The organism is Reichenbachiella agariperforans (genome assembly GCF_900142205.1).
Lineage (GTDB): Bacteria > Bacteroidota > Bacteroidia > Cytophagales > Cyclobacteriaceae > Reichenbachiella > Reichenbachiella agariperforans.
In genome coordinates this window covers 50,889-281,574 of the sequence record NZ_FRAA01000001.1, presented here as the reverse complement: position 1 = coordinate 281,574, position 230,686 = coordinate 50,889, and the positions used below count along the sequence as shown (strand labels likewise).

167 protein-coding genes and 1 pseudogene are annotated in these 230,686 nt (G+C 43.0%); 93 read left to right on the top strand and 75 right to left on the bottom strand.

Annotated features, from left to right (window positions below; all coding sequences use genetic code 11):
- Positions 1-82: 82 nt before the first annotated feature.
- The gene (locus BUB99_RS01025) at positions 83-1,621 is read right to left on the bottom strand and encodes a sensor histidine kinase (protein WP_170863703.1); all 1,539 of its coding nucleotides are present in this window, start codon (positions 1,619-1,621) and stop codon (positions 83-85) included.
- Positions 1,622-1,966: 345 nt separating this feature from the next.
- Between BUB99_RS01025 and BUB99_RS01020 the strand changes: the two genes are divergently transcribed.
- From BUB99_RS01020 to BUB99_RS01010, 3 genes are all read left to right on the top strand, one after another.
- The gene (locus tag BUB99_RS01020; protein WP_073118629.1) at positions 1,967-3,727 is read left to right on the top strand and encodes a DEAD/DEAH box helicase; all 1,761 of its coding nucleotides are present in this window, start codon (positions 1,967-1,969) and stop codon (positions 3,725-3,727) included.
- Between the two features lie 350 nt (positions 3,728-4,077).
- The gene (locus BUB99_RS01015) at positions 4,078-4,611 is read left to right on the top strand and encodes a hypothetical protein (protein ID WP_073118628.1); all 534 of its coding nucleotides are present in this window, start codon (positions 4,078-4,080) and stop codon (positions 4,609-4,611) included.
- Positions 4,612-4,695: 84 nt separating this feature from the next.
- Entirely contained in the window at positions 4,696-6,450 is a 1,755-nt protein-coding gene (locus BUB99_RS01010; RefSeq protein WP_073118627.1) for a toll/interleukin-1 receptor domain-containing protein, read from the top strand.
- Here the strand turns inward: BUB99_RS01010 and BUB99_RS01005 are convergent.
- The 6 genes and pseudogenes from BUB99_RS01005 to BUB99_RS00980 all read right to left on the bottom strand — a co-directional run bounded on the left by BUB99_RS01005 (position 6,444) and on the right by BUB99_RS00980 (position 18,050).
- Complete coding sequence (locus tag BUB99_RS01005) at positions 6,444-8,744, bottom strand: patatin-like phospholipase family protein (protein ID WP_084190269.1); 2,301 nt, start codon at positions 8,742-8,744, stop codon at positions 6,444-6,446. The genes BUB99_RS01010 and BUB99_RS01005 overlap by 7 nt on opposite strands.
- Positions 8,745-9,163: 419 nt before the next feature.
- Entirely contained in the window at positions 9,164-10,372 is a 1,209-nt protein-coding gene (locus BUB99_RS01000) for an efflux RND transporter periplasmic adaptor subunit (protein WP_073118626.1), read from the bottom strand.
- Positions 10,373-10,382: 10 nt separating this feature from the next.
- Positions 10,383-14,808 (bottom strand): annotated as a pseudogene (locus tag BUB99_RS00995) (CusA/CzcA family heavy metal efflux RND transporter).
- A gap of 300 nt (positions 14,809-15,108) precedes the next feature.
- Positions 15,109-15,501 carry a hypothetical protein gene (locus tag BUB99_RS00990; protein WP_073118624.1) on the bottom strand — a complete coding sequence of 131 codons (393 nt, stop codon included), beginning with the start codon at positions 15,499-15,501 and terminating at the stop codon, positions 15,109-15,111.
- A gap of 71 nt (positions 15,502-15,572) precedes the next feature.
- Positions 15,573-16,262: a potassium channel family protein gene (locus tag BUB99_RS00985; protein ID WP_073118622.1), complete on the bottom strand. Its 690-nt coding sequence runs from the start codon at positions 16,260-16,262 to the stop codon at positions 15,573-15,575.
- A gap of 12 nt (positions 16,263-16,274) precedes the next feature.
- A complete protein-coding gene (locus tag BUB99_RS00980; RefSeq protein ID WP_073118620.1) occupies positions 16,275-18,050 on the bottom strand; it encodes a TrkH family potassium uptake protein in 1,776 nt (591 codons plus the stop codon).
- Positions 18,051-18,329: 279 nt separating this feature from the next.
- On the opposite strand from BUB99_RS00980, the gene BUB99_RS00975 reads away from it, so the two are divergent.
- The 3 genes from BUB99_RS00975 to BUB99_RS00965 all read left to right on the top strand — a co-directional run bounded on the left by BUB99_RS00975 (position 18,330) and on the right by BUB99_RS00965 (position 21,693).
- A complete protein-coding gene (locus BUB99_RS00975; protein WP_073120497.1) occupies positions 18,330-19,523 on the top strand; it encodes an oxygenase MpaB family protein in 1,194 nt (397 codons plus the stop codon).
- A gap of 43 nt (positions 19,524-19,566) precedes the next feature.
- Complete coding sequence (locus BUB99_RS00970) at positions 19,567-20,256, top strand: DUF6989 domain-containing protein (RefSeq protein ID WP_139280839.1); 690 nt, start codon at positions 19,567-19,569, stop codon at positions 20,254-20,256.
- A 90-nt stretch (positions 20,257-20,346) separates the two neighbouring features.
- On the top strand, positions 20,347-21,693 hold the full coding sequence (locus BUB99_RS00965; RefSeq protein ID WP_073120495.1) for a sensor histidine kinase: 1,347 nt from the start codon (positions 20,347-20,349) through the stop codon (positions 21,691-21,693).
- Between the two features lie 16 nt (positions 21,694-21,709).
- On the opposite strand, the gene BUB99_RS00960 is transcribed toward BUB99_RS00965, so the two are convergent.
- The 3 genes from BUB99_RS00960 to BUB99_RS00950 are packed head-to-tail and all read right to left on the bottom strand — an operon-like array spanning position 21,710 to position 24,016.
- Positions 21,710-22,222 (bottom strand): hypothetical protein, encoded by a 513-nt coding sequence (locus BUB99_RS00960; protein WP_073120493.1) that lies wholly within the window; start codon positions 22,220-22,222, stop codon positions 21,710-21,712.
- A 10-nt stretch (positions 22,223-22,232) separates the two neighbouring features.
- Positions 22,233-23,390, bottom strand: a complete 1,158-nt coding sequence (locus BUB99_RS00955; RefSeq protein ID WP_073118616.1) for a DUF3667 domain-containing protein — start codon at positions 23,388-23,390, stop codon at positions 22,233-22,235.
- A gap of 11 nt (positions 23,391-23,401) precedes the next feature.
- Positions 23,402-24,016: a beta/alpha barrel domain-containing protein gene (locus tag BUB99_RS00950; protein WP_073118614.1), complete on the bottom strand. Its 615-nt coding sequence runs from the start codon at positions 24,014-24,016 to the stop codon at positions 23,402-23,404.
- A 115-nt stretch (positions 24,017-24,131) separates the two neighbouring features.
- On the opposite strand from BUB99_RS00950, the gene BUB99_RS00945 reads away from it, so the two are divergent.
- Positions 24,132-24,449 (top strand): thioredoxin family protein, encoded by a 318-nt coding sequence (locus BUB99_RS00945; RefSeq protein ID WP_073118612.1) that lies wholly within the window; start codon positions 24,132-24,134, stop codon positions 24,447-24,449.
- Positions 24,450-24,682: 233 nt separating this feature from the next.
- On the opposite strand, the gene BUB99_RS00940 is transcribed toward BUB99_RS00945, so the two are convergent.
- Positions 24,683-25,288 (bottom strand): SRPBCC family protein, encoded by a 606-nt coding sequence (locus BUB99_RS00940; RefSeq protein ID WP_073118611.1) that lies wholly within the window; start codon positions 25,286-25,288, stop codon positions 24,683-24,685.
- Between the two features lie 111 nt (positions 25,289-25,399).
- Between BUB99_RS00940 and BUB99_RS00935 the strand changes: the two genes are divergently transcribed.
- The 4 genes from BUB99_RS00935 to BUB99_RS00920 all read left to right on the top strand — a co-directional run bounded on the left by BUB99_RS00935 (position 25,400) and on the right by BUB99_RS00920 (position 28,435).
- Positions 25,400-25,786: an RDD family protein gene (locus BUB99_RS00935; protein WP_073118609.1), complete on the top strand. Its 387-nt coding sequence runs from the start codon at positions 25,400-25,402 to the stop codon at positions 25,784-25,786.
- A 122-nt stretch (positions 25,787-25,908) separates the two neighbouring features.
- Positions 25,909-26,490, top strand: a complete 582-nt coding sequence (locus BUB99_RS00930) for a YqhA family protein (protein ID WP_073118607.1) — start codon at positions 25,909-25,911, stop codon at positions 26,488-26,490.
- 54 nt (positions 26,491-26,544) lie between these two features.
- Complete coding sequence (locus tag BUB99_RS00925) at positions 26,545-27,087, top strand: NUDIX domain-containing protein (protein WP_073120491.1); 543 nt, start codon at positions 26,545-26,547, stop codon at positions 27,085-27,087.
- A 7-nt stretch (positions 27,088-27,094) separates the two neighbouring features.
- Positions 27,095-28,435, top strand: coding sequence for an MATE family efflux transporter (locus BUB99_RS00920; RefSeq protein WP_073118605.1), 1,341 nt, complete (start codon positions 27,095-27,097; stop codon positions 28,433-28,435).
- Here the strand turns inward: BUB99_RS00920 and BUB99_RS00915 are convergent.
- From BUB99_RS00915 to BUB99_RS00895, 5 genes are all read right to left on the bottom strand, one after another.
- Positions 28,429-29,109, bottom strand: coding sequence for a methyltransferase domain-containing protein (locus BUB99_RS00915; protein WP_073118603.1), 681 nt, complete (start codon positions 29,107-29,109; stop codon positions 28,429-28,431). The genes BUB99_RS00920 and BUB99_RS00915 overlap by 7 nt on opposite strands.
- The gene (ffh, locus tag BUB99_RS00910) at positions 29,110-30,438 is read right to left on the bottom strand and encodes a signal recognition particle protein (RefSeq protein ID WP_073118601.1); all 1,329 of its coding nucleotides are present in this window, start codon (positions 30,436-30,438) and stop codon (positions 29,110-29,112) included. It abuts the gene before it with no gap.
- 103 nt (positions 30,439-30,541) lie between these two features.
- The gene (locus BUB99_RS00905) at positions 30,542-30,850 is read right to left on the bottom strand and encodes a phosphoribosylpyrophosphate synthetase (protein WP_073118599.1); all 309 of its coding nucleotides are present in this window, start codon (positions 30,848-30,850) and stop codon (positions 30,542-30,544) included.
- Between the two features lie 119 nt (positions 30,851-30,969).
- Entirely contained in the window at positions 30,970-36,009 is a 5,040-nt protein-coding gene (gene porU2, locus BUB99_RS00900; protein WP_084190266.1) for a putative type IX secretion system sortase PorU2, read from the bottom strand.
- Complete coding sequence (locus tag BUB99_RS00895; protein WP_073118595.1) at positions 35,996-37,072, bottom strand: putative type IX sorting system protein PorV2; 1,077 nt, start codon at positions 37,070-37,072, stop codon at positions 35,996-35,998. Before BUB99_RS00895 ends, porU2 begins: the two co-directional genes overlap by 14 nt.
- A gap of 358 nt (positions 37,073-37,430) precedes the next feature.
- On the opposite strand from BUB99_RS00895, the gene BUB99_RS00890 reads away from it, so the two are divergent.
- The 5 genes from BUB99_RS00890 (at position 37,431) to BUB99_RS00870 (ending at position 42,784) form a co-directional block, all read left to right on the top strand.
- Complete coding sequence (locus tag BUB99_RS00890) at positions 37,431-37,763, top strand: PadR family transcriptional regulator (protein ID WP_073118593.1); 333 nt, start codon at positions 37,431-37,433, stop codon at positions 37,761-37,763.
- A gap of 60 nt (positions 37,764-37,823) precedes the next feature.
- Entirely contained in the window at positions 37,824-40,331 is a 2,508-nt protein-coding gene (locus tag BUB99_RS00885) for a GIN domain-containing protein (protein ID WP_170863700.1), read from the top strand.
- A gap of 122 nt (positions 40,332-40,453) precedes the next feature.
- On the top strand, positions 40,454-41,038 hold the full coding sequence (locus BUB99_RS00880) for an RNA polymerase sigma factor (protein WP_073120489.1): 585 nt from the start codon (positions 40,454-40,456) through the stop codon (positions 41,036-41,038).
- Complete coding sequence (locus BUB99_RS00875; RefSeq protein WP_073118589.1) at positions 41,028-41,696, top strand: hypothetical protein; 669 nt, start codon at positions 41,028-41,030, stop codon at positions 41,694-41,696. The genes BUB99_RS00880 and BUB99_RS00875 overlap by 11 nt, the downstream gene beginning before the upstream one ends.
- 8 nt (positions 41,697-41,704) lie before the next feature.
- Positions 41,705-42,784, top strand: a complete 1,080-nt coding sequence (locus tag BUB99_RS00870; RefSeq protein WP_139280838.1) for a hypothetical protein — start codon at positions 41,705-41,707, stop codon at positions 42,782-42,784.
- A gap of 56 nt (positions 42,785-42,840) precedes the next feature.
- Here the strand turns inward: BUB99_RS00870 and BUB99_RS00865 are convergent, their stop codons facing one another.
- Complete coding sequence (locus BUB99_RS00865; RefSeq protein ID WP_073118585.1) at positions 42,841-43,554, bottom strand: pirin family protein; 714 nt, start codon at positions 43,552-43,554, stop codon at positions 42,841-42,843.
- A 177-nt stretch (positions 43,555-43,731) separates the two neighbouring features.
- On the opposite strand from BUB99_RS00865, the gene BUB99_RS00860 reads away from it, so the two are divergent.
- Together BUB99_RS00860 and BUB99_RS00855 are read left to right on the top strand one after the other, a co-directional pair.
- Entirely contained in the window at positions 43,732-44,265 is a 534-nt protein-coding gene (locus BUB99_RS00860) for a GNAT family N-acetyltransferase (protein ID WP_073118583.1), read from the top strand.
- A gap of 6 nt (positions 44,266-44,271) precedes the next feature.
- Positions 44,272-45,399 (top strand): hypothetical protein, encoded by a 1,128-nt coding sequence (locus BUB99_RS00855; RefSeq protein ID WP_139280836.1) that lies wholly within the window; start codon positions 44,272-44,274, stop codon positions 45,397-45,399.
- Between the two features lies 1 nt (position 45,400).
- Here BUB99_RS00855 and BUB99_RS00850 read toward each other — a convergent pair whose 3' ends face one another.
- The 4 genes from BUB99_RS00850 to modA form a co-directional block, all read right to left on the bottom strand.
- Complete coding sequence (locus BUB99_RS00850; protein ID WP_073118579.1) at positions 45,401-46,012, bottom strand: ATP-binding cassette domain-containing protein; 612 nt, start codon at positions 46,010-46,012, stop codon at positions 45,401-45,403.
- Positions 46,006-46,683, bottom strand: coding sequence for a molybdate ABC transporter permease subunit (gene modB / locus BUB99_RS00845; RefSeq protein WP_073118578.1), 678 nt, complete (start codon positions 46,681-46,683; stop codon positions 46,006-46,008). Before modB ends, BUB99_RS00850 begins: the two co-directional genes overlap by 7 nt.
- 90 nt (positions 46,684-46,773) lie before the next feature.
- Positions 46,774-56,265 (bottom strand): T9SS type A sorting domain-containing protein, encoded by a 9,492-nt coding sequence (locus BUB99_RS00840; RefSeq protein ID WP_221407474.1) that lies wholly within the window; start codon positions 56,263-56,265, stop codon positions 46,774-46,776.
- 481 nt (positions 56,266-56,746) lie between these two features.
- Positions 56,747-57,478 carry a molybdate ABC transporter substrate-binding protein gene (gene modA, locus BUB99_RS00835; protein ID WP_170863699.1) on the bottom strand — a complete coding sequence of 244 codons (732 nt, stop codon included), beginning with the start codon at positions 57,476-57,478 and terminating at the stop codon, positions 56,747-56,749.
- Between the two features lie 187 nt (positions 57,479-57,665).
- Here modA and BUB99_RS00830 point away from each other — a divergent pair, with 187 nt between their 5' ends.
- Entirely contained in the window at positions 57,666-58,046 is a 381-nt protein-coding gene (locus BUB99_RS00830) for a DUF423 domain-containing protein (protein WP_073118573.1), read from the top strand.
- Between the two features lie 40 nt (positions 58,047-58,086).
- Here BUB99_RS00830 and gyrB read toward each other — a convergent pair whose 3' ends face one another.
- Positions 58,087-60,045, bottom strand: a complete 1,959-nt coding sequence (gyrB, locus tag BUB99_RS00825; RefSeq protein ID WP_073118571.1) for a DNA topoisomerase (ATP-hydrolyzing) subunit B — start codon at positions 60,043-60,045, stop codon at positions 58,087-58,089.
- Positions 60,046-60,193: 148 nt separating this feature from the next.
- On the opposite strand from gyrB, the gene murB reads away from it, so the two are divergent.
- Together murB and BUB99_RS00815 are read left to right on the top strand one after the other, a co-directional pair.
- Positions 60,194-61,210, top strand: a complete 1,017-nt coding sequence (gene murB / locus BUB99_RS00820) for a UDP-N-acetylmuramate dehydrogenase (RefSeq protein WP_073118569.1) — start codon at positions 60,194-60,196, stop codon at positions 61,208-61,210.
- 378 nt (positions 61,211-61,588) lie between these two features.
- Complete coding sequence (locus BUB99_RS00815) at positions 61,589-62,500, top strand: hypothetical protein (RefSeq protein ID WP_139280835.1); 912 nt, start codon at positions 61,589-61,591, stop codon at positions 62,498-62,500.
- 454 nt (positions 62,501-62,954) lie between these two features.
- On the opposite strand, the gene BUB99_RS00810 is transcribed toward BUB99_RS00815, so the two are convergent.
- From BUB99_RS00810 to BUB99_RS00785, 6 genes are all read right to left on the bottom strand, one after another.
- A complete protein-coding gene (locus BUB99_RS00810; RefSeq protein WP_073118565.1) occupies positions 62,955-63,572 on the bottom strand; it encodes a class I SAM-dependent methyltransferase in 618 nt (205 codons plus the stop codon).
- A gap of 78 nt (positions 63,573-63,650) precedes the next feature.
- The gene (locus BUB99_RS00805; RefSeq protein ID WP_073118563.1) at positions 63,651-64,145 is read right to left on the bottom strand and encodes a YehS family protein; all 495 of its coding nucleotides are present in this window, start codon (positions 64,143-64,145) and stop codon (positions 63,651-63,653) included.
- A 21-nt stretch (positions 64,146-64,166) separates the two neighbouring features.
- Positions 64,167-65,963 (bottom strand): hypothetical protein, encoded by a 1,797-nt coding sequence (locus tag BUB99_RS00800; protein WP_073118561.1) that lies wholly within the window; start codon positions 65,961-65,963, stop codon positions 64,167-64,169.
- A gap of 225 nt (positions 65,964-66,188) precedes the next feature.
- The gene (locus tag BUB99_RS00795; RefSeq protein WP_073118559.1) at positions 66,189-68,204 is read right to left on the bottom strand and encodes an OmpA family protein; all 2,016 of its coding nucleotides are present in this window, start codon (positions 68,202-68,204) and stop codon (positions 66,189-66,191) included.
- Positions 68,205-68,207: 3 nt separating this feature from the next.
- On the bottom strand, positions 68,208-69,164 hold the full coding sequence (locus tag BUB99_RS00790; RefSeq protein WP_073118557.1) for a PorP/SprF family type IX secretion system membrane protein: 957 nt from the start codon (positions 69,162-69,164) through the stop codon (positions 68,208-68,210).
- The gene (locus BUB99_RS00785) at positions 69,164-85,057 is read right to left on the bottom strand and encodes a PKD domain-containing protein (RefSeq protein WP_073118555.1); all 15,894 of its coding nucleotides are present in this window, start codon (positions 85,055-85,057) and stop codon (positions 69,164-69,166) included. The genes BUB99_RS00790 and BUB99_RS00785 overlap by 1 nt, the downstream gene beginning before the upstream one ends.
- A 433-nt stretch (positions 85,058-85,490) precedes the next feature.
- Between BUB99_RS00785 and BUB99_RS00780 the strand changes: the two genes are divergently transcribed.
- Complete coding sequence (locus BUB99_RS00780) at positions 85,491-86,069, top strand: hypothetical protein (protein WP_139280834.1); 579 nt, start codon at positions 85,491-85,493, stop codon at positions 86,067-86,069.
- A 96-nt stretch (positions 86,070-86,165) separates the two neighbouring features.
- On the opposite strand, the gene BUB99_RS00775 is transcribed toward BUB99_RS00780, so the two are convergent.
- Positions 86,166-86,525, bottom strand: coding sequence for a hypothetical protein (locus BUB99_RS00775; RefSeq protein ID WP_073118551.1), 360 nt, complete (start codon positions 86,523-86,525; stop codon positions 86,166-86,168).
- 218 nt (positions 86,526-86,743) lie between these two features.
- Between BUB99_RS00775 and BUB99_RS00770 the strand changes: the two genes are divergently transcribed.
- The 3 genes from BUB99_RS00770 to BUB99_RS00760 all read left to right on the top strand — a co-directional run bounded on the left by BUB99_RS00770 (position 86,744) and on the right by BUB99_RS00760 (position 90,920).
- Positions 86,744-88,687, top strand: coding sequence for an OmpA family protein (locus tag BUB99_RS00770; RefSeq protein WP_073118549.1), 1,944 nt, complete (start codon positions 86,744-86,746; stop codon positions 88,685-88,687).
- Between the two features lie 288 nt (positions 88,688-88,975).
- Positions 88,976-89,242, top strand: coding sequence for a hypothetical protein (locus tag BUB99_RS00765; RefSeq protein ID WP_073118547.1), 267 nt, complete (start codon positions 88,976-88,978; stop codon positions 89,240-89,242).
- Between the two features lie 79 nt (positions 89,243-89,321).
- The gene (locus BUB99_RS00760) at positions 89,322-90,920 is read left to right on the top strand and encodes a SulP family inorganic anion transporter (protein ID WP_073118543.1); all 1,599 of its coding nucleotides are present in this window, start codon (positions 89,322-89,324) and stop codon (positions 90,918-90,920) included.
- A gap of 86 nt (positions 90,921-91,006) precedes the next feature.
- Here the strand turns inward: BUB99_RS00760 and BUB99_RS00755 are convergent, their stop codons facing one another.
- The 4 genes from BUB99_RS00755 to BUB99_RS00740 form a co-directional block, all read right to left on the bottom strand.
- Positions 91,007-92,005, bottom strand: coding sequence for a hypothetical protein (locus BUB99_RS00755; RefSeq protein WP_073118540.1), 999 nt, complete (start codon positions 92,003-92,005; stop codon positions 91,007-91,009).
- Positions 91,993-94,512: a TonB-dependent receptor gene (locus BUB99_RS00750; protein WP_170863698.1), complete on the bottom strand. Its 2,520-nt coding sequence runs from the start codon at positions 94,510-94,512 to the stop codon at positions 91,993-91,995. The genes BUB99_RS00755 and BUB99_RS00750 overlap by 13 nt, the downstream gene beginning before the upstream one ends.
- A 7-nt stretch (positions 94,513-94,519) precedes the next feature.
- Positions 94,520-95,389 (bottom strand): hypothetical protein, encoded by an 870-nt coding sequence (locus BUB99_RS00745; protein WP_073118535.1) that lies wholly within the window; start codon positions 95,387-95,389, stop codon positions 94,520-94,522.
- Positions 95,390-95,707: 318 nt separating this feature from the next.
- Positions 95,708-97,810 (bottom strand): methyl-accepting chemotaxis protein, encoded by a 2,103-nt coding sequence (locus tag BUB99_RS00740; protein WP_073118532.1) that lies wholly within the window; start codon positions 97,808-97,810, stop codon positions 95,708-95,710.
- A 205-nt stretch (positions 97,811-98,015) separates the two neighbouring features.
- On the opposite strand from BUB99_RS00740, the gene BUB99_RS00735 reads away from it, so the two are divergent.
- Genes BUB99_RS00735 through BUB99_RS00725 form a run of 3 tightly spaced genes read left to right on the top strand, consistent with a single transcriptional unit; the run spans position 98,016 to position 101,667 of the window.
- A complete protein-coding gene (locus BUB99_RS00735; protein WP_073118529.1) occupies positions 98,016-98,435 on the top strand; it encodes a Fur family transcriptional regulator in 420 nt (139 codons plus the stop codon).
- Between the two features lie 10 nt (positions 98,436-98,445).
- Positions 98,446-100,818: a TonB-dependent receptor gene (locus tag BUB99_RS00730; RefSeq protein ID WP_170863697.1), complete on the top strand. Its 2,373-nt coding sequence runs from the start codon at positions 98,446-98,448 to the stop codon at positions 100,816-100,818.
- Positions 100,819-100,839: 21 nt separating this feature from the next.
- Positions 100,840-101,667 carry a DUF4625 domain-containing protein gene (locus BUB99_RS00725; RefSeq protein WP_073118525.1) on the top strand — a complete coding sequence of 276 codons (828 nt, stop codon included), beginning with the start codon at positions 100,840-100,842 and terminating at the stop codon, positions 101,665-101,667.
- 104 nt (positions 101,668-101,771) lie between these two features.
- Here the strand turns inward: BUB99_RS00725 and BUB99_RS00720 are convergent, their stop codons facing one another.
- Positions 101,772-102,485 (bottom strand): SDR family oxidoreductase, encoded by a 714-nt coding sequence (locus tag BUB99_RS00720; RefSeq protein ID WP_073118522.1) that lies wholly within the window; start codon positions 102,483-102,485, stop codon positions 101,772-101,774.
- 199 nt (positions 102,486-102,684) lie between these two features.
- On the opposite strand from BUB99_RS00720, the gene BUB99_RS00715 reads away from it, so the two are divergent.
- The 10 genes from BUB99_RS00715 (at position 102,685) to BUB99_RS00675 (ending at position 109,595) form a co-directional block, all read left to right on the top strand.
- On the top strand, positions 102,685-103,086 hold the full coding sequence (locus BUB99_RS00715) for a group III truncated hemoglobin (protein ID WP_073118519.1): 402 nt from the start codon (positions 102,685-102,687) through the stop codon (positions 103,084-103,086).
- 2 nt (positions 103,087-103,088) lie between these two features.
- Entirely contained in the window at positions 103,089-103,409 is a 321-nt protein-coding gene (locus tag BUB99_RS00710) for a cupin domain-containing protein (RefSeq protein WP_073118516.1), read from the top strand.
- A 266-nt stretch (positions 103,410-103,675) separates the two neighbouring features.
- On the top strand, positions 103,676-105,073 hold the full coding sequence (leuC, locus tag BUB99_RS00705; RefSeq protein ID WP_073118514.1) for a 3-isopropylmalate dehydratase large subunit: 1,398 nt from the start codon (positions 103,676-103,678) through the stop codon (positions 105,071-105,073).
- Between the two features lie 47 nt (positions 105,074-105,120).
- Positions 105,121-105,276 carry a four helix bundle protein gene (locus BUB99_RS20575; protein WP_245816769.1) on the top strand — a complete coding sequence of 52 codons (156 nt, stop codon included), beginning with the start codon at positions 105,121-105,123 and terminating at the stop codon, positions 105,274-105,276.
- Positions 105,277-105,316: 40 nt separating this feature from the next.
- Positions 105,317-105,472, top strand: a complete 156-nt coding sequence (locus BUB99_RS20570) for a four helix bundle protein (RefSeq protein WP_245816768.1) — start codon at positions 105,317-105,319, stop codon at positions 105,470-105,472.
- Positions 105,473-105,524: 52 nt separating this feature from the next.
- Positions 105,525-106,121: a 3-isopropylmalate dehydratase small subunit gene (leuD, locus tag BUB99_RS00695; RefSeq protein ID WP_073118511.1), complete on the top strand. Its 597-nt coding sequence runs from the start codon at positions 105,525-105,527 to the stop codon at positions 106,119-106,121.
- A gap of 113 nt (positions 106,122-106,234) precedes the next feature.
- Positions 106,235-107,755, top strand: a complete 1,521-nt coding sequence (locus BUB99_RS00690; RefSeq protein WP_073118508.1) for an alpha-isopropylmalate synthase regulatory domain-containing protein — start codon at positions 106,235-106,237, stop codon at positions 107,753-107,755.
- A 56-nt stretch (positions 107,756-107,811) separates the two neighbouring features.
- Positions 107,812-108,867 (top strand): 3-isopropylmalate dehydrogenase, encoded by a 1,056-nt coding sequence (leuB, locus tag BUB99_RS00685; RefSeq protein WP_073118504.1) that lies wholly within the window; start codon positions 107,812-107,814, stop codon positions 108,865-108,867.
- A 277-nt stretch (positions 108,868-109,144) separates the two neighbouring features.
- Entirely contained in the window at positions 109,145-109,357 is a 213-nt protein-coding gene (locus tag BUB99_RS00680; RefSeq protein WP_073118502.1) for a cold-shock protein, read from the top strand.
- A gap of 43 nt (positions 109,358-109,400) precedes the next feature.
- The gene (locus BUB99_RS00675) at positions 109,401-109,595 is read left to right on the top strand and encodes a cold-shock protein (RefSeq protein ID WP_073118500.1); all 195 of its coding nucleotides are present in this window, start codon (positions 109,401-109,403) and stop codon (positions 109,593-109,595) included.
- A 285-nt stretch (positions 109,596-109,880) separates the two neighbouring features.
- Here the strand turns inward: BUB99_RS00675 and BUB99_RS00670 are convergent, their stop codons facing one another.
- Positions 109,881-110,567: a YggS family pyridoxal phosphate-dependent enzyme gene (locus BUB99_RS00670; RefSeq protein WP_073118498.1), complete on the bottom strand. Its 687-nt coding sequence runs from the start codon at positions 110,565-110,567 to the stop codon at positions 109,881-109,883.
- Between the two features lie 125 nt (positions 110,568-110,692).
- On the opposite strand from BUB99_RS00670, the gene BUB99_RS00665 reads away from it, so the two are divergent.
- Positions 110,693-112,240, top strand: a complete 1,548-nt coding sequence (locus BUB99_RS00665; RefSeq protein ID WP_073118496.1) for a GH3 family domain-containing protein — start codon at positions 110,693-110,695, stop codon at positions 112,238-112,240.
- 22 nt (positions 112,241-112,262) lie between these two features.
- Complete coding sequence (locus BUB99_RS00660) at positions 112,263-112,889, top strand: LysE family translocator (RefSeq protein ID WP_073118494.1); 627 nt, start codon at positions 112,263-112,265, stop codon at positions 112,887-112,889.
- A gap of 19 nt (positions 112,890-112,908) precedes the next feature.
- On the opposite strand, the gene uvrB is transcribed toward BUB99_RS00660, so the two are convergent.
- The 6 genes from uvrB to BUB99_RS00630 form a co-directional block, all read right to left on the bottom strand.
- A complete protein-coding gene (uvrB, locus tag BUB99_RS00655) occupies positions 112,909-114,936 on the bottom strand; it encodes an excinuclease ABC subunit UvrB (RefSeq protein ID WP_073118492.1) in 2,028 nt (675 codons plus the stop codon).
- A 389-nt stretch (positions 114,937-115,325) separates the two neighbouring features.
- Positions 115,326-115,556 carry a hypothetical protein gene (locus BUB99_RS00650; protein WP_221407473.1) on the bottom strand — a complete coding sequence of 77 codons (231 nt, stop codon included), beginning with the start codon at positions 115,554-115,556 and terminating at the stop codon, positions 115,326-115,328.
- A 44-nt stretch (positions 115,557-115,600) separates the two neighbouring features.
- Positions 115,601-116,887, bottom strand: coding sequence for a response regulator (locus BUB99_RS00645; protein ID WP_073118488.1), 1,287 nt, complete (start codon positions 116,885-116,887; stop codon positions 115,601-115,603).
- A gap of 17 nt (positions 116,888-116,904) precedes the next feature.
- Entirely contained in the window at positions 116,905-118,806 is a 1,902-nt protein-coding gene (locus BUB99_RS00640) for an ATP-binding protein (RefSeq protein WP_073118486.1), read from the bottom strand.
- Between the two features lie 36 nt (positions 118,807-118,842).
- Positions 118,843-119,388, bottom strand: a complete 546-nt coding sequence (locus tag BUB99_RS00635; protein ID WP_073118484.1) for a hypothetical protein — start codon at positions 119,386-119,388, stop codon at positions 118,843-118,845.
- A gap of 21 nt (positions 119,389-119,409) precedes the next feature.
- Positions 119,410-119,982, bottom strand: a complete 573-nt coding sequence (locus tag BUB99_RS00630; protein ID WP_073118482.1) for a SiaB family protein kinase — start codon at positions 119,980-119,982, stop codon at positions 119,410-119,412.
- A 482-nt stretch (positions 119,983-120,464) separates the two neighbouring features.
- Here BUB99_RS00630 and BUB99_RS00625 point away from each other — a divergent pair, with 482 nt between their 5' ends.
- Both BUB99_RS00625 and thrS read left to right on the top strand, forming a co-directional pair.
- A complete protein-coding gene (locus BUB99_RS00625; protein ID WP_084190262.1) occupies positions 120,465-121,559 on the top strand; it encodes a tetratricopeptide repeat protein in 1,095 nt (364 codons plus the stop codon).
- Positions 121,559-123,496, top strand: coding sequence for a threonine--tRNA ligase (thrS, locus tag BUB99_RS00620; RefSeq protein ID WP_073118478.1), 1,938 nt, complete (start codon positions 121,559-121,561; stop codon positions 123,494-123,496). Before BUB99_RS00625 ends, thrS begins: the two co-directional genes overlap by 1 nt.
- Before the next feature lie 118 nt (positions 123,497-123,614).
- On the opposite strand, the gene BUB99_RS00615 is transcribed toward thrS, so the two are convergent.
- Positions 123,615-124,553, bottom strand: coding sequence for an FKBP-type peptidyl-prolyl cis-trans isomerase (locus tag BUB99_RS00615; protein WP_073118476.1), 939 nt, complete (start codon positions 124,551-124,553; stop codon positions 123,615-123,617).
- 201 nt (positions 124,554-124,754) lie between these two features.
- Here BUB99_RS00615 and BUB99_RS00610 point away from each other — a divergent pair, with 201 nt between their 5' ends.
- Complete coding sequence (locus BUB99_RS00610) at positions 124,755-125,540, top strand: PKD domain-containing protein (RefSeq protein WP_073118474.1); 786 nt, start codon at positions 124,755-124,757, stop codon at positions 125,538-125,540.
- Between the two features lie 163 nt (positions 125,541-125,703).
- Positions 125,704-127,059: a tRNA uridine-5-carboxymethylaminomethyl(34) synthesis GTPase MnmE gene (gene mnmE, locus BUB99_RS00605; RefSeq protein WP_245816767.1), complete on the top strand. Its 1,356-nt coding sequence runs from the start codon at positions 125,704-125,706 to the stop codon at positions 127,057-127,059.
- Between the two features lie 58 nt (positions 127,060-127,117).
- On the opposite strand, the gene BUB99_RS00600 is transcribed toward mnmE, so the two are convergent.
- Both BUB99_RS00600 and BUB99_RS00595 read right to left on the bottom strand, forming a co-directional pair.
- A complete protein-coding gene (locus BUB99_RS00600; RefSeq protein WP_084190260.1) occupies positions 127,118-127,846 on the bottom strand; it encodes a LytR/AlgR family response regulator transcription factor in 729 nt (242 codons plus the stop codon).
- A complete protein-coding gene (locus BUB99_RS00595) occupies positions 127,843-128,886 on the bottom strand; it encodes a sensor histidine kinase (protein ID WP_073118470.1) in 1,044 nt (347 codons plus the stop codon). The genes BUB99_RS00600 and BUB99_RS00595 overlap by 4 nt, the downstream gene beginning before the upstream one ends.
- Positions 128,887-129,094: 208 nt before the next feature.
- Between BUB99_RS00595 and BUB99_RS00590 the strand changes: the two genes are divergently transcribed.
- The 9 genes from BUB99_RS00590 to BUB99_RS00550 all read left to right on the top strand — a co-directional run bounded on the left by BUB99_RS00590 (position 129,095) and on the right by BUB99_RS00550 (position 142,332).
- Complete coding sequence (locus tag BUB99_RS00590; RefSeq protein WP_073118468.1) at positions 129,095-129,451, top strand: hypothetical protein; 357 nt, start codon at positions 129,095-129,097, stop codon at positions 129,449-129,451.
- Positions 129,452-129,475: 24 nt separating this feature from the next.
- A complete protein-coding gene (locus BUB99_RS00585) occupies positions 129,476-131,824 on the top strand; it encodes an ABC transporter substrate binding protein (protein WP_073118466.1) in 2,349 nt (782 codons plus the stop codon).
- The gene (locus tag BUB99_RS00580; RefSeq protein ID WP_073118464.1) at positions 131,824-132,918 is read left to right on the top strand and encodes an efflux RND transporter periplasmic adaptor subunit; all 1,095 of its coding nucleotides are present in this window, start codon (positions 131,824-131,826) and stop codon (positions 132,916-132,918) included. The genes BUB99_RS00585 and BUB99_RS00580 overlap by 1 nt, the downstream gene beginning before the upstream one ends.
- Position 132,919: 1 nt before the next feature.
- The gene (locus BUB99_RS00575; RefSeq protein WP_073118462.1) at positions 132,920-136,000 is read left to right on the top strand and encodes an efflux RND transporter permease subunit; all 3,081 of its coding nucleotides are present in this window, start codon (positions 132,920-132,922) and stop codon (positions 135,998-136,000) included.
- A gap of 74 nt (positions 136,001-136,074) precedes the next feature.
- Positions 136,075-136,917, top strand: coding sequence for a DUF6268 family outer membrane beta-barrel protein (locus BUB99_RS00570; RefSeq protein WP_073118461.1), 843 nt, complete (start codon positions 136,075-136,077; stop codon positions 136,915-136,917).
- A 456-nt stretch (positions 136,918-137,373) separates the two neighbouring features.
- Positions 137,374-137,625: a helix-turn-helix domain-containing protein gene (locus BUB99_RS00565; RefSeq protein ID WP_245816766.1), complete on the top strand. Its 252-nt coding sequence runs from the start codon at positions 137,374-137,376 to the stop codon at positions 137,623-137,625.
- 617 nt (positions 137,626-138,242) lie between these two features.
- Entirely contained in the window at positions 138,243-140,276 is a 2,034-nt protein-coding gene (locus BUB99_RS00560) for a DUF2264 domain-containing protein (RefSeq protein WP_073118459.1), read from the top strand.
- Between the two features lie 977 nt (positions 140,277-141,253).
- A complete protein-coding gene (locus BUB99_RS00555) occupies positions 141,254-141,667 on the top strand; it encodes an HU family DNA-binding protein (RefSeq protein ID WP_073118457.1) in 414 nt (137 codons plus the stop codon).
- An 89-nt stretch (positions 141,668-141,756) separates the two neighbouring features.
- Positions 141,757-142,332, top strand: coding sequence for a C40 family peptidase (locus BUB99_RS00550; protein ID WP_073118455.1), 576 nt, complete (start codon positions 141,757-141,759; stop codon positions 142,330-142,332).
- A gap of 33 nt (positions 142,333-142,365) precedes the next feature.
- Here the strand turns inward: BUB99_RS00550 and BUB99_RS00545 are convergent, their stop codons facing one another.
- From BUB99_RS00545 to BUB99_RS00495, 10 genes are all read right to left on the bottom strand, one after another.
- On the bottom strand, positions 142,366-143,070 hold the full coding sequence (locus BUB99_RS00545) for a sulfite exporter TauE/SafE family protein (RefSeq protein ID WP_073118454.1): 705 nt from the start codon (positions 143,068-143,070) through the stop codon (positions 142,366-142,368).
- A gap of 1 nt (position 143,071) precedes the next feature.
- A complete protein-coding gene (locus BUB99_RS00540; RefSeq protein ID WP_073118452.1) occupies positions 143,072-143,500 on the bottom strand; it encodes a FixH family protein in 429 nt (142 codons plus the stop codon).
- Positions 143,501-143,505: 5 nt separating this feature from the next.
- A complete protein-coding gene (gene ccoG, locus BUB99_RS00535; protein ID WP_073118451.1) occupies positions 143,506-144,924 on the bottom strand; it encodes a cytochrome c oxidase accessory protein CcoG in 1,419 nt (472 codons plus the stop codon).
- A 4-nt stretch (positions 144,925-144,928) separates the two neighbouring features.
- Complete coding sequence (locus BUB99_RS00530; RefSeq protein ID WP_139280833.1) at positions 144,929-145,936, bottom strand: cbb3-type cytochrome c oxidase N-terminal domain-containing protein; 1,008 nt, start codon at positions 145,934-145,936, stop codon at positions 144,929-144,931.
- Positions 145,937-146,122: 186 nt separating this feature from the next.
- Positions 146,123-148,240: a cytochrome-c oxidase, cbb3-type subunit I gene (gene ccoN, locus BUB99_RS00520; RefSeq protein ID WP_073118447.1), complete on the bottom strand. Its 2,118-nt coding sequence runs from the start codon at positions 148,238-148,240 to the stop codon at positions 146,123-146,125.
- 232 nt (positions 148,241-148,472) lie between these two features.
- On the bottom strand, positions 148,473-149,312 hold the full coding sequence (locus BUB99_RS00515; RefSeq protein WP_073120481.1) for a universal stress protein: 840 nt from the start codon (positions 149,310-149,312) through the stop codon (positions 148,473-148,475).
- Between the two features lie 117 nt (positions 149,313-149,429).
- A complete protein-coding gene (gene hemN, locus BUB99_RS00510; protein WP_073118445.1) occupies positions 149,430-150,800 on the bottom strand; it encodes an oxygen-independent coproporphyrinogen III oxidase in 1,371 nt (456 codons plus the stop codon).
- A 66-nt stretch (positions 150,801-150,866) separates the two neighbouring features.
- Positions 150,867-151,022, bottom strand: coding sequence for a cbb3-type cytochrome oxidase assembly protein CcoS (gene ccoS / locus BUB99_RS00505; protein ID WP_073118443.1), 156 nt, complete (start codon positions 151,020-151,022; stop codon positions 150,867-150,869).
- Positions 151,019-153,394 carry a heavy metal translocating P-type ATPase gene (locus tag BUB99_RS00500; protein WP_073118441.1) on the bottom strand — a complete coding sequence of 792 codons (2,376 nt, stop codon included), beginning with the start codon at positions 153,392-153,394 and terminating at the stop codon, positions 151,019-151,021. Before BUB99_RS00500 ends, ccoS begins: the two co-directional genes overlap by 4 nt.
- Positions 153,395-153,410: 16 nt before the next feature.
- Positions 153,411-154,046 (bottom strand): universal stress protein, encoded by a 636-nt coding sequence (locus tag BUB99_RS00495; protein WP_073118439.1) that lies wholly within the window; start codon positions 154,044-154,046, stop codon positions 153,411-153,413.
- Between the two features lie 140 nt (positions 154,047-154,186).
- On the opposite strand from BUB99_RS00495, the gene BUB99_RS00490 reads away from it, so the two are divergent.
- The 8 genes from BUB99_RS00490 (at position 154,187) to moeB (ending at position 161,396) form a co-directional block, all read left to right on the top strand.
- Entirely contained in the window at positions 154,187-155,425 is a 1,239-nt protein-coding gene (locus BUB99_RS00490) for a sensor histidine kinase (RefSeq protein WP_084190256.1), read from the top strand.
- A gap of 4 nt (positions 155,426-155,429) precedes the next feature.
- On the top strand, positions 155,430-156,491 hold the full coding sequence (locus tag BUB99_RS00485) for a response regulator (RefSeq protein WP_073118436.1): 1,062 nt from the start codon (positions 155,430-155,432) through the stop codon (positions 156,489-156,491).
- A 1-nt stretch (position 156,492) separates the two neighbouring features.
- Positions 156,493-156,945: a thioredoxin-dependent thiol peroxidase gene (gene bcp / locus BUB99_RS00480; RefSeq protein WP_073118434.1), complete on the top strand. Its 453-nt coding sequence runs from the start codon at positions 156,493-156,495 to the stop codon at positions 156,943-156,945.
- A gap of 111 nt (positions 156,946-157,056) precedes the next feature.
- On the top strand, positions 157,057-158,250 hold the full coding sequence (gene lhgO, locus BUB99_RS00475; protein WP_073118432.1) for an L-2-hydroxyglutarate oxidase: 1,194 nt from the start codon (positions 157,057-157,059) through the stop codon (positions 158,248-158,250).
- A gap of 369 nt (positions 158,251-158,619) precedes the next feature.
- Positions 158,620-159,549 (top strand): PLP-dependent cysteine synthase family protein, encoded by a 930-nt coding sequence (locus tag BUB99_RS00470; RefSeq protein ID WP_073118430.1) that lies wholly within the window; start codon positions 158,620-158,622, stop codon positions 159,547-159,549.
- Positions 159,549-159,974, top strand: coding sequence for a M67 family metallopeptidase (locus BUB99_RS00465; protein ID WP_073118428.1), 426 nt, complete (start codon positions 159,549-159,551; stop codon positions 159,972-159,974). The genes BUB99_RS00470 and BUB99_RS00465 overlap by 1 nt, the downstream gene beginning before the upstream one ends.
- 4 nt (positions 159,975-159,978) lie before the next feature.
- Positions 159,979-160,257 (top strand): MoaD/ThiS family protein, encoded by a 279-nt coding sequence (locus BUB99_RS00460; RefSeq protein WP_073118426.1) that lies wholly within the window; start codon positions 159,979-159,981, stop codon positions 160,255-160,257.
- A 2-nt stretch (positions 160,258-160,259) separates the two neighbouring features.
- Complete coding sequence (moeB, locus tag BUB99_RS00455) at positions 160,260-161,396, top strand: molybdopterin-synthase adenylyltransferase MoeB (RefSeq protein WP_073118424.1); 1,137 nt, start codon at positions 160,260-160,262, stop codon at positions 161,394-161,396.
- A gap of 268 nt (positions 161,397-161,664) precedes the next feature.
- Here the strand turns inward: moeB and BUB99_RS00450 are convergent, their stop codons facing one another.
- From BUB99_RS00450 to BUB99_RS00430, 5 genes are all read right to left on the bottom strand, one after another.
- Positions 161,665-162,939 carry a M28 family metallopeptidase gene (locus BUB99_RS00450; RefSeq protein ID WP_073118422.1) on the bottom strand — a complete coding sequence of 425 codons (1,275 nt, stop codon included), beginning with the start codon at positions 162,937-162,939 and terminating at the stop codon, positions 161,665-161,667.
- A 106-nt stretch (positions 162,940-163,045) separates the two neighbouring features.
- The gene (locus tag BUB99_RS00445) at positions 163,046-163,633 is read right to left on the bottom strand and encodes a hypothetical protein (RefSeq protein WP_073118420.1); all 588 of its coding nucleotides are present in this window, start codon (positions 163,631-163,633) and stop codon (positions 163,046-163,048) included.
- Between the two features lie 254 nt (positions 163,634-163,887).
- Positions 163,888-164,661, bottom strand: a complete 774-nt coding sequence (locus tag BUB99_RS00440; protein WP_073118419.1) for a hypothetical protein — start codon at positions 164,659-164,661, stop codon at positions 163,888-163,890.
- A gap of 6 nt (positions 164,662-164,667) precedes the next feature.
- A complete protein-coding gene (locus tag BUB99_RS00435; RefSeq protein ID WP_073118417.1) occupies positions 164,668-165,288 on the bottom strand; it encodes a DUF6436 domain-containing protein in 621 nt (206 codons plus the stop codon).
- A gap of 231 nt (positions 165,289-165,519) precedes the next feature.
- Positions 165,520-166,035 (bottom strand): hypothetical protein, encoded by a 516-nt coding sequence (locus BUB99_RS00430; RefSeq protein ID WP_073118415.1) that lies wholly within the window; start codon positions 166,033-166,035, stop codon positions 165,520-165,522.
- Between the two features lie 551 nt (positions 166,036-166,586).
- On the opposite strand from BUB99_RS00430, the gene BUB99_RS00425 reads away from it, so the two are divergent.
- Positions 166,587-167,228, top strand: a complete 642-nt coding sequence (locus tag BUB99_RS00425) for a peroxiredoxin (RefSeq protein ID WP_073118413.1) — start codon at positions 166,587-166,589, stop codon at positions 167,226-167,228.
- A gap of 56 nt (positions 167,229-167,284) precedes the next feature.
- Here BUB99_RS00425 and BUB99_RS00420 read toward each other — a convergent pair whose 3' ends face one another.
- Together BUB99_RS00420 and BUB99_RS00415 are read right to left on the bottom strand one after the other, a co-directional pair.
- Positions 167,285-169,291 carry a dipeptidyl-peptidase 3 family protein gene (locus tag BUB99_RS00420; protein WP_073118411.1) on the bottom strand — a complete coding sequence of 669 codons (2,007 nt, stop codon included), beginning with the start codon at positions 169,289-169,291 and terminating at the stop codon, positions 167,285-167,287.
- 78 nt (positions 169,292-169,369) lie between these two features.
- Entirely contained in the window at positions 169,370-169,993 is a 624-nt protein-coding gene (locus tag BUB99_RS00415; RefSeq protein ID WP_073118410.1) for a deoxynucleoside kinase, read from the bottom strand.
- A 142-nt stretch (positions 169,994-170,135) separates the two neighbouring features.
- Here BUB99_RS00415 and BUB99_RS00410 point away from each other — a divergent pair, with 142 nt between their 5' ends.
- The 16 genes from BUB99_RS00410 (at position 170,136) to lepB (ending at position 185,742) form a co-directional block, all read left to right on the top strand.
- Positions 170,136-170,774 carry an O-methyltransferase gene (locus tag BUB99_RS00410; RefSeq protein WP_073120479.1) on the top strand — a complete coding sequence of 213 codons (639 nt, stop codon included), beginning with the start codon at positions 170,136-170,138 and terminating at the stop codon, positions 170,772-170,774.
- Positions 170,775-170,857: 83 nt separating this feature from the next.
- The gene (locus BUB99_RS00405; RefSeq protein ID WP_170863695.1) at positions 170,858-172,705 is read left to right on the top strand and encodes a LysM peptidoglycan-binding domain-containing protein; all 1,848 of its coding nucleotides are present in this window, start codon (positions 170,858-170,860) and stop codon (positions 172,703-172,705) included.
- A 3-nt stretch (positions 172,706-172,708) separates the two neighbouring features.
- Positions 172,709-173,107 carry a response regulator gene (locus tag BUB99_RS00400; RefSeq protein WP_073118406.1) on the top strand — a complete coding sequence of 133 codons (399 nt, stop codon included), beginning with the start codon at positions 172,709-172,711 and terminating at the stop codon, positions 173,105-173,107.
- A 279-nt stretch (positions 173,108-173,386) separates the two neighbouring features.
- The gene (locus BUB99_RS00395; RefSeq protein ID WP_073118404.1) at positions 173,387-173,713 is read left to right on the top strand and encodes a hypothetical protein; all 327 of its coding nucleotides are present in this window, start codon (positions 173,387-173,389) and stop codon (positions 173,711-173,713) included.
- Between the two features lie 105 nt (positions 173,714-173,818).
- The gene (locus BUB99_RS00390) at positions 173,819-174,040 is read left to right on the top strand and encodes a hypothetical protein (protein ID WP_073118402.1); all 222 of its coding nucleotides are present in this window, start codon (positions 173,819-173,821) and stop codon (positions 174,038-174,040) included.
- Positions 174,041-174,084: 44 nt separating this feature from the next.
- Entirely contained in the window at positions 174,085-174,462 is a 378-nt protein-coding gene (locus BUB99_RS00385) for a hypothetical protein (RefSeq protein WP_139280832.1), read from the top strand.
- A complete protein-coding gene (locus tag BUB99_RS00380; RefSeq protein ID WP_073118398.1) occupies positions 174,459-175,892 on the top strand; it encodes a sodium:solute symporter family protein in 1,434 nt (477 codons plus the stop codon). The genes BUB99_RS00385 and BUB99_RS00380 overlap by 4 nt, the downstream gene beginning before the upstream one ends.
- 126 nt (positions 175,893-176,018) lie before the next feature.
- Positions 176,019-177,107, top strand: a complete 1,089-nt coding sequence (locus BUB99_RS00375) for an aspartate/ornithine carbamoyltransferase family protein (RefSeq protein WP_073118396.1) — start codon at positions 176,019-176,021, stop codon at positions 177,105-177,107.
- A 1-nt stretch (position 177,108) separates the two neighbouring features.
- Positions 177,109-179,091: an asparagine synthase (glutamine-hydrolyzing) gene (gene asnB, locus BUB99_RS00370; protein WP_073118394.1), complete on the top strand. Its 1,983-nt coding sequence runs from the start codon at positions 177,109-177,111 to the stop codon at positions 179,089-179,091.
- An 84-nt stretch (positions 179,092-179,175) separates the two neighbouring features.
- On the top strand, positions 179,176-180,420 hold the full coding sequence (locus BUB99_RS00365) for a Zn-dependent hydrolase (protein ID WP_221407472.1): 1,245 nt from the start codon (positions 179,176-179,178) through the stop codon (positions 180,418-180,420).
- A 54-nt stretch (positions 180,421-180,474) separates the two neighbouring features.
- Positions 180,475-181,257: a cysteine hydrolase family protein gene (locus BUB99_RS00360; protein WP_073118393.1), complete on the top strand. Its 783-nt coding sequence runs from the start codon at positions 180,475-180,477 to the stop codon at positions 181,255-181,257.
- Between the two features lie 338 nt (positions 181,258-181,595).
- The gene (locus BUB99_RS00355) at positions 181,596-182,381 is read left to right on the top strand and encodes a ParA family protein (RefSeq protein ID WP_073118391.1); all 786 of its coding nucleotides are present in this window, start codon (positions 181,596-181,598) and stop codon (positions 182,379-182,381) included.
- A 20-nt stretch (positions 182,382-182,401) separates the two neighbouring features.
- The gene (locus tag BUB99_RS00350; RefSeq protein ID WP_073118389.1) at positions 182,402-183,331 is read left to right on the top strand and encodes a ParB/RepB/Spo0J family partition protein; all 930 of its coding nucleotides are present in this window, start codon (positions 182,402-182,404) and stop codon (positions 183,329-183,331) included.
- A 40-nt stretch (positions 183,332-183,371) separates the two neighbouring features.
- Positions 183,372-183,920 (top strand): DUF5683 domain-containing protein, encoded by a 549-nt coding sequence (locus tag BUB99_RS00345; RefSeq protein ID WP_084190254.1) that lies wholly within the window; start codon positions 183,372-183,374, stop codon positions 183,918-183,920.
- Complete coding sequence (gene dapB / locus BUB99_RS00340) at positions 183,917-184,630, top strand: 4-hydroxy-tetrahydrodipicolinate reductase (protein WP_073118387.1); 714 nt, start codon at positions 183,917-183,919, stop codon at positions 184,628-184,630. The genes BUB99_RS00345 and dapB overlap by 4 nt, the downstream gene beginning before the upstream one ends.
- 20 nt (positions 184,631-184,650) lie before the next feature.
- Entirely contained in the window at positions 184,651-185,742 is a 1,092-nt protein-coding gene (gene lepB, locus BUB99_RS00335) for a signal peptidase I (RefSeq protein WP_073118385.1), read from the top strand.
- A 28-nt stretch (positions 185,743-185,770) separates the two neighbouring features.
- Here the strand turns inward: lepB and ung are convergent, their stop codons facing one another.
- Positions 185,771-186,433, bottom strand: coding sequence for a uracil-DNA glycosylase (gene ung, locus BUB99_RS00330; RefSeq protein WP_073118383.1), 663 nt, complete (start codon positions 186,431-186,433; stop codon positions 185,771-185,773).
- Between the two features lie 83 nt (positions 186,434-186,516).
- Here ung and apaG point away from each other — a divergent pair, with 83 nt between their 5' ends.
- The 3 genes from apaG to BUB99_RS00315 all read left to right on the top strand — a co-directional run bounded on the left by apaG (position 186,517) and on the right by BUB99_RS00315 (position 188,736).
- Positions 186,517-186,903 (top strand): Co2+/Mg2+ efflux protein ApaG, encoded by a 387-nt coding sequence (apaG, locus tag BUB99_RS00325; RefSeq protein WP_073120474.1) that lies wholly within the window; start codon positions 186,517-186,519, stop codon positions 186,901-186,903.
- 15 nt (positions 186,904-186,918) lie between these two features.
- Complete coding sequence (locus tag BUB99_RS00320) at positions 186,919-187,707, top strand: O-methyltransferase (RefSeq protein ID WP_084190253.1); 789 nt, start codon at positions 186,919-186,921, stop codon at positions 187,705-187,707.
- A 105-nt stretch (positions 187,708-187,812) separates the two neighbouring features.
- Positions 187,813-188,736: a coiled-coil domain-containing protein gene (locus tag BUB99_RS00315; protein ID WP_073118379.1), complete on the top strand. Its 924-nt coding sequence runs from the start codon at positions 187,813-187,815 to the stop codon at positions 188,734-188,736.
- Here BUB99_RS00315 and BUB99_RS00310 read toward each other — a convergent pair.
- A complete protein-coding gene (locus tag BUB99_RS00310) occupies positions 188,729-189,154 on the bottom strand; it encodes a hypothetical protein (protein ID WP_073118378.1) in 426 nt (141 codons plus the stop codon). The two genes, BUB99_RS00315 and BUB99_RS00310, sit on opposite strands and share 8 nt — an antisense overlap.
- A 100-nt stretch (positions 189,155-189,254) precedes the next feature.
- Here BUB99_RS00310 and BUB99_RS00305 point away from each other — a divergent pair, with 100 nt between their 5' ends.
- Positions 189,255-189,716, top strand: a complete 462-nt coding sequence (locus tag BUB99_RS00305; protein WP_073118376.1) for a MarR family winged helix-turn-helix transcriptional regulator — start codon at positions 189,255-189,257, stop codon at positions 189,714-189,716.
- Here BUB99_RS00305 and BUB99_RS00300 read toward each other — a convergent pair whose 3' ends face one another.
- The 3 genes from BUB99_RS00300 to serA form a co-directional block, all read right to left on the bottom strand.
- Positions 189,717-190,637, bottom strand: a complete 921-nt coding sequence (locus BUB99_RS00300) for a universal stress protein (protein ID WP_073118374.1) — start codon at positions 190,635-190,637, stop codon at positions 189,717-189,719. It abuts the gene before it with no gap.
- Between the two features lie 53 nt (positions 190,638-190,690).
- Positions 190,691-191,773, bottom strand: a complete 1,083-nt coding sequence (locus tag BUB99_RS00295) for an aminotransferase class V-fold PLP-dependent enzyme (RefSeq protein ID WP_073118372.1) — start codon at positions 191,771-191,773, stop codon at positions 190,691-190,693.
- A 291-nt stretch (positions 191,774-192,064) separates the two neighbouring features.
- Complete coding sequence (gene serA, locus BUB99_RS00290; RefSeq protein WP_073118370.1) at positions 192,065-193,963, bottom strand: phosphoglycerate dehydrogenase; 1,899 nt, start codon at positions 193,961-193,963, stop codon at positions 192,065-192,067.
- Positions 193,964-194,391: 428 nt separating this feature from the next.
- On the opposite strand from serA, the gene BUB99_RS00285 reads away from it, so the two are divergent.
- Together BUB99_RS00285 and BUB99_RS00280 are read left to right on the top strand one after the other, a co-directional pair.
- Positions 194,392-195,642, top strand: a complete 1,251-nt coding sequence (locus BUB99_RS00285) for a cation:proton antiporter (RefSeq protein WP_073118368.1) — start codon at positions 194,392-194,394, stop codon at positions 195,640-195,642.
- Positions 195,643-195,694: 52 nt separating this feature from the next.
- Positions 195,695-196,330 (top strand): GOLPH3/VPS74 family protein, encoded by a 636-nt coding sequence (locus tag BUB99_RS00280; RefSeq protein ID WP_073118367.1) that lies wholly within the window; start codon positions 195,695-195,697, stop codon positions 196,328-196,330.
- A gap of 39 nt (positions 196,331-196,369) precedes the next feature.
- Here the strand turns inward: BUB99_RS00280 and BUB99_RS00275 are convergent, their stop codons facing one another.
- The 3 genes from BUB99_RS00275 to BUB99_RS00265 form a co-directional block, all read right to left on the bottom strand.
- Complete coding sequence (locus BUB99_RS00275; protein ID WP_073118366.1) at positions 196,370-196,789, bottom strand: hypothetical protein; 420 nt, start codon at positions 196,787-196,789, stop codon at positions 196,370-196,372.
- Position 196,790: 1 nt separating this feature from the next.
- Positions 196,791-197,870, bottom strand: a complete 1,080-nt coding sequence (locus tag BUB99_RS00270) for a potassium channel family protein (protein WP_073118364.1) — start codon at positions 197,868-197,870, stop codon at positions 196,791-196,793.
- Between the two features lie 128 nt (positions 197,871-197,998).
- The gene (locus tag BUB99_RS00265) at positions 197,999-200,650 is read right to left on the bottom strand and encodes a hybrid sensor histidine kinase/response regulator transcription factor (RefSeq protein WP_139280831.1); all 2,652 of its coding nucleotides are present in this window, start codon (positions 200,648-200,650) and stop codon (positions 197,999-198,001) included.
- Positions 200,651-201,252: 602 nt separating this feature from the next.
- Here BUB99_RS00265 and BUB99_RS00255 point away from each other — a divergent pair.
- The 3 genes from BUB99_RS00255 to BUB99_RS00245 all read left to right on the top strand — a co-directional run bounded on the left by BUB99_RS00255 (position 201,253) and on the right by BUB99_RS00245 (position 203,837).
- Positions 201,253-202,650, top strand: a complete 1,398-nt coding sequence (locus BUB99_RS00255; protein WP_084190252.1) for a thioredoxin-like domain-containing protein — start codon at positions 201,253-201,255, stop codon at positions 202,648-202,650.
- A 91-nt stretch (positions 202,651-202,741) separates the two neighbouring features.
- Positions 202,742-203,215: a hypothetical protein gene (locus BUB99_RS00250; protein ID WP_073118359.1), complete on the top strand. Its 474-nt coding sequence runs from the start codon at positions 202,742-202,744 to the stop codon at positions 203,213-203,215.
- 58 nt (positions 203,216-203,273) lie between these two features.
- Positions 203,274-203,837 carry a rhomboid family intramembrane serine protease gene (locus tag BUB99_RS00245; RefSeq protein WP_245816765.1) on the top strand — a complete coding sequence of 188 codons (564 nt, stop codon included), beginning with the start codon at positions 203,274-203,276 and terminating at the stop codon, positions 203,835-203,837.
- 5 nt (positions 203,838-203,842) lie between these two features.
- Here the strand turns inward: BUB99_RS00245 and BUB99_RS00240 are convergent, their stop codons facing one another.
- The 6 genes from BUB99_RS00240 to BUB99_RS00215 all read right to left on the bottom strand — a co-directional run bounded on the left by BUB99_RS00240 (position 203,843) and on the right by BUB99_RS00215 (position 209,335).
- The gene (locus tag BUB99_RS00240) at positions 203,843-204,667 is read right to left on the bottom strand and encodes an alpha/beta hydrolase (protein ID WP_084190251.1); all 825 of its coding nucleotides are present in this window, start codon (positions 204,665-204,667) and stop codon (positions 203,843-203,845) included.
- 107 nt (positions 204,668-204,774) lie between these two features.
- A complete protein-coding gene (locus tag BUB99_RS00235; protein ID WP_073118354.1) occupies positions 204,775-205,659 on the bottom strand; it encodes a metal ABC transporter permease in 885 nt (294 codons plus the stop codon).
- A complete protein-coding gene (locus tag BUB99_RS00230; protein ID WP_073118352.1) occupies positions 205,659-206,966 on the bottom strand; it encodes a metal ABC transporter permease in 1,308 nt (435 codons plus the stop codon). The genes BUB99_RS00235 and BUB99_RS00230 overlap by 1 nt, the downstream gene beginning before the upstream one ends.
- Positions 206,966-207,757: a metal ABC transporter ATP-binding protein gene (locus BUB99_RS00225; protein WP_073118350.1), complete on the bottom strand. Its 792-nt coding sequence runs from the start codon at positions 207,755-207,757 to the stop codon at positions 206,966-206,968. Before BUB99_RS00225 ends, BUB99_RS00230 begins: the two co-directional genes overlap by 1 nt.
- On the bottom strand, positions 207,757-208,677 hold the full coding sequence (locus BUB99_RS00220) for a metal ABC transporter solute-binding protein, Zn/Mn family (protein WP_073118348.1): 921 nt from the start codon (positions 208,675-208,677) through the stop codon (positions 207,757-207,759). Before BUB99_RS00220 ends, BUB99_RS00225 begins: the two co-directional genes overlap by 1 nt.
- 1 nt (position 208,678) lies before the next feature.
- Positions 208,679-209,335, bottom strand: coding sequence for a metal-dependent transcriptional regulator (locus BUB99_RS00215; protein WP_073118346.1), 657 nt, complete (start codon positions 209,333-209,335; stop codon positions 208,679-208,681).
- Between the two features lie 302 nt (positions 209,336-209,637).
- Here BUB99_RS00215 and BUB99_RS00210 point away from each other — a divergent pair, with 302 nt between their 5' ends.
- From BUB99_RS00210 to BUB99_RS00185, 6 genes are all read left to right on the top strand, one after another.
- The gene (locus tag BUB99_RS00210; RefSeq protein ID WP_073118344.1) at positions 209,638-212,583 is read left to right on the top strand and encodes a helix-turn-helix domain-containing protein; all 2,946 of its coding nucleotides are present in this window, start codon (positions 209,638-209,640) and stop codon (positions 212,581-212,583) included.
- On the top strand, positions 212,583-213,572 hold the full coding sequence (locus BUB99_RS00205; RefSeq protein ID WP_245816764.1) for a mechanosensitive ion channel family protein: 990 nt from the start codon (positions 212,583-212,585) through the stop codon (positions 213,570-213,572). The genes BUB99_RS00210 and BUB99_RS00205 overlap by 1 nt, the downstream gene beginning before the upstream one ends.
- Positions 213,573-214,091: 519 nt before the next feature.
- The gene (locus BUB99_RS00200) at positions 214,092-214,868 is read left to right on the top strand and encodes a rhamnogalacturonan acetylesterase (RefSeq protein ID WP_221407471.1); all 777 of its coding nucleotides are present in this window, start codon (positions 214,092-214,094) and stop codon (positions 214,866-214,868) included.
- A 295-nt stretch (positions 214,869-215,163) separates the two neighbouring features.
- Positions 215,164-225,615, top strand: coding sequence for a S8 family serine peptidase (locus tag BUB99_RS00195; RefSeq protein WP_084190250.1), 10,452 nt, complete (start codon positions 215,164-215,166; stop codon positions 225,613-225,615).
- Positions 225,616-225,883: 268 nt separating this feature from the next.
- Positions 225,884-227,476 carry a 7TM diverse intracellular signaling domain-containing protein gene (locus BUB99_RS00190; RefSeq protein WP_170863694.1) on the top strand — a complete coding sequence of 531 codons (1,593 nt, stop codon included), beginning with the start codon at positions 225,884-225,886 and terminating at the stop codon, positions 227,474-227,476.
- A gap of 151 nt (positions 227,477-227,627) precedes the next feature.
- Positions 227,628-230,686 (top strand): beta strand repeat-containing protein (locus BUB99_RS00185; RefSeq protein ID WP_170863693.1); only part of this gene is annotated, 3,059 nt, incomplete at its 3' end.

Genomic DNA, 230,686 nt, shown 5'->3' with positions numbered 1-230,686 from the left:
ACGCAAAAATGCTGGGTTTAATCTGTATTGCCTCCTGATTATTAGAAACTTAAATGATGATAGCTGACTAAAGGTCAAATAGTTAATCTGTGTCGGATTTTTTAAACTGCTCGTTGATGATGTAGTCTATGTCTTTTCGGGTAAGGTTGCTGCCGTCTTCGAGGGTTGCACTGATTTTTCGAACGATCTCATCCAAGTTTTTTGTAGATTGATAGAGGGCATGTATAAGCTCAGGGTCTTTAGAAAAGGCGGGGTTTAATTTGATGAGATTAGATAGCCCCAGTATGTTGGACAGTGGAGCGCGGAGCATATGAGAGTTGACAAAGGCATACTCTTTTAGTTGATTATTTTGAGTAATTAATTCTTGTGTTCGTTGTGTGACGGTAGACTCTAAGGAACCATTCGTTTCGATTAGTTTTTGGTTCAGGGTGTGTAGCTCTTTGTTCATACTAGAGATTTCATCCCGTTGCTCATGTAATGCTATGTTTTGTGTTTTGAGCTGATTCATGAGTTGAAGTATTTGCTCGTTTTTGTATTGAGTTGATAAATAATCCCCGAGTGATTGTACGATCAGGGCATCTTCTGCACTCCAATTTCTTACATACTTTTTGTTTTCACAGCAGATCACACCTATGACCGATCTGTCCTCATAGATCGGGCAGTCTAGCATGGATTTTATATTGTGAGGTTTGAGGTACCCTTTGGTTAACTCAGATGTGTCTTCATGGGTTTGTGCTAGTGGGGCTGTGATGAATGGCTTATGCTCTAGTGCATAAAAGTATTTTGGAGAGTCAATGACAGCTAAACTGACTTCTTCTCGATACACTTTTCCATTGTCTAATAGAAACTGCCTTTGAAGCTTTGTTTTGTCTAGATTATAGAACCAAATACTTACTCGACTCAAATTCAATAATCGGTTAAGCACTTGACAAACTTCTTCGATCATAACGGTGTTGCCCTTTTTTTCTAAGTTTTTTCTTGTCAAATCCATCATCGCTGCGTGATAGTCCTCCAAAATAGTAGTCTTAGCTTGAAGATTATTTTTGAGAGCTATGAGCTCTTCATTTTTTTCGACGGAGGATTTATACGCATAACCTAACAAATTGTATAGCACATATATGGAGATTAATAGTCCAGAGAAAAATATGATTCCTCCAATAGTAGTGGGTATGATATACACCTCTATGGCATAAGCCTCACCTGCGATCCAATGGATATAAAATGAGTTGCCAACATAACTCAAGAATACGATAACAACCCATAATTGTGAGGCACGAATACCTTGTGCAATAAGCGCTACCAAAGGAACAAAACACATCCAAAACACAATTGTGTTATAAGAAGCAGGATAATTAAAAAATGTAAGCTCGATCATCACCAGTATAAGAAATGGCGTCAAGGCTCTAGTTGACTTGATTTGCTCATCACTACGATAGCCATGTATTGTAGCGCTACAGCATAGGACAAAGTAACCTGAGTAGAGCCATAGTGGCCCTGATTTAAGATCGACGAAAATATCTGTGAGCAACAATAAAAATGCAATGGCTGTATGACCAAGTAGGAGGGAACGGTATACCGCTTTTGACTGTATTTTATAGTCGGTTAAATGTAACCCTCTCATTTCCATCTGGTTTTGTTTTTTCTCGAATCAACAACAATACTGAACGTTTAATCTACCAAAAAAACACGAAACAAAATCAGAGTGAAACTAATTATGTGATAAATATCGGTGTTCTATAAATAATAGGTTATCAATAAAATAACTTGCCTCTATTGAAGTTTTTTATCGTTGATTTATTCCACTTTTGGGATGCTCATAGAATACCCTCTTCTTATTCGAAGAGCTGTACAGGTTCATGAGATTTTATGAATGGGGTTCAGTGACAGAGAGTTGTATATAACTAGCAGATAGTTAGATTACTAGCGCTATGTTTTGTACCTTTGCGCCTCATTTAACAAATACATATTGAATACTTTCAAGGAATTAGGTCTTGATGAAAAAATTCTTCAAGCACTAACTGAATTAGGAATTAGCACTCCTACCGAGATTCAGCAAGAAGCCATCCCATTTTTACTTTCATCACAGGCGGATTTTATAGGTCTGGCACAGACAGGTACAGGTAAAACTGCTGCCTTTGGACTGCCATTATTAGAATTGACAGAGGAGGATACCAACGTTTGTCAGGGTATCGTTTTGTCTCCAACAAGAGAACTAGCACAGCAAATCGCAGAAGGACTCAAGTCTTTCGCAAAATATAGCAAGAAACTGAAGGTAGCGTGTGTCTATGGTGGCGCACCTATCATGAATCAAATCAAGGAACTTAAGAGCAAACCACAGATTGTGGTAGCGACTCCAGGTCGCTTGGTAGACTTGATCAATAGAAAAGTACTGGACGTAAAGCACCTCCGCTACCTCGTATTGGATGAGGCAGATGAGATGCTCAACATGGGGTTCAAAGAGGAACTTGATGTGATCCTCAAATCAACGCCAGACGAGAAGACGACTTGGTTGTTTTCGGCTACTATGCCCAAAGCCATTCGCACGATGGTCAAAAACTACATGCACGAGCCACATGAGATATCAGTAAAGAGTGGTGTAGAGGTAAATAAAAATATCGAGCACCAGTATATGGTGGTAAGACAGTCCGATAAAGTCGAAGCAATCAAAAGATTGGTAGACATGGAACCGGATATCTTTGGTGTATTGTTTTGTAGGACTAAAATTGATACCCAAAAAATGGCTGATGAACTGAGTAGAGTGGGCTATAGGGCAGAAGCATTGCACGGAGATCTAAGTCAGAACCAGCGCGACATGGTGATGAAGAAGTTCAAAGAGCGCAGAGTAAAACTTTTGATCGCAACAGATGTAGCGGCGAGAGGGATAGATGTGAATGATGTCACGCACGTGATTCATCACAAACTACCAGACGAAACAGAGTTTTATACACACAGGAGTGGTCGTACAGCGAGAGCAGGCAAGAAGGGGATATCTATTGCCATCGTATCTAAAGGAGAAAAGCGCAGACTTGATCAGATTCAGAAATCCCTAGGCATTGAATTCGAAAGAGTTATGGTGCCTTCAGGTAGTGAGATCGCTAACATGCGCGTAGATTTATGGGCGCAAAAGCTCGTGGAACAAAATGTAGACCATACGGTCACCGAAGAACTCAAGGCAATTGTAAACAAGAATTTAGAGGGACTATCTAAAGAGGACTTGATCGACAAATTGTTGACGATGGAGTTGAAAAACATGCATCTCAACGACAACAGTGATCTCAATGACATGAGTGTTTCTAAGTCGGACGATAGAGGAGAAAGCACGGGTGGTAGAGCTAGATCAGGTTTCAACAACTTTACGATTAACATTGGTAAGATTGACAATATCGGTAAAATGGATATCATGAACATCATCATCGAGGTGACGGGCATGCAAAAAGGTGAGGTTGGAAACATCGATCTTCAGAAGAAAAAGACAATCGTAGAAATTGGAAAATCAGAGTCTTCTAGCTTTACAGATAAGTTTAAGGGTTTTGAGTTTGACGACAGAGCCATTAGTGTGACTGAAGGAGGAGTCGCTGAGTCTAGCGGTCAACGCAGACGTCCAGGAGGTGGTAGACGTGACTTCCGTGGTGGCGGAGGTGGATTCAAAGGCGGTGGAGGCCATTCTCGTGGTGGGCACGGTGGTGGTGGATCCCGTGGCAGAGGCAGTAGAGAACGCCGTAAATAAGGTTCTAAGATTGATGAAATTGAAAAGCTTGAGTAACACTCAAGCTTTTTTTATGTCTCTTGAGTGTTGAAATCTACTATGTGTTCAATTTCAGGTTGTTAAGCGTATTACTGTGCTATTACTAGGTACAAAATACTTGTCTTAGAGAGATTACCGGATGCAAAATGTATGGGATGTCCCTTTCTTGATTTTAGTAATATTGAATAGTGCCTTTGTTTCTTACTCTGAATCAATTTAAGTTTATCCTAAAATAGAAACAAACAAACCTGATAAGAAGCTAACATGCATTAAATCAATGAGTTTTGTTGAAGAAACCATTGCGTAGATTTTAACTTACTACTATAACTAATATGAAGAAAACCATACTAACTCTACTTGCTATTACACTTTGGACGGGCCTAGTACAGGCACAAAACAATATCGTAGCTACGGTCGATAGCCTCACCATCATTTGGGACAAGGAAGCCATTGTTTTAGAAACTTATGAAGGCATGCGTGAATACTGTCACAATGGTCAGCACCGTCGTAACACCATCAAACTAGTCAAAACCATACATCACTATGATTCGGTACTACACAAGACCGTTCGTGACAAATATGATGCTAACCAAGATGATGAAGCGAAAGCGACATTGTCAGATATCGAAAAACTGGAAAAAGACTACACAACGAAGGAGTTTTTGGCTTTCATCCATGAAGAGTGTGCAGAGTTCAATGAGATAGAAAAGAACTACGGAAGAGCCAAAGGAAAGACTTACAAAAAGGAAGTTGAAAAAATGGAGAAACAATTGGTGAAGTACGTGGAACAAATCACTTATCAGATCGACATCATCGACGAACATATACATCACCTCAAAGCACTAGAGGAGGTTACACTCGATTAGTGAGTGGTATATATCTAATATTAGCTTTGGGGTATTTTCGGAGTTATTTAATGCCCCTTTGGGAGTAAAGTCTAGCAGCACATCATGAGTGATATATTTATCAGCTATTCGCGTGAAGATAAGTTACTGGCACGCCGACTAGGGCAGGCGATTCGTTCTGTGGGTTGGTCAGTGTGGTATGAGCAAGTCATGGATGGTGAGAGTCGAGACGAAGCACGAAAGTACGCCAAAGCGCAAATAGTGATCTGGTCGGAAGCCTCTGTGTCTGATGACGTTGTTCATCGAGAGGTGCAAGAAGCCTATGATCGTAAGCAACTGCTAGCCGTGGCATTTGATGCTACAACACCGCCTGATTCCTTGATTACAAGGCATTTGTTTCATTTAGGTGATTGGACAGATGACAATGATAAGGCATTTCAAATACTCGTTCGTGAATTAGAGGAACTGGCAGGACCACCGCGTAAAACCATTCGGTGGAAATCTTATTTGATAGCTGCTGCGAGTATCATTGGTTTGGCTCTACTGATCACAGGCGTGGTTCTTGTCAAACGAATGAATGACGAAAACATGGCTGATCATTTGGCTTGGCAGCAGGCATACCGTAAGCACAGCTACGAGCATTTTCTTCAATATAAAAAAGACTACCCACAGGGACTACACAAAATAGAAGCGGCACACTTTATCGATAGTCTCAGTGATCAGCTGATGTGGGATAGTGTACGTGTGCAACGTGATGCCGCTATGGTCATGATCTATTTAAATGCGCACCCAACTGGGCAATATGTCAAACAGGCTCAGCAGATTCAAGATAGCGTCAAAGATGAGCAAGCTTGGAAGAAAGCGACTACAGACGGCTCTTTGGTGGGTTACAAAGTGTATTACGAACTGTATCCTAATGGACTTTACCAGTCTGAAGTCCTACAACGTATCGACGCAATCGAGAACCCCAAAGTCGCACCTACGGTTAGACGAAAGACACCACATCTAGTACACAAATACAGTACACCTAAGGAGGTCGAATGTGTGGCAGTATCACCTGATGGACGAAAAATAATGACTCGTGCTTGGCAAACAAGTGCTTGGCTATGGGATATAAATGGAGAGGTGATCCATGAGTTCAAAGGGCACGACGACTGGATTACCTGCGTGGCGATAGCTCCCAACAACCGCCATTTTCTCACTGGATCGTGGGACAAGACTGCCAAACTTTGGGATCTGAATGGCAAAGTACTCAGTGAATTCAAAGGGCATACCGATCATGTGAGTACCGCAGCCTTTTCCCCAGACGGTACGATGATTGCTACAGGGTCATTCGATTATAAAATCCGATTATTTGATATCAAAGGGAAATTGCTGCAAGTATTTGAGGGGCATAGGGGGGTAATTACCTCACTGGCCTTTTCACCCAAAGGAGATCGTATCATCTCCGGATCAGCGGATCAATCTGCTAAGCTCTGGGACTTGACAGGGCATGAAAAACTATCTTTGGATTCGCATATCAACTGGGTTACGGATGTGGCGTTCTCACCGAATGGTAAATTCGTTGCGACAAGTTCCAGAGACAAAACAGTGCGTGTGTGGAGGCTGTCTGATCAAAAACATGTAAAATACAAGGGACACGAATCAGCAGTGAATACGGTTTCATTTTCCCCGGATGGGAAACACATCATCACAGGTTCATCTGATCAGACTGTCAGGATATGGTCTCTTGAAGGACAGCAAGAACATATCGTCAAGGAACTCGGTAATATTAACGATGTGAGTTTCGTAAACAACAGTGACCACTTTATTGTAGGGTCTAGTGCCAACAATGCCAGTCTGTGGGAGATTAGCTATTGATGATGGTTATTACCTCCTTGGCTCAGCCTATCTACCAGATCATGAATCGTAGATTGCTTGCTTTTAGACTGTACGTTTCGGATCAAGGATTTCTTTTCCTTTTCGGTCAGGTGCCAGTTGAGTGAGGGACGTTTGGCTTTGGTCGAGTCCTTTGTAGACACGCCTTTGTGATCATTTTCTTCTCTATAGTCCTCGTACATATCATACTCTAGTACGAATTGATGAATGCTGTCAGGATACCATGATTTCATGTATTCTAGTTTGTAGGCATTGTTGACGTCCTGAAAGTTCGCCAAGTTGTTGTAGACACTGCTGATGGGGTTACTGACCTTGTCAAAGATGGATTGATGAGACTGTGGTTCGATGACTTGCACACGCTTGGTATCCCTGATGGTAATCAATACCACGGATGAAGTGTTCTCCGCCAACCAATCTTTGAAGGCATAGATGAAACGCACCGCATCCGTCACGCCAAAGTTGTCCGTGACACCCGCATCCATGACTTTGATAGTAGGATCGGAGGGGAGAGAGATGCTGGGGGTGATGTAAGGGAACGATGCATTCATGCGCAGTGCACTCGTATATCGGATGTCTTTAGCACCCTGATTCTGGAAGAAGCGCTGAAAATCTATCACATCTATGATCGGTTCGTTGATGCCTGTTTTGCGCCTCGGGCTGGTGTTCATAAAGGCGGTGTTGAAATCTGAGATGTATAGTTTTCGCCCATCGTTCATGACCGTAGAACCGAATAGTATCATGGGGATTTTGGCTTGAGCTTCTAGTGCGCCATAGTCGCTAAGTTTTTTATCCATCACGAAATTCGTATTGGTATGGAGCTGTTGCTCAAAAGCGAAACCTCTGTCCTTAGAATATATGTGTCCAGCATACGCAAATCGAGGATTGTGGAGAAAAAGGTCATTGACGACCAAGTTGAAAATCATAGGGTTGAGGTTGTCACGGGCGATCTGATCCAGATAGATGTCGCTGTTGGGATCTGAGATGAGACCTAGTTGACGCTGATAAGAGAGCTCTCGGTAGAAAGATGCACCCACCATACCGCCTGATGCACCCGTGATCAGTACGGTCTGATCCATGAGGGGCTTTTTCATCCGCTGGTCGATCTGCCCTAGTACTGCATGTGCCCATAGTGCAGACCGCGAACCACCACCGCTCACGCATACGAACACCGCAACCGGGTCGTCTGTTTTTTGTTTCTGCTTCCATTGATTCAATACCTGAATCATTTTACGCTTGTCGTGCGCGATGATGCTGTCGGTAGATTGTTGGTAAAGATTAGAGATGGTGTAGTTCGCAGGCACCGTGTCATAGTTGAGCCCAAACGCTTCATGATAGTCTAGAATGATCCCTGTAGTAAAGAGAATGTTAAATATGATATATACCCCGAAAAATGCAGCTACGAGCCACTCTTTAGTCCAGTAGGCGAGTGCACCCACTGCCATGGTGATCATCCCGAAGAGTACCATCAGACTAGCTGCAGCTGGCAATTGAAAAATACTATAATCTATACCACGTCCCATCAGAAGAATAAGGCCCGTCAGGATGACTACCAATATAACTGAGTTGAGGTGGTTTTGATCAAACACCCGAGTGATGATCTTTTTGTTGGGGAATTGATACAGCTCCTTGGTATCGTGTATCCTGAGGTTTAGCCCGATGAAGGAGGTGACTTTGCGCTTTTTTCGGTTGGATAGTCGGTCGAGTATATTGATACGGCTCAGCTTGATTAGCTTCAGCCTTGCATTTAGCTTTCGAGTGATGTAGGCGTAGATGTTCTTATTGGTCAGCCTAAAGTACCCATAGAGTAGCGCAGTGATGAGAATCAACCCTAGATAGAATCCCGCCAAAAAGGTGAAAATGGTAAACCCTGTATTGTGTTCGTCTTTTGACTGAAAAATACAGATCGCAACCGTGTACAGTGTCAAAATACAGAGTGGAATGACACTGTTGTTGACTGAAAAATTGCTAAAGGGTTTTTTGAGCAAACCGACAAAACGGTACTTGTTGGCATGAAGAATATAGCCTGTAATGTGAAAAGAAACTGTCAATATGCCAAACCCAATACCAACGATGAAGAAACTCCAAAAACTGACTTCATGGAGGTATTCAGGGTCTAAAAAAACATAGGGAATGCCCATGACATTGCCAGAGGAGCCTGTGATAAATAGAAATAACAGTACCCATGCAATGAGGAGAATTTGATGCGATTTGAAATATTGGGCAAATAGTTGGACGGGAAATGAAAAAATGAAATTGTCAAGCATGCTCCGTTTCATAGAATTTCCCCTCTGTTTATTAGGTTAATTTGGATGATGGTAATCCTTATTTAATTTAGAAATACCTGTTTGATATTTGGTCACGATACCACATTTTTTTCATCAAGTGGGAATAGAAATAACACTCACGTCACATACATACTTTAATAGCCTCTTCAGTTGTACAGTTTTTAAGGCTTTATCTACTTTTCGTTCTAACTCAGGGTATTTTGTAATCTTCCCTAACAACATGAATAATGCTTTCTTCATCCCGAATGATGCATAGCTTCATCGGAGTTAATAGCCTGTCTGATTCGGTAGATCGGAAAAAAGAAGAATAGTTAGTAGGTTTGGGTTTTCTTTGGAACTGAGCGTCAGATACTATTTACCTATTACCTATTCTTCTTTTAATATTTAACTACTGAATTGCATAATTCAGGTTAATGGTGATGTCCAGACTCAGTATTTTTCGATTTGGCCAGTAAGGTGAAGGCTCCCTGCTTAACTAACGTTAGCGCACTGATCTCTTGGGTATCATCTATCAGTGTCACATGGCTATAGCCATCTTCTGTTTCGCCTTTTTCGATCTCTAGCATCTCATACTGGTGGACTGTTTGCCCATTCTCTTGCTTTTCGCCGAGTGCTGCAAAGACGAAGTATTGGCCACCAAAGCGTACAATCGCTTCTTCAGGCAAAGCCCACACTTCATGCATAGCCGTCTCGATACGCGCGGAGATATACATGCCAGGCACGAGACCTGACTGATCCACAGTGTCGGTATCGTGGTACTGGAGGTGCCCATGTACGGTGACGGAGCGATTTTCTCGGACACTCGTCCCCACGAGGAAGACCTCTGCTTCGCGCCAATTGGTGGGGTCATTACTGAGTGCAAAACGGATACGCTGTCCTGTTTTGATTTTGGGAATGTCATTTTCGTAGACGGTGAGCTCGACGTGCAGATCGTCAGAGTTGGTGATGTCCATGATCACGTCCTGCGGACCGATGTATTTGCCTACATTGGTGTAGACCTCTCGTATAGATCCACTGACAGGCGCATAGAGGTTCACGGCCTCAGAGATTTTACCGCCTTCTACTTTCTTAGGGTTGATGCCTATCATTTTCAATCTAGCTTCCATGGTTTTAAGCTTTGCCTCGTTGGCGAGGTATAGGCTTTTGGCTTGCTGATAGCTTTTGGCGGATGCCACTTTCTCGTTGTAGAGATGCTCTTGGCGTTTGTATTCTTCGTCGAGGTACGCACGATTGGCCAGGCTTTCCAGATATTCCTGCTGAAACTGGATGAACTCTGGGTTCTCTATGGATACCAAAAACTGTCCTTTCTTGACGGCAGTACCCGGTAGCATGTCGGTGTATTTGACGAAACCGCCATAGGGCATATTGATCGAGATATTGGACTGTGGGGGTACATCGATGATTCCATTGACTTTTAGTTCCGAACCGATGTTGCGCTTTTCGATTTTTCCCGTGACGATATGGGCACGTTCGAACTGCGCTGTGGTGAGCTCTATGGCTTCTTCGTGTTCATCATGTCCATGTTCCTCTTCCTGAGAATTCGGTACAGTGCAGCCATATTGTAGGGCTGGTAGGAGGAAGAGTATGGCGGATATTGTTTTTATGAATGTGTTTTTCATGATCTGTATGTTATTGTACGCCTGAGATCCATTCGATTTGAATCAAGGTCTGGTTGAATAGATTCAGCGTTTCTAGATAATTAAACTTGATATTGAGGGCGGTATTGAGGCCCTGTATGTACTCGATGTAGCCTATGCTGCCACTCTCGAATCCTTTTTGGGCTTGCGCCAAAATAAGATCAGACTGCGGTAGTGCGTTCTGACCATAGTAGTCGAGACTAGCGCGGTACTTTTGGTACTGCTGTAGGAGTGCTTCCAGCTGTCCTTGCAGCGCATGGGTCTGTGCCTCTAGCTGGGCAGCAGTAGTCTGTTGCTTCATTTCGGCTGCTTTGACCTGCGCGATTTGGGATTTAGAACTGAATATAGGGATGGCCAAACCTACACTGAACCCATCGAAGCGATCACTCGCTGTATAGTTGGTCTGACCACCCTGCAACGTGCGCCCCGTACCTATCAGTGACTGATTGAAATAGCCCAGTGTGATATCAGGCAGCAGTTGTGCTTTCTGCACGGACTTCTCACGGGCAGCGATTTGCATCTGCTGCTTGAACCAGGCGAGGGTAGGGTTCTGTGTGATGTCGCTGGACTCGGGTGTGATCTTGTTTGCGCGACGTTCTAACTTGCCCAGCGGCTGTATAGTAGCATCCTGTATATTGAGCAGTGTCCGGAGTTGGGTCTGCAAAATCGAAATATCCGATTGGTTCTGGTCTATCATGACATGGATCTCCGCTACTTGGGATTCGGCGGTAGCTTTTTCGAGCAGGTTGCTTTCTCCCGTTTCGTAGCGTAGTGTAGCAGCGTGTACATAGCGCTGATAGATGCTGTCTTGCTGATGCAGTAGTTCCGCTTTGCTCATCGCCAGCCACAGTGCATACCAATTGGACTTGACCTGCTGTATTAGCTCGTTTTGCGTAGCGATACGCATCTGTTCGCGTCCCTCTACCTGCGCCTTGGCCAACTTATTTTGGTGCGCATATACACTCGGGAATTCTATCCGCTGACTCACGTTGAACTGATTGTCATCGCTTTGGATGCTGTTGTACTGTCCATGGGTCCACGATACCTCTGTTTTGGGTATATCCCAACTGCTATTTTGTAAAGCCCGCTGTTGTTCGATCTGTAGATCAGCAGCTTTGAGCGTAGGGTTGTTGGCTATGGCGGTTTGTACCGCTTCGTCTAGCTGATGGTAGGTGTTCGCCTCCGTTGTCTGCGCCCAGGTCACGGTTTGGCTCATCCATAGTGTAATGACAATCAGTACAGTATGTGCGCTAGGGATAAGAATCCGTTTTATATCTTTTTCTTTATGCATCATGCTCAGATTTAGAATTCAAAGTTTTGCGTTCGAAGTAGTAGTAGAGTATCGGCAGCACCACGAGTGTCAATAGTGTAGCAGTGATGAGACCACCGATAACTACCGTAGCGAGAGGCTTTTGCACCTCAGCCCCTGAGGACTGGGATAGTGCCATCGGCAGGAAGCCGAGTGACGCCACTGCTGCAGTCAGTAGGACTGGGCGTAGACGGACTTTTGTCCCTCGATACACCCGCTCAAAGAGGTCTATAACTCCCCTGTTTTTCAATTGATTAAACTCAGCGATGAGAACAATCCCATTGAGTACTGCCACACCGAATAGTGCAATAAAACCCACGCCGGCAGAGATACTAAAAGGCATATCTCTTAGATATAGCGCGAATATCCCTCCAATAGCCGATAGTGGAATGGCTGTGAAAATCAGCAAGCCTTGTTTGACCGATCGGAAGGTGAAGTATAACAGGACAAAAATGAGCAGTAGTGCAAGAGGTACAGCTACGAGAAGTCGCTGGCGTGCCTCTACCAAGTTCTCGAACTGTCCCCCATAGGTGACAGTATAACCTGGCGCAAGGACGATCTGTTCTTCGATTTTTTGTTTGATCTCTGTCACGATACTTTCCACGTCACGGTTTCGGACGTTGAATGCGACGATGATCCTCCGTCGGGTGTTGTCTCGCTGTATCTGGTAGGGGCCATCTTGGATCGATACGTTGGCGACTTGCCGCAGTGGGATTTGATGCCCATCGTTGCGAGAGATGTAGAGGTTTTGGACATCTTGCAAATCCTCACGGTTAGTTTTGTCTAGTCGTACTACCAGCTCGAACCGTTTCTCTCCCTCATACACCATACCAGCCCCTGCACCTGCAAAGGCCGCCTGCACGGTTCGGTTGACCTCCTGAATGCTCATGCCATATTTGGCCAGCTGATCTCGTTTGTAATCAATGACGATTTGAGGAACACCTGTGACTTCTTCTATGTACAAATCTACCGCACCTTCTACCTCTGTAGCCAGCTGACCGATCTGGTTAGCATAGTCAGAGAGGTCATCGAGATTTTCGCCGTAGATTTTGATCGCGACATCTTGACGTACACCTGTCATTAGTTCATTGAACCGCATCTGTATGGGTTGCTGAAAACCAAAGTTGACACCCGGGATTACCTCTAGCGCTTCAGACATGAGGTTGGCGAGCTCTTCGCGGTTGTCCGCTGAGACCCATTCACTTTTGTCCTTGAGTATTATCATCAGATCGGCAGCTTCTACAGGCATAGGGTCTGTAGGGATTTCTCCTGCGCCGATTTTAGCGACCACTTGTTCTACTTCGGGGAACTGATCTAATAGGATCGTCTCGGCCTGAGTCGTGGCATCTATGGTGTTCTGTAGCGAACTTCCCGTGACGACCCGAGTCTCGACTGCAAAATCCCCTTCTTCTAGGGTAGGGATGAATTCTCCTCCCATTCGGGAAAAAGTAAATAAAGCAACCAGAAATAGCACCAGTGTCATACTGAGGATAATGATTCGATGCGTCATGCACCATCGAATCATGGGATCGTATAGGTTTTGAATCTTCTCAATGATCTTATCGGAGATGTTGCGTTTGTGACGGGTGTCTTTGTTGAGGAAGAGGGCAGACGCCATCGGTACATAGGTGAGCGAAAGGATGAAGGCACCTAAGATGGCAAAACTGACTGTCTGTGCCATGGGACCAAACATTTTGCCTTCTGTACCGACTAGTGCGAGTATGGGCAGATATACGATCAGAATAATGATCTCACCGAAAGCGGCCGAACTTCTGATTTTGCTGGCGGACTGGTAGACCTCTTCGTCCATTTCCTTTTGCGTCAAGCGGCGAGACCATTTGAGGAGACCCAAATGATGCAGTGTTGCCTCTACGATGATGACTGCTCCATCTACGATCAGCCCAAAATCTATCGCCCCCAGACTCATCAGGTTGCCTGATACGCCAAAGACATGCATCATGCTAAAAGCGAATAGCAAAGCCAGCGGTATGACCGATGCGACTATGAGTCCCGCACGTAGGTTTCCGAGTAAAAGTAGTAATACGAAAATGACAATGAGGGCACCCTCTGTTAAGTTTTTGGTGACGGTACCGATGGCATTTTCTACTAGTTTGGTTCGATCCAAGAAAGGTTCGATGGTGACGCCTTCGGGTAGTGATTTTCGGATTTGATTGATCTTTGTTTTGACGTTTTTGATCACCTCTGCTGAGTTTTCGCCTTTGAGCATCATGACGATGGCACTGACGACTTCTCCTTTACCGTTTCGGGTGGTAGCGCCGTAGCGTACGGCACTGCCTAACTGTGCCGTACCGACATCTCTGATCAGTACAGGGATGCCGTCAGCATTGTTCTTGATGAGGATGTTGTTGATGTCTTCTAAGCTACCGACCAGCCCTTCGCTTCGGATAAAAAGTGCTTTATTGTTCTTCTCGATATATGCCCCGCCTGTATTTTCGTTGTTGGCAGATAGTGCCTCGAATATTTCTCCCACTGATACCTTCATGGCATGAAGGCGATCTGGGTCTATGGCGATTTCATATTGTTTGAGGTAGCCACCGAAACTGCTGACATCTGCTACACCTGGTGTGCCCAACAACTGCCGGCGTATGATCCAGTCTTGGATACTGCGAAGTTCGCGTGCATCATATTGGTTTTCATAGCCTGGTGCTGTACCTACGACATATTGGTAGATTTCGCCTAGTCCCGTGGTGATAGGACCGAGGTGCGGTCTGCCGACCCCTGGCGGGATTTGCGACTCCACTTCGGACATGCGTTCGCTGACCTGTTGTCTTGCCCAGTAGACGTCTATGTCTTCTTTGAACACGATGGTCACTACAGACAGTCCAAAACGTGAGAAAGAGCGTATCTCCTCGATCTCGGGAATAGTCGCCATGGTAATTTCAATCGGAAAGGTGATCAAACGCTCCACTTCCTCTGCGGCGAGGGAAGGGGATGCGGTGATGACCTGTACTTGGTTATTGGTGATGTCGGGGACTGCGTCTATCGGTAACTGGCTGAGCGAGTAGCCCCCCCAGATGACCAGGCCTAGCGTCAGTAGCCCTATGATCAGCTTGTTGTCGATCGAAAATCGAATGATTTTATCAAGCATATTGATTCATGTTTATTCCGAGATGAATGTGAATCCACCCGGATTTTTTTAAGAAATATGTTATGGAGCAATAGCCCAGTGACCGGTGGAATACAGTATGTATATATGTATGCCCAAAAGGTCAAATATAACTATTGATGATTGAGGTGATAGAGTTTCTCTATTCAGCTCAAGGTGTGATGCTGTGGATAAAGTATAAGGAGACTAACAGGTACGTGATAGTACCATGGAAAAAGCCATAGTCTTGTCCCATGAGCTGCACGGTGGCTTCATGTCAAAATCAAATCACACAGCGTTTGCTTAGCCGAGCTTAGGTGGTTGAAAGGGTGCTTCGCTGTATTCAGAAGCGATATTTTGATCGTAGGAAGTGTATTGTGTGCGTTCAATAGCACTCAGCTCGCTAATGCTAAACTGCTGCTCGATGGTGCAGAACAGTGGAGCGTGTTGACATTGGTGCTGCCCATGAAAGGGAAGGTCATTGTCCTGTGCTTCATCGTGATGTCCTTCTTCCTCGTCGCTGAGGTAGTCTTCGATCAGAAATGCTACAAAGGAATCTCCGTCATAGGCTTTGTGTTCTTGATAGTGACTGATGAGTGCTGGTAATTTTTCCAACTCACAGCATATATCCATATTGGGCACGAGTGCCTGTGTAATGAATATGAAGGTGAGTAGTATACCAATCGGGTTTCTCATAGGTAGCACAAAGCTAGTTAAAATTCTGGATGGACCTTTTGCTATGCCAAGATTCATTGTCAATTGATAGGTTACTCTCCATCCTCTAGTAGTTTTCGGATGTCGGACATATTGCCATATAGTACGAGTATGTCATGTTTGTTTAGGATGGTATTGGCGTTAGCGACCTTGTTGATCTCTCCAGTTTTTTTAATACTTCCTAAGTCATTTTTCTCTTCTGTCACACGCATAGTGGTCAGTACGACTACATTGTACTTTTCTTGTAGGTTGAGTTCTTGAAGGCTTTTGCTAACATACTGAGTAGGTACAGTTGCCTCAATGATGTTGTGATCCCCTGTGAGCTGAAACGAATCTACAACTCCCGTAATGTTCAGTTTTTTGGACCACCGGTTGGCTGTTTCTTCTTCAGGGTGTACAATCTCATCCACACCCATGGCTTCTAGTACTGTCTCGTGTAGCAGAGAGACTGCACGGCTAATGAGGCGTTTGGCTTTCATTTTCTTCATTAGTGCAGTCGTCATGATGTTGGCTCCTTCATTTTCTCCGATGCATACGATGACGACATCAGTGTCTGCGAGCGGTAGATTGGTGACGGCTTGTGGGTCAGTACTATCCAGGCAGATGGTGTGGGTGATCGCTTCGCGCAGTGCATCGACCTTGCTCATGATATTGTCCACACCGATGACTTCATTGCCTGATTCGGTGAGTTTTTTGGCTAGGGATGCCCCAAATACGCCTAAACCGATAATTACATATTTCATAATTGGTGTTGATTAGTTGATCAGAATTTCCTCTGTAGGATAGCGGTAGTTCAAATGTTTGATTTTTCTCATGATAGCGATGAGTAGCGTCAGCATACTGACTCTGCCGATGAACATCGTCGCGATCAGCACAAATTTACTTGCCGTAGACAAACTCGCCGTGATTCCAAGACTAAGGCCGACTGTACTATAGGCTGAGAAACACTCAAACCCGAGTCCTAGCAAATGCTGGTCGGGATCAAAAGCAGCCATTAGTACGATGGCTGTACCTATCACGACTAGTGAGAGAGAGATCAGGGCAAATGCTCTACGTACCGAAATCTCCGCGATCTCTCGGTTGAATAGTTCAATTCTGTTTTTTCCTTTGGCTATACTTAGGTAGTTGAGTGTAGCGATGGCGATGGTACTGGTTTTGATGCCGCCACCAGTAGAGCCAGGTGATGCACCTATCCACATCAGCATGAAGGTAAATAAGATCGTGGAGAAGTGCATGGCGGTCATGTCTACGGAGTTGAAACCTGCCGTTCGTGGTGTCACTGCGCCAAAGAATGCAGTGACTAATTTTCCCAGCCCTTGGTGTTCCTTCAGCGTGTTGTTGTATTCAAATCCATAGAAAACAATCGTACCCGTCACGATTAGCAATAAGGTCGTGATGACAACTATTCGTGTATTGAGATTGATCATCCATGGATTAAAGATCATTTTTTCTTTATCTCCTAGATGCATTAGGCGATGGATGACTAGATGCTTGAGGTATTTATACAGGTTGAATATAATGGGAAAACCAATTCCACCTAGAATGAACAACATGGCAATAGACAGATGCATAGGGTAGTTGTATCGATAGTCTATGTCGTAGAGGCTACTGGCTAGTGTAGAGAACCCCGCATTGCAGAAGGCTGATATAGAGTGAAAAACCGAGAAGAAAATCTGCTGTGATAGTGAAGGGATCACTGTACTATCCAAACTGATGAAAATAAACACTGCACCAAGTAGTTCGATAAGGACGGTGATGAGAATAATTTTTTTCAAGGTGTTAAATACCTCAGCGATTTTCTCCGAATTGGTCATGTCTCGAAGTAGGAGTTGGGTTTCGTAACTAGAGCTGCCTCTAAAGAAGTAACTGAAGTAACTCGTGAATGTCATGATACCCAGCCCGCCGATCTGTATCAGGCCGATGATGACGAACTGTCCAAAATGCGTGAAATAGCTTCCCGTATCTACAACAATCAGGCCTGTCACACAGACTGCACTGGTAGCAGTGAACAGTGCATCGATAACGGATATGCCATCATGGGTAGCGTTGGGCAACAAGAGCATAACCATCCCCAGCAGTACAATTACCACGAAACTGATGATAAATAACTGCGCTGGGTTGAAGTGTTGTACCTTGAAATCAATTCTCAGGGCGGAAAACTCTCGAACTAGGGATACCAAAATAGAGAGTACAAACCATTCTACGGTATTGAGACCTATCATGTGTAAACCCAAAAGAAAGTTGGCTAAGATGGTAAGCAAGAAAACTATGAGAACTCCGTCATAAGGCCATACTTTGGCTGGAGGTCGATCAGTAGCTGAGATATAGCGATAGACCATAGATGCTACTGTTATTATTAGTGTAAAGGTATAGAACCACAATAAATCCGCAGCGATCTCGGAGGATTGGTCAAACCCAAAATCAAATATCAAAAGGACTGTGGCAATCAGGGATAGGATGAATGGAACTCGCTTTACTAAGCGAGAACGAGTTGCCCGTGGTGAACCAAAATTTTGATTGTTGAACTTCAATAGGGGGAGTTAAAATGTCTGGAATAAATATCCAACAAAAACCCCAGTACTAAAAGGGATACGCAAAAAATGCTAGTGTATTTTCTGAATGAAAAGAGTTTGCCCCGGTTTCGTTTGAAGTCTCTATTGGGAGTGAAGCTGTGTTTATACCTGATCAAGGATTTAGTATAAGTATTGGAGGAAAACTAAAATAACTAAGAAACAGAGGGGGATAAACTTGTATCTCAAAACCATTCGAGATTATATTCACGGGTTGGGAGTTAGACTAATATGAATGATATGGCATTTGACTTGTCGTGTTTGGACACGGATAGCTTAGAGGGATTTAGGTCTCATACGGATCCTCTAGCAGACAATACGGTACGAGAGATTATAGATTCTGGGTATGAAGCTCAGATCAATCAGATATTTGCGTTGCTTGTGCAGAATGACAGTTTTGATGCGCATACCTTTTGTGATTTGGATGGGGATCTGGCAGATACTTTGACTCGTTATTTTGAAAAGAGTAGTGTTTTGCCCGAATGGGCAGATATGCAACAGGTCCTGATCGGAGAGGAGCTATTCGCTACTTACGGCCCGGAGGTGTTCATGTTGCTCAATGTGAGCTCTCTGCCGATGTGCTATACTTGTGCCAATGGTGCGCAAGTACTCTTCGATACGGGGAGACTGCTCACGCACAACGGAGATGTAGATCCGCTAGCCAGACGACTGATGGAGACGGCTCAGATGGTGGTCAATGTGCTTTCGCCTGGTGGGCTGTTGCCTGATGGCAAAGGACTAGTGACCATACAAAAGGTAAGACTGATTCATGCAGCGATTCGCTATTTCATTAAGAGACGCGGTTGGGATGCCGAAACTTTGGGCGAGCCTATCAATCAAGAAGATCTAGCAGGAACGCTCATGTCCTTTGGACCTGTGATATTGTCTGGACTCAAACACCTCAATGCAGACCTAACACCCATCCAGTGTAATGCCTATATGCATACTTGGAAGGTCGTAGGATACCTGATGGGTATAGACGAGCAGTTACTGCCCGATACCTACGAACAGGGATTTGGGTTGGCGACTAAGATACTTGAACATCAGGCCTGTGAGTCCGAAGCGGGCAAAGCTCTTAACAATGCCTGCACCTTGTTCATGCACGAAATGATCCCGATGAAACTCTTCGATGATGTACCTGCGTATCTGACCGAATATTTTCTGGCAGATTTCTCCAAAGCATCGGGGATTGATCTAGGAGAGTGTATCGGAGTAAAAAATGAAATTGATCTCCGTGACAAACTGGTACTCAGACTGACGCAGTTCATTGTAGGGCATTTGAGCAATGTCGCTAACATAGAGGTCGTCCAACGTATATCTGCTCCTTTTAATAGGTTACTATTGGAGGGGATTATCAAGTATTATAACAAGGGAAAGAAGGTTCATTTTTTCATCCCACCGAGTCTTAAGAAAAACTGGAAACTTGAAGACTAAAATAGACCTAACCAAAACAACTAATTAATTTAACTGACTAAGAATGAGTACTAACATGAAAGCAAACAACTATCCGGGCTTAGATGCTAAGACTACTTTTTTGATTATTTCATCCTCGATCATTTTACTTGTATGGTCTTATGGGAGTTCGTGGGTGGATTTGGGTCCTGTGACGGCTAGTATTATCACCTATGGTCTCTACATGTTCTACTGGGGCTATACGTTGCTCACCAAAAACTACCTCATCAAGAGGTTGATTATACTAGGAACCATCGCTGGGGTATTGGAACTGGTGACGGATGATTATTTGGTACATACGATTCACAGTTTGGTGTATCCTAAGGGAGAGTGGATGATATGGAGTTCGCCGGCCTACATGCCTTTTGCTTGGGCAAATGTATTGGTACAACTGAGTTTTATTGGTGTGTTACTCACACAGAAATATAATATATGGATAGCGTCTATTGTACTCTGTATCGCTGGAGGAATGTACATTCCGCTATATGAGCACCTCGCTAGCGGCGCAGGATGGTGGTGGTATAATAACAATACGGCCATGATTCTTAATGCTCCGATCTATGTGATTGTTTGCGAGGCACTGATTTCACTTTCACTTCCCTTGATCGTCTGGTATGCAGAGCAGCACATATTGAGAAGGACGGTATATCTGGGGATAGGATTGGGTGTTTGGATATACGTGAGTGCTATTGTTTCTTACATGATAGCCAGGTAGTTAGCCAGTTTGTCCTTGGATTGTATTCCAAAAGCAGCTTTTAGATTAATAATTATGGATATATTCGGGACGAGAAAACTAAATAAAGTAATGAAGATCGAATCAGCAATTGATTTCTTCATCCATCCTGTACATTTTGAGAATCCTAACGTTTTGCGAAGAGCTCGCCTGTTTGTGCGCGCCTGTTTGTTGACGAGTTTTTTTTCGTCTTCGTATATCTGGATGAGTGTCATCTTTGGTTATGAGCGTGGTGTCTACTTGATGTTGTTCAATGTCATTGGTTTTTTGTTACTGCCCTTGTACGCTAAAACCAAGGTGTCTATCGTATTATTAGGTAATGTTTATGTACTTATTGGTGCAGTAGCTATTGTGATTCTAACCTACTATTCTGGTGGTGTTTGGTCAGCGATATATCCATGGATCATATCCATACCTGTATTGGCTCTTTTAGTAGTCAACAAGTCCTCAGGGATTATATGGGGTGCAATATCGTTTCTAGCCATGCTTTGGTTTGGCTATAAGGCTTATATAGGAGTGGAACTGCCCGTAGAATACAATCCAGAACTCCGTGTAGAGTGGTATATCTCTGTTCTTCCAGGTTTATTATTGATCGTACTATTCATTGCATTTGTGTTTGAATCTATCCAAGCCAAGGCGCTGGAAGTACTAGAACGAAACAATAAGGAGCTTAAAGAACAGAAGGAAACTATTTTGCTACAATCGATTGAATTGGAAAAAGTGGTCGGAGAGAAGGATAATATCATTCGTGTACTAGCGCATGATCTAAAAAGTCCATTGTCAAACATTCAGAGTCTGGCCAAGTTTATCAATCAAGACATAGACCTTGAACAGAAAAAGCTGTTTGTACAGCTCATAGAGCGGTCATCTGTCAACGCACAAAACCTTGTAAACCGTGTCTTAGAGATGGACGCAGCGGGTCAAAGTGATTTGAATATTCAATTGGTACCTGTCAATACAGTATCGATTATCCGTAATATTATTCAACCAATCAAGGAAGGGGCTAAGGCCAAGAACATCGTGTTGTTATTTGAAGACCATACGGAGAACGCTTTATGTGATTTGGATGAAATTTATTTGACGCTAATATTGGAGAATTTGATTTCTAATGCGATTAAGTTCTCTCCTGAGAACAAGAAAATACATGTGGTATCTACCAACGAAGACAATATGTTGGTAATCAGTGTGATCGATGAAGGGCCAGGGATTGTTGAAGAGGATGTGAATATGCTTTTTAAAAAATTCACCAAGCTAAGGTCAAGACCTACGGCTGGAGAGAGTTCGGCTGGTCTAGGTCTGTCACTGGTGAAACGCTACGTAGAGATGATGGGCGGACGTGTGTGGTATGAAGACGCCAAGACAGGCGGAGCTAACTTTAGAGTTGCTTTTCAGTTGTCACCGTCAAAGGTGATAGATTAATTTTTGGCTACATGTTTTACTGACTGATTAATTTTAGGACTTTTTTTCCTCTCGATTGAATGGCTGCCGAGCCGAACCGCATCAAATCCTCAACAACCAAACGCAATTCGTTTTTGAGATCAGGATATATCACACACAGATTAGCCAAGACCGTCATCGCAAAAGCATGTACGGCGATGGCTTGTTTTTGATCCGTGAGGTAGTGAAAACAGTGATCTACAAGTTTTCCTTGATATTCCTCTGGGATGTCTTGAAACTGTAAAATCCGGAGTGTGTTTCGTTTGACTGCATCTATAGGAGACTTATCTAGGTGATCGATAAAGGTACCCAGATAGGGAAGTATCAGGTTAGAATCCATATCGTTGAGAGTAGATAGTACCCAGGCTGCATTTTGACATGCTCTAGCATTCTTGCCCAGAAAATGCTTAGTCAACGTAGACATTTGATCTGGATGAACCAAGATGTACTGTGCGATCTCCTTACCTGTAGATTTATTAAAGCGAGCTTGAAATAACTGATTTATATCCATGGACATTCATTTAGATATTGAATACGGTCAAGAGTAGCTCCGTTAGACTCGCGAAGACCAGAATGAATAAGTATATGAGTCCAATTGATAGATACTTGATCAGTGTACGTATCCATCCTTCTGCATAGACTTTCCTAAAAGATAGTGTAGCATAGATTGTCACCAGAATGAAACAGATTGGCCATATTTTAGCATAGGACAACTGTAAAGAGTCATGGTTTAGTACCAAAATAGCTCCAATGCCAAAGACGAAATAGGTAAAGCTATGTAAGTGGATCAAATGAATCAAATGTGAAAAATAGTAGATGTCTTTTTTGAGGTAAAACAACTTTAGTATTAAGGCCAATAGGGGAAGTAAGACCATCATCATGATGGGGAGGTTTTGCAAGATTTGATTCATAAGTATGTCCTTAGGCATCTGATCCGTTTTGATAGCCTGTAGTACAAGTTTTCTCTCAAATGCTGATAACCCATGGGTATCTAGCGAGTCCATGATTTGTAAGGCAGAGAGGTTGCGATCTTTTCGTAGCGAAATGTAGATTTGTCCATTGGAGGCGGAGAGAAAGTCGTCTGGTACACTGATATCTTTTGGGTTCAGAGTGGTGTCTTGCGCCATCATGTGTGCAATAGAATCTTTTCTGGCATGCTCTATCGAATCCCATTTGATACTAATGATCTGACTAAGATCCATCGATACTGAGTCTATCGTGGTTTGATTGGTTTCGTCTAGTCGTTTTTGTGCCTTGGAGATGAATCCACGTCCCATCATACTAAACACAAAGAAAAACAACAAACTCACGATCAGATAAAGCCGAATCGGATTGATGTAGGCTGCTCGTTTGCCTTCTGTATAGTAGTTGGTAAGTGCGCCAGGGTTGAAGAAAAAGGGAAGTAGACTATGGCCAAATCGAGAATCAAACGAAAAATAATTGTGTAGGAAGTCTGTGATGATCCTCCAAAACGAGAGTTTGCTATGGTTGTTTTCCTGACCACAGCGAGGGCAGTAGTTGGTCTCAATATCAAATGCCAACTGGCAGTTGAGACACTGAGTGGCGGGGTGTCTTTTGCGCTTGAGTGATGGCAAGGACACGTTTAGTTTTTGCACCTCTTGAAAAGCAGATTTGGATCTGCCGATGAGGTGTTTGATGTGCTTGTTCTTGCCTGCCACAGTTTATATTGTTAATCTTCGATTTCCAATACCTCCAAAATATCCGCTAGTTCATCATAGTCTTTGAAACCTGGCTTTTCTTCATGGCTTCCAGAGAGAGCTATGCCATGATAGAATGCCGGTTTGGCCAAAACATTGTCTGCTGTGACGTCAAAGGCTTTGAGGGTAGGGATGGTCAGCTCTAGTTCTGATATGGCTTGATCTATATCCAAGTATAAAGACTCATCTTGACAATCGATGAGTAAGTAGGCAATGTCCTCAGAAAGACCATCTGCTTCGGAAGTAAAGGCTGTTAGATCATTAGCATCGTCGATATGAATTTTTAAGATGACTTTGGTATCCGTGGCGAGCGCTTGTGCGACTTCTACCGAGTTGACCTGTAGGTAGCCTGTGCCTATATTTTGATGTGTTTCACGAATCTGAGCCAAAGGTAGGTTGCCATATTCCATCACTAAGTCTACACCCGCGACCCAGCCCATGATTTCTTGTGCGGTTTCTAATGCTACAGGGTTATCATTTTGAGGATCCAAATTGAAACCGATCATGTCCACACCAAAACCCGCACAGTAGCGTGCATCACTGAGATTAGATATATTTCCTACCTTAACAAAGCTTTTCAAATTCATATCAATACTGTCAATTGGACAATCAAATTATTTTATGCAAATCAAAACCATTCGCTGGAACATTGCCGTAAAATTGCAATGAAATTAATAATTGAAATACGAAACAATAATAGACATGGAAGTAATAGAAGTAACAGATCAGGAATTAGCACAACAACTCGCATCGAATCCTAAAGTTGTGATCAAGTACTATGCGGATTGGTGTGGCTCTTGTAAGCTTTTCAACCCAAAGTACAAAAGATTAGCCAAAGACGAGAGGTTCCAAGATGTGACATTCTTGAATATCAATGCAGAGAACAACCCTGACGCAAGAGCAAAAGGAAGTGTAGCCAACCTACCGTCTTTCGCGATCGTAGAGAACGGTGAGTTCAAAGAGACCGTAGCGACTAGCAAAGAGGATGCAGTAGTTGCTTTGATAGAAAAATTGAAATAAGTATGCAGCTTTTAGTAAGCAAACAGTCAGTTGGGCAATATGATATCGCTCAACTGACTGATGCAGAGGTGATATTGCTCAACTGACTGATGCAGGGGTGATATTGCTATGAAAGACAGGACTTAGCCTGTTGGATTTACATTGCTGCGAAGATCATTTATAGGTTTGACGAATAGGTTCAAACCTTTGGACTTTTAGCGCAGAAATTTAGTGTTAAGAAAAATCTATTGGTTCTACTCATTGACTGTCATAGAATCCATTTCGGTTTGCATCTCCATGTCCGATTCTTCATTGATGTCTGGCATGTTTTCTACCATAGTTTTGAGATCTTGTAGTCCTTGCTCATAGTATGGGCCGAGCATGCCATCCATCATTAGAGTCATGTAGTGGTAGAAAGGGTTTACTCCAACATCTCCTTCGTAGTTCCATTCTACCTGGCTTTGTCCGCCTGATTCTACTATGATAAATGAGGCATAGCTTGGTTTTTCAAATCCTTCAAATGTCATTTCATATTTAACAAGCGTAGGTTTGTTGCTTTCTATGATTTTTTGTGAGCCATTACCTATTTCTGGGTTGTTGCTGGTCCAACTCATTTTTGCTCCGATACCACTTTCAGGGCCTTCGAAAGTATAAACGGTACTGTCTGGATCGATTTTGTACCATGGAGACCATTCCTGAGAGACTTTCAGATTGTTGACGACTTCATATATTTGTGAGGCAGGCGCATCTATGTTGGTTTTTCTAGAGATGGCCATTTCGCTAGGGAGTAGCCAACCGACAAGAGCGACAAGTAGCAATAGTATCACTACCGTTTGAATGAGGATTTTTACGATTTTCATGCTTTGTTCAGTTTGTTTATAGGAAAGATAGAGAATAAGCAGACTCTATTCAAGTAAATTTGTCTCTCTAGTATTGGGTTAAACCTTGTTTTTGAATCTCTAATTAATTCTATGCCAAACCTTTCAGCTAATTTTTCTCAGAGACTATTCGCTTATAATATTGACCTTACCGTGTTAGTGTTGCTACTATGGCCGATGTCTTTGTGGATCGCTAATAATACTATTTTCTATTGGAGTTCTTTTGGGGTGATCTGTCTATACCATGCGGTCATGGAGAGCAGTGTATGGCAAGGGACGTTAGGCAAACGCTACAGTAAACTAATCGTAGAGACTGATTCTGAGGAACGGTTAAACCTTTTTCAAGCGATTTATAGGGTATTGATGAAGTTCCTGTCACTTGCTTTGTTATTTGGAGGTTTCTTTATGATCTATTTCCGAAAGGATAAAAAAGGACTACATGATTTGATTGTTGGGACAAAAGTGGTTTGTAGAGACTAGTATTTTGTTCTGGGATGGGGAATTGAAATCTAAGATAAATTAAGTCCGTCTTTTGTTGAAAAAGGGAAATTAGTCTTTATTTTAGCCTTATATTGAAAACAGATAATCAACAATAAGAAACTATGGCACGAAAGATTAAAGCTTTTGGTTGGTTCGAAAACACATTTGAAGGGATTATATTTTGGAGTAGATGGGTGCAAGCCCCGCTTTATGGTGGTCTGATCATCGGTGCAGTACTTTACCTTTTTACTTTTTTTACAGAACTCGCTCACTTGTATCATCAGGTATTAGGAGGGGAAACAGAGACTAAAGTAATGCTGAGCGTATTAAGTTTGGTAGATATCTCAATGGTGATGAATTTGGTTATCATGGTTTCAATTGGTGGATACTCGATCTTTACAAGTAAGATCGATGTGGAAATGCATGAGGATAAACCGCTCTGGCTGGAAGGTCTCGATGCAGGTATGTTGAAGATTAAATTAGCTACTTCGTTGGCTTCTATTTCTGGAGTTCAGCTTTTGAAGAAGTTTGTGGATTATAGGGATATTGCAGCAGTAGAAGGTAATGAAGGTATATATGTGGAGATTGTGATTCACATGGTTTTTATCGCTTCAGCCTTATTGCTTTCTGTGACAGAAAAGACCATCCACTCATATGCACACCCAGCGCCTGGAGATGCTCACGGAGATACGGAACAACACTGATAGTAAAAATATTTTAATTCAAAAGGCGCTTAAAAGGCGCCTTTTTTTATGACTATGAAAAATCCCTGGACAACATTAAGTGAAAAGGAGGTCTATAACAATCCTTGGATCACTGTAGAAGAGCATCAAGTTTTGAACCCCAATGGTGGAGAAGGAATTTATGGTAAAGTACATTTTAAAAATCGTGCCATAGCCATCGTGCCAATTGATGATGAGGGGAATACATGGCTGGTAGGACAGTATAGATATACATTGGATGAATACTCTTGGGAGATCCCAATGGGGGGAGGGCCTTTGGATGAGGGTGTTTTAGATAGTGCCAAGCGTGAGCTTAAGGAAGAAACAGGTTTGACAGCTAGTGATTGGCAGAGCATATCTCGAATTCATACCTCCAATTCTGTGACAGACGAGGAGGGGTTTATATTTCTTGCCAGAGGGTTGGAGTTAGGCGAAACAGCTTTTGATGATACGGAAGACTTAGCGATTAAGAAGGTGTCATTGGCTGAGGCAGTCGGTATGGTGATGTCAGGTGAGATTACGGACAGCCTCAGTATGGCAGGGTTACTGAAAGTCCACATGATATTAAACTCACGATGAGAAGCCAATGACCCTAAAAGAACACTATCAGAAGAATTTTTCTCTAGCATACCCCGTAGTACTAAGTCAGCTCGGACACATCATGGTCTCCGTAGCGGATAGTGTGATGGTGGGGCAGCTGGGAGCTGTACCCTTGGCGTCAGTGTCGTTGGCAATTAGTGTCTTTACGTTATTCATGCTTTTCGGGATAGGTGCATCTTACGGTATGACTCCTTTGGTGGCGACAGCAGATGGAGCGAATGACAAGCGAGCTGCGAGCGGCTATTTGAAAAACGGCTTGGTCGTGAGTGTGTTCATAGGAGTGGTTTTGGTACTACTCTGTTTAGGAGCTGTGATCATTTTTCCCTATCTGGGGCAAGAAGAGGGGGTGTTGGAAGGAGCTATTCCATTTTTTAAAGTACTTGCATTGGGGCTATTGCCTTTGATGCTCTTTCAAGCATTTCGACAATTCGCAGAGGGACTTTCCATGACCAAGCAAGCGATGTATATCTCTGTCGCTAGTAACGTACTCAACGTACTGCTCAACTGGGTATTGATTTTCGGACACTGGGGCTTTGAACCTATGGGGATGCTGGGAGCGGCTGTATCCACATTGATTTCACGCGTGATCATGGTGTTTGCGATGGGAGGTTTTGTGCTGTTGTATCCAAAGTTCGTTCGTTATAGAGCGGTGTATGGTCAGGTGACTATAGCGTGGGATACTATCAAGAAAATTCTAAAGATAGGCGTGCCAACAGGTCTGCAATTTGTGTTTGAGATCGGGGCATTTAGCGCCTCGGTGATTATGATTGGGTGGTTAGGGGCGATTCCCTTGGCGGCTCATCAGATAGCGATGAATTTGTCAGCGATCACCTATATGACTGCTACAGGTATAGCAGCAGCAGCCTCTATTCGTGTAGGGAATCAGTTGGGGAGAAAGGATTATCTTAACCTTCGTACTGCTGGTGTGACGTGTTTTGTGATGACGATAGTACTGATGGCTGTCTATTCGTTCACTTTCGTGGTGGGTAGATTTGCATTGCCGGAGTTGTATGTTGATAACGAAAAAGTAATCGCTTTGGCTTCTGGGTTACTCGTGGTGGTAGCGTTCTATCAGATATCAGACGGGATACAAACAGTGGGCTTGGGTGTGCTTCGTGGTTTAGGAGATGTGAAAATACCCACTATTGTTACGCTGATTGCTTACTGGGGGATTGCCATTCCGTTTGGATATGTATGTGCTTTTGTCCTGGGGATGAAAAGTACTGGAGTGTGGGTCGGGTTATCCGTAGGGCTGGCTTTGGCGGCAGTGGCACATGTGATGCGCTTTAGAAAGTTGACCAAAAGACTAACGGATCAGACTCAGTAAATCCTAGCGAGGTACTGATCATTTTCGTCTGTCAATAGTATTTCTATTTCCATCCCGAGAGAAGCTACCACCTCTTTGAATTTCTCTTGATCTACATATACCCAATCAAACCAATCGCCTAATTTTCCATCGTACTCATATTGGTAGCGGATATTACCATAGTACCCTTCAGGTTTAGGCAAGCCATCTTCATATAGATAGGAAATGTCTGACGAGTCTATAAGAATCTGTCCATGCTCATTTAATAGTGATTTGCAGTGGAGTAGAAATGCATCCAAGCCTTCTAAAGTTCCTGCCAAACCTAGTCCGTTCATGAGGATGAACAATGTGTCGTACTTTTGTTTATGTTTCCAGAAGTCTTCTTTGATGAGTTTTTTCATCCCCGACATGTGCATGGTGTCTATGCAACCGGGAGAGTTGTCAATCGCTGTGACATCTATGTCGAGTGCTTGCATGAATAGCGCATGCGCACCAGCAGCAGCTCCTACGTCGAGAATACTACCTCGGCAGTGTGTGATAGCAAGGTTTTCTAATTCACTAAAGTCTTCGTTCTCTCTGAAGAACACCTCTATAGGCATTTCTTCTGGTTCTCCGTAGGAATTGTGTAGCATTAGAGGCTTTTCAGGAGCTTTTTTGTAAAAGTCCAATATCGCCTGTCCGTGGAGGTCTTTCACTTATTTTCCGAACATATTCATTCCAGACATCATACGCTTGGCTCCACCCATTTTGTTCATGGTCTTCATCATTTTACGCATCTGGTCAAACTGCTTTAGGAGTTGGTTGACCTCTTGGATGGAGGTCCCACTACCGTTAGCAATTCGCTTTTTACGGCTACCATTGATTACGTCTGGGTTTTCTCTTTCGTTGATAGTCATTGATTTGATGATTGCTTCTATAGGTTTGAGCGAATCGTCATCAATGTCTACATCTTTGATGGCTTTGCCTACTCCAGGGATCATACCCATAAGGTCTTTGAGGTTACCCATCTTTTTGATTTGCTCTAGTTGAGAGAGGAAATCATCAAACCCGAAGTTGTTTTTTCGGATCTTCTTTTGAATTCTTTTGGCCTCCTCTTCGTCGAAATTTTGCTGTGCCTTTTCTACCAAGGACACAACATCACCCATACCGAGGATTCTACTTGCCATACGTTCTGGATGGAATATGTCAAGTGCTTCCATCTTTTCACCATGAGAGATGAACTTGATAGGCTTATCTACCACCGTACGGATCGACAGGGCTGCCCCCCCACGTGTGTCACCATCCATTTTGGTAAGGACGACTCCATCGAAATTCAATCTTTCGTTGAAGGTCTTAGCGGTATTAACGGCATCCTGACCTGTCATGGCATCCACGACGAAAAGTGTTTCTGCAGGGTTGAGGTTCTTTTTGAGAGACTCGATTTCTTGCATCATCTGCTCATCTACTGCCAGGCGACCAGCGGTATCGACGATGATGGTTTTTTTGTTGTTTTCTTTGGCGTACTTGATCGCATTTTTAGCGATTTTGAGTGCGTCTTTATTTTCAGGTTCTGCGTAGACATCTACACCGATTTGCTCACCGAGAACTTTGAGCTGATCGATTGCCGCGGGGCGATAGATGTCACAGGCGACTAGAAGTATGTTACGTTGGCTTTTGAGGTGGTTGGCGAGCTTTCCAGTAAAAGTAGTTTTACCAGATCCCTGTAGACCAGAAATGAGTATGATGTTTGGCTCACCTTTGAGATTGATGTCCTCTTTAGATCCTCCCATGAGGAGTGTGAGTTCGTCAGATACGATCTTGGTGAGTAACTGGCCAGGAGAAACTGCAGTGAGAACGTCTTGTCCTAAAGCTTTTTCTTTGATCGTGTCAGTTACATTTTTAGCTACCTTAAAATTAACATCGGCATCTATAAGTGCACGTCTAATTTCTTTGACGGTAGTTGCAACGTTGATCTCAGAGATCTGTCCTTGTCCTTTGAGGTTTTTGAATGCTTTATCTAACTTCCCGCTTAAATTATCAAACATAGTCTTGTGCGCTTTTGAATTTCGGCAAAGCTAATCATTCGCTAACCAAAAGTCTAGTGTTGAGATTTGGAAATAGCCTAAAATGTAAATGGAGGATAAGGAATTATTCTTGACTCATAGGGATTTGCTTGATCAGTTCTTCGTTTTGATCACTTTCTGCACTATAGCTCAGTGTGAGCGTACCTTTGGACTGATCGTCGGCAATGATCGCATATAAATTGGCTTGATCCGATGGGTTGGTCATACCTTCAAAGCGGAAGGATTTGATGATCTTGAGTTGTGAAGGGTGGTATTCATTTTTAGAGTATAATCCTACTATATGTTCTTTGCCAGCTTTGAAGTCTTCGGTGAACCCATCTTTTGTCAATGCATTCATGGCTTCTGATAGTGTATCGAAATTATTCGTTTCCATAGGGGATTGATTTAATTAAAGTATGCTTAGCTATACTTACGTGATGACGAGCATCAAGTTGTGACGGGGTGGAATGAAAAAGGAAATAACTATTTAAAGACAGTAGGTATTTTTACTACTTATCTAAGGATATACATTTTGCCAAAACCATTCTTGAAGCCTTTGTCTCCTGCGGTATCACGGTGTTTGAACTCTTCTCCAGGGTTTTTGATCATGACGCGATAGAGATAGACTCCATTGGCAAGTTGGTCGCCATAGTTATCTCTACCATCCCATGCATACTCAGACAAGTTGTTGCCTATTCTAATACTACCGAGTTCGTCCATAAAGATTTCCCTGACTATACGCCCACTTACGGTCATGATTTGAATTTTGAGATCCTCAGGTATTTTAGACCCAGTTAGTGTAAAGACAAATCGGGTCTGGGTAGAGAATGGGTTTGGATAGGGGTAGAAGTTGGTGATGCTTGATTCGTTAATAACCTCAAAATTGATTTCATAGGGTGCTACACCTGATTCGTTACCTGATGCATCGGTGACTTGTACGCGGAGACTGTGCATGCCATCTTCTAACGTGTTTGGGCTGTAGTCTATGGAGAAGTCTGTGTCTTCTGAGGCCGCCTGCCAGGTGACCTGTGGGTCGCTAAAGGGGATGCGTACATAGTCACAGTCCTCGCAGGGTTGTTTGAGGTAGAAGTTCATCCCTAGCGTGTCTTCCTTGAGTAAGTATTCGTTTTCGTCAGTCATCGTGATGTTGATTCTGGCTGTGGGCGAAACTATGTCTCCATCCATTATTTTGATGCCATCAAAAAGAACGTCTAAGATAGGGTTGTATTCATCTCCACTTACTGACATGAACTCGGCGATTCTCAAACTATTGTTAGTAGTGTATTGCTCGTATTGATCTGCTTTGTTGACTTCTAATACTAGGTCACTGGTTCCGGTATTGTCTAGTGTTTTGAGCGGAATATCGAACTGTACTGAGTCGCCAGTATTAAGAGCTGCGATACGTATTGTGTCTTCAAAAGCCCTATTAAGTGTGCTGTTCAAAAATTTATAATTGACCAGTAGGGAGTCTATATAGTTCTTGGAAGAGATGTTCCAAAAAGTGTAGGAAGAGGTTTGTTCCTGCCCCTCTTGTAACTCTATTTCTTGATTGATAGGGTTGTGGGTTAGGAGTACGCCTTCTGGCACGCTTTCGTAGTTTACTTGCCAGGCTTGTAGTTGGGCAGGAGAGAACATGACAGGGTCAGATAATGCTAACGAAAGTCGAATGTAAGGGTAGGTAGACGCATCTATGAAACTTAAATCATAGGTCATATCTGTTTGGTTTCCGCCCAGTCGAACTTCATTACCTATAGCATCTATTCCAATGATATTGATCTGGGTGATATCGTCACTTGGGTTGCTCGAAGGGGCAACTTGTAGTGAAGCATTTTGCCAAGTACGTGCTGGGCCGATTTTATTGGTAGAGATTTCTCCTGAGTCATAGCTGCCGATTACATCCTCGTTTAAGAACAGAGTTGTTTCGTTCGTCGGGGTAGAACTAGCAACTACTTCAGTCGCTGGTGTACCTGTGTTTTTACTTCCGAGAAAGATAAATGGATCACCCATGACGAGGTTGTCCATCGTGGCACGCTGGATGCCGAATGCTTCCAAAGCAGTTTTGAATTCGTCTGTCCAGATCGAGTAGTCAAAATCTCCCAATGAGAAGATCAAAACTTTATCTCCCGTACTGAGTTCGTTGAGATAATCGATGGGTGTGATTGAGCCACTACTAAAATTGCCTGCATTGAAATTAAAAATATACTGGGGTAATAGTCCACAGATCAGAGGGTTTAGCTCAGCGGGGGTCGTGAAGGTGTATGGACTAAAAGGTGCACTAGACTGACGCTGAAAAGCTAGAAAGTTGATCGTGTTGTTTTGGCAATGTCCGTTGGTTAAGGTAGAGTTGGATACAAAATAGTTTCGCCCAGAAAGCAGGACTTTGGTGTCAGAGTAGGTCTCCGTGGGATGGTTGGAGCCGTAGGTCTGCACATCTAAGTCTAGGGAGGTCGTGATAAAATCCCAGATGCCATTGCTGGTGTCCAGCGTAAGCCCAGTGCTGTTTGATTCTTCCAGTTGGTCATGGCTATGTTGTGCCCAGCCTTCTTGTGTGGATGATGCATCGTAGCTAAATGAGGATACGACCCACTCATCGTTTTCGTCTGGCAATGGGTCTGTATAGCGTGTTCGCCAATAGAATACCGTTTTGTCTGGAATGACTCCTTTGCTGTTCAGGTCAAAGTTAAGTTGTGCGATGACTTTAGCATTTAGCGACTGACTACTTAGATATGGGCTATTGAACGTTTTGACAGTATCGATCTGAAAGTCATAAGAGCGCGCTGTAGAAAAGAGGTTGCTTGACTGGAAGAAAAAATGAGTGTTTGCTTCTGATTGTATGCTGTAATCTGAGGGTAGTAGGTTGAGTGTGCTACCATTGGTGAGAAATAGATCTACGGTAGCGGAATTGTTGGTTTCATCGAGTTCTGCTACTGCATTGAATGGGTCTACTACCACACGCAAAGAGTTTTGTCCCGAAGCATTGGTGATCTGATTATCTATCACAAAAGAAATCACTTCCTCTCTTAAGACAGGATCGAAAACGAGCGGTCCATAGGTGATCGTGGAACCGTCTGCTAATGTACGGACGACTTGTATAGCCATGGGGGTGTTGTCATAGATACCGAAATTCTTGATGTTGATATCCATTTTAAATGAGTCTACTGTAGCGATCAGTTGTTCGTTGTTAAATGAACTGATTTCGATCAGATCTTCGGATACTGAATAGTCAGCTTTGTCTGCGCCAAAAACCTTTACAGCTGGATCGCCTTGTAGGTTTTCTAATTGCACCTGAGCAATGTTGCTATTGGAATTGCCGTATTGACTGATGAAAGCTTTGGCAGCTGCTTGTTTGATTTGCCCTACGCCGAGACTATTAGTCATCTCATCGTTGAATGCATAGGTGTAGAATAGCTCAGTAAAGCGTTTAAGGTCTGAAGGGAATGCGTTGTAACTATGAGCAATGAAGGCTGTCGCGCCTAGATCAGGTGTGAGTATCCAGTCTACACCGAAAGATTCACTTTGCCCCAAAAAATCTCCTGCAAGACAACCATTGACTAGCATGGTAGGGTATTTCCCCTTATTGGCATAGCCAAATGATGGGTCAGAGACTAGCCCAATCTCTATATCGGTGATGGTGCCACTGGAGTGACCAAAGAAAGTAATCATCGATACGCCATCGTTGACTTCATCGGAGATATTAATGAGTTCGACGCTGGTGTTGCTGTTTTTGGAAATCTGAGAAGACTCTCCACCTAGGATGACGTCTGCTGCTTGACTGGCAAAGCCATCAATGTAGTTCTTGAAGGTGTTTAGCTCTTGCTCCGAGTTGCCACCACTGAGATGAACCAAATTTTTCAGTCTCAGTGTGTTGAAAGGTGTCGCATCTTTTTCGATGACTTTGTTGAGGTAGTCTCGAATGTGGTCTGGTTCGGTCGCATTGATACGGCCAGTTGCTAGCGTAGGGTAGCCATCACCTCCATCAAAGCCAGAAGAAAATTCATCATCTCCTCCTGGATAGCCGAAGGTGGGAACGAAATGTTTAATAGTCGTTGTATTTGGGTTTTGTCGGTAGTATTTGGATGTGATACTAGTACTTTTTCCGATTAGGAAGAGGAATTCTGGCGAGCCATTGTCATACATGTATTGGCAGAAACGTTTGATACCTAGTGGAGAAGGGTTGCCATAGTTGAATTGGTTGTATACCTGATCGATATCAATAGTCAAGACTGTGTGCCCTCCGCCAGCTGTAGACGAGCGGTAGTTGGCGTATGCTTCGACTTGATCTCCAGCATTGTCGGAGGTGTTGGCACGTAGGTCTGGGTGACTCACGATGAGATAGTTGTAGCTGGATGGTGTGATCTGCTGAAAATTCACCGTTTTGATTTCGGAGATGGGTTTGTATCCAGACTGTGTGTAGAGTGTGCGGCTCGTATTGGTATTGTCTACGATAGCGTTGAACTCTGACACGAATTCATTGATACCAATGCGGGTTGGCGTAGCGGTGTCAGTGATGTCATACAGTAGGTTGTTGCTAGGGGTGTTTTGTAGGCTGATGTAGGACTTTTCACCTGTACTGGTTTTTAGATTCAAGTAGTGGTCTGAGCTGCCACCTAAGTTAAATGCTTTGCTATATTTTACTTTGATGTAAGCGATAGAGACTCGGTCACTATTGCCATTGACTCCACGGGGTATGGCTTGTACCATGAGTTCACCGGTAGAGGATATATCTGTCCATTGGAGGTCTTCTTGGATGGTGAAATTTTCGTCATGGTTGAACACTGCTGTTTCGATGAGACGAAGTGAGCTGGCACTTGAGCCTACATAGATTTCTACACTGTGTGAGTTGTTGTTGCCAGCGGTGAGTTGTAGCTCGATGTTAGGAGTGTAGTCGGATTGTACTGTGTTGGTCAGACCTGTGAGTGTACGACTGGTTGTTTGGTTGGTAGAGACAAATGGCCCTGTCCAACCTTCATAATAGTCATAACTTCCTCGCAATGTTTTGTTTGAAAAACCGTAACTGATGCCTTCAAAGTAATTGCTACCGTACACTTCGAGTAGTTCTGCTACGTAGTAGTTTTCGGCGGTGAGTCCATCGATGTTGTTTTCGGAGAAAGAGGTCATTCGTTTTCCAAAATTGAGATCCAAACGGTAGGTGAGGAAATAGGCAGAACTATCACTATACAGGTTATAGTACGTGTGTGGTTGAGCATCTGGAGCTACGTATAGTGGTGTGTCTGTAGTACCATCATTTTTTTCTGCATAGAATGCCACGAAATCGTTGGAGTTCAGTACGCCATCATTTTCTCCCGAGACATAGATGGCGATTTCCTGTCCTTGGTGAAAAATCTGAAGTTTTCTAGGGTCGAGGCTTCCTACTGGAACCCCCGCAGCAGATAGTTCGGTTCTTGTGATTTGATAGATGCCGTTTTCGGCGATGGGTATCCTAAAATAGCTCTGGTTAAAATTGATCCATTCATTGCCATAGGGCTGTGCCAGCACCGTAAGGGAACAGACCCAAAGGAGAAGAGAGAGTATGGCGTGTTTACTTCTTATCATTGAAACTCGCTTTTAGGGATAATACATGGGAATAGGGGGACTCTGCCTGATCTCCAATGTCTGTCAGTGCATAGTCGATACTGAACTGGCTGAGCTTGACTCCCACACCGAAGTTGGGCTGGAAGACGGTCTGATAGCTACGGTCAAAATCCTGTATTTCCTGAAATTGCCCAGCACCTACGCGTAGGAAGAACTTATCGACATACCCGATTTCTAGTCCAGCCCGAGGGTCAAGTGAAACCTGATCTGATTTGATGAGTGTGTTTCGCTTGCCATCGAGTGTGGCTTCTACATCTATAGACATCAAAATACTGAAACGCTCAATAATACTTACGTGATAACTGCCACCGAGGATCATGCGGGGTAGTGTGATCTCAATAGAGTTTTCTGGGATAGCATTGCCCGTTTGGGTGTAGATATCGGCGATTAGAGAGGTGTTGTGACTCCAAGTATTATAAGTGCCTGTGATGTCACGGAGCATCAGACCGATTTTGAGCTTGTTGATTGTTTTTTGGAATCCAATATCAAGGCCATAGCCCCACGCTGTAGCAAAGCTCCCTGCACTGCGGTAGATGATTTTGGCATTAATCCCGCTCTCTAGTCCGCCGAGGATTTTTAGTTTTCTCGCATAGGAGAACAAAAATGCATAGTCAGCAGAGGAAAAGAATTTGATGTTGTCATAGTTGAGTGCACCATTGGCATCATAGAGGTAGCGCGTGTCAGGGATGTCATCTATTCCGAGGCGGATGGCAGAGATACCGAGGACACTGACATCATCTATGCGCGTCGAAAAGGCCGCATAGTCATAGTTAGCGATCCCAGCGAAATATTGGGCATGCATCAGTGATGCGCTGTATTTGTCCACTTGGTGGTTGAGCCCTGATGGGTTCCAGTAGCCTGATGATACATCGTCGGTTACACTGGTGAAAGCACCACTCATCGCTAAGGCACGAGCATCTACACCGATCGCCAAAAACTCATTACTGTATTTGGGCGTGTTGGTCTGAGCACAGACGCTGAAGTAAAAGAGCCAAAACGTAATGGCGAGTATTAAATATTTCAAATTCGAACTTTAAGAAATAACCTTACAAAGGTAAAAACATTGCCTTGATCCGTGATACGATTGGTCATTTGAAATTCTATTTTGGAAAGAAAAAGTTAATAATCTGACCGAACACTTTTGATTTTTCTTTAGATAACGTGGGATTATTTGTAGAAAAGTGAATAAAAATAGAAAATTACCACCTAGTACTTGGCTATGCAAGGTACTTTTCCGTAACCATTAACTAACTAAACTAAATCTGCCATCTCGTAGGGCGGAGTTGAAAAGTAGAAATTATGATTTCATTGGTAATTGTTCTGTTCATGATCGTCGCTTTTGTGGTGATGGATTTACTCGGATAGAAGTTAACTATAGGCATATGAAAATTGAAAATACACAAGTCCAAATGAGAAAGGGTATCCTCGAGTATTGCGTGCTGAAGATTATTTCGCGCGGAGAGGTATACGCTTCGGATATGTTGGAAGAATTGACTTCTGCTAAGATCATGGTGGTGGAAGGGACTTTGTATCCGTTGCTGACACGGCTCAGAAAGGCGGGATTGGTTGAGTACAAATGGGTGGAGTCCAAGTCAGGGCCGCCTCGGAAATATTATACGATTACCACGGTAGGAGAGGATTTTGCAAAAACTCTCGACGCTACCTGGAAGCAGCTCGTGGCTTCTACCAAGAAGATTTCCAGTCAAGCATCATGAGCATATCTATCAAACATAACCTGAATATCATGACTGTCGGTCGGATAAAATAATATGGCAATGAAAAAAAATATCAGTATAAACATCAGTGGAATTATATTTCACATCGAAGAGGATGGCTACCTCAACCTGAAAACCTATTTGGAATCAATCAATCGGTACTTTTCTACCTACGATGATAGTTCGGAGATCATCTCTGATATCGAGAGTCGTATTGCGGAGATATTTTTGAGCAAACTCAGTGATGGCAAACAGGTCATCACACTGGAAGATGTCAGTGGTTTGATACAGACCATGGGTACAATTGCAGATTTCGATGCGGTGGAGTACGGAGATGAGGAAGCTACTGACAAGCAAGAGGCAGCAGAAGAAACTGAATCTGCATCAAAGACTGGCTCTAAGGAAAAAACTGACGATTTTGGGAAGAAAACGCTCTACCGTGATGACAGACGCAAAGTACTCGGCGGTGTAGCAGCAGGAATTGCTTATTATTTCTCGATTGACCCTTTATGGATTCGTTTAGTGATGCTTGCCATGCTACTTAATGTCTTCATTTTAGGATTTAGTGGAGCAGTGTTTTTGGCTTACATCGTCCTATGGATGGTGATACCTGTCTCTACTGATTTAGGCGACCAAGAGAGTGTCAAGAAGATGTTTAGGGATCCAGAAAACCAAGTTTTGGGAGGGATCGCATCGGGTATAGCGGCTTACTTTGGGATAGATGTGACAGTGGTTCGTCTGTTATTTGTCGTTTCAATATTTCTCGGAGGGTCAGGCTTAGTGCTTTATATCATTCTGTGGATGATCACGCCAGTCGCTAAGACGATCACCGAAAAGATGCAAATGCAAGGAGAGCCAGTCACTTTGTCGAATATTCAGCAAAGTGTAACGAGAGGTTTGAAAACCAAAGAGGGCGAAGAAAGTACCGTTGCCAAGATACTGCTTTTTCCGTTTCGTGTTATCGCAGAGGTTTTTAGGATGCTAGGTAAGTTGATAGGGCCTATTTCAAAGTTGCTTGTTGATATCGTACGAATCGCTGTAGGTATACTGGTCACACTTGTAGGTATGGTGACGATCATAGCTTTGTTCGCTACCATCGGGATAGCTTTAGGTTTGATTAGTTCTCAGGTAGAGTTCTTGTCATTGGGGGCTATTCCTGTCGAGATTATACCTCAGAGCTTTTCTCTGTGGGCTTTTGTATCAATGTTTATTCTGGCTATAGTTCCCGTGCTAATGATTACGCTTTTGGGCATATCTCTGATTGTGAAACGCCTCGTGATTAGTTCAGCGATTGGGTGGTCTGCGTTGGGCGTGTGGTTCATAGGCTTGATAGTGGCTATTGTGACTGTACCTAATGTCATTGCTAGTTTCCATAGCGAAGGACAGTACAAAGAGACACGTGAATATAAGTTGACTGATGATGAGCCTTTGATCTTAAAGTTAGGACTCGATGATATGAAGGAGATGAAAAAACCTGATCTCGTATTGAGAGGAGGAGAAGATTCGCTAGTGCAGCTTATTGTAATCAAAGAGTCTCGTGGAAGCAGCAGAAGCAATGCGATCGAAAATGCACAAATGGTAGCTTACGAGGTAAGTCAGTTTGGGAACAACCTGATTTTTGATGCAAATTTTCAATTCAAAGAGGGAGCTAAATTTAGAGGGCAGGCCGTGGACTTGATTCTTTACATTCCAGAAGGGAAAGCTTTCGTGATGGAGCGTTATATGAGGGAAATTCTCCCATTTCGTCTGGGTAGATCGGATTACAACCGGTACCATATCGACGATGATACTCAGTGGATGTTTACCGATGAGGGACTAACCTGTATCACTTGCGAAAAGGAGAAAGTAGAGGAGGAAGAAATGGATGAAAGCGACTCTTCGGAGGAGAGACTAGAATCTGTAACTCCAATCGGCGAGGATGAAGAATCCTTGGTGTTTGATCTTAAAGATTTTAATGAAATAGAGATCGATGGGATTTACAGGGTGTTTATCGAAGAGAATGATACCTACAAAGTCGTAATCAAAGGATCAGATCAGTTGAAAAAGCAGGTGCAGGTCAAGCAGTTTGATCAAGTACTGGAAGTGGGGTTGGATAACAAGGATTGGAGCTTGATGCAGGACTTGAAAGATGATGATAGACTGGAATTGTACATCACCATGCCGAACATAAACAGACTCGAGGTTGGTGGACTGTGTAAAGTTCAGGTAGATAATTTTGAACTGAACGAATTTGAAGTAGATGTGTCGGGAGCTTCTAGTTGTGATCTTCGGGTGCAGGTTAAAGAATTAGAAGCGGATATGTCTGGTGCAGCTGTATTGGAGCTGTCAGGCACTGCAGATTATTTGGGAGTAGATTTGTCGGGAGCGTCTAACCTGAGGGCGTATAATTTCCGAGCCAAAGAGGTAAATATTGAAGCAGGAGGTGCTTCATCGGCCAAAGTTTATGCACGCGAAAGCATCGAAGCAAGTGCGTCGGGGATTAGTAATATTCGCTACAAAGGTTCACCTGAGTCAATCGATATTCACGAAAGTGGAGTGAGTAAAATCCGTGATGCAGATGACGACTAATCTAGGATAACAAAAGGTAGACAACCCGAATCATATATGGTTCGGGTTTTTTATTGATTAATTTTCAAGCTCAATGCAACCCTTTTTTATAGATCTCCATCTTGTATATGATTGATAAGATCATGAGAAGCGAAACCAAATCAACATATAGTGACTTAGAGCTAGTAAAACGGTGTAAAAGACGTGATGCCAAAGCGCAACGGTATCTCTATGAGAAAGAATCGAGTGTGATGCTGACCGTCTGTAGAAGGTATCTCGCGGATGATAGCACAGCAGAAGAGCTCATGTTGATCGGGTTTATGAAGGTGTTTGAGAAAATAGATCAGTTCAAGTTGTCGGGTAGTTTGCAGGGCTGGATACGTCGAATCATGGTCAACACTTGCCTAGAATGGATTCGCAAAAATAAGGCACTCTATATGGAGGTAGATATAGTAGATGCCGAGCATGAGATAGATCATCTGACTGTCTCAGATGCTCTGGAGTCAGATGACCTACTTGCGATGGTTCAGGAGTTGCCTCAGGGGTATAGAACGGTGTTCAACATGTATGCCATCGAGGGCTATACGCATCAAGATATATCAGCTCTACTTGGGATATCAGTCAATACCTCTAAGTCTCAACTGAGCCGCGCCAGAAAATGGCTTCAGGCTAAGATAGAAGACCATGAGAAGTATGTAGCATTTAAACGACAAGACAATGGGAGTTAACAAGATAGATGATATATTCAAGTCGAGATTGTCTACCAAAGCGTCATTGCCAAGTGACGATAATTGGTCCAAACTGGAAATGATGTTAGACCACCCGTCTGCCACACCAAAACGAGGGATAGTGATATGGCGCGTGGCAGTAGCAGTATTGGTGATCGGTAGCTTATGGGGTTATGGTGTTTGGGAATCCCAAAACTATATTGCTTTTGAGCATAATCTGGAGCAGGTGACGCCAAAGAAAGTATCCATGACTCAGTATATACCGCAGCCCACCACGATCCAACCTAGATTAGTAAAAATAAGAAGATGGGCTGCTCAAATAACGACCCCTGCTATGGCGGCCAAGGGGGCAACAGCAGCATCGCCAGAAGCCTTGCTAGCGGAAGAGGCTTTAGAAATTCCGGTAGTACTACCAGCATTAGATATAGAAGAGAAAGAGCCAGTCGCAGTGAAGGTAGTCTATAAGAGAGGACCAGCGACTCAAACACTGGTAGCTCATGTGGTAGATACTACACATACACCCAAGATCAAAAAAATATTGGATCAAGCCAGAACATTTGATCCATCGGATGTCTGGGCAGATATCCGAGATGCTAAGGATCGTGTTCTCAACGACCCCTTCGCTTCACAACGAGAACAACGTCAAAAACTTAAATAGTTAGAAGTATGAAAACAATTACAAACATAATCGTCATGGGATTGCTATGTCTTGTGCAGACAGTTTATGCGACGGATAGTAGCACGTCAAAGGATACGGTGGTAGTGGAGTTCGGTAAGAACAGCAGGATGATTATAATCGCGCAGAGTCAGGAGGATTTGAAACGCTTGGAGAAACTTGATATCAATCAGATTATCCGTGACTTGAACCTAAATTTAGATAGTACTGCCACGGGAGTGGAAGAGATTGTTATGATAGATTCTGTAGGCACACACTACACACAAGACACTGTTTCGACGAATAGTGATGGTGGATTGGTCTACTACGGAGAGAGTAGTTCGTCCGACTCAGATGAAGACTGGCAGGAAACCGAATGGGACGATGACGATGACAATGACAATGATTTTGATTTCGACTTTTGGAATGGTGAAAAGGATGACCGACGAACCAAAGGAAGTTTTGAGATCGAGTTCGGGATGAACAACTGGATCGAAAAAGGGAAGTTTCCAGATGCCAATGGTGCTTTGTACACCGTCAAGCCTTGGGGCTCGTGGTATGTGGCTTTGGGACATACTAACACCACGCATATTAGTGGGCCACTGATGCTCAATTGGGGAGGGAATATCTCGTGGTACAACTGGAAGTTGGACAATACCAACGTTCGAATTTCTAAGGGACCTGACGAAACGATGTTCGTGGAAGATAATACCGTGGTTGGCCGAAAGAGTAAGTTAGCAGCGACCTTTATCAATCTAAATCTCGTGCCAATGTTGGATTTCGGACATGAAGACAACAGTCTAAACACCGGTCCGTTTAAACGCTACGGGCAAAGCGGTTTTAGAATAGGAGCAGGGGGCTATGTAGGATATCGCATCGATAGCTGGACGAAGTTCATTTATGAAGAGAATGGTGACAAGCAAAAGGATAAGCAAAAGAGTAATTATTACCTCAACAACTTCCGCTATGGTGTTCGCGTACGCGCTGGGTTCAGAGGGATGGACGTGTTTATGAACTATGACTTGAACAATGTCTTTGCAGAGAATAGAGGACCCGAACTGAATGGTTTTAGCTTTGGTATCATCCTGTAGTGATAATAAGCCAAGACTGTGGGAGAGAACTCTCCCACAGTCTTGGCTTATTCAATTCAAAATTTTAGAGGCACTTCGATCAGTAAAATTCGAGCGTCAGTTTTGGCTGTTACTTCAAAATCAGCTGCTTCCCAAATTCCAATCGCATCTTTAGTACCTAGCTTTTGATCATTGATCTCCACTTCACCTTCTAGGATCATTGTATATACGCCATTATTTTGGCTGTCTTTCAATGAATAGTCTACGCTGTGTCCTTGATCTATTCGACCGAGATGAAACCACGCATTTTGATGAATCCATACCCCATCGTCATCTGAGCTAGGAGATAGAATCTGGTGTAGTTCGTTGTGTGTTTGCTTACCCAATGTAATCTGCTGATACCGAGGTGTGACATTCTTTTTATTAGGGAAGACCCAAATTTGGAGCAAATTGACTTCATCTGCTTCACTAGGGTTGTATTCGCTATGGTACACACCTGTACCTGCACTCATGACTTGCACGTCTCCCGATTTGATGACAGACTGGTTTCCCATGTTGTCTTTATGTTCTAACTCTCCCGTGAGCGGTATCGTGATGATTTCCATGTTGTCGTGCGGGTGAGAGCCAAATCCCTTGCCTGCTGCCACTATATCATCATTGAGCACCCGCAGTGCGCCGAAGTTGGTGCGCTCAGGGTTGTAGAATCCTGCAAAACTAAATGAATGATGCGCATCCAACCATCCATGATTAGCATGTCCTCTGTCCTCTGCTGCGTGAAATATCGTTTTCATAATTTTTCTGTTTTTAGTTCGGCCTATCTTTTTGATTACCTGATTAAGTATACCGTTTAATAACTTTATTTGTTACAACAAATAAAGTTATTTTTTATTTCAATTAATTTCACGAGCTGTTAACAGGAAAATATATATCACTAGCATAATATTGCATCTACTAACTATCAATCCAAAATGAGTAAAGTTCAATGGGTACGAGCTGAGTCAGTAGATGCGCTACAAGATGTAGTGGATTTGGCAGCTGAGATATGGAACGAGTACTTTCCAGCTATCATAGGTCAGTCGCAAGTGGATTATATGTTGGGGAAGTTTTCGAGTTTGGAGGCGATGTTAGCGCAGCAGTCGGAGGGGTATCAATACTATCTGATTCAGGACAGTGAGGAGTTATTAGGCTATTTTACATTTAAGACAGATAGAACAAAACTTTTTCTAAGTAAACTCTATATCTACGCTGATCATAGAGGTAAAGGTTTAGCTAGAGAAGTGTTGGCTTTTTTGAAAGAACAGGCTCGTGAAGGCTCTGTATCAATTATCCGTCTGACTGTGAACAAAGACAATATTGCGTCAATCAGTGCTTATGAGAAATTAGGCTTTGTGATCATAGAAGAAGTAGTCGTAGATATTGGTGGAGGTTATGTGATGGACGATTATGTAATGGAATACCAAATCAATGGATTCAAAGTTGTGAATATGGAGGCTAGCCATTAGATTATCATGAAATTTATAGAAGTGATCATGAATATTAAACCAATCCTACTTGTACTTACCTCATTGGTATGCCTTAGCCTTTTTATGTTTGATGTGCAGGCACAGTCTATTACGGCAGATTCTACTAAATACCCATACGTGCTCCCGATCTGGGGTCAAAAGGCACAGGATAGAGGTTTTGCAGATCAGTTGCAGTTGCCATTTGGACTCAATGTCAATTATGTCAATGCCTACATGGATTTAGCGATCACGGAGTTTGGTTTGACAATAGGTGGACAGGACTTAAGCGGAATTGTAAACACAGAAACACTCAATTTTACCAGTGTAAACGCCACTACAAATGGACTGAACTATAGAGCGGATGCTTGGATACTTCCATTTGTAAATGTGTACGCTTTGCTGTCAACTGTTACAGGTGGTACCGATGTGAGCTTGCAGCCAACATGGAAAAATTCAGTCGGTGAAACCATTTTGCAGTTGCCTGAGTTTTCTTCAAGTGTAGAATTCGATGCATTGGCATACGGTATAGGTACTACTTTTATATTTGGCTGGGAAGGTTATTTCTTGAGTACAGATGTCAATATCTCCCGAACAGATACTGAATTGCTTGAAAATCAAGTCGGATACTTGACGCTCTCTGCGCGTGCAGGACATCGTTTTTTCCTCAATAAAAATAACCGTGATTTGTTTGTCGCTCCTTATGCAGGTATCATGTACCGCAATTTTATTGGTTCTAAAGGGAATAATGGTTCTATCAATTTTGATGAAGTGTTTCCTGGTTTGCAAGAGAGTTTTGATACCCGTGTTGAGGACAAAATAGAAACCAATCAAGATGAAATTGATGTGTTGAGTGCCAATCCGATTGCCAATGCCGATGAGATTGCCAAGCTCAAGGCAGAAAATCTGGCTTTAAATACTATTAAAACGACCGTAGACGATAGTGGACTTTTTTCTACAGAAATTGACTATTTCATTCGAAAAGATTTGATTCAGACCATTACATTTCAGTTTGGCTTTAATCTACAGATCAATAAGCATTGGATGCTGCGTGGAGAATATGGTGTGTCAGATTCACAGCGATTTTTAATGACGGGTATTCAGTATCGATTTGGTGTACGGAAGAGAGGAATGTAAACTATTCGTCCTCTTTTATCTCCAAGATATCCTCTGTAAAAAAACGTAGGTCTTCGCGAATGTGACTCGATAGTATGACGTGTTTGTTTTTTAGGATAAAATAATTTTTCAAGAAGGAACTGATTTTTTGTTTGACGCTGATATCTAGTGCAGAGAAAGGCTCGTCGAGTAAAAGTATGTCAGGGTTGTAGGCAAGTGCTCGGCCGATGGCAACACGTTGCTTTTGTCCGCCGGATAGATGGTTTGTAGATTTACCCAGTAGAGAATGGATCTCTAACATGTCGATGATTTCTTTCAATTCTACTTGATCTATACCTTGAGCATAACGCAGGTTTTGTTCCACAGTCATATTAGGGAAGAGAGCATAGTCTTGAAATACCAGTCCGATGCTTCTGATCTGAGGAGCGAGATGTTTATTGTTTTGATCCCATATCATGTCGTTGAAGCTGATTTTTCCCTCAAATCTATGATTGAGACCAGCGATGGCATGTAGTAGCGAACTTTTGCCTACACCTGATTTACCAAACAGTCCGAGTGTGTTGCCGGGTTTTAGTGTGAACGAAATAGGAGTTGAGAACTGCTCGAACTGGAGACTGATTTCGGTGACTAACATAGAATGGGACGTGTAGGGTTCTTTTGTAATAACTGGAGTCCCAAGAGTACCACAAATGAAAAAATGACTAAGATGATCGCATATTGATTTGCGATATCATAGTTCATCATTTCTAATTGGTGGTAGATAGCCATGGAGGCGACTCGGGTTTCTTTGGGGATGTTGCCACCGATCATTAGGATCACACCAAACTCACCTATTGTATGTGCAAAAGTCAAAACACATGCTGACAGAATAGATGGTTTGACGTTGGGCAGGAGTACTCGGACGAATGTATGCCAACGGGATTTTCCTAGTGAGTATGAGGCTTGGGTCAGAGTGATGGGGAGCCCTTCTATGGCGGAAAGAATCGGGTTGATCATAAAAGGGAAACTAAAAATAACCGAGGCGATGAGGATACCCTGAAAACTGAATGCAAGTCGTGTATTGAATACTTGATTCCAAGCTTGTCCTAGGATTCCTGATGGACTAAATGCTAGTAAAAGGTAAAAGCCTAGAACAGAAGGAGGAAGTATCAACGGTAGTGCCACGATGGCTTTGATGAGTTTTTTTCCTGTAAAATGATACATCGAGAGGACGTATAGTATGGGTGCGATGACGAGGAAAAGAATAGCAGTGGTGTAGATCGCCAGTTTGCCACTGAGAAGTAGGGGGTGCCAAAATTCTTCCATGAGATGGCGAAGATAGAAAAGTTGATTTAAATAAGCCTGTCTGGATCAGTGCAAAAAAAAGGCGACCTTTTCATAAGGCCGCCTTTTTGATTATTTAACGATGAGTTTTTTCATCACCTGTTGATTTTTTTGTTGGACTCTGACATGATATAGTCCTGTTTCGAGATGACCATGAGGTTTGATTTCGATGTTTTGTTGTCCAAGTTGCGCGTCATATATCTGCTGGTATACCATGTGCCCTGTTGTGTTGAAAATGGTAATAGCAATTTTGCTGTTTTCATCTCCAGAGTTCAATCTAATATTGATCTGATCAGAAGGGGTAGGGTTAGGATATAACACTACGTCTATGCCTTGTTTGAACTGATCATTATCGATTTTGACTGGGCCATAGATTGTTTCAGTTCCATCATAGTCAATTTGTATCAGCCTGTAATAAGCTACACCGAAATAAGGCTGCTCGTCTATATAACTGTACTGGATTTCTTCATTGATGGTTCCGTTACCTGCTACTTGACCAATGTATTCAAATGACTCGCCGTCTGCTGACCGTTCGATTTCGAATCTGTCGTTGTTCAATTCAGAGGCTGTAGTCCAGTTGATTTTAACACTTTTAGTAATTAATTCAGCATCAAAACTAATCAGTTCAACAGGTAGTGCATCTGCAGTTTGTCCTCCTAGAGTGTAAAAGCTTAAGGATGTGTTGTTCTTCGTATTGGCCGTGATTGTCCCAGCACTCGTACTTGCTCCTGAGGATAGTCCTCCACGTCCCATGTCAGCCCAAGTGTCGTCATTATCCACGCCATTGCCTCCTCCGATATTGTCCAAAATGGATACTACCGTAGTTTCTGTCGGGATCAATACGTCGGACTGAGGTCCATATGTCATACCTATAGTAGCGCTTTGGACTGCTGAAGAGTGTACTACCCAAAACTCATTTATAGATACTTCGGTCGTTCCGATGTTGGATACGTTGTTGCTCAAGAATCCTGTGGGGTCGATGTTGACATAGCGTGCGGTCCAGTCCGACCCACCTGTAGCGTCTTCGTTGACAACTGTTGGAGCAAAAATTCCATTGTCTCCTGTTGGGAAGGTGAAGCTAGAGTTGGCCAGTAGGTTTATTTTTTTGACCACTCCATCTACGTGACTGATGGCACTTCCTCCTGTATATGTCGCTGAAGTACTAAAGGAAAGGATGTTGTCAATGCTAAATACTCCTGACTTGAATACGGTGTTGTCTGTGACTATGATTCCATCTACGAGACTCAAGTTTCCGTTGATTTGCAGTGTCGTTCCACCTGTCAGCACAATTGCATTTCCAGCTGCGGAATTGTTGATGACTACATTGAATATGCTAAAGTCTCCAGTGATGGTTTGAGTAGTAGATCCTAAGAAAGAAACAGTAGATGTCCCCCCAGTACTCGTGGTGATGTTGGTAGTACTTTGGCTTAAATCTCCATAAAGATCAAAGTAGCTGTCATTAGCGGTTGTTAGGGTGCCAGCGACCAAATTTACATCACCATTCACTTCGAATACTGCATCAGAAGCCATGTTGACTGTACCATCGTTGAGAATGAAATCTTCTCCTACAGTGAATTCTTTGTCGTCTGCAAGGTTGAGTATTCCTTCGTTTACAATGAGGTTTTCACAGATGTTGATATCACTGTTGGATACGAAAGTTTTGGTTCCTGACCCATTCAACGTCAGTTGTCTTACTTCATTGGTTTCTACCATGATGGTGTAGTCTCCGGATCCACCATACTCCAAGGCACCACCTGTGCAGTCAAAGAAGTTGAGGTAGTCACCTGCAGGAAGAGCCGCGGTGGTACCGTCACTATTAATACGTATGGTTCCAGAACCACTGACTTGACCAAGAATGTGTCCATTAGTTCCATCGATTTCTAGTATTCCATCAACAGGAAGGATCAATCTACTGAAACTGATGTTGTTGGTGTTTAGCACCAATGTTTTGCCTGAAGCGATTTCTATGGCTCCACCTATCACCGCATTCAAGTCGGTTTGTCTGACGTCTGTGCCGTTGTATATGCCGTCGCTGTTCTGGTCATAAAAGTAGTTTTCAGCGACGTTGTGGTTGCCTGAGGTAGCACCGTTGGCATCAAAGATCAAAGCTTCGAATGCGTCTGGTATCGTGGCAGGGTCTCCCGCAAAGTACTCGCCAGAGAAGTCTGTTTCAGTAGCAATCGGGAAAGTGATCGTATTCAAGGCATCATCCACATTGTCATCTGGATCTGGGTCTGATTCGATCATGCCGTCTCCATCTGAGTCAGGGAAAGGGTTCTGTACCGCCAAGTTGGGATCTGTGAATATAGCTCTAGCACCTCTGTATGTGTCCTCGGAATCTGTACCGATCACGTCATCGTCGTAGCTGGCGATGATGTTGGCATTGAAGTCGGTCAAGTCTGTTGCATTGATCAACCAGTGGTACTGCAAGATGGCGTCTTGTATCGATTGTTCTTCGCTGAGCATGATAGGTGCCACTGCGTTTCTTGGTCGAATTCTAAGTTTGCCTAGCGTAGATCCAGAATTCCCTCCAGCAAAATCCACTATTACAGGTGTGTATCGATTGCCTTCACCGACTGGGAATACGAAGTTGGTGGTCGAATTGGCTGCAAATTCTTTTTCCATACCAAAGTCAATGATAGAACTGTTGGTCTGAATTTGATTCTGTTCGCCAAAATCCAAAAGACTAGCGCCATTGCCTTCGCCATTGGTGATCGTACCCGTCGAGGTAAATAGCAAGAGGGCAGGGCCAATGTCAAAAATTCCTTCATCCAACGTCAAGTTGTTGTTGATTTGGAAATCTTGATTCGCATCGGGCAAGGCGACTCCATTTTCATTGCTGATGGTCAGGTTTCCAAAAACACCCTCACCTGAGGTGGATAGCGTCTGCTCACTATTCGTGCGTTTGAACCGTATGCCTGAGTCCACTAAGTTACTGTTCGAGGTATGTATGCCATTGTTTACCATACTTTGTCCTATGAAATCAATGGTGTTGTCATTGTCCGCCAGAGTGCCTTCTGAGAGATCAAAGGTTGCTCCAGAGATTTCAATACTTGTCTCCAAGGATAGTGTACCTGTACCTGTCTTCTCAAAATCATAAAATTCAATGGTACTTGAATTAGTTCCTCCCAGGGTCACAGTGCCTGCGTCTACGTCAAAGGTCGTTTTGTTGATTCCCGCGGTATACACTGCATTGTCATTGATCGTCATGTTACTGTACAGTGTCAAGTCTAAGTTGTTACTTCTGAACTCGACATCAGAAGAAAGAGTCAGATCCCCTTCGATAGTCAAATCTCTTGTTTTCAATTGTATGACTTCACTCTCAGAACCGATGGTGCTTTGTAGGGTAAGATTATACAAAGGAATATTACTGTTGATGCTGAAGTTGCTGTTGGTGTTTTCGAGCAAATCAATCAAAATAGTAGAACCAGTCAAGTCGTAGGTGTCAGGCTCCAGAAGCAAAGAGGCTTTGAGTGCACTGTTGGCTGTCGCGCCGTTTTGGTTGACAAAAATCAATTGTCCCCCCGTGAAGGTTAAGTTACTACCAGTATTTATTACTTCGAGCATTCCTCTTCGGTAGTCTCCTTTTGTTCCTGCCCCTATACTTACGGTACCATCTGTAATGGTCAGGTCTAGAATACCTGCCTCTGAGAAGAACCCACGTCGAATTTGTGAACCTACTTGTAGTGTAGATGCTGCATTGTTGACTTCTATTGATGCATTATTACTTGCAGAGTACTCTATGTAGTTGTTGCCATTGCCTACTCCAGTATTCATGTCTAAACTACCACCGCTGAGTATCAAACTCCCGTCAAGGATGAGCCCAGTATCGTCTCCTTCTATTTTTAGTAGACCATTTTTGATTTCTAATCCACCCGATCCTGAGGATGCGTCTGGGTTTGATAGGTTGGGGAGGTTGAAATCTCCGGTAGAGGCATCTGTCAGTGTGATGTCGATACCCGAATCGTCTAAGATGAGCGTTCCATTCACTATTTCAATTGGTTGTTCACCGATTTCAGAGGGAAGTGGGAAGGTTACCGTATTGTTTACAGCGAAGCTGGACGTATTATCCGTGCCTTTGTTCATCACCATTCTGTACAAATTAGGAGTGACAGATGCTGATGAATTGTTAATTAAGGTTTTAGACTCACTGCCAGTAAACTCAAGTATAGCGTTGTTGTTTGTGCCCGTTCCATTGTATAGGTTCAAGGAAGAACTACCTGTTAACCCTGTTTCAATTTCAACATTTCCTGCTAGTAATATGGTGTGTCGATAGCTATTGAGGTTGTTGTTTTCTACAGTGAAGCTGGCTGCACCTGATCCATTTCCATTTTCAAGTTTCAAATCACTATCTAAAGTGATTGTAACCTCTCTGTCGTCACCGATTTCGACAGAACAGCCACTATTGTCTTGCCATGAGATTCTTAAATCACCTTGAATATGGGTGTCATGATTTAGCCTCCAATTTGAGCCACGGTCTATTCTTACATCTTGCTTGATGGTGATGGGGATGGACGTTTGAAGTACACGGTTCGTACCTCCTTCAGCTTCTATTCTTAGCCTTGGATACACCTCGACATTGCTCATCATGTTTACGGTGTTGTTGTTACTAGTTACTTGGTAAGTGAAACTACTATTTGGTTCATCAGACCAAGTCCCTAGATCGGTTTCTCCAGTAAACTGTGGAGAGTTAGCTGCTGTTACTTCAAGGTACAAGTCGCCTTCACCGGATACAAGTCCTAGGTTAAGGTCAGCATCATTTTTTGTGACCCAGAGTCTAGGAGGATAACCACCTGCAGAGGCATCGTATCTCAATTCGGCAATCTCTATGTCTACATTTGCATTGACCCAGTGGTTCTGGTTGGCATTGCCATAGCTTTGGATGACAGCTATGTCACCCGCCTGTGGGTAACCGTTATTACCGCCACCTGATCCATCCGCATTGTGTGTCCATTTGGTTTGGTCGTTCCAGTTTCTACGTGAATTAAGTTTTGTGTAGAAGATGTCTGGAGAGCCAATGAAACGAGCGGCATCACCTGCTGTGAAATTGGTGTTTGTCAAAGTGAATCCAGACCCATCACCATCAAATAAGATGGAATAGTCTGTATTTTCAAAAGCTGGGTTAGAGGGAGTTACTACAGTATGAGTTTCAGAACTTCTTGTATAATCTCCTCCGTCTTCTACTTTACCAGATACGTAGCTAGCTAAGTTTGCTCCAGCAGAAGGGTCGTCATCATTGTTTCCAAAAAATTGAACATAATCCAATGTTGGTGCTGCATCAAAACCTTCGGTGCGTATTCTCCAGTAGTAGGTTAAACCTTCTCCAGTAGAGATGTCTGTTGTTTTGAGTTCTCCTTGTACAGGGTTGATGGTAATATACGCCTCACCGTCTTCGCCTAGGTCTCCAATAGAGGATAGGCTGAGTAGGACAGGGGTGTATTTGGAAGAAGCATCGCCACTTGTCCCAATACCAAGGGGAAACAAGAAATCATCATCATCCAGAGCGTCTAAGGTTGCATTTCCATTGATGTTGTTTCCTACCGCACCGGCTGGATTTGCCACCTCAGTGATTCTTAAGGATAAACCTCCATCGGACGCTTTTCCATTGGTGATGATCATGTCTTCTACAGATAAACATCCAGCACAACTACTATAGTCGGCTTGGTTGGTACTAACTGCTAAATCTAATTCTTCAACGATCAGTTTATTAGAGCCAATGTTTAACCTACCGTATTGGTATTGAAGACGTTTGATGGTTACATCATTGTCTAAGGTGACTATGCCTGTTCCAGAATTTAATCGGAAGTTTCCGAAAACGGCTCCTGGCTCTGTATTGATAGTGAAGTCATTCGCTCTGAATTTAAGAAGAGCGTTGTTTGGTGTTACTCCTGATTCGAACACTCCCAAAGTACTGGCATTATATACATCACCATAAAAACGCATACTTTGTATCCCTTGACTAAATGTCCCAGATTCAACTCTTATTGATCCTAGTTCGGGTATTCTGAAAGCATTTAAATTTCCGCTTACTTTATTTGGGGCAACCAGAGTAAGAACGGCATCCTCCTCTTTGTTGATCACTACGTTATGAAACAACTGCTCATTATTAGGTTCTCCATCATCTATTAGATTACTAACTACGAGCGAGCCACTGATACTAGAGTTGAAGGTTGTAGTATTCTGATGACTTGCTGGTACAGAAGCGTTACCTCCAGGTAAATCAATAGGCAATAGTCCAACCCCAAAATAATATTCTGCATTTTCACTTATGGTGAAATTCCTGCCTATGGTGACGTCTTGTCCCAAGTGATCAAATCTCACTGGATTGGTACCGTCCCCAATGGTGAGGTCGTTGAGCACGACAAGTGGCTGAGCTTGCATGATGACATCTGCTCCTGAGCCGTCCCCTGATTGTCCTCCAGCTAGGAAAACGATATTGTCGTCGGTAGTTTTGACGTTGACGGTGGTGTTGCCGTCGGCATCATTGATGGCACCACCTCCTGAGTTGGTCATGATGACATCATAGAATGGGGCTTTGGATACTACCTTGAAAGGAACGGTATTGTCCATATTCATGATGACCGTACCACCAGTTACTTCGATGTTTTGGGGCGCTGAGTTGATGAATATACCGCCTCCGAGATCGTCAGTTGCATCCTCGTCATTGGCTGTGCCTGTAGAGCTGGTGGTATTGTAGTTGGATCTTTGGATTTCGAGTGTACCTCCCGACATTCTGAATACATTGGCTGCTTCGGGTAGACAGAAGACGAAATAGTCAGGTTGTGTGCCACCTCCGAATGTACCACTCGGGCCTGTGCCACTTCCTCCATTGACATATACATGTCCGCCACTTTGCGTATAGCTACCTATGTCGTCTGAGGCTTGTATAGATGTCCGGATTTGATTGGCATACAATGTTCCCCCAGTGACTTCTATGCCACCAGCATCACGGATGGTAATCCCACTCTGTACCAAAAATTCTGCTATCCCTGCCGAAATCTTGAACTGGCCGTAGGGCACGAGTGCCGAACCACTTGTTTTGATGATTTCTGCACCATCTACCCATAGTTGAGCGGAAGAAGAGATGGAGTAGTTGCCTCCTTGATTTAGCGTGAAGTTCACATTCGATCCCAATTTGGCCGTCCCTGTGACCAAGGCAAAGGCATTGTTGTTGGTGCCTCCATAGCTGAGGTCACTGTCAACGCTGTAGTTTGCTCTACCGTAGAGGTTGAAGTTGCCGTCTGCACTGGCTGTTATGCTCAAGGTATGTGCAGCCGATTCCTTGTCAATTTTGATTCGGTAGAAATTCGCGATAGCGTTGCAAGTCAGCAACTGATCTTTCTCCGTGTTGAGAAAGTTGAGGTCTACAATTCCGTCCGTGGCAGTACTTGTCAAGTTGGCAGAGGTACGTTGGGTGAAGTTTGCCGGGCCATTGATGGAGAAGTTTCCATAACTATTGAATTGGTGACGCTGATTGGCATCTCCTGTTGTGAGAGAGGCACTGGCTGCTATCGATACGTTGTTGACTACATCGATCGTTAGATTGGCATCAGAGAAGCTCACGTCTGTGTATGTCTCTCCGTTGTTTCTATGGATTTGCAATTGACCTTGTGTGAGGTTGAGGTTTCGTGTGAGATAGAGGTCTCTTTGCAAGATGACTAAATCTGTACTGTTGTCCATGTTAATAGTCAAGCTTCTAGAAACAGCACCATTTGGGTCTGTGATGATTCCTGTACTGAGATCTTGGTTTAGTAGGAAAGGTATACCCGTCGACGCTGTGTTAAGGGTGATCGTTCCTCCGAGTAGTTGATCAGCGAATGCTGAGTAATCACCTTCAGGTAGGTTCTCCAAAAAAGCACTGTTGTCTACATTAGGAGACCCTTGTAGAGATAAAGTCCCTGCGCCAGAGATTGTTGTGAAATTATTACCTGTGGAAGTTAAGAGGTTTAGTCTACCTGATGAGCGCAAAGCGAGCGATTGTACGCTTACATTGTCTAAGATTGTGGAGCCATCTTGTTGGTACATGGAGATCGTACGACCTGCTGTGATGATGACCTTGTCTGCAGACCCAGGTACTTCATTGTTAGGGTTGTCAAATAAGGGAGTAGTCGCTCCGTCTAGAGTCCAAGAGTTTGGGTCACCCCAAGCCCCTGTTTGAAAGGAATACCAGGTTTGTTGCACATCGCCCAAGGGGCTCAATGTATTGTCTTCTGTTGCTACGGTATAGAAGTCGTCTGTCAGCGTAACTCCTGAGAAGGAAATAGTATTATTGACATCATCGATAGATACGGTACCGCCTGCATCTGACCAGTTCCCCGAGTTGGCAGTAGATCGAGAGATGAGTTTATAGTTGGAGGCATTTGCCAACGCGACATCAGGTATCCCTGCTTCATCCAAGTTAAAAGTAATGTCTACTGTGAGCGGAGTACCTGTGTCCGTTTGGTCGATGTACCACACACGTTGCATTCTTGCAGGAGATGCACCTCCTATACCAGCTATGTCAGATTCCAGTAGGGCATTGTTTATGGTCTTGTGTCCTGCAAATACATAGTCGCCATCGTCCAATCCGCTGTTTGCAGTCAGCTGAAGCCCTTCACTAGTCGATGTAGAGAGCGCTGTAGCTCCTGTAGCTTTCCCTATACCAAAAACACCGTAGGTGTGCTCGGAGTTGACTTCTAGATCACCTGCATAGAAATCGTTGGCAGTGGCCAACCCATATCTTGCATTCAGATAGTTTTGTACGATGATATATTTTGTGTCGTCTAGTCTTTCGCTGAAGAGAAAAACTTCTGCTATTTCTCCGTCATAATAACTGCCTGAGCCTGAACTTCCTAATCTTGAAGGCCCATTTCCAGTTTCTCCGTCGTATGAGATGGTGTTGGCAGTAGTTTCTGAGTTGATGAGTTCATCATTGTTGTAGAGCCAAAAATCATTGGTTGATGGGTCAAAGCCCATTCTAGCCAGGTGAAAGTTGTTGACAGTAAAGATATTGTCTTGGGTAGGATCATTGTGAGAAGACTGTACATCAAATCCTCCTGCGCTATTTCGAACAAATACTTGTACATCATTTAGTTTGTTGTTGTCAGCAGGGGTACCGTCTCCACCGTTGGAAAGGAGTGTGAAAAAGGACGCATTCCCTGTTGTTCTAGGAAATTGCATGACATAGCCAGAGTTGGTAGAAGGTTGTTTGAAAATCACAAACACATCTCCAGTCTGGGTAGGGTCATCACCAGATAGTCCGAAAAAATCTTGTGTGCTAGCTCCTTGCATGTAACTATTGGACGAAGCAACAAAATCTACAGTGGGGTGTTCGTTGATATCCACAGCTGCAGTATTGAAGGAGGGTCTTCGGGTTGCGTTGGTTTGCGTCATGTCTCGCCCGTTTCCACTCCAGTCAGACCAGGTCTGTACTTTGTTGTCAATCGTAGAGATTCCTTGATCTGCTCTGAGCCATAGCTCGAGTGTCGAGCTGCCGTCGGTAGTTCCTAGTCCGGCAGGACCTGTTTGAGCGAGAAGGGAAGCGGTCGTAATGCACAAGATGGATGCGAGTAGAAACTGTTTCATATGGTGTGCTAAATGTATTGGGGTCATATTCTTTTTGACAAACTGTAATGCCTTGACAGGGTTGTTTTTATATTTTGGTTCCATCTAGTATTAGGTAGCTGCGACTAGCAGCAACTATTACGTTTATAGAAATAAATACTATACAGGGGATATTCAAGTGTTTGTATCAGTGTTTTACTTTTTAATCTAGAATTAAAAAATGAAGTGATACAGGTAGGGTGGGGTTGGCTTTGGGTATGTAGATTTGATACTTACCTTTGTGAAGGCAAGTGGAGATCGACATATTTTTAGATCGTAAGGATGTATCCATTCGGTCTTTTGTTTGTTGTCTAAAGTTAGGATTAAAGTGAGTTGAATCACTTTTAACCGCAAGTTTATTGAAAATACAATATATACTGCTGTATTATATAAGATAATTACGTACATACTGCTGATATATTTCACAGTGTCACTATTTTTTTGTTTTAAATTTCATGTACGTTTAGTTATTTAAATAGCCATATTTTTGAATGATAGACTTGGCATTATTATCGTTTCGCAAGTAGTCAAGAAAATCACGCGTGTTGTCATTGATAATCAAAGCAGACTGAGGGAGTGCTGGGGCAGTCTCAGAGGATAGCTCAATCCAACAACAGGCCACTTTGGATGACAGTTTGTTTTTAGATGATAGAGAAGTGAACGCAGCATCTACTGAATGGGTGTAGATATACTGGTTGACTATAGATATGTTTTGACCGTATATCAGTTTGTTTGATATATCATCTAGTACTTTTATTTGTGTTAGATATTTCCTTGCCGCATTGCCAAAAGGAGCTAGGTCAGGTTGCGCTATACCAATATTTGTACATTCTGTACCAGCCAAATAATCATGTATTTGATCTGCGGGAATATCCTTTTTGGTGTATAAGATTAATTTATTGTAAGCAAAGATTACAGGTGCGGATACACCAAAACCTTCTTGATGTAATAGGGAGGTGTACTTTTGGTCGGCCGATAGAAAAATATCAAAAGGAGCCCCGTTTTTTATCTGGTTGGCGAGTGTGCCCGAACTGTTAGTGATGATTTCAAGGCTTTGTGGATGGGTAGCTTCAAACTTGGGTTTGATTTCTTCTAAGAAGTCTACCATGCTTGATGCAGCAGCAATTCGCAAGGATTGAGCGAAAGAACCTAAGCTCAGAATACTTAATACTATAGCCGCTGCAATCTGTTTCAAATACATAGATAGTTATGATAATCTGATGTTCAAAGGTGACGTGAATCGAAGTGTTATCCTATAAGTTATATGCTTAAATCTGAATTTGGGTTATTTCACTTAGTTATAAGGGTAAGGTCTAAGTAGTATCTTCCTTTTTAGCCTAAAATTAAAGTACTAACATTGTGGCGAATTAATCGCTTGAAAAATGGATACTAAAATAATACGAAGTGGGGCTATTATGGCTCTTTTGACGGTGGCTATAGGGGCATTCGGGGCGCATGGATTGAAGGGAGTATTGATGCAATATGATACCGTCGAAATATTCGAGACTGCGGTTCGCTATCAGGGCATGCATGCGATTGCTTTACTTGTTCTAGGGGTACTCACCATGCAGTATGAGACCAAGTGGCTGGTGCGATCGGCGTGGCTATTCGTGTTAGGGGTAGTGTTTTTTAGCGGATCGCTGTATGTGCTTAGTGTGACGGGGATTAAGTTTTTAGGAGCTGTAACGCCTATTGGAGGGGTGCTTATGATATTGGGCTGGCTAAGTTTGATTTTTAGCCTCAAAAGAAAAGAGGTATCTTAAATAATAAGATACCTCTTTTGAAATGATGCGATGAGCTCTATTACACGTCTACATTCGCATATTTAGCATTTTTCTCGATGAAATCACGACGTGGTGCTACTTCATCACCCATCAGTACAGAGAAGAGGTGATCTGCCTCTGCTGCCGAATCTACAGTTACTTGCTTCAAACTCCTGAATTCAGGATTCATAGTAGTCGTCCATAGTTGCTCTGGGTTCATCTCACCGAGACCTTTGTATCGTTGTACACCTACAGAGTCTTCTTTGCCATCTCCTGCTAATTCCATGGTTACTCTCGCACGGTCTTCTTCAGACCAAGCGTAGCGCTCTTTCTTTCCTTTTTTCAACAAGTAAAGAGGAGGGAGGGCGATATAGAGGTACCCATTGTCGATCAATGACCTCATGTACCTAAAGAAGAAGGTCAAGATCAACGTACGAATGTGACTACCGTCGATATCCGCATCCGTCATGATGATGATTTTGTGGTATCTGAGTTTTTCCATGTTCAGTGCCTTTGGGTCATCATCGGTACCGAATTTGACACCTAGTGCGGTGATCATGTTTTTGATCTCTTCATTGTCGTAGATTCTGTGCTCTTGGGCTTTTTCTACGTTGAGGATTTTACCTCTTAGCGGTAGGATCGCTTGGAATTTTCTATCACGCCCTTGTTTGGCTGATCCACCTGCAGAGTCTCCCTCTACGAGGTATAACTCACATTTGCTAGGGTCTCTTTCCGAACAATCGGCTAGTTTCCCAGGAAGTCCTGTGCCTGATAGTACGTTTTTACGCTGTACCATTTCACGTGCTTTTCTAGCGGCGTTTCTAGCTTGTGCGGCTAGGATTACCTTTTGCACGATCATTTTGGCTTCTTTCGGGTTTTCTTCTAGGAAGTTGTTGAGGATTTCGCTGACACTGGTGTCTACTGCGCCTACTGCGTCCGAGTTACCTAGTTTTGTTTTGGTCTGTCCTTCGAACTGAGGCTCAGCTACTTTGATCGAGATGATAGCGGTTAGCCCTTCTCTAAAGTCATCGCCAGTGATGTCGACTTTCACTTTGTCTAGCATGCCAGACTTGTCCGCGTAGGCTTTCAAAGTACGGGTCAGTGCTCGTCTAAAACCTGCGACGTGGGTACCTCCTTCGATGGTGTTGATGTTGTTGACGTAGGAGACTACATTTTCCGTATAGGAGGTGTTGTAGGTCAGGGCTACTTGCACTGGGATGTCTCCTTTTTCTCCCTCCATATAGATAGGTGTAGGGATTAGTTTTTCTCTAGAGCTATCTAGGTACTCGACGAACTCTACAAGCCCACCTTCTGAGTGAAATATTTCGCTTTTGAAGTTCCCATCCTCTTCGATTTCTCTTTCGTCCGTTAGGTTGACGGTGATTCCTGCATTGAGGAAGGACAACTCTCTGAGTCGTGTAGCGACTGTTTCGTATTTGTACTCACTGACGGTGAAAATACTCGTGTCAGGCCAGAACTGTACGTGCGTACCTGTGATGTCTGTCGTCCCGATTTCTTTTACGTCGTATTTTGGGATACCGATACCATATTCTTGTTGGTAGATTTTTCCCTTGCGGTGTACGGTCACTTCTAGTTTGGTAGAGAGTGCGTTGACACAGGATACACCGACACCATGCAGACCGCCTGATACTTTATAGGTGTCCTTGTCGAACTTACCTCCTGCGTGAAGGACAGTCATGACGACCTCTAGGGCTGATTTCTTTTCTTTTTCGTGGTAGTCGGTAGGGATGCCTCGTCCATTGTCAGTGACGAGGATAGAGTTGTCTGGTTTGATGGTGACGTTGATGGTGTCACAGTGTCCTGCGAGTGCTTCATCGATAGAGTTGTCTACTACCTCCCAGATCATGTGGTGAAGCCCTTTGATTCCGACATCACCGATGTACATGGCAGGTCGTTTTCTTACTGCTTCTAGTCCTTCGAGGACGGTAATATTACTTGCCGAGTAGTCTCCTTTAGGTGTTTTGTTTTCTTCGCTCATTTCCACTTTTTAAAATCCTACAAATCTACTAAAACTAAGTGCTTCGGTGGTCGGTTTTGAGGAGTTTTTTGGATCAAAATAAAGGGATATCATCAGGGCTTTGATAAATTGCAGCCTTTACTCCAAGTTCCAATCATAATTCGATTCTATGTCATTGATTCAAACCGATGTTTCTCTCAAACCTTACAATACTTTTGGGCTAGATGTGGTGGCGCAGTACTTCGCCGAGGTGACTACTGAGTCCGAACTAAAAGAAGCACTGGAATGGGCTAGGGAGACAGGAGTAGAGCCTTATGTCCTTGGCGGTGGCTCGAATATCTTGTTGACACAGGATGTGAAAACACTCGTGATCAAGAATGCCCTCAAGGGCGTGACGGTGCTGGAAGAAAGCGATACGGAGGTTCGAGTACAAGTCGCCAGTGGAGAGGTGTGGCACGCGTTTGTGCTGCACAGTATCGCACAAGGCTGGGGAGGGATAGAGAACCTGTCGCTGATCCCTGGGACTGTAGGTGCTGCGCCGATGCAGAATATCGGCGCGTATGGTGTAGAGATCAAAGACGTGTTCGGCTCACTGACCGCACTGGATAGAGCGCACTTAGAGACCAGAACCTTTGCCGCTGACGAATGTCAGTTCGGGTACCGTGAGAGTGTGTTCAAGAAGGAGTTGAAAGGCAAATACATCATCACCTCGGTGACTTTGGTGCTCTCCCGAAATGCCCAGCTCAATACGAGCTATGGCGCCATCAATGAGACCCTGACCGAGCGTGGGATTGCCAACCCGACGATACGTGACGTGAGTGATGCGGTCATAGCGATCCGTCAGTCCAAACTACCCGACCCAAAAGTGATCGGCAACTCAGGGAGCTTTTTTAAGAACCCGGTGATCGCTAGTGCGCAATATGAGCAACTCAAAGACCACTACGAAATCCCTGGCTACCCTCAGCCTGATGGGCAAGTGAAAGTCCCCGCAGGATGGCTCATCGAGCAAGCAGGCTGGAAGGGCAAGCGAATCGGTGCGATCGGTGTACATGACAAACAAGCCCTCGTACTCGTCAACCACGGAGGAGGTAGTGGGCAAGCCCTCTATGATCTAGCGATGGAGATCCAAGCCTCCGTCCAGTCCAAATTCGGGATCGAGATCCTACCTGAGGTCAACGTACTGTAGGTTTTTTTACAGCTTTTTTAGTACAAGCAAGGATTGCTTTGAGACAGGTCAAGGGGTACCAGCTTTTTGATGATCAGTCTTATCCCAACCAACCATTCTCCTTTTTTTACCCGAATTATGCTATTGTTTCATGCGGGTAAAATGCCTTAAATTCAAACACGTGTCTTTGACGCTCCAAACACGTGTCTTTGACGCTCCGAACACACGTGTTTGATGCTCCGAACACACGTGTTTGCGAGCCGGAACACACGTGTTTGATTTACCCCCTTCTAAATGCGTTTAAACGCACTTTTTTTGATGTGCAGAAGGGGGGAAGCCAGATGTTTTTCTTATTTTGTATCTGAAAATGAAATCGATACCCACCCAAACCACCTAGTGATGAAATCATACCTGTATTGCGCCGTGCTTGCTGTTGTACTCGCGTCCTGTATCGACACAGAAAGTCGGCTCCCTGAAGAAGAGGGAGCGAATGTTTTGATAGAAGAGCAGCTCCTGCAAAACAGCCAAAAAATGATAGAAGCCGCCAAGACCAAATCATTTGCAAAGATCAGTAATCTCTATGACAAAGAGGCCATGCTCATGGCAGAGTACAACCCGTTGATTACAACTAGGGACAATATAAAAGTATACTACGAAGAGATATTTGGTCGAGAAGATGTCAAAACATACACGAGAGCGCTGATCGATACGCTCGTTTTCGAGGACAGGGTCATCGAGATAGGTTTGTTTACCAAGGTGCTGGACAGTTCGGATGTGTATAGAGGCAAGTACTTCAACGTATGGAAACGAGACAGTGCCCAGCATTTGACCCTGCTGGCGGAGGCTTTTGGGTACCTGCATCAGGTAGAGGCCCCATCCCCATTAGTGGTGCATAGTGTCGCAAAAGCCGAGGTGGAAGCCATCACCATCCCATGGGAACTGGAAGCATACAACGCACTGAATGAAACCAATGTAATAGACCGAATCCCCGAAAAATCTGCGAACGCCTACTCGGTAGATGCCATGTATTTGCCCTTCGCAGATACTATACAGTCGGGCAGATCGGTTCTGGTGCAGCACTACCAAGACTACTATAGGCATCCTGCCAAAATAGACTCTATACAAGTGATTCCCTTTGCGGTCGATACAGTAGACAATGGGTATATCAGGTACGCAGGATTCTATGTGGACTGGTCTGTGCCGGGATTTTCGGGGAGTACTGCAGGGACTGGGATCTCATACTGGCGTAGGGAAGAAGATCGTTCCCTGCGTATCCATCGACAGATCGGCTTGCACATCCACCGAGAATAAACTCGTGGGGCAGAGCTTCGTCTAGGGAATTCCATGCCAAAAGGTGTTTTTTTCAACAGTATGGAGCAGTAGGAGACCGAGCCAGACTTCTCGTCGCTGTGCTCGCTCGAAGTGACGGAGGTATTGGTTAGTAGGTTTGAGAGGAGTGACTAGTTGTATGTAGGTCACCCCCTTCTGGTCTTAGGTTAAGCGCGAGCGATCCTAAGACCCAAAATGTAGAAGGGCGTTCGCCCGTTGTTGGGTTTTGCAGGGTGAGTAACTGCTGAACAGCTTGTAGTGGGGGGATTGTACCGATCTGCGTCCTCGTGCCTCGTCCTAGTCGGGCAATGACGGTACTTTTGGTTTGGTAGGCTTGGGTCTATATGCAAAGTGTTCAACCACTCTATTCTACCCGTCATAGCCTGGCGATAGACCAGGCTATCCCCATCGGCGAGCGGAGAAGTAGACTAATCAATCATTGAGCGGAGACAGATGCCTTTTGGCACTTGATCAGATAGAAGGGTTGGTTTTCGGAAATCTCTGTGATCTCAAATAGTCCCACTTTGTCAAATTCTCTATGGATTGATTCTTTGTCATAGAAGTATATCTTAGCCCCTTGGTGTAGTTCATATCTATCCTGACCAATGCGTGTGCCTTTGCCGTAGGTCGGGGCTTCTTTTGAAATCACCGTGAAAACCATATAGCCACCCTCTGATAGCTGGTGGTAGCAGTCTTGTACTAGCTTTTCTCTGTCCTTGCTGTCCAATAGATGGATCAAGGCATAGCAAAAGATTCCATCATATTGGGTGTTATCAAAAGGCATGTCGGACACACTGCCGTGATAGATGTTCATGGATGAGCCATAGTGCTTTTTAGCCATTTCGATGGCGGTTTTGGAGACTTCTATGCCCGTGACGTCTATCCCGCTGTTTTTGAATACTTGAGCATTTCGCCCATAGCCTATCCCTGGGATAAGGATGTTCTTAATGGCTTTGTTAATAAAAAAGTCTTTGGTTAATACTGCCGAATAGGAAGGCTCAAAGCCCCACATTTCCTGCTTTTCGATAAAATTCTCTTCCCAAAACTCAGTCATGGCTCTTGTCTTATTGGATCTGTCTAACAGCCTTATACATGAAATCCTCTAATAAGGTTGACCCAAATGGTTCATAAACTAATTCGTTTTCTTCAGCCTTTGTTTGAGTTTTTCCTCTGCACGGAGTTTGATCTGTAGGCCATTGAGGAAGTTGCGCAGGAACTGATCCTGACACGAGCGGTACTGGGGTTGTTTGGGATTGCGAAAGAATGCACTGAGTTCGTGCCTGCTGATGGGCATATCCGCTAGTTCGTACAGCGCTAGGGTGGCCGCTTCGTCGAGGTTCATGGCGATGCGGAGCTTCCTAAAGATGATGTTGTTGTTGAGGCGAGTGGTGGTGACCGGTTTTGCACCTTCTTTTTTGCCTCTCTTGTCTGTGATCAAGCCATCTAGGAAGTTGGACAAGTCACGGTCGGGTAGTTCTACGAACCCGGGTTCTTCATTCTTGGTGAGCCAGGCTTTTACCTGCGCTCTGGTCACTACCTGCTCGTTTAGTCCAAAAATGGCGACCATTTGCGCATCATTGAGGTCTAGGGCATAGCGTACTCTACGCAGGATATCGTTATTTGTCATGTTTTACTTTATATCTATCGATCAAAACTGGATACTCAAACCAAAGTAGGGAGAAATATACTGTGTGGTCTCGTACCCATTCTCTGTAGGTGTAAAGGTATAGAAGTAATCGACACCTGCCACGATAAAGCGGTTGAGATGATAGACGAATCGTACTTTGGCCAGTGACCTTTCGTCTAAGGTAAAGGCGTCATTTAGTTCTGTCAGTCCTCCTTTGAAGTACTTGGCATGAATAGAGACTTTGTCAAACAAGCGGTCTACATCAGCGGTCAAAGTGACGACAGCTGGGGCCGCTTCGCCGATATGATCTGGGAGCAAAAGGCTCCCGCCAATGTTTACTTTCTGAAGGATATGGCCTGTGATGCTGCCATAGATGCCTTGCATTTTTTCGACTGAGGCGAGGGAGAGTAGTTTCCCATCCTTGTCTATCTCATAGGAGGTATCAAAGAACTGTGGAAGGTAGTAGTCCGAGTAGGAGAGTCGCTCGATTCGGAGGTCGGTACTCAACAAGTCCGCGATGAAGTGAAACCGGAAGTTGAAACCTGCACTGATACCCGATCCATCTGTGAACTCGTCTGAAGGCATGGTGAGCTCACCAGCAGTCTGTTGTGCATCGATCGAATCTAACAACGCCGGGGTGCTGACGTTGAGCTTCGAGTAGTTGGCAAATAGGTCGATCTGGATGAAAGGGACACGGAGGAGTGTCAGTCCTGCGTCTACATTGAATGCGCTGATACCATCCTTGGTGAAAGCATAGGTCGCGTTGGTGTCTCCAGTACCTAGCAGATGAGTCTGGTCATGATCGGATAGGTAGGTAGCTCCTATCTCCAAACTGCGAACTATAGGCACGAAAGTCCAACTGAGTGGTCTCACATAGGGTCTGACGGCAAAAAGGTTGAAAGAGCTAGGGTCAAAATCGCTATACATGCCTTCTATGCCGGCGAGCCCTTTGACGTTGATGTCATAGTGGAGTCCGATTTTACGCTTTTCGTAACTGATGCTGTTGGAGTAGTTGTTGACCAACCCCCCATATCCGATCATCGTGCCGGGGAGAGAGCCGACTTTGACGTAGACAGGGTCTACTTTTTGTTGTCCGTATCGGACGTAGCTCAGGAGTCTGAGTGCCCCGACACCATCTTCGTACATCTCCGTACGGATGCTCTGGTCATCAATCCCATAGAGAATAGGTACATCCAGACCCACGCCGACTTTGCCGAGGCTAAGCTCTGGAGCTAATACTAGCCCTGCATAGGATTTTCCATCGATGACGGTGTAGGTGAAGCCTCCGTTGATGGCAGAGCCATTGTTGACAGGGGGAAGCCCTGCACGGAAGTCTTCGGCAGGTTCTTTGTCCTTGTCTTTGTCCTTTCTTTCTTCGCGTTTGGCTGCTTTTTGCGCTTGTTTTGTAGAGTCTTGCGCTGCTTGCTGTGCTTCTAGTGCTGCGAGTTCTTCGGTAGTAGGGCCTTCTTCTAAAGTCGTGGAGTCTACAAATATGTAGCTGTCCTGCACTACAGTGTCTGTAGGGATGATGAGCTCTTCTGAGGCCAGGCTGTCCGCTACCGCTGTTTGAGAAAGGGAGTCTACGGTGATAGTTTCAGGTTTGACTTTGGTGGTGTCAGCTACCACAGCCGCTGCAGGTGCAACTTGCTCGGCAGTATTTGTTTCCTTGTTTTTTTTCTTCTTTTTCTTTTTGTCCTTTTTGGTATCCTCCCATAGATAGGAGTAGTCTGCGAATGGATCTTCTTCGGGAGTCTCTTGTGCGAAGGATAGAGTAGATAAGCTGATCAATACGATCAGTAGGGGTAATACTTTTCTCATAGCGACTGTTTAAATCAAAGTGGCTACTGCAGCTAGGCAATAAGCACCGACAATATTAACGAGAATGGGGCTGATTATTGTAGGCTTGCTTAGGAAATTGGGCTTAGTGTTCAGTATTCAATTATTAATCGACCTCAGGTTATTTGTCTAGTGGTAGTAGGATATACCGGAGAGGGATCATAGCCGCATAGAGCGGATATTATAGACCAACCCTATAGCCCAAGGTTACAGTTCCGTGACCAGTAGTTCGGTTCGCCGGTTCAGCTGATGGTCGTCTTCGCTACAGTCGTCTTGGCAATCCACGATGGGTTCTGATTCTCCCATACCTACAGGTACGAGTCTGTCCTCACGGATACCAGCATTGACCATGTAGTCGACTACTGATTTGGCTCTACGTTTGGAGAGGCGCATGTTGTAGTTTTCATTGCCTCGGGTATCGGTATGGGAGTGGAGTTCCGCTTTCATCGTAGGGTTGTCTTGCAACATTACGATGAGGTAGTTGAGCTGAAACTTAGAGGAGTCTCTTAATGTTGCCTTGTCAAAATCGTAGAGAATGTCTTTTAGTACCATAGATTTGCCGACCTGCATCGAGTCCAGCGGAACAGGCCAAAAGAGTTCGCCGTTCAGTTCGTTACCAGACAGGTAGGTGACTTGGTTGGTGAAGTAGTTTTGTTTGGCGGCTAGTACGGAGTATTCTACACCCGTATCTAATACATAGACGAAGGAGTCGTTTCGAACCTCTATCGGTGCTAGGTATTGGTTGTTTCGTGTGTCTACGACATTGATGGATGCATTGGATAGAACTTTATAGTTGGTAGAATCTGCCAAACTTGTAGAGTCATTTACTTGAGTGGTATCCACTGCGTAGACGTATGCGATCAGTTTGTCGTCATTCTTTTTGGTGTATTCGTAGCTATAGATGACATCATTGAGTTCGTTGCGCCGGTTGGACACGAAGTAGCCTTCTTTGCCTGTACGGGTGATCATCCCAAAATCATCCTTATTGGAATTGACGGGTGCGCCTACATTTTTGATGGGGCCAGGCGTATTTCCGTTGAGTATGGTTTTGTAGATATCCAGTCCACCCAGTCCAGGTCTGCCATTGGAGGCGAAATAAAGAACGTTTCCATTGAGAGATGGAAATACATCACGCTCAGTCGTGTTGATCTGAGGCCCCATGTTTTTGGGTTCTGACCATCCGTTAGCCGTTTTGTAGGTGATGTATAGGTCTGCGTGTCCATAGCCGTCGGGCTGATCTGAGGAGTATATCATGAAGGAACCGTCTTCTGCTACAGCAGGGTGAGCACTGTTGTAGTCGGGACTATTGTATGGAAAGGGCCTGATGTTTTGAATCTTGTCGTCCTCGATTTCTGCAAAGTAGATATTAAGAGACTCTACTTCACTTTTGCCTCTTACTGCTTTGTTTTTCTTCTCGACGGCATTTCTCGTCAGTGCAATCATAGACCCATTTTCAAAGGTACTGACAGGTCCTTCGTGGTATTTGCTGCTTGTCTTTTTGCTGAACAATACTGCTTTTTCAAACCCACCGTCAGGTCTCTTTTGTGTGAAGTAGATGTCAAAGTAGTTGGATCGGTTTTTCTTGGTTTTACTCCGAATGACGACTTTTTCATTCATGTCAGAGATGAACAGGAAGCCTTCCTTGTAGTATGCTGGTCCGAAATCGTTTCGATTGTTGTTTTTGGTCAGGTTGGCGATTTGATAATACTTCTGATCCTTGCTGAAATCATGTACATCTGCATAGGCACTGAGTCGAGCGAATTGTTCTGGGTTGGCATGATCTAATCCTTGATAGACTTCATACCAGTAGGATGCTTCGTCGTATTTTTTATTACTGGCCAGTGCCTCGATGTAGGCATAGAGTACTGCTGCTTTGAGTGAATCCGAGATCACCAGCTTAGATGAATCCATGGCACTCGCTACTTTGTTTAAATCCACATGAGACAGGTATTGACTAAACACAGGTTCTGCTGAGATATTATCGTTGATTTTGCGATAACTACGTGCCAACTTCAACATGGCCGACGTATTCGTGGAATCTTCCTCTAGCGCATATTTGTAATATTTGATGGCAGCAATGTAAGAGCCATTGGCCATTTCTACATCTCCTTTTTTCTCACTTTTCATCCCCGTATAGGTGATTTTGGCGTACTGAGCTTGCGTGACAAATACACTAAAGATTGAAAGAAATAGAACCAGACTATATTTAATCAATGGATTCATAGTTTAGAAATATCTAGGAGAGGTGACGTTGTTTTTCTTAAATTCTACGCGGTAGTTGAGCATGATCTCGTGTGTGCCCGAACTGACATTGCTGAGGTCGTTGAGGGTGTAGTCATAGGCATATCCGAACCTCAGGTCATCTGTCAGGTTTAGTTCTAGTAGAAATGCGATGCTTTCGTTAATGCGGTAGGATGCTCCGACCCAAATTACCTCGTCGATCAGCAAGTTGGCATTGATATCAAACTGCATGGGGGCACCTGATACATACTTGATTAATGCACTGGGTTTGATTTTGAAATGTGTTCCTAGGTCAAACAAGTAACCTCCTGTCAAGAACATGTGACGTTTGGCTTCTCCGCTTTTGTAGGTCAAGTTCGAGTCATCTATCTCGAAGGTATTGATGGTCGAGTTGAGAAGCGTCGGGAGGGAAAAACCTATGTAGTATCGATCCGAATAATAGTAAGCCCCTGTACCAATATTGGGTTTGAAAGGTTCTCTGACATTTTCACTCAGCGCCACATCATTGAGGTCAAAGACTGGGTTGAGTGAGGTGACATCTGATTTGAAACTCGAAAACCCAAGTTGTAGCCCCAGTGAGAGCGTGGCTTTTTCAAAATTGATTCGGTACGCCGCTGACACGAATGTTGAGAAGGTCTGTGATACGCCGATGTTGTCATTGTACACTTGCAGTCCCATGGCGATTTGATCTTTTTTGAGAGGTGCGTGCGCGGAGAACGTCTGCGTATTTGGTGCGCCATCTAGTCCCACCCATTGGTGGCGGGTGAGTGCTGTTAGGCTGAGTGTTTCATGACTCCCTGCATAGGCAGGGTTGAGCGCTAGGCCATTGAACATATACTGCGTGTACATGCCTTGCTGCTGCGCAAAGACAGCTCCAGACGCCATGATCATCAACAGGAATAAGGCTACTCGTAAAACGATATTTGATGGTTGCTTTCTCATTATCTTTTAATCACTACATAGCCCGACAATTGTTCATCTTCACCCTCGATCGTGAGGTAATAGAAATAGGTACCGTCAGGCAACTCCTTTCCATAAGGTACTAAACCAGTATTGGCAGTACCATTCCACACCACATTGACATTGTCATAGTCGGTGCCTTCATATACTTTCGTTCCCCACCTGTTGAATACCTGCACTTTGTTTCGTGCATAGAGTGGGTCATCGATGAGTGGTATTCTCCAGGTATCATTCGATCCATCGCCATTCGGGGTAAATACGTTTGGTATTACCAAAAGAGGTCCATCACAGTCGTCATACGCATCGAGGAAGTTAGGTATACCATCTCCATCACAGTCGCAGGTGAGTCCTGCTCCTGCATCACCTGTTTGGTCACACTCTTCGATATCAGGCGTGCCATCACCATCTTCATCATTAGATGAATCGAGGTAGTTAGGTTTGGTATCCTTATCTTCATCATCATCCTGAGGGTTTTGGTTGCCATTGACATCTTCCTCTCTAGTGGATAGCCCGTCACCATCATCGTCACTATCGAGATAGTTAGGGATGCCGTCAGCATCTGTGTCATCATTGGTAGGGTCACCATCAGCCTGTAACCATGTGACTCCATCGGTATCGAACCATTCGTAGCTGGCCAATTCTAGCCTACCAGTCGTGTTGATGTCTTCGTTGATGGTTAGTACCCAGTCACCATCATCGTCATTGTCGAGGTAGTTGACTAGTCCGTCTTGATCTGTGTCATCGTCTGTAGGGTTGCCATCTCCGTCTACATCTTCGATCATGGTCGGTACATTGTCTCCGTCATCGTCATTGTCTAGATAGTTGGGTATGCCATTTCCATCTGTATCATCATTGGTCGCGTTACCGTCTCCATCAGGGTCTTCAAGTAGGGTAGGGATGGTGTCGTTATCATCATCAGTATCTACATAGTCACGGACACCGTCTCCATCGGTATCTCGAGGATCACGAGACAGCGAGTTGGTGAATGTACCATCAGGCGTGTCATATACATCATCAATGCCATTGCCATCCAAATCCTGTCCGGAGGGAAGGATGTTGCCACTTTCGATCATATCGAGTACGCCATCATTGTCCGAATCGGTATCTAAATAGTCTGGCTGTCCATCTCCATCGCTATCGAGAGGGATCAAGACATTGTTGGTAGCATGTACACGACCACTGATGCCAAAATCCGTGTTTTTGTATTCGAAGAAATCAGCAATGCCATCATTGTCAGCGTCTTTGTCGAGGTAGTCTGGAGATCCGTCACCGTCTGTATCTATTGGGTTGGAGGGGTCTGAGCCTACTTCGATGATATCCAATATACCGTCATCATCAGAGTCGAGTAGTACTGCGGTGACTGAGATCGTAACCGTCGCATCATCACAAAGTGAGATCAGTGGTTTGGCTGGTGTGTCACAGACTTGGTATGTAAAGGTGTCGATACCATTGAAACCAGAGTTAGGCTGGTAGGTAAAGGAGCCATCTGTATTGAAAATCAACACACCGTCGGTTGGTTGTGAGGTAGCGGTATAGCTCATAGGGTCACCTTCTGGATCAGTGTCGTTGACAGAGACTCTACCTGCTACGAGGTTGGTACCGTTGGTATTGAAGGCATCATCCTGCGCGATAGGTGCATCGTTGATCGGGTTGACCGTGATGTTGATATCAGCAGCACTCGTTGCGAATAAGTCTCCATCAGAGCCATTCCATTCGAAACTCAAATCCCCACTGAAATTGGTAGCAGGAACGAATGTGAGGTTGGCTGCTTCGGCTATAGCATACTCTTGATCCACGAGTACAGTATCTGTATTCCACAATAGGAAGCCTTCTGTAGCGAGAGGAAGAGATTCGAAGCGTATAGTTTGCAGGGGTTCGTTTTCTTGATCAAAGAAACCATCTAGGAAATTGCTCTCTGCGAAAGTCAGTGTTACTTCTTCATCGGTAGATAAATCAATGTCTTCCACTTCAGGCGCATCTTCTACTTTGAGGATGTCGATTTTCATGGTATAGTTGTCGATACTCAGTTCGGTGTCTGTATCTCCAGAGTTGTCTTTAACCTTGAAGGTAAAGAAGTCAAATGGCTGACCGTTACCATCAAAGCTAGGTAGATATCTGAATAGGTTTCTATTTGGATAAGCTGTGCTAGTCACTACGTCTGATTGTGTGACGGGATTGGCCGAATAGAAAAGAGCACCCTTTACAGGTAGGCTCGTGATGACGACTCCTTGGAATGCATCGTTGTCTGGGTCTTCGAAGTAGAAATCGTTTTCGGTGAATACTGTTAAATTATCTTCTAGACCTGACACAGTAGCGTCTTGACTGATCGGATTACATCCCACATCTGCTAACACAGGTGTCATATTTACATCCGAAGCACAGTTGGTGTCATCATCTTTGTATGCAACTGATAGTACTTCGTAGTTGCCATCCTGCGTTAGGCTATTGGTAGTTAGTGCTGCTGTTCCAGTTGAACTAGTAGTGACTTCCTGTGTAGCCGTTGTACCATTGTTGTCATAGCTGATGGTATACTGCGTACTAGCTTCCAGTCCTGTGATTGTGAGTATCGGTGCATTGGCTCTACATATAGGACTTTCTATGTCTAGAGCGACATTGGAGACATCAGGTAGATTATTCACTGAAAATGAAGTAGAAGTGGATACTTGATCCTCGGTACAGCTTAGATCAGTGCTGTAGGTGATTTCAGTCAAGTTTACAGCGTAACTCCCAGTAGCCGTTAGCAAGGTTTGATCGATACTAAAAGTAGTCGTACCGCTATTTACTGTGATAGCCTGTGACTGAGAGGATGTACCATCAGGTCCTACAAGATTGTATTGGATCAAATAGCTGCCATCTGCTAGAGTTGTCGATGTACCAGTGACGGTTGCATCGACTCCTTCACACACATTGTCAATAGATATTTGGAAATCTTGAGGATGTGGTTTTTCTAAGACTTCCAAAGTCGCCTGAACATCCAGAGGTAGTCCACATTGTTGTCCGTCCGTGAACTTCAGGTTAGATAAAGAAATGGTTGTCAACCCTGGGTTTTGCACAAAGGTCTCTGGGAGGGTGACTTGCACATTGCCTGTGCCAGAGGTGACTTGACCCACGATCGCGCTTTCAGCTTTTGTATTGGCGCCATATAGCTCGTAAGTCAATTCGTAAGTGCCATCGACTAAGTTGCTCGTGAAGATTAGGTCTACAGGCTCGCCTTCACAAGTGTTTTGAGTGATCATCGCTAGGTTCGTGATGTTAGGTAGGTCTTCGATGATGAATTTATCAGCTATACTGAGGTTATTCATATTACAAGCGTTTCCTGTGCTATTGGCAACAGCTGTTATGGCGAAAGTCATTGCACCAGGTACAGGGATGTCATCAGTTGCTACCGTGAAGCTACCTGACCCGTCCGAAGCAATGGTCACGAGTTGTGTTCCTGCAGCGGCATTTGCTCCGTAAGTGACATAGGTAAAATTGTAGTTTCCTGCTGGTAGTGTGCTTGTGATATTGATTAAAGCATCTTGCCCTTCACAGATATTAGCCACTTGAATGACCATTTGGGAGATTATAGGGTTGGCTTCAACATCGAAAGAGGTTTGTGCCAGATTTGTACCTGTTGCTTCACAAGACTGCCCTGATTCGAATCGAATGGCAGTGACGGTGACGGTTGTAGTACCCGCATTGGTGAGTTGACTGGCAGGGATGTCAACATCCCCCGAACCATCTCCGCTGTTGATCGTGACTTCTCCTGAGTAGCTGCCAGTATTGGCACCAGTGAGCGTGTAATCAAAGAAGTAGTCTGCATCTACGAGAGAACTGGTGATGTCTACTTGCCCATTTTCTTCCAAACAGATGTTGTCTACGGTTAGATTTAGTCCTGTTTCGTTAGGTAGGTCTTCAATGATAAATGCGGAGGTGGCTGATAGTCCTGAAACTGAGCAGCCCATACCTAAGGTGAAGTCTATTTCCGTAACTGTAATACTGGTGTTACCAGAGCTGGTGAGTTTTCCGCTGAGGACATATAGATTTCCTTTGCCCTGCCCATTGATGATGACATTTTCTGTATTACCAGTGCTAACGTTGGCACCACTGATGTTGTAGGTGAATTCATAAACGCCAGCGGAGAGGTCACTTGACACCTGTACTGTTTCTCTTGAACCTAGACATATATTGCTAGTCGATAGGTTCAGATTAGAGGTTATAGGTGCATTGCGTGCATATAACGTAATTTCGTCCGAGTCCAAATCACATCCTGTAGTCGTAGATAGGTTCACATGGAAGTTTTGTTCATTCCATGCTGATGCATCACTAATTACCAAATCAGCAGTGTTAGCCCCCGTGAAATCCACACCGTCGCTCAGAGCCGTACTGCCTCTATACCATTGGTAGTCTATGCTGGTAGTCCCTTCATTGGTCGCTACGACGGATAGGGTAGCACCTGCATTACATGTGTACTGATCTTGCGGTTGTGTGGTGATTTCTAATTTGTCGACTTGTACAGTGGCCATGTCAGTCAGGGTCGTTTCACCACAACTAGCATTGTTACTATCTAGTATGTTTGGTGTGGCTTTGACGACATAAGTGATGGTAGCGTCTGGTCGATTGGTAAAGGTTTTGCTTGTCCCGTCACCAATAAAGATTTGACCGGCAATAGGAGTGCCGCTGTTATCATAGAGTTCATAGCGGACATCTGTTTCCGTATTCGCAACGGTGATGGTGACGAGATCCCCTGCGCATACATCCGTTGCATCAGCGGTCACCGTCAAGGCATCACTTGGGTTAGCTATCACCGTGGCATTAGAGAGGTCTGATATTTCCAAAGTATTGCCACAATAGGTAGGTGTAGTATCCAATATTGGTGTAGCGAGTATATTGAAAGCAACATCTGTAGTACCTACTGCAATACTGTTGAAGTTAAGTTTACCTCCATTACCTGTTTGTGCAGAACCTGTTGGGGTGTCAGTAGTGTTGTCTCTCAGTTGATAACTCACATTGTTTTGTGAGTTGGTCATCGTGATATTGACTGTATTGTCATCCTCGCAGAATAGCGGATCAGAGAGGATCTGACTAGATATGCTAGGGTCTGGTACGATTAAGAAGGATGCAGATACAGTACCAACTGCTGTGTTGCAAGCTAGTGCATTATCGACAGCTACGTCAGTTATTGTGACGACTGTTGTTCCATTGGTGCCTAAGTTGGCACTAAGTATATCAAATGACCCATCACCTGACCCGTCTATTGTCGCTATGGAAGATAGTGATGCAGTGTTGGCACTTGTCAAATCATAAGAAACGGTATATGTACCAGCGGCTAAACTGCTACCTGAAATATTCACTTCTGCATCTGAACCTGGACAGATGTTATCTATGGTAATGTCGAATATCGTTAGGTCAGGATTAGCGGATACATTGAAGGTGGATTGTACGCCAGGATCATCGGCACATGTACCCCCTAAGCTGATTTCGGTGAAATCAATAGTGTATTCGTCTACATCTGCTATCAATGATGCATCTACAATGAAGTCTCCCGTTCCAGCATCGCCAGAAGCAAGTGTAACAGTAGTGTTATAAGTGGCAGGTGTGCCTGATGAAGTAGGCGTGATGGTGTATTCTAAGCTGTACGTTCCATCCAATAGATTGCTGGCCGTTAGAGATACAGTGGCATCTTGTCCTTGACAAACATCATCACTAGACAGAGTGATGCCTGATACATCTGGTGTAGACATTACAGTGAGTGTCACTTCATTCGAGTAGCTCTCACATTCAGCAGTAGTTACTTTTAACCTATATTGATTAGTAGTCAAACCAGTTACATTCGTGATGGTTAGTACCTGTGATGTCACATTTTGATAGACACCTGCCTCAGAGAGATCCGCATAGCCACCTCCGTTGTCTTCTTGCCACTGGTAGGTCGTTGTACCACTAGGGTTTGTGACTTGCGTCGTGAATTGAACTGGAGATCCATCACAGATCGTTGCGTCCATAGGTTGTACGTCAAATGTGATAGGCCCTTCTACGACTACAGCTGTACTGCTAGTGAGTAGTTCGGTATCACAAGTGGTTGATCCACCTACATAAGGCGTAGCGGTGACACGGTAATTTGTCGTGCTCGTAGGTGATTGGATAGGGAAGTTCTGCGACCCTGATACTCCTTGAATGACTGCTCCTGCTATATTGACTGCATTGGCTTGGAGCTGATAGGATACTGAAGCATCGGCATTGTCTAAGTTGACCGTTACATCTTCACCTGCACATATTTGAGCATCAGAAGTACTCACAGTGATGGTATTGGTCACTGGTACAGGTACTATGGTTATGTTCGTGCTAGAAAGCTCGACGCTGGTACAGGCTTGATTTGCTCCCAAGGCATAAGCTATAAGGTTATAAGTACCAGTAACCATGGGAGTAGGGGATAAGTCAAATATCAGTTCGCTCGCTATAGCATCTGTACTAGATAGCGAATCACTTACGCTGACTCCATCCGCATCGCGTTGGATATAGTAATTAAAGCCTGTTTGATAGTTGGTCAAAGTGATGCTGACGGATTCACCGATACATACTTGAGGTGAAGTTAGCGTTTCGCCAGATAATACTGGGTTTTCTAAGACGATAAAGTCTGTTTCATCTTCCGCTGTGACATTACATTGTTTGCCGGAGGCATAGCGTATGTTGGTTAATTCGAAATCGGTACTGCCACTATTGGTTAATTGATTTGCTGGGATGTAAGCCGTACCTGTTCTGCTACTCATCGTGAGAGTAGTAGTTTGATCGCTTGCCGTATTAGCCCCTGAGAGGTTATAAATGACTTGGTAATTGCCGTCTGCCAAACGACCATTGAACACGATTTCTCCATCCGAACCATAACAAATATCGGTACCGTCAATAGATAGGTTTTGCGTATTTGGATTTGCTTCTATTTCAAATGTAGAGGCGGCAGAGAGCCCGAATACACTACAAGCTTGGCCGGATTCATAATCTACTTTTGTGACTGTGACGACTGTAGTGCCTATGTCACTGATTTGCTCGCTAGGAACTGTGAAAGAACCTGACCCATTGCCGCTAGTTACCGAAACGATGGCTTCAGTAGGTCCAAAATAGTTGCTGCCAGTGATTGTGTAAGTGAATTGATAAGATTGGTCGGCGAGTTGGTTGCTCGTGAAATCTACCACCAAATCTTCTCCTGCACACACATCAGTGGTGGTGAGTGCTAGATCATCTGTGTCTGGCAATGCAGTAATACTTAACAGTGCTGCATCAGTATATAACTCACACTGCGCAGTGGTGATTTTAAGTCTGTAGTATCTCTGGTCAAGCCCTGTATTGTTGAGCACTTGCAGGGTTTGGGTATTTACACCAGCGTATACCGCACCATTTGATATATTGTTGAATGTCGTATTGTTAGCACTGGATTGCCATTGGTAATTTGGAGTTCCTCCATCACCCTGATTGTCTATATCTGTAGTGAAGGCTACTTTTTGACTCGAAGAGCAAATTGTTACATCGTCGGGCTGAGCATTGATGACGATAGGGCCATCGACTTGGATAGTCACCAAATCCAATAATTGGATACTGTTACAATTGTTGGCATCACTGTCTTGAGTGGTTGGAGTCGCTAGTACGGAGTAAACGGCTGATTTGGAAGGTACGCCTGCATAAGACTGATCTGTGCCATCACCGACCAATACAAATCCATCGACAGCTATGCCATTGGCACGGAGCTGATAACTCACGCCGACTTCTGTATCCTTGATTGTGATCGAAGCTTCATCTCCGAAGCATGCGATCGGCGTATCGCCTACTACTTCTAAGTCTGCGGTAGGTGTTGAAATCACCGTGACAGTAGCTAGATCCGCCAGTACTACGCCAGTACAGTTAGTAACCACAGATGAACTAGCGAACACACTGTAGTTGCTATTACTCGTAGGAGTGATGGTAAAGAATATATCACCACCGTTACCTTGAAGGGGCAAGCCTACATCGTCACCATCAGAATCTCTTAGTTGATAGCTGACATTGGTTTGTGAATTGTGCAAGGTTAGTTGTCCACTGTTTCCCTCACATACAGTTAAGTCATCTAGCGTCGGGGTAGCTCCATCAGGTGCACTGATTACGGTCAGTTGAGTATTGGCATTAACTGCTGTGGTCGCACATTGCTCATCAGTAACGTATTGTACTTTGGTGATAGAAATCACGGTTGCACCACTGCTACTCAAGCTGGTACTCGGGATGGTAAAAGTGTCTTCTCCACCAATCGTAGCTACATCTGCCGTAAGTCCAGTAGCGGTGTTAGCACCCGATAAATCGTAAGTGAAGGTGTAAGAGCCGTCCACGAGATTGCCAAATACATCCACTACTGCGTCATTACCAGCGCAGATATCATCTGCTACGACACTGAGTCCAGTCACATCTGGGAGTGGGAAGACAATGAAGTTATCTTCTGCGGTAGCTACCGAACCACAACCTTGCCCAGTACTGTAGTCAACTTGGGTGATAAAGAAGGAGTTGTTTCCATCGTTGGTGATCAAGTCGGCTGATACATTGAAATTCGCAGTTCCTCCTGTCACAGTTATATTTTCTACTGTTTCATCACTTACGGTGTTAGAGATTGTGATGTCATAGGTGAAGTCATAGATTCCGTCCGAAAGCCCAGTGACAGTTACTTCTGCTTCTTCTCCCAAACACAAGTCGTCGACCGATAAGGCAAACCCCGCCAAATCCGGTATCGTACCTAGATTGAGTTGGGCTGGGTCAGAATTTTCCTCACACGAACCGATACTGGCAATGAGTTGGTAGTAGTTGCCATCTAGTCCTGTCGTGTTTAGTATCGATAGGTTTTCTGTTTGTGTCCCAGTATATACCGCACCATCACTAAGGTCTGTATAAGTGACGTTGTCTGTACTGACTTGCCATTGTAATTCGGGTGCGCCACCGTCTCCGTTGTTAGAGACTTGGGATACAAAGGAAGTAGCTGTGCCAGAGCATAGGGTCTGGTCAGTAGGTTGCTGATCAAATGCGATCGGTCCTACTACTATAATTCCAATGGATTGGGACAACTGGATAGTCGCACAATCAGCCGAGAGAGAGTTTTGCGTACTAGGCGTAGCTTCTACTGTATAGACTGCGGAGGCTGCCGGTGTGTCTGTGAAAGTCAGCGGTGTGCCATCTCCAGAGATAGGTGTTCCTAGTGCTACACCATTCTTTTTGGCTTGATAGGTGACGTCATCTTCTGTAGCTATCGTGAAGGTGATTTCTTGCCCTTCGCATACCTCAGCGTCTGAAGCTGTAAAATCTACGCTGGCATCAGGGATAGGGATGACCACTGCATCTGCATTGTCGGACATGATCACAGTTTCACAACCTAAAACTAGGGTAGAGGTTGCAGCGACATAGAAGGTTGTATTGTTTACGATGGATATCGAAAAAGTAATATCCGAGCCCGTACCAGCTACAGGTAGTCCGACCAAAGAACCATCAGCTAAAGCCAATTGATAGGATACATTTAGCTCAGAATCACTGAGGATGATCTCTCCAGCATCACCAATACATATTACCGGATCGCTGACTGTTTTTTGGCTAGGGATAGGTGCGACAGTTGCTACGCCAGTATCTTCTAAGAGGTAATAGGGACAAAGACCACTATCGGCCGCATCATTGTCACGCGCGTATACTTCATATATAGTTGTCGTACTAGGAGCAGGAATGCCCGAAAAGGTAAGAATTCCTCCATTACCAGGAACATCTGCTTCAATGTAGCTAGCGGATCCTTGTTCTTTGATGCTATAGTTGACGTTGAGTTCTGAATCCGTAACGGTAAATATTAGGTCTGGAACAGATGCTGCTACAGTTACTTCTTCTTCGCAATACTCGAAATCATTGACGACTAGGGTGGCGTCAGTCTCGGGCGTAGGACGTACCGTCACAGTGGCTTGATCTGTGAGGACAAATTCCGCACATAAACCAGCATCACCAGTTAGGGTAGATTGTGCGACTACTTCGTAGACTTGGTCTGTAGTGGTACTGACAGTGAAACTGACCGTACCTCCTGTACCATTGACTTGCGTGGTAGTACCTGTAGCATCCGTGTCATCTTCTAGTCTGATGGTGTATAGTACATCTACCTCAGAGTTGTCCAAGTTGACAGTGGCATCATCTCCTTCGCAGATAGTAGGGTCACTTACGGTCAGGTCGATCGCTGGCGTTGGGATGATGGTGACTTTGGATTTATTGGTGAGTTCGATACCGTCGCATAGGGCGGGAGTTCCATCTGTGGAGGTCGAGGTAGCGAGTACGTTGTAAAGAGTCGTTACACTTGGTGCTGTGATGTTAAATGTCAAGTCTCCGTCAGTGCCTTCTTGTGCTGCACCTACATTAATATCTCCTAAGTCTTCACGAAGCTGGTAGCTTACGCCACTTACCGCATTAGAGACAATGATGTCGACTGTAGTAGGGAGTGTTTCTTCACAAATCGTAGGGTCGGATACTGCTAGACTATTGTCAGGAGTAGGGATGATGTCAAATGACCCAGTGGTGTTTAGAACTTTTCCACAAGCGCCATTTTGTACGGTAACTTGGTAGTTGAATGTGCCAGAACTAGGTAGTTCGCTAGATGGGATGGTGAGTAAGAGGTCAGTGCCGTCACCAGTGCCAGTAGCTACTACCTTGTTGCTCTGATCTGTGTTTTGGATTTCATAGGTATAGCCGTCTTCTGCTGATGCGATAGTGACTTGACCGTCGTTACCGTTACAGACATCTCCGAATTGTGTCACTATTAGATCTAAATCAGGTACAGCATTGATGTCTAGTGTATTGCTCGGGAAGTCGCGAACACATATCCCATTGGTGACTTGGATCACAAAATCAAATTGGGTCTCCCCATCAGGTAAGTCAGCTTCTGCGACTGTGATGTTGAGGTCACTGCCATTTCCAGTACCCGTACCGACGACTGCATCGCTCGTGTTGAGTACTTCATAGGTATAGCTAGATTCTGAATTTTGAATGGTAATTACAGCGTCTTCATCGTCACATACCGCTGGGGCAAGTACTGTGAGGTCAGTTTTGGGTGCTTGGGTGATGTTGATTTCTAAACTTTCACTAGTTACACTACATGTGCTCGTGCCTGTAGAGGTAGCTATTCGTCTAAAGTAGGTGGTACTAGTGAGAATACCAGGTGCATAACTCTCACTGGTCGCTCCACTTATATCAGAGAAATTGCTGTCATCCGAACTGCTTTGCCATTGGTAGGAGTAAGTGCCAGATCCTGCTCCACCTGCTACAGCAGTAGCGGTGAGTGTGCCTGGATCTGTGTCCGAGCATTCAGCAATATCTGGGTCAATTACATTTCCTGTTATTTCATCTTGGACGGTGATAGTAGCAGTGTTGGAGTATTCTTGTTCGCAAACCCCACTTTGAACGGATACACGGAAATAAGTAGTGCCAGTTAGGTCACTGTAAGTGTAACTGTCTGAAGTGATACCAAGGGAAGTAGCCGTACTAAAGTCTGCATTGGTATCCGACTCCCAATCCAAAATCTCTCCTCTGTAGGCTTCTAAGACCAGTCGGAAAGTATTGTTGCCATAACATTCGTTTTGATCCGAAGACAATATTCCAGATAAAGTGCTCGGATCAGTAACCACTGTGAACATGCCTGATACAGCTGTACAATTGAGAGACGTAGTGATGCGCTGATAGTATTTGGTCGTGGTAGCAGTAGGATTGCTAGCGGTGATCGTGTAGTCTTCTCCATCATTGATGCCAGGAGCATCAGACCAAGTACTTTGATTGGAACTGACTTGCCAGAGGTATTGATAAGCTATGCTTGTTTCACCTCCTGTTGGGGTATTAGCATCAAGTGTAGGCGTTTCTCCTGCGCATATCTCTGTACTAGTGCCAGGCGTGTCGTCACTCAGTGCGCCGACGATCTCGATAGATTGAGTGGTCGTGCCATCACAACCGAGTTCGGTAGTGAGTGTCAAAGAGACTTGATAAGTACCAGTAGAGGCGTAGCTGTGACTAGGGTTTTTATCGGTAGAGGTTGTCCCGTCACCAAAATCCCATAACCAGTCTGTAATCGCATAGCGATCATCGATTAATCCACCGTCCGTTTGCGTTTTGTCTTGAAATTGAATTGCTACATTTTGGCATGTTTCGTTTTGTACGGAGTTGGAGGTGAAAACAGGTTCTGTATCATGACTGATGATGAGTTCCGGTACTTCAGGTACGTATACGAAAGCACCACATGCATCTGGACTTGCTGGATCATCTGCGATGGTTAGCTTTGGTTTGAAAGTTCCAAAGGTCTCATATTGATGTGTGACGACTACTGGATTGCCACTATTTGGATTCATTGCATCTGTAAACTCTTCTTCATAAACAACTGTCCCGTCCCCGAAATCCAAACGCAGAGACTTGGTGTCGCTAAGGCCAGTTATGGTAAATGTCGCTTCGGGATATTGATTGTCATCCTCATTGATACACACTTGATCTAGTATATAGCTAAAATCGTCATACTGAGGGCCATCTACTGTCACTACTGCCGTCTCAGTGACGGTAATTTGACAACCACCAGCACTGACAGTCGTCAGTGTGACGTCATAGGTGCCAGGATAGATGTAGATAAAGGTAGGGTTTTGCTCTGTGGAGGTAGAATTGAATTGATCTCCGAAATCCCACAGCCAGGAAACAGCGTCTACGGACGTGTCTTCAAAAGTAACTTCTAATGGAGCACAGCCCGTCTCTGTGACAGCAGGAAAAGAAGCATTAGCCTCATAGATTTCAAGATCTTGTGTGGATATATCCATACATCCGTCCTCATTGGTGATGGTGAGGGTTATGGTTTTTGTACCGATTGTAGCATAGACCACTGATCCAGGGTTTTGACCAGAGAAAGTCGCTGGCGTAGCACCATCTCCGAAATCCCATTCCCAGTCGCTTATATTACTTAGTCCACTGGTGTTGGATTGATCAGTGATGGTAATGCTCTCAGTGATACATTTGTTTTCACTCCCTATACCGAAGTTTGCATTAGGGTTTGGAATGGCTATTTCATCTGTTTTAATCTCTGTATCTACACAGCCAGCATCATCGGTGACGGTCAAAGAGATCGTTTTTAATCCTGTAGTAGCGTAACTAACCTCTATCGGGTCTTGGTTGTCAGTACTGACTGTTGGAGGATTGGCTCCTTCATCAAAATCCCACTCCCAGCTTATATTTGTATTGCCATTGGCAGTACTGTTGCTGGTGAACGTGAGGCTTTCTTCTGGGTCTAAGCACTGAACATTGGGGTCGGCATTGTCCGAAACAATTGAGAAGTCCGTGATCGGACCACGGACATCAATATAGTCTGTTTGGGTAGCTACTTTTACAGGGCACCCATTGTTTTCATTCATGGATAATGTCACGGTCTTTAGTCCAGGAGAGGAATAAATAACAACAGGTGGGGTAGCGCCATCGTAAGTGGCCGGAGTAGCGTCAGCCCCAAAGTCCCAGCTATAACTAGGCGTAGCAGCTATGGAGACGGATCGGTTGACAAACTGCACTTCATCAGCGTCATAGCATACGATCAAGTCTGATGTAGTGAAGTTAGGGATCGCAAAAGTTACGGGTATGACAGATGAATAAGTGTCTATGCATCCACTGGTATTGTTTTTGACATAAAGGACAATGGTGTAGTTGCCTCTTTTGGTGAATTGGTGTGTCGTACTAGGGTCACTTCCAACGGTAAAGGCTGTGTTGTCTGGTCCAGGTTCTAGACTGCCATCTCCAAAATCCCAACGGTATTCATCTACTCCTTCACTCAAATTAGCACCATCTAGTGCCGTGAATACAATATCACTGGCAGCAAAGCATTGACCTAAATCTGGATACTCAAATCGTGCAACAGGATAAGTGATATTGATGACATCTGTAGCGACATTAGAAGGGCAACCATCACTAAAGGCAGTAAGTGATACTGTGTAACCTCCAGATGGTGATCCATCTTCCGTATCATCTGAGTAGGCATGAGAGGGGTTGTTAAGGCTGGGGTCTTCTAGCGGATTTCCACTGACGATAGTGCCGTCCCCAAAATCCCAAATTACACTATCAATAGGTTGTGTACCGATATCGTTGCGTGAGGAGGTACTGTTAAAGCTGATAGCTGTGTCTACACATTCTGTATTCTTGGAAGAAGTGAAAGTAGCAGTCGGAACATAGCCCCGTTCTACTGCATCTTGGTATACGATGGTGTTAGTACATCCATCGGAGGTTTCTATAGTTAGTGCTACGTCGAATTTACCTTCCTCATTAAAAGGGATGTCTTCTGCTAGAGGACTAGAACCTGTTTGGTCTATCGTTCCATCGTTCTGAAAGTCCCAACTATAACTCACTATAGTGTTACTGCCAGTAGGAAGTGTGTTCGTTGAGCCGCTTGCGTCGAAACTAGCAAGATCACCGACACAGCCATAGTGGCCTTCGGAGACTTCTATGGCAGGTTTAGGGAACTCTACTAGAATTGAGGAGAATATTCCTTGGTTTTGACATCCCTCAGCAGTTTGCACTTGTACTAGGATATCATATAGTCCTTCCGAAAGGTAAGAGTGTGTGACAGTACCTGTCGATGTACCTGTGTCAAAATCAGGTGTAGTGCCATCATAGTCAAAATCCCAGTAGTATTTAGTGCCAATGGTGTTAGTTGAGATAGTAATCTCTTCTCGATCACAGAGTTCCTCTTTGCTGACACTCACTACAGGCTCACCTATGTTATTTACTATGATTAGGTCTTCTTGTGCAGTTGTTTCTTGACAGCCATTGCTAAATGTGACAGTTAGAGCAACGGTGTATGGACTGCCTGTGTCGTCGCTGTAGGCGTATACAGGGTTGGGTTCTGATGCGGTATTGCCATCTCCGAAATCCCAATGATAGATGCCAGGAGTGCCTCCTAGTCCATCTGTAACAGTGCTGGTGAACTGAATGTCTTCTCCAACACATACTTCAGATTTGTCTGAGACGAAAACAGCAACATTGTTTTCAAAACTGAGTGTTTGATTACTTTCATTGCTACATGAACCAGGGCTATTTGTGACTTCTAGGCTAATGTCATAATCTTTTGCAGTGGGAAGAGTGATGATAGGGTTTTCATCTGTGCTTGTTTCTATTACAGTTGAGTTACTAAGGTCAGTGACAGTCCAGAGGAATAAGTTGATGCTGGAGGTGGGGTCTGTGGAGGAGTTGGTGAGCTGTACGTCCAACGGAAAGCTGCATCCTTCGTCATAACTATAGGTGAAACCTGATGTTGGTTCTGGATAAATACTAACTGCGTTGGGTAGTACGTAGGATGCTGTACACCCATTTGCATCAAGTACACCGACTACTACGTTGAAAGAACCATACCCACTATAGGTATAAGTAATGTCTCCATTGTTGCCCTCACTAGCATATAGCCTAATGGGATCTTTTGCATCCCCAAATGACCAGTCCCAAGCTACAATTTCTCCTCCATTTACTGGAGGAACTGCACCTGTGTAGTCGAACGAAACATCTAAAGTTGAACTGATACACCCTGAATCATCACCTCCATCAACTATGAATTCAGGTTCTGGCTTGGCATAGATAATAATTTCTTGTTGGCTTGATTCAGCCCCTCCATTGATCGTTAAGGTTACTGTGTAGTTTCCTGGTTCTAGATAGGTAGTTCCTGCGGTAGCACTAGTAGAGACTGGTTCTCCATTTCCGAAATCCCAGCTGTAATCAGTGATGTCTGTGTCGTCATCAACTGAGAAGTTGACTGATGTAGCCCCACAGCTTTCGTTATTTGATAAATCGGTTGTGAAATTTGCTGATTGTGCAAAAGAGGCTAGGCTGGTAAACAGAGCCAGAGTGCTGATGGTAAGGCGCTTTAACATCTAGGATTAGGTGATCAGTTTGGTTTGGAATACAGTAATTAATTTAAAAGTAGTATGAATATTTATAAAATGGTATTTATCAAATCTCTTTTATCAAAGACAAAGGAGGTGCTTTAACTCGAGTCTTTTTTATGTATTCATTTTCAGTTAGTTATGTATTGTTGGGGTGGTTAAATCTTTACGTTATAAAAAGGGCTTATGTCGTTTGATTGAAGAGTAATTAGCCATGAAGCTCTTCACATGAAACGAATCTCACAAAGTGGAATGAGTAAGTTGATTAATCAGTGCGATAGGGAATAATTTGATTAGTCTACCGTATGGTATAAAACGGTTGTCTATAATCTAGAAAAAACAACAATGACACACTAGGTTCAAAGTCTCCTATATTTAGAGCCAAAATACTCAGTTCTTCGGTTAAATTGCAACTATGAATATGGAGCAGAAAACAATCGATATCCCTAAGGTCTTTCACTGTGATTATACTGGAGGTCCATTTCAGAAGTGTATTCAGTGTGAGATGAAACTGTATGAAGGGGATGTTCCTTATTTGATCGAAAAGGCATTGAAGCCCTATGGAAGCTATGAAGCCTATTCTACGATATTTGAGTACGCTGTGTGTTTGGGCTGTGCAGACAGTATGAAGTCGATGTTGTCCAAGTCATCTTTGGCTAATCTGATGAACTATTTTCAACAGCACGTGGATTTCTATGCACATAGAGCGCATTTGGTGGCGCAGGAGGAATATGATCCTATGAAATGGATAGAAAAGTGTCTGGTGAGTAGAAGAGACGTTAATGAATTGGCTGAGTGTCAGATTTATGCTAGTTGCCAAGGTGACCAGTTGGTGTTTTCGGAGTTTCCATATATGATTTCTGGACCTGTACTTGATGAAGTAGTAGATCTATTATCAGCTGAAACGAAGGATGAGTTGGATAATTATAGAAAGGAAATAGTCGACGGTCCTTCTGAGTTTCAAGATTTGCTAAAGTCGGGTCCTAAAGTTTTTGTTTGATCGTGTGATAATAACCTGTTGGTTCTCTTCTCTTTGGGTTGAATTGAACTAGATGCCATTTTGATATACTGATGACTCTGCCTTGGGGTAGTTTATTCACATCAGCATACTGAGTGATATGGATTTTAGATATTTTTCGTCTTCTTTTAGATTTTCTATTTCATCGTTTTTTAATAGCTCTTCAATTTTCTGGATAGACTTGCTTAGTTCTTTGTTGAGTGATTTTAGAATATTCAAATCTCGCTGGAGATCATTTTTCTTATCTAGGTTAATTCCAATCTCAAAAACCATACTGTACATGTTGGCGATGGGTCTACGTAGAAAGTGTGAGATGTTGAATTCTATTTGTTGTCGAGGGAAGCTTTTGTGAATAGGATGGATGAGATTAAACAAGGTTTTAATGGGAGTGCCAGTAGTGAATAAGTTTTTGATGGGGCTGTTTTCATGGTGTTTCATCTCAGTAAGTGTTTAGCATTGTGAGTATTGGAGACTCCTGTTTGGGTTATGTTGTTGCTGAGATTATTACAAGCATGATGCCAGTTTTAATTAGCTTTTGTCTCATTCGATCAATGAGGGGTGAACTTCGATGAATGATGATAAAATAGAGTTCAAGTCAGATAACCTTCTTTTTTACATCAAATCTTCTAACTTTAACTTGAATTAACACAATTAGAATGAAACAAACAATCAGTTACTATCTATTCATATTTAGCTTTCTATTGGTGTCGGGTGCTATGGCACAGACTACCAGTCTGGACGAAGCGTTTAAATCTGCCTATAAAAATGGCGTGAAAGCGTATAAAGCAGGAGACTACAAAGGTGCAGTCGATCAGTTTCAGGAAGCACTGAAGTATAGAAGCAGTCATGAGAACTCATGGTACTATGCGGGGATGGCTTTTGTCAATGATGGCAACCCAGAGCGTGCGATCTACTGTCTCAAGCGACTGGAAAATATCAACCCTGACTACAACCCGTGGGTCTATAGCTACATAGGTAATGCCTATTTAGATTTGGATGACTTGCGTAAAGCAGAGGATTATTATCAGAAATTTTATGATAACCTACCTAAAGATCCTAAGGGCGTTGCTACGCTACATTTAGCAAGGAATAGGATTGAGTATGCCAAAAGAAGTCCTGAGATTCGTGCGTCTAAAAATAGCGATGATCAGCCGCTTCCATTAGCGAATGTCAATAGTAGCCTGCACGATTATACACCGCAGGTCAACCCAACAGGAACGCGACTGTATTTTACGAGTGTTCGTCAGGGGGGATTTGATTATATCAAGGACAGTACTAGGTTGACGAACTATGGTGAAGATGTATACTACTCTAGCTATGAGAATGATGTATGGCAGAAGCCAGTGCTTATGCCAGAGCCTATCAATTCTATGTCAGATGATTTTGGGTCTTCATTTACAGGTGATGGACAAACCATGGTTTATGTACGATGTGGTACGGATGAGAGTATCGGAGGGTGCGACCTCTATATTGCGTATTTAGAGTCAGGTCAATGGTCAGAACCTAAAAATATGGGTAACGTCGTGAATAGCGGCGCGTGGGATTCTCAACCGACTATTAGTTCGGATGGTACACGAATCATATTCTCTTCTACCCGAGATGGTGGATATGGTGAGTCAGACTTGTATGTCACTTCTCTCAATCAGTACGGAGAGTGGGGGATTCCATCTAACCTAGGAAGTACGGTCAATACGCCGTTGAGTGACAAGAGTCCATATTTGGCCTCTGACGGTAAGTCGCTTTACTATGCGACAGAGGGACATCCTGGATATGGAGAATCAGATATTTTTTATAGCTTATTTGACAATGGTAAGTGGGGGGTTCCTATCAATGTAGGTGCACCTATTAATTCATCAGGTGATGATACCAACTTTAGTATCTCTGCTTCTGGTATGGGGTACTTTGCTTCGTCTCGTCTAGATGCGGCCAACTATGATATATTTGAGATGGAGTTGCCAGATCACCTGAAACCAAAACCGTCTATGGTAGTTCAGGGTATCGTGTCTAACGCGAACACGTCCGCTCCAATAGGCGCAGTGGTACTAGTGGAGGATATGGTCACAGGAGAGCTGATTGCGCTAAATAAGAGTAATGATGAAACAGGTGAATACTTGATCGTATTGCCAGCAGGTCGTAGCTATAGCGTATCGGCTACCAAGGATGGCTACTTCTTTTATTCTCAGAGCTTTGACCTACCAGATGACGCGAGTTATGCTGAGATCACCAAGGATATCTTGCTCGAACCTATTGAGAAAGGGACGAAAGTGGTCTTGAACAATATTTTCTTCGAGTCAGGTAGAGCAGAATTGAAACCGATCTCTTATGTCGAACTCAACAAGGCAGTACAGTTGCTCAAAGACAATGGCACTATGGTCATCGAGGTAGGTGGGTACACTGATAATGTTGGGTCTGATGAGCTGAACCTCAAACTGTCCCAAGCCAGAGCAGATGCAGTGGTAGCTTATATGGTGCTGGCAGGTGTAGAACAGGAGAGACTAAGATCCAAAGGATATGGTGAGTCCTCGCCGATAGAGGACAATGCTACAGAAGAGGGTAGAAAAGCCAATCGTCGGACAGAGTTTGTGATCGTAGAATTCTAAACGATAAAAATATTCTAAACTTAAGGACTGCCAATGACTTAACATTGGCAGTCCTTTTTGTTTCTGCGCTTTCTAAAGTGGATACTAAAGAGACTGGTTAGGTTATTAAAAGTTAAGCGAAATTACGTATTGTCAATGTGGTGAATGTTTGACTACATTTGACGATGTAACCTAATGCAGTTGTTTAGAGTTACAAAAAAGTAACTATTGGATCATTTTCTATTTGTGAGTAAAAATTCTATTTCATATCAAGTACAAATCATACTCATTGGGTTTTGTTGCCTTTTTATGGTCAAAACCGTCGTGCCGTATTTGACTACTAACGATGATCGTGTGGTGATTGAGAGTTCAGATTTAGAAGAAAAGGAAAGTGAAGAGAAAAGTGAGGAAGAAGTAAAAGAAAAGATTAAGCTGGATAAGTTACTCAACTGTAGCTTTATCCTACCCAATCAATATTTAAGCATTGATCAAGCGGAAGGTAGATATCTATTCTATCTATCACAGCATTTTCATACCGTGATCAGCCCACCTCCAGACGCCCAGTCTATAGGCTGATGTAGTCATATAAGCACCTGTTTATATTGATCAATTGATTTTTAACTTGCTTTGGATAGCAAAACAACCTTTTACTTTAATGAACCATTCAAAAAAGTCAGGATTTCTGGCACATATTGGCAGTGATTTACCCGCCAGTTTAGTTGTATTTTTAGTTGCAGTACCTTTATGTCTTGGGATAGCCTTGGCCTCTGGAGCTCCTTTGTTTGCGGGAGTCATAGCGGGTATCGTCGGCGGGATCGTCGTAGGGACGATCAGTGGATCGAGTCTGGGTGTCAGTGGTCCAGCTGCAGGTCTGGCTGTAATCGTACTCAACGCCATTACAGATCTAGGTAGTTTCGAAAATTTCCTCTTAGCAGTAGTGATTGCAGGTGTAATGCAGGTACTCTTAGGTATAGCCAAAGCTGGGGTGATTGGTTATTACTTACCATCCTCAGTTATCAAAGGGATGCTGTCGGGGATAGGTGTGATTATCATCCTAAAACAAATTCCTCATCTTGTAGGGTATGATTTGGATCCAGAAGGTGATTTGGACTTTTTTCAACCCGATGGTCACAACACCTTTAGTGAAATCCTTTATGCCCTAAATAACTTAACACCGGGCGCGGTTGTTATTGGTTTTTTAGGTTTAGCTATTTTGATACTCTGGGATAGACCTTTCATGAAGAACCTGAGCTTTACCAAATTCGTGAATGGACCATTAGTAGTAGTAGCGACGGGTATTGCGCTTAATGTGGTATTTGATGGAATCCCTTTCTTTTCGTTACACGGAGAACATGTCGTCAATATACCTGAGTCAAAGTCTTTTGATGAGTTTCTAGGTTTATTCACCACACCAAATTGGAGTATGATAGGCGAAAAGAAAATATATATTGTGGCTTTGACTATTGCGATTGTAGCGAGTTTGGAGACATTATTAAGTGTAGAGGCAGCGGATAAGATAGATCCAGATCGTCGAGTTACTCCTACGAACCGCGAGTTAATAGCACAAGGTATCGGTAATTCTATTTCTGGTTTGATTGGTGGGTTGCCAGTTACGCAAGTGATCGTAAGGAGTTCTGCTAATGTGCAGTCTGGTGGTAAAACCAAGCTGTCTGCGATCATGCATGGATTTTTTCTATTGATATGTGTCGTGGGGATACCGCATGTGTTGAACCTGATTCCGTTAGCGAGTTTGGCTGCAGTACTGTTGATCGTAGGGTATAAGCTTGTCAAGCCAGCGATGTTTAAGCAAATGTACAAGACGGGCAATGCGCAATTCTATTCCTATATAGTTACGATTCTAGGCTTGGTGTTTACGGATCTTTTGATTGGAATAGGTCTAGGGCTAGCGGTTGCGATTATGTTTATTCTTTGGAATAATTTCAAAACGCCTTATCATTTCAACCCGAATCAAGTGAAGCCTGGTGAGCCGATCAAGATTGTGCTTTCTGACAATGTGACTTTCCTCAACAAAGCGAGTTTTATCAAGACGTTTGGTATGATCCCTAACGATAGTGAATTGATCATAGACGCTACTAGAACGCAGGATATACATTGGGATGTCATGGAGGTGATCGATGATTTTAAGATTAGTAGCAAGACCAGAGGCATAGACTTGAAATTGGTAGGGTTCGAGACAGTGAACCTGACTGATGTCGAAGGAGAGCTGCAAGAGCGCCTAGAAGACGAGAAGTAAAATAGGAATGGCATCACATCGTTGCTTACAAAAAAGGTCTACTGAGATATCAGTAGACCTTTTTTGTGTTATGAGATGTAGCCAGCTTAGTAGTAGTGATTCTCATCTTCTGGGTCATACTCTTTACCTCTGAGAATATTGATTTCTTGGTTTTTACTCTGGGTTATCTTAACGGCTCCTATGAATAGCCCTACACCATTTTCTACATTGGTGACGGTGATAGGGAGAATCTCAGTGCTGTATAGCTGATAATAGTCAGCATAAATAGGTTCTGGGATGATGATTTCATAGTTGATTTCAACTGACATATGCCCATTCTCGAAATCCTCTTCACTTTGAGCAATGACAAAATTTGTATTGTTGATAACGAGCTGATCAAACCCATAATAATTTTCTCCCAAATAGTACTTGTCATAGTTATTATAGGTGAATAAGTCGCTTTGAAACCAAGATGGGATATGAACATTCCAGTCGCTATCAAACAAGGTAAGTTCCCGTGTAGAATATGAGGCAGCATAAGTAAAATCTGGCACTTGTGGTAGTGTCGATTGTACTCTTGCAGATCCTGCCCAAATCGTACTATCTATGTGGGTATATCCGTCAGATGCAGTATCGGAAGGGATGGTTTTGGTTAGCCTACTTTCGTCTAAGGTCACCGTGTCCGTTATGCTAGAGGTAATATTTTTCTCGTCAATAGTGGGTACGATGGCCGTAGCTTGAGCCGTTCGATTGTCATGTGTGACTATAATATTGAATACATCCCCTTGTGAAACAATTGCTTCTGAAACACCTTGATACAGCCCTTGGCCAATTTGTCGGGTAGGGATTGGCTTGCCGTTCCATGTTAACCTTACCTCTGCATTATCTAGCATAAAATCCGAACTATCCAGTAGAATCATGTCTTGACCTGGTAGGTTGACGCTTTGCCCAACTGTGATGGTTGGCAGTGATTCGCTAGCAAAAAATACAGCTTCAATATGCAACACTGAGGGCTGTTTAGAGTCGATGATTGCCTCGGACTGACAGCTCCATATAGTCCCTGCGAGAATGAATAGTGGAGCTATGGTTTTTCTTAGTCTTTCCATTTTTGATCTTTTCCTAATCCGATTCTTAAACTAATGACTGGCATGATAGGCATCTGACTGATGTATTTGTTCTTGGGGAAAGCCCTAAATTTACCGTTTGGTAGGGCTTCTAAAGATGTGCTCGGCATGATTGTCAGTACATTGAATTGATTGTATGCGTTGATGATGTTGAGGGAAACTTCTGTACGGTGTTTGAAGAATCTTCGATTTTTCCAAGTCAAATTGAGGTCGAGTCGATGATAGGCGGGTAACCTAAAGTTATTGTATGAGGTCGTGACTTGAATATCACCTGCTTGATCTCCGATTCCCAGCGGATCGGGGTTGTTTAGATAGTTTTGCGTCGAGAAGGTGAGGGGCTGCCCTGTTTTGTAATTGAATAATGCACCGAGACTCCAGTTTTTAGCAAAGTCCCAATTGACGAAGGCCTGTATGTCGTGCCGCTTGTCCACTCTCGACGGGAACGGGTTTCCGTGATTGATTTCCTCAAAGGTATTGTAGGCCCATGAGAGTGTGTAACCTAGCCATCCAGTGATGTCTCCTTTGGTTTTGTTGAGCATGAACTCTACGCCGTAGGCTTCTCCCGTTCCGCTAATCGTCTCTCTGGTGAACTCAGGGATCAAACCATTGGTGTCAAGTGCCTTTGACTGCTGCTCAATGCTAAAATTGAGTAGCCCTGTTTGTGTTTTGTAGTACCCTTCTATACTGAATAATCCCACTTTTGGGATTTGATAGCCAACGCCTACCGTGAAAGTCTTACCAAGGGCGGGAGGACGGTTGTCGTTACTCCAAAACCACCGGTCCGCGGGGATACGCATAAAGTCCAGGCTCAAACTCTGTAGGTATTGGGAGAAGTGCCCATAGCCAGCGCTAAACATGAGCGACTGGGTGAGCTGATAGTTGATGTTGAGACGTGGGAGTAAATGGCTGTAATGCCCATCTGAAAAATACTGATAGCGCAGGCCAGGATAGATGGATAGCTTTCCAATAGCGTAGGTAGCACTCAAATAGGTGCTGATTTCGTGGCTATTGGTGACCGCAGTATCACCGCTGATATTGTTCAGAATCAATTCAATGGTAGGATTTCCGTCTTTGTAGTCAGATTGGTTTCCATTGAAGCCATATTGTTGTTCCTTGTTGATCTTACTCTCGGTAAAGGAGTGGTAGAGCCATTGTGCGCCCGTTGAGATCGATAGCTGATCGGATAGAAAAAAGGTCAAGTCTTGTTGGGTACCATAGTCTGTGAAATCCTGCGTGAAATGCTGGTCAAACAATTCTCGTGTCACTATTTGGTTGCTTTCAGTCCTGTAGATGAAATTTTCATCATTATAGTAGTATTGATTGTCCGCTAGGTACCAACTGGTAAAGAAGTGAGAAGTAGATTTGATGTGTTCGTTCTCCTTTACTAGTTTGACTGATCCAGTGACGTTTCTCCAGCCATATTTGATATTGTTGTCAGAGGAGGTTGTTGCCCCATCTGGTAATTGGCTTTGTGAGTAGGGGTCATCATCAGGGGTGTAATAGTTGTTCGCTACCAGTTGATCATTGCCATAGAAGACCCCGGTTTCGATTCTAGTCTCTGGAGTGAATTTGTGAACTACCTTTAGATTAAAATCGAAAAAATTGTAGCGGTTTTTGTATTGGTCTGTAGGCGTTGATAAGATGGGGTCGGATATCCAAAATATAGGGTCAAGATAAGTGCGTCTACCGCTAACCAAGACCGAGGTTTTTTGATTGATGGGTTTGCCATAGGAGAAAGAGGCACTAATCGGGCTGATGGTGAGGTAGCCCGCGCCGTTTCTCGTATCTCCTTTTTGCAGTTCGATATCCAGAACACTGCTGAGGCGGCTACCATATTGCGCAGGGAAGATGCCTTTGGTCAATTCGACCCGATCGATCGCTTCGGTATTAAATGCACTAAACAAGCCAAACAAGTGCCAAGGGTTGTAGACGGGGACACCATCCAGCAGAATCAGGTTTTGATCATTGCGACCACCTCTGACAAAGAAACCACCTGTGAAATCCGTTTCTGTTTTGACTCCTGGTAGGTTTTGAATCATACGGATTAGATCAGGCTCTCCCAGCATTCTGGGGACATTGATCAGGTTCATCTCCGAGATATTGATGGTGCTGAGTTTGGCTTGTTGCATCTGCACGGATGTGATGGCGGATTCTTCTACTATTACGTCTTGTAGTTCCTGAGTGTCTGGAGTCATGACGAGGGTTAGGTCTTCACCAAGCGGAAATGCGATCTCTTGCTCCAGGGTGACATAGCCTAGGAAACTAACCCGACAGTGGTAGCTGCCGTCAGGGATGTCCTTGGTAGAGATGTGCCCAGAGATATTGCTAACACCTCCTTTCTCTAACTCTTTCAGATAGAGGGTTGCACCATAGAGCGGTGTTTGGTACGCATCGTTTTCGACGATATGTACACTGTGCTTTTTCTGTGCATGGGCAAATGTGCTTAGGCAGGAAAACAGTATTAGGGATAAAGTGGTTTTTAAATTCAATTTTCGATCAGTTAGGCGCTGAGACATTTCCAATATTGAGTGAGTAGAACCAGGTGTATCCTTCTTGAAAAGTCAATTCAATATTAATGCCTTGATAAATTTCTGTAGTAGGGTCATTGGTGAAGGAACTATTTATCGGTAGTTCTATGACAGTGGTATCAGACATTAGTGTGTTATCTAGATTGTTTTCATAATGTAAAGTGTCATAGTAGCGATCTTCGTCATGATAAAATTCATTGTTAGAATAATGGCTATAGTCATGATTAAAGACGATTACATTTTTTTCAACGATAACCCCATTTTGGACAACAAGCAGCGCCTTTAGTGTCTCCCCGAACTCTAGGTTATTATAGTAGTTGACAGGGCTTATATTCGACCAGGAAACCATAGGGACTTCAGACTTGTTTCTGATCTTTCCTAAGTTGATAATCTCACCCGAGGAACTGGAATGTCCACTAACGATATCAACATTTATTACATCGTATTGTTTCATTTGGGTTAGTGGGATATCCGCAGGTATGGGGAAAAGAAGTTGGTAGGTGTCACCTCTCTTTTTGCCTACAGGGTAGTAGGATTCAAAGTGCATAAGTTCACCGCGTTGTTGAGTGTATTGGTTCGTGTTATTCTCGTTTCTGATCAGGCTCATGTCAATATATTTGACTGAGGATACTTTTTGCTCTACCTCAAAAACAATAGTGTCTCCTGGGCTGTGTTTATAATAAAATCCATTGTAGGTATCTCCTAAGAAAAAGACTATGCTATCCTGAAAATAGTCGTCTGATTCGGTATTACATGAGACTAGGGTTGTAAATAAAGTTATGGCTGTAGCGAGCCTACAAATGCCTTGCAAAAGCAGAGGTTGGTTGGGGTTTTTCATTAAATATATATATATATTGAAAATTTAAAGTTACAGGTTTAGCTTTCTCAGGGCTGCTTTAAATCTCGAATGCTTCTGTAAGGATATATCAGGATTTTTAATATGTCATAAATATGACATATTAAAAAATAGGTAGAGGCTGAATTTTACAAAAAAAGTAGAAAGGTGGTTTGTTTTTTGTGAATTTTTGAAGGTATGCGTACAGCACTTTGTATAATTCTACAAAAGGGTTGTTTTGAGTAGTGATTTCTGAAAGTTGATCTTTTTTGAAAGAGTAATCTTGGTTGTGTCTGTATGGTTATCATATGGGGCTGTGGGTTAATTTTGATCTAGGAGCTTGAACTGTTCTATGGTTGTTTTGAGTTCTCCTGCTTTATCTCTACAGAATTGTGTTTTGCTCATGAATGTCTCCATGCCTGCAGAGAGTTGGGCGGCAGAACTAGCGATTTGTTCAGACCCTGCAGCACTTTCCTCAGCGATGATGATGACGTTCTCATTGCTGCTGACCATGAAGTTGATGTTGTGGCTTTGGTTCTGAGCTGTATCTAGGATCTCCTTGGAATTGATGGATGTCTCCTTGGATGCATCGGATAGTGTCTCAAAAGCCTTTGCTACTTCTACCGAAGCTTTGACCCCTGTCTTTACATTCTTGTTCATCATGACCATCAGGTCTTGCGCAGCAGTGGTGTCATTTTGTACCGCAGAGACTAGGTCTGATATCTCGTTGACTGATTTTCGGGCTCCTTCTGCTAGTTTTCGAATTTCTTCGGCGACTACTGCAAAGCCTCTGCCTGATTCACCAGCTTGTGCAGCTTCTATTGCAGCGTTCAATGCGAGGAGATTGGTCTGAGAAGCGATTTCTGTGATGATACCCAGTACTCGTTCGATCTCTTTGGACTGGTTGCTTAGTACGTCCATAGAATCTTTGACCTGTGTGGCAGACTGTGCCGCAGTATCTATGATTTTGATCAGTTCGTCTACTTTTTGTCTTCCTTTTGCACTGCTTTCTACGCCATTGGTCGCGGATAGATCGATTGCATGTGAGAGTTTTCCCATGTGGTCGATAGACCGTTTGATGTTTTCTATGGTACTGGATGATTCTTCGATTTTTAGGAGCTGATTTTGAGCCCCTTGATTCATCTCTCCGATAGCAGAGGATATTTCCCCATAAGACATGTTCATTTCACTACCATGGCCTAGGATGTCTGTGGTATAATCATTGACTACTTTACTGGTGCCTCGTACCTCTGTCATCATGAGATGCAGATTCGTGATGGCGTGGTTTAGGCTGTTTACCAGTGCTTTGAGGTCTCCTTTGGCTTCTCCGTTGTATTCGAATCTGAGATCCCCAGAGGCGAATGCGTCTACGATGCTTTTGATGTCCTTGATAGGGGTTTGGATACTTTGGAGGAGTTGGTTGATGGAGGCACTGATGTTTTTCCATGCGCCTTGCTTTTCGTTAATTTCTATGCGGTTGTTGAGGTCTCCTTCTAGTCCTGCACGGTTGACGACATGCTCGAATTCATCAACTGTTCTTTTTAGCTTAGACTGTAAGGTGATGAGTGACTTGCCTAATTCATCTTCGCTGCTGAGTATGGAGTATTCTGTGTCCAAATTACCTTCTTCGAGCGACTTGGCAAACGAGGAGGCTTTGTGGAGATTTTGGTCGAGCACGTGTAGATTGTATAAGGCCAGAGAGAGTTCGTCTTTGCCCGAATGGGGAGTTGTATGGTTGAGTTCGCCTCTTGATAGTGTCTGTACAATATCTAATATTCGCTTCAGAGGGTTGGATACCTTGCGGTCGTTGAAATAGACTGCCAAACCGATAATTACCAAGTTGATAGCAATTAACAGATATTGAATCAAATCAAGTGTGCTCTGTTTGTCTCGGCTTTCCGCAACGTAAGCTTGTACCAAAAGGTTGAATTGCTTGAGCATCGGGGTGGCATCATTAGCGATGGCATGGGCGGCACTACTGGTTTCGTTATTGTTAATATTGGTTTTTAACAGTTTGCTTGCATGTGTGTGGTAGCTCTTCCATAGTTTTTCGGTACGCTCCCAGCTCTCCATAGACTGGCGTGTGGTAGGAGGTAGGGTGTTGCCTTTTGGGTGACCAGGGGCTTGACCGCCTTCTTTGAGAATCGTTAGAGATTGATCACAGAGGGTCAGGCTACTGCGTAGGTTTTCAATAGCGCTGCGATCACCTTGCGCTACCAGCTGGCTATAAAATGCGATGCGCTGAGATAGCATACGTTGTCTGCCTGCTACATCGACAACTATCGTGTCATCAACTTGTAGCCCTCTAAAGTACGATATGGTAGCGTAGTTGATGAGAGATAAAAGTAAAAATAGGATAGGAATTAAACTGAGCTTTAACCCAATAGTAGGCCTTTTTAATATAGCTGAAATCGTTGAAAACATAGCGTTTACCCGTAATGTGCGTTGTGTCATTAGGTTTTATCAAAGAGCAACCTAATCGTCTTTTGTTCGAATGAAAGTAATCAGTCTTTGGGCAAAGCTGGTTAATGAGCACGCAAGATAGTACTGGGTAGTGTTTCAAAAAAGATTTTGAATAAATGTATTTTCATGTTTGCAACATCATTGCAGTTATTGTAGTTTTGCCACCATGCTAAAGTATTCAGCGCTTAAGAAACTACTAAAGGATCACCAATTGCGGGTGACGGACTGCCGGCTAGATGTGCTCCAATTGTTTAAATCTAGAGGACATGCCTTGACTTCTCGATATCTCGAGGATGAGTTGACAAGCTATGATCGTGTGACGCTCTTTCGTACTTTGAATTCTTTCATAGAGAAGGGTGTCGTACATAAAATTCCAGATGACTCAGGGATTGCACGCTATGGCATCTGTGGTCATTCATGTGCGCCTGCTGCACACCATCATGATCATGTGCATTTCAAATGTAGCAGTTGTGGTCATGTAGATTGCCTGTCGGATTACACCGTGCCTACGGTGACTATACCTGGTTATTTGATTCAGGAGTCAAATATGATCTTGAATGGTGTTTGTAAATCCTGCAATCAATAAATCTGTCTACATGAAATACATTTTTTGGCTCGCTTTAGGTTTGACCTTTACGCAAACCGTGTGGGCACAAGGTGATTTTAGGGGACGAGTTGTGGATGCTAAAAGTGGAGAAGGACTGCCTGGTGCTACAGTACAAATCCATGAACTGGAAGTAGGCATGATTACCGATGTGGATGGGAACTTTGCGTTTGCTCAAGTGCGGCGTGCCAATTATCATGTACATTTTAGCTACGTAGGTTACAAGGCAGTTTCGTTGTTGGTACGAGCAGATGAACTACCTAAACTATTGGTAGTGAAACTGGAAGAGACGTCTTTGGAACTCAGTGAATTGGTCGTGGAGTCTAATTATTACAAGACTGGCCCTAAAGAGCAGACACTATCTATGGAAATACTGGATACAGAATATCTATTAAAAAACAGAGAAGGTTCTTTCGTCAATTCACTAGAAAACCTACCAGGAGTGAGTACGATCAATACTGGGGTAGGGATAGCCAAACCGGTCATTCGAGGCATGAGTTTTAATCGCGTCATTGTCAATGATCATGGAATCAAACAAGAAGGGCAACAATGGGGCGGTGATCATGGGTTGGAGATAGATATGTTTGCGCCAGGTCGCGTAGAAGTGATCAAAGGGCCTAGTTCATTGATGTATGGTTCTGATGGGCTAGGCGGTGTGATCAATATTTTGCCACCACCTATTCCTCAGCAGGAAGGGGTAGAAGGTGCTTTTCAGATGATGTACAAGACCAACAATCACCTGGTCGGTACGTCGACTAATGTCAAAGGAAAGCACCGTGACTGGGTATATGGTTTACGATTTAGTACACAAGATTTTGGAGACTATCGTGTACCTGCAGAGTCTTTCAATTATAACGGTACGATTTACCCGATCTATGACGAGCATCTCAAGAATACCGCTGGAAGAGAACGTGACTTTAGTCTCATGACAGGTGTCAAAAAGAGCTGGGGTTATTCTACATTGACGATTAGCAATTTCAATCAGGAAGTCGGACTGTTTGCTGGAGCAGTGGGTATACCCAATGCTACATTGCTAGAGCCAGATGGTGACCGTCGTGATAGGGACAAACCACGGCAGGAGACCAACCACTTCAAGGTAATATCCAATACTAACGTGCTGTTGGGACAGAATTGGTTAGAGTTGGATCTGGGCTATCAGTACAACTTAAGGAAAGAGATTTCCAATCCTCATACGGGGCAAGTTGTGATAGGGGATGATGATTTGGCGCTGCGTTTGGCACTACAGACCTTTACGCTCAACGGACGATATTTTTTGCACAAGCGTCCTAATCATAGTAGAATATTCGGTGTGCAGGGGCAATACCAAATCAATCGAAAAGGTGGTTTTGAGCATTTGATTCCTGATTTTAAGTCTTCGTCTCTGGGAGCATATATCTATGAGGAGCATAGTTGGTATGATCAGTTGACCCTGACGGGAGGCCTGCGCCTAGACTATGCCAATCGTAACATTGACAGCTACCGACAGCCCATCTATGACACAAACCAAGATGTCGATCGATACTATGAGAGGAACGCTGCGATAGACAAGTCGTTTCTAAATTATTCGGCTTCTTTGGGGGTGTCCTACTATCCTACGATGCAGTTCAATGCGAAACTGAATGTAGGGACGAGTTACAAGGTGCCCACCGCCACAGAGATGAGTATCAACGGGATACATCATGGTACTTTTAGACATGAAATTGGAGATGAAAACTTAAGCTCTGAGAGAGGAATTCAAACAGATGTTAGTTTGAGCTATTTGCGATCTAATTTCAGCCTGGTTGTGACACCCTATGTGTCGTACTTCTTGGACTACATTTATTTAGCGCCTTCCGCATTGTTCTCCAATAATTTGGATCCAGATGCATTTTATGAGAGCACACAAGTGTACCAGTATAAACAGCATGATACTTTTTTTGCAGGAACGGAGCTGGCGGTAGAGTACCATCCGATCGATGCGTTGCATTGGAAGCTGGCAGCAGAATATATCTACAATTATAATCTGGATACCTATCTACCACTGCCGTTGACACCTCCACCGTCTTTGTATTCGGATATAGATTATGAGTGGGAGCTAGGTCAGTATATACTGAGTAGCATGAGTTTTGGACTTAATGGAAAATGGGTTTTGGATCAAAAGCGTGTAGATCGAAACGAGAGAAGTACAGAAGGGTACTTTACTATGGGGGCAAACTTAGGAGCGACTATTTCTTTGGGTTTTACAGAAGCAAACCTCTTTGTGAGCGCGAATAACCTATTGGATCAGAAATATTGGAATCATCTGAGTAGATATCGACTGTTGAATCTACCAGAGCAGGGACGAAATTTTACCGTTTCACTCCATGTCCCTATTGGAAGTAAATAATCACTAAACAAACATAAAATAATGAACAAGAAGCTATTATTTTCAATAATTGTATCAGCTGCATTAGTAGCCTGTGAGTCTGATGACAACACACCAGATGTGACTGCACCGGTGATAGAAGTAGAGGAGCCTGAGTCGGGTGAGCAATTTGCAGCTGGCGGTGAAATTCATGCGCACGGAGAGGTCTCAGATAATGAAGGTCTGGCAAGTTATAATATTACCATTCACGATGATTTTGATGATCATACGCATGGAAGAACATTGTCAGCATTTGCTTTTGACCAAAGTTATGTAGTAGAAGGAGCTACGGCAGAGATTGATGTAGAGATTGATATTGATGCTGATGCCACTGCTGGTCCATATCACTTCATAGTGCAAGCTATCGATGCGACGGGCAATTCCACTAGTTTTGCAGATGGGTCAGCGATAGAACGTCAGATTTGGATTACGAATGATCAGATGCCATTGGTGCATTTTCAGGATGCTACAGGAGAAGAAGTAGAGGAGTACGAGGCTGTTGTAGGCGAGACAATTCAGTTTTATGGATTGATCGAAGATCAGTCTGGGACTTTAGATCATGTAGATATCGAAGTAGGTCATGCGGAAGAGATCGAGGAACATGATCACGAACATGCCAGAGTTTTGGATGAAGCTATTTTTGATCAGGAGTTCGAAGTGGAAGGAGAGACTAGTGTTACGATACAGTCTTTATTAGCTGATGCTAATATAGTGATAACACAATCGGATCTGGATGAGTTGGAGGAGGGAGAGCATCTCTACCTAATGATAACGGCACTAGACGAGGATGGCAACAGTTCTTACCATCAGATTGCCATTCATTTCGATTGATTCGAAAGCAGCTGATTAGTGGCTTGTTGATACAAGCTAAAAACGCCTCATGTAAAGTTTCACTTTGACATGAGGCGTTTTATCTTAATAGACAGTATTCAATACTATTTTACTGGAGGCTGACTTGGTCTCACTTCTATTTTGGAAGGGAGAGTTCTAGGGTCTAATTTTAGCATGTCAACTACCATTTGTCCAAGGTCTTCGATCTGTATTTTCCAATGATCCTCTTCGTTAGGCGTGTGGTTGTTGAAGTAGGTAGCCACAGAGCCGGGCATGATCGTTGATACATTGATGCCTTCGTGACGGAGGTCTAGCATCATGGCTTGGGTGAAGCCTACCAGCCCAAACTTGCTCGCGTTGTAAGCAGAGCCTTTGGCGAAGAAGTTGGCGCCAGCCAAACTCGCAATGGTGAAGATGTATCCCTTCGTTTCTTTGAGTGCTGGAATAGACGCCCTGACGGTATTGAATACTCCCGTTAAATTAATATCCAACGTTTCGTTCCACTGCTCATCTGTCAATTCGGTGATTGACCCGAAGTGTCCTACACCTGCATTGGCGATGACTACATCGAGTTGAGCCATTTGGTTGGTCACCTGATCGGCTGCTGCACGCATGGCAGAGGCGTCACGTACATCTGCGACGATCCCTACTACATCGCCATATTCAGCCAATTTAGAGATTGCGTTGGTGATTCCTTCTTGCGTTCTGCCCGTGATGGCGACTTTCATGTTTGCTTTCAGCATCGCTTCGGCGATACCGTATCCTATTCCTTTGGTGCCTCCTGTGATGAGGGCTACTTTGTTTTCTATTGATCTCATAGAATGCTTTTAGATTGTAATACGTGTTAGTTCCTCGAAAGAGAAATGAGCGAAGGTTTACTTCTCGATCAGAAGTCGAGCCCAAGCCCACCTTTACAGACTTATATTTTTGTACAAGGTTGTCCTTAGTCTATAAAAATCTTCTCCAGTTATGATTTAGATCATTTTTTCTGGGCATCTACTGATCTATATTTGTTTCATGTCAAAACAAGATATTTCCACTCGATCCGACCTAGAGTTACTGGTCAATACATTCTATGGAAAAGTAAGGCAACACGAGATGTTGGGCCCGATATTTAATGGAGTGATTCAGGATTGGCCAGAGCATCTAGCCAAGCTGGCTGATTTTTGGGAAACCAACTTGTTTTATGTGCAGAAGTTTCAGGGTAACCCGATGCGGGCGCACCTAGAGGTTGATGAAAAATACGATCATTCGATCTCTCAAGATCATTTTGGACATTGGTTGCAACTGTGGTTCGAGACCTTGGACGCACTGTTCGAAGGAGAGAAGGCGATTCTTGCCAAAGAACGAGCACGAAACGTGGCACACATTACATTCATGCGCTTGTTTCAGGCGAGGCAAGCCCAATCCCCACAGTAACTATGAAAACAGCTGTCAATCAAGCCATCTGGACAGAATTGCTAGAATCTGACAAACCAGTGGTCAAAGTCATTGAGAAAAGTGAAAACCTCAGAATATTGGGGATAGGACTCAAGCAAGGAGTAATACTCACCGAGCATCAAACTCCCTACGTGACCAAGTTGGTCTTAGTCGAAGGGGAGGTAGAGTACGAGCAGGGAGAGACCAAATACTTGCTGCGTAAGTTTGATGAGTTAGATATTCCTGTCAATATCAAGCATCAAGTAACGAGTCTTTCGAATAGTTTGTTTGTTCTGATCCAAGAATTAGATGCAGGCGAGTAGCATAGCAAAAATTATAGAATTAGAGTTCTTGAGGTTTTTAGTATGCTTTTGCTCTGTAACGAATCAATAGAGAACCTCGTTTGTCAAATTCATTAAATCGAGAAGATTATTTTGTCAAAATTTCAATTATCACTTTAATCACCGCCATTATTCGAACTAAACCTCTAAAATAACAGACAATACCTTACCTTTGCGCTTCGATTTTGGGTGGTTATTATGACCATCCGATCGAATGACTTGATTTAATATTTTAAAAATTCATAATTATGGGCAAGACGTTGTTTGACAAAGTGTGGGATTCGCACGTAGTTAAAAAGATTGAAGGAGGACCAGACGTTGTGTTTATCGATAGACACATGGTACACGAAGTGACTAGTCCAGTTGCTTTTCTAGGGTTGAAAAATAGAGGTTTGAAGGTTTTACACCCTGAGAAAACTTTTGCAACAGCCGATCACAATACACCAACGATCAACCAACACCTGCCTGTAGAGGATCCTTTGTCAGCGAGCCAACTGCAAGCTTTGGAAACCAACGCCAAGGAGCACGGGATCTCTCACTGGGGTCTGGGACATGAGAAAAACGGTATTGTACACGTGGTAGGACCTGAGTATGGTATCACTCAGCCTGGTGCTACGATCGTATGTGGAGACTCGCATACTTCTACGCACGGTGCATTCGGTGCGATCGCTTTCGGTATCGGTACATCGGAGGTGGAGATGGTGCTCTCGTCGCAGTGTATCATGCAGCCTAAACCAAAGAAAATGAGAATCAACGTTAACGGTACGCTACAAAAAGGAGTGTCACCAAAAGACGTTGCCCTTTATATCATCTCTAAACTGACGACTTCTGGTGCTACAGGGTACTTCGTAGAATATGCTGGAGATGTGTTTGAAAACATGACCATGGAAGGTCGTATGACTGTATGTAACCTATCGATTGAGATGGGAGCACGTGGTGGTATGATTGCACCAGACGAAACTACCTTCGAATACGTCAAAGGCAGAGAGTTTACCCCATCAGGAGCTGCGTGGGACAAAGCCATGGCTTATTGGGAGACCTTGAAGACAGATGCAGACGCGTCGTTTGATCAAGAATACACCTACGATGCGAGTGATATAGAGCCGATGATTACCTATGGTACCAATCCAGGTATGGGTATGGGTATCAGCAAGAATATCCCGAATGCAGCGGACTTGGATGGCGGTGTGTCTACTTACGAAAAGTCACTGGGATACATGAATTTCAACCAAGGAGACTCGATGATCGGTAAGAAAATCGACTATGTATTCCTTGGTAGCTGTACCAACGGTAGAATCGAAGATTTTCGTGCATTTGCCGAACTCGTCAAAGGAAAGAAAAAGGCTGATCACGTGACGGCATGGTTGGTGCCAGGCTCACACAAGGTAGAGGCTGCCATCAAAGAAGAAGGGCTTTTGGATATCTTGACCGAAGCAGGTTTCGAATTGAGAGAGCCAGGCTGTTCGGCATGTCTCGCGATGAATGATGACAAAGTGCCAGCGGGTAAACTCGCCGTGAGTACGTCCAACCGTAACTTCGAAGGAAGACAAGGGCCAGGCTCTAGAACACTATTGGCCAGCCCACTAGTTGCCGCTGCTTCTGCTGTAAACGGCGTTGTGAGCGACCCGAGAGAGTTGATTGCTTAATTGGCTTTAATCTTAGCGCTATTCGCTTTACGCTGCAACTACATACAGTGAGAGATTATAGAAAGTATAAGGTATGGGAATTGGGTCATGAGTTGACTCTTGAAATTTACCGAGTTACTTTGGAGTTTCCTGCAGCTGAAAAGTTTGGAATAGTTAGTCAGATGCAAAGAGCGGCTTATTCAATTCCCATCCAACATAAGTGAAGGCTGTGGAAGAGATAGTGATAAAGAATTCGCTCGTTATTTGGTAATAGCCAAAGGGTCGGCATCTGAATTAGAATATTTTTTACTCTTGAGTAAAGATTTGAAATATTTGAATGAAAAGGATTATGATGCTCTTTTTGATATAGTCAATCAGGTCAAAAGGAGTTTGTATAACTTGATTAATAAGATAAAATAGGCGTTTAGCGATTTGCGTACAGCGAGTAGCCCGACACCCAAAGTAAATAAATATGGCATACGATAAATTCGAAATATTGACAAGTAGTGCAGTTCCATTGCCAATCGAAAATGTGGATACTGACCAAATTATTCCAGCGAGATTCTTGAAAGCGACCGAGCGTGTAGGGTTCGGTGATAACTTGTTCAGAGACTGGAGATACAATACGGACGGTAGTCCTAAGCAGGATTTCGTTCTCAACAACCCGACTTATTCAGGACAGATCCTAGTAGGTGGCAAGAACTTCGGTTCAGGATCGTCGAGAGAGCACGCGGCATGGTCGGTGTACGATTATGGATTCAGATGTGTGATCTCAAGTTTCTTTGCAGATATTTTCAAGGGCAACTGTTTGAATATCGGCGTGTTGCCTGTACAGGTGAGCGCGGAGTTTTTGGACAAAATATTCAAGGCCATCGAAGCAGATCCTAAAGCTGAGATCAAAGTGGACCTTCCTGCTCAAACAGTCACACTTGTGTCTACTGGCGAGTCAGAAAGCTTTGATATCAATAGTTACAAGAAGGGCAACATGCTCAATGGTTTTGATGATATCGATTATCTACAAAACATCAAAGGTGAGATCGTAGAGTTCGCCAAAGAACTGCCTTTATAATATTTTTGTCATTTCGACGAAGGAGAAATCTAAAGCAATAGGTGTTTTGGATTTCTCCTTTTGTCAAAATGAGTCGCTGCACTTGCGTATTGTTAGGTGCTTAATTTGTATCCATGTCTAGAAAAGTAGAAATTCTCGATACCACCCTACGTGATGGGGAGCAGACTTCTGGGGTGTCTTTCACCGAAGGGGAAAAGTTGCGCGTTGCACAAATGCTACTGGCCGAACTCAAGGTTGATAGGATAGAGGTGGCTTCTGCGCGGGTATCAGATGGGGAGTTTCGCTCGGCGAAGATGATTCTCGATTGGGCCAATGTCCATGGTTACGGCGAAGCAGTAGAAATATTAGGGTTTGTAGACGGAGATATCTCGCTACAGTGGATCAAGGATGTAGGGGGGCATGTGATTAATTTGCTATGCAAAGGTTCTCGAAAGCATTGCGAAAAGCAACTCAAGAAAACCCTAGAGGAGCATCTAGCAGATATCGCTAAGACGGTCTCGATCGCACAAGAGATGGGGATCAAAGTCAATGTATACTTGGAGGATTGGTCCAACGGTATGAAAGATTCTCCAGACTATGTACTCGAAATGGTACAGGGACTAGAGAAGATGGCGGTCAACCGTATCATGCTCCCAGATACTTTGGGGATGCTCAATCATATCCAGACAAGCGAGTACTGTGGCATCATGACCAAGAATTTTCCAGATATGAAGTTCGATTTTCATGCACACAACGATTATGACCTGTCGGTAGCCAATGTGTATTCTGCTTTAGAGTGTGGATTTACTGGTGTGCACACGACGCTCAATGGGCTCGGGGAGCGTGCTGGCAATGTGCCGCTATCGAGTGTGATCGGTATCGTCAAAGATCATCTCGGTTATGAGATGAAGGTGGATGAGTCTAAATTGTATCAGACCTGTAAGCTCGTAGAGTCTTTTTCGGGTATACGAATTCCAGCCAACAAGCCCTTGATCGGGGAGTTTGTGTTTACACAGACGAGTGGTATTCATGCCGATGGAGACAACAAGGACAACCTGTACCAAAACAGTATTAATCCTGAGCGGTTTGGACGGACATACTCATATGCCTTGGGTAAAATGTCTGGGAAAGCCAGTATCAAAAAGAACTTGGACGAACTCGGGATTCAATTGAGTCCGGAGGAAACCAAAAAAGTGACCGCTAAGATCATCGAACTGGGTGATAAGAAGGAGTCGATCTCCAAAGAAGATTTACCTTTCATCATCAAGGATGTACTGGGTACGCAGGTGGTAGACCCATCGATCCGTATCATGAACTACTCACTTTCCGTTGCGCAGGGTTTGAAATCCATGGCAACTCTGAGTATAGAGGTCAACGGCAAAGTGTATGAGAAGACAGCGGGTGGGGATGGACAGTATGACGCGTTCATGAATTCGCTGAACTTGATCTATCAGGAACTGAACAAAGAATTGCCCAAGTTGGTGGATTATGAAGTGCAGATTCCTCCAGGAGGTGAGACCGATGCTTTGGTGATCACCACGATCACTTGGCAGGGAGACAAGCGATTCAAAACCAAAGGTTTGGATTCGGATCAGACGGTCGCGGCGATCAAAGCGACCATCAAGATGTTGAATATCATAGAGAATAATATATAGTCGAGGGCGGATTTGTAACCTTGACCTTTACATATTGAATTTTAAACTAAGAATAAATGGAATTTAAAATTGGCGTATTGGCCGGTGACGGTATCGGGCCAGAGATCGTAGAGCAAGCGATCAAAGTAATGGATGCAGTAGCAACCAAGTTTGGTCATCAGTTCAACTATACAAAAGCACTCGTCGGTGCGATCGCGATTGATGAGACGGGCAACCCATACCCAGATGAGACGCACCAGGTATGTTTGGATTCTGATGCAGTGCTGTTCGGCGCGATCGGTGATCCTAAGTACGACAACAACCCTGCAGCGAAGGTGAGACCTGAGCAAGGATTGTTGGGGATGAGACAAAAGCTAGGACTATATGCCAATATCAGACCTGTAGCTACTTTCCCCTCATTGATCGACAAGTCTCCGTTGAAAAGAGATATTGTACAAGATGTAGATTTGGTCGTGATCAGAGAATTGACCGGGGGTATCTATTTTGGTGCTCGTGGTAGATCTGAGGATTTGACTTCAGCTTTTGATACATGTGTGTACACAGTAGAGGAAGTGGAGCGTATCTTGAAATTGGCCTATAGCTATGCTGGCAAGCGCAGCAAGAGAGTGACTGTAGTGGACAAGGCCAATGTATTGAGCTCGTCTAGACTTTGGAGAGAGGTCGCTCAGAGAGTTGAGAAAGAATATACAGATATTGAGACGGACTACATGCTCGTCGACAATGCGGCGATGCAGTTGATCCAGTGGCCAAAGAAATTTGATGTCATGGTGACCGAAAATATGTTCGGAGACATCCTGTCGGACGAAGCATCAGTGATCACAGGTTCTATGGGTCTATTGCCCTCTGCATCTGTCGGTAGAGAGACTTCTGTTTTTGAGCCGATCCACGGGTCTTATCCTCAGGCTGCGGGCAAAGATATCGCTAACCCACTAGCGACTGTGCTTTCAGCGGCGATGTTGTTGGAGTCTTTGGATTTGCTAGAAGAAGCCCAAGCCGTAAGAGATGTAGTCAACAAATCACTCAATGAAGGTGTTGTCACTGAGGACATTTCTGGTGAAGGAAAAGCATACAAGACCTCAGAAGTAGGGGCTTGGTTGGCTGAGAATATTTAATATCCTGTTGATACAAAATTAAAGCCTTGGTTTTCAATGAAAGCCAAGGCTTTTTTTGTCTTGTACTGGGTTGGTTCTAAGTATTTATCTGGAATAGTTGATCCAACCCATGGTTATACCAATAATAGAACTACCTTTGTGTCAGAAATTAGTAATACCACTTCTAGTACAAGTAATTCTCGATACATTCCAGACATTTTCTTAGAAGCATTTGTTTTTTTCTTGCAGGGTCTAAATGTAGGCCATGTAGTAATTAGTATTCAACTAAAAATATTCTATGAGTAGATCTCAAAATAGCTTTATCAAGTTCCAAAAAGAAAAGAAGAAAAGGATTAAGAAGAAGGAAAAAGAGGAACGAAAGCTTGAGAGAAAGGAGAACAGCAAAGGAGGAAATTTAGACGAAATGTTGGCTTATGTAGATGAGTTTGGTAACATTTTGGAAGAACCGCCCGTAGAAGCTGTTGCTACTAAAGAAGAAGTACAAAAGTAAGTGCTAATGCACTTTTAGATTAGAATTAATAACAAATATAATAATGCAACAAGGAGTAATTAAATTTTTCAATGATTCCAAAGGATTTGGTTTCATTAAGTCTGACGAAGGTGGGAATGATATTTTTGTTCACACTTCAGGATTAGTTGACGAAGTAAGAGAAAACGACAAAGTAGAATTTGACGTAGAAGAAGGAAGAAGAGGATTGAACGCCGTTAACGTAAAAGTGATCGGTTAATCATACATGATATTTCGATTAAGTTGAAAGCGGGCTATATGTCCGCTTTTTTTTTGACAGTACTACCTGTATAACTGATCTTATGCTGCTTAACATGGATCGCTCCATATTTCTGGGGGAGCGATCGGGGATTACTTCGTGATTCAAGATTCATTGTTCGAAATTCATTATTGTTTTTCGAACCATCTCTTATAAGTCCTTGAGGTTAATTTGAATGATTGGGATAAAAATATCGAACCTGTCTACCGAGTTTATGCCCCAACTTTACAGACTGATCCTTTTTAGTTACTTAGTATTATAGTCGCGCTGGCCAAAGATTGTTGAGCCTACTCTGATTAAAGTACTGCCTTGGCTGACTGCCAGAGGGTAATCTCCACTCATTCCCATGGAGAGTTCTTTCAGCTCTAAGCGGTCGTGCGAGTAGTTTTGTTGGAGTTGATCTCGTAGAGATTTTAATCCTGAAAATTCTTTTATGATCTGTGCCTGATCTTCTGTGTGGGTTGCCATCCCCATGAGTCCGCAAATCTTGATATGCTGAAGTTCGTCCATGATGCCCGCGTCTAGCATGGTGGTTATTTCATCTGCGTCAAACCCAAACTTTGTGTCTTCCTCAGCGATGTGTACTTGAAGAAGGCAAGATAGAGTTCGGTCATTTTTTTTGCCTTGTTTATTGATTTCTTTTAGGAGTTTTTCTGTATCTACACCGTGTATAAGATGAACAAAAGGAGCAATGTACTTGACTTTGTTTCGCTGAAGATGGCCGATCATATGCCATTCTATATCTTTTGGTAGCGCTTCGTGTTTGTCTACTAACTCCTGTACTTTGTTCTCTCCAAAAGCTCTTTGACCCATCGCGTAAGCTTCTTCGATCGCTTCATTAGGCTTGGTTTTACTGACAGCAATGAGCCTTGCTGTACTGTCTGATAATTCTTCGTTTATTTCCCTAATTCTCTCTGCTATTTCAGATTTCATCCCTGCGTTGTTTCATGATTTCGTAATGGTGAATTAACAAAATAACCATTAACTTATGAAGACCAACGAATATAAATAGTTCTATGTTTGGAAAACTAATTATAGCATGATGCGGTTTTTTAACTATGGCATTTTTAGGTAAACTACTCAAGAAAGGAATTAAGCTCAGGGAGACTTTGGAGCAGGATTATACTTCTCCTTTGGATCTCCAAAAAAATGAGTTGCGTAAGCTGCTCATAACAGCAAAGGATACTTATTTTGGTCAGTATCATTATTTTAAAACTATCCTGAATGGATTTAAAGATCAGGATGAGCACCTGTTCTATCAATATTATAAGAGCAATGTGCCAATCTACTCTTATGAGACGATCAATGACGAGTGGTGGTCCAAAGGTAGACAAGGAATAAAGGGTGTGACTTGGCCAGGTAAGGTCAAGTATTATGCACTGAGTTCAGGGACTTCCTCCGCTTCCTCTAAATATATCCCAGTAACAACGGATATGATCAAGTCCATTCGTAAGACGAGTGTGCGTCAGCTCTTGTCTATTTCTAAGTATGATTTGGAACCAGAGTTCTTCGAGAAGGGGATTTTGATGGTAGGCGGCAGTACCGATCTCAAATTTAATGGACGCTATTTTGAAGGTGATTTGAGTGGAATTACTACTTCTCAGGTTCCGTTTTGGTTTCAGCATTTTTACAAACCAGGTAAGAAAATATCAGCAGCCCCTGATTGGAATCAGAAGCTGAATGAAATGGTGGAAAAAGCTGCGTCATGGGATATTGGAGTGGTGGTAGGTGTGCCTGCTTGGATACAGATTTTGATCGAAAAAATCATCGCTCACTACCAACTCGATAATATCCATGACATCTGGCCTAATTTGAAAATATTTGTACATGGTGGTGTTTCCTTCAAACCCTACAAAAAGGGGTTTGAAAAACTACTCGGCAAACCACTGATGTATTTGGAAACCTATTTGGCTTCTGAGGGTTTTGTGGCTTTTCAGGATGATCTGGCGCATGAGTCTATGAAGCTCGTGATGAACAATGGAATTTTTTACGAGTTCGTACCTTTTACTTCTGAGAATTTTGATGAGGATGGTCAGGTGAAGGCTGACGCATCTACCTACAAAATTGATGAGGTGGAATTGGATAAGGAGTATGCGCTCTTGATGAGTACCAATGCGGGTGCATGGCGTTACTTGATTGGTGACGTAGTGAAATTCACCAATTTAGCCGAAACCGAACTAATTATTACGGGTAGAACCAAGCATTTTTTGAGCCTTTGTGGCGAACACCTTTCTATGGACAATATGAATCGTGCGATGGAAATGACGGCTCAGCAGCTCAATATTGATGTTAAGGAATTTACAGTAGCGGGGGAGTCTCATGGGGGGTTATTTGCACATCATTGGTATGTGGGAACGGATCAGTCTATAGACGAAAGTCAACTCAAATCGGTGCTAGACCACCACCTAAAGGAACTCAACGATGACTATAAGGTGGAGAGAAGTGCTGCCCTCAAAGATATCTTTGTGACGGTGGTTTCTCCTCAGCAATTTTACCAATGGATGAAACAGAACGGCAAGGAAGGAGGGCAAAGTAAATTTCCACGTGTACTGAAATCCGAAAGATTAGAATCATGGCAGACGTTGTTAGAAAACGACGTAATTTAGCTCAAATTTAAAAAAAGACGATTTGCCTCCATATCTTATAGGACTATCTACAGGACTGATTTTGGCTGTTTCTACTGGCCCAGTTTTCCTTACTTTAATCCAAAAATCTATTGATCATGGTTACAAAAAAGCACTTTTTTTTGTGCTAGGTGTAGGTATAGCCGATACAGGGATTATAGCAGTGACTTGGTTTGGGATGACTAAGGTGACTGGTGATACTGCGAATCCATGGATGGTACTAGCAGGAGGTTTGCTGTTGATTAGTTTTGGTTTAGTGTTTCTGATCAAAAAGGAAAATTCCGAAGAGTTAGAGATAGAAACCCCCATCAAAAAGAAGAACTTTGCACATGTTGGTTTGTTAGGTCAGGGCTTTATGCTCGGCGCTATTAATCCAATTGTATGGGCGTTTTGGGCAGCTATGTCTAACTATGCGATTGTTACATTTACCAGTCCACGAGGAGAGTTGTTTTATTTTTTTGGGATATTAAGTACCGTATGGCTTACTGATTCTCTCAAGGCATACTATGCGGAAAAACTGAAGAAGTACCTGAGCCCTAAAGTGAAACGTTATCTTAGGATGACAATAGGGATTGTTTTGATTGCTTTTGGGTTGAAGTTGCTAATACAGGAAGGTATAGCCTATCTATAAATTACTGTTTTTTTAAGCCCTATTTTTTTGTCTCTTTCAGTTTCTGTAAATCCTGCATTTCATCTCGGAGGCGAGCGGCTTCCATGAAGTCTAAATCTTTGGCAGCCTTCTCCATGAGTTTTTTTGTACGTTCTATCATTTTTTCCAGACCTTTAGTATCCATGTATGCTACCACTGGGTCAGCCGCTATATCTGGAGATTCGTTCCCCGCATAGTATTTTCCTTTGGTATCTTTTTTAGAGTCTGCCACGGAGGTTTGTCCCATGATTGCTTCTTTGGACTTTTTCACTGTCGTTGGCGTAATGCCGTGTTCTGTGTTGTAGGCCACTTGGATTGCTCTTCTACGATTGGTTTCGTCTATGGCTACTTGCATAGAACCTGTGACTTTGTCTGCGTACATGATGACCATACCGTTTTCGTTACGTGCTGCTCTTCCTATGGTCTGTACCAGTGATCTTACATTTCGGAGAAATCCTTCTTTATCTGCATCGATAATAGCAACTAAAGATACCTCAGGGAGATCTAGCCCTTCTCTGAGTAAGTTGACGCCTACCAATACATCGAAAACACCTAGTCTAAGCTCGCGCAAAATCTCTACTCGGTCAAGTGTGTCTACTTCGGAGTGGATATAGCGTGTTTTAATATTTAAATCTTGAAAATATTTGGTCAGCTCTTCTGCCATGCGTTTGGTCAGCGTGGTGATTAGAATTCGCTCATCCTTTTTGATTCTTTCATCAATCTCTTCCAGCAAGTCATCGACTTGATTGGTACTAGGTCGTACCTCTATAATAGGATCCAATAGTCCTGTTGGGCGGATGACTTGTTCTACAACGACTCCTTCTGATTTGCGTAGTTCATAGTCACTAGGGGTGGCGCTGACATAGATGGTTTGATTGACCAAGCCTTCGAATTCATCGAAAGTCAGTGGTCTATTGTCCATCGCCGATGGAAGTCTGAATCCATGATCGACGAGATTGACTTTGCGAGAACGGTCACCACCCCACATGGCGCGAATCTGTGGTAGTGTAACGTGGCTTTCGTCTATGATCATCAAGAAGTCATCTGGGAAATAATCGAGCAGGCAGAAGGGGCGAGAACCTTTGGATCGTCTGTCGAAATAGCGAGAGTAATTTTCTACTCCAGAGCAGTAGCCGAGCTCACGCATCATCTCCATATCAAATTCAGTTCTTTCTTTGAGGCGTTTGGCTTCTAGAAAGCGGCCTTCTTCTTCGAAGTACTGCACCTGCGCCATCATGTCATCTTGAATTTCATTGATGGCTTGAAATAGCGTGTCTTTGCCTGTAACGAAGAGGTTCGCAGGGAAAATACTCACGATGGATTCTTCTGATAGTTTTTTTCCTGAATAGGGGTCTATCCTCTGAATCGCTTCTATTTCATCTCCCCAAAATATGATGCGATAGGCAAAATCACCGTAGGCAATGAATATGTCTACGGTATCGCCTTTGACTCGGAAATTACCACGTTTGAAGTCTGCTTCTGATCTGCTATATAGAATGTCGACAAATGCGAATAATAATTGATTTCTACTGATCTGCTGGCCAACTTCTAGCTTGATGACGTTTTTTCCAAACTCTTCAGGGTTTCCGATACCGTAGATACAGGATACCGAGGCTACTACGATCACATCCCTGCGACCTGTTAGTAGGGAAGATGTAGCGGCTAGGCGTAGTTTTTCGATTTCCTCGTTAATACTAAGGTCTTTTTCTATGTATAGGCCAGTTGTTGGGAGAAATGCCTCGGGCTGGTAGTAATCATAGTAACTGATGAAGTATTCTACGGCATTTTCGGGAAAGAACTGTTTTAGCTCTCCATATAGCTGGGCAGCTAGGGTTTTGTTGTGGCAGAGGACTAGGGCGGGTCTATTGGTCTGTTCGATGACGTTGGCCATGGTAAAGGTCTTTCCAGATCCTGTTACTCCTAATAGAACTTGGGATTGATCGCCTTTGTCAAGTCCTTCTTTGAGTTGTGCGATAGCTTTGGGTTGATCGCCAGTGGGAACGTATTCTGAGGTGATTTTGAAATCCATAGGATGCAATAATAATCATGTCCTGTGAGAAGACGAATAAAATGTAAACTCTGTGTTGTATTAGTTTGGATCTAAAAACCTATTGTCTACATTATTGACAAATCTGTTGGAGGGATGGGGAATAGTTGGAGTGTGTGATTTAATAGGATTTGTAACGCACAGTTTTGGTACGCTTACGGTTGGCGTGTTTTTGATGATTGTAACGTGAGAATATTCTGTTTTTTGGCTTAACTACTCTTATCGTCCTAGAAAATGGCTTGGGTGAGCAGGAGGGGAGTGCCAGGCATATCGTGATACAGATAGCGATAATTAATATTTTCTCAGGTTTATTTTTCATGGTTATAAAAAAAGCTTCCAAGAGAAGCTAATTAAATAGAGGAGTGGATACACTATTGTATTTTGTCCATGACTTCTTTTGGGAAGCTGATGTTGTACAAAGTATCAAGTGCATCAGTGAATAGTTTGAACTCTTCTTCTTGAAATAGCCGGTCATTGTTTGGATCTTCTAATTCATCTAATTCAAACCCTTTCTCTCGCAGTTGGGGCAAGACTTTGATAATGATCCTTTGCCATGCCAATGGGGTAATGTTTTTGTTACACCAGTTTTTTAATGTTATCACCTTTATCTTCATACACTCCTCCTCGTTTATGCGCTTACTCTGAATTAAACTTGGACTCCCATGATCATAATGTCATCGGTTTGTTTTTCATTACCAATCCAATCGTTTAATGTCTGTTCTAGGATGGCTTTTTGTTCATCCATAGGTTTATCTATATTTTTCTCCAATGCTTCGGTCAGTCTCGCTGCACTGAATTTTTTGTTGCTAGGGCCACCAAACTGATCGGGGAAACCATCCGAAAACATATAGAAAGAAGTATCTCCTTCTATATAATCTATTACATGCTTGGTGTGTTTTTTGTTAGGATCCGTATCACCTCCTAGTGATATTCTGTCACCTTTGACTGTTTCTATTTTTCCGTCTTTGGTGTAGAGTAGGTTTTGTTTAGCACCAGCGAAAAGAACCTGAGATTTGGCTCTATCTATTACTAGGATACTGGCGTCCATACCGTGATGGTTTTCTGTCTCTGCTTGGTTTAGTATCTCTACGATACCAATATTTAGGTTTTCTAGAATTTCATCTACATCAGTAATTTCATGCTCGTGTACGATTTGGTTGAGTAGTGACTCTCCAATCATACTCATCAGCGCACCTGCTACTCCATGTCCTGTACAGTCTACTGCTGCGATACATGTTAATGCATTGCCATCTTCGCCTTCTATTTCTGCTATCCAGTAGAAGTCACCACTTACAATATCCAGCGGTCTGAAGATGAGGAAGAAGTCAGATAATGCTTCTTTGATGAGTTCTGGAGATACTAGCATAGCATTCTGTATCGTCATGGCATACTTGATGCTATCCATGAGTCTTTTGTTGACCTCTGCTAGTTCTTTGGTTCTTTGATCTACTTTTTCTTCGAGACTTGAGTTGGCTTTTTCGAGTTCACGGATCAGGTTGATTTTGTCACTTTTTAGTTCGTAGGCTTCTAGGGCTTTATCGATGGTTAGTTTCATCTCGCCTTTATCCCATGGTTTGGTGATATATTTATATATACCGCATTTGTTGACTGCTTTGACGATGGCCTCAATGTCTGCAAAACCTGTCAAAATCATTCGGATAACATCTGGAAACTCAGGAAGTACGCGCTCTAGGAGTTCTGTCCCCGTCATTTCAGGCATTTTTTGATCGGTAATCAAGCACTGGATATCATTGGTGCGTAGCATTTCTATTGCTTCGTTCCCACCCAGAGCTGTGAGTACATTGTATTCTCTTTTGAATGCCATGCGGAAAATACGAAGATTACTTTCTTCGTCATCCACATAGAGAATCGTGTACTTGTCTCTATTTTTTGGGGCTTTTTGCTCTGCTACTAATTCTTGATTTGATTCCATTATTATTTCCTAATCAATTATGCTTGTTGAGATTGTGAGACTTTGTTTTGGCCTTTCTTTTCAGCCAGATGCTTTGGTAATAGGATGGAGAATTCTGTTCCTTTGCCCTCCTCACTATTGACATAGATGTTGCCTCCATGCTTTTCTATGATTCCAAAGGTAATAGACATTCCTAGTCCCGTCCCAATACCCACTGCTTTAGTCGTAAAGAAAGGTTCAAATATTCTTCTTTTGACTTGTTCTGACATACCAGCGCCATTGTCTTTGATCTTGATCATGATGTGCTGATCCTGGTTCTCAGTATATATCTGAATCTCCCCGTCTTTTCTTTCTTCTGGGATGGCCTGAATCGCATTACTGATGATATTCATAAACACTTGATTGAGCTGACCAGGGAAACAGTTGATTTCCTCTATATCGTCATCATAGTATTTCTTTAGATCAATGATGTTCTTGGTTTTATTTCGGAGTAGGGTGAGGGTGGCGTCCAGAGCGTCATTGACATTGGCTGGTTTCATCTCCTCTTCATCTAGTCTCGAGAAGACTCTTAGCCCTTTTACGATTTCTATAGTACGTACAGCTCCTTTTTTGATATCTGATACCAGTTCTTTAAGGTCTTCTAACAGGTCGTCATAAGAGTACTCTTCTTTGAGATCTTTGAGCTCTTCTAGTGTTTGTTTGTAGTCTGTTGTTTCTTCTAATTCTTCGTATTTATTTACGATAATCATGAGGTCATCCAGAGAGACTTTTAGGGTGTCAATACCATTGTATACAAAGTTGATCGGGTTGTTGATCTCATGGGCGATACCTGCGGTTAACTGACCTAGGGATGCCATTTTTTCAGACTGGACGAGTTGAGACTGAGTACTCTTTAGGTTGTTTAGGGTGTTTTTTAACTCCGTACTACTATCTTTCTCATGTTCTAGGGCTTGTTTGAGTTGGTTCTCCGTGATCATGAGTTTTTCGGTCGCTTCTAGTTGTTCTTCAGCGATATTTCTCATGCGTTCTTCAGAGTATTTTACTCTATCATACGCCTTTCTTAGTTCATCCTGTACGCGGATTAGTTTCTCATTGACCTCTATTTGTTTTCGTGAACTTTTGAGGATTTCTTGCTCTGAGAGTTTTAATTTTTTGTTGCGCTGCTCTAGGGCACGCTGTGAGAGAATTAGCTTTTCATTGGCTTCTAGTTGTTTCTCAGCACTGCGTCTGATTTGCTCTTCTGATTTTTGGAGTTTGGTGAAAGCCTGGTTTGCTGTCATGAAGTTTTTATAGGCAAGATTGACGGCAGGTCTGAATACGAAAGAGGCTTGCAACAATATCACCCCAATAATAATAGCCGTAATAATGTAGCCCATGGAAGATGAACCTGCTTTGTTGATATTGGCTTCTATTTCGTAGACATCAGCGATTTCATTTGCTTTTTCTGTGTATTTTTTTTGTTGGTCAATAATGTTATTTAAGGCTCGGTCGATGATTAAGTTTTTGTCTTGTGGGTCATCATCAAAACTAATGTTGGCGATTTCTTTGGCTGCATCTCTCACTTCTATAAAGGAAACGTCTGATTCCTCTAATAGTGAAATGACTTGGTCTGAGTTTTCTATTCTACTGATACCTAGCTCTGGATCACCTTGTTTTAGTGCTTTTTGTGTTTTTTCGAATTGTTCGATAGAGGCATTTAGTCTACGTCTAGCGATGATGAAGTTTCGCTCGCTCTTAAGTACTTTGTCTGTACTCATTAAGATCGAGTTTTTAGCAATGTCTTCACTATAGGTGGCTTGGCGCTGAGCTAGCTTGACTAGTCGTGCATCATTTTTATTAACACGGATTGTGTTCTGAACTAAAAATTGACCAAAGAATAGCCCTATGATTATAAGTATTATGGTCAGTACATAAGATCTAATCAGATTGTCCTTTTTCATTTTGGTGTATTTAGATTAGGGTGAATCATAGTAGTATTATTTTTCTGAGTAGGATAGACTACTATTCTCTCCTAAGTTGGTGTTGTCTTTGTTCAACGAACTTTTGCTTAAGATTTTCTTTTTAGTTTGCTTTAGAAAATAACTTTCCAGCATTCCTTCAAAGAATTTCAAAAACATTGCAATAATCAAGAGTATTAACAATCCCAAATATGGGATATCAATAGCGTCTTCAATAATAGGTCCGAGAAACTGCTCTTCTGAAACGAACAAAATAATAGCTAGTGCAAACATGATTCTGGAGGCTTTTTTACCTACAGTCATTTTATCAAGCTCGTTGATGGTGTCTTCCAATTCTACGTTCTTCTTCTGAATCTCCGAGTTTTGGCTTTTAATTTTTTGGTTGGCGTGATCGAGTTTTTTCTGTAGTCTATCACTGATTCGTGTGATGACTTTGCTTTGATCTAATAAGTCTTTATAGTGCACAGCAATACCCACAGCATCGTCCATGCTTAAATCCTTCTGCTTTACCTTGCCGACATAATCCGACAAAATCTTCTGCTCCTCGTGGTAAAGTTCTTTCATATTATTCTTATTCGAAAGCGCTTATGCTTCTGTCAATTCTTCTTTTTTTACTCTAGACACTCTAATCTGAAAGGTGAAATAAGAGTAATCTTCGTTTACTGTATGAAATTCATAGGATAGTTTTTGTCCAGTTTTTCTAGCGATCTCAACAAAACCAAGACCTGCGGTACCTCTATCCGAAAATTCTCCGTTGTAGAGTATTTCCTTATACAGTTTTTTGAGTTCATCCTTATCCAGTGAGTTGATGTTGTCCAGTTTTCCTTTGATGGTATTGATTTTGTCATTTGGGATGAAATTTCCCGTCATGATGTTGAAAAACTTCTTACGAGAGGTCACCATCAGCAGTCCAGCCTTAGAATCATAGGTGTCTATGGTTTCATCCGATACTTCGTCCATATGATGGTAGAGGTTTTGGATGCATTCTGTAGCCGCACCATAAAATTTCTTTTTGATCAATCGATCACTTTCAATTTCCCCGATACGACCATCCAGAGTCTCGATGATAGAGGTAACCAAGTCAAAAGTAACCTCACCTTTGTACATCAGTAAGATGTTGGTGTCGTATATGTTTTTATATCTTTTTAAGAGATCCATTTTTTATCAAAAGCCTTGATTCTATAATAATCGGTGAATTTGAACTAATCATTTACTTATAATAATGTTTTTTTTAGCTCGAATTCAATTAGTGAATCAAAATACATGCATTGTTTGCACTATTCAAAGAAAAAGTAAAAGCTTTTTTTGTCTCCCGCGAAGATGGAGCCTTACATGTGATATTTCAGCTTTGTCACTGAATAAAACAAGGTTTCTTTTTCTCAATTAAACACAGGTTGAATTGTATCAACTTTGAATGTTACCAAGAATAAAGACAACTTCCAAGCCTTGTTATTTTTTTCGACATCATTTAAGTGTAAACCTAAGAGCTTAGGGGATTTACCTAGTGTAGGGCATTTTTGATGATTGAAAATGACCTAGGTTTAGGTTCAAGAGGCCTGTTTGAAAAAAATGCGATCACCTGTTTTTATCTTACTTTCTCTTTGACTGTTTTCGCCATTTTTTCTACATAATTTTGAATAATGAATAGTAAGTCTTTGACAATACTCTTTTGGGCAGTGATATCCTTGTGTATGGATACCTCTTGTGTGAAGAGATACGGAAAGTATGAAATGTACAATCAATTGTCTATCGGACAATTGGAATTGTCGGGGTTGTCGTTGGATCTTGACGAGCCATTGCATGCAGAATTTGTGATTCAGTATCTATTGCAAGAGAAGCGTAAGCATTGGGATGGAGTCTCGCCGAGAGTGGCTCGTAAACTCACTGAGCAGTTGGGGACTGAACCATATATTTGTTTTTTATTGGCTGAGTATTACTTTGATCAGCGAGAATATGATCTAGCCCTTCAGCAGTTGAATACGCCAGTAGAAGGCATGCCTGAACTAGAGGTGTATGACCTTAAATCCAAAATATACAATAGACTGGGAGCTTATGACTTGGCGATTGATCAGATCAATAATGCAATCTTGATCAATAGTAGTAACTCTACATTGTTTGATCAAAAGGCCAACATCTATCTGCATATGAAAGATAGTCTGTCTGCACTTACTTATTATAAGCAGGCTTGGTCGTTGGATCAAAGCAAATTGGATATTCCTGTCAAAGTAGCTCGTTTGTATGCTGAACAGGGTGAGTTAGAGGAAGCCATCTCTTGGTTGGATCGTGTCGATTTAGATCAGAGTTCTCCCGAAGTTCGTGCGGTCAAAATCAAAATTTATCGCTCTCAAGGTATGGATTTGGAGGCGAACTCTATTCTAAAGGCGCAGCTTGATAAAGGAGACCTTAGTTCTGGTAAAGAATTAGTGAACTTCTTCAAAGCGCGTCATAAAGCAGATTCAGTATTACATTATGCCTCTGTGATTTTGGAGCAGGATAGTGTGAATAGGGATGCCATGATGGACAAAGCGGAGATGTATGATCTAAAGGGGTATTTCTCTAGTTCGATTCAGTATTATGAGCTGGTTTTAGAAATTGATTCCCTCGACCAAGAAGCCATCGAAGGAGTAAGAAAAGTAAATGGAAAAATTGCATATTTGCGCAAAATAAGGGAACGCAAGGAGTCGATACCGACTTTTGATATTGCCTCCCCAGAATTAAAGAAAACATTGGATTGATGAGTGACAGTAAAATTAAGATCACTTTGCCAGACGGCAGTATCAAAGAGCTTGATAAAGGTTCTAACGGTTTGGATGTAGCATTGAGTATCAGCGAAGGCTTGGCAAGAAATGTCTTGGCAGCTGAAGTAAATGGAGAGGTGTGGGATGCTACCCGTCCTATTACCACTGACTCGGAGGTGAACCTGCTAACCTGGCAAAATGATAAAGGTAAGTCTACGTTTTGGCACTCATCTGCTCATTTGATGGCAGAGGCTCTCGAAGCGCTCTACCCGGGCGTGAAACTCGGAATAGGTCCTGCTATTGAAGGAGGCTTTTACTATGATGTTGATTTTGGAGATCAGGAGTTTGACTCAGAAAACCTCAAAGTACTCGAAGACAAGATGCTCGAACTCGCTCGAAACAAGAGTGAGTACGTCAGAGAAGAAGTATCTAAGGCTGATGCAGTAGCCTACTTTACAGAAAAGGGAGACCAATACAAGCTCGAATTGATCGAGGGATTGCAAGACGGAGATATCACATTCTACAAGCAAGGCAATTTCACGGATCTATGTAAAGGGCCACACATCCCGAATACGGGCTTTATCAAAGCGGCTAAGATTCTAAATATAGCAGGTGCGTACTGGAGAGGAGACGAAAAGAACAAGCAACTAACCCGTCTCTATGCGGTGACCTTTCCCAAACAAAAAGAGCTCAAAGAACATCTTGAGTTGCTAGAAGAGGCCAAAAAACGGGATCATAGAAAATTAGGCAAGGAGCTAGAGCTGTTTACTTTCTCTCAGAAGGTAGGGCAGGGCTTGCCGCTATGGTTACCCAAGGGAGCGATGCTTCGTGAGAGATTGGAGTCGTTTCTAAAGAGGGCGCAGACCAAGGCCGGGTATCAGCCGGTGGTCACCCCGCATATCGGAAACAAAGAATTGTATGTGACATCTGGTCACTATGAAAAATACGGGGAAGATTCGTTTCAGCCGATCAAGACCCCTAATGAAGGCGAAGAATTTTTCCTCAAACCGATGAACTGTCCTCACCACTGTGAGATATACAAATCTAAGCCAAGGTCATACAAAGACCTACCTGTACGTTTTGCGGAGTTTGGTACGGTGTATCGCTACGAGCAGAGTGGAGAGTTACACGGTTTGACGAGAGTCAGAGGTTTTACGCAGGATGATGCACACATATTCTGTACACCAGATCAGGTCAAAGAAGAGTTCTTGAAAGTGATAGACTTGGTGCTTTATGTGTTCAATGCCCTAGGGTTTGAGGAGTATACGGCACAGATTTCGCTCCGTGATCCAGAGAACAAGGCCAAGTACATCGGGTCAGACGAGAATTGGGAGAAGGCAGAGTCAGCGATCCAAGAAGCTGCTGCTGAAAAAGGCCTGAAGACGGTGACCGAATACGGTGAGGCGGCATTCTATGGTCCAAAGCTAGACTTTATGGTCAAAGATGCACTGAAGAGAAGCTGGCAGCTGGGTACGATCCAGGTGGATTACAACTTGCCAGAACGATTCGAACTAGAGTATACTGGCTCTGATAACCAGAAATACCGCCCAGTGATGCTTCATAGAGCACCATTTGGTTCGCTAGAGCGATTCGTAGCGGTGTTGACAGAGCACTGTGGTGGTAACTACCCACTGTGGTTGACGCCAGATCAGATTGCGGTATTGCCGATCTCGGAGAAATATGCCAAGTATGCCGAGGAAGTGTACGCATACATGGAAGAAAACGATATCCGTGGATTCATCGATCATAGAGATGAAAAGATTGGTCGAAAAATCCGTGATGCGGAAACCAAAAAAATCCCATTCATGCTGATCGTAGGAGAGAAGGAACAAGAAGAAGGCAAAGTCTCTGCGCGGAGACACGGAGAAGGTGATCTCGGTAGTTTTACCAAAGAAGAATTTTCCCAGCTATTTAGAGAAGCGGCGAAGGTGTAATTGTATCAGCGTTAAGAAAAAAGAGCCAAGAGCCAAGAGCCAAGAATCAAGATACACAGTCTTGATTCTTGGCTCTTTGCCTATAGCATAGACAGGTCTAATGTCTAGCAACTAGATTCTACTTGATCTCCAAGAGCTCGACCTCATACATCACTGGTGCGTAGGGTTTGACGTTGGTCGTGATGTGACCGTATTCGAATAACTCTTCTCGTAGATTGCTTGGCATGATCTGGACACTGCTACCGAAGGCTAGGTTAGATGGCATGATCAACAGTGCCTTTTCTCCTTTTTTCATCTGTAGGACACCTTGTTCAAATCCTTTTACCAGCTGGTTTGTATTCATTTGGACTGTGAGTGGTTTGTCTGCTTCTGTTTCTTGTATTACTGTACCATCTAGATAGCTGCGTTTGTAGTGCAGCTTCACTTGATTGTAACTTTTCGGACTTTCTCCTTCTCCTGGCGTAAGGGTCTTGTAGTATAGACCAGACGATGATGGTATTACATCTTCGAACCCTTCTGATGCGATGTAGTCCTCGATCGTATCTATCTCTGCATTTTGAACATCCGTCTCATCCATGGTCGCTACGAGTTCCATCTCTACGATGAAGTTGGTGTAGGCTCTGAACGAATTGTCGGATGGTGAGTAGCTGTTGTAACTCGTATAGGATGGGAGATAGAAGCGTGCTTTCTCGCCTGTTTTTAGGATGTCTATACCATAGTTCATTCCTTGTGGTAATACACTGTTCCAGTTGAATTTGAACGGTACAGCTTCGTCCTGTACGGATTCTAAAGTATCTCCGTCTAGCGTTACGATTACGTATTTGACATACATAACGTCTCCTGATGCGGGGGCTTCTCCGTTGGGTTCAGAGACTAACTTTTCGTAGTGGATACCAAAAGAGGATGTTTCAGTATTGATGTTGTTTTCCTTCAAGTAGTTGCTGATTTCTTTGTCGCTTTGTTTTTGTTGTTTTTCAAAGTCAGATTCCTCCAGACATCCTGTGACAAGTGTTGTGAGTATGACGATTACCCCAACCCATATTTTTCCTTTCTGCATAGTAATTTTCATTTTGATTCTAAATCTGTTTGTACCCTATAGACACGGGTTATGTCAATTCGGTTGGAGTTCATTGAGAATAAACCACTAGTTAGCGCTAGTTTGATTTTACTAAGAATAAGTAGTCTTTTTTTTATACTTGTGTTTTGACGACATAGATTTCTTGGGTAGCATTGCGCTCAACCAAAAAAGTAATTTTATATGAAAAGAGTAATTTATTCATTCGCATTATTGTCTATAGTATTCGCTTCCTGTGAAGAGTCAGATTCTGGGCAACCTTTAAAAGCAGATTTTGATATTGTAATTGAAGGAGAAGCACCTAATGCGCAGTTGAGTTTAGTAAATAATTCAACAAGTGCTACCACCTATGAATGGGAGTTTAGTGAGGGGACTAGTATTGAGTCATCTACTGCAGAGTTGCCTACAGGAATTACGGTAGATAAATCAGGTGATTTAACAATAACATTGACTGCTATTGATGGGACAAAGCAAGATGTTTTGGAAAAAAGTGTGACGATTGAAGGTAACAGTGCGATTGTTGAGATCATAGATCTCGAATTTTCGCAAACCGAAGGTGATGACGTTTATGGGAGAAGTTATTCAATAAATGAGCAAGCCATGTATCTTGATTCTGATATTAATGAATCTAATGGTGGTGCTATTGATTTGATTTATTACGGTGACAATTCCGCTTTTATCTATTTTGAAACTCCAGACGGTGAATATAGCTCCTTAACCGTACCTAATGCAAAAACCACCAAAATCAACAACTCAGATAGTGGCTTTGAAGTAAGTGTCTTTGATTCGATGATCGATGATGCTGAGTTATCAAGCCTCACTGTAGAGAATGATGATGAAATCATTGGTTCATTAGATTTTCCTCTAGTGGTGACCTTTGAAACACAAGAGGGTAAGAAGGGAGCGATTAAGCTAAAAGCTATCAACTCTAGTCGTCTATTGGTTGACATTAAAGTACAAAAGTACTAGTTGACGCAAATACATAGCATACAAGCGTATTGACATTATAATCAGAATCACGACCATTCTAATTTTTTATTAGAGTTGTCGTGATTTTTTTGTGCTTTAGCGTATAGTAGTTCAGTTCAAGTCTAATTATCGGTAGCCATATTCTATCTTTGCGGTCATGCACATGAACGATACCATAGTAGCTCTCGCTACACCTCCAGGAGTAGGTGCCATCGCAGTGATTCGCCTGTCTGGTGCGGAGAGCATTGCCCTGACGGCCTCTTGTTTCGATGGCAAGGATTTGCTGACGCAAAAATCTCACACCATCCACTTTGGCAACATCCTCGATGGCGAGGAGATCGTCGACGAGGTGTTGGTGTCGCTATTCCTCAATCAGCGGTCCTTTACCAAGGAAGAAAGCGTGGAAATCTCCTGTCACGGGTCGCAGTACATCATCAACCGCATCATTCAACTTCTGATCCGTAAGGGCGCACGTCTGGCCAATCCGGGGGAGTTTACCCAACGGGCGTATCTTAATGGTCGCTTTGATTTGGCGCAAGCCGAAGCAGTAGCCGACCTCATAGCCTCCGAAAACGAATCATCACATGCCGCAGCACTCAACCAGATGCGTGGCGGGATATCCAAAGAAATCAAAGCCCTGCGCGAGAAACTCGTGCACTTCGCCTCTATGATCGAGCTCGAACTGGATTTTTCTGAAGAGGATGTGGAGTTTGCAAGCCGTGACGAACTCAAAGAACTGATCAAAGGCATAGACAAGGTACTGGTCAAGCTGATCGATAGTTTCCAACTCGGCAATGTGATCAAAAACGGGGTGCCCGTCGTGATCGTCGGAAAACCCAATGCGGGCAAATCAACACTGCTCAATGCCCTGCTCGAAGAGGAGAAAGCCATCGTGTCAGATATCGCAGGGACAACCCGCGATACGATAGAGGACGAGATCAACATCGGTGGGGTGAAGTTCCGCTTCATCGATACAGCGGGTCTACGAGAGACGACCGATCAGATCGAAGCGATCGGAGTGGAGCGTGCCAATCAGAAGATGAAAGAGTCTTCGCTAATCATGTATCTGTTTGACCTCTCGACCGAAGGGCTCGATGTGATCCTCGCACAGGAGCAGCAGCTCATCGAGATGGACAAGCCCTACATCCTTGTAGGCAACAAGCGGGACAAGGTAGAATCAGAGCCTGCTGCACTGCTGGAGAACGAACACTACATCTCCATAGCGGCCAAGCAGGAAACAGGAGTGGCTGCACTTAAGGATATGATCTTCGCCAAGAGCCAGATGGACAACTTCAAGACCGGCAATGTCGTCGTGACCAATGCCCGCCACCACCAGTCGCTAGTCAATACCCAAAATGCACTGCACGATGTAGTACGCGGGATCGACAACCAGATCACCAACGACTTCCTCGCCCAAGACATCCGTCACTCACTCTACTACCTCGGTGAGATCACGGGAGAGATATCGACAGACGACCTGTTGGATAATATATTTAGTAAGTTTTGTATCGGTAAATAGCCCTCTCAACAACCTATAAACACTTCAAAACAAACCTCTCCGAAATGAAAGTTCAGATTCAATCTCCCAACAAATTGAGCTGATCAATCAGCTTAAGAAATTCGTCTCGCTTGTTCTTGCTCAGTATGGCAGTATGATCGCTGCTTAACTTAACCATATTACCATTAATACTATCAATATGGTCTATGTTCACAATGTGTGATCGGTGAACTCGGAAAAAATTGGATGGAAGTATTTGGACTAGCTTACTCATCGACTGTAGCGACATGATTTTTCGTCCATCCTTTGTGATAATTTTTACATAGGGTCCATCACCATTAATTACAATTATGTCATTAAATGAGACCTTAATGATCTTGTTATCAGCTTTGATGAATAGTTTGTCAGTTTGCTGCGAAGAGGTGGGCTTTGGGAGATTATCAACTTTAGAGTCTTTTGCAGAGATTACTTTGGCAACAGCCTTGTAAAATCGGTCGAAATCTATGGGTTTTAATAAATAGTCTGCCACATCTAATTCATAACTCTGAACTGCGTATTCAGAATAGGCGGTGGTAAGAATAGTGGCGGGTTTTTTAGGTAAAATTTTCAGAAAATCAAGGCCAGTAAGATCAGGCATTTGAATATCAAGAAACAGAACATCAATGTTGTCATTTTTAATATGATTGAGTGCTTGGAGCGCAGAACTACATGCAGCCACCAATTCCAATTCAGGGACTTTACTCACATAATCCGAAAGAATTTTTCGTGCAATATTTTCATCATCGACTATAAGACACTTCATTTTCATAATGTAATCTTTAGATCCAGCAGATACATGTTATCTTCACGAGATATGTCAATTTTGTGTTTCCCGTGATAATTAGCCTCAAGTAATTTTAACGAATTCGTAAGCCCAATTCCTTTACGGTTCATTTTAGATCCCTCCATTTCTTCCTTGATTGTATTTTCTGTTCGGAAATTAAGTTCACCACTATCTACTTCCAGACTGATTTTGATCCATCCCTGCGGGTTGCCTTCCAGATCAGAGTGTTTAAAACAGTTCTCAATAAAATTAATAAGGATCATCGGTGCAATTCTATGGCTGTTGGTGATACCAGCATGGTAGAAATCTATGTTCATAGCATCTTCATGCTTAAGCATCTGAATACTTAAATAGTGTTCAATCAGCTCTTTTTCTTTCGATAAAAGCACTTTCTCCTGATCACAATCATACAACAAATAGCGCAGTAGCTTGGAGAGCTTTGAAATCATTTCAGCAGCTCGTTCATCCCTCAGATAGGCCAGCCCGTAAATATTGTTGAGCGTATTAAAAAGGAAGTGTGGACTAATCTGGCTTTTTAACAACTTGAGTTCTGCCTCAACTCTTTGAGCTTTATGCTCAATCTTTTGAACAGCGTTGAGATAATATACACGTGCCACACGAATGCTGGCCATATAAATGATCCCCAGAAAAACCATCAATACCCATAAAATTATTCTGACTGATTTGGGAGCATAATCTTCTCTTACTTGTGTCAAATCTAGTGCCTCGGCCATAAAAGTGTGTGCATATATTCCACTAACAAGAATCAGCGTATTGACACCAATCATCATACCCAATCTTCTGTCAATTTTCCCCTCACTAGATAAGTATTGTGGGAATATCTTATATCCAAAAAACCAAATAATCAGCGTACCAAAAAAGACATAAGTAACCAAATAGTAAATGGTTTCCGCCCCACTTCGCTGAAAGATCAGTACCAAACTGATAGCAACGTGCATACCGAACCACAGCAGGTTAGGTCCTACTTTGAGGAAACGTTCTGTCTTAGATAATGCTTTACTCATCATTGCAATAATATACTCAGTTTCTAAGGAAACATTATTAAATGAATGAAACAATGATTTTGCCGCATGAAAGATTCATTTGGCTAATTGAAAGGCTTTGTTCAACACAATAGCCATTTGGTTCATTTATTCTCGTGGTTCATAAATCCTTTTTCATGGTGATTGGTGGTAGAAATAGTTTCGCATCGAAATCAAAAATCAAACAAACATGAAAACGATCAAAACACTATTCGCAATTGCCTTATGCATCCTGTCAACTCGCCTTTTTGCTCAAAATAATCAAGATGAAATCATTGCCACTTGGGAGACGCAAGAAGCGCAAGTAGAAATCTACAAAGTAGATGACAGGTACATAGGAAACCCCATCAACGCAGAGGGAGAGAGAAATACAGAAGTCGAAGTACTCAACCTTGAATATAAAAATGGTAAATGGGTTGGGAAAATATATTCCAAAAGGAGAGGAAGGCTCCTGGACGTAGCATGTCAGGTGGATGGGAATAAACTTCTCCTTGAAGTAACGGCTCGATTCGTATCTGCAGACCTTGAATGGGCGAAAATCAAATAATTGAACGCTCCAAACATCTAAGCTATGAAGTTTGTAATAAGTTTAGTCCTGCTCGTATGCATTACTCCTGTATTTGCACAACAATTTAAAGTTGGCGTGATTTCGGATTTTGAGAAATCTTCTAATCTGGCATCAATCCTAAATCAGATAATTCAGGAAATCGATCAGACTACAGGTACGTCAAGAGAAGTCAGTTTGGGAGCTACTATCTTTGGTGTTTCTGATATTAAGTCAGCGCAACAATCTTATCACCAATTTGATGATCAGGTTGATCTCGTCATTGCTGTAGGAAGCATGAGTACGAAGGGGCTGTCATTGATAAGCAATCTTCCAACACCTGTCGTTGCTTTGGGAATTATCGACCCGGATTTACAAGAAATTCCCTATATAAGTGGAACATCAGGAAAGCCGAATTTCACTTATATCTGGCAAACACGCGATTTAGATAGAGAATTAGAAGCTTTTCATAAGATTCATGATTTCAAAAGCGTAGTAGTTTTTGTGGATGAGAAAGCTGCATCTACAGTCAGTGCGCAAAAAGCCAAGAATCTCATTGATTCTCTTTCTAGACAGTTAAATGCTGCAGTAACTATTATCCCTGTTGGCACCAACATGGATCAGGTCATCAATCAAGTGCCTATAGAAGCAGATGCAACCTATTTCACTGTACTCTTACATCAAACCGAATCGCAGATCCGATGGCTGATTGATCAACTCCATGAGCAAAAAATCGCAACGTTCTCGGGAAACGCCAGACTGGTGGATTATGGCGTGCTTGGGTCGATGGCCGATGAAAATGACCTAGAGCAGGTCATTCGAAAACTAGCCATAATGATTGATGGAATTGTCTCAGGATCGGATCTCTCATCCATGCCCGTGATGCTGGACACTAATGAGAGTCTGCATATCAATATGGCTACCGCACGAAAAATCCAGATTTCTATTCCTTTTGAAGTACTTCTCACAGCTACCCTCATAGGAAATAATGACGGAGCAGTCAAAACCTATTCTTTTGAAGAAATTGCCGAAAAATCCCTAGAGGAGAACCTTAACATTCAAATCAGTTATCAGGATGTAGCGCTTAGTAAGGTGCGTGTCAAATCTGCAAGATCAAGCGTATTGCCATCGCTAGAGTCAGGTCTTACAGCTTCTCAGATCAATGAGGAGCGGGCTAACGCAGCATTCAATACGCCAGAGCAATCATTGACTGCAGGTCTCACCTTTACCCAGTTGATCTATTCAGAAAAAGCCATAGCGGCCATTAAGATTTCAAAGTATCTGGAAAAAGCCCAAGAGTACAATACGGAGGCTGAAGTTTTGAGGGTGCTGTTTGATACCTATACAGCTTATTTGAATGTTTTGTCTGCCAAGACCAACGTGCTGATACAGCAAGAGAACCTTTCGAACACACGAAAAAACAAGGAGTTGGCAGCTATTAGAGTAAACCTAGGAGCCTCAAATAACACTGATCTCTACCGATGGGAAACAGAGTTGGCGATTGCCAGCCAGTCAGTTATCGAAGCGCAAACAACACTGTTAACTGCTAAACTTCAATTGAACACACTATTAGCGAATACTTTGGATTCAGCGTTTGAGGTAGAGGATATTTCGCTAGAAGATGAGCTCTTTAAAGCGTTTAGTCAAGGCCCCATTGCTGAGGTAGTGAAGACTCCAGAAAGTTTACGTATGGTTTCGGATTTTTTAGTGGCAGAAAGTCAACGTCAAAATCCCAATAAAAAAGCATTATTAGAAAATATGAATGCGGCTAATCGTCAGCTCGCACAGAATCAACGCTTGCTATACACGCCTACTATTGCCCTACAGGCCCAGACTTCCCAGGTCTTGGCGAGAGGTGGGGCTGGTTCCACGTTGGATGCGCAGGCCATGGCACTAGGTGTTACTGAACTCCAATACAACACATGGTTTGCAGGGATTTCATTGTCATTTCCGATTTTTGATGGATTCGGTAGACAAGCAGCTATCCAACAATCTAAAATCAGGCTGAACCAATTGGATCATTCACAAACACTTCTAGATCAGAATCTGGAGCTGGGTGTGAGAGCTAACGTACTTGATTTGTTGCGTGCAAGTACAAATATTCGATATAGCAAATCTGCGTCAGAGAGTGCCCTTGAAAACTTTGATCTGGTTCAGGAAAATTACAAACAAGGTCAGGTAACAATTACCCAACTGATAGATGCTCAGCAAAGAGCATTGGAAGCCAGATTAGCGGCTGCTTTTTCCATCTATCAGTATATCCAGGCTCATCTTCAATTAGAATTCAACGTGGGCTCATTTATCATGCTGATGCCTGAAGATCAGCTTCAGCATTTCAATAACCGATTTCAACAATACTTAAATAATCAAAACTGATGCAACGAGTAAAATATTTATACATGGCTCTCATGGTCCTTATCCTTCTCTCAGGATGCGGGAATTCAAATGAGGAAGAAAAGAAAGAATTAGTCAAACCCATCAAGTATGGAGTGGTAGAATCGTTTGGAGGCTTAACCACACGCACCTTTAACGGGATCACGCAATCTGGTTCGGAAACGAAACTGAGTTTTCGTACGGGAGGCCTAATTACCAGGTTGAATGTGGGCGTAGGTCAGCGTATAAAAAAGAATCAGCTACTTGCCCAATTAGACCAAACAGATGTTCTACTTGCCTTGCAGCAGGCTCAAGCAGATGTAACGAACACAAAAATACAGATGGAAACGGCCTCATCCAGCTTCGAACGCGTCAAACAACTTTATCAAACCAATAATGCCTCATTGAGTGATTATGAGAAGGCAAAGAGTACGCTATCCAGTGCTCAAAGTTCCTATGAAATCTCGCTGAAACGTTTGGATCTGCAACGGTCACAGGTTTCTTATACCACCATTACTGCACCTATGTCTGGCATTGTTTCTTCTGTACATGTGGGAACAAATGAGGTAGTTAGTCCTGGTCATATTATTCTTACGATGAGTAATGAAGACGCCAGCGATATAGAAGCACAAGCTGGAGTCCCTGAAAAGTACATCAGTCAGATAAAGCAGGGAAGTCCTACCAAAATTAGGATACCTACGCTATCAAATGAATTTGATGGTGTCATCACAGAAGTAGGATATACTTCTTCTGGTGGCACCTATCCGGTGATTACTTCACTTGCCAACACTACAGATGAATTACGGCCAGGTATGCCGGTTGAGGTTACGTTCACTTTTGGTAATGAGAATCAGCAAAAGCAATTGATCGTCCCGGTCAAGGCTGTGAGCGAAGACGAAAGCGGACAATTTGTTTATGCCTTAAGTCCCATAAATAATGAAGTCTATGAAGTGAAAAAAAAGGCAATAGAAATTGGTAGGCTCACTTCAGAAGGCTTTATCGTGAGGTCAGGTTTGGCTCTGGATCAAATCGTAGCTGTGGCTGGTCTAAGGACTCTATATGATGGAATGAAGGTCTCACTTTTAACCCAAGAATGAAATGAATCTTACTGCTTTTGCGATCAAGAATAATCGCGTTACTTATTTGTTACTGGGGATCATCATCATTCTTGGGATCACAGGATATGCTTCATTACCCAGAGACAGCATGCCTCCATTTACGATTCGGATGGCAAGGATTGTTACAGTTTTTCCCGGGGCAAGCCCGGAAAGAATGGAGCTTTTGGTCACTGACCCATTGGAGAAAGTTGTACAGGAGATTCCAGAAGTAGATTATATCGAAAGCGAATCGAGAACGGGAATTTCAATTGTCAAAGTTGCCCTGAAAGAGAGCATTGGCGAGTCGGAGCTCAGACCCATTTGGGATCGCCTGAGAAGAAAAATTGATAATATAGAAATGCCTTCAGGGATTACCAAAGGCCCGGATTTAAAAGATGAGGATTTGGGGATTACTTATGGCATTGCGATCGGTCTGGAAAATGACGGTTATCAACCCAGGGAGCTGAAGAAGTATGCGGATCAGTTGAGAAATGTGTTGATCCGGTTAAGGGATGCAGCCAAAGTAGAACTTACAGGTGTGTTGGAGCGCAGGGTATATATTGATTACAATGATGCCGAGCTAGCAAAAATTGAACTATCAGCCAATGAGTTAAAGAATGCGATCACAAGCACGAACATTATTATTCCTGCAGGTCAGATCAGCTTCGAAGATGAACGGGTCATTCTGGAACCTTCTGGAAATTTTGAAACGATAGAGGACATTCAGAACATGATCATTCCGGTTGGGTATCAAGGGGAATCCGTTTATTTGAAGGACATAGCTAATGTCTATGAAGGCTACATCTCGCCTAGGGAAACCATTGTAAGGATGAGCGGCCAACCGGCCATTGGCCTGCATATTTCATTAAAGGATGGAGCCAATATTGTGCAATTAGGTGAGGAGGTCGACCAACTACTGGCCAGTTTCAACCAGACCCTTCCTATTGGAATTACGGCAAAAAGGATTGCATCACAGGATCATGCCGTCTCTAAAAGTGTCAGCGATTTTATCTCTAACCTCATTCAAAGTGTGGTCATTGTATTGGCCGTTATGTTGGTATTCCTTGGACTTAGAACAGGGGTTGTAGTAGCAAGCCTGATCCCTGCTACTATAATGATGTCACTGTTTTTGATGGGTGTTTTTAACATTGGTCTCAACCAGGTTTCACTGGCCGCCCTCATCATGGCATTAGGTATGTTGGTGGATAATGCTATCGTCATGGCCGAATCGATGATGGTGAAAATGGAAAGAGGAGATAATGCGCTAGATGCTGCAATCGCTTCCAGCAAAGAGCTTATGATTCCCTTATTGACCAGTTCTTTGACTACTTCTGCCGCATTCCTGTCTTTTTTTATTGCCGACTCCATAATGGGTGAAATCATGGGTCCACTATTTTCGGTGATCACCATTACGTTGCTCTCCTCCTGGCTTATGGCGTTAACTATTGTGCCTATGTTGGCCATTGTATTTATTAAAGTCAAGCAGAATAGCAGTAGTCAAAAGCCCGGTTTCTTCGACAACCTCAATAGATATTACAAACAAATTATCGTCTGGTCATTGGCTAAACCCGTTTTGATTTTATCTGTAGTTTTTGGATGTCTGGTACTTTCACTGATCGGTATGGGTAAACTGGGCTTTGTGTTTATGCCTGACAGTGAGCGTAATCTTGTGACCGTTGACCTCATATTACCTACTGGCACAAGTTTGGAAACCACTGATTCTCAAGTCGCCCGAATAGAAAGGTTTATATCGGACAGTCTGCTTATCAACAACGAAAGACTTGGTGGTGTGAGGAATTGGTCTTCTTTCATTGGTGAAGGCCCTAAGTCTTATGATTTGGGCTATCAGCCCGACCAAAAACAGACCAATTATGCGCACCTTTTAGTCAATACATCATCTGGTGACGACAATCAGATGGTCATTGACAGGATTAATTCATTTGCTTTTAATCATCTGCCAGATGCCAAGGTTACGGTGAAAAGACTTACCAGTGGCGGAGGAGCCAGCGTCCCTATACAAATCAGAATTAGTGGCCCTGATGCAGAAAAGCTAACCCGGATTGCTGGTGAAACGAAAAATCAACTACGAACCATAGCCGGGACTAGCAATGTGGATGACGACTGGGGTCCGAAAATTAAGAAAGTTAATGTCGATATCAATCCATCCAAACTTAGTTACAATGGATTGACCAATCAGGATGTTGCACTATCTTCTTACACTACTTTGTCGGGATATACGGTAGGTGAATACCGTGAAGAAGAGGACAATATTCCTATAGCGATGCGAACGGAAGGCAGCCTTGAGGTAGCCTATGAAGACCTGGAAGGACTAAGCATCTATAGCCAACGAACAGGTAAGACCGTGCCGATGGCTCAGGTAGCAGACATCAGTGTAGATTGGCAATTAGCAAAAATTATTAGACGAGACCTCAACAGAACCATAACGGTAGAGTCTCAGCTACAGGCAGGATATACTGCAGCTGAGGTCACTGACGAAATGCTAATGTGGCTCAACGAGCAACGAGACAAGTGGGGCAATGAATATGTTTTTGAACTTGGAGGTGAGTCAGAAGCAAGCAGTGATGCAATGGGTGCGGTTATGGCTAAACTGCCTATTTCATTTTTCATCATCATCCTGCTTCTTGTCATGCAATTTAACTCATTGCGAAAAAGTAGTATTGTACTGCTTGCCATTCCTTTTGGGATCATTGGTGTGGTGGGTGGTTTGCTGATCACTGGAACCAATTTGAGCTTCACCGGATTCCTGGGTATCATTTCACTATCAGGAATTGTGATTAATAATGCCATCGTACTCCTTGACCGGATTCAATTGGAACTGGACGAGTATAAAAGAACGCAATACGATGCAATATTGGCTGCTGCACACGAACGGTTTCGCCCCATTCTACTCACCACCTTTACTACTTCTTTGGGTTTAATTCCCTTATGGCTGGGTGGTGGTGACATGTGGAAACCCCTCGCAATAGGCATCATATTCGGATTGCTTTTTGCCACGGTGATTACGCTGGTATTGGTTCCGGTGCTCTATCGATTATTTTATAAAGTATCCCTACCAAAATGAATATTCCGAAACACTTTTATAAACCACTATTGAGCGCAATATGTGGATTACTCCTACTTAATGGCTCGACTGTTATGTCACAGAATCTTCAACTTGCAGGACTCAGCTATACTAGATTTTCAAATGCTGAAGTGTTGGACTCACCACAGAATGAGAACGTGGAAGTTAATGAATACAATTTCTTTGTAAATCTTCCTAAAACGCTCAAAAATGAGACCATTTTGATCAATGGACTCCAGTACAGACTGGCAACCCCTTTCTTAGACAATGACCTTAATTTGGGTTTGGAAGGGCAGCAATTACATGTTATAGGTTATCGTTTTGCCGCGATACATCAATTGGAGCATAAATGGAGGGTGCTGGTATCACTGAACCCTACATTATCAACTACGTTTAACACAGCACTCGAAGGAGATGATTTTCTACTCAATGGCACTTTCCATTTTGTAAAAGAAAAGACTGACCATTTTGCGTATGGTGGTGGTATTGCGCTCACATCTAGCTATGGATTACCTAGGTTGATCCCAACATTACAATTCACCTTCAAATCGGACAATGCCAAGTTTGAAATACTCTTGCCACGCCATATTACTTATGATTACTATTTTGAAAAATTCACAGTAGGACTACAGATGGCCGTAAGTGGTTCGCGCTATAACGCCAATTATTCAAGAGTAAATTCTCTTAATGAGATCAAACAGGTGGATAAGTTATCCTATACTCGGGTGATCGTAGGCCCCACTATAAACTATCGTATTGGAAGTTTCATCCAGCTAGAGGCCTCAGGAGGTATCACCATAGCGCGAAGGGTGGGGCTTCAAGATGATTCTTTAGACTATGAAAATTATGACATAGCGAATAGACCATTCTTCCAATTCGGAATTGTCATTGTGCCACCTAAAAAAGATAAAAAGTAATAAAATCATGAAATGAGCATAAATCGGGCTATCACAACCACTTGATTTAATCCTGACACATTGAAGTGAAAACTGTTCTGAAAGTGGCTAAAGCTTAATGATTTGGTAAACTGAGTCGTTCATTGGAATAAAATCCCTTCACGCAGATTCAAGCCATTACAAATACCTTCAAACTATTCGCAAGCTCACGCCTTTCAGTATTCAATTAGTCCAAATCATTTATTCGTCCGCAGTGTGGTCTCATCCATGATTTGAGATTTTTATAGGTTCTTAGTTTGGGTAGGTTTGGGAAAAGGAAGATGGTAAAAGATGATGTGTTTGGCTACTGAAGTATAGGTTCAAGTGTTGTAAATGCACATAAATCAATATGTACTATATAAAATACATTATTTGTACTTATTATAGTACGTTATGAAAAGCAAGAAGCAAATACTGTTTCCAAAGCATTAAAAGGTCTTGGAGCAGCTGGGGGAGAATATCAAGCTGGCTCGAAAGAGACGTAAGCTAACAGCTATTCAAGTAGCTGAACGAGCGGGTATTGCCAGAAATACTTTATACCTACTCGAAAAAGGAACACCAAGTGTGTCCATGGGTGTTTTGTTTAATGTACTTAGAGTGTTTAATCTTCATGAAGATTTTCTAAAACTGGCTGCAGACGATGATTTGGGTCTGAAGCTGCAAGACTTTAACCTATTAGGAAGTGATTAATTATGGGGACAGATATCATATTTTCAATTCAAGCTCACGAAGTACGAATGAGAAAAAATCATTCACTTATGCTACAGAATTCAACTTATAAAGCCTCACAAAGTGAGTAAAACAGATATTTCGTTTACGCCCATTGGCGAGGGATACCAGATCCTAAATTGATAGGGACACTGTCAGCACATCAGGGAAAAGGCAGAAAGTCTTTCAGCTTTGAGCACGAACTCAGTACCTCAAATCAAAAGAACGCTTCTTACTCGATCCTGAGTAGGCTGGCTAATCCCATTCGATAAACATCTGTCACTTTCCTGCCAGATGCTTGCTCTTTGAGAATCTTAATAAGCAGGCTCTCTGTAAATTTACTATTCTTCATATTTCCCTAAACTTAACGATTAACTATATTTTTAACGACTTCAGTTTTTAGGGAAGATTACAGGGTTTATTTACTCCCAAAAAGGGATAAAATAAATGTGTAATTTTAAACCCTTTGAAGCGATCTTCGCAGGGTTTATCATCTAATAGAAGCCCTGTCTTGAGCTTGGGTTCATGTTTGGTTATGGGCTATGACGGAGGATTTTAGTGTTTCGCTCATCAAATAATTCTAATGAAAAAATATACATATGAAATTGAAAAAGATTAGTGTCAGTGTCTTATTTCTAATTGCCACAAGTATGTGGATATTTTCTTGTGAGGGGAAAAAAGAGGCAGTAGAACAAGAAGATCAAAGCAAGAATGTGTTCGATGTAGTGAACCCAGATTTTGAAATAAGTCCCTATACGGGTATGACCCGTCAGCATTGGAAGGACGCAGCTTTGTATTTGTTAGAGGGGGCATTTAGCTATGTGGATGACCTGGACGATCCCATGAAATTCCCGAAGTTGCCTGGTAAAAGTTATCCCCATGATGAGAATAGTGTACCAACTGAGAAACTCGAAGGGCTCTGTCGTACGCTGTTCGTAGCAGCTCCTTTGCTCAAAGACGATCCAGAGCTGACGATAGGAGGGCTTGGAGTAGCGGAGTATTACCGTCATCAGATTATGAACTTGCTAGACTCCACAGATGCGTCATACATTCCTCATAGGAGAGAAGAGCAAGGGCCTACTCAGATATTGGTGGAATTTGGAGCATTAGGAATGTCGCTTTTCGTAGCTCCGGATATACTCTGGGAGCCACTGAGTCAGCAAGACAAAGACAAATTGGCGGCTACCATGCTCAGCTATGGGGATGGTCCGACCGTATCCAGCAACTGGAAGTTCTTCAATATTTTTGTCCTAAGTTTCTTTAAAGGTCAGGGATATGATGTGAACGAAGATTTGCTCGTAGAGTACCTCCACAAATCCCTCGAGCACTACCGGGCCGATGGTTGGTACAATGATGCCCCGGCTTACGACTATTATAGCATGTGGGCGTTTCAACTCTATGGCTCTATGTGGAGCGAAGTGTTTGGCAATCAGTATTATCCTGAGATATCTGCGAAGTTTCTTAGCAATTTCGAGGACATGGTGGACAACTATCCTTATCTCTTTAGTGAGCATGGAGAGATGATTATGTTTGGGCGTAGCATCAGTTATCGGATGGGGTCTGTCGCGCCGTTTCCGTTTATGGGGCAGTTGGAAGGTAAGGATATCAATTTAGGCTGGTTGCGTCGAATTTCGTCTGGGGTCTTGCTGCAGTTTTTGCAAAACCCAGCATTCATGAAAGACAGTGTGCCTACACTCGGTTTTTATGATCATTTTGAGCCAGCGGTGCAGAACTATAGCTGTCGCGGTAGTGTCTACTGGATGGGAAAAGCTTTTCTGGGGCTTCTGATCCCAGAGGACAGTCCTTTCTGGACGGTCCAAGAAAATAATGGTCCATGGGAAAAGGAATTCGAAAAAGATCAGGTCTACAATAAATTTCAGGACATAAGCAACCTGCTGATTACGGACTACCCGAACATTGGTGCTTCGGAAGTACGGATTTGGTGTCATGAGAAAGTAGCGGATGACTGGCAAAAGTTCCGGTCCACAGAAAACTACAACCGTCTATCGTACAACAGTGCTTTTCCATGGCAAGCGGATGGGCCAGATGGAGAAGTAGCGATGAACTACCTGATCAAAAATGCCAAAGAAGAATGGGAGGCATTTAGACTATACACATTCCGGAAGTACGAGGACGAAATCTACTACCGAGATGTAGTACTGGAAACCGATGGAAGTATCAAAATGCAATTGGCAGAAATGCCCCTGCCAAATGGTATCCTGAGAGTGGACAGAAACCTGAGCAACAAGGCTATTGACATGCGGTTAGGACACTATGCCTTGCCGAAGTTGGATCAGGAGATTACCAGTAGTACACAGACGGTAGGAGGGTATGAAGCGTCCATCATTGACAATGGCGAATATCAATTGGCGATGATCCCCCTTAGCGGTTGGGATAGTGTAGAAGTAGTCACGTCGACAGGTTTGAATCCGGTCAGTCATCAAAGTACGGTTTTAAATGCTGTTTCATCATATTCTTTTGGCTCAGACAGTAATATTCATGCGGTACTGATGCTTTGGAAGTGGTCTGGTGAAACATGGACGAAAGAAGACCTAATGCCTGTCAAAGAGTTCCGAGTAGAGGAAGACGTCAGCTTCTTGATGCCAGATGGTAGCCGAAAGGTTATCTACTGAGTATTTGCGAATACAGGATGGCTACAATACCAAGAATTGATTCGCTCAGAGTTTATGATTGTAGTCAGTTCTTAGTTGTTGTCCGTGTAAGTGAAGAGTACAAATAAGCACTGGAAAATAATTTCAAAACTTAGAGATAGCCTTGTAGCGAGCCGTGTCGGAGACACTGATTTTATATTCATTGGTTTACAGTCACCCTGCCGAATACTATAAACAACGGATCACTCTGTATTTCTGGGGGAGAGATAGTAGATCACTTCATTATTCAAGATGCATTGTTCGACATTCGATATTGTTTCTTTATTGGTCAGACTTGGAGTTAGAACTATGCACTTTAGTGCATCTCGCTTTAGCTTCTATCAATCTCAATAGGATACTAGTATTTAGATTTTAGTCTCTAGATTAAAATTTGATGCTTTTTTGTCTAGCGATCTAAGGTCTTGATTCGGAATGTAGAGAATTTCATTCTCCCCCTAAACCTATGGTGCTTTCAGCTCATAGTGGTTTAGTGAAAAAAACACCCTCAAAAAAGTGCGTTTAGGGCCATTTGAGCGGGATTTTTTGATCACGTGTGTTTGCGGCTTCAAAGACACGTGTTCGGTCGATCAATCACGTGTGTTCGGACGGTCAAACACACGTGATTGGAGCGTCAAACACACGTGTTTGTTTTTAACTTTTATTAACGTCTCGTGTGGTGCTTTTGGATCGGAAATTGTTATAGAAATATTGTCTAATAGATACATCGAAAAGGCCATTCGATACCCGCGCTTTTCACAGCCCATGCCCAGCCAAGTCGAGCACTACACTGTCGCGACCCAGCCAAGCAACACCCCTTTTGCAAGTACCCACTTAGCAAAGCTCCAGACAAGCATTGTCGGCTTTTGCCTAGGTCTCCCTCAGGGAAGGACTCTGTCCAAACTGCGCTAAGGTTAGTTAAGCGATTCTCAATTTTTTTTTAACATCTAAATAGTAAAGTTATGACTGTAAAGTTCAAAATAGTCCCCAAAGGCCATCCAGGAGTAGTTGGCGGGGGAGTCGTCAAGTATTATGCTGCCATCGATAGAGGTGACAAAGTAGATTTTCGTGATCTCTTGACAGAGATCGAAGAGTTGAATGTTGTACATCCCGGTGTTTTTATCGCCGTATTGGAAGCGTTTCTTCGTAAAGCAAACCATCATCTGATCAATGGTCGTGCAGTAGATTTGGGTCAGTTGGGTACGCTCTATCCTTCCATCAGCAGCTCGCCTGCTGATAGTGCGGATGAAGTTACGAGAAACAACATCCGTAGATTCAAGATCGTCTATCGTCCAAGCGCACTGCTACAACAGGGGCTGGACCATGTGAAATTTGAAAAATCGTCTAATGGAAAACATGAGGAACCCGCTGCATAAGCACCTGCAATACACCAATGACAAGAGACCATGAATGACACTTTGAAAGTGTAGGTTCATGGTCTTTTTTTTGTACATTGATGACTCACATGAGAAATATACTGATCCTTGTATTTTTATTGGGTTGCTTTCAAATAGGCACGGCACAGGATGCTATGTCAGTACTCATAGCGCAAAACCTGACTGATTCGGTTGCCCTTGGCAGGATCGATCAGTTTAGAAAAGGTGGATATGAGAAGCCGTTTGACTGTGGGACGCATACCCGAGAGGAGTTCATCGCGACGGCCAAAAACTATCTGGGGACTCCCTATCAGTACGGGGGAACTACTGCCGATGGCATGGATTGCTCTGGTTTGATCTTCAGGACGTTTAGGGACTTGGGACTAAGTGCCCCACATGGTGCACAGGCTCTTGCCCGCTTTGGAGAGATCATACTGGACAAGAGCGAATTGCTACCGGGTGATGTGATTTTCTTTACCCAAACCTACAGCACCCGCAAACTGGTGACACATGCGGCATTCGTCTTAGCGGATGGTCAGATGATTCATGCTTCCACATCCAAGGGCGTACAGATTATCCCGATCGACGATCCCTATTACTGGAACGCGCACTACCTCTTTGGAACACGGATATTTGGTGTAGTGCCAGACCTCTCCGAAGAGTAAAGAGTTTAGACATTGTTTGGTTAAGTCGCCCATCTACTGACATACAGTAATCCCACCATCCAAAGGGTAGAGAAATCCAATGACAGGGCTGAGGTAGGGTACGCTGAGTTCCATGCCTCTGAGGATGAGGATACATCCGAGGAGCATGACAAAACCTGCTGAGAGTTTGTGAACCTGAGGAGTGATGCGATGTGCAATCAGTTGACCCGTCAGGGATACGATGAGCATCGCTGGGAAGGTACCTAACCCGAAGATCATCATGTACCATGCGCCTTTGGTGAGTGCGCCTGTCGCCAGCGCTCCGACGAGGGCTGCATAGACCAGTCCACAGGGCAAGAAGCCGTTGATCAACCCTGTGAGGTAGCTGCTGAGCAACTGATGACCTTTCATGGCTTGTCCAAATATTCGTCTAAACCACTGCGTCAACCGACTGAGTGGTCGTCCTAGTCCTGTTGCATCCATTCGTTTGTACAGCGCAATGGCTAGCAGTAGCATCATCGCACCGAGAAGGATGGAGATGAACTGTTGGTAAGTAGCGAGTACGAGCCCCTGTCCGAGTAGCCCAAAGACCACACCGAGTAGGCTGTAAGTAGAGATACGCCCTAGGTTGTAGAGCAATCGAGAGGTGACGAAGCGATTGAGCGAGTTTTGGCTTTTGAGTGTCAGCGCGATGGGGCCACACATGATGACGCAATGCATACTGCCCAAAAAACCCAATATCAATGCGCTCCAGTACATATCAAAGAATGATGGTGTTCTCTACAAAATAATCGTGCGTTTGATCTTTCCAACTTAGTTTGGTCTTCCATAGCCCTTTTTGAAAATCCGCTTGCGTAAAATACTGTCGTGCACTGTCATCCAGTTTCAAGGTGAATTTTTGATCCATGCCCGAGTGAGCGGGGCGAAAGAAGAGTACTTCGCCACTAATGATCTCGATGGTGTCAGGAAAGGATAAGATGATTTTACCATCCTGCTTAGAAAATATCGGTTTGCTCATCAGTGCATTGTAATTGTTCATTTTGTCAATCTGATCCTGATAGGCGAGTTCTTCCTCATAGTAATCTGGCGCGACCAGATGTACATCCTGTTTCATAGCGATGGTGACCATCGTGATGATGAGGATTGCAAATAAGATGAATGTAATGGTGATTTTGTGTCCCCAGTTCATGGTGTTTATTTCTTTAGTACTACAGGTCCTAGAAAGCTGACTTTGAAATCAGAGATTAGTTCATCGTCTGCATAGACACCTATGTCTATTTTAGATTTGGTGCTTGCTAGGTCTGCTTTAGGTATTTTAATAAAGAAGGTTCCGGAGAACTTCTCGTTTGAGTTGAGCAAAATCTGGGAGCTCCCGACTTGCTCTATACTCGCGTGTTCAAAATTGAGTACGCTCAGGCGTAGTTCTTTGGGATCAAATGTTTTGTTGATCAGCTGTATGTTGTACAAGTTGCTGATGGTGTCACCAGCTAGTTTTTCATATAGCGTGCCAGGTACTTTCAACGCATTGATGTCCACATCAGATCGTGAGATCAGCATGAACGACAAGAAGCCGATCAGTGCGACCAAGATCACAGCGTATCCAGCTACTCGTGCGGTAAATAGCTTCGTTTGTCCTGTTTCGATGGCAGTATGTGAGCTGTAGCGAATGAGCCCTTCAGGTCGGTCGACCTTATGCATGACTTCATCGCAGGCATCCATACAGGCTGTGCAGTTGACACACTCTAACTGCGTACCATTGCGAATGTCTATTCCAGTAGGGCAGGCGTGTACACATAGTTTGCAATCAATGCAGTCGCCAGCTTCGGATGTCTGTTCTGCTTTTTTCTTGATTTTGTCTCTAGGTTCCCCTCTGATCCAGTCATACATCACGACGATAGATTCCTTGACTAAGAGGACACTTTGTAGTCTTCCATAAGGACATACAGCCACACAGGCCTGCTCTCTAAAAAAGGCGAATACCCAATAGAATATCCCTGTAAAAGCTAGGAGACCCAAAAAACCAGAAAGGTTCTCGAGGGGTGGTTGAGAGACAATCTCTATGACTTGATCCACACCGATCAAATAGGCCATGACGGTGTGCGAGATCAGTAGCGAGATGAGTAGAAAGATCAGTTGCTTCGATCCTTTTTTAAAGATTTTTGTACTGTTCCAAGGTGCTTGGTTGAGTTTGCGTTGCTTGTTGGCATCTCCTTCGATGAGGTATTCGATCTTGCGAAACACCATTTCTAAGAATAGTGTCTGGGGACAAGCCCAGCCACACCACACACGCCCAAAAGCCACGGTAAATAGGATGATAAACACAAAGAAGGTGACGAGCAATACAGCCAGTAGGAAAAAATCCTGAGGCCAAAATGCCTGCCCGAAAATGATAAACTTGCGTTCGAATATATTGAGCAATAGCAGTGGCTGCCCGTCTATTGTTATAAATGGTCCACTAAAAAGCAGGGACAAGAGAATCACCGTGACGATGATTCTCTTGTTGTGATACTTGCCCTTCGGCTTTTTTGGATAGACCCAAATACGTTTACCAGATTCATCGACAGTGGCGATGGTGTTTCGGTATTCTTCTTCGTATTCGTAGTGATTTTCCATCGTGCTATTCTGCTACCGCTGTACTGTCTGTTGCTGCAGACGTAGTTGTTTCCTCTTGATATAGTTCACCCTGTGGTGCTTTGGCATTGGCAGGATTGGTTCCTCTGAGGGTGTAGATGTAGGAGTTGACAGCATTCATGTTGGCAGGGGATAGTACTTCCTTCCATGCGATCATCCCTTTCTCCACCACGCCATTGGATATCGTGTGATATGTGTCCTGTGCTGAGCCACCATGTAGCCAGTAGTCATCGGTGAGGTTAGGGCCGATTCCTCCTTCTCCACCTGCTTTGTGACAGGCCACACAGTTGCGTTCGTAGATGGTTTTTCCTTTGGTGAGTAGCGCGGCATCATCGGAGAAGCTAATGTTAGACTCGTCGATGGCTTGCTCTTCACTGCCTTGGCTACTTGACTTTGCCGCCTCTGCTTTGGCTACTTGCTGTGCATATTCTTCATCTTGCAGTGGTGTGAGTTTAAGGACGTGATAGTTGACCATGTATGCGATGGCAAATACAATGGTGATGTAAAACAGCCATTTCCACCAAGGAGGGAGGTGATTGTCGAGTTCTTTGATTCCGTCATAGTCATGATCGAGTTCTATGGCCTCTTCCTCTTCTAGTGGTACAGCTCCTGTGAGTTTGTCATTAAGTCGTTTCCATAGGCTTGGTTCGTCTATGGTTATACCTTTTTTCTCTAGGTCTGTATTCAGCATCATCTTGATTATGTTGAGTAAGACGATTGCCACCAGTAGCACGAGCAGTACGACCAGTAGTACTAGGCTCATCATGATCAGCATCATATCGTTCGAACTGATACCCATCGTGTCGCTTTGTGCATTTGCACTCAGTGACCCACATAGTACGAGCACCGCGCATAGTAAAAGTTTAACCGCAGGGCGGTAGCCTGCAGGGCTTAAATTCCTGACCTTCGAGCCGAACCGAACTAGAAGCCATCTTAATATCCCTAGGGCTCTGCCTTGGGGTAGTTTTTTATAGGTATGATTGAATATTTTCATCTCTGTAGGTTTTTTCAGTGTTCGTCAAAAGGTAAATTTTTCATTTCATCTATGTAGGAGCGATCCACTCTGAACACCCACCATAAGAGGCCTATGAAGAATACGAAAAAGATTGAAAGGGAAATTATGGGCCAAATTTCCACATTATGTATTTGTTCGAAATAATATTTAAACATGGCTTTTCCTTTATTGTTTTACAGTGATGTCTTTACCTAATCTTTGCAAATACGCAATCAGAGCGATGATTTCTTCTTCGCCTGTCGCGTCGATTCCATCTGCTTTTAGATTTGCTACGATGGTTTTGGCTTGCATTTCCAGTTCTATATTGGCAGTCTCTTCGAAACCCTCAGGATAGGGAACGCCTACCGTTCTGAGTGCAGAGATCTTTGCAGCGGTGCTCTCTTTGTCTATGGCTTGCTCGAATAACCAAGGGTACGCTGGCATAATAGATCCAGCAGAGACTGCATCGGGAGCGAGTAGGTGGTTGTAGTGCCAAGTGTCTGATTTTTTTAGCTTTCCGACACCTTCGCGTGCAAGGTCTGGGCCAGTACGTTTGGACCCCCATAGGAATGGATGATCGTAGACGAACTCTCCCGCTTTGGAGTATTCTCCATATCGCTCGGTATCAAATCGCAGCGGTCTGACCATCTGCGAGTGACAGTTGTTGCAGCCCTCACGGATGTAGATGTCACGTCCTTGCAGCTCCAGTGGCGTGTAAGGTTTGACCGATGATATTGTAGGGATGTTGGACTTGATTAAGAAAGTCGGTACCATTTCAATTACACCACCGATTAAAATCGCGACCAATGTTAGTACGGTGAAGAAAACTGGTTTTCTCTCCCACACAGAGTGCCAGTGACCTCCAGTGATTTTTTTCTTTTCTAAAGCAGGCGCTTCTGCTTCTTCTTCAGCGATGAATTGTCCTGCACCTGTTGTTTTGATCAGGTTGAAAATCATCACAAAGACACCTGAGAGATAGAGTACTCCACCGACGGCTCTAAGTGCGTAGAGAGGGACGATTTGGATCACAGTTTCTAGGAAGTTTTTGTAAACCAAGAAACCGTCCGCATCGAACTGTTGCCACATGAGGCTCTGCACGATACCTGCGACATACATCGGTAGGGCATAGAAGATGATTCCTAATGTGCCTAACCAAAAATGAATGTTGGCTAATTTGATGGAGTGAAGTTTGGTGCCCCACATTCTAGGAACTAGCCAGTAGAACATACCGAAGATCAAGAAACCGTTCCAGCCTAGTGCGCCGACATGGACATGTGCGACGATCCAATCCGTAAAGTGCGCGATGGCACTGACTTCCTTGAGAGAAAGCATAGGTCCCTCGAAAGTGGCCATACCGTAGCAAGTGATCGCTACTACCATGAATTTCAAAATAGGATCCTCGCGAACTCTGTCCCAAGCACCTCTCAAGGTCAATAGACCATTGAGCATACCACCCCAAGAGGGAGCAATCAGCATGATCGAAAAGGCCGTGCCGAGCGACTGAACCCAGTCAGGTAGCGAGGTGTAAAGCAGATGATGAGGTCCCGCCCAGATGTAGATAAAGATCAGCGACCAGAAGTGAATGATCGACAGCTTATAGGAATACACTGGTCGTTTGGCTGCTTTGGGTAGGTAGTAGTACATTAGACCCAAGAAAGGAGTCGTGAGGAAAAACGCTACGGCGTTATGCCCATACCACCACTGTACGAGTGCATCCTGCACTCCAGCATACCAAGAGTAACTTTTGAATAAACCGACGGGCATAGCCACCGAATTGACAATGTGCAATACCGCGACCGTGACGAATGTGGCGATATAGAACCAGATAGCGACATACATGTGTCGTTCACGGCGTTTGATGATCGTACCGATCAAGTTAATACCGAACACAACCCAGATCAGCGTGATAGCAATATCTATGGGCCATTCTAGCTCAGCATATTCTTTGCTACTCGTCATCCCTAACGGTAATGTGATGGCTGCCGTCAGTAGAATAGCTTGCCAGCCCCAGAAGTTGATCCACGACAAGGTATCGTTAAACATCCGGGCTTTGAGGAGTCGCTGTAGGGAGTAGTAGATCCCTGCAAACATGGCATTGCCGATGAAGCCGAATATGACTGCATTGGTATGAAGGGGTCGCACACGACCGAAGGTCGTGTATTGCAAGTCAAAATTGAATGCAGGATAAAATAGTTGAATCGCTGCAGTCAGTCCTGCGAGCATGGCGATGACACCAAAGATGACAGAGGCGATGGTGAAATACTTTACGATCTTATTGTCGTAACTGAATTTTTCAAGTTCCATGTGATAGCGTTGAGTTTATTGATCGGTGGCTAAATTAGTTTGGTTTCTTTAGGTGCCTAATGACACAGGTTCAGCATTTTGTATGATTAGAATCATATTGTTTTTTTTGTTATTTTATCACTACAACTAGTTATGGAATTAGTCATTTTCTGGTAGGTGTGAAAAATGTAAGACCAAAAAAAAAGGATGACCATTTTACTGATCATCCTTTTTAAAGTGACTTTTTTCTGTCTTATTTTTGACTCATCGTCCAGACAGGCATCTTGCTATGGTTGACGATGTCTTCCGCCACACTACCTAGGAAGAGATGCAGTAGACCTCTGTGACTATGTGTCGCTAGCGCGATCATATCTGCGTTCATCTCTTGCGCAAAGTTCATGACAGCTTGATCCGTTTCTATCCCTCTGGTCACGTGGATTTCAAAATTGGTTAGTTTGTGATCGTTAGCTAGCTTTTCTAATGCTTCTCTGGCCATGTCATCACTGACTGGATCGTGAAGTGTTTCTACATGTAGCAAATGGATTTTTGCTCCCACTAAGTGTTGGAAATCTTTGAACTTCTCTAGTACTGATCCTGCTTCAACATCCAAATCCGTAGGGAAAACTATGTTGTTGATCGCTTTTACCTGATGTTTCTGATGCACAGTGACGACTGGACATTTAGCCGTTCGCACTACTTTTTCAGCATTGGATCCTACCAGTATCTCAGCGAGTCCTGTAGCTCCTTTGGTTCCCATCACGATGAGGTCGGGGCTATAAGCTTCGATTTGGCTTGCGATTCCTTTGAAGGCATTTCCCATCAAAACCTCATAGGTCACATTCTGTTCGCTGTGTTTATTGAGGATTTCTTGTAAATCATTTTTTGCTTTCTTGATAAGCTGAAGTGTAAATAGCTGATCCATAGAATCATCCAAAGTCACTTCCCCCGTCACATGAAAGGTGTCACCCATCGGGTATTCTATGATGTGAACGAGTGTGATTTCCCCATTTGACTGTTCATTGATTTCAAGGGCTAACTCCAAAGCTGATTCTGCAAATGGACTAAAGTCGTAGGGTACTAATATCTTTTTCATTTTATTTAGGATTTGAGATTTAAAGTTTGACCAACCTCTTTGGTGGTCTTTAAAGATCATATTAAGTCGGCAGAATAGAAAATTAATCGTCCGATAATTCTATGATGTCTGTTTCTATTAAACGGTTTGACTGAAGACATGTTCAACAGAGTTGTTCTGCCAGTAGTGTTTGTCAAACGCCATGCAGACATTTCGAACAAAGGGGCGACCCGCTGGCATGATGTACAGCTGCCCATTTTTGATTTCTATCAGTTGATCAGCGACGAGTTCAGACAGACGGCTTTCTGCATAGTGAAAGAGTGATGCACGTAAAGGGTCGTCGGTATCGGCACTGGTTTGGAACTGACACATGAGTCGCGAGATATGCTGCTTGATACTTATCTCTTCGTCCGTCAGGAAATGTCCTCTATATACAGGGAGTTTGCCAGCGTATACGAGTGCCTTATAGTCTTCTACTTTTTTAACGTTTTGCGCATAGGCTGAGCCTGTGTCACCAATAGAGGAGGCTCCTAAGCCTATCACTAGGTCGCTACTATGGATAGTGTAGCCCATGAAGTTGCGATGTAGTGTCCCGCTCTCTGCTGCGAGGTATAGCTCGTCTGTAGCGAGTGCAAAGTGATCCATTCCTATCTCGTAGTATTGCATAGCTGCCAAGATTCGTTTGCCTAATTCATACAGTTCGCGCTTCTCTGTTGCGGAGGGTAGGTCTTTGTCTGAGAAACTGCGTTGTCCGGGCTTGACCCAAGGTACATGGGCATAGCTGTAGTAGGCGATGCGATCGGGATGTAGCTGGGCTACCTTATCAAAGGTGTCGGAGATGGTGTTTTTGTTTTGTAGAGGTAGACCGTAGATCAGGTCAAAATTGATGGATGTGTAGCCTATCTCACGGGCAGTGTCTACTACAGACGCTACGGTTTCGTAGGATTGTATACGGTGTACGATCTTTTGCACCGCGAGATCAAAGTCTTGAATCCCCAAGCTCATCCGCCGAAAACCAAGGTCATAGAGTGCCTGCATGTGTGCGCGGGTAGTATTGTTGGGGTGAGCTTCGAAACTCATACATGTTTCTGAAGTGGTGATGGCTTTTTGGGTGATTCCCTCTATAAGTAAGGTCAAGTGTTCGGGACTGAAAAACGTAGGTGTGCCACCACCCAGATGGATTTCAGCGATCTGAGGCGTGTCATCGAAGATTTCCAGATAAAGAGACCACTCGCGTAAGAGTGTATCGATGTAGGGTCGCTCCACGCTATGATTGACAGTGATGCGGGTATTGCAGCCGCAGTACGTGCATAAGCTTTCGCAGTAGGGTAGGTGGATGTATAGACTGATGCCTTTCTCACTATTATTGGTTTCAAACGCTGATCGAACATGCGCTTTCCATAGGTCTGTGTCTATAGGGTCTTCTTTCCATGCAGGAACTGTGGGGTAACTGGTGTATCGTGGACCTGGGATGTCGTATTTTTGTATGAGATTATTGGCTGTGTTCATGAGACAAAATAAATAGGAGCCTATCTACTTTGCACAGGCATAGCTCATCGATCGTAATGATCTGTATCAGTCTTTCTTTGGTTTTTTGTCATCCATGAGCATTCTTACTGCTGGAGAGTCTGTGTCGTCGTACTGTCCTGATTTGACTGACCAGACGAACAGCCATAGGAATATAAGGGCGACTACTAAACTGATCAATATAAGTGCGATGATGATTTTCATGAGATGCGACGGCCGAGCCATCGGATGGTTAAGGTGGTGAAAGCCACGACAGAAATACTACTAATCGGCATGAGTAATGCAGCAAATACAGGCGTGATCATTCCTGCAACTGCAAAACTAAGTCCTACGATATTGTAAGCAAACGAGATCACAAACCCTATGATGATGACCATTCTTGACTGGGTGATTAGCCGCAGGAAAGAATCCAGATCGACAAGCCTTTTGCCTAAGAGTATGCCGTCGCTGGCCGGGCTAAAAGAGGACATATTGTCGGAGACGGAGAGACCAACACTGCTGGCTTTGAGTGCACCCGCGTCGTTGAGTCCATCACCGATCATGATGGTGCTTTGTGTAGCTTCTAGGTTTTTGATTTTCTCTAGTTTGTCTACAGGGGAGTGACTGAAGTAGAAGGCAGTATCTGGAGGAAAAATTTCACTCAGTTTGGTTCGTTCCGCATCATTGTCACCAGAGAGGATACTGAATTGGTAGTGCGCTTTGAGCTGATTTATCAGGTTTTTGAGCCCTTTGCGGTATTGGTTTTCGAAAGAAAAGAAGCCTCTATAAACTCCATCTATGTTGATATGCACTTGTGTTTGTTGTATGGTGGTATGAGGTGCTAGGGTCAAAGAAGCCGAACCGATCTGTAGTAGGTGACCATCAAGCTGTCCTTTGAGTCCCTGACCTTTGACTTCCTCAAACTGCGTGACTGGAACGGCTGTGACAGTGGAGTACATCGCACAGATCGCCTGACTGAGTGGGTGGGTTGAGTGTTTGGTGAGCGAAGCGATTAGCTGCTCGTCATACGCAGTGAGTGCCATGCCATGGTAGTTGATGGTGTGATCTTGGTGGTTGGTAATGGTGCCAGTTTTGTCAAATATGATGTGTTTGGTTTGCCAGATACGCTCGATGACTTCTGTGCCTTTGAGGTAGAACTGGTGACGGGCGAGGACGTTGAGTACACTGCCTAGTGTGAAAGGAGTCGCTAGTGCCAGCGCGCAGGGACAAGCGATAATCAATACCGAAGAAAAGACATTCATAGCCTGACTACTATCAATCACGAGCCAGACCAGTCCAGCTAGGGTTGCTAGTCCGAGGATGGTAGGCGTAAAGTAGCGACTCACACGGTTGATGATCAGGTGCTCCTCGTCGGGATTTTCTTTGGCAAAGACCTCATTGTTCCATAGCTGAGTCAGGTAGCTCTGGGATACGGGATGGAGGACATTCATTTTGACAGCTACGCCTTTGATGCGTCCGCCTGCATAGATTTTTTCTCCTTCACGAATGGCAATTGATTTAGTCTCTCCTGTGACGAAACTGTAGTCTATTTGAGCTGATGGACTGACTAGAATGGCATCACAGGGGATGATTTCTTCGTTTCGAATTTCAATTTTGTCTCCGGCTTGTAATGTTTCTACTAGGACACTCTTTTTTTCTTGCTGATTGATCAGCGTCACTGCGAGTGGGAAGTAAGACTTGTAGTTGCGATCAAAGGATAGGTTGCGGTAGGTCTGTCCCTGAAACCATCTGCCAATCAATAATAGGAATACCAAAGCAGCCATGGAGTCAAAGTATCCTGCCCCCGTCTGGCTTAGGATCTCGTAGCTGCTGCGGATAAATATCGCTAGAATCCCCATGGCGATGGGTAGGTCGATGTTGAGGACTTTTTTGGCTACCCCACGAAATGCAGAGCTAAAGAACTCCTGTGCACAGTATACCAAGACGGGAATGGATAGCAGTAGATTGAGATACCCAAAATACTGCACGAATTCCGAAGAGATATGAAGTCCAAAGTACTCCGGAAAGGAGAAGAGCATGATATTGCCAAAGGTAAATCCTGAGATGCCTAGTTTGACAAAGGTGTCTTTGTTGCTACTCGTCTCTGTACCCTGCTGCTGTGTATCTAGCGTAATCTCAGGTTCATAGCCCAGCTGGCATAGACGCTCGATGATAATGGGGAGCTGGGTCTTATGAGGCATGTAATCTATGGTGAGTTTTTTCTGGCTAAAGTTGATTCGTGACTGGATGATGCCTGCATCGAATCGAGTCAGGTTTTCGAGGAGCCAGATGCATGAGCTGCAGTGTATGGAGGGAATATTTAGGGTGATTTTGTGATAGTCCTCGGATTTGAAATCCAACAGACGATCCGCGATCTCCTGATTGTCTAAGTAGCCGTATTTGTTGGCATAGAAGCTTTTGAGCTGATTGCCCGGAGCACGTTCGAGATCATAATAGGTACAGAGATCGTTTTCTTCTAAGAGCTGGTACACAGTCTGGCAACCCAGACAGCAGAAATGCTTGTCTTCTAGCTCGTAGGAAGCATTGTCACAGTCTTCTCCACAGTGGTAGCAGGTTTGCTCTACGGTTAATTGCATAGACGAGGGGATTCCATCAGTTAAAATTAGCGATTCTTACAGTGTTTGGACTAAATAAGGAGATGAATTGTTGGCTGTCAGTATGATTCGATTTGATCAGAACCAAGCTGTCAGGGGTACTGGCTATTAGTGGAAGGAAGGTATGCGCTTTTTTAGCAAAGACCTCTCTTGTGAATACAGATAAAGGAGTGTTTACCTCACTATCAGGTGGGGAATTGTATCGTTCAGGAATCAAGAGGATAGGGGTATTAGTGGCTTGAACCATTGAGGTGATTTCTTCATATTGATGTGATGACAGGTGAGTTGGTACAGCATTTAGGATAATATGGCCTGTGTCTGACAGTGTCAGTTTATCTAATATATGGTAAGTAAACCCAGGCTCTAGCATGAATTGCCAGTCTTTTGGGATGGCGAAATCTAGTTTGGCTTGTAAGGCTAGGTACTTGTCCTGACAGTCGGATGTGATTTGGCGCTTGAGCTCTACCGCGCTGAGCCGGCGTGTGTCCTCGGTCTCTGAGATCATGCGGTAGGCATGTACCAGAGTTACATGAGCATCTAGACTTTTGGACCATCTGTGAGCCAACTGAATGGCTGTCAGCGATGTGTCCGAAAAATCTATCGGGACAAGAATATGTAATGGGTTGAAATCCATGTTAGTTGATTTGTCTTGTCTCCAAAATTACTAGCGCTTTATTTTCTGCATAAGGACTGCTATCAGTAGAAAATATGATTCATGTCACTTTGTTGGGAGAGTCATTTAAGTAGATTTGTCGAGACAAAACTCAAATTAATGTGAACAACTCAGACGCCTATCGCGAAATATACTACTCCTGTGTCGAAGGAATACTGGTCGTAAGTGAGGGTAAAATTATTTTGGCCAATCCGCAGTGTGAATCTCTTTTTGGTTACGATCATGATGAGATGTTGGGGATGGTTATCGAGGATTTTGTTCCGATGGAGATCAGGAAACAGCATCGTGAGCATTACAAGGGTTTTGTTTCGGCACCTGTAACCAAACAAATGGGAGTAGGAAGAGATCTAACAGCACTGCGAAAGGATGGCTCTACATTCCCCGTAGAGATTAGTCTTAATCCGGCCACTATAGACGGTAAGAATGCCGTGATTGCTCATATCATTGATATCACGGTACGAAAGCAATTTGAGCTGACGCTCAAACGGAGCGAAGAGCAGCTCATCGAGTATGCAGCAGAATTAGAAAAACGGGTACAGGAGCGAACCCAAGAGCTAGCGGATGTTGTCACTGATCTTAAAAAGACTAATGAACACCTAGAGGAGGAAGTTAAAGAAAGGATCAAAGCGGAAAAGGAAGCCAATAAGGCTTTGTCGAAGGAAAAAGAGTTGAACGAACTGAAGAGCCGCTTTGTGTCTATGGCTTCTCATGAGTTCAGAACTCCACTGAGCACGATATTGTCTTCTGCTTCTTTGATCGGCAAGTATACGACTACCGAAACCCAACCCAACCGAGACAAACATATCGGTCGTATTAAGTCCAATGTAACGGAGCTGACTAGTATTCTTAATGAATTTCTCTCCCTAGAAAAGATAGATGCCGGCAAAATGCGCGTAGAACTCGCTCAGCTGGAAATGGTCGCTTTCTTAGACGAACTCAGCGATGAACTAGCAACAGTGGCAAAGGACGGGCAAGACATAGTTTTAGAAACCATAGAGACTAACTGCATCATGAATACAGACCCCTTGATGTTGCGACAGGTGATGACCAATCTCATCTCTAATGCCATCAAGTATTCGAGCAGTCAGATTCGGGTGGTGCTGACAGATCTCGATAAAACAGTAGAACTGTCTGTGATCGATCAGGGGATAGGGATACCTGAAAATGATCAAAAGCACTTGTTTGATAAGTTTTTTAGAGCGCACAATTCACACCATATACAAGGGACTGGACTTGGGCTGAATATCGTCCGGAAATACTTGGACTTACTAGAAGCCGATATTCGCTTTGAGAGCGAAGAAGGAACAGGATCGACGTTTACCATTATTTTGAATAAATAACACTATGCAAAGAATTTTACTCATCGAAGACAATGACAGTGTACGGGAAAACACCGCAGAGATTCTAGAACTCGCAGGATATGAAGTTCTCACCGCAGCTGATGGTAAACAGGGGGTCACCATGCTCAGAGAAAACAATACCGTTGATCTGATCATCTGTGATATCATGATGCCAGGATTAGATGGATATGGTGTGCTACACATTGTGATGAGAAATCCTGAGACCTCACACATTCCGTTTATCTTTTTAACAGCCAAAGCTGAGAAGTCTGATATGCGCAAGGGAATGAACCTAGGCGCGGACGACTATCTGACTAAACCCTATGACGATGTGGAGCTGCTCGATGCGGTAGAGGCACGGATCAATCGTACCCGCCAGATGCAAAAGGACTATGAAACCAGTGTGTCGGGTTTAGATGACTTCTTTCATGATGCCAAAGAAATCAGCAGCCTCAAAGCACTCTCACACGAGAAAAAGCTACGAGAGTATAAGAAAAAAATGAACCTCTATCATCAAGGGGATTATCCAAATTATCTGATCTATATCAAGTCAGGTAAAGTTAAAACCTACAAGACCAACTCTGATGGTAAGGAATTAATCACAGGGTTATATGGTGCAGAGGAGTTCTTGGGATTTAACGACCTCATCACCCAGTCTGATCACAGCGAAGGAGCTATGGCTACTGAGCCCGTCGAAGCATATTTTATTCCTAAGGACGACTTTTTGCAGCTCATCTACAAGGACAGAGCAGTAGCCAGTAGTTTTATCAAAATCCTCTCTAAGAACATTCTAGAGATGGAGGAAAAGATGCTTCATCTAGCCTACAATTCTGTTCGTCAGCGTGTCGCAGAGGCACTCCTGTCGGTTAAGAAAAAGTATGGCAATGAAACTGAATCTTTTGCGATCTCCCGTGAGGATTTATCTAATATTGTGGGAACGTCCCCCGAGTCTGTGATCCGTACTTTGTCGGATTTCAAAACTGAGGGGCTCATTGATATCCAGTCCAACAAGATCAAACTGGTAGATGCGGATGAGTTAGCAGTGATTATATCAAGAGGATACTAATATGACAGAATTGAAAGTAGGAGACGCTGCGCCGGCGTTCGAAGGAGTAAATCAAAAAGGCGAAACGATTAAGTTGTCAGACTATGCAGGCAAAAAGTTAGTACTCTATTTCTATCCCAAAGACAATACACCAGGATGTACCACGCAATCGTGTAACCTCCGGGACAACTACCAAGACCTTATGGCCAAAGGATACGAAGTATTAGGCGTGAGCTCGGATAGCGAAAAGTCTCATCAGAAATTCATCGATAAGCATGAGTTGCCTTTCGATCTATTGGCAGATACGGACAAGGTGGTTCATGATTTATTTGGTACTTGGGGCGAGAAGCAGATGTACGGTCGCAAATACATGGGGACATTTCGTACGACTTTCGTCATCGACGAGCAAGGTGTCATCTCCGAGATCATCGGAAAAGTCAAAACCAAAGAACACACAGCTCAGATTCTGGGGTAGTAATCTTTAGTGCCCTTATAGATCGAGTAGTTCTGGAGGCATCATACTTGCATTTCGTTGATTCTTTGCTCAATTTCGAGCCTCAGTTTATCACACATTATCAGACCACACATGAAAGATGTCATCGTCATCGGCGGAGGAATCGTAGGATTGGCTAGCGCTTGGAAGATCCTCGAAAAGGCTCCCAATACCTCTATTGCTATTTTGGAAAAGGAGTCAGGCCCAGCCAAGCACCAGACGGGCAACAACAGTGGTGTGATCCATTCGGGCTTGTACTACAAGCCAGGGAGCTTGAAAGCTACCAATTGTATCAAGGGCTACCATTTGCTTTTGGACTTTTGTCAAAAAGAAGAAATTAAGTACGATCTGTGTGGCAAGATTGTCGTGGCTACCGACGAGGCTGAGGTGCCGTACCTGACTACACTACACGAGCGTGGCGAACAAAACGGCCTGACGAACATGCTGTGGTTGGACCAGGATCAACTCAAAGAATACGAGCCGCACGTCAATGGTGTCAAAGGGATCTACGTCCCTCAGACTGGGATCATCGATTATACGGCTGTATGTAAGAAGCTAGAGGAAAAACTACTCGCAGCAGGCGCAGAAATACACTACAATCACAAGGTAGTCAAAATCAATGCTGCACCACAGGTACAAACCATCGTGACAGACAAGGGAGATTTCGAAGGCAAGTTGGTCGTGAACTGTGCCGGCTTGTACTCGGACAAGGTAGCCAAGATGACGCCTCTCAAGCCCGATCTAAAGATCGTGCCTTTTCGGGGCGAGTACTACCAACTCAAGAAGGAAAGTCAGCATCTGGTCAAGAATTTGATTTATCCGGTGCCTGATCCGAACTTCCCGTTCCTAGGTGTGCACTTTACGCGAATGATCAACGGAGGGGTAGAGGCAGGTCCCAATGCCGTTTTGGCTTTTCAGAGGGAGGGCTACAAGAAGTCGGATATCAATCTAGCCGAACTGGCAGAGACACTGGCATGGCCAGGTTTTCAAAAAGTAGCTGCCAAGTACTGGCGGACAGGGTTTGGTGAGATGTATCGTTCGTTCTCCAAGACGGCTTTTACCAAGGCGCTACAAAAGCTCATCCCAGAGATCCAAGAGTCTGATCTGGAAGTAGGCGGGGCAGGTGTCCGTGCGCAAGCCTGCGATCGAAACGGAGGGCTGTTGGATGATTTTCAGATTCTCGAAGACGAGCACTTCGTCAATGTCTGCAATGCACCATCACCCGCAGCTACTTCGTCGCTGGCGATCGGCGATGAGATTTCTAGTCGCGTATTAGCGAGAGCTTAGAGAGGGGAATTAAAAGTGAGAAAGTTTACCGCTCTGTTTCGTGTGCTCACGAAACGATTGTGCGCTAAGTGAATCAGTTCTTGAATCTAACTCTTGATTCTCGACCAAAATTTCTAACGAAAAAACTAGCAATTTTTGATCGAATAGCGGAACATTGCGTTGAACCCTTTTTAATACAAAAGAAAGTGAATAAAATCAGTACCATGGACACATTCAAGAAAGCGATGAGGATGGCAGATTGCTGTTGTTGCGTTTCATAATGTGATTTGTGGGAAAGTATAGATTTAAATAAACGCTCGTCAGAGATCAAAATATTTAAAAGCCTTTCCCTTTCGAGGAAAGGCTTTTTTGTTGAAATAAACTAAAACAATGGTGATCAATCAAGAATCAGAAGTATTTAAAAGTATCACAACGCTGGGCAAGTATGTCGGCAATACACCCCTGTACGAAATTCAGCATTTGTCTCCTAAGCCAAAGGTGAAGATCTATGCCAAAATGGAATGGATGCAGTTTGGCGGGAGTGTCAAGACCAGACCCGCTTACCAAATCATCAAAGCGGCGCTGGAGAGTGGTGAACTCGGTACAGGCAAAACGCTACTAGATGCTTCCAGTGGGAACACGGGCTTGGCATATGCGACGATATGTGCACGGCTGGGGATTCCTGTGACGATTTGCCTCCCTGAGAATGCATCATGGGAACGCAAGAAGTTGCTCAAAGGCTTGGGTGTCAACATCGTCTATACATCGAAGTTTGGTTCGTCCGATGAGTCGGAGGCCAAGGCGCACGAGATGTACAATAACGAGCCGGACAAGTACTTTCTCGCCAATCAATACAACAACGAGAACAACTGGAAAGCCCACTACGAAGGGACAGGACCTGAGATATTTGAGGAGTTGGGAGATAGCATCACGCACTTCATGACAGGACTCGGTACTACGGGCTCGTTTACTGGGATCAGCAAGTACCTCAAGGAACGCGACCCTAGCATCCAAACGATCGGATTGCAACCGGATGGTGCATTGCACGGATTGGAGGGATGGAAGGACATGGAGACGGCCAAGGTGCCGGGTATTTATGATACTTCACTGGTCGATGCAATCAAGCACGTGGATACCTATGATGCTTATGATATGCTCAAAGAGACGGCTAAAAAGGAGGGGATTCTACTGAGTCCATCTTCTGCAGCGAACCTCAAAGGGGCAATCGATCTAGCCAATGAGATCGAGGAGGGAGTCATCGTGACACTTTTCCCTGACAATGCGGAGAAATACAGCGAAATCATCAAATCACTATTCTGATGAGTAAAAAAGTCATAGTCGATCACGAAATATTGGCTTCTATGCACAGGCATGCCCTGGCAGATTTTCCCAACGAATGCGTAGGCTTTTTCTTTGGAGAGTCGGCTGGTGAAGCCAAAAAAGTGACAGAATACACCCCATTGGAAAATTCCAAAGTGGGGGATCAACGAAGAAGGTTTGAAGTAGACCCAAAGGACTACATGGCTGCCGAAAAATATGCTATTGAAAGCAAACAGGAATTGCTGGGAGTGTATCACTCACACCCCAAGCATCCTGCTGAGCCTTCAGTGCATGATCTGGCGCAGGCTTTGCCTTTCTTTTCATACATCATCGCCTCTGTCTCGGAGACCGTGGTACAAAACACACGGTCTTGGCAGCTCAATGAGCAAAACGAGTTTGAGGAGGAAATCATTACGAACGAATAACAACATGGCAGAAATAATCATACCGACACCCCTAAGGAAATTTGCAGACAATCAGGCGACTATCGCCGTGGCAGGAGACAACATCCTGTCTGCGATTGAGGATCTGGTGACACAGTTTCCGGATTTGAAGAAGCAAATATTTGATGCACAGGGACAAATCAAGCGTTTCATCAGAATCTACAAAGGAGAAGACGATATCGAGTCGTTGGACAATGAAAAGACGGCCATCGAGGCAGATACGGTAATCAGCATCATTCCAGCCATAGCAGGAGGAGCAAACTAGATATGTCGACTACATTTTCGAAAGCGGAACTAGAGCGATACAGTCGCCATCTGATCATCCCGGAGTTCAACATCGAGGGACAGCGCAAACTCAAAGAGGCTAAGGTGCTCGTCGTGGGCAGTGGTGGCTTGGGTAGTCCAGTGTTGTTGTATCTGGCTGCTGCGGGAGTAGGACACATCGGGATCGTGGACTTTGACGTGGTGGATGATTCGAATCTACAACGTCAGGTGTTGTTTACGGTCGAGGATGTAGGGCAGTCCAAAGCTGCCACTGCTAAGACACGGCTTGAGAAACTCAATCCCTTCATCGAATTTACAGTACATGATACGGCATTGACCTCAGACAATGCACTGGAGATATTCAAGGATTATGATGTGATCGCAGACGGTACGGACAATTTTGCGACGAGGTATTTGGTCAACGACGCTTGCGTGATTCTTGACAAAGTGAACGTTTATGCTTCGATCTTTCGCTTCGATGGACAACTGTCAGTGTTCAACTATGTGGACAAAACCGGTGTGCGGGGACCACACTACCGAGACCTCTTTCCTTCACCACCTCCTCCGGGGCTTGTGCCGAGCTGTGCCGAAGGCGGTGTGATGGGTGTCTTGCCAGGGATGATTGGTACCATGCAGGCCAATGAAGTAATCAAAGTGATCACGGGAATAGGGGAGCCGCTTAGCGGGCGTTTGTTTTTGTTCGACACGTTGTCTTTTGAGACGCGGACGATGAAGATCCGGAAAAACCCGAATACTGCTCCCGTGACGGAACTGATCGACTATGAGTTCTTCTGTGGTTCAGGACACGAGGAGCAAGAAGAACCCGTGCGTGAGATTACAGCAGTACAGCTCAAGGAATGGAAAGACACGAACAAAGCATTTCAACTCATCGATGTGCGTGAGCCGTATGAGTTTGATATCGCCAATATCGGCGGCACGTTGATCCCACAAAACCAGATCGAGGCTCAACTGGATCAAATCCAAAAGGACCAGGACGTAGTGCTCTACTGTCGTAGTGGCAATCGCAGTGCGGATGTCTTGCGCACACTCAAGGCCAAAGGCTATGGTAATCTCTACAACCTACAGGGAGGTATCCTGTCGTGGGCTGAGCAGATTGACCCTGAGATGGCGAAGTACTAGATCAAAGAAAAGGGAGGCTTTATAAAGTCTCCCTTTTCTTTGATGTTGTAGTTAGCTTGTTAACTATTCTTGGATTTTTTCAATCGTTTTTCGGCCTTCTTTTCTTTTGGTGTTTTAGTAGCCTCTTTTTTTACGCTCTTTTTGGCGTCTTGTGATTTTCCCATTGTTTGATTTGGTTTAGATACAGGCGTTTCTGCATCCAGATACAACTGTATCTCGAGGTAATATTAACGTAATAATCCGAAATAAGACTTTGCTATTTCCTTCTTTATAATCCATCGATAAATACTGTCATTAGTTGAAAGTAATCCTCGAAAGCGGTCATAGGTAACGTTTCAGATCGATCATAGATGTCATGATATGCTTGTATGCCACCAAGCGTATAGATAAAAAAACTGGGCACGTTCTGTTGATGAAAGAAGCAGTGGTCACTGTTACAGGCTTCTCCGCGAATTTTGACTTGGTGGAGCAAGGCTTCTTTTTCGTTGATGTCTCGCAATCGATCAAATTCATCTGGGTAGATAGACCCATTGACCACTTGTATACCATCATCGCCAGTGCCTGAGATGTCAAAATTGATTAGGAATTTGATCTGGGAGAGTTCGAACATTGGATGCTCTACAAAGTGTTTTGATCCTAATAATCCTAATTCCTCTCCACCAAAAGCGATGAAAACAGTTGTGTATTTGGGAGTATTTTCTTTGTAGTGTTTAGCAAGGCTTAGGAGCATTGCGATACCGCTCGCATTGTCATTTGCTCCGGGGAAGATCGTTTCACTGCCCATCATACCGAGGTGGTCATAATGCGCAGTGAGTAGGACGAGCGAATCGGGATGCTGTCCTTTGATATGACTTACTACATTTTGGGTTGGGTAGCGGGAGATGAACTTGTTTTTGATGTTTATTTTGACAGTATGGATGTTGCTAGTGGTACTGTCTATTTTCAGTATTAGTGATGGTTTTGCGTAGACAGCAGTGGAAGCACTCCATGTGAGTTTGTTAGTCGTGAGGCTGATAGACCCTGAGGCAGGGTTTTCTGGGTGGTACTTGATGAAATCGATGACTTCACGAATGGATTTTTGCTCCTCTGGGTTGTAGTCTTTAGGGTTGTAATCTGGGATGATAAGGAATTTCCCTGTGGAATTATTGAGTATAGTAGAGAGTTTTTCTCGATGGATGAAGTCATCAATCTCCATAGATACGGTCTCAAAAGCTCCTTTTATGCCCGGAGAGCCAGCATCAATGAGGAAGTCTATACCAGGTTGCTTTGCTTCACCATTGATCGAGAGGAACATGGCTGAAGGAAAGGTGTTGACGGGAGTAGTGAAGGGTTGACTGTAGCTTTTCCCAAAAGGAACTAGACCTATGGATTGAAACTGTGACTGGATATAGTCAGCAGCATTTTGGTCTCCATGATCTACATAGCCGCGTCCTTTAAACTCTTCAGAGGCTAGTGTTTGTATGATGTTTTTGGCATACGGTAGGTTTTGGGTTGTCCCATTGTGAGATAATATCAATCCAATAATGCACAATAGATATTTCATACTGGGTGACTGTGGTTTATGTGAGATAGTGTTAGCCAAAAAAAAGCTTTCATGTCAGCCCATATAGGTTAACTGACACGAAAGCCTTTTTTGGTTACTCGATACTTTATTCTACTTCTTTCAGTTTGTACCGTTCACTATCGTCTAGTTTCATCATGATCAACAACACTACAGCGATAGCAATAGCAAATGCGTAGGTCATGATGTTGAGGTAGCTTTCTCTAAAGAAAGCCACATCTACAGGTATCTCAAGAATTTGATTGAGGTAGCCTTGGCTCAATAGTAGACCGTAGCATATCGTTAGCGAGATGATTAACATTACTTTTTCTTCCATTCCATACAGCACCCACGGGATAAGGGTCATCGCGAGCATCGAGCAAAAGAATGGAATCAAAAATGAATCGCTACTTTGTATGATTGATGCATGAAACAAAGAGGCCATGATTAGCATTTGAAAAGAGGCCAAAAACCGTGAGGTTTGAACCATACCAAAATGATTTAAGGCCAATAAAGAGATGGAAATAACAAACAGCATAGCAGGGTAAATGACCAGTGCTTCATAGTGTGCATAAATAAAGAAGGCATAGAAGAAGCCTATGAATGCACACATAATAGATACTTGATTGGATAACTTGACTTTCCCTTTCATATAGGGAGTGATGTCATCCTTGATTCCTAGGTGAAAAAAGTTCATGGTTGAAGTTTAGATTTGATTAATAAGTTCAAGTTACCAAAAAAATCTATTTACAGAAATAATATTACATACAACGTTGCACCTGTTTTGCTCTCTGTCTGATTGGTATAGGGTATGACCGAACTTAATCTACATACTTTAGGGTATGCAGATTTGCCCAAGAGATATGGGTGAGTAGTGCGGTTTGCTCATAAAATAGGGAATGACTCATAGGGACATGAGTGGGCTGCTTGGCCCTATGAGTCAATAGAATTTTAAAACAACTTCCAATCTATGTTGGTGAGTTTGGCGTTGATTTCTATTTGCTTGTTGGTAGTCTCGATGAGCTCTTCGTTTCTTTGGTTTAGCTCTTCATTGCTGATATTGAGTTCCTCGTTTTTTTCTTTGAGTTCAGCACGGGCTCTACCCAGTGCCTTGTTCATTTCAGCCATTTTTTTGTTGGATGCACGTAGTTGAAGTTTAGTGATCGCGTCATTTAAGGTGTTGATTCTAAACGAATGACTCCATTTTCCGCAAATCGTAACGACTGTAGCTGCTAGTAGTATATGGAATATGAATGTCTGTAAATCCATGTACTGTAATTGTGTAAAATATACGTCTGGTACACCAGAAAACTGTGCATAGGCAAAAGATCCATGGTGCAAAGCGATAAAGCCAATCAACGGAATTTGCACTTTCCAATCTTGATAAATGATCAAGATAGCGGCACTGATAAAAGCAAAAAAGTGCATTTCAAATAACCCATGCATTTGGTATATAAATAGGGCTACATATACACCCAGAATGGAACTGGCCAAATAACGGTTGGTACTGCTCTCAGGTAGCAATGCTCGAGTACCAAACCATGCAGCTGTTACTAGACCGCTCACAGCGATAGCTAATATCCAAGTGTCATAGAATGGAGCTATTACCAGCGCAAAAGCTGCGTGACCAAGTAATACACGAGTCATGTATTTGTCAGCTTTGATATGATAAGGCTGTAGGATTTGATTTGCCTGCTTCTTGGTTAGTTGTTTTGATTTATTCATAAGAGGTTAAAGTGAAAGTTTCCATAATTTAAAGTTGTCATCCGACAGCCCACATCCATAGGATACCGTGGACAATAGTCCGAATTCTGGAGGGTGTCGGTTAGCAAGTAGTGAGTCTAGTGCCATCTGAGCAAAGTTGCTCCCTGGATCAGTACAGTATCTGGCTTTGTTGTAGTTGCCACGGTAGTATAGTTTTTGATCTGTAGAGACGATCACAGCTTGGGGTGTAGCATATACACCGAACTCATGAGCGAGTAGTAGTCCTTTGTCTTCTGTGATTTGTAGCCCTTCGTCAAAATATTCTATTGAGGAGAAGTAGTCACTTCCCTCAGGAACTACCACAATGAAATCAATTTGATCCTGATAGGTTTTTCTTAGGGAGTTGAAATGTTTGACATTGAAGCGAGAACAAGGGCATCCTGGTTTGAAAAAATGATAGAGCCGAGGTTTGCTCTGAGGAGCGATATTTTGGTCGGTTATATCCAGTAGTTGATTGACAGGCACCACAGTATAGTCAGTAGGGATAGGGGTAGGGAGTACATACTGCAACTCCTGTTGCCAGAATAAAAATATGATTGACCCAAATACGACAGAAATTAACCCTGCGGCTAGTATTTTCCTTAACATACAAATTGATAATATGCTTAAATAGATATGTTTTGAATGTATAACTGGGTGTTACAGATGGGAAAACAAATGTAGGTGTTTATTTGTTATCACAATATTAAATTTTGAACTGAATGAACTGTTTTATCGCATAAATGACAAATCAACCTTGGGTTATACAAAATAAGCCCTACCAGTATGACGCTGGCAGGGCTCGGGCAGGTGAATTAATGTTTATTTTTGTTTAGTTGATTATGATGCCAAATACATATCCGAAAATGTATTGACTTCACGCGGGTTGTTTTGCTTATAGTGATCGAATACGAGTACCAGTTTATAATTAATCTCTCCTTCTGAATCGGTATAGAGTTGTAGTTTGATTCGTGCTTCATTACCATGCACGGTTTCTAATGGGATGACCTGATCATCTAACAGTAATGTGTTTTCATGGCCTAGTATAAGTTTAATGTGTTTTGGTTTTTTATGGAGAATTACAATTTCTCCAGAGAGTGATTCTACTCCTTTTTCTAGTTTTATTGCTGTATAGTGACCAGGGGAAGATTGTGAGATGGGGTGCCACGTTTGGTCGTCCATCGATTTGACTAATAGCGCTGAGGGGTCGATCTGTACAGCTTCATAATGAGGACTTGTATTGTTGGGCTGAAACTGAATTTCTACCGTGGTATTGGGAACGTCTTGACAGGATGAAAGTATAATGATGGCTAATAGGCAGCCTAAGATGGTTTGAATTAATTGGGGTTTTGACATGCGGATTTATAATCTATTCTTTCTAATGATTTATGGTGTTTAGTAAAGGTCTGTATCGTTGTGAGCCAATTTTATACCATGCCTGCTCTTGCAGGAACCTCCGATAAACCTAGTTTTATATCTCATGTGTTTGAGTGGCAGTATTTTATTGATTATTAGATTGTTTCGTTTCGAATGTTTGCGGCTTTTCTAGCTTAGATAGGTTGATGATTTTTAATCAATTACTTCTTTGTCGCCTGAGTAGTAGTTTGTTTTTTCTCGTATTGAGAAAGTCGACACTGAATTGAGAATAGAAGGGGTGTTTTTAGTAAACCTAAATAGCTAACCTTCGTTGGTAGAAGTAACAAAAGAAAATACAGATGAAGATGACTTATTTCTTTTCCTATCTATACTCTACAGCATCGCGAAATGGTTGCTGTCTGAGTGGTTGTTGATTCTATCGTAGAATCTTCTTAGTACCCTGAAACTTTTGATGAAATACGATTTCAGTTAAATGGAATCCGATCAGAAATTCAATAACATTGTTTAAACCATTTTAATCATAATATATCATGAGCACAATAAGACTTGGAGATGAAGCTCCAAATTTCACGGCACAATCTTCGGAAGGAGAAATCAATTTTCATGAATGGCTCGGCGATAGCTGGGGCGTACTATTCTCTCACCCTGCTGACTACACACCTGTATGTACGACCGAACTCGGTGCAGTAGCCAATTACAAGGCTGAATTTGATAAAAGGAATGTCAAAGTAGTTGCTTTAAGTGTAGACGGAGTGGAGTCTCATCATGGATGGATCAAGGATATCAATGAGACGCAAAACACGACAGTGAACTTTCCTATTATCGCGGATGAGGACAGAAAGGTGTCTGAACTGTACGACATGATTCACCCGAATGCAAATGATAAATTGACCGTGAGATCGGTGTTTATCATCGACCCGAGCAAGAAGGTGAAGCTGATGATTACTTACCCAGCTTCTACGGGTAGAAACTTCGAAGAACTCCTGAGAGTTATCGACTCATTGCAGTTGACTGCCTATCATAAAGTGGCCACTCCAGCCAACTGGAAGGCTGGTGATGACTGTGTCGTAGTACCAGCAGTGAAGACAGAGGATATTCCTGCTTTGTTTCCTAAAGGATATAAAGAAGTAAAACCGTATTTGAGAATGACTCCTCAGCCAGATTTGAAATAGCTGTTGATTGAATAGAAATTGAAAAGGGCTGTCATTTACATGACAGCCCTTTTTAGTTACAAGAAGGAGTACTTCTTGGCGTAGTAGAGCATCTGCTCTGTAAAGTCTTCTGGATATTCGATTGTGATATCTGTGATGTTGCCATCCGAATCGGCGTTGGGTACGAGCAGCGGATTGATAAACCCACCGTAGGGTGCTATGTCCAATTTTTCGGTTCGAGCTAGTATTTCTGAGTGTATCACAGGGTCTACTTTTACCCCGTAGTTTTCTACCAAGTCTTTAGCGGCTTGGTAATCCCCTTCGGATTTGATGCGCTGTGTCTCGCGGAGTAGTTGCCCAAATATCTCTCTGAGCTTTTCATAATCATGGATAACATAATAGGTTTTGTTATCACGCATTACTTTTTCAATGACATTGTCTGTTAGACCTTGTTCGTAAGACCAGTTTGATACCCAGGCGCGGTTTCTCATATGGGCTTCTTCGATGGACTCACCTGGTTCGATTCTTCTCAGTTGGGCAAGCATACCATTTCGAATGTAGCTGTCGTATTCTTCCATACCTACTTCTTGGCTAGGGATTAGCCCTAGCTCTACGAGTTTTGGATCCATGATGAAATACAAGCCGACCAAATCTGCTCTTCCTTCTTCTAGGGTAGAAGCATAGTTTTTGAGTGTCTCTTTAGGCGTACCTACACCTGGGTTGATTTGACCTGATGCGTGTCCGATCACTTCATGAAGGGCGGTATGCATTTTGTCTCCTAATACGCCATACTTTTCTGCTCTTGCCGCTTCTTCTTTGGAGAAGGTGAATTCCTCGGTCATGCCACCGCTGCTGCCTTTTTTGTAGGCATCTATGATATTGCCAAGACTAACGGATTTAGAGCCGTGTTGGCTTCTAATCCAGTTGGCATTGGGTAGGTTTACACCGATGGGAGTAGAAGGCGAAGCATCACCAGATTCGCTGGCAACATTGACGACCTTGTAACTGACTCCTACGACATTGCTTTTTTTATGCTCGTCCATGATGGGAGAGTTGTCTTCGAACCATTGCGCATTGTCGGAGAGTACTTGCATGCGGTCCGATGCTTCGAAATCTTTGATTTGCACGATAGACTCGAAAGAACCCCTGTATCCTAGTGGGTCATTGTATACTTCTATGAAACTGTTGATGTAGTCAATGTCTCCCTCCGTCGCGCTAGTCCATGCGACATTATAGTCGTCCCATATTTTGAGATCCCCCGTTTGGTAGTAGCTGATGAGGAGTTCTAATGCTTTTTTCTGCGCATCGTTTTCTGCTACAGTGGTGGCTTTGTCTAGCCAGTATATGATTTGATCGATGGCGGTACCGTAGAGACCGTTAGATTTCCATACTATTTCTTCTAACTGTCCGTCTTCGTTTTTGACGAGCTTAGCGTTTAGTCCATAGGAGAGAGGCTGGTCTGTGTTTTTGTTGATGATCTGGCTGTAGTATTGTTCTACTTCATCGGCTGTCACATCAGGATCATAAAAGTTAGTGGCAGAGCCTAATAGCAGTCCTTTGCTTTCATCTAGATTTACTTTTTTGTTGTCCACCGAAGGGTCAAAAATAGCATCAAGAACCTCATTAGATAGTTCTTGGTTGGTAGCATGTAACAACGTATCGAAATATTCGGGAGAGAATTCAGGAATAATCTTCGCCATCGAATAATGGTGATGTATCCCATTAGAGAACCAAACACGCTTGGTGTACTCCATTAGTTGAGCCCAATTCGCATCACTACGGTCTCCAGTATAGTTGGATACTATATTTTCAAGGGCTTTCCTGATGGTGAGATTATGACGATAGTTTTGGTCGTAGATAATGTCACGACCACTTAGTCCAGCTTGTGCCAGATAGTAGACGAGTTTTTTCTGGTTTAACTTCAGTTCATCAAAGTTTGGGATGCGGTAGCGGTAGATTTTAAGGTCTGCAAATTGCTCCGTGCTATATTCAAAATCGTCTTCGGAGGTGGACTGTGGAACGTCTTGTTGCTGGCATGCTAGCGTACTCACTAGTAATACCAGCCAGATAAATAGGGTTTTCATTGATTTGGTCATGTTATGTGTTAATGTAATTTACATATAGTAGGGAGACTTTACATAATCTCTATTTAGACTCATTGATTAGCTAAATAAGCCAAATAGTTCACGATCTATCTTGGATACGATAGATGAGAAGTCTTCGGGATTTTTTACGAAATTGATCGTATTGACATCTATGATGAGCAGTTTGCCTTTGTCATAGTTTTGTATCCATGTATCATAGTGGGTTTTGAGCTCTTGTAGGTAGTCGATTCGGATTGTTTTTTCATAGTCTCTGCCTCGGTTTTCTATGTTTCTTACCAGATTATCCAGGTCAGATTTGAGATAGATCAGGAGGTCAGGAGCCTCTACATATTGGATCATGGATTCAAAAATGGAAAGGTAGTTGTCATAGTCGCGCTGCACAAAGTAGCCTTGGTCATAGAGGCTTTTTGCAAAAATATAGGCGTCTTCGTAGATCGTGCGGTCTTGGATGACGGGCGCTTGGATTTGTGCAATCTCTTGTACCTGTTTGAACCGACTATTTAGGAAGAATATCTGGAGATGAAATGCCCAACGGGACATGTCTTTGTAAAAATCTGCTAGATAGGGGTTGTTGTCGACTTCTTCGAGTTGGATTTCCCATCCATAATGTTTGGCAAGCATTTTGGTCAGCGTAGTTTTGCCTGCTCCTATATTCCCTGCAATGGCGATGTGTTTGATCATGGGGTTGTTGTGCTGTTTGCGCAAAAATAAGCCTTTATTCTATTTTAAAAAGCTTGATTTTGCTTCATGTGAATCATGAAAAGTAAGTTGCTAATTGGCGGGATATGGACTAGAATTGTCACAATTTATTGATCGAAACCATTTGGATTTTTTAGCAAACGAAATACAGCGATACGCAGAGCAACATAGTCAAGCTGCTAGTTCACTTCTAGAGAAGATAGACCGAGAAACACATCTCTATGTAATGCGACCTAGAATGCTCTCTGGGCACATGCAAGGCAGGGTACTGTCTATGTTTTCGCACATGATACGACCAAAAGTAGTACTAGAGATAGGCACATACACTGGATACTCAGCGCTATGTTTGGCTGAGGGGTTGGCTCCCGACGGTCGGTTGGTTACGCTGGATGTGAATGAAGAACTAGAGGAGCGTGTACGTGGCTACTTGTCCGAGTCGAGTTATGATGATCAGATTGATTTTCATGTAGGCAATGCACTGGAAATAATCCCGACGATAGACGAGGTATTTGATCTAATTTTTATAGATGCCGACAAGTCTAACTACCAAGCTTATTTTGACCTAGTGCTGCCAAAGATGCGACAGGGAGGGTTTATCATCGCAGACAATGTCCTCTGGAGTGGCAAAGTAGTGGACGAGAAATCAACGGACAAAGACACCAAAGCCCTATTGGCTTTCAATCAAAATGTACATCAAGACGATCGGGTCGAAAATGTACTTATGCCAGTCCGAGATGGACTAATGATCCTACGAGTTTTATGAGATACTTTTTCACCTGTTTAGTCCTCTTTTTGTGTTCCGGTCTCCGAGCCGAAGAGCCATATCAGCCCAAAGTCCCCACGACGATGGAGTTTGCCGGAATGAAACTCAAGATCACCGAAGGTGCACGAAAGGAAATTCAAGAAGACGTAGATATGCTCACTCGGAGTGAAAAATATTTTGAATTGAAGGCAGATCGTGCTCGGCTATACTTTCCTGTGATAGAGAAGACGCTTAAAGAGCAGAACGTGCCAGATGATTTTAAATTTCTCTCCGTACAGGAAAGTGCATTGATTTCAGATGCAGTGTCCTCTGCCAACGCAGTGGGGTTCTGGCAGTTTAAGGATTTTACAGGTAGAGAGGTAGGGTTGCGCATTGATAGGAATGTTGACGAGCGATTGAATATTGTTTCTTCTACTATTGGTGCAGCCAAGTATTTCAAACGTCACAATTTCTATTTCAACAATTGGATATATACACTGCTCGCCCACATGACTGGGCGTGGTGGTGCAGCGAAGTATGTCGATGAGAAACAGTTCGGAGCGACCCGAATGACAATAGATCGAAAGACACATTGGTACGTGAAGCGTTGTTTAGCGCACAAAATCGCTTTTGAGGAAGCGATGAAGAGAGGGCATAGTCAGGGGATGAAACTACTCGTCTATGAGCGAGGTGGTGGAAAAACGTTGAGTAAGATTGCAGACGAACTCAAAGTCAGCGAGACGGAACTTAAACAGTATAACAAATGGTTGAAAACCAGTAAAATTCCAGATGATAAAACTTATACCGTAGTTGTACCAGTGACGGGTAAGTTAAAGTCTATTGATAAAATCAATGGTGGGGTAGAAAAACATCATGTACAGAAAAGCGAAAAATCAGATACAGGGGGCACAGCTGCACCCGTAGTGATCCCATCACTCAGTGCAGGTCTGAATACGCAGAAAAATATCTTCATTAAGATCAATGGGCTGCCGACTATATTGGCACAGCCAGGAGATGATGTGCAGTCTTTGTCAGAAAAGGCAGCTTTACACCCTGAGCGTTTGGCCAAGTACAACGATATCACTGTTGGGGAGGCGATACAAGAAGGAGAAGTGTACTACCTGAGGGCAAAGCGTAATCGAGGGCGGACCTATTACTATACTGCACTGCCAGGTGAGACGATGTGGGAGATTTCACAAAAGTTCGGGATCAAAGAAAAGCGACTGGCTCGTATGAATCGAATGATGACCATAGACCCTATCAAAGCAGGTCGTGTGATGTGGCTTAGAAATAGACGACCAAAGGATCAACCTGTAGAGATTCGCGAACTATCTACTGCACCAGTAGATGAGACGATTCCAGTAAAGGAACTGATCCGTGAGGAGAAAAAGGCTGAAAAACTAGCAGAGAAGAAGGAACAAGAAATCATAGAGAAAGCGATCCAGGAAGAAGAGGTAGATGAGCAAGAACCGACACCTCTAGAAGAAGATGCCGTGGATGAGGTAAAGGAAGAAAAAGTAGAAGCTCCTGAAGAGTTGCCGACTTTTATGGAAGTAGGAGAGCCTGAGCCAGACAAAGAACCAACCCCAGTTGCTGAAGCTCCTAGAAAAGAGAAAAAAACCGAGGATAGAAATTATTTCACTCATGAGGTCACAAAGGGAGAAACCTTGTACTCACTCTCCAAGAAGTATGGGGTGTCGGTAGAGGATATCAAAGAATGGAATGATCTCTATGATGTCGGCCTGAGTCTAGGGCAAACACTGATCATACACGGAGAAGGGCGCGCATTTGAGATGAAACCTAAGGAGGTGGATTTTCATGTCGTTGAACCAGGCGAAACGCTCTATGGGATATCCAAAAAATATAACATTCCGATTCAGGACTTGTTGAGGATCAATCAAAAGGATAATTTTGCACTTTCTGTAGGGGAGAGAATTAGAGTCAAAGAATAGTAGATGAGAGAATATAGATGCAAGAATGCACTGTTGATAGATAACAATGCAACTGACAATTATGCGCATAAGCTGGCGATTATTGAGTCTCAGTTGGCAGAGAATGTAGCAGTAGTGACGAGTGGAAAGGCAGCTATTGATTATTTGAAGAGTTCAGGTTGTACACTTCCAAAACTCATCCTATTCGATGTTCATATTCCAGTGATCGAAGGGCAAGTGTTTTTGCATGAATATGCCATGCTCAATCATTTTGATAAAGAGGACGTTAAGATTGTTGTTTTGACTTATGAAGACCAGATTGCTAGATTAGAAAAGTTACTGATCAACGAGGAGATTCATAGTATAGCGCGAAAGCCGCTGAGTTTGGAAGACTGTGAACGACTCGGCGATTTGGTAGTGTAAAGAGTACGCTCTACCATTAGATAGTTAGTCATTGACTCCATTAACTTTCTTATTAGTACTGCACTTTATTAAACGGTTCTTTTTAGTTAGGATCAGAAGGGGGGATAGTCTTGTCTATGACGATAGATTAGTCATCAATCTATCAGGTTTTGTTTACTTCACCTCTACCGGTGGGTACTATTGTTGTATAATATGTAAATGAGATTAGCCTTGCATGGGCATACATATAGATTAGTTCGCTTATAATTTGTGGTGTAGGACATATATTCTAACTTCGTATTGTCATTAAATATCTTAGAAGATGAGTTAATCATATGGCTACTGCTGGATCAGAGCCTATGGGGACACCACATATTTATCGAAGGTTTTAAAGTACATATCTCCGTCATCGACAGGGTCGAGCTACACGAATGCACCAGATCATATCTGGTCATGAACCAACTGGGGCTACCAGTGTGTGTGTCACCCGACGGATTCCCTACTTCCAATTATCAATTTCTTTTTAACAAAAACTTGCTAGGGATAGTGTGTTCACTTTTTCTGTTTCAGAAAAAGGAGGATTTGCTATGCCCATTCTATGCTGTAGAAAAGGAATTGGTGTTTTAATTCAATCGCTAAGATGTCTGACCCTATCGTGCGTAGAATCGTTTCCTGCGCAGGATATGCCAGTAGAGAATGGAAGCGAAATACATGGACTAAAACAGGAGAGAGATGGGAAAGAAGAACTTTAATGCATTTGTCAAAAGACAGAAAGCGGAGAAAAAAAGAAAGAAGAAGGAAGAGAAAAGGCTGAAACTAGAGGAAAGAGAAAATGGAGGGGGTACGCTCAACGAAATGATTGCCTATGTAGATGAGTTTGGCAACATAGTGGATGAACCTCCTGAGGAAACACCCGAAGTAAAAAAAGAAGAGGACAAAGAAATTGAAAAATAATGGTCTCAAAATTATCCCTGGCCCTGGGAATCTACTGTTGGGCGATGAGTGTGGTCCAAGCGCAAGAAGTAGAGTTCGTAGGGGAATCCCTACAGGTAGCACCGAGTGGGTACATACAGCTCGATTGGTCAGGTGAGGCAGAGTTCTTTTGGCTGGAGCAGGCCAAAGACTCTCTGTTTGAGGAAACCAAAGTCATCTACCGTGGACCTGACAAGGCGAGTTTTGTTTCTGGTCTCTTGGACGGGCAGTATTACTACCGAGTCAAAGCCAATGAGGGCGAGTGGTCGAATGTGTTGCAAGTACAAGTGCAACATCAGTCGCTAAATCTAGCGTTGACTTTGTCAGGCTTGGGCTTGCTTGTATTTAGCCTGACGTCAGTTGTTATCATCAAAGGTTCACGCTCAACACCCTCTACGTCATGAATCATCAATCTTTTATTATTTCGCCTGAGACGGGATGGATACTACTGGCCGTACTCAGTGCACTGTGGATATTTTTAGGTGTCTACTGGGGCAAGAAGGCCAAAAACATGGATGGGTTCATGCTCGCTGGACGCAATGTGGGGTTGGCTTTTGGTGCTGCCACGGCCATGGCGACATGGGTCACATCCAATACCACGATGCTCGCGCCACAGTTTGCGCTGCAGCTTGGGATATGGGGTATGATTGCCTATTCCACTGCTTCCTTTGGGTTATTTCTTTTTGCGCCTTTAGCGAATCGAATCAAAGCACTGATGCCGACGGGCTACACGAGTGGGGATTTTATCCGTCTACGATATGGCAAGTTTACCTGGTATGTCTTTCTAGTTATCAGTATCTTTTATGGTTTTACATGGCTGGTGAGTATGGGCATGGCGGGAGGGATCCTGATGAATGCCATCGCAGGTATTCCGTACGAACTGGGAATGACAGTGATCCTTGGTGTATGCGTTGTTTATACCTTGTTTGGTGGTTTGTATGCTGTGATCGGGACGGATTTTATTCAATCTCTGATTATTTTGATTGGTATAGTGGTCGTGGGTGTTGGTGTATTGACACAGGTTGATTTTGGTCACATATATATCAATGTATTGGATGAAAAGCCCATGCTATTGAATGCACTCATGCCTGCAGCGATCATGTCCGTATTTAACAACCTGCTTTTTGGGCTGGGGGAAGTGTTTCACAGCAACGTGTGGTGGAGTCGAGCCTTTGCTATGCGCGAAAAAATTGGAAAAAAGGCTTATTTGTTATCGGGTCTGTTTTGGTTTCCTGTGCCGATTGCGGCAGGATTTATCGCTTTGACGAGTGGTTCGCTGGGTGTCAATATCACTAGTCCGGATATGGTGGGGCCGTTGGTGGCGTCTCATGTGCTGGGGCAAGCAGGTGCGGTGATTGTATTTGCTGTATTCTTTTGTTCGCTCGCATCCAGTATTGACAGTTTATTGGCGGCTACCTCTGATCTTATTACCGAAGATATTTACCGCAAGATGATTAATCCGAAAGCTGGTGAAAAGCTGCTGAGAAAAGTTTCGGCAGGAATCATTATTGGCTTGGGGGTTCTGGCATGGGCGTTTTGTATGCCACGCATTGGTACGCTTGCTACGGTGTTGTTTTTTGCAGGGCCTATGGTGGGGAGTACGATTTGGCCCATCGTGACGGGTCTATTTTGGCGCAAAGCCAACGCCAAAGGAGCGATGCTCGGAATGATACTGGGTAGTAGTATCGGCCTAGTGGCTTATTTTCAATTGGGCTGGTACACCGCCTCATTGATTGGAGCAGCTGTGTCTATGGTGACGGTACTGGTCTGTACCTATTTGTTTCCAGACGATTTCGAATGGAACACACTCAACGAATCTAAATCTCAAGAATAAAGCCTATACCATGAACTTTTCTGAACTATTTTTAAGTGTATTGATTGGGACTTCTTTGCTAGGAATCACCGTGACAGTGATAGCATTAGTATGGCTATTGATTAGAGATATTAAATCCAAACAACTATGGTAAGTGATAAGTTTGATCCAGGAAAAAATGCACTGGACAAAAACCCCTTAGCATCGGACGGTCTTAATCCCGATCCCGAAAAACTACTCCAAGAAGACCCGATCAATATAGAGGTATTGAAGCGACTCACGGGGCAGAGTATCCTTTCCGTAAATCAGTTTGACAAAGAACTGGTCTTGGAGATCTGCAAGTTTGCGGCACTACTTGAGAGCACGGAAATTGCAAAATCTCACCCCCTTGATGGGAAAATTATCGTGACAGCCTTTTTCGAAGCAAGTACACGGACGAGGCTGTCTTTTGAGAGTGCAGTATTGAGATTGGATGGCAAGATCATCAGTATCTCGGATGGCAAGAGTACAGGTCAGGCCAAGGGCGAGTCATTGCTCGATATCGGAGAGATGTTCAATGCATATGGGGATTGTGTGGTCATGCGACATACCGAGACCTCAGCGATCGAAGAAATCATGCCCAACCTACGTGTCCCACTCATCAATGCTGGCAATGGTTCGGGAGAGCATCCCACACAGTCGCTGGCCGATTGGTTTGCGATCCTCAAGTGGAAACCTCAACTCAAGGGCGTTCTGAAACCGGAAGAGAAAATCCACCTTGGGATTCTAGGTACGCCAGGGAGTATGCGTGCAGTCAATAGCTTTTTGCGCATGTCGCTCCTTTTCAAAGACGACATCAAGCAGATCTCTATCATCTCAGAGATGGCTGATCCTCTCGGCGAAGAACTGAATGTCAAAGCAGAAGCCTCGGGGATCAAAATTCACATTACCAATGATATCAACGAAGTAGTCGAGGATCTCGATGTGATCTATATGAATTCTATTGCCTTTTTGGGGGATAGCTACAAGTCACTGGATAGTCGATTCAAACTAGACGAAAACACGAAATTGAAAGAAGATGCGGTGGTACTTCATCCTTTGGCACGGCTCGACGAGTTGGACCCGATATTGGACGATACCCATCACAACCTATACTTTACTCAGGCACACGGAGCGGTCTTTATCAGGCAGGCCTTGTTTATCTCCGTACTCAATCGATTTAATAAACTCCCAAAAGACAAAATACCTACAGCGTAATATGTGTGGAATAACAGGATATTGGAAAGCCGGTGCTTTAGAATCATCTGCCCAGCAGAATTTAGAAAAAATGACCCAAATGCTCTATCACAGAGGTCCAGATGGCTATGGCTATCACCTTGATGAGCCAAAGGGCTTGGCAATGGGGCATGCACGCCTGTCCATCATTGACTTGGAGACAGGGCGACAGCCTTTGTTTGCCAACGAAAACAAGCACGTCTTGACCGTCAATGGGGAGTTCTACGACTACAAACGTATTCGTACCAACTTGAGACTCGAAGGTTTTGAGTTCACGACCAAGAGTGACAGTGAGATAGCTTTGCCGCTGTACAAGAAATATGGATTGGATTTTGTAAGTCACTTGCGCGGTGAGTTTGCCATTGCGATGTACGATGAGGACGAAGAGCGCCTTGTCTTGGTGCGTGATCGTTTTGGGGTCAAGCCACTTTTCTATCACATTCAAAACAACAATGTGTTTTGGGGGTCGGAGATCAAATCACTGATGGTGCACCCAGAGGTGCCACGTGCCTTTGACAGTGAAGCAGTATTGCATCAATTGATGCAGACCATGGTGCCAGGTACTACGGCTTACAAAGATATCCACGCGCTGCGTCCGGGACATATGCTGATCATCGAGCGCAAAGGAGGTAACCTAGAAGTCAAAGATCACAAATACTGGGATATGGACTTCCCAGAAGAACAAGATCGTGACATGGGTAAGTCAGCGGAGTACCACATCCAGCGTGTACAAGAAGAACTCGTCGAGGCAGTAGAGCACAGGTTGGAGGCAGATGTGCCCGTGGGGTGTTATTTGTCTGGAGGGATAGACAGTTGTTCGATGCTCGGTTTGGCGTCATCGATGCAGCAGTCTCCTGTGCAGGCATTTACGATTAGTTTTGACAACAAAGACTATGACGAAGCTCACATCGCCAAAGAAATGGCAGATCGTGTCGGAGCAGATCAGGAACAGATCAATCTCTCAGCGGCTGATCTATATGGGGAGAATTACCGCAAGACGGCGTACCACTCCGAACGTACGTTCTACAATACCCTAGGAGTGGCGAAATGGCAGATGAGTAAAAAGGTCAACGAGTGTGGCTACCGTGTGGTCGTGACGGGCGAGGGATCTGATGAATTGTTTGGTGGATACCCACAGCTCAAGCGGGACATGCTCAAGTATGGCTATCAAAACATCGAAGGGTCAGGGCATACGCAGGACGAGGTAGATAGCTACCGCGAACTGATGGAGAAAACCAATTCGCTGTTCAAAGGGGCGATACTCTCGGAGGAGCATGTTTCACACCCTGTGATGGAAGAGATTTGTGGATTTACACCTTCATGGATTCAGCCATGGATGAATACCTTGGAAATTGCACGTCCGCTCTTGCACAATGATTTGATTGAGGAGCTCAAGGATTATGATCCGGTAGCGACCATTGCACAGAGTTTTGACACCAATCAGCTCAACAACCGTCATGTGCTGGACAAGGCACAATACACATGGAGCAAAACCATGCTCGAATGTCAGATTCTCAACTGGGGAGGTGACAGGGTAGATATGGCCAATTCTATGGAGTCACGTCCGGCGTTTTTAGATCATCATGTGGCTGAGATGGCGCGTGAGATACCACCACACTATCGCATCAAGGGAAATACAGAGAAGTGGGTACTGCGTGAAGCCATGAAGGATATTTTGCCGACCGTGTTGTACGAGCGAGAAAAATTTGCCTTCATGTCACCACCTGCACATACCGAAGAAAAGAAAAAGAATGCGCTCAATGAGTTGATCGAGGAATACTTGAATGAAGATGCTTTGCGTCATGCAGGGATCTTTGATACAGGGCGTCTCAAACGGTTCATTACCGAGTATCAAAACGACAAAGACCCTGTTTCGCTTGTGCGGAAGGACGCTTTGGTCAATCATATCCTCGGACTTCAAATTTTGCAAAACCAGTTCATCGATGGGAAGATGTTGAATTTGTAAACGAGCAAAGATTTTATTTTTTGTGTATAAGAGAACTCCTTCCATTCATTTGGGAGGGGTTTCTTGATTTAAAGACATAGACTTATGGTATTGACAATCAATTTTGAGCGGTTCAAGGCAAATTTCAACGAGCTAGCAGCCATTGGAAAGAAGGACGACGGAGGAATCTATCGCATGGCTTTCAATGCCGACGAACTTTTGGCGAGGAATTGGTTGGAGGCGAAGCTAGAGGCGTATGGCATCCCTACACGTCGAGATGCCGCACTCAATATCATTGGGCGCTACGAAAATGAAGCAAATCAAGATAAACCCGCAGTGGTCATCGGTTCGCACATCGATACTGTACCAAATGCAGGTGCATTGGATGGAGCACTAGGGGTACTGGTAGGGCTGGAGTGTTTGCTGTGTATCAAAGAACAGAGTATCCAAACAGCCTATCCATTAGAGGTGATTGCATTTAGTGACGAGGAGGGGAGGTTTGGCGGTATGTTCGGTTCGCGAGCTTTCGCAGGGCAACTCAACCCTAGGATCATAGAAGAGTCTCAGGATCTGGATGGTATTATGCTATCGGATGTGCTCCAGCAATTGGGAGTCGATCCGTACCAGGCCTTGTCTGCTTCTCGTCCCAAAAAGGAGATCAAAAGCTATCTTGAACTCCATATCGAGCAAGGACCCGTGCTTGATGCAGAGAATGTCTCCGTAGGAATCGTCTCAGACATCACGGGGCTGTTCAAGTGGCAGGTACGTCTGCTTGGTGCAGCCAACCATGCAGGGACTACCCCGATGGAGATGCGCAAAGATGCCTTTATGGGTTTGGCGGATTTTGCACATGAGATACCGCGGATTATCGATGAAAATGGTGGGGAAGCGTCCCGGATTACTATAGGGAACGTAGCGCTTTATCCAGGTTCGGCCAATACGGTGCCTGGGGAAGTGGATTTTAGTATCGATGCACGTGACGTGAGCCTAGAGGTGATGAACGAGCTCAAAGACGCTTGTCGCAAAGCGCTTTCGGCGATTGCGAGACGGCGGCAGTTGAGTTTTGATTTTACAGAAGCCAGTATGATCTATCCTGTGGCTTGTGACAACCAGATGCAGTCGCATCTCGAAGAGGCAGCACAGCAGCTAGAGATGTCTTACAAAGTGATGCCGAGTGGAGCGGCTCATGATGCGCAGATGGTCGCCAAGATTGCACCCATCGCCATGATTTTCGTGCCGAGCAAAAATGGCATCAGCCACTCGCCACACGAATGGACCGATTGGCATCATCTCGAAAGTGGTGCTAACTTAGCGCTGAATGCACTCGTAAGAATTGCGGGAGATCGTTAATTAGCCAAAATTATTTTCCTCTTTTAAACTTTCTACCTTTTAACTTTTTCTAAAATGAAAGAATTCGATAGAGACCTACGTCCCGAAGATTCCCTTGACCCCCTGAAGCAGTACTACCATGAACTTGTAGATGATAGTTCGGTACAGCGTAAAAATGATCTCGAACATCTAGAAGTTGCTTTGCTGATTATCGATATCCAGTATTTGGATGCAGCACGTGGTTATGGTGTTTTTAAAGATGTGGCAACTTCGGGGATACCAGTAGAGCAACAGGAATATTATTTTGATACACTCAATAGCTATGTGCTACCCAATGTCCAGCGGCTACTCAAGACATTCAGAGATAAAAAGATAGAAGTGATCCATACCCGTATACAAGCGATGACCCAAGATGGGAGGGACCGTAGCAATGGACACAAAAGGCTAGGGCTTTTGGCGGCACCAGGTTCTAAAGAAGCTGATTTTTTGCCTGAAGTAGCCCCACAAGGAGACGAGATCGTGGTAAACAAAACAGCCAGTGGTGTTTTCTCATCTACCAATCTCAACTATATCTTGCAAAATCTACGTGTCAACGAGCTCATCGTAGCGGGGGTGTATACCAATGAGTGTGTGGAGACGACTATTCGGGATGCTTGTGATCTCGGCTATCTCGTCACGATGGTAGAGGATGCTTGTACGACTGTGACGCCAGAGCTCCAGCAGGGCACGATCAACAGCTTGAAAAATCGCTATGCTTCGGTGCTCACCACTGACGAAATAGTAAAGAGATTTAAAGGAGTAGAGAAACAAGATGTGAATCCAGATGCATTGTCACTGAATAAAGGTATAATCCTTTGATATTAAGTGCTATGCACATGTGAATTTAGAGGAATTGTCTAGAAAGTGAAGTTATATGTGATAGCTTGTGAAAATGTTCATTGAGCAAGCCTTTAAAGAGTGAAATTTATTTAACACATTGATCTATAGTGTTTAATGCGCTATTAGATAGATATTCATAGAATTAATGATTTAGTAAAGCGCTGATACTGAGATTCGCAGTATATTTATCAACATTTTAATGTGGACAAATTTCTGAGGTCATATATCGTAAATGATTAAACGAAACATATATTTGCCCCGTTCAGTAGTTTGCCTCATGGTGACTACACTACTTAAATAAACAGAAACCAAGCTTTATGGGTAAGATCATTTCAATTGCAAACCAAAAAGGGGGAGTAGGAAAGACCACTTCGTCAATCAACCTAGCAGCAAGTTTAGCGGCATTAGAGTTCAAGACTTTGATTGTGGATGCCGATCCACAGGCGAATGCTACTTCGGGGATTGGTGAAGACCCTAAGAACATAGAGGCGGGTATCTATGAGTGCATGGTGGACGGAGTAGATCCGTACGATTGTATTATTCAGTCGGATTTGGACTACTTGGATTTACTACCTTCTCATATCAATTTGGTAGGAGCGGAAGTAGAATTAGTAGATTATGATGAGCGTGAGCAGAAGATGAAACAGGCCTTGGAGCCTATCAAGGATGATTATGACTTTATCATTATTGACTGTTCACCTTCTTTAGGTTTGATTACTATCAATGCCTTGACAGCATCAGATTCGGTGATCATCCCTGTACAGTGTGAATATTTCGCTTTGGAAGGTCTCGGGAAATTATTGAATACCATCAAAATTATTCAGTCAAGACTGAATCCAGAATTGGAAATTGAAGGGATTCTATTGACGATGTACGACATGCGATTAAGATTGTCTAACCAAGTGGTAGAAGAAGTGACCACTCATTTTAAATCTATGGTGTTTGACACCTTGATTCCTAGGAATATCAAGCTCAGTGAGTCACCTAGTTTTGGATTGCCAGCCATAGCTCATGACGCGGAGAGTAAAGGTGCTATTAGCTACTTGAACTTGGCGCATGAGATCGTCGCTAATAACCAAGTGGCAGTAGAAGAAGTGAATTAATATATTTAGATAGGAAGTAGATGGCTGGTAAGAAACCAACAAGAAGAAATGCGTTAGGGAGAGGTTTAGGAGCATTGCTTGATGATTCTTCTAATAGCAAAGAAGCAGGGATCGTAGAGGAGCCAAGAGAACGTAAGCCATTGCGAGAGAGAAGTGCTGCTGTAGGTAGTATCTCCGAAGTACAGCTCGATCAAATCGAGGTGAACCCTTATCAGCCAAGAACAGATTTTGACAAAGAGGCTTTAGAAGAACTGGCCGAGTCCATCAAGGTTCAAGGGATTATCCAGCCTATTACTTTGAGAAAGCTGAACAACAATTCTTTTCAGTTGATCTCAGGTGAGCGAAGATTCCAAGCGAGTAAGTTAGTGGGGTTGAAAAAAGTTCCCGCATACATTCGTACTGCGGATGATCAGCAGATGCTAGAGATGGCGTTGATTGAGAACATTCAGCGCCAAGATCTAAATGCGATGGAGGTTGCTCTCAGTTATCAGCGATTATTGACAGATTGTAGTCTTAAGCAAGAGGAGTTGGGAGATCGTGTGGGTAAGAAAAGGTCTACAGTTAATAACTACCTGAGATTACTTAAACTTCCACCAGACATTCAGGCGGCAGTTAGGGATGGTAAAATCTCAATGGGACACGCACGAGCGTTGATCAGCGTAGAGGATTCTGTTTTTCAGTTGGATTTACTCAAAAAGATACTAGCGGAAGACCTCTCAGTGAGGAAAGTAGAAGCATTGGTCAAGCAAGCGTCTTTTCCTGATGAACCTGAGGAAAAAATTGAGAACAAAGAGCCTAGTAAAGAAATAATTAAAGTACAAGATCAACTATCTTCGCATTTCGGGACGAAAATTAAAATTTCGGCCAACGATAAAAATAAAGGTGAAATCAAGATTCCATTTACTTCAGTGACTGAACTGAATAGGATCTTGGAGATTATCGATGCTTGATACTTTGGTTAAAAAATCGCTTTATTCAATTTTATTCATCTTGTGTGTACATACCCTGAACGCACAAGATCAACAGATTATTCACGAAGATTCTTTATTCTTGGAAACAGCAGGGATAGAGAGTTTTCGTAGCAAATCCACATTAGACCCAAACAAAGCAGCTATGTATGCTGCGGTTTTACCTGGACTGGGTCAAGTCTATAACAAACAATATTGGAAATTGCCGATTCTGTACGGAGGAGCGATCATGATAGGGCATTTTATCAAGTATAACAATGATTACTACAATGCCTTTCGCAATGCATGGATCGCAGAGACAGATGGTGATGAGAGTACGGTGAATCCGTTCCCCGCTTTTAGTGCGAACTCACTACAGCGGAATGCTGAGAAGTTTCAACGGGACCGTGATTTTATGATCATCATTGGTGTAGCATATTACCTTTTGACAATAGTAGACGCACATGTGGCAGCTCACTTGATAGAATTTGATATCAATGATGAACTGTCTTTTTTACCATCATACCAACACCAAACACAATACACGGTAAGAAACGTCGGCATGTCTTTGGTTATAAATTTGAATAAATGAAGATAGGATTAGTAGGATACGGAAAGATGGGAAAAGCCATCGAACAGATACTGATAGAGCGAGGACACGAAGTGTCTAAGATTGTTAACATCGATTCACCATCAGTGCTACAAGAGATCTCTCCTGAGAATACGGATGTGGTGATTGAATTCACCGCGCCAGAGTCAGCGTTTAACAATATATCTACTTGCCTGACCAACAGTGTCCCTGTAGTGTCAGGAAGTACAGGTTGGTTGGATCAGTTTCCGGAGGTTGAGCGTATAGTAGAGGAGAATAAAGTGGGCTTTTTTTATGCATCTAACTATAGTTTAGGTGTGAATATCTTCTTTAAGCTCAACGAGTATTTAGCAAAACTCATGAAGGGGCACGATTACAATGCGTCGATAGTGGAAATTCACCATACGCAGAAACTTGATGCACCTAGTGGTACAGCAATCAGTTTAGCAGAGGGAATGATGAGTCAAATGACCGAGAAGACTGGCTGGGTAAACGAAGAAACGTCCGATGTAAGTAAAATTGGCATTGTCTCAGAGAGAATAGAAAATGTACCAGGTACACATGACGTGACCTACGAATCAGAAGTGGATACAATTAAAATTAGTCATGTAGCGCACAGCCGAAAGGGATTTGCCATGGGCGCAGTATTAGCAGCGGAATGGTTGCATGGTAAGGAAGGAGTATTCTCTATGAATGACCTATTAGAATTATAAGATTTCAATCAGATCAAGTGATGAATATAAAGGACTTATTTAAAAAGAAGGAAAAGAAAAAGAAAGGACCAGTCAGAGAGTGGGTGGATGCCATTGTCTTTGCAGTAGTAGCAGCTACTTTGATTCGCTGGGCGTTTATGGAAGCTTATACGATACCGACTCCATCGATGGAAAACTCATTGTTGGTAGGTGACTTCTTGTTCGTGAGCAAAATCAACTATGGACCTAGAACGCCTAAAACACCACTACAGGTACCACTGACACATGCAAAACTATGGGGGCCTTTGAGTGGTATTTCTTCTTACTCTGACGCAATACAGTTACCACAGTTTAGATTACCTGGGTTTGGTGATGTAGAGAGAAATGACGTAGTAGTGTTTAACTATCCACCAGAATTTGAGCACCCAGTAGATCTCAAAACACACTATATCAAGAGATGTGTAGCCATAGGTGGAGATACTTTGCAGATTAAAGACACACAGGTTTATATCAATGGTGAGAAAGGAGAGAATCCTCAGGAAATGCAGTTTTTGTATTTCATTACGACAGAAAAGACAATTAACGAGCGAGTATTCAAACAGAATGGTGTTTGGGATAGAACTCCTGTTAACGGAGGGTATTATATTCAGGCCAAGCCATCTGATGCTAAGAAGTTTGAGACTTTGCCTTTCGTTACGAAAGTACAACCTGTAAAACGTGGATCTGATGATGTAGAACCACGTATTTTCCCAGATGCAAGTAGATTTCCGTGGAATGCAGATTTCTTTGGGCCGTTGGTTATCCCCGCAGAAGGAATGACTGTTCAGTTAGATGCTGACGGGGTTGCTACATATGGATCGACTATTCGTGACTATGAAGGCCTAGATGATGTGAAGGTTCAGGAGAACAAGCTCATCATAGACGGGCAAGTAGCCAAGGAATATACGTTTCAACAGAACTATTATTTCATGATGGGAGACAATCGTCATAACTCTGAAGATTCCCGTTTCTGGGGTTTTGTGCCGGAGGATCACGTGGTGGGTGAGGCTTCATTTATTTGGATGTCTATTGATCCAAATGAAGACCTGTTGGGAATGATCCGTTGGTCAAGATTGTTTAGTGGAATTAATTAATCTCGAGTGATAAAGAAATACGAAAGGCTTACCAGTAGATTTCTGGTAAGCCTTTTTCTTTTAGATATTGATTGGTTTTGCTAAAGTGTCGATTACCGAAAAATCCCCTATGTGCAGCAAATGGGGAAGGGTGTGCTGACTCTAGAACGAGATGTTTAGAGGTGTCGATAATGGCCCCTTTCTTTTGTGCATAAGCTCCCCATAGTAGGAATACTAAATTCTCTTTTTGATCTGATAGGGTTTGGATCACAGCATCAGTGAATGTTTCCCACCCTTTGTTTTGATGTGATCCTGGTGTGTGTGCTCGAACAGTCAGTGTGGCATTCAGCATGAGTACGCCTTGTTTGGCCCAATGCTCGAGATTGCCGTGAGTGGGTATTGTCGTCCCCACATCATCATGGATTTCTTTATATATATTTCTTAATGAAGGAGGAATTTTCACATCTCTGTTGACGGAAAAGCATAAGCCGTGAGCTTGCCCTTCACCATGGTAAGGGTCTTGCCCGATGATAATAACTTTGGTTGTATCAAAAGGAGAAAATTCAAACGCATTGAGAATATATGCAGGTCGTGGATAGACTTTATGGTTCTTATATTCACTCTTGACAAACTCTGTAAGTTCTTGAAAATAAGTCTTTTGAAACTCTTTTTGCAGTTGTTCTTTCCAGCTTTCGTGAATATTTACATTCATTCTTTTTGGAAGTAAAAATAAATTCATTTACTTGTAATCTCAACAAAAGACCATTTTCATTATTGAGTTCATTATTTCATATGATGGTATCCCAAAAAACAAAAGGAATCAAAGTGAGTGTCGAGACTGAGTACCAACCAAAGTATTCTAGTCCTCGTCAGTTTCACTATGTCTTTACGTATAAGGTGATCATCAAAAACGAAAGTGATAACACGATTCAACTCAAAAGACGACACTGGCATATCAAAGATGCTTCTTATACTGATCGTGAAGTAGAAGGTGAGGGTGTAGTAGGACAACAGCCTACAATCGAACCGGGGCAAGAGCACATTTATGTGTCGGGTTGCAACCTTCGTAGTGGTGTTGGTAAGATGTATGGTACCTATTTGATGGAGCGCATTATCGATGGTAAAATGCTTGAGGTTCTAATTCCTGAGTTTACCATGATCGTACCTGAGCGTAACAATTAATCTTTTCTATCATTTGTGGATTTAAGTACAGCACTATTTCGTGTCAAACGATACGTTATCTATTGGTTGCAGTGTGTTGACCAGCATTCTCTCCAAGCACCTTATGTTTTTGAGCTATATAATGAAGTGTTCAGAGGAGTTCAGAAAGCCGACAGCTCTGAGATTACTACAGCCCTACATCAGCTTCAGTCTGATCATCGTGAAGTCCCTACTCAGTCAGGTGCAGGTTCGAGTTTGACGACTAAAAAATACACAGTGTCTCAAATAGCCAAGCATGGGATTACTGATCTCAGGCATGCCCAGTTGATCCAGCGCATCATTGATTACCATGCGTTTAGTACTGTACTAGAGCTAGGAGCTTCTATTGGAGTTAATACTATTCGCCTTTGTAATTCCTCATTACAATCCATCGTTACAGTCGAGCGCAATGATGTTTTGATCGACGTAGCTAGCGAGTTATTCAAAAAGTTGGGACTCACGGATAGAATAGAGCTAGTTCATGCGGATGTAGAAGTTGTCCTTAGAGATTTTGTAAAACAAAAACGCCGCTTTGGATTGATCTTTTTAGATGCGAATCACACTTATGAAGGGACGTTGGCTTACAGTGAGTTAATGTTTCGGTTGGTAGATCAAAATCATGGTGTAGTGGTGTTCGATGACATCAATTGGTCTTCTGGTATGCGACGAGCCTGGGACGAGTTGTCAAAGAAATTTGACAAAGGCGTAGTACTAGAGACTTATCAAATGGGTTTTTTGTTTTTCAACCCTAGGTTACAACGAGGTAAATACATTGTGGATTTTTAAAGGTGAATTGGTCTGGTATTTGAGTAGTCTGGGAGGATTACCTCTAAACATGTCTTGGTTAAGAATGATATTGGTATAATTTTACAAATAGGAATTTTAGGTAATATGGAAATAAATCAAAAGCAGCAGCCTCAGAAGCAAGAAGTGCAGAGTAGAAAGAGAATCTTGGTTGTACTTAGTATTATTGTGTTTGCAGCACTAGTTATCGGTTTGGTCCATCAAGTGATAGAATCGCTGGAGTTAGAGAAACAAAATGAGTTGACTCAACAGCAATTAGATACAGCTTACAATGAGCTCGACTCTATGAGTAATGAACTAGATACGCGTATCCTCAAAATAGCCCAATTGGGGGGAGAGATCGATACTTTACTACAGATAAAGAACCAGTTAGAAGAAGAGAAGAAAGCTTTTAGAACCAAGGCATACCGACAGATCAATGATCTGCAGGGGAAAGTAAGTGGTTACAAAGAAATGCTATTGGCTCAGGATAAGGAAATCGTTAGATTGAAGGCAGTAAATGAGAAATTGCTGGTGGAAAACAGTGAGTTGAAAGATGAAGCCAATGAGCTGAATGAGTCCTTACGTGACCTCAACACTACTCGAAGTGCGCTTGAAGAAAAAGTAGCAAAGGCATCTCAGTTGAAGATAGATGGGATGAAAATTTTAGCTATAAATAGTAGTGGTAAGGAACGTGAAGGAGAGTTCAAAAACCGTCATATTACCCATTTGAAGATTGAGTTTGATGTGTTGGAAAACAGTGTCGCTGCAATAGAAGGAAAGAGTATTCTAGTGAAAATTACTGGGCCAGATAAGAAAGTTATTTTTGATGTAGCGACTGGTTCAGGGACTTTTGTGTTCGAGGGAAGAGAGAATTTTTATACAGTGAAAAAGGATATTCTCTATGATAGAAATGCGCAGTCTTTGACTTTTTTGTATGACAAAGGTTCTGAATATGATCTAGGGAAATATTTGGTAGAAGTCTATACCGAAGATTACAAAATGGGAGCAGGTAGTTTTGTAGTTAAATAAACCTTTTTAGTACTGTATTGTTTCGCTCATTAAAAGCAACCTTAACGCAGCAGATAAGAACGATCACGGCCATCACCATGAGTTGTCCGTGATCTCCATTGATAGAGATGCCGATTAGAAGTAAGTGGGAGAGTATTGCGCCGAGCATAATAACCACACCCAATAACGCTCCATACCCAGCATACCTTGTGAATAGAGCTATCGAGACTAGTAACTCTGCCATACCGGTACCTAATCTAAACAACCCCTCGTACTGGCCAGTGTCTAATAGACTTTGAGATAAGTGGACGAATATTATTTTTGATTCTTTTAATGCGGCGTTTCCACCTATCCCAAATTTGAACCATAGTGTCTGTAACAAAATGAAGGCTGCAACTACTCTTGGGGTATATTTAAAAAGGCTCTTTCGTGTAATCATCTTGTTTTTTAGCTTGGGTATCAATTTAATCAACACCTCCTTTATATACTTTAGTTCATATCATATATATTTAGTGTCTATACATTAAATATGAATCGTTATGGGGCTAGGAGCCGATATAAAGCAGGAGGGGTTTAAGTCAGAATTTGATAAGGTAGTTGTCAATTTGATGTTTACTAGCAACTGGTTAAATCAAGAGGAATTTTATATGTTTAAGCCATATGGACTGACTACTCAACAGTACAATACGCTTAGAATATTAAGAGGGCAGTATCCGAATGCAGCAACTATCAATCTAATCATAGAAAGATTGCTTGATAGGATGTCTAATGCTTCGAGAATAGTAGATAAACTGGTAGGGAAGGGGCTCGTAACGCGAGAGGTAAACAAGAAAGACAAGAGAGCCGTAGATGTAAAAATTAACGATGAGGGGCTAAAGCTCTTAGAAGAGATCGATGAAAAACTGTATGCATTTACAGCTCGAATCAATACTTTTACGGATGATGAATGTCGGGCTATAAATGCATTTCTGGATCGTTTCCGAGGTACAGAACCAGACTAATTAAAGTTTTAGTAAGTACTCAATGATATTCTTCTGTTTCCCTTTAGCTCGCATGACGAAGAGAGGGATTTCAGAGTCCAGTTGAATAAGTTTTTCAGCACTACTACCCAAAAACAGAGCAGAAGTACTTGTTACCCCTTTAGCTCCGATGACTATTGCGTTGGCTCTAATTTTCTTTGCAGTTGCATATATAGTAGAGATGATGTCCTCATCTCTATCTAGAGTGAAGATAGGTTTGATTTCCATCCCTTGTTTTACAATCTTAGCATCAAAAGCAGCGTACTCTTTTTGACTGTTTTCTTCCATGATTTTTGCAAAGTCCCCGAAAGTCTTGCCCGCATAATGATACCCAGATGGTACTTGGTAGACGTTTTGAGGAATCATTTTTACTTTTGGCATCTTATCCTTTGATAGATCAATCAACTGATTGAGAGAGTCTAACGAGTGATCAGAATAGTCTATTGGAACAAGGATTTTGTTGACCTTCTTGTCAAAGCCCTTAGGTATAATGAGTAGAGAGCAACCCGCTCGACGTGCAATACGGTGAATTAAAACGCCCCCCCCTTTGTGTTCGTTTTTTCGACCAATGATAATTAAATCTATCTTTTTGGTTGCGCTATATTTTAGAATGGATTTTGTTGGTTGACCTGATTTGATCTCTATTCTAACCTTCGTGTTATTGTTTTCAAAGTATTGATCCACTTTGAGTTTAATAGCTGCTTGGCGTTCCTTCAATGCATCTTCCATCAGGTTAGGAAATTCCTTCTTGATCTGATCTGGGATATTTGTGCTTTTAATCACATTGATGAAGAGAACCTCTTCACTCTTAGCCAATGTCGATAGAAATGAAGCTGCTTTGATCAATTGCTTGTCTATATCGGTGTGATCGAGTGCTACTAAAATTTTTTTGAAACTATCCATGTGTATGATGTACAGGTGAATTAATTGTTACGGTCGGCTTATCAAATATGATGCTAAAAATCAATCCCATTGATTGAATCGACTAGCATTTCCATTTGTTCCTTAGAATGAGTAGGGAAGTTGGCTATTCGGATATGCTTACCTTTGAACTGGCTATAGCCACTACCCACGTTCATTCCTTTGTCAGAGAGCGCGGACATCAGCTTCTCAGCACCTCCGGTTACTTCGGCTACACCTATCGTTACGGATCTGAATTTCTTTTCAGTGACAAATGGAGTAAGCTTTTCGTGTGTATCGAACAGGTTATAAATCAAAGCACTTTTATAGGCTGCTTCTTGTCTGATTTGATCAATGCCTTTGTTGAGCATGTCCTTGACAACTTGCCCTAGCAAGTAAATATTTAGAACATTAGGCGTACAACTTGTTTGATGCTTTTGAGCAAATTTATCAATACTAAGTAGGCTATTGTAGGTGTTGTGATATTTCCCCGCTTCTTTCAGCTTTTGAGCCTTTTCCAAACACTTGTCATTGTATATCCATACCCCTAGACCAGAAGGAAGACCGAAGCATTTTTGTACAGAAAAATACAAGGTATCTAGCATACTGAAGTCATATTTGGTAATCGGGAGAGAACTTACAGAATCCACAGCCAATAGTTTGTTTGGGTTGTTTCTCTTTAGCGCCTCTATATCAGCCACAGGTAACATAGCTCCTGTACTGGTTTCATTTTGTGCTAATCCGATCAATTCTACATTGTCTGGAATGACTGCCGCGATCAGGTCATGATTGGAGCCAGGCTTTACTTGATCCAAGATGGCATTTTTTCCAAGGTCTTGAGCTGCCTGATGGAATTTCTCTGAAAATGAGCCGTTTACGAAATGGTATGAGTTTTGATCAATCAAATTCTCGGATATCCTTTCCCATACTTCTGTAGCAGAAGAGGTGAATCCGATGTGATATCCATCGGGTAAGTTGAGGAGTTTTTTGAGAGATTCGACCGTTTCTTGGTGAATACTCACATATTGTTTGCTTCTATGGCTAATGGAAAGAATATCGTTTTTGATGGCATTCTTTATGTGTTGTTCTGCTGTGAAATACAAGGCAGATGGGCCGGGAGTGAAGAAAATTTTATTCATCTATAAAGTTGAGACATATGCGTTATAAACAACGCAAAATTATTACAAAAGAACGGAAACTAGATATATTTGCACCTCTTTGGATCATAAGTTTATTAAACTATAGATCATAACAGTACCGGGTGACTCTGGTGGCTAAATCAGGCCTCATTTCGACTTGTCGGAACTCTTTGGAGATAACAGTGGACGATTGAATCATTTGGATAGCTCAAATCTTTACTTATAGAGGTTTAACTAAACCACACGATCCTTAGAAAAAAATCCCGTCCATTTGGACGGGATTTTTCATTTTTAGTATAACACTCTGAATCGGATTGTCCCTTCGATCTTTTTCATGATCTTAATGACATCCTTGTCATACTTTTTATCGATGTCTGTAATCACATACCCCATGATTTCGTTGGTTTTGAGGTATTGTCCCATGACGTTGATGTCATGCTTGGCTAAGATGTTGTTAATCTCAGCGATGATACCTGGTTTGTTGTGATGAACGTGAATGAAGCGGTGTGCATTCTCTAGCTTAGGTAGTGTCAAGTTAGGGAAGTTAACACTATTAGTAGTGGATCCAGAGTTGATATAGCTAATAATCTTATTAGGCACGAACTCAGCGATATTTTCTTGAGCTTCTAATGTACTACCACCGATATGTGGAGTCAAAATCACGTTTGGTAATCCTCTCAATTCTGACACGAATTCATGGTTGTTACTCAAAGGCTCTTCGGGGAACACATCTATGGCAGTACCTGCTATTTTACCCGACTCTATGGCTTTTTTCAATTCAGGGATATCGACCACATGTCCACGAGATAGATTCATGAAGATGATCCCATCTTTCATTGCGTCAAATTGCTCTTTGCCGATGATGTTTTTATTACTTTTTCTGCCATCCACATGTAGAGACACGATATCTACTTGTGATAGCATTTCATTGAGAGAATTGCACTTAGTCACGTTACCAATAGGGAGACGCTCGTCTATGTCGTAATAATAGACCTGTAGTCCCATCGCTTCAGCCAATACCGAAAGCTGTTTTCCGATATTACCATATCCTACAATTCCGAGTTTTTTGTTTCGGACTTCAAAACTATTGCTTGCTGATTTGTCCCATTTTCCGACATGCATTTTAGCAATTTTGTCTGGTAGGTTTCTAATCAACATGATCATCTCTCCAATCGCAAGTTCTACTACAGATCTCGTGTTGCTGTATGGTGCATTGAACACCGTAATACCTCTCTTAGTACACTCAGTTAGATCGATCTGATTGGTTCCGATACAAAACGCACCAATCGACATGAGACGTTTTGCATTGTCCAAAACTCTTTTGGTGACAATCGTCTTAGACCTGATCCCGAGTATCGATACGTCTTTGATTTTTTCTACGAGTTCGTCCTCAGTCAAACCTGCTGGGTGAACTTCTACCTGATATCCCTCTTCTTCTACTATTTTGACACCTTTACTGTGGATGTTTTCTAGTAGTAGAATCTTAATTCTGTTTTTAGGGTATGAGAGTGCTCCTTCCATATTATTATGATATAGTATTTCGTCGAGTGATGGGGCTATGTGGTCAGCATAGTCCATTACGTTTTGTCTTTTTACGTTTTCGGTGAAGGCATAGAACCTATTGGCTTTTCCTTCTTTTCTGATTTCATAGTCATTGTATCCATCACCAATGACGTAGATGTCACCTTCAAGGTTAAGCGAATCTATCAACGCTGGTTTTCCTTTGCTACGTGATAGGATGTTGTCTTTGTCAAAACCAGTGATCGTCCCGTTTTCGTCAAACTCAAAAGTGTTCGCATAGACATGATCTTCCTTGATGCCATATTCTTTGACGATAGGGGAGATGAACTCCTTGAATCCGTTCGAAAGAATGTAAACACGATCAGCATTACTTTCTAAAAATGCTTTGTTTCGAATGAATGATTTGGAAACGAGGGCTTTTAATTTGTCTATTAATAACGGAATATGATTTTTATTAGCCCTCAGTATTTTCAACCTGCTTTCTAGGGATTCCCTGAAAGACAAATCACCCCCCATGGCAAGATTAGTTATTCGCTCAATTTCTGCCAATGCTACTTTTTTTTCTGCTTCATTCTCAAAAGCCAGTGTGCAAAGTACATCTAGCGCTTCTACTCTTGTGAAAGTGCTGTCAAAATCAATTACGAAATTTTTGACTTTAGATTCTGTCATTCAATTAGTTACTTTGTTTTGAGTGGATTTTAGAGTCCCAAAATCACCTATTCATCTTGGCGCAAAATTATTCTTATTACAACAAAAGTGAGATATTATTAATCGAATTAATCTGACTCACTTACATTTTTGCAAAAATGATAATCTTTGAATCGATAATTGTTATTTGCATAACATTTATCTGTAGGATTGGGTATTTCTTTGGTTTTGCAACATGATCCAACTTACTTTTTATACAGTGTCTAATCGGTATAAATACGGATAATACGGCTTTTTGGAGGGGAAATTCTCATCTGGATTTAATGTTGTTTATTTCAAAATACGCTTGAAATCTTCGTATCTTGGCGCTCTAGTTGCGGTTTTTGATTGTTGTATTATTAGAAGATTGCAAAGAGAAAAGCTTTAACACTTACTTTAATTTTATTAAAATGGGGATACTTGATCTGATCACCTTGCTGATTTTTTTAGCAGCAGTTTTTACACTCGTTAATATTACTTTACTCAAGCTACCGTCAACCATTGGGTTGATGGCAATAGCCTTGGCTTCTTCTGTAGGTATTGTCATACTGGGGTATGTGATGCCATCGATACTTAGTGGTGCAGAACATATAGTACATGAGTTTGATTTTAAAGAGGTACTTCTTAATGTCATGCTGAACTTCCTGCTTTTTGCGGGAGCACTGTCTGTGGATTTGAGTCGATTGTTAAATGAAAAGTGGTCGGTTATCATACTAGCGACTTTTGGTACGCTGATGTCTACATTTATTGTAGGGTATTTGATGTACTTCGCTTTTCCATTGATGGGGACAGAAGTAGACTTAATCTATTGTTTGCTTTTTGGTGCATTGATATCGCCTACTGATCCAATTGCGGTATTGTCACTTGTGAAGAAAGTGGGTTTGGCTAAGCGCCTAGAGATTAAGATTGCTGGTGAATCCCTCTTCAATGATGGAGTTGGTGTGGTTATCTTTTTGACGATACTAGGGATTGCTCAAGGTGGTGGAGAACATGGTGGTGAAGTGAGTGTTGCCAGTGTTGCTGGATTGTTTGCTACTGAGGTTTTTGGAGGACTACTGTTAGGTGCCTTGTTTGGTTATATGGGCTTTAGGTTGCTCAACTACATAGATAACGATCATGTGGAACTAGAAGTATTGGTGACGCTGACACTTGTAATGGTTGGTGGTCGTTTGGCTGAACTGATCCATGTGTCTGCTCCATTGGGTATGGTAGTGATGGGATTGTTTATCGGTAATGAGGGTAGAAGTGAGCATTTAGCGAATGCCACCGGAGAATATGTCTACAAGTTTTGGCATTTGCTAGATGAAGCACTGAATGCAATTTTGTTCATCTTGATCGGTCTAGAGTTTATCGTAATTACGCAGACATTTCAAAATCATTACCTTCTGATTATGCCTGTAGCCATTGTTGTGGTGTTATTTGCACGTTTTTTGGGCGTTTCTATTCCAATTACTATACTTAAATCTTTCGGTAAAAAGTTTGAGAGAAAAACAATAATGATATTAACTTGGGGAGGATTAAGAGGTGGTATATCGGTAGCCTTGGCATTATCACTCTCCGACAGCATACCGGCTAAGGATGTGATTGTCACGGCAACATACGCTGTAGTGGTGTTCTCGATTCTATTTCAAGGATTGACTATTGAGAAAATTATGAAATAGTAAAAAGGTTTTATCATATTTGCACCTTAGTATTGGATTAAACAGAAATTAAATGAAATTAAGCTTAGCAGAAGGATTGATGCTAATTGCCTTAGATGATGAGGAAGGTAGACTATTAGCAGCGGCAGAGCATTCCATTGATCATGGTATATTGGCTATTGTTATCTTAGAGCTGTCTTTAATCAAAAGAGTCTCGTTTGACGGAGGTAAAGTTGTAATAAAAGACACTACGGGAACAGGAAATAAGGTACTAGATAACGTACTGAAGGCCTTAGGTGGTGGTGGTTCTACTTTGCCTGATACTATCAAAAAATTGGTTGGCTCCTTTGAGCATATTCAGGATGATGTGATAGAGTTGTTGGTTCAGAGAGGTATTTTGAAGGTAGAGTCTACCAAATTGCTATGGATTCCAGTGTCTGAAAGAATGGATAATGCTAACTATGCGTTTGAACAAGAAATCAGAGATACGTTAAAGGCAGTCGTGCAGAGTGGTAAAAAACCAACTCCAGCGATTGTAATTCTGATGAGTGTGATTCATAACTGTGGAATCCTTGAAGAAGTTTTCAAAGAAAAAGATCAGCTGATAGACGCAGTAAAGGTTGCTAAGGATGTCGCGGCAAGTGGATATGTAGATGATAATACGAAAGTAGCATTAGAGAGTCTAAAAGGACACTTTAGTTCGCTGTAAAGTCTGTACAAATAATTTTAAACAAGAAAAGGCAGTTGATTATTCAGCTGCCTTTTCTCGTTTAATGTCTAATGGGGTTTTTGATGACTTCATGTAGAACTTGAATAGTTCGTCTGCATGTGACTCCATTTCTTTAGTGGTGGTATTCTGTCTTTTGGCAGCAGCGATAATCTGAAGTTCTAGTAACGTCTTTAGGTAGGCTTTGATCGAGTCCTGATTGTCACGAATCTTTTTACCATTGAGAGCCATAAAGCCAAAGCCTTCGTGGGGATTATTTCTGTCACGTTCGAGTATATGGTATTCTACTCCATCAATGACTGTGTGATCAAAATGATAATTGATGTTCTCGTGAATCTCACTGAAATTAGGTCCGTCTCCAGCATTGACATCACGATTTTCACAAGCAGTACCTATCAGTAGGAATCCTATTATAGTGAAGGAGTGTTTGAATTTGGTCATATTAAGTTTCTTTGAAGTAACCTTCTTGAACATTGAATGCTTTTTGGATAAGTTCGAACGAACTACCGTTCACTATGATAATCAAATAATCTCCTAATTCGATTTTATATTCTTTCTGTGGGTTCTTGATTAAAAGTCTTTTTCCTCCTGACCTTTTAACCATTCCGATCAGTACACCATTGAAATCTAATTTAATCCCGTCAAATGCCTGCTGATACTTTTTGTTTAGATAAGGATTGTCATAGGTAACCAAGAACTGCTTGATATCATAGTCTGTAGGCGTGTGTGCAAAGGACATGATATCCTCCGTGTAGGCCGCTACATCTGGTTCGAACATATAACTAGCCAGGATTTTGGATGAGATCTCATGAGGAGAGATGGCATTCGTTACCCCAGCATTGATAAATGTGTTTTTGAGATTGGCATTTTCTAAAGTTACTACGAATTCAATATTGTCATAGATTTTTTTGATATTCAAAATGAATACTAGCTTTTCCGTATCGTCATTTAAATTAACGAATGTTACCGATGACTTTTCGATGTTGACTTTCTTGAGCGCATCAAAGTTTTCGAAATCGGCATAGAGTGTGAAAACATTCTTTTTCTCATATTTTTCATGAATCAAATCAATATCAGTCCGTTGGTTTGTGACTATAGCCACTTGTTTGTTTGCACCAATAAGTTGCTCGGTGACCAATTGGCCAAAGTCGCTCCAGCCGATAATTACAACATGGTTTTCGAATACAGTTCCGTTGTAGCCTAGCATTTTATTTTGTTTAATTGTGGACACAAGATTAGTGATTTCTCCAATGAGTAAACCATAAATACCTACACTAAGTAGTACGAATATGTAACCGATGACTCGTCCATAAATAGTGTTGGGGTAGATATCGCCATAGCCTACTGTGGTGAGCGTGACGACAGTATACCACACAGCCTGGTGATAATTGGTGATCGATGACTGAGAACTGTCTTGTTCGAATCGTATGAGTAGTGTGATAAGTATAAAATAGACTACAATACCTATCAATATTGCAAATATGAATCTATTGATCTTCCGTCTCTCAGTGGAATTGAGCATATATTTTGACGCTTATGTTAGGTTGATATTGTGATTTCAAGATATCAAAGTTGAAGTTAATTAAAAATTAACTTGAGCAAAATAAAGCACTCATACTTCGACTGAAATAGTAAAGTTTGTTTCTGTTTTTAGGTTTTTTGTAAAAGATCAGTAGGTTTTTTTCCAAACCTTTTTTTGAATTGGGTATTGAAGTGGCTGACATTGTTCATGCCTATCATTCGAGCTAGTTCTGAGGAATTGCTTAATTTTTTTTCTCTAATGATTCGGTTGGCGTATTGCAACCTTACTTCCTTGATGTATTCGTATGGAGTAGCGTTCGTTAATTTTTTTATAAATCTATAAAATTTTCTTTCACTGACACATATTTCTTTCGCTAAGAAAGTAATGCTGAGATTGGAATCATCAATTCTTTCCAAGATTAAATTTTCTACTTTTTTGAGTAGCGAAGCTTCCACTTCATCAATGGTTTCTTGACTATTGATGAACAAAGCATTTTCGTTGGCATTATTCCATTCTTTTTGGTTTAAAAGATTTTCTACTCTTAGTAAAAGTTCTTTGGGTTGAAATGGCTTTGATAGGAAGTCATTGACTCCTTTCATTAAGACTTTTTCTTTGTCTTCTTCTGAAGTCCTAGCTGAGAGAACTAATGCAGGGATCTTTTTTAATTTTTCGTCCTGTCGAAGTTGCTCCAATAATTCGAATCCATCGAACCATGGCATCATGAGATCTGTGATGATAAGGTCTACAGGTTCCTTAGCTAGGATCTTAAGCGCACGTTGACCATTTGAAGCAGTCAATACCGTATAGTGCTCGGAGATGATATCATAGATGTAATCCCTTACTTCTGGATGATCTTCTACGATCAAGATAGTTTTGTTTTTGACATCTTTGCTTTTGTTTCGTATGCTGTCAATATGAACAGTAGGTTTTGCTTCTACAGTATCCTCAATGTCTCTGAATAAATCTCTTTTTTGGTCACTGTATAGTAACTGAGATAGGTTAGTAACTTGATCAATACCTACACGTTCCTGTTTTAGGTATATGATAAATTCGGTCCCAATACCAACTCTACTTTTGACCTCAATTTTTGCATGGTGTTTATCTATAATTTCTTTGACTAGTGCTAGCCCAATACCAAAACCTTCTTGGGTTTTGAAGGTTGTCTCTGGTGCCTGATAATATCTGTCGAATATATATGGGATGTTTTCTTCGGGGATACCTTCGCCCGTGTCAAGAATAGATACACAAAGCGAAGTATCTATTTTTCTCAGGCTAACGGTCAATGATCCTTTTTCTTGGGTGTGTTTTAGACCGTTGGTAATCAAATTGAACAGGACTTTTTCAAAATGAAAAGGGTCTACATGAACAATACTACCACCCTCTATGATCGTGCTAGAATAGGCGAGGTGTACTCCTCGCATTTCTGCCATAGAACTAAACATTTGTACAAATAGGTTAAGTACCTCATTTATGTCAATATACTTCGGCTTGATAGCGAGTTTATTGTCCTCTAGTTTGATCAGTTCGTTGATTTCATTGGTCAAATGAAGTATTCTTTCTCCATTTTTTAGACCAATCATTAGTTGCTTTTCCGCTCGGGAGTTTAGGTATACGTCTTTATTTTCGAGGACTTGCTGTATACCGCCCATAATCAGAGTCATCGGGGTACGAAGGTCATGAGAGATGTTGGCAAAAAAACGAGATTTGGCAGCATCTAACTGAATCAAACGATCCGCTTGAGCCTTATTTTTCTTGGAAAGTCGCTTGTTGATGACTGCTGCTCGATAAACGATGATCGCTATTGCTACGACAAGTATCAATACAATAACAGACGAAATCAACATTGTATTTTGTGTTTTGATCGTTTGTTGATTTAGTTCGTCTTTCTTTTTGAGCAGTTCGTTCTCAGCAGATTGGTTTGCTGCATGGGCACGAATTTCTGCCTGTTGCACCTGATTGACCATATCAAGCTTTTGAATAGAGTCTGCCAAATATTCAAAATCACTCACTAAGTTTATCGCCTTTTTGTACTTGCCTAAATCAGTGTATGCCATGTACAATTCTTCTTTGAGCGTCTTTAAGCGGGTTTGGTACGTGTTTTTACTAAGTTGTTCTTTGAGGTAAGGTTCTAACAGCTCGATTGTCTTGATTTGATTACTTGTCCTATTATAAATATTAGCCAGAGCGATCATGTTTTCAATGTTACTGGTTTCGCTTCTTTGCTCTTTACCGTATTTAATGGCAAGATTAAGTGACTTAATAGCTTGCTTTACATTTCCTTCGGCGTAATGTACTTTACCATAGTACCGATGTATGCTAGATAAAAAATCGGTGTTTTCATGTTTTTTACTCGCTGTGAGCGCACTGTCAAGATAATTTTTTGCTGCTCTTGTATTTTTATTAGATAACTGAACACTAGCCATATACGAGTACCAGCCGCTAAGTCGGTCCATATGTTTTTGATCTTTTTTTAGACCCTGAATAGCTAGATTAATATACTGAGTACTTTTGTCAAAGTTCCCCAAGTCGTCGTAGCTCTTGCCAATGTTATAATAACATAGAATAACTCCGAATTCGTCATGACGCTCTTTATATGCCTTCATTGCATTGAAGTGCGCATCTATTGATAGTCCTAACTGGTCTAAAAAATAATACGCTAAACCTAAATACACGTAAACTTGAGCTTCAGCATGATGAGGTTCATTTTTGATCTCTAGTAGTTGGGTGTATGCATTAGAAAAATGAACACAGCTCATATAGTTGCCTTTATGATGGTTCATTCTCGCCTGATGATAGAATTGTGTGAGTTTATCTACCACTAAAAGTTTTCCTTCATCAAAACGGGAATCAAGTATATTGAAATAAAATTGGGCAGAGTCGTAATCTTGATCATCGATAAGTTTGTCAACATGATCAAGGAGAGCTTTGTTATCAAGTGTAAGTAATTCAATTCCACTTCCACCATTGATTGGGAAGATGGAAGAGGAATAAAAAAAACTGAATAGAATTAAAACTGCTGATTTTAATGATTTATTCAATGCAATGGGTTCTAATAATTAATTTCTCAAATGCTGCTATAGTAATTATGAGCGCTTTTCGGGAAGACCAGTTTCGTTTTTGTCCTTGTCAGTGTCATCATCATCAGGCATTCTTGTTACTAGAGTCTTGTTTACTATTAAATTTTTCATGGTTTGTTTATTTTTATGTTTTAATGAATTTTGATCCAAAATACGCAAGTATTGCTGAAAATCATAATACTGAAAGGGTTCTGAGTAAGAAATGGATCAAAAATATCAACCTCAAAAAGAAAGTGGCTTCTCGTTCAGAATATCATATCAAAATTAGTTCTTTTGCATTCATTCAGAACATAAATTATTGACTTATGTGGATTAAAAAGTGCTTGTTTTTTTCGTTTGTATTAATAAGCTTAAATGGATTTGGGCAGACAGAAGGGTATAGGATAGAAGTTGTGATGGAAGGTCTAGAAGATACGGTTGTCTATTTGGGCAATCACTTTGGTCCCAAAAAGTACCTCCAAGATACTGCCAAGTTAGGAGCTGGTGGACGGCTTGTTTTTGAAGGGGATAGACGGCTGAAAACAGGTATGTATTTTCTGTATGGAGGAGCGTTGTATATGGATTTGATTATTGACGAGCAGCAGTTTAAATTATCTACTAAGCGTACTGATTTATACGGTAGTATGATCGTAGAGGACTCTCCGTCGAATGTTCAGTTTAGAGATTTTCAGGAGTTGATGATAGCTCATCAGCAGAATGTTCGTGATCTTACGCAACGATTGGATTCTACCTCCACCAAGAAAGACTCTGTTACCATATTTGACCGGGTGCAAGAGCTAAATGATCTGAACTTGGCATCAAGAGACAGTCTCCAAGAACAGTGTGGAGATAGTTTTGTAGCAGAACTGATCGAATTAATGGGATTGCGAGCTGACTTTGCTTTTGAAGGAGACTCACTGACCGTAGAAGAAAAGCAGGAGCAGTACAATGCATTCAAAAATGACTATTTCAAAAACATTGATTTCAACTCTGAAGGACTCGTTCGTACACCGATATTTGAGTCCAAAATCAATGAGTATCTAGACAAAGTCACGATACAAAATCCTGATTCGGTTATTCATTCAGTAGATTTTCTATTGAGTAGTAGCCAAGACAATGAGGAACTGTATCGCTATCTGCTGGTGACTTTGTTTCAGAAATACCAAAACCATAAGATCATGGGAATGGACAAAGTATTCGTCTATCTGTCAGATGAGTATTACCTAAAAGGTAAAGCTCCATGGGCTGATGAGGCAATGATTACAGAACTCAAAAAGGAAATGGTATTTCATCGTGACAATCAAATCGGGAATATAGCTCCACAGATTTATTTTCAGGACACGTCTGGTGTAGCCAGTAGTTTATACAGTATCAAGGATGATTACATTATCTTATATTTCTATTCACCTACCTGCGGTCATTGCAAAAAGAAAACGCCTGTACTCAAAGAGGTTTATGACCAGTTGGATGGTAAGGCAGAGGTCGTGGCAGTCTGTACTGATACCGATGCAGAGAAGTGGAAGGAGTTTATCCAAGAATTAGACCTAAATTGGTTGAATTATGCAGATATGGGGTACAAAAGCAATTTTAGGGTAGAGTATAATGTACGCAGTACACCTATGCTGTACATTCTGGACAAAGACAAACGAATCATTGCGAAGAAGCTGGATGTAGAACAGGTCAAAGGCTTTGTGGAAGAACAGGTTAGAAGAGCATTACAGTAATATTTTTGAGGGAATAATTATTATTTTGTTTTCGCTTTGGACTAATTCTCTTATTTTCGGAGCAGAATTTTTGAAGATTAAATAAAACCAAATGGTTGAAGAATTTAAAACACTGAGAGACGATGAAATTGAGGTATTATTAAATGCCCCAGTTCTTGTATCTGTAATGATAGCTGGTGCTGACGACAAGATCGATAAGACAGAAATCACGCAAGCAGTAGAGATTGCTAATAGCAAGCAAGCGCGCGCGCGCGAGCAGCTGATCGAGTATTACAGAGAAGTAGGCAAGGATTTTCAGGCAAAGTTTGAGAAGTATGTGGCAGAGTTGCCAGACAATGCAAGTGCTAGAACAGATTTGATCAGTACTGAATTGAGGAAACTCAACCATATCCTGCCAAAACTTGAGCATAACTTTGCTGTGAAGCTTTATGCAAGCCTCAAAGAAATGGCAAAAAAAGTAGCTGAGGCTTCTGGTGGTGTGTTAGGCTATATGTCTGTGAGCTACGAAGAGGCCAAATTGATGGAGCTTGGAATGATTGAAGATCCAGATACTTTTGAGCAGTAATATCGACCTATTGAAAAATTTGATAAACGCTATCCTCTAAAGGGTAGCGTTTTTTGTTATGAAGAAGATAAGTACTTATAGGCGTAGTTCGGTTATCCCACTACGCATGGCATTTGTCATGTGGCTTTTGTTTACGTACCAATTCTACTCGGGACACGATTTAGGATTTTTGGGTATTTATCCGAGGCACCTACTTGGTCTGATAGGAGTATTAGTGAGTCCTTTGGTTCATGGGGATGTGAACCATATTATGTCCAATACTGTACCACTGATATTACTAGGAGCTGTACTCTTTCACTTCTACCCTCTAATAGCGCGTGTGGTGTTTGTTAACTCTTATTTGGCGACAGGGCTTTTAGTTTGGCTCTTTGGACGAGAGTTCTTTCACATTGGAGCCAGTGGGGTGATCTACAGTTTAGCGTTTTTTCTTATGCTGTTTGGTCTTTTCCGTAAGGATAAAAAATCACTCCTCATTTCTATCATCGTCGTGGTAGTGTATGGAGGTTTAGTCTATGGTCTGATGCCAAACGATCCACAGACATCGTGGGAATCACACGTTTTCGGAGCAGGAGTAGGGACGTCTCTGGCGTTCGTGTTTAGAAATCGCGCACGTGTAGATTAATCAAGTCAGAAATTCATGACAAATCCATAAATTATCCGTGCGTAGGTAGATTCATTGACCGTGAAATTATCCATGTGTCCTGACTTTTCGAATACATGCAGTTGTTTGAATTCAAAATCAGTTTGATCATAGAGCCGTTGCATATCCTCTTCCTTGAATACATAATTTTCATTACCATGGAAATACAAAATTCCTCTCAGGTCTTTGCCGGCTGGTTGTGAGACTACTGTTATTGTATTGAACTCTGGTATCATCACACTGCTCGGGATTTTCATAGGCGAGTGTATGGCTTTGAACCTTGACCCGAGCGCAGCAAAATCCACATAAGGGTTGTCTGCTATAATCCCTGTGATCTGGTGTCTGTTGTATCCATGGTTGAGCCCAATACCCGCGCCGATTCCCCAGCCGTAGACGATGATTTCATGATCAAAGCGCTCACTAACATAAGCGATGACTGCATCAAAGTCTGTAAAAAATTCTTTGTAGATATAATTGAGTGGGTCGATTTGGAAGTCACTACTACCACCAAATCCACGATAGTCATAGGTAACGACATTGAACCCATAATTGACAAAAATCCTCACACGCTCTAAATAAGCAGCCATATTTTCTACCCCATCATGGCTTATTACCATCAGTTGATTGCCTCTACTAGAAGGGAAGTACCATGCTTGTAATATAGCTCCATCAGGAGTAGGGATTTTGATGGATTCGTATTTCATCCTATGATCCTGCGGCAAAGTTTTGTATGTGCGAGAAGGGGAGAGAGCCAAGCACGCTTTACCAAACAATAGGAACACAAATAGTAAGATGAGACGGGTGATTGGCATGTGGGATTGAAATGGTTTTAGTTTTTAGAATACTAGAATAACAACTTCAGATCAAAGAAAGTCAATTTGCCAGCAACGAGGAAAGAAATATTGATCTAATAGCAGCCTCAATTCTTTGATGTCTCATACAGCTGTCTACGTCTTTTTGCGATCAGTCCATCCACAGGAGAGAAGATAAATGCTAGCGCAAAAAATAACCCTGCCATCGTAGACATGGCACCTGCTATAGAGCCGTCTAAGTATACAGCGAGATAGTAGCCTGTTGCTGATGTCAATATGCTCAGTGCTACAGTGATCCATAACATTTTCTTGAAATTGGCAGTGAGTAGATAGGCAGTAGCAGGTGGTGCAATTAATAACGCTACGACCAGAATAGCTCCGACAGATTCGAATGAAGAGACTGTAGTAAGTGACACTGCACTCATCAGCAGGTAGTGCCATAGGCTAGTTGAGATACCAATTGCTGATGCAAAGGCAGGGTCAAAGGTGGTGAGATGTAACTCTTTGTATCCTAGTGTGATGAATAAAATAATAACGACAAGGACTACTCCAGAGATATACAATGATCTTGGTCCATAAATTATACCGTTTGATCCTATCCATAGGTCAAGAGGTACATAAGCGATTTCGCCATAGAGCACACAGTCTTGATCCAAATCTACTTCTCCAGCATAGACAGAGATCAGAATAACTCCGAGCGCAAACAGCCAAGTAAAGGTCACGCCAATGGAAGCATCTGACTGCAAACCTCCTTTTTTATGGAAAAACTCGATGAGGAAAGTTGTGAGTACACCAATAGCCCCTGCACCCAATAGCATGGTGAAAGAATCCCTGCTGCCGCTGATCAGGAAGGCCAGAACGATTCCAGGCAGTACGGCATGAGAGATGGCATCACCTACCATGGCCATTTTCCTAAGAATGAGAAAGCAGCCAAGCAAACCGCATGCGATGGCTACCAATGATCCGGTTGTTATGATGTATATCGCATCCATTATTTATTCATCAGGTTAGGGTCGTAGGGTATAGCAGAACTGTGAGGGTCGTTTTCTGGGTATTCTAGTAGGGATTCTAATCTTCGTTCTAACTCAGGCGTCAGAATATGCTCAATATTATCCGCATCTTCATGTACATGATCTGGCGCGATACGCAGATATTTTGTCAGGTAGACTTCCCATAGTCGGTGTAGTTTGACGACACGACGGCCTTTGATTTTACCCTGTTCGGTCAAACTCCATTTGTCATCCCTATTGGATAAATACCCTTGGATATGTAAACGTCTGAGTCCTTTCTTTAGGGATTTCATACGGATTGGTCTTTTGTTTTGAAGTTCAGTGAGGGTTCTAGCACGCTGATGATCAGCATCTATCTCAGAGAGTTGGTAGAATAGTTTAAGAATGTTTTCGTTGAGGATTCTACGCTTGATACGGTATTGCCTCAGTAGTTTGTAGAAAATGCCCTTATTGGGCGCGATAAAAAATGAAACCAGAGCCAGCATTGAGACGATCAGAACTATCCATGGACCAGTAGGCATAGCAGGCGCAGTGTAAGAGATGAAGGCACCGCTGATCCCAGATACAGCTCCGAAAACAGCTGCAATGACAAGCATTACGCTCAGTTTGTCCGTCCAGAATCTTGCCGCAGCGGCTGGCGTGATGAGCATGGCAGCCATCAGTACCACGCCGACAGCTTGGATACCAGTGACCACTGCTAGTACCGTCAGTGTAGTGAGTACGAGTTCTAGCCTCCTAACGGGAAAACCAATGGACTTGGCAAAATCCTCGTCGAAGGAAATCAGTGCAAATTCTTTGTAGAAGAGGAGCACAACTACTACCAATACTAGACTGATACTACTAAATACCACCAAATCAGTACCTACCAAGGCAGCAGCTTTTCCGAATAGGAAAGAGTCCAAGCCTGTCTGAGCGGCATTGCCTGAGTGCTGTATCATCGTGAGTAAGAGGATGCCTATGCCGAAGAATACAGATAGAATGAGACCGATGGAAGTATCTTCTTTGATTTTGCTGGATCGCGTGATGAAATCAATGAGTACGAGTGCTAGCCATCCTGTGATGAATGCTCCGATGATGAGTACGACGGGATTCTTATTGCCAGAGAGTAAAAATGCTAAACAAATGCCAGGTAACACAGAGTGCGCCACGGCGTCTCCTACGAGTGCTTTTTTCTTGAGAAAGGTAAAGCAACCGACCAGTGCCGAACTGATAGCTAACAATACAGAACCTGCCGCGACATAACGAATGTTAGGATCCTGAAACGAAAAGAAGTAGATCAGATCTTCCATTAGGTGACGTCTCGGGTTGGGAATCCTTGCTTTCTTAGGAGGTTGCCTACATCGGATAGGATCGTGAGTTTACCTCCGTAGGTTTCTTGTAGCAGCTCTTGAGTGAATACTTCTTCAACAGGGCCAGAGGCCACCAGTCGAGTGTTTAATTGTACAACCCAGTCAAAGTATTTGGTAACGGTCTGGAGGTCGTGGTGTACGACTATTACTGTTTTGCCTTGTGCAGACATTTGTTTGAGGATGCCGATGATGGCTTTTTCTGTGGCAGCATCCACGCCTGCGAAAGGCTCATCCATAAAGTATAGATCGGCATTTTGAGCTAAGGCACGTGCCAAGAATACGCGCTGCTGTTGACCACCAGATAACTGGCTGATTTGTCGGTTGGCGAACTCGGTCATCTTGACCTGAGCGATGGCATAGTCTGCCGCTTCATAGTCTGCTTTGCGAGGACGTTTGAATAGTCCCACTTTGGCATAGCGTCCCATCACCACCACATCTCGTACTGACGCAGGGAAGTCCCAATCCACAGATTCTTTCTGTGGGACGTAGCTGACTTTCTTTCGAACATCATCTAGTGGACTACCGAATAGTTCTACCCAACCACTACTGAGCGGAATCAAACCCATTATGGCTTTTATAAGTGTTGATTTTCCGGCACCATTGGGTCCTATCACACCGACGAGTGAGCCTTTGGGTAGCGTCATGTCTACGCCCCAAAGTACAGGCTTTCGGCTGTAGGTGACCGTGAGATCATGCACTTCCAGTATAGGGTTTTCTACGTTTACTATCATTATTTCAGTGCGTTTACGATGGTTTGTACGTTGGTATGTACCATGCCTATGTAGGTGCCTTCAAATTCGCCAAACGAGCCCATGGCATCCGAGTATAGGCTACCACCAATTTTGACGTCATGTCCACTTTCTTTACAACCTTGTACAACAGCATTGATCGCTTTTTTGGAGACGGATGTTTCGATGAACACTGCTTTAATTTTTCGATCTATGATCAGTTTTACCAACTGTGAAATATCCTTAAGACCTGGTTCTGATAGAGTAGAGAGTCCTTGTAGTCCTTTGACTTCTATATCATAGGCATCCCCGAAGTACCCAAATGCATCGTGTGCTGTGATTAGCAGACGTTGAGAAGGAGGAATGGTCGCAATTTCGGATTTGACGGCAGTATCTAAGGAATCGAGCTGCTGTAGATAGTTGTTTGCATTTTGAGTATAATAGTCGATATGAGCACTGTCATAGCGGATCAGTTGGTCACGAATGCTTTGTATAGCATCAGCCCACAGCGCTACATCAAACCAAATGTGAGGGTCGTAAGTACCTGGGTAGGTTTCGCTTTCGCGCAAAAGGCTATCGGAGAGATCTGCACTGATGGCTGCCACGTTCTTGATGCGTGCCAGCTTCTCGAATACTTCCCCCATTTTACCTTCTAGGTGTAGTCCATTATAAAACACAATATCCGCTTGTTGGAGTTTTTGGAGATCCCCCTGTGTCGCTTTATAAAGATGAGGGTCTACACCGGGTCCCATGAGTGCTTGTGCTTCGACTTGATCTCCACCGATGTGAATTACCGCATCGTAGATCATACCTGTCGTGGTGACTATTTGTACTTTTCCCTTCTTTTCTTTCTGTTTTGGAGTACAGGATAGAATGCAGAATAGCGATAGAATGAGGGTGATATGGTAGAGGTGTTTGTTCATGTTATTCGGTAACGAGCAGGTTGTCTGCTACTTGTTTAGAGATGAAAATGGTGGGATAGCCTATAATGTCTATCTGCATAGAACCATCAAAGGTGTTGATGTCTTTGATGGTGATTTTAGATCCGAGTGAAATATTGATTTTGTCTAAATGAGCCAAAAAGTCAGATTCTGAATTTTCTACACCTGTAACGATGACTTGTTTGCCCATTTTGACCTCTGTCAGCGGGACTTTCTTGCCGATGACGATTTCTCCGTTTTCGTCAGGAATTGGATCTCCATGAGGGTCTACACGTGGATAACCTAGGAATTTATCCAGTTTGGTAACAAGTACCGGTGATTTGATATGTTCTAGTTGCTCAGCGATCTCATGGACTTCATCCCATTTGAAATCCAACTTGTCTACCAAGAATACTTCCCAGAGGCGGTGTTTTCTGATCACCAATAACGCCGCCTTTGCACCTTTGATGGATACATTGGCACCTTTGTACTTTTTGTAAGAGACATAGCCTTTGTCACTCAGCTTTTTGATCATGTCACTGACCGAAGCGGGTTTCGTCTTGAGGACATCCGCTATGGCGTTGGTAGTGACCGCATGCTGACCAGAGTCAGACAAGTGGTAGACGGCTTTCAAATAATTTTCTTCTGCGTAACTAAGCATTCATCCTGTTGTTCAGGCAAATGTAAGATTATTTTAGATTCATCTAAAAATATTTTCAGTTCATTATTTTCGGTTAGGGCTAGTTTCTACTTTGTACTGTGGTTAAAAATCTGCTTTAAGAAAAAGCCAATCGAAAAAAGAATGATACAAAACCTATCCGTATTTTAGAATCCTTCGTATTGCTATCACTTTGCGTCTGATCGTAATTTTATTCCTTGATTCGTTTTTTGAGAAAGCAAGGGATTGGATTACTTTACAAGATGAGTGCTCCTAAAAGTAGGAGCTAACTTTTAACCAATATAATGAGCCTGACGAACGAAGAAATATATGAGCATGTAGAGACGCTATACCAAGCGCATTATCTGGGGCTAGTGGAAGACCAGATGAGTCAAGAGTGTGACCACATGTTAGCTATTATTGCTGCTGCTGAAATCCAAGAGGTTGAAGGAGCTACTGATGATCATCAGCGTATCGCTGCTCGCAATGAGAAGCTGCATCAACTCATCAATCAGTCTTGGGACTTACCTGAGAAAAAACCATTGGCAGAAATCTATCCTAAGCTATTTGAAGCTTGGGAGATTGAAATGGAGAGTTGTCCTCTACAGCAGGTGGATGAGCAGTCTAGAGATCGATTTTATCCGTTGGTCGGGGATTCTATCTTTTTGAGATTACTAAAGATGAGTAAGCGCAGCTTGTTGATTTTGGGTCAGCTACCTCGACGCTTTGTTAATTTGTTTCGAAAGGAGAAACGAGCGCTTCACTATTGGTCTCATACTATACCAATGCGTAATTTGGTGCAGAGACACTATGGGGCACGTCTGATAGAGGATCTAGAAGGGCTGACTGATCATTTCTTTGGCGGAATGGTCAAGGAATACCTTACCGTCAAAGCTTGGCAAGAAACCATGGCCTTGGATGCTACACATGCAGCAGTTAGCTCCGTACATATGACAGATCATGTGTTGGCATTCAAGAAGAAATGGAGTGAATCGACCCCAGCTATTATAGCAGAGATATTTGCAGCACGACGAAAGGCCTTCGAGCAGGAGTACGAGCGTGCAGGCACGTGGGAGTATGCCAAATGGAAACTGTCGGACACCAAAGTAGCAGGGTGGTTGATGGATGCTCACGAAAGTTGGTCTAGACATCAGTACGAGTGGAAGAATACGATCTATGCAGTGTTCGAGGATTGGAGGTCCGATCTTGATATTTACATCCTACAACAGAAAACTCTCGCAGAACTATCACAGTACCAGGAGGCACAGCGTCAGAAATTGACCAAATATATCGATCCTGATATAGGTAAGATACAGCAATTCATTACAGATGCACTGGATGGATTAGGTCAGCCACAGGAATCTATCCTCAAGGAACTGAAGCGCCTGCATTATCAGACTGTGAAGCAGCTGGATCAGAGTTTGGTACCGCAGCTCAGTGAGAAGCTTTCCAGTCAAAACATAGTAGGCCATATCAATAAACTGGAAGTCACTGTGTCTCAGCTCGTGTCTGAGCTGTCCGAAGAGCATATCATCCTGAAGTCTGGTGACTATGATAGACCGCTCAAGCATGATGATTTTCATCAGATATCCATTGACGAACTGATCACTTTTGAGACACTCGTGGTGTTTCAAAACGAACTGGCACGATTCAAGACACAGATGTTCAGTGTCTTGGAATCAGCTGCAGATGAGACCAAAGATCTTGATCACATCATTACGTTTAGTCTATCGTCGGCGATTGCATCTTTGGATGATGAAAAGTCAGATCAGGAAGTGATTCTTATTGCCGAGGAAGGTTTTCAGCGGGCATCTTCACGTCTATCAGAGATCAGGGAGAAACTACAACTATCACTATCAGAAACGAGCGATGGTTTGGAGGCAGCTGTTCAGCAGTTTTGTGATAGTCTCACCGCACTGACACACAATGAAAATACCAGAGAGCTCAAAATGCGAATCACCAAGGCCAAGGCAGCACGCCAAGCGGTACAGGTTCGCGAAGAGCTTCAGGACAGAATCAAGGGGGTGGCTTTGCAGCTATGGGAGAAATCCAAAGTGAATTATACGGTATTTAGAGCTGAATTGAGCAAATGGAGTGGTCGTTTTATCCTCACTGCCAATAAGCCAGAGTTGACCAAGCAGGTTTCGGATTTCTTATACGAGTCGCAGCAGGCATTGGACAAACTGCCATTGATCTATCAGCGACTATACCAGATAGAGCCACTCGAAGATCTCGAACTCTTCGAAGGACGTGCCATGGAGTATGAAGCGCTCCAGAGTGCTTTTAAAAACTGGAAACTAGGCAGGTATGGTGCAACTGTGGTTTTGGGAGAGAAATGGGGCGGCTTGACTTCCTTTATGAACTATGCTGTCAAAGAGGTAGGTTTTACACACTCGGTCTCACGACATGCACTAGAAGGGAATCTGTATAGTCACGACGATTTCATCACGATGATGTGTCGCTTGTTCCAGTTGGAAAATATCCAGAACATGGACGAACTGGTTAGTCATTTTCATCAAGGCCCTAAACGTGTCATCGTGTTGGAGGATATTCAGAAAATGTATTTGAGGAAGGTGGATGGGTTTCAGGCCTTGATCGGACTCAATCAGTTGATTAGTCGAACAGGGCAGCACATCTTTTGGGTGGTGACTAGTACGATCTATACTTGGAACTACCTGAGTCAGACGATACAGATTAATCAATATTTTTCTTATATCATCGAGTTAAAGGAGCTGACCAATGATCAGATTATCAATATCGTCTGGAAGAGAAATAAAATCAGTGGCTACAACATCCAATTCGAAGTAGAAGAGGAGAGGTCCAATGATAAGAAGTTTATGAAGTTGACATCTGCTCAGCAGCAGGATAAGTTGAAGCAGGAGTTCTTTTCTTCGCTCAATTCATTTGCGAAAAGCAACGTAAGTATGGCGCTGATTTTCTGGTTGTTGTCTACGAGAAAAATCGAAGATAACAGGATTACCATAGGGACTTTTAAGAACCCTAATTTAGGGTTTCTAAAGGCATTGTCTATGGAAAAGGTTTACATTCTCCATGTCTTGATTCTGCATGACGGCTTGAACGTAGCACAGATCAGTGAAGTACTGAATATACCACAGACGCACTGTCAGCTCATGCTGTTGGCACTGCTAGAAGATGGAGTAGTATTCGAAGAAAAGTCCACTTATATGATTAATCCGATCGTCTACCGAGGCATGATCAATTTGCTAAAATCCAAGAATTTAATTCACTGATGATGAAACGATTGTTGATACTAGTATGGCTCCTGTGTCTCATGGCACCAGTAGCTCATGCGCAAGATACTACCCGGTTGGACTCTGCTTTTATGCAGCTGGACAGTGTGATCTATCCAGATGAGGCTAAGAAAGATACGATCGCTGAGAACAAATCGGATAGTACAAAAACACCTACACAGACCGTCAAAGAAAAGACTAAACAACTCGTAGATAACCCTCCCGATATCAGTGAATTGATTTCGTTCTCTGAGATTTTTTGGGCAGTCGTGATTATGGTCGTGGGCTACTTTGTGATCAAGTTTACCTCGCGGATTCTAGAGTTGTTCGCAGAGAAGAGTACGCAGTACCGTATCACGATCAAGAGTTTGATTCCAGTGGTCAAAATCGCTGGCTGGGTCATTATTTTGATTATCATTATCATGGGGGTGTTTCAGCCACCAGCTGCTACGATATTGGCTTTTTCTGCTTCGATTGGTGTGGCAGTAGGATTTGCCTCTCAGGATATCTTGAAGAATATATTTGGAGGGATTATGATTCTCTTCGATAGACCCTTCAACTCTGGGGACAAGATCGAAGTAGGAGAGCACTATGGCGAGGTAGTAGAGATTGGACTCAGATCTACTCGTATACTGACGCCTGATGATAGTTTGGTATCTATCCCCAATAGCGAAATTATGAACAAGGCTGTCTCCAATGCCAACACTGGAGAACCCAACTGTCAGGTGGTCGCAGAGATCTATCTACCTATCCACGTAGATACTGTCAAGGTGCGCGAGATTGCTACACAGTCAGCACAGGTCTCCAAGTATGTCTACATGAACAAACCGATTGCAGTCATTTTTATCAATGAGATCAAGCATGAGAAACCGATTTTTCGCGTTCGACTAAAAGCTTATGTGTTAGATATCAGAGACGAGTTCAAATTTAAAAGTGAGATGACCGAGATCGTTATCAAGAAGCTAGTAGAAGAAGGTATGATTGGTTGATGAATTCTAATGATACTCTCTTTTCTATCTGTTGAGATTGTGTAGGTTCTTCTTCGATGGTTTCCTAAAGTCGTATCGGGATTTTTTTATCATTTGTATAGTGATGTTGATCAGTAAGGCAACTCCTGTTCTGTCGGAGATGATATTTTCTCTTGCCAGATCAGCAGGCGTTTTTATAGGAAAGAAACCAGCTGTTTCGCTGGGAGCTGGGGATTATGGCTAGAATCATCAGCACTACACCTGCTGAATATATCCGGAATAGCCACAATACCTCCCATACTCATCAATCCCTTTTTTATAAGTTCTTTTCCTTTCATTAGTTTTTTGTCAGAGTAAAATCACTCTGAAGTTTGGAAGTAATACCTAAGCTACATTTTGCGGAGCTTTTGATGACTAATGTGAAATGGGAGGAAATGGTTGCTAATTGAATAGCCTTAATACCTACAGGTATCTAATTTAGTTGGATAGTTTAGAATTAAATCTGATCAAAAGAAGATAGTTATTGATATGGTAGGCAAGATGAAAAAGAGCATGCTCGTGGTAGTAATAATGATGGTGCTATCAGCTGGTGGAATGAAAAAAAAGGTGACAACTGTTTACCTGATAGGTGACTCGACAATGGCTGATTATAACCTCTATGAAGGAGGTTATATAACGACACGGTACCCTCTGACTGGCTGGGGTCAGGTGTTTCAACCTTTTTTTGCAGCAGATAGCTTGCCCTTGGTGAAAGGTCTGATCAGTACAGATAGTGTGATTGTCGATGATCGAGCACGTGGAGGTAGGAGTACGCGAACCTTCTTTCAAGAAGGCAGGTGGCGTAGTATATATGATGGTCTAAAAAAGGGGGATTTAGTACTGATGCAGTTTGGTCACAACGATGCTGCAGAACAAAAGACTGAACGCTATGTTGATGTAGAGGGCTACAAAGAGTTTCTCAGGCTATACATCAGTCAGAGTCTGCAAAAGGGAGCCATTCCTATCGTTCTTACCCCAGTAGCGCGGAATTATCCTTGGGAGGAAGGACGCCTTAGTAATGTACATGGAGACTATCCTACTGCTGCTATAGAGGTTGCTCAGGAATACGGAGTTTTGATCATAGATCTTAATCAACGCTCCATGTCTGCATTTAGTGATAAGGGTATGGAGTATGTGACTGATCACTATTTTATGAATCTACAGGAGGGGCAATTTGCTAATTACCCAGAAGGAAAAAATGACAACACCCATTTCCAACCAGAGGGAGCCAAAGCAGTGGCTCAGTTGGTCTTTGATGCATTGCAAGAGCTAGAGTAGTTTTATTTATATCTAGAAAACAAATGGCTTGTTACATTTTGATGTTTTTTTAAGGAAAGAGTAGCACTATAAACCGTTACTGACAATTGTATGCTTTTGGTAATGCTTTTGGCTTAATGAATTGATTATCAGTTAGTAAATAGATTGGTGATATAGTTTGTCATAACTAGGGTAGTTTTCAAGGGGGATTAATTCTTAAAAAGTGTTAATACTCTGTCGTAAGTCACTATTTTGCGATGTTATTTATTAATACGTTAAAGGAAAAAAGTCTGTCACGTCTTTCCAACCAATTTTTATGAGAAAATATTTACTGGCCATCGTATGTATGGCATTTTACTTTGTTGTTACAGGACAAAGTTCATCTGCGGATCTAATCAATAAAGTCGTCCGTGTTAAGTTCCAAAAAAATCATCAACTACAGCTGAACAATCAGCAAAACAGTTTTCAAGCAACAGGTACATACTTGTCGGTAGGGAATGTGGGTTTAGATCAAGTCAACCAACGCTTTTCTGCTCAGCAAATGCGACGAGTATTCCCGTATGCTGGAAAATTTGAGTCCAAACATCAAGCTTATGGTTTAGATCTCTGGTATGATATCAGAGTTGATGCAGAGACTTCTATAGAAGAACTCATGGCGGCATATGGGGCGATAGAAGTCGTAGCTGCTGTCGAGCCGATTCAGGTGTACAGTACTGGTGCAGAAGATGCAGTTCAGTCTACCAATGATCCTCGTCTCGATGAGCAGTGGCACTATGAGAATACTGGACAAACTGGCGGATTGATTTCGGCAGATATTTCACTTTTCGATGCATGGCAGACGGAGGCAGGAGATGCTCGTGTCATCGTATCGGTGCATGATTCGGGGATAGATCTGTACCATCCAGATTTACAGAATAGGATTTGGACTAACAATGGAGAGATACCAGGTGATAATATCGATAATGACAACAATGGATATGTAGATGACTACTATGGGTACAATTTTGCGGCAGCAGTGGCAGGAGGAGATCCGAGTAGCGTGATGGATTATAACGGACATGGTACGCATACATCTGGTACTATCGCCGCAGAGAACAACAATGGTATTGGGGTGTCAGGTGTAGCAGGGGGTACTAGTGCGAGTGATGGTGTACGTATCATGATGATGCGACTAGGAGATGACTATGGATCCAATTCTATCTATAACCCTGCACCTTCTTACATTTATGCAGCAGACATGGGGTCGGTGATTTCATCCAACAGCTGGGGAGGTGGTAGTTATGACGGTTCTGTCTATGACGCCATTCAATATTATATTTCAGAGGCTGGTGGTAGAGATAGTGGCTTGGAGGGTGGTCTAGTTATTTTCTCATCTGGTAACTCCTCTAGTACTAGTTTTGATTATAAGGCTGATATAGATGGAGTAATTATGGTGTCTGCTACGAACCATCTAGATCGAAAATCTTGGTACTCTAACTATGGTAGTTGGGTGGATATATCAGCGCCCGGTGGGGAGACGGATATTAGCAATCAAGGTGTCTTGAGTACCCTGCCTGGGAATAGCTACGGTTTTTTTCAAGGGACGTCTATGGCTTGCCCTCATGTGAGTGGTGTAGCAGCACTATTGGTTTCAAAGGCTTTTGGGTCAGGACTTACGAGACAAGGGCTGGCTGAAGCACTGTTGTCTACGACGGACGATATTTATGATTTGAACCTTGGCTATACGGGGCTACTCGGGACAGGACGACTCAACGCCTCGCGTGCGCTTGATGCCGTGGGGACAGGAAGTGCAGGCCCTGGAAGTGTGCAGATCGATCCAGCTTCTGTCAGTAGGGAATTGACTATAGGGGAAACTAGTGAAGTCGTAGTGCGCTTGGTCAACACAAGTGAGTTTGACCTCACTGTCAAGATCGCTACGCCAGAAGTCTCATGGATCAGTGTAGATAGACCCAGTGTGACAATAGCTGCTAACACGACCGCAAAAGTTCCTGTTACCTTAAGTGCAGCTGATGTGGGGGGAGGCAATAGTAGTTTCTTAACGTTTAGCTACCCTTCGGTATCTAGTCTGCAGACTTACCGACTGCCTATATCGGTTTATACCTTGGATCAACCCGAGTTGACTTCTGTAGATACAGTCTTCTTCAGTGATTTGTACCCTGGACAGCAGGAGTTATTGAGCTTCTCCATACAAAACTCGGGGACTGGATACATTGAACTGCTCGAAGCGAATATGGCGAGTGATCAGTATAGTTTTACTTTTGATCCCTTGACTTTAGCTCCTGGGGCATTTCAGAGTTTTGAGGTAGCTTTCTCCCCACAAACCTCAGGTTCGTGGGTGGATTCTATTCTGTTTCAAACAGACCATGAAGCGATCACGCACCACAAGGTAGTCTTGGTAGGTAAAGGGAAATCGACACTGCCCCCGGTACTGAATGTGAATACTACCACGATTGATATTGATGAAGACGACCCTCTATCTGGACAGGTCTTCTTTACCATTACAAATGACGGTGAAGACCTTTTGAATTATTTAGTCAGTGCGGAAAGCGCTCAAGTTTTTGACCCATTGGAAGACCAGTCGGTAGACGCAAAGTCAGAAAGTGAAAAGGATGAAGTGTCATCTATCGGGAGCTACAAAACCAGTGTAGATAGCCCTGTAGAAGAGGTGATGGATTTGGCATGGGACGGCAGCCATCTATGGGTAGCGGATCAAAATTCTAATTTGATACTGAAGTACGATCTGAGTAGTGAAACAGTTTTGGATACCATAGAATCCGTTGCGATACAGTCGGTAGCGATTGCCGCAGATGAAGCGTTCTTGTATGAACAAGATGCGTATGAAGGTCGAATTGTTAAGTACAATCTGACAACTGGGGGGATTGATTATCTGAATTTACAGAGTAGGTATTATGATAATAACATTGGAGTAGATCAGTCAGGCCTTTGGATCCAGTCAAATTATACGATGTATCAGTTTGATAAAGATTCGGGGGAAGAGTTGTTAAGTTATTCGATAAGTAGGAGTAGTACTGATCCGGCCTTTTCGATAGTAGCCAATTCCTTATATATTAAGCAATCAAGCTATTTATATGTATATGAAAAGGAATCTTATTCGCACAAAAACCGCCTGTATCAGGTAGCAGGGCAGGAGGTATCGAATACCGATGGGTTGTCATTCGATGGTGAGAAAATGTGGACGGCTATGAATCAATATGGCAAATTGGTAGCCTTTGATATCTATGAAGACTTTACCTATATGTACAATTATCCAATTGGCTATTTAGCTGCTGGTGAAACGGCAACTATCCCGATATTTTATGATTTGTATGGATTAGACCAAGGCAATCGCTATACTGATAGATGGATGATTAGTTCTAATGCTATAACGGATAGTAACGCCACAGTTGAAATCAATGCGACTATAGCTGGTGAGTCTCGTATGGAACTATCTAATACTATCACCATAGATGCCTATGTGGATCATCTCTATGAAGACTCTTTACAAATTTCTAATACTGGATCGGGTATACTAGAGATTGACATGATCAATGCGTTCGACGATCGATTTGAGATTGAAAATAAAGCATATTCTGTAGCAGCATATAGTTCTATCAAAGTTCCATTTAGTCTTTTGTTAACTGAGGAAGGTTCATTTAGAACTTCGTTGGCAATAGGTACTAATGATCCTGTCGAACCTTCATTATTAGTAGAGGTGCATGTGATAGGTCTATTGGCTCCAGAAATTTCTGTGGATTTGGATCAGATCGTCATGACCCTATATGAGTCTCAAGTAGACTCTGTAGCGATCAATGTAGAGAATAGCGGTCTGGGTTCACTGTTTTATTCATTTCTTAATGATCCACATAGCACTGAGGTAGTTGTAGAATCGACCTCTGAGACTTATATGGGAACTGCGCAAACGACTAAGTCGAAGGAGGAATTGGACTTGTTGGAGATCAAAGGGCTGCCATACAGCTCACAAGCCATTGATCGATTGATGGCAGCTGGTACTCGAAATACGGATTTGGAAGACGTTTTATCTGCATTAGATGAATCATATACGGAGATCAATTCTTTGATTCCTAATCGATATGATTTCACGAATGGAGAAACAGGGAGTTCCATTAGTGATGGGGGTGGAGATATGTATGATACGGGTAATAGGCTTTATACTTCCATAGGAGGGCCTATTGGTTATACTAATGGTGAGATTCTAACTAGCTATTATCTCCAAGATGAAAATTATTTTACCGCAAAATACCCAGGTTTATTTGTCTTCGCGGCAGATTATAGCGACTTAGAAACTTTTGGTATAAATGGAGGGCTCGGAGCAGATGGTTCGGGCAGTGTAGATGGTGCAGTTTTATCCTACAGAGTTGGGAGCAAGGAGTATCTCGGCTTTGTTAAGCGAGTGTATAGCACCTCTGATCCATCAGTGAACCATCTCATTATCGTAGAAAATAATGGTTCTGTATACCACAGCTTTGATACATATAGTGATAGTGATGAACACACCGTGTATGAATTGTCAGGTACAAGTAGACTCTATTATCTATTGTTTGCCAGTGCTAGTGGTGGATATGTGGACAATGATGATATGTCATCTATCATGGAGAGGTTCATTGAAACAGTAGAATCTGATGGAAGTTATGAATTAGAACCTTCGCTTAGTGAAGTGAATACTATTCCGTTTGATACCTACGGGTTAGATTTCGGGGAGTACGACTACAACGTACAGGTGCTCAGCAATGATCCTGATCTACCTGTGATTGATATACCTACTAATCTTACCGTGCTGCCTAGTGCGAGATTTGAATCGAACAATGATACTTTGAGCTTCGAAAATGTGGCAGTAGGGAGTACGGGTCATGCTTATTTGTTCTTCACTAATATTGGTAGTGAGGATTTGATACTAGATGAGGTGACAGTTTCAAGTAGTGCAGGTTTTGAGGTTGTGAGCTTTACTGATACGGTAGGGTTTCAACAGTATGGAGTAATAGAGGTAGTTTACACACCTACTGAAATCGAAGAATTAGAGGCAATGTTGTCTATATCTACTAATGATAAGACCCATGCAGTATATGAAATTGCAGTCAAAGCATCTGGGGTTGCTTCAGCAATTTTAGAATTTGAAGAGACCTACGTTATCGATACGATAGCTGTGGGAGAAAAGAAGGATAGATCAGTGACATTGTCCAATCTCGGTACTGATGCGCTGTCTTATCGTCTAGTGGTAGAGGAGGCTGTTCCGTACCGCTATCTTGCGGCGGGTATTGAGTCTTATAGAATTCAAAGTGGTGTCTATGAGGGAGGATTGAAAGCTCCAGCTCAAACGACAAATAACGGCAAGACCATAGCTGCACACACGGTTACTCCAGAGGAACTAGCTGGAGGGTTTCAATCCTTGGGCGGAAAGAGTGTTTTGGTTATCTCATCTGATTATAGTTCCGCAGTGGAGAGTGTAGTAGATTATTTGATCGCCTCTGAGTCTTTTGGCTATGTAGGTTATGTCAATTCTAATTATGGTTTTTACTTCGATATAGATGATATGAAACAGTATGACGCTGTTTTGTTATATGACAAAAATGGTCATCAGAACGCAGATGTACTTGGTGATGTTTTGGCTGACTATGTTGATTTAGGAGGAGGGGTGGTTTCGGCGCTGTACGAATCCTCTAACCGTTCGATGGGGGGGCGCTGGAGAGATGAGATCGAAACCTATTCGGTCTATTCCAATCAAAATCTGCAAGTGTTATGGAATTATGACAACATCTCCATGGGGACTGTACACTTACCAGATCATTTGCTAATGAATGGCGTCAATACTTTCAATGGTGGAATATCTTCAGTTAGATATAATGCAACGGTAGATGATCTCCAACCAGATGTTGATTTGGTTGCATCATGGTCGGATGGTACACCACTCATAGTAGCCAAAGAGTTGCCGCATGCGAGGTTGGTTGATCTAGGGTTTTACCCTGTTTCAGATAGTTATGGTGGCTACAACTGGGACAGCTCTACTGATGGGGTACAAATAGTGGTCAATGCGCTCAACTATGTCGCTGGTGGTATTGCGCACTCCAATGTCGACTGGTTGGAATTATCTAGCTACTCCATGGAGAACCTCGAAGGAGGTGCGACTAACGAGATTACTGCCACGATCTCTTCGGACGAGACAGAAGAATCGCTGAAGTCTGCGAGAATCACTGCCTATAGTGGAGATTCAAGAGTTGTCACAAGAACTATGCAGCTGGATGTTTTCAGCGATGGCGTGTCAGACCTTGTAGCAGTCGATACCTTAGATTTTGGTAGTGTGACTATAGGATATACTGCAGATGCTATGTTACGAATTCTCAATCAAGGGAGTGGAGCGACGTATTACTATCTCGCTGGTGACAGTTTGGGGAACTTTGAAACCACGTACTATGATAGCCTTTTGACAGGTGGTTTTGAGACGACAGGAAGATTGATTCAGTTTACAGGAGATGAAATAGGTCACTACTTCGAAACCATTACAATTAAAAATGTCACTGATGTGCAGAACCGGGAGGTTGTACTATCCGCCGAGGTAGTTCCACCAGGTGTTATTCGACTAAACCCAGATAGTGTTTCGTTGTTTGCAAACTATCAAGGACAGGTCGCTTCGTCATTTTATATTCATAATGAGGGTGAGGCAGACTTGGCGTTCCAATTTGGAACGTTTCATACACAGCACCTGACGCAAAACTTCAAAGCAGAAGAGCATACTCCTTTATCTTTTTCGGCCATCCCTACCAAAGGACAGGTTGATAGTCGAGTAGGCTACCCTGTATCCCAGGGGATTGGGGTGGATATTTTTGGGTATGCTTTTATGGATAGTGATGAAGACGAAGGGCCTGATTACCTGTGGCAAGACATTACTACTACAGGTGTAGAGGTTGATTTAGAAGATGATGCTTCGGTCATGATTAATTTGCCATTTGAGTTTCCTTTCTACGGATTGCGAAAATCAAGTATATCGATTGGTGCGAACGGAGTGTTGTCTTTTGATGATCACGTAAACAATCCAGTCAATGCGCAGATACCAAGCGGTGCATCACCCAATGGACTAATTGCTGCTTTTTGGAAAGATTTATCTCCCAATCTAGGAGGGAGCATCTATTATGTACTGACCGACGATCATTTGACAGTTCAGTTCGATGCAGTACCTGATTATGAGCAGACAGGAGTTTTTACTTTTCAGATACAATTGTTCGCGTCGGGAGAGATTGTCTTCTACTACGAGGAGATGCAAGGCACTACGGAAAATGTAACAGTGGGTATCGAGGATGAGTCAGGAGCGCGGGGGCTACAGGTGGCATTCAATACCGATTATGTCAGAGATGGGTTGGCCGTACGGTTTGTTCACCCGCAGCAGCGAATCGATCCAGCGCTAACGAGTGGATTGGTTCAACCAGGAGATTCCTTAGAAATACCTTTCGTGTATCATGTGATGGATGACTTGGGTGGGTATTATACAGATTATCTGACGGTATCTAGCAATGATACGATTAACCCAGTTAGCCAGTTGAAGATATCCTATTTTGTGGATGCTCCATCTAGTATAGCGGTATATAGTGACACCTTGATGATGGATACCACTTTTCTTACACAAGTCAATCAAAGAAGCGTTTGGTTTGAAAACGACAGCTTAGGTATCCTAACGGTAGACTCGATACGTTCGGCTAGTACACAGTTTGAACTGTTGTTTCCATACTATGAGGCTACTAGTTTGGCATTGAACAATGAAGTTTCTTATCGAAGCAGTACGAAACGCCTCACGGTCAACATCACAGACATAGAGGAGGTATTGCGTGCTAAACTGGTTAGAAAGAAAGACGGCGTGACTACCGAAGTGACAGATTTAGCTTTTACATGGGAAGAGGGTAATCTAGTGATCTCACAATTACTAATTATGTCTGATGAAAACCAATGGCAGTTAGGTCAGGGCGAGTTGTATCTTGAGTTGTTCTCAATAGCGCATTTGGATGGGTTAGCATCTTATCAGTTGTTGCCCGCACCAACATCGGTCGATCCGTATGATTATTCTGACCAATTCAAGTTACTCTATAAGCCAACAAGGATAGATGTAGACACTACCATGATCACCGTGTATAACAATAGTGCGAATGCGCCAGTGTATCAGTTTGTAGCGATCGGGAACGGGCGTGCATCAGCAGCTCAAATTTCGGTCAGTGTGACAGAGCTTGCGCAAGTTCTGGTCGTCAACGATAGTATCGATCAGACTTTTAGGGTGTCTAATACGGGGTCTGATTCTCTATCTCTCTCGTTTCAGTCCGCTAGTGTTTCTTTTGAGTCCAATCTGAATCCGATTCGCCTCAATAGCATAAACGAAATAGCCAGTGAAGGTGAGTCAAAGGATAACCCATGGATAGCACCTTATAGAGAGCCTACAAGTAGTGATCAAGTGTCAAGTAGAATGATGGATGAATCATCAATCGGTACGACTTTTTATGGCTCGATTGTTACCTACACTGACTTCAACCTTCTAGGGTACAGTACAACTAACCATCCTGAGGATTTTAACGAAATTATTTCTGCTGGCTATAATACTACTTTGGCAGCTGAGTTTGTATATGGATCGAGTACTCAGATGTACGTATTGGATTATGTGGGTAGGCTTAGTTTGGTGGATGTCATCGAAGAAACCAGTTATACTATTTTCCAATTTCCATCGGTTGGTAGCTGGACGGGGCTGACTAAAGACCCAGTGACAGGTAGCTTGTATGCGAGTACGGAGACAGGATTGTACTTAGTAGACCCTGTTACTTTTTCGACAGAGTACGTTGGTTATTTTGGGACAAGTAATATGATAGGGATCGCGATGGGTGAATCGGGTCAGATGTATGGTTATACTTTAGAAGATAACCTATATGAGATTGATGTACGTACAGGTGCTGCTTCTCTGGTTGGTTACATCGGGTTTGACGCTGTGTTTGGTCAAGATTTGGCGTATGATTTTAAAACTAAGGCTTTTTACATGGCCGCCTATTCCAATGCCAACGGTGCAGAACTTAGAATGGTTGATACTAACACTGGGATGACCCAAAGTTTGGGAGCCTTGGCGACTAGTTATGCTGGAACTCAGATGACTGCTTTGGCATTTGAGTCAGGGGTTTCAAGTAGTGTGTTTTCTATCACGCAGCAGGATACTGTGTTAGCGCCAGGTCAAAATATCGAAGTAAGTATTGAGTTCAATTCTTCTAATCTTAACAATGGAGTCTACACCTCAGATTTATGGGTCAATAGTTCGGATCAGTCAAACCCATCGGTCCAGATACCACTGGCACTTACCGTCACGGGTAACAATGCGCAAGTGGGGGACTATATAGATAAGCTAAACTTCGGGTTGAGTACAATCTATGATACTACTTATGTCGAGCTACAGGTTCAAAACATAGGTAAGGATGTATTGATTCTGGATTTGGATGAGCGTGTGTCAGGATTTATGTTGGTAGATGATGCAAACGATTCGGTTCGCATCGGTATCGAGGAAACGAAGATTATTCCCATCCAGTTCGTCCCAACTGAGCCTACTACTTATACAGGTGAAATGACTTGGTCTACCAATGATCCTGATATGCCAGTGTTGACAGTCGGTCTATCAGGAGCTGGTCAGCGGTCTTCTGTCGAGCTGAACATGGATGTTTTTAGTTTTGCTTTTGAATCCCACCGAGGAGAGGAACTATCGGCTACCTATCAACTCTCTAGTGTCGGTAATGATACGGTCATGTATCAACTGATCCCTGAAGATGGCGTGACATGGATGCGTATGGTGAAAGATAGTTCATATCTACAGGCAGATTCTACGGCTAGTTATGACTTGGCTATCTCTACGATGGATATGGAAATAGGAGAGTATTCGTCCTATTTCACACTGTTGTCCAATGATCCCTACTACGATAGCTTGGTCGTGCCAGTAGCGTTGGTCGTGTATAACCAAGAGCCAGTACACGAAGAGGCTTTGGAGGCTAGATTGATCGCTATTGGAGAGGATACTGTGAGCGTAGACCTAGGGACTTATTTTAGCGATGCAGATGAGGATGTGTTGAGTTATGAAGTTGCTACTGTGGGCTATCTAAACAGAACACTAGAAGATGGTCTATTGACACTCTGGGGGACGCAGTTTGGTCAAGGACAGCTACAGATCACAGTGACCGATGGTCAAGGGGGGAAAGTACAAACAGCTATTGATCTAGTAGCGAATACTAGACCTATCATTACCAAAACCATTGGAGAAATTTATGTGAGTATGGATGGTGAGTTCAAAGAGTCTCTATCACTCGGTGATTATTTTACAGATGCCGATGGTCATGACCTGATGATGACAGTCGACTCATCAGCTGTAGCACAGTTTGTCCTCACGGATGACAATGATCTGTTTATCAAAGGAACTGCCGAAGGAGTGGATACTGTGGCGCTAGTGGCTCAGGATGGTTGGCATGAGGTCAGTCAGTCGTTTAGGTTGGTAGTCGAAAAGGAAGACATGAGACTGTACCCAAATCCTACGAAGGAGTTTTTTCAAGTCAACTTTCCTATCGAACTCAAAGATGAGTTAGCGCTGCGTTTGATTGACCTCAGTGGAAATATCGTTAAGGAGTGGACGGTCATGCCTGATGGAGACAATGTCTTCGAGCTAGATATAGCAGAGGTCAGAGCGGGAGTTTACCTTTTGGAGATGTACGACGGGGACAACCGAGTAAGCCAAGAGCGTATTGTAAAAATCTAAACCTTAGATTTATTAAATAATACCACTCCCCCTATGGTAAATCTAACTTTCATGAACACTGATTGGTCATTTTTTTAAACGATCAGTGTTCATGAATTTAGTAAGTAGCCTGATTAGATTATCTTTCTCAACAAATGGGTAGTAGGTATATTTGGGCTTGATGATTGATACGAAGTTTTTTTTGTTTGCTGTTACAGGTGCTTTGCATCGAATGCGAAGACATATTATTGCAGGATTAGTAGCTGTACTTTTTTTAGTACAACCGTGTGTGTGCCAAGAAACACTAGTTTTAGAAGGGGAAGGGAGTTGGGATATTAATGCTGTTTCGAGTATCAGCCAAAAGGCTAGGTATACGACGATTGGCGATTTCGCTGCGGATAGTTTAGGGTTCGTTCCAGTCAAAAATTCCAAAATGAATTTCGGTCTTTCCACAGATCAGTTCTGTTTTCGATTTATGCTACAGCAGAAACAGAAAGACCCTATCAGGTATTCGTTACAGGTTAATTTTCCAGTACTAGACTCAATAAGTTTGTATGAAGAGGTAGACGGGAAATTGGTTTTGCTAGGAGTTGTCGGTGATCAAACGAGAGATGAAAATCAGGAAAAGGCCTATTATCATACACTGCCTGTTTTACTAACTGATTCGCTTCCGCATTCATACTTTCTAAATATACAACCCGTGTACAATGCAACTTTTCCCGTTCGCTTGTATACACAAGATGCTAGGGACCGATATGTGCTACAGGATGTAGTTAAGTTCGGTTTCTTCTTAGGGTTTATGTTAGTCATTACGCTCTTTACTTTGATCCTCTATGTCCGGCTCAAAGAAAGAATATATCTGTACTATGCAATGTTCACTTGGTGTAGTTTTTTGTTTGCCTTTTTTCGTAATCGTCTAGACCTTGTTTTCTACCCTGAAGGAGAGTTGCTGCATGCCGTACCACATATTTCCATGTTGTTTTTGACACAGGTCTTTTTTGCTTTGTCTTCATTGGGTTTTTTGGAGGTGAAATCCTTTGCTCCTAGATTGATAACACCGATTAGGTTAATCATAGGTTTTTTAATCTCATTGTTTGCCATGTCACTATTGGTTAGAGAAGTTTGGGTGGTTCAACTGAGTGTCTTGGTATCTATATTTGACAATGGTTTGATGCTTTTGATGGGAATATACATCTGGAGACGAGGTAATCATATAGCCAGAAACTATCTCATTGGATTGTCTGCGCTGTGTGGCTCTATCATTTTGTATTCACTGAGTACATCTGGTTTGATCGGAAATGAATTTTTAGATTTCAATTACCTCAGAGCAGGAGTGATGTTGGAGATGCTATTTTTGACCTACATTATAGTAGAGCGATACAGTCACACGATAGCTACACTCCAGATTGAAAAAAATGAAAGAACACGACAGCAAGCCAGAGCTCAAAAGTTGGGAGACGAGTTGGAGCAGACTGGCAAGGAGTTGTTTTCCACGGCGATGGAGGTAGCCCAAAAAAGAGAAGTAATCGAGCAGATCAAAGCAGGGCTAGAATCTACTGATGGCTTAGCAGGTAGTGAAGAGCTGCTACGTAAGGTTCTCAGGAGTGACAACCAAAAGGAAAGAGATTGGAATCAGTTTAGAGAATACTTCGAAAAGGTACATACTGGTTTTTTATCTCTTTTGCTCAATAGATACCCTGCACTCACGACGCATGATTTGCGCATATGTGCTTATATCAAAATCAATTTGTCCACCAAAGAAATAGCCAGTTTGCTCAATGTGAAGCCTACCAGTGTACAAGTGATGCGTCATCGTTTAAAAAAGAAACTACAGCTCGACAAGGATACGGATCTCATACGGTTTATCCAGAATTATTCTTAGCAAAGTAGTCCTTGTATAAGCTTTGTATAAGGTTATTTCTAATGAATAGGATACGATTTAGATAGTTTTATGCGTTATTTGAAATGTAAGTCTTGGCCAGCCTTTGGTAGATACTTACATGGATTGGAAAACATAAAATCAAATAGAACCTATGACCAAATATTTACTTTCCCTTACTTTTTTTAGCCTCATGATTTCATGGTCTGCCACGCGGGCGGATAGCTATCTATTCCCAGCTGCCGCCCCATCACTTGTAGTGACTTCTACGGGAGATAATGGAGGTATAAACCCTGCTGTAGGAGCAGGGACTGGAACCTTGAGACAAGCTATTGTTAACGCAAATGCCAATAGCTCTGCTACCATAGCTGTTCCACATATCATATCATTTGATTTGGACGCGACAGAGCAGATTACATTAGAGGCTACTCTTCCTGCCCTCAATCAGCCCATCATCATAGATGGGACGACAGCTACGGGCTGGACTTCTACGAATTTAATAACAATCATAGCGACTGGATCAGCTAAAGTGAGTAATGGTAGTGGGTTTAACTTAGCTGCAAATGGTTGCCAGATTTATGGGTTAGAGATCACTGGATTTAACGCGTCTAATCAATCGACTATTTTGATTACAGGGACACAAGCGCAAATCGGAGATATCAATAAAGGCAATGTCATTAGTGGTAATGCGACGGCTATTCGAGTCAATGCCAATAACAATACAATCAAAGGCAACAAGATCGGGACGAATGCAGCAGGTACTGCCGCTAACGCCAATACGGGAACACTTATCGTATTTTCGAGTGGCACATCAGGCAATGTATTAGGAGGTACTACTGCTGGGGAAGGAAACTTGATCTCTGGTAATTTGTCCAGTATTTTATTAGACGGCAATGCTACATTGCTCGGCAACTATATAGGGACAGATATTACAGGTATGTCATCCATCCCTAATCAAGGGACATCTGTTTTTGTGAGGAATGGAAATGGCTCAACCATCGGTGATGGTACTTTGGCGGGGCGCAACGTGATCTCGGGAAATACGGGTAACGCTATTTTGGTAGATGCTAATAATGTGACTATTGATGGCAACTATATAGGTGTCAATGCAGATGCCACGGCCAAATTGGCTAATGATGCTGGAATTTATTTGCGAGGAGGAACTGGAGCTAGTATCGGTAATGGAGAATCAGAAATAGGTAATATCATATCCGGTAATAATTCGTATGGATTGCTCATACGAACATCTGGTGCGACTATCGTCGGCAATGCCATAGGCACTAACCTCGATGGGACACTGAGTCTAGGAAACAGCAGTGGAGGTATTAGTATTGATGGGAGCAATGTCCACGTAGGTGGGAGTGAGGAAGGAGAAGGCAATATCATCGCTTATAACTCTACAGGGGTATATGTTACTTCTGGTAGTGGTAATGCCGTGCGGTCCAATAGCATATTCTGTAATAGCATTGGACTAAGAATAGATGCAGGTGCGAATGGAAATAAGGTTGTTCCGGTTTTTGCCAATATCACGGAAGGGGCAGGTACAGGTTCGATTAGTGGTACTTCTGAATCAGGAGATGTCGTGGAGGTCTATGTAGCAGATGATGATTGTAACAGTGATCAAGCCAATACTTTGCTGGGTAGTGCAATAGCTGATACTAACGGAGATTGGGTTCTCAGTGGACTAAATATCTCCGCTGGTGCTAAGATTAGTGCAACTGCTACTTCTACCAGTAACAATACCTCTCGTATTACTTTTGCTAAAACGGAGATCGATGTGTACGAAGGCACGGACAATACTGGCACAGCTATCGCAGATGCACAGTCTGCTACGGTAGATTTAGGATCTCAGGCACTGGGGACTGACTTGGTTACTACTTTTGCGATACACAACTCAGGAGCAATACAGCTGTCTGTTAGTAGTGTGACTGTATCTGGTACTGACTACAGCGTCAGTATTACTACTAATATCAATACTGGCAATACAGATATAGCAGGAGGAGGAACAGAAACTTTTACCCTGACGCTCAGTGGTGCGACCAGTGGTACTTTCGAAGAGATCGTGACCATTGTTAGCAATGATGCCAATGAGGGAACCTATACTTTTCCTGTTTCAGGTGTCATCACAGATCCAGAGATAGACATATTGTTTGATGAAGAGACACTAGAGGATGCGCAAACCAACCATGTGGATTTGGGAAGTGCTATAGTCGGCTCGGACTTGGTTTCAACTTTTACCATCGAGAATACAGGGAATATCGCGTTGAATGTTTCTTCGATTACCGTAGACAACAATTCCTACACTGTAGGTTCAGCCATTGCTGCAATAGCAGCAGATGATGACGATACTTTTACTTTGACACTCTCGGGCGCTACTGTAGGGATTTATACGGCTACAGTGACAGTCGTGAGTGATGATGTGGATGAGTCCACATTCACCTTCCCGATCACGGGAGCCATCACCACTCCTGAGATTAGTGTATATGCAGGAGATGATGATACAGGTACAGCACTTAGTTTCGATCAAACAGAAGTACTCGATATGGGCACTGCTGTAGAGGGGACTGATTTGATACAGACGATCGCGATCGTAAACACTGGGTCAAGCGTATTGTCTATCAGTGATATCACAGTGACAGGTAGCGATTTCGGTATAGAGAATGCACCAGGCGAAGTAGGAGCAGGAGAGACGGAGACTTTTGAGATCAATCTATCTGGTGTGATCGAGGGAAGTTACAGTGCAAGTGTAACGATCAACAGCGATGATGCAGATGAGGCTACTTTTACCTTTCCTGTATCGGCTGTGATTACTAAGCCAGAGATAGCAGTGTTCGAAGGAGATGATAGTTCTGGGACTGAAATATCGGATGGGAATACTAGTTATGCTTTGGATTTTGGGACGGTGATAGAGGGAACAGATCTATCCGAAAACATCACCATAGCCAACATAGGTTCTAGTGTATTGAATGTGAGTAGTATTACGGTGACAGGCGATTTTTCGGTGACTAGCATGATCAGCAGTGTAGCAGTAGATGGTTCAGCTACTTTTACAGTTAGTTTAGCTGGAGCGGCGGCTGGGACTTATGAAGAGACGGTGACCATTAGCAGTGATGATGCAGACGAAGGGACTTTTACATTTCCAATCACCGCTGAGATAACAGCACCAGAGATCAATGTCTATGCAGGAGCTAGTAATAGTGGAACAGCATTGTT

Excerpts from the sequence above, each read along its gene's own strand:
- BUB99_RS00690 (WP_073118508.1), top strand. The coding sequence starts at position 106,235 with ATGTCTAGAAAAGTAGAAATTCTCGATACCACCCTACGTGATGGGGAG.
- BUB99_RS00530 (WP_139280833.1), bottom strand. The coding sequence starts at position 145,936 with ATGAAAATATTCAATCATACCTATAAAAAACTACCCCAAGGCAGAGCC.
- BUB99_RS00855 (WP_139280836.1), top strand. The coding sequence starts at position 44,272 with ATGAAATTTATAGAAGTGATCATGAATATTAAACCAATCCTACTTGTA.
- BUB99_RS00195 (WP_084190250.1), top strand. The coding sequence starts at position 215,164 with ATGAGAAAATATTTACTGGCCATCGTATGTATGGCATTTTACTTTGTT.
- BUB99_RS01010 (WP_073118627.1), top strand. The coding sequence starts at position 4,696 with ATGAGTGATATATTTATCAGCTATTCGCGTGAAGATAAGTTACTGGCA.
- serA (WP_073118370.1), bottom strand. The coding sequence starts at position 193,963 with ATGACAGAATCTAAAGTCAAAAATTTCGTAATTGATTTTGACAGCACT.
- BUB99_RS00205 (WP_245816764.1), top strand. The coding sequence starts at position 212,583 with ATGATGAAACGATTGTTGATACTAGTATGGCTCCTGTGTCTCATGGCA.
- BUB99_RS00390 (WP_073118402.1), top strand. The coding sequence starts at position 173,819 with ATGGGAAAGAAGAACTTTAATGCATTTGTCAAAAGACAGAAAGCGGAG.
- apaG (WP_073120474.1), top strand. The coding sequence starts at position 186,517 with ATGGTATCCCAAAAAACAAAAGGAATCAAAGTGAGTGTCGAGACTGAG.
- BUB99_RS00570 (WP_073118461.1), top strand. The coding sequence starts at position 136,075 with ATGTCACAGAATCTTCAACTTGCAGGACTCAGCTATACTAGATTTTCA.
- BUB99_RS00425 (WP_073118413.1), top strand. The coding sequence starts at position 166,587 with ATGAGCACAATAAGACTTGGAGATGAAGCTCCAAATTTCACGGCACAA.
- BUB99_RS00275 (WP_073118366.1), bottom strand. The coding sequence starts at position 196,789 with ATGACCAAATTCAAACACTCCTTCACTATAATAGGATTCCTACTGATA.
- ccoG (WP_073118451.1), bottom strand. The coding sequence starts at position 144,924 with ATGGAAAATCACTACGAATACGAAGAAGAATACCGAAACACCATCGCC.
- BUB99_RS00785 (WP_073118555.1), bottom strand. The coding sequence starts at position 85,057 with ATGTTAAAGCGCCTTACCATCAGCACTCTGGCTCTGTTTACCAGCCTA.
- BUB99_RS00880 (WP_073120489.1), top strand. The coding sequence starts at position 40,454 with ATGAGAAGCGAAACCAAATCAACATATAGTGACTTAGAGCTAGTAAAA.
- BUB99_RS00495 (WP_073118439.1), bottom strand. The coding sequence starts at position 154,046 with ATGGATTTCAACCCATTACATATTCTTGTCCCGATAGATTTTTCGGAC.
- BUB99_RS00745 (WP_073118535.1), bottom strand. The coding sequence starts at position 95,389 with ATGAAAAACCCCAACCAACCTCTGCTTTTGCAAGGCATTTGTAGGCTC.
- BUB99_RS00600 (WP_084190260.1), bottom strand. The coding sequence starts at position 127,846 with ATGAAAATGAAGTGTCTTATAGTCGATGATGAAAATATTGCACGAAAA.
- BUB99_RS00710 (WP_073118516.1), top strand. The coding sequence starts at position 103,089 with ATGAAAACAGCTGTCAATCAAGCCATCTGGACAGAATTGCTAGAATCT.
- BUB99_RS00465 (WP_073118428.1), top strand. The coding sequence starts at position 159,549 with ATGAGTAAAAAAGTCATAGTCGATCACGAAATATTGGCTTCTATGCAC.
- BUB99_RS00865 (WP_073118585.1), bottom strand. The coding sequence starts at position 43,554 with ATGAAAACGATATTTCACGCAGCAGAGGACAGAGGACATGCTAATCAT.
- BUB99_RS00590 (WP_073118468.1), top strand. The coding sequence starts at position 129,095 with ATGAAAACGATCAAAACACTATTCGCAATTGCCTTATGCATCCTGTCA.
- BUB99_RS00860 (WP_073118583.1), top strand. The coding sequence starts at position 43,732 with ATGAGTAAAGTTCAATGGGTACGAGCTGAGTCAGTAGATGCGCTACAA.
- BUB99_RS00280 (WP_073118367.1), top strand. The coding sequence starts at position 195,695 with ATGAAATTAAGCTTAGCAGAAGGATTGATGCTAATTGCCTTAGATGAT.
- leuD (WP_073118511.1), top strand. The coding sequence starts at position 105,525 with ATGGCATACGATAAATTCGAAATATTGACAAGTAGTGCAGTTCCATTG.
- BUB99_RS00990 (WP_073118624.1), bottom strand. The coding sequence starts at position 15,501 with ATGAGAAACCCGATTGGTATACTACTCACCTTCATATTCATTACACAG.
- BUB99_RS00725 (WP_073118525.1), top strand. The coding sequence starts at position 100,840 with ATGAACAAGAAGCTATTATTTTCAATAATTGTATCAGCTGCATTAGTA.
- BUB99_RS00870 (WP_139280838.1), top strand. The coding sequence starts at position 41,705 with ATGAAAACAATTACAAACATAATCGTCATGGGATTGCTATGTCTTGTG.
- BUB99_RS00965 (WP_073120495.1), top strand. The coding sequence starts at position 20,347 with ATGAAGATCGAATCAGCAATTGATTTCTTCATCCATCCTGTACATTTT.
- BUB99_RS00935 (WP_073118609.1), top strand. The coding sequence starts at position 25,400 with ATGCCAAACCTTTCAGCTAATTTTTCTCAGAGACTATTCGCTTATAAT.
- dapB (WP_073118387.1), top strand. The coding sequence starts at position 183,917 with ATGAAGATAGGATTAGTAGGATACGGAAAGATGGGAAAAGCCATCGAA.
- BUB99_RS00795 (WP_073118559.1), bottom strand. The coding sequence starts at position 68,204 with ATGAATCCATTGATTAAATATAGTCTGGTTCTATTTCTTTCAATCTTT.
- BUB99_RS01005 (WP_084190269.1), bottom strand. The coding sequence starts at position 8,744 with ATGAAACGGAGCATGCTTGACAATTTCATTTTTTCATTTCCCGTCCAA.
- BUB99_RS00445 (WP_073118420.1), bottom strand. The coding sequence starts at position 163,633 with ATGAACTTTTTTCACCTAGGAATCAAGGATGACATCACTCCCTATATG.
- BUB99_RS00840 (WP_221407474.1), bottom strand. The coding sequence starts at position 56,265 with ATGAAACAGTTTCTACTCGCATCCATCTTGTGCATTACGACCGCTTCC.
- BUB99_RS00585 (WP_073118466.1), top strand. The coding sequence starts at position 129,476 with ATGAAGTTTGTAATAAGTTTAGTCCTGCTCGTATGCATTACTCCTGTA.
- BUB99_RS00440 (WP_073118419.1), bottom strand. The coding sequence starts at position 164,661 with ATGAATAAATCAAAACAACTAACCAAGAAGCAGGCAAATCAAATCCTA.
- BUB99_RS00270 (WP_073118364.1), bottom strand. The coding sequence starts at position 197,870 with ATGCTCAATTCCACTGAGAGACGGAAGATCAATAGATTCATATTTGCA.
- BUB99_RS00875 (WP_073118589.1), top strand. The coding sequence starts at position 41,028 with ATGGGAGTTAACAAGATAGATGATATATTCAAGTCGAGATTGTCTACC.
- BUB99_RS00555 (WP_073118457.1), top strand. The coding sequence starts at position 141,254 with ATGACTGTAAAGTTCAAAATAGTCCCCAAAGGCCATCCAGGAGTAGTT.
- BUB99_RS00680 (WP_073118502.1), top strand. The coding sequence starts at position 109,145 with ATGAGTAGATCTCAAAATAGCTTTATCAAGTTCCAAAAAGAAAAGAAG.
- BUB99_RS00315 (WP_073118379.1), top strand. The coding sequence starts at position 187,813 with ATGGAAATAAATCAAAAGCAGCAGCCTCAGAAGCAAGAAGTGCAGAGT.
- BUB99_RS00265 (WP_139280831.1), bottom strand. The coding sequence starts at position 200,650 with ATGAACCATCATAAAGGCAACTATATGAGCTGTGTTCATTTTTCTAAT.
- BUB99_RS00240 (WP_084190251.1), bottom strand. The coding sequence starts at position 204,667 with ATGCCAATCACCCGTCTCATCTTACTATTTGTGTTCCTATTGTTTGGT.
- ung (WP_073118383.1), bottom strand. The coding sequence starts at position 186,433 with ATGAATGTAAATATTCACGAAAGCTGGAAAGAACAACTGCAAAAAGAG.
- BUB99_RS00735 (WP_073118529.1), top strand. The coding sequence starts at position 98,016 with ATGCTAAAGTATTCAGCGCTTAAGAAACTACTAAAGGATCACCAATTG.
- BUB99_RS00755 (WP_073118540.1), bottom strand. The coding sequence starts at position 92,005 with ATGGAAAGACTAAGAAAAACCATAGCTCCACTATTCATTCTCGCAGGG.
- BUB99_RS00675 (WP_073118500.1), top strand. The coding sequence starts at position 109,401 with ATGCAACAAGGAGTAATTAAATTTTTCAATGATTCCAAAGGATTTGGT.
- BUB99_RS00470 (WP_073118430.1), top strand. The coding sequence starts at position 158,620 with ATGGTGATCAATCAAGAATCAGAAGTATTTAAAAGTATCACAACGCTG.
- lhgO (WP_073118432.1), top strand. The coding sequence starts at position 157,057 with ATGAAAGATGTCATCGTCATCGGCGGAGGAATCGTAGGATTGGCTAGC.
- lepB (WP_073118385.1), top strand. The coding sequence starts at position 184,651 with ATGAATATAAAGGACTTATTTAAAAAGAAGGAAAAGAAAAAGAAAGGA.
- leuC (WP_073118514.1), top strand. The coding sequence starts at position 103,676 with ATGGGCAAGACGTTGTTTGACAAAGTGTGGGATTCGCACGTAGTTAAA.
- BUB99_RS00670 (WP_073118498.1), bottom strand. The coding sequence starts at position 110,567 with ATGAAATCTGAAATAGCAGAGAGAATTAGGGAAATAAACGAAGAATTA.
- BUB99_RS00460 (WP_073118426.1), top strand. The coding sequence starts at position 159,979 with ATGGCAGAAATAATCATACCGACACCCCTAAGGAAATTTGCAGACAAT.
- BUB99_RS00830 (WP_073118573.1), top strand. The coding sequence starts at position 57,666 with ATGGATACTAAAATAATACGAAGTGGGGCTATTATGGCTCTTTTGACG.
- BUB99_RS00610 (WP_073118474.1), top strand. The coding sequence starts at position 124,755 with ATGAAAAGAGTAATTTATTCATTCGCATTATTGTCTATAGTATTCGCT.
- gyrB (WP_073118571.1), bottom strand. The coding sequence starts at position 60,045 with ATGAGCGAAGAAAACAAAACACCTAAAGGAGACTACTCGGCAAGTAAT.
- BUB99_RS00665 (WP_073118496.1), top strand. The coding sequence starts at position 110,693 with ATGGCATTTTTAGGTAAACTACTCAAGAAAGGAATTAAGCTCAGGGAG.
- BUB99_RS00550 (WP_073118455.1), top strand. The coding sequence starts at position 141,757 with ATGAGAAATATACTGATCCTTGTATTTTTATTGGGTTGCTTTCAAATA.
- BUB99_RS00300 (WP_073118374.1), bottom strand. The coding sequence starts at position 190,637 with ATGGATAGTTTCAAAAAAATTTTAGTAGCACTCGATCACACCGATATA.
- BUB99_RS00365 (WP_221407472.1), top strand. The coding sequence starts at position 179,176 with ATGGTATTGACAATCAATTTTGAGCGGTTCAAGGCAAATTTCAACGAG.
- ccoN (WP_073118447.1), bottom strand. The coding sequence starts at position 148,240 with ATGGAACTTGAAAAATTCAGTTACGACAATAAGATCGTAAAGTATTTC.
- BUB99_RS00560 (WP_073118459.1), top strand. The coding sequence starts at position 138,243 with ATGAAATTGAAAAAGATTAGTGTCAGTGTCTTATTTCTAATTGCCACA.
- BUB99_RS00220 (WP_073118348.1), bottom strand. The coding sequence starts at position 208,677 with ATGAACAAACACCTCTACCATATCACCCTCATTCTATCGCTATTCTGC.
- BUB99_RS00255 (WP_084190252.1), top strand. The coding sequence starts at position 201,253 with ATGTGGATTAAAAAGTGCTTGTTTTTTTCGTTTGTATTAATAAGCTTA.
- BUB99_RS00350 (WP_073118389.1), top strand. The coding sequence starts at position 182,402 with ATGGCTGGTAAGAAACCAACAAGAAGAAATGCGTTAGGGAGAGGTTTA.
- BUB99_RS00235 (WP_073118354.1), bottom strand. The coding sequence starts at position 205,659 with ATGGATGCGATATACATCATAACAACCGGATCATTGGTAGCCATCGCA.
- BUB99_RS00850 (WP_073118579.1), bottom strand. The coding sequence starts at position 46,012 with ATGTTAGTCACCGAAATCAGTCTCCAGTTCGAGCAGTTCTCAACTCCT.
- BUB99_RS00615 (WP_073118476.1), bottom strand. The coding sequence starts at position 124,553 with ATGCAGAAAGGAAAAATATGGGTTGGGGTAATCGTCATACTCACAACA.
- BUB99_RS00780 (WP_139280834.1), top strand. The coding sequence starts at position 85,491 with ATGGAGCAGAAAACAATCGATATCCCTAAGGTCTTTCACTGTGATTAT.
- BUB99_RS01000 (WP_073118626.1), bottom strand. The coding sequence starts at position 10,372 with ATGAAAAACACATTCATAAAAACAATATCCGCCATACTCTTCCTCCTA.
- bcp (WP_073118434.1), top strand. The coding sequence starts at position 156,493 with ATGACAGAATTGAAAGTAGGAGACGCTGCGCCGGCGTTCGAAGGAGTA.
- BUB99_RS00805 (WP_073118563.1), bottom strand. The coding sequence starts at position 64,145 with ATGACAAATAACGATATCCTGCGTAGAGTACGCTATGCCCTAGACCTC.
- modB (WP_073118578.1), bottom strand. The coding sequence starts at position 46,683 with ATGGAAGAATTTTGGCACCCCCTACTTCTCAGTGGCAAACTGGCGATC.
- moeB (WP_073118424.1), top strand. The coding sequence starts at position 160,260 with ATGTCGACTACATTTTCGAAAGCGGAACTAGAGCGATACAGTCGCCAT.
- BUB99_RS00420 (WP_073118411.1), bottom strand. The coding sequence starts at position 169,291 with ATGAAAACCCTATTTATCTGGCTGGTATTACTAGTGAGTACGCTAGCA.
- BUB99_RS00930 (WP_073118607.1), top strand. The coding sequence starts at position 25,909 with ATGGCACGAAAGATTAAAGCTTTTGGTTGGTTCGAAAACACATTTGAA.
- BUB99_RS00890 (WP_073118593.1), top strand. The coding sequence starts at position 37,431 with ATGAAAATTGAAAATACACAAGTCCAAATGAGAAAGGGTATCCTCGAG.
- BUB99_RS00885 (WP_170863700.1), top strand. The coding sequence starts at position 37,824 with ATGAAAAAAAATATCAGTATAAACATCAGTGGAATTATATTTCACATC.
- ffh (WP_073118601.1), bottom strand. The coding sequence starts at position 30,438 with ATGTTTGATAATTTAAGCGGGAAGTTAGATAAAGCATTCAAAAACCTC.
- BUB99_RS00200 (WP_221407471.1), top strand. The coding sequence starts at position 214,092 with ATGAAAAAGAGCATGCTCGTGGTAGTAATAATGATGGTGCTATCAGCT.
- asnB (WP_073118394.1), top strand. The coding sequence starts at position 177,109 with ATGTGTGGAATAACAGGATATTGGAAAGCCGGTGCTTTAGAATCATCT.
- porU2 (WP_084190266.1), bottom strand. The coding sequence starts at position 36,009 with ATGATAAGAAGTAAACACGCCATACTCTCTCTTCTCCTTTGGGTCTGT.
- BUB99_RS00485 (WP_073118436.1), top strand. The coding sequence starts at position 155,430 with ATGCAAAGAATTTTACTCATCGAAGACAATGACAGTGTACGGGAAAAC.
- BUB99_RS00720 (WP_073118522.1), bottom strand. The coding sequence starts at position 102,485 with ATGAGATCAATAGAAAACAAAGTAGCCCTCATCACAGGAGGCACCAAA.
- BUB99_RS00580 (WP_073118464.1), top strand. The coding sequence starts at position 131,824 with ATGCAACGAGTAAAATATTTATACATGGCTCTCATGGTCCTTATCCTT.
- BUB99_RS00295 (WP_073118372.1), bottom strand. The coding sequence starts at position 191,773 with ATGAATAAAATTTTCTTCACTCCCGGCCCATCTGCCTTGTATTTCACA.
- BUB99_RS00715 (WP_073118519.1), top strand. The coding sequence starts at position 102,685 with ATGTCAAAACAAGATATTTCCACTCGATCCGACCTAGAGTTACTGGTC.
- thrS (WP_073118478.1), top strand. The coding sequence starts at position 121,559 with ATGAGTGACAGTAAAATTAAGATCACTTTGCCAGACGGCAGTATCAAA.
- BUB99_RS00630 (WP_073118482.1), bottom strand. The coding sequence starts at position 119,982 with ATGGATCTCTTAAAAAGATATAAAAACATATACGACACCAACATCTTA.
- BUB99_RS00405 (WP_170863695.1), top strand. The coding sequence starts at position 170,858 with ATGGAGTTTGCCGGAATGAAACTCAAGATCACCGAAGGTGCACGAAAG.
- murB (WP_073118569.1), top strand. The coding sequence starts at position 60,194 with ATGTCATTGATTCAAACCGATGTTTCTCTCAAACCTTACAATACTTTT.
- BUB99_RS00305 (WP_073118376.1), top strand. The coding sequence starts at position 189,255 with ATGGGGCTAGGAGCCGATATAAAGCAGGAGGGGTTTAAGTCAGAATTT.
- BUB99_RS00430 (WP_073118415.1), bottom strand. The coding sequence starts at position 166,035 with ATGTCAAAACCCCAATTAATTCAAACCATCTTAGGCTGCCTATTAGCC.
- BUB99_RS00415 (WP_073118410.1), bottom strand. The coding sequence starts at position 169,993 with ATGATCAAACACATCGCCATTGCAGGGAATATAGGAGCAGGCAAAACT.
- BUB99_RS00640 (WP_073118486.1), bottom strand. The coding sequence starts at position 118,806 with ATGAAAAAGGACAATCTGATTAGATCTTATGTACTGACCATAATACTT.
- BUB99_RS00625 (WP_084190262.1), top strand. The coding sequence starts at position 120,465 with ATGAATAGTAAGTCTTTGACAATACTCTTTTGGGCAGTGATATCCTTG.
- BUB99_RS00925 (WP_073120491.1), top strand. The coding sequence starts at position 26,545 with ATGAAAAATCCCTGGACAACATTAAGTGAAAAGGAGGTCTATAACAAT.
- BUB99_RS00385 (WP_139280832.1), top strand. The coding sequence starts at position 174,085 with ATGAGTGTGGTCCAAGCGCAAGAAGTAGAGTTCGTAGGGGAATCCCTA.
- BUB99_RS00905 (WP_073118599.1), bottom strand. The coding sequence starts at position 30,850 with ATGGAAACGAATAATTTCGATACACTATCAGAAGCCATGAATGCATTG.
- ccoS (WP_073118443.1), bottom strand. The coding sequence starts at position 151,022 with ATGAAAATCATCATCGCACTTATATTGATCAGTTTAGTAGTCGCCCTT.
- BUB99_RS00285 (WP_073118368.1), top strand. The coding sequence starts at position 194,392 with ATGGGGATACTTGATCTGATCACCTTGCTGATTTTTTTAGCAGCAGTT.
- BUB99_RS00400 (WP_073118406.1), top strand. The coding sequence starts at position 172,709 with ATGAGAGAATATAGATGCAAGAATGCACTGTTGATAGATAACAATGCA.
- BUB99_RS00515 (WP_073120481.1), bottom strand. The coding sequence starts at position 149,312 with ATGAAAAAGATATTAGTACCCTACGACTTTAGTCCATTTGCAGAATCA.
- BUB99_RS00740 (WP_073118532.1), bottom strand. The coding sequence starts at position 97,810 with ATGTTTTCAACGATTTCAGCTATATTAAAAAGGCCTACTATTGGGTTA.
- BUB99_RS00310 (WP_073118378.1), bottom strand. The coding sequence starts at position 189,154 with ATGATTACACGAAAGAGCCTTTTTAAATATACCCCAAGAGTAGTTGCA.
- BUB99_RS00920 (WP_073118605.1), top strand. The coding sequence starts at position 27,095 with ATGACCCTAAAAGAACACTATCAGAAGAATTTTTCTCTAGCATACCCC.
- BUB99_RS00545 (WP_073118454.1), bottom strand. The coding sequence starts at position 143,070 with ATGTACTGGAGCGCATTGATATTGGGTTTTTTGGGCAGTATGCATTGC.
- BUB99_RS00225 (WP_073118350.1), bottom strand. The coding sequence starts at position 207,757 with ATGATAGTAAACGTAGAAAACCCTATACTGGAAGTGCATGATCTCACG.
- BUB99_RS00645 (WP_073118488.1), bottom strand. The coding sequence starts at position 116,887 with ATGGAATCAAATCAAGAATTAGTAGCAGAGCAAAAAGCCCCAAAAAAT.
- BUB99_RS00940 (WP_073118611.1), bottom strand. The coding sequence starts at position 25,288 with ATGAAAATCGTAAAAATCCTCATTCAAACGGTAGTGATACTATTGCTA.
- BUB99_RS00575 (WP_073118462.1), top strand. The coding sequence starts at position 132,920 with ATGAATCTTACTGCTTTTGCGATCAAGAATAATCGCGTTACTTATTTG.
- BUB99_RS00760 (WP_073118543.1), top strand. The coding sequence starts at position 89,322 with ATGAACCATTCAAAAAAGTCAGGATTTCTGGCACATATTGGCAGTGAT.
- BUB99_RS00730 (WP_170863697.1), top strand. The coding sequence starts at position 98,446 with ATGAAATACATTTTTTGGCTCGCTTTAGGTTTGACCTTTACGCAAACC.
- BUB99_RS00215 (WP_073118346.1), bottom strand. The coding sequence starts at position 209,335 with ATGCTTAGTTACGCAGAAGAAAATTATTTGAAAGCCGTCTACCACTTG.
- mnmE (WP_245816767.1), top strand. The coding sequence starts at position 125,704 with ATGAACGATACCATAGTAGCTCTCGCTACACCTCCAGGAGTAGGTGCC.
- BUB99_RS00210 (WP_073118344.1), top strand. The coding sequence starts at position 209,638 with ATGAGCCTGACGAACGAAGAAATATATGAGCATGTAGAGACGCTATAC.
- BUB99_RS00230 (WP_073118352.1), bottom strand. The coding sequence starts at position 206,966 with ATGGAAGATCTGATCTACTTCTTTTCGTTTCAGGATCCTAACATTCGT.
- BUB99_RS00435 (WP_073118417.1), bottom strand. The coding sequence starts at position 165,288 with ATGTTAAGGAAAATACTAGCCGCAGGGTTAATTTCTGTCGTATTTGGG.
- BUB99_RS00635 (WP_073118484.1), bottom strand. The coding sequence starts at position 119,388 with ATGAAAGAACTTTACCACGAGGAGCAGAAGATTTTGTCGGATTATGTC.
- BUB99_RS00945 (WP_073118612.1), top strand. The coding sequence starts at position 24,132 with ATGGAAGTAATAGAAGTAACAGATCAGGAATTAGCACAACAACTCGCA.
- BUB99_RS00800 (WP_073118561.1), bottom strand. The coding sequence starts at position 65,963 with ATGAGAAAAGTATTACCCCTACTGATCGTATTGATCAGCTTATCTACT.
- BUB99_RS00250 (WP_073118359.1), top strand. The coding sequence starts at position 202,742 with ATGGTTGAAGAATTTAAAACACTGAGAGACGATGAAATTGAGGTATTA.
- BUB99_RS00960 (WP_073120493.1), bottom strand. The coding sequence starts at position 22,222 with ATGGATATAAATCAGTTATTTCAAGCTCGCTTTAATAAATCTACAGGT.
- BUB99_RS00775 (WP_073118551.1), bottom strand. The coding sequence starts at position 86,525 with ATGAAACACCATGAAAACAGCCCCATCAAAAACTTATTCACTACTGGC.
- BUB99_RS00450 (WP_073118422.1), bottom strand. The coding sequence starts at position 162,939 with ATGAAATATCTATTGTGCATTATTGGATTGATATTATCTCACAATGGG.
- BUB99_RS00975 (WP_073120497.1), top strand. The coding sequence starts at position 18,330 with ATGGCATTTGACTTGTCGTGTTTGGACACGGATAGCTTAGAGGGATTT.
- BUB99_RS00985 (WP_073118622.1), bottom strand. The coding sequence starts at position 16,262 with ATGAAATATGTAATTATCGGTTTAGGCGTATTTGGGGCATCCCTAGCC.
- BUB99_RS00380 (WP_073118398.1), top strand. The coding sequence starts at position 174,459 with ATGAATCATCAATCTTTTATTATTTCGCCTGAGACGGGATGGATACTA.
- BUB99_RS00765 (WP_073118547.1), top strand. The coding sequence starts at position 88,976 with ATGGTCAAAACCGTCGTGCCGTATTTGACTACTAACGATGATCGTGTG.
- BUB99_RS00360 (WP_073118393.1), top strand. The coding sequence starts at position 180,475 with ATGAAAGAATTCGATAGAGACCTACGTCCCGAAGATTCCCTTGACCCC.
- BUB99_RS00790 (WP_073118557.1), bottom strand. The coding sequence starts at position 69,164 with ATGAGAAAGCAACCATCAAATATCGTTTTACGAGTAGCCTTATTCCTG.
- BUB99_RS00770 (WP_073118549.1), top strand. The coding sequence starts at position 86,744 with ATGAAACAAACAATCAGTTACTATCTATTCATATTTAGCTTTCTATTG.
- BUB99_RS00500 (WP_073118441.1), bottom strand. The coding sequence starts at position 153,394 with ATGCAATTAACCGTAGAGCAAACCTGCTACCACTGTGGAGAAGACTGT.
- BUB99_RS01015 (WP_073118628.1), top strand. The coding sequence starts at position 4,078 with ATGAAGAAAACCATACTAACTCTACTTGCTATTACACTTTGGACGGGC.
- leuB (WP_073118504.1), top strand. The coding sequence starts at position 107,812 with ATGGAATTTAAAATTGGCGTATTGGCCGGTGACGGTATCGGGCCAGAG.
- BUB99_RS00970 (WP_139280839.1), top strand. The coding sequence starts at position 19,567 with ATGAGTACTAACATGAAAGCAAACAACTATCCGGGCTTAGATGCTAAG.
- BUB99_RS00810 (WP_073118565.1), bottom strand. The coding sequence starts at position 63,572 with ATGACTGAGTTTTGGGAAGAGAATTTTATCGAAAAGCAGGAAATGTGG.
- BUB99_RS00355 (WP_073118391.1), top strand. The coding sequence starts at position 181,596 with ATGGGTAAGATCATTTCAATTGCAAACCAAAAAGGGGGAGTAGGAAAG.
- BUB99_RS00245 (WP_245816765.1), top strand. The coding sequence starts at position 203,274 with ATGAAGAAGATAAGTACTTATAGGCGTAGTTCGGTTATCCCACTACGC.
- uvrB (WP_073118492.1), bottom strand. The coding sequence starts at position 114,936 with ATGGATTTCAAAATCACCTCAGAATACGTTCCCACTGGCGATCAACCC.
- BUB99_RS00540 (WP_073118452.1), bottom strand. The coding sequence starts at position 143,500 with ATGAACTGGGGACACAAAATCACCATTACATTCATCTTATTTGCAATC.
- BUB99_RS00815 (WP_139280835.1), top strand. The coding sequence starts at position 61,589 with ATGAAATCATACCTGTATTGCGCCGTGCTTGCTGTTGTACTCGCGTCC.
- hemN (WP_073118445.1), bottom strand. The coding sequence starts at position 150,800 with ATGAACACAGCCAATAATCTCATACAAAAATACGACATCCCAGGTCCA.
- BUB99_RS01025 (WP_170863703.1), bottom strand. The coding sequence starts at position 1,621 with ATGAGAGGGTTACATTTAACCGACTATAAAATACAGTCAAAAGCGGTA.
- BUB99_RS00950 (WP_073118614.1), bottom strand. The coding sequence starts at position 24,016 with ATGAATTTGAAAAGCTTTGTTAAGGTAGGAAATATATCTAATCTCAGT.
- BUB99_RS00375 (WP_073118396.1), top strand. The coding sequence starts at position 176,019 with ATGGTAAGTGATAAGTTTGATCCAGGAAAAAATGCACTGGACAAAAAC.
- BUB99_RS00595 (WP_073118470.1), bottom strand. The coding sequence starts at position 128,886 with ATGAGTAAAGCATTATCTAAGACAGAACGTTTCCTCAAAGTAGGACCT.